General features: G+C 61.1%; 201 protein-coding genes, 2 tRNA genes, 1 other RNA gene and 9 pseudogenes. 59 read left to right on the forward strand and 154 right to left on the reverse strand.

The window, feature by feature from the left end; translation table 11 throughout:
* The 4 genes and pseudogenes from ABIN98_RS01700 to ABIN98_RS01715 form a co-directional block, all read left to right on the forward strand.
* Nucleotides 1-1009: pseudogene (locus tag ABIN98_RS01700) on the forward strand (hypothetical protein); the annotation flags it as partial.
* A gap of 361 nt (nucleotides 1010-1370) precedes the next feature.
* Complete coding sequence (locus ABIN98_RS01705; protein WP_394701398.1) at nucleotides 1371-1628, forward strand: linear amide C-N hydrolase; 258 nt, start codon at nucleotides 1371-1373, stop codon at nucleotides 1626-1628.
* The gene (locus ABIN98_RS01710; protein ID WP_394701408.1) at nucleotides 1561-2460 is read left to right on the forward strand and encodes a linear amide C-N hydrolase; all 900 of its coding nucleotides are present in this window, start codon (nucleotides 1561-1563) and stop codon (nucleotides 2458-2460) included. The genes ABIN98_RS01705 and ABIN98_RS01710 overlap by 68 nt, the downstream gene beginning before the upstream one ends.
* Before the next feature lie 331 nt (nucleotides 2461-2791).
* Complete coding sequence (locus ABIN98_RS01715; protein WP_346906840.1) at nucleotides 2792-3709, forward strand: cupin-like domain-containing protein; 918 nt, start codon at nucleotides 2792-2794, stop codon at nucleotides 3707-3709.
* A 189-nt stretch (nucleotides 3710-3898) separates the two neighbouring features.
* On the opposite strand, the gene ABIN98_RS01720 is transcribed toward ABIN98_RS01715, so the two are convergent.
* Nucleotides 3899-6103 (reverse strand): DUF1963 domain-containing protein, encoded by a 2205-nt coding sequence (locus tag ABIN98_RS01720; RefSeq protein WP_346906842.1) that lies wholly within the window; start codon nucleotides 6101-6103, stop codon nucleotides 3899-3901.
* 786 nt (nucleotides 6104-6889) lie between these two features.
* Between ABIN98_RS01720 and ABIN98_RS01725 the strand changes: the two genes are divergently transcribed.
* Nucleotides 6890-8989, forward strand: coding sequence for an adenylate/guanylate cyclase domain-containing protein (locus ABIN98_RS01725; protein WP_346906844.1), 2100 nt, complete (start codon nucleotides 6890-6892; stop codon nucleotides 8987-8989).
* A gap of 25 nt (nucleotides 8990-9014) precedes the next feature.
* Here ABIN98_RS01725 and ABIN98_RS01730 read toward each other — a convergent pair whose 3' ends face one another.
* From ABIN98_RS01730 to ABIN98_RS01800, 15 genes and pseudogenes are all read right to left on the reverse strand, one after another.
* Nucleotides 9015-9653, reverse strand: coding sequence for a hypothetical protein (locus tag ABIN98_RS01730; RefSeq protein WP_346906846.1), 639 nt, complete (start codon nucleotides 9651-9653; stop codon nucleotides 9015-9017).
* Nucleotides 9650-11266 carry a transporter substrate-binding domain-containing protein gene (locus tag ABIN98_RS01735; protein WP_346906848.1) on the reverse strand — a complete coding sequence of 539 codons (1617 nt, stop codon included), beginning with the start codon at nucleotides 11264-11266 and terminating at the stop codon, nucleotides 9650-9652. Before ABIN98_RS01735 ends, ABIN98_RS01730 begins: the two co-directional genes overlap by 4 nt.
* A 14-nt stretch (nucleotides 11267-11280) precedes the next feature.
* Nucleotides 11281-11988, reverse strand: a complete 708-nt coding sequence (locus ABIN98_RS01740) for a 50S ribosomal protein L11 methyltransferase (RefSeq protein ID WP_346906850.1) — start codon at nucleotides 11986-11988, stop codon at nucleotides 11281-11283.
* 424 nt (nucleotides 11989-12412) lie between these two features.
* On the reverse strand, nucleotides 12413-13399 hold the full coding sequence (locus tag ABIN98_RS01745) for an ABC transporter substrate-binding protein (RefSeq protein WP_346906852.1): 987 nt from the start codon (nucleotides 13397-13399) through the stop codon (nucleotides 12413-12415).
* A gap of 11 nt (nucleotides 13400-13410) precedes the next feature.
* Nucleotides 13411-15393: an MFS transporter gene (locus ABIN98_RS01750; RefSeq protein WP_346906854.1), complete on the reverse strand. Its 1983-nt coding sequence runs from the start codon at nucleotides 15391-15393 to the stop codon at nucleotides 13411-13413.
* A complete protein-coding gene (locus ABIN98_RS01755; protein ID WP_346906856.1) occupies nucleotides 15390-16139 on the reverse strand; it encodes a hypothetical protein in 750 nt (249 codons plus the stop codon). Before ABIN98_RS01755 ends, ABIN98_RS01750 begins: the two co-directional genes overlap by 4 nt.
* Nucleotides 16140-16461: 322 nt before the next feature.
* On the reverse strand, nucleotides 16462-17163 hold the full coding sequence (locus ABIN98_RS01760; protein WP_346906858.1) for an ABC transporter ATP-binding protein: 702 nt from the start codon (nucleotides 17161-17163) through the stop codon (nucleotides 16462-16464).
* The gene (locus tag ABIN98_RS01765) at nucleotides 17160-17906 is read right to left on the reverse strand and encodes an ABC transporter ATP-binding protein (RefSeq protein ID WP_346906860.1); all 747 of its coding nucleotides are present in this window, start codon (nucleotides 17904-17906) and stop codon (nucleotides 17160-17162) included. Before ABIN98_RS01765 ends, ABIN98_RS01760 begins: the two co-directional genes overlap by 4 nt.
* Nucleotides 17903-18889 carry a branched-chain amino acid ABC transporter permease gene (locus ABIN98_RS01770; RefSeq protein WP_346906862.1) on the reverse strand — a complete coding sequence of 329 codons (987 nt, stop codon included), beginning with the start codon at nucleotides 18887-18889 and terminating at the stop codon, nucleotides 17903-17905. The genes ABIN98_RS01765 and ABIN98_RS01770 overlap by 4 nt, the downstream gene beginning before the upstream one ends.
* A complete protein-coding gene (locus ABIN98_RS01775; protein WP_346906864.1) occupies nucleotides 18889-19815 on the reverse strand; it encodes a branched-chain amino acid ABC transporter permease in 927 nt (308 codons plus the stop codon). Before ABIN98_RS01775 ends, ABIN98_RS01770 begins: the two co-directional genes overlap by 1 nt.
* A 176-nt stretch (nucleotides 19816-19991) precedes the next feature.
* Nucleotides 19992-21173: an ABC transporter substrate-binding protein gene (locus ABIN98_RS01780; protein WP_346906866.1), complete on the reverse strand. Its 1182-nt coding sequence runs from the start codon at nucleotides 21171-21173 to the stop codon at nucleotides 19992-19994.
* 123 nt (nucleotides 21174-21296) lie between these two features.
* Nucleotides 21297-22532 carry a flavin-dependent oxidoreductase gene (locus ABIN98_RS01785; RefSeq protein ID WP_346906868.1) on the reverse strand — a complete coding sequence of 412 codons (1236 nt, stop codon included), beginning with the start codon at nucleotides 22530-22532 and terminating at the stop codon, nucleotides 21297-21299.
* The gene (locus ABIN98_RS01790; protein WP_346894022.1) at nucleotides 22529-22993 is read right to left on the reverse strand and encodes a cupin domain-containing protein; all 465 of its coding nucleotides are present in this window, start codon (nucleotides 22991-22993) and stop codon (nucleotides 22529-22531) included. The genes ABIN98_RS01785 and ABIN98_RS01790 overlap by 4 nt, the downstream gene beginning before the upstream one ends.
* Nucleotides 22994-23377: 384 nt before the next feature.
* A pseudogene (locus tag ABIN98_RS01795) lies at nucleotides 23378-23908 on the reverse strand (alpha/beta hydrolase); the annotation flags it as partial.
* A 119-nt stretch (nucleotides 23909-24027) separates the two neighbouring features.
* Nucleotides 24028-24468, reverse strand: a complete 441-nt coding sequence (locus ABIN98_RS01800; protein ID WP_346906870.1) for a cupin domain-containing protein — start codon at nucleotides 24466-24468, stop codon at nucleotides 24028-24030.
* A gap of 169 nt (nucleotides 24469-24637) precedes the next feature.
* Between ABIN98_RS01800 and ABIN98_RS01805 the strand changes: the two genes are divergently transcribed.
* Nucleotides 24638-25627 (forward strand): AraC family transcriptional regulator, encoded by a 990-nt coding sequence (locus ABIN98_RS01805; RefSeq protein ID WP_346906872.1) that lies wholly within the window; start codon nucleotides 24638-24640, stop codon nucleotides 25625-25627.
* 63 nt (nucleotides 25628-25690) lie between these two features.
* On the opposite strand, the gene ABIN98_RS01810 is transcribed toward ABIN98_RS01805, so the two are convergent.
* The 4 genes from ABIN98_RS01810 to ABIN98_RS01825 form a co-directional block, all read right to left on the reverse strand.
* On the reverse strand, nucleotides 25691-26257 hold the full coding sequence (locus tag ABIN98_RS01810) for a hypothetical protein (protein WP_346906874.1): 567 nt from the start codon (nucleotides 26255-26257) through the stop codon (nucleotides 25691-25693).
* A gap of 101 nt (nucleotides 26258-26358) precedes the next feature.
* Nucleotides 26359-27909, reverse strand: coding sequence for a glucan biosynthesis protein (locus tag ABIN98_RS01815; protein WP_346906876.1), 1551 nt, complete (start codon nucleotides 27907-27909; stop codon nucleotides 26359-26361).
* 333 nt (nucleotides 27910-28242) lie between these two features.
* Nucleotides 28243-28318 (reverse strand) — tRNA-Ala (locus tag ABIN98_RS01820).
* 149 nt (nucleotides 28319-28467) lie between these two features.
* Nucleotides 28468-28863: a TIGR02300 family protein gene (locus ABIN98_RS01825; RefSeq protein ID WP_346906878.1), complete on the reverse strand. Its 396-nt coding sequence runs from the start codon at nucleotides 28861-28863 to the stop codon at nucleotides 28468-28470.
* Nucleotides 28864-29081: 218 nt separating this feature from the next.
* Here ABIN98_RS01825 and aroA point away from each other — a divergent pair, with 218 nt between their 5' ends.
* The 10 genes from aroA to ABIN98_RS01875 all read left to right on the forward strand — a co-directional run bounded on the left by aroA (nucleotide 29082) and on the right by ABIN98_RS01875 (nucleotide 38743).
* A complete protein-coding gene (gene aroA / locus ABIN98_RS01830) occupies nucleotides 29082-30437 on the forward strand; it encodes a 3-phosphoshikimate 1-carboxyvinyltransferase (RefSeq protein WP_346906880.1) in 1356 nt (451 codons plus the stop codon).
* Entirely contained in the window at nucleotides 30434-31060 is a 627-nt protein-coding gene (cmk, locus tag ABIN98_RS01835) for a (d)CMP kinase (RefSeq protein ID WP_346906881.1), read from the forward strand. The genes aroA and cmk overlap by 4 nt, the downstream gene beginning before the upstream one ends.
* Before the next feature lie 291 nt (nucleotides 31061-31351).
* Nucleotides 31352-33061 carry a 30S ribosomal protein S1 gene (rpsA, locus tag ABIN98_RS01840; RefSeq protein ID WP_346906883.1) on the forward strand — a complete coding sequence of 570 codons (1710 nt, stop codon included), beginning with the start codon at nucleotides 31352-31354 and terminating at the stop codon, nucleotides 33059-33061.
* Nucleotides 33062-33504: 443 nt separating this feature from the next.
* Nucleotides 33505-34632, forward strand: a complete 1128-nt coding sequence (locus tag ABIN98_RS01845) for a 5-methyltetrahydropteroyltriglutamate--homocysteine S-methyltransferase (RefSeq protein WP_346906885.1) — start codon at nucleotides 33505-33507, stop codon at nucleotides 34630-34632.
* Between the two features lie 115 nt (nucleotides 34633-34747).
* On the forward strand, nucleotides 34748-35149 hold the full coding sequence (locus tag ABIN98_RS01850) for a hypothetical protein (protein ID WP_346906887.1): 402 nt from the start codon (nucleotides 34748-34750) through the stop codon (nucleotides 35147-35149).
* A gap of 167 nt (nucleotides 35150-35316) precedes the next feature.
* Complete coding sequence (locus ABIN98_RS01855; protein ID WP_346906889.1) at nucleotides 35317-35745, forward strand: peptidylprolyl isomerase; 429 nt, start codon at nucleotides 35317-35319, stop codon at nucleotides 35743-35745.
* A gap of 302 nt (nucleotides 35746-36047) precedes the next feature.
* The gene (gene sppA, locus ABIN98_RS01860; RefSeq protein ID WP_346906891.1) at nucleotides 36048-37034 is read left to right on the forward strand and encodes a signal peptide peptidase SppA; all 987 of its coding nucleotides are present in this window, start codon (nucleotides 36048-36050) and stop codon (nucleotides 37032-37034) included.
* An 18-nt stretch (nucleotides 37035-37052) separates the two neighbouring features.
* On the forward strand, nucleotides 37053-37352 hold the full coding sequence (gene ihfB / locus ABIN98_RS01865; RefSeq protein ID WP_190292501.1) for an integration host factor subunit beta: 300 nt from the start codon (nucleotides 37053-37055) through the stop codon (nucleotides 37350-37352).
* A gap of 85 nt (nucleotides 37353-37437) precedes the next feature.
* Entirely contained in the window at nucleotides 37438-37809 is a 372-nt protein-coding gene (locus ABIN98_RS01870) for a lipopolysaccharide assembly protein LapA domain-containing protein (protein WP_346906893.1), read from the forward strand.
* A gap of 13 nt (nucleotides 37810-37822) precedes the next feature.
* Nucleotides 37823-38743, forward strand: coding sequence for an ornithine cyclodeaminase (locus tag ABIN98_RS01875; protein ID WP_346906895.1), 921 nt, complete (start codon nucleotides 37823-37825; stop codon nucleotides 38741-38743).
* 252 nt (nucleotides 38744-38995) lie between these two features.
* On the opposite strand, the gene ABIN98_RS01880 is transcribed toward ABIN98_RS01875, so the two are convergent.
* From ABIN98_RS01880 to ABIN98_RS01945, 14 genes are all read right to left on the reverse strand, one after another.
* A complete protein-coding gene (locus ABIN98_RS01880) occupies nucleotides 38996-39604 on the reverse strand; it encodes a trimeric intracellular cation channel family protein (RefSeq protein ID WP_346906897.1) in 609 nt (202 codons plus the stop codon).
* 78 nt (nucleotides 39605-39682) lie between these two features.
* On the reverse strand, nucleotides 39683-40324 hold the full coding sequence (gene grpE, locus ABIN98_RS01885; protein ID WP_346906899.1) for a nucleotide exchange factor GrpE: 642 nt from the start codon (nucleotides 40322-40324) through the stop codon (nucleotides 39683-39685).
* A gap of 156 nt (nucleotides 40325-40480) precedes the next feature.
* On the reverse strand, nucleotides 40481-40801 hold the full coding sequence (trxA, locus tag ABIN98_RS01890; RefSeq protein ID WP_190292497.1) for a thioredoxin: 321 nt from the start codon (nucleotides 40799-40801) through the stop codon (nucleotides 40481-40483).
* 84 nt (nucleotides 40802-40885) lie between these two features.
* The gene (gene addA, locus ABIN98_RS01895; RefSeq protein ID WP_346906901.1) at nucleotides 40886-44398 is read right to left on the reverse strand and encodes a double-strand break repair helicase AddA; all 3513 of its coding nucleotides are present in this window, start codon (nucleotides 44396-44398) and stop codon (nucleotides 40886-40888) included.
* Nucleotides 44395-47535 carry a double-strand break repair protein AddB gene (gene addB / locus ABIN98_RS01900; RefSeq protein WP_346906903.1) on the reverse strand — a complete coding sequence of 1047 codons (3141 nt, stop codon included), beginning with the start codon at nucleotides 47533-47535 and terminating at the stop codon, nucleotides 44395-44397. The genes addA and addB overlap by 4 nt, the downstream gene beginning before the upstream one ends.
* 3 nt (nucleotides 47536-47538) lie before the next feature.
* Nucleotides 47539-48273, reverse strand: coding sequence for a nucleotidyltransferase family protein (locus ABIN98_RS01905; protein WP_346906905.1), 735 nt, complete (start codon nucleotides 48271-48273; stop codon nucleotides 47539-47541).
* Nucleotides 48274-48312: 39 nt separating this feature from the next.
* Entirely contained in the window at nucleotides 48313-49839 is a 1527-nt protein-coding gene (gene tsaE / locus ABIN98_RS01910; protein ID WP_346906907.1) for a tRNA (adenosine(37)-N6)-threonylcarbamoyltransferase complex ATPase subunit type 1 TsaE, read from the reverse strand.
* A 12-nt stretch (nucleotides 49840-49851) separates the two neighbouring features.
* Nucleotides 49852-52266, reverse strand: a complete 2415-nt coding sequence (locus ABIN98_RS01915; RefSeq protein ID WP_394701409.1) for a PAS-domain containing protein — start codon at nucleotides 52264-52266, stop codon at nucleotides 49852-49854.
* 324 nt (nucleotides 52267-52590) lie between these two features.
* The gene (ahcY, locus tag ABIN98_RS01920) at nucleotides 52591-53979 is read right to left on the reverse strand and encodes an adenosylhomocysteinase (RefSeq protein ID WP_346906909.1); all 1389 of its coding nucleotides are present in this window, start codon (nucleotides 53977-53979) and stop codon (nucleotides 52591-52593) included.
* A gap of 378 nt (nucleotides 53980-54357) precedes the next feature.
* A complete protein-coding gene (locus ABIN98_RS01925) occupies nucleotides 54358-54639 on the reverse strand; it encodes an HPr family phosphocarrier protein (RefSeq protein WP_346906911.1) in 282 nt (93 codons plus the stop codon).
* 15 nt (nucleotides 54640-54654) lie between these two features.
* Nucleotides 54655-55059, reverse strand: coding sequence for a PTS sugar transporter subunit IIA (locus tag ABIN98_RS01930; protein ID WP_346906913.1), 405 nt, complete (start codon nucleotides 55057-55059; stop codon nucleotides 54655-54657).
* A gap of 110 nt (nucleotides 55060-55169) precedes the next feature.
* On the reverse strand, nucleotides 55170-55652 hold the full coding sequence (locus tag ABIN98_RS01935; protein ID WP_346906915.1) for an HPr kinase/phosphatase C-terminal domain-containing protein: 483 nt from the start codon (nucleotides 55650-55652) through the stop codon (nucleotides 55170-55172).
* Nucleotides 55649-57463: a sensor histidine kinase gene (locus ABIN98_RS01940; protein ID WP_346906917.1), complete on the reverse strand. Its 1815-nt coding sequence runs from the start codon at nucleotides 57461-57463 to the stop codon at nucleotides 55649-55651. Before ABIN98_RS01940 ends, ABIN98_RS01935 begins: the two co-directional genes overlap by 4 nt.
* A gap of 11 nt (nucleotides 57464-57474) precedes the next feature.
* Entirely contained in the window at nucleotides 57475-58173 is a 699-nt protein-coding gene (locus ABIN98_RS01945) for a response regulator transcription factor (RefSeq protein ID WP_346893716.1), read from the reverse strand.
* A 444-nt stretch (nucleotides 58174-58617) separates the two neighbouring features.
* On the opposite strand from ABIN98_RS01945, the gene ABIN98_RS01950 reads away from it, so the two are divergent.
* The 6 genes from ABIN98_RS01950 (at nucleotide 58618) to ABIN98_RS01975 (ending at nucleotide 64244) form a co-directional block, all read left to right on the forward strand.
* Entirely contained in the window at nucleotides 58618-60228 is a 1611-nt protein-coding gene (locus ABIN98_RS01950) for a phosphoenolpyruvate carboxykinase (RefSeq protein ID WP_346906919.1), read from the forward strand.
* 132 nt (nucleotides 60229-60360) lie between these two features.
* Entirely contained in the window at nucleotides 60361-60696 is a 336-nt protein-coding gene (locus ABIN98_RS01955) for an XdhC family protein (protein ID WP_346906921.1), read from the forward strand.
* Between the two features lie 112 nt (nucleotides 60697-60808).
* Nucleotides 60809-61438, forward strand: coding sequence for a LysE family translocator (locus tag ABIN98_RS01960; protein WP_346906923.1), 630 nt, complete (start codon nucleotides 60809-60811; stop codon nucleotides 61436-61438).
* Nucleotides 61439-61441: 3 nt separating this feature from the next.
* Entirely contained in the window at nucleotides 61442-62134 is a 693-nt protein-coding gene (locus ABIN98_RS01965; RefSeq protein ID WP_346906925.1) for an XdhC family protein, read from the forward strand.
* Nucleotides 62134-63744, forward strand: a complete 1611-nt coding sequence (locus ABIN98_RS01970; RefSeq protein WP_346906927.1) for a molybdopterin-binding/glycosyltransferase family 2 protein — start codon at nucleotides 62134-62136, stop codon at nucleotides 63742-63744. The genes ABIN98_RS01965 and ABIN98_RS01970 overlap by 1 nt, the downstream gene beginning before the upstream one ends.
* Nucleotides 63745-64037: 293 nt before the next feature.
* Nucleotides 64038-64244: a hypothetical protein gene (locus ABIN98_RS01975; protein ID WP_346906929.1), complete on the forward strand. Its 207-nt coding sequence runs from the start codon at nucleotides 64038-64040 to the stop codon at nucleotides 64242-64244.
* A 162-nt stretch (nucleotides 64245-64406) separates the two neighbouring features.
* On the opposite strand, the gene ABIN98_RS01980 is transcribed toward ABIN98_RS01975, so the two are convergent.
* The 6 genes from ABIN98_RS01980 to ABIN98_RS02005 form a co-directional block, all read right to left on the reverse strand.
* Entirely contained in the window at nucleotides 64407-64817 is a 411-nt protein-coding gene (locus tag ABIN98_RS01980; RefSeq protein ID WP_346906930.1) for a F0F1 ATP synthase subunit epsilon, read from the reverse strand.
* Nucleotides 64818-64918: 101 nt separating this feature from the next.
* Nucleotides 64919-66343, reverse strand: a complete 1425-nt coding sequence (gene atpD, locus ABIN98_RS01985) for a F0F1 ATP synthase subunit beta (RefSeq protein ID WP_394701401.1) — start codon at nucleotides 66341-66343, stop codon at nucleotides 64919-64921.
* A 25-nt stretch (nucleotides 66344-66368) separates the two neighbouring features.
* Complete coding sequence (locus tag ABIN98_RS01990; protein WP_346906931.1) at nucleotides 66369-67256, reverse strand: F0F1 ATP synthase subunit gamma; 888 nt, start codon at nucleotides 67254-67256, stop codon at nucleotides 66369-66371.
* A gap of 32 nt (nucleotides 67257-67288) precedes the next feature.
* The gene (gene atpA / locus ABIN98_RS01995; RefSeq protein WP_346906933.1) at nucleotides 67289-68818 is read right to left on the reverse strand and encodes a F0F1 ATP synthase subunit alpha; all 1530 of its coding nucleotides are present in this window, start codon (nucleotides 68816-68818) and stop codon (nucleotides 67289-67291) included.
* A complete protein-coding gene (locus tag ABIN98_RS02000) occupies nucleotides 68818-69378 on the reverse strand; it encodes a F0F1 ATP synthase subunit delta (RefSeq protein ID WP_346906935.1) in 561 nt (186 codons plus the stop codon). Before ABIN98_RS02000 ends, atpA begins: the two co-directional genes overlap by 1 nt.
* 207 nt (nucleotides 69379-69585) lie before the next feature.
* Nucleotides 69586-71781: a primosomal protein N' gene (locus tag ABIN98_RS02005; RefSeq protein WP_394701410.1), complete on the reverse strand. Its 2196-nt coding sequence runs from the start codon at nucleotides 71779-71781 to the stop codon at nucleotides 69586-69588.
* A gap of 210 nt (nucleotides 71782-71991) precedes the next feature.
* On the opposite strand from ABIN98_RS02005, the gene fsa reads away from it, so the two are divergent.
* Nucleotides 71992-72645: a fructose-6-phosphate aldolase gene (fsa, locus tag ABIN98_RS02010; protein ID WP_346906938.1), complete on the forward strand. Its 654-nt coding sequence runs from the start codon at nucleotides 71992-71994 to the stop codon at nucleotides 72643-72645.
* 99 nt (nucleotides 72646-72744) lie between these two features.
* On the opposite strand, the pseudogene ABIN98_RS02015 reads toward fsa, so the two are convergent.
* Nucleotides 72745-73936: pseudogene (locus tag ABIN98_RS02015) on the reverse strand (IS481 family transposase).
* Nucleotides 73937-74275: 339 nt separating this feature from the next.
* On the opposite strand from ABIN98_RS02015, the gene ABIN98_RS02020 reads away from it, so the two are divergent.
* From ABIN98_RS02020 to ABIN98_RS02030, 3 genes are all read left to right on the forward strand, one after another.
* Nucleotides 74276-75163 (forward strand): tyrosine recombinase XerC, encoded by an 888-nt coding sequence (locus tag ABIN98_RS02020; protein WP_346906940.1) that lies wholly within the window; start codon nucleotides 74276-74278, stop codon nucleotides 75161-75163.
* Nucleotides 75164-75337: 174 nt separating this feature from the next.
* The gene (gene rpsU / locus ABIN98_RS02025; protein ID WP_190292472.1) at nucleotides 75338-75562 is read left to right on the forward strand and encodes a 30S ribosomal protein S21; all 225 of its coding nucleotides are present in this window, start codon (nucleotides 75338-75340) and stop codon (nucleotides 75560-75562) included.
* A 199-nt stretch (nucleotides 75563-75761) separates the two neighbouring features.
* Entirely contained in the window at nucleotides 75762-76178 is a 417-nt protein-coding gene (locus ABIN98_RS02030; protein WP_346906942.1) for a serine/threonine protein kinase, read from the forward strand.
* 10 nt (nucleotides 76179-76188) lie between these two features.
* On the opposite strand, the gene ABIN98_RS02035 is transcribed toward ABIN98_RS02030, so the two are convergent.
* Nucleotides 76189-76821: a cation transporter gene (locus tag ABIN98_RS02035; protein WP_346906944.1), complete on the reverse strand. Its 633-nt coding sequence runs from the start codon at nucleotides 76819-76821 to the stop codon at nucleotides 76189-76191.
* An 85-nt stretch (nucleotides 76822-76906) separates the two neighbouring features.
* On the opposite strand from ABIN98_RS02035, the gene ABIN98_RS02040 reads away from it, so the two are divergent.
* Nucleotides 76907-77326: a helix-turn-helix domain-containing protein gene (locus ABIN98_RS02040; RefSeq protein ID WP_346906946.1), complete on the forward strand. Its 420-nt coding sequence runs from the start codon at nucleotides 76907-76909 to the stop codon at nucleotides 77324-77326.
* A gap of 45 nt (nucleotides 77327-77371) precedes the next feature.
* A pseudogene (locus tag ABIN98_RS02045) lies at nucleotides 77372-78352 on the forward strand (metallophosphoesterase).
* 49 nt (nucleotides 78353-78401) lie between these two features.
* Here the strand turns inward: ABIN98_RS02045 and lpdA are convergent.
* The 13 genes from lpdA to ABIN98_RS02110 form a co-directional block, all read right to left on the reverse strand.
* Nucleotides 78402-79805: a dihydrolipoyl dehydrogenase gene (gene lpdA, locus ABIN98_RS02050; RefSeq protein WP_346906948.1), complete on the reverse strand. Its 1404-nt coding sequence runs from the start codon at nucleotides 79803-79805 to the stop codon at nucleotides 78402-78404.
* A 43-nt stretch (nucleotides 79806-79848) separates the two neighbouring features.
* Nucleotides 79849-80613, reverse strand: a complete 765-nt coding sequence (locus tag ABIN98_RS02055) for an SDR family oxidoreductase (protein WP_346906950.1) — start codon at nucleotides 80611-80613, stop codon at nucleotides 79849-79851.
* A gap of 21 nt (nucleotides 80614-80634) precedes the next feature.
* Entirely contained in the window at nucleotides 80635-81078 is a 444-nt protein-coding gene (locus ABIN98_RS02060; RefSeq protein WP_346906952.1) for a hypothetical protein, read from the reverse strand.
* 15 nt (nucleotides 81079-81093) lie between these two features.
* A complete protein-coding gene (locus tag ABIN98_RS02065) occupies nucleotides 81094-81708 on the reverse strand; it encodes a LysE family translocator (protein WP_346906954.1) in 615 nt (204 codons plus the stop codon).
* Nucleotides 81709-81739: 31 nt separating this feature from the next.
* Complete coding sequence (odhB, locus tag ABIN98_RS02070; RefSeq protein ID WP_346906956.1) at nucleotides 81740-83260, reverse strand: 2-oxoglutarate dehydrogenase complex dihydrolipoyllysine-residue succinyltransferase; 1521 nt, start codon at nucleotides 83258-83260, stop codon at nucleotides 81740-81742.
* 68 nt (nucleotides 83261-83328) lie between these two features.
* Nucleotides 83329-86307: a 2-oxoglutarate dehydrogenase E1 component gene (locus ABIN98_RS02075; protein ID WP_346906958.1), complete on the reverse strand. Its 2979-nt coding sequence runs from the start codon at nucleotides 86305-86307 to the stop codon at nucleotides 83329-83331.
* Nucleotides 86308-86504: 197 nt separating this feature from the next.
* Nucleotides 86505-87413 (reverse strand): succinate--CoA ligase subunit alpha, encoded by a 909-nt coding sequence (gene sucD, locus ABIN98_RS02080; protein WP_346893669.1) that lies wholly within the window; start codon nucleotides 87411-87413, stop codon nucleotides 86505-86507.
* Complete coding sequence (locus tag ABIN98_RS02085) at nucleotides 87414-87935, reverse strand: hypothetical protein (protein WP_346906960.1); 522 nt, start codon at nucleotides 87933-87935, stop codon at nucleotides 87414-87416. It abuts the gene before it with no gap.
* An 8-nt stretch (nucleotides 87936-87943) separates the two neighbouring features.
* Nucleotides 87944-89137, reverse strand: coding sequence for an ADP-forming succinate--CoA ligase subunit beta (gene sucC / locus ABIN98_RS02090; RefSeq protein WP_346906962.1), 1194 nt, complete (start codon nucleotides 89135-89137; stop codon nucleotides 87944-87946).
* Between the two features lie 69 nt (nucleotides 89138-89206).
* Nucleotides 89207-90169, reverse strand: coding sequence for a malate dehydrogenase (gene mdh / locus ABIN98_RS02095; protein ID WP_346906963.1), 963 nt, complete (start codon nucleotides 90167-90169; stop codon nucleotides 89207-89209).
* Nucleotides 90170-90342: 173 nt separating this feature from the next.
* Nucleotides 90343-91503 (reverse strand): cell division protein ZapE, encoded by a 1161-nt coding sequence (zapE, locus tag ABIN98_RS02100; RefSeq protein WP_346906965.1) that lies wholly within the window; start codon nucleotides 91501-91503, stop codon nucleotides 90343-90345.
* A gap of 205 nt (nucleotides 91504-91708) precedes the next feature.
* Nucleotides 91709-92482 (reverse strand): hypothetical protein, encoded by a 774-nt coding sequence (locus ABIN98_RS02105; RefSeq protein WP_346906967.1) that lies wholly within the window; start codon nucleotides 92480-92482, stop codon nucleotides 91709-91711.
* Between the two features lie 75 nt (nucleotides 92483-92557).
* Entirely contained in the window at nucleotides 92558-93076 is a 519-nt protein-coding gene (locus ABIN98_RS02110) for a protease inhibitor Inh/omp19 family protein (RefSeq protein ID WP_346906968.1), read from the reverse strand.
* A gap of 183 nt (nucleotides 93077-93259) precedes the next feature.
* On the opposite strand from ABIN98_RS02110, the gene ABIN98_RS02115 reads away from it, so the two are divergent.
* Nucleotides 93260-93874, forward strand: coding sequence for a GNAT family N-acetyltransferase (locus ABIN98_RS02115; protein ID WP_346906970.1), 615 nt, complete (start codon nucleotides 93260-93262; stop codon nucleotides 93872-93874).
* A gap of 295 nt (nucleotides 93875-94169) precedes the next feature.
* Here ABIN98_RS02115 and ABIN98_RS02120 read toward each other — a convergent pair whose 3' ends face one another.
* A complete protein-coding gene (locus ABIN98_RS02120) occupies nucleotides 94170-94625 on the reverse strand; it encodes an ArsR family transcriptional regulator (protein WP_346906972.1) in 456 nt (151 codons plus the stop codon).
* Nucleotides 94626-94853: 228 nt separating this feature from the next.
* Here ABIN98_RS02120 and ABIN98_RS02125 point away from each other — a divergent pair, with 228 nt between their 5' ends.
* A complete protein-coding gene (locus ABIN98_RS02125) occupies nucleotides 94854-95234 on the forward strand; it encodes a rhodanese-like domain-containing protein (RefSeq protein ID WP_190292456.1) in 381 nt (126 codons plus the stop codon).
* Between the two features lie 6 nt (nucleotides 95235-95240).
* Here ABIN98_RS02125 and ABIN98_RS02130 read toward each other — a convergent pair whose 3' ends face one another.
* Nucleotides 95241-95597 (reverse strand): carboxymuconolactone decarboxylase family protein, encoded by a 357-nt coding sequence (locus ABIN98_RS02130; protein ID WP_346906974.1) that lies wholly within the window; start codon nucleotides 95595-95597, stop codon nucleotides 95241-95243.
* A 240-nt stretch (nucleotides 95598-95837) separates the two neighbouring features.
* On the opposite strand from ABIN98_RS02130, the gene ABIN98_RS02135 reads away from it, so the two are divergent.
* From ABIN98_RS02135 to recQ, 3 genes are all read left to right on the forward strand, one after another.
* Nucleotides 95838-96215, forward strand: a complete 378-nt coding sequence (locus ABIN98_RS02135; protein ID WP_346906976.1) for an MAPEG family protein — start codon at nucleotides 95838-95840, stop codon at nucleotides 96213-96215.
* 116 nt (nucleotides 96216-96331) lie between these two features.
* Nucleotides 96332-97216, forward strand: coding sequence for a 1-acyl-sn-glycerol-3-phosphate acyltransferase (locus ABIN98_RS02140; protein WP_346906978.1), 885 nt, complete (start codon nucleotides 96332-96334; stop codon nucleotides 97214-97216).
* A 95-nt stretch (nucleotides 97217-97311) separates the two neighbouring features.
* Entirely contained in the window at nucleotides 97312-99174 is a 1863-nt protein-coding gene (gene recQ, locus ABIN98_RS02145) for a DNA helicase RecQ (protein ID WP_394701403.1), read from the forward strand.
* Here recQ and ABIN98_RS02150 read toward each other — a convergent pair.
* Nucleotides 99171-99689, reverse strand: a complete 519-nt coding sequence (locus ABIN98_RS02150) for a hypothetical protein (protein ID WP_346906980.1) — start codon at nucleotides 99687-99689, stop codon at nucleotides 99171-99173. The genes recQ and ABIN98_RS02150 overlap by 4 nt on opposite strands.
* Nucleotides 99690-99767: 78 nt before the next feature.
* Here ABIN98_RS02150 and ABIN98_RS02155 point away from each other — a divergent pair, with 78 nt between their 5' ends.
* On the forward strand, nucleotides 99768-100580 hold the full coding sequence (locus ABIN98_RS02155; RefSeq protein WP_346906982.1) for a LytTR family DNA-binding domain-containing protein: 813 nt from the start codon (nucleotides 99768-99770) through the stop codon (nucleotides 100578-100580).
* 7 nt (nucleotides 100581-100587) lie between these two features.
* Here the strand turns inward: ABIN98_RS02155 and msrA are convergent, their stop codons facing one another.
* The 5 genes from msrA to ABIN98_RS02180 all read right to left on the reverse strand — a co-directional run bounded on the left by msrA (nucleotide 100588) and on the right by ABIN98_RS02180 (nucleotide 103891).
* Nucleotides 100588-101229, reverse strand: coding sequence for a peptide-methionine (S)-S-oxide reductase MsrA (gene msrA / locus ABIN98_RS02160; RefSeq protein ID WP_346906984.1), 642 nt, complete (start codon nucleotides 101227-101229; stop codon nucleotides 100588-100590).
* Between the two features lie 125 nt (nucleotides 101230-101354).
* Nucleotides 101355-101732 (reverse strand): VOC family protein, encoded by a 378-nt coding sequence (locus ABIN98_RS02165; RefSeq protein WP_346906986.1) that lies wholly within the window; start codon nucleotides 101730-101732, stop codon nucleotides 101355-101357.
* A gap of 36 nt (nucleotides 101733-101768) precedes the next feature.
* Nucleotides 101769-102152 carry a VOC family protein gene (locus ABIN98_RS02170; RefSeq protein ID WP_346907178.1) on the reverse strand — a complete coding sequence of 128 codons (384 nt, stop codon included), beginning with the start codon at nucleotides 102150-102152 and terminating at the stop codon, nucleotides 101769-101771.
* 133 nt (nucleotides 102153-102285) lie between these two features.
* On the reverse strand, nucleotides 102286-103077 hold the full coding sequence (locus ABIN98_RS02175; protein WP_346906988.1) for a nucleotidyltransferase domain-containing protein: 792 nt from the start codon (nucleotides 103075-103077) through the stop codon (nucleotides 102286-102288).
* A 34-nt stretch (nucleotides 103078-103111) separates the two neighbouring features.
* On the reverse strand, nucleotides 103112-103891 hold the full coding sequence (locus ABIN98_RS02180) for a suppressor of fused domain protein (RefSeq protein ID WP_346906990.1): 780 nt from the start codon (nucleotides 103889-103891) through the stop codon (nucleotides 103112-103114).
* Nucleotides 103892-104169: 278 nt separating this feature from the next.
* Between ABIN98_RS02180 and ABIN98_RS02185 the strand changes: the two genes are divergently transcribed.
* Nucleotides 104170-105843, forward strand: a complete 1674-nt coding sequence (locus ABIN98_RS02185) for a hypothetical protein (RefSeq protein WP_346906992.1) — start codon at nucleotides 104170-104172, stop codon at nucleotides 105841-105843.
* A gap of 63 nt (nucleotides 105844-105906) precedes the next feature.
* On the opposite strand, the gene ABIN98_RS02190 is transcribed toward ABIN98_RS02185, so the two are convergent.
* The 13 genes and pseudogenes from ABIN98_RS02190 to ABIN98_RS02250 form a co-directional block, all read right to left on the reverse strand.
* Nucleotides 105907-106689 carry a succinate dehydrogenase iron-sulfur subunit gene (locus tag ABIN98_RS02190; RefSeq protein WP_346906994.1) on the reverse strand — a complete coding sequence of 261 codons (783 nt, stop codon included), beginning with the start codon at nucleotides 106687-106689 and terminating at the stop codon, nucleotides 105907-105909.
* Between the two features lie 59 nt (nucleotides 106690-106748).
* The gene (locus ABIN98_RS02195) at nucleotides 106749-107594 is read right to left on the reverse strand and encodes an FkbM family methyltransferase (RefSeq protein WP_346906996.1); all 846 of its coding nucleotides are present in this window, start codon (nucleotides 107592-107594) and stop codon (nucleotides 106749-106751) included.
* A gap of 15 nt (nucleotides 107595-107609) precedes the next feature.
* Nucleotides 107610-109436: a succinate dehydrogenase flavoprotein subunit gene (gene sdhA, locus ABIN98_RS02200; protein WP_346906998.1), complete on the reverse strand. Its 1827-nt coding sequence runs from the start codon at nucleotides 109434-109436 to the stop codon at nucleotides 107610-107612.
* 5 nt (nucleotides 109437-109441) lie between these two features.
* A complete protein-coding gene (sdhD, locus tag ABIN98_RS02205; RefSeq protein WP_346907000.1) occupies nucleotides 109442-109825 on the reverse strand; it encodes a succinate dehydrogenase, hydrophobic membrane anchor protein in 384 nt (127 codons plus the stop codon).
* Between the two features lie 11 nt (nucleotides 109826-109836).
* Nucleotides 109837-110237, reverse strand: a pseudogene (sdhC, locus tag ABIN98_RS02210) (succinate dehydrogenase, cytochrome b556 subunit).
* Nucleotides 110238-110722: 485 nt separating this feature from the next.
* Nucleotides 110723-111628 carry a glutaminase gene (locus ABIN98_RS02215; RefSeq protein WP_346907002.1) on the reverse strand — a complete coding sequence of 302 codons (906 nt, stop codon included), beginning with the start codon at nucleotides 111626-111628 and terminating at the stop codon, nucleotides 110723-110725.
* 34 nt (nucleotides 111629-111662) lie between these two features.
* Entirely contained in the window at nucleotides 111663-112355 is a 693-nt protein-coding gene (locus ABIN98_RS02220; protein ID WP_346907004.1) for a sulfate transporter family protein, read from the reverse strand.
* A 74-nt stretch (nucleotides 112356-112429) separates the two neighbouring features.
* Nucleotides 112430-112819, reverse strand: a complete 390-nt coding sequence (locus ABIN98_RS02225; protein WP_346907006.1) for a hypothetical protein — start codon at nucleotides 112817-112819, stop codon at nucleotides 112430-112432.
* Between the two features lie 12 nt (nucleotides 112820-112831).
* Nucleotides 112832-113440: a recombination mediator RecR gene (gene recR, locus ABIN98_RS02230; RefSeq protein WP_346907007.1), complete on the reverse strand. Its 609-nt coding sequence runs from the start codon at nucleotides 113438-113440 to the stop codon at nucleotides 112832-112834.
* Between the two features lie 14 nt (nucleotides 113441-113454).
* On the reverse strand, nucleotides 113455-113775 hold the full coding sequence (locus ABIN98_RS02235) for a YbaB/EbfC family nucleoid-associated protein (RefSeq protein ID WP_346907179.1): 321 nt from the start codon (nucleotides 113773-113775) through the stop codon (nucleotides 113455-113457).
* Nucleotides 113776-113875: 100 nt separating this feature from the next.
* Nucleotides 113876-115696, reverse strand: coding sequence for a DNA polymerase III subunit gamma/tau (locus ABIN98_RS02240; protein ID WP_346907009.1), 1821 nt, complete (start codon nucleotides 115694-115696; stop codon nucleotides 113876-113878).
* A 134-nt stretch (nucleotides 115697-115830) separates the two neighbouring features.
* Nucleotides 115831-115929: signal recognition particle sRNA small type (gene ffs / locus ABIN98_RS02245), an RNA gene on the reverse strand.
* A 96-nt stretch (nucleotides 115930-116025) separates the two neighbouring features.
* A complete protein-coding gene (locus ABIN98_RS02250) occupies nucleotides 116026-116727 on the reverse strand; it encodes an outer membrane protein (RefSeq protein ID WP_346907011.1) in 702 nt (233 codons plus the stop codon).
* Between the two features lie 315 nt (nucleotides 116728-117042).
* Between ABIN98_RS02250 and ABIN98_RS02255 the strand changes: the two genes are divergently transcribed.
* The 4 genes from ABIN98_RS02255 to ABIN98_RS02270 all read left to right on the forward strand — a co-directional run bounded on the left by ABIN98_RS02255 (nucleotide 117043) and on the right by ABIN98_RS02270 (nucleotide 120325).
* Complete coding sequence (locus ABIN98_RS02255; RefSeq protein WP_346907013.1) at nucleotides 117043-117462, forward strand: HIT family protein; 420 nt, start codon at nucleotides 117043-117045, stop codon at nucleotides 117460-117462.
* Between the two features lie 57 nt (nucleotides 117463-117519).
* Nucleotides 117520-118470 (forward strand): NAD(+) diphosphatase, encoded by a 951-nt coding sequence (gene nudC, locus ABIN98_RS02260; protein WP_346907015.1) that lies wholly within the window; start codon nucleotides 117520-117522, stop codon nucleotides 118468-118470.
* Nucleotides 118467-119045, forward strand: coding sequence for a histidine phosphatase family protein (locus ABIN98_RS02265; protein WP_346907017.1), 579 nt, complete (start codon nucleotides 118467-118469; stop codon nucleotides 119043-119045). Before nudC ends, ABIN98_RS02265 begins: the two co-directional genes overlap by 4 nt.
* Before the next feature lie 71 nt (nucleotides 119046-119116).
* Complete coding sequence (locus tag ABIN98_RS02270) at nucleotides 119117-120325, forward strand: lytic murein transglycosylase (protein WP_346907019.1); 1209 nt, start codon at nucleotides 119117-119119, stop codon at nucleotides 120323-120325.
* Between the two features lie 22 nt (nucleotides 120326-120347).
* Here the strand turns inward: ABIN98_RS02270 and ABIN98_RS02275 are convergent, their stop codons facing one another.
* From ABIN98_RS02275 to ABIN98_RS02305, 7 genes and pseudogenes are all read right to left on the reverse strand, one after another.
* A complete protein-coding gene (locus ABIN98_RS02275; RefSeq protein WP_346907021.1) occupies nucleotides 120348-121979 on the reverse strand; it encodes an ABC transporter ATP-binding protein in 1632 nt (543 codons plus the stop codon).
* 16 nt (nucleotides 121980-121995) lie between these two features.
* Nucleotides 121996-123132: an ABC transporter permease gene (locus ABIN98_RS02280; protein WP_346907181.1), complete on the reverse strand. Its 1137-nt coding sequence runs from the start codon at nucleotides 123130-123132 to the stop codon at nucleotides 121996-121998.
* 51 nt (nucleotides 123133-123183) lie between these two features.
* Nucleotides 123184-124300, reverse strand: a pseudogene (locus ABIN98_RS02285) (microcin C ABC transporter permease YejB).
* A gap of 47 nt (nucleotides 124301-124347) precedes the next feature.
* Entirely contained in the window at nucleotides 124348-126207 is a 1860-nt protein-coding gene (locus ABIN98_RS02290) for an extracellular solute-binding protein (RefSeq protein WP_346907023.1), read from the reverse strand.
* Between the two features lie 11 nt (nucleotides 126208-126218).
* Nucleotides 126219-128111 (reverse strand): extracellular solute-binding protein, encoded by a 1893-nt coding sequence (locus ABIN98_RS02295; protein ID WP_394701404.1) that lies wholly within the window; start codon nucleotides 128109-128111, stop codon nucleotides 126219-126221.
* Between the two features lie 120 nt (nucleotides 128112-128231).
* A complete protein-coding gene (locus ABIN98_RS02300) occupies nucleotides 128232-129656 on the reverse strand; it encodes a diguanylate cyclase (RefSeq protein WP_346907025.1) in 1425 nt (474 codons plus the stop codon).
* Between the two features lie 158 nt (nucleotides 129657-129814).
* Complete coding sequence (locus ABIN98_RS02305) at nucleotides 129815-130366, reverse strand: cytochrome c family protein (protein WP_346907027.1); 552 nt, start codon at nucleotides 130364-130366, stop codon at nucleotides 129815-129817.
* A 445-nt stretch (nucleotides 130367-130811) separates the two neighbouring features.
* On the opposite strand from ABIN98_RS02305, the gene ABIN98_RS02310 reads away from it, so the two are divergent.
* From ABIN98_RS02310 to ABIN98_RS02320, 3 genes are read left to right on the forward strand one after another with little or no spacing between them, the layout of a single operon-like run.
* Nucleotides 130812-131549, forward strand: a complete 738-nt coding sequence (locus ABIN98_RS02310) for a 3-deoxy-manno-octulosonate cytidylyltransferase (RefSeq protein ID WP_346907029.1) — start codon at nucleotides 130812-130814, stop codon at nucleotides 131547-131549.
* Nucleotides 131550-131562: 13 nt separating this feature from the next.
* Nucleotides 131563-132453 carry a prephenate dehydratase gene (locus ABIN98_RS02315; RefSeq protein ID WP_346907031.1) on the forward strand — a complete coding sequence of 297 codons (891 nt, stop codon included), beginning with the start codon at nucleotides 131563-131565 and terminating at the stop codon, nucleotides 132451-132453.
* Between the two features lie 40 nt (nucleotides 132454-132493).
* Nucleotides 132494-133495, forward strand: coding sequence for an adenosine kinase (locus ABIN98_RS02320; RefSeq protein WP_346907033.1), 1002 nt, complete (start codon nucleotides 132494-132496; stop codon nucleotides 133493-133495).
* Nucleotides 133496-133830: 335 nt separating this feature from the next.
* On the opposite strand, the gene ABIN98_RS02325 is transcribed toward ABIN98_RS02320, so the two are convergent.
* The 29 genes and pseudogenes from ABIN98_RS02325 to dnaK all read right to left on the reverse strand — a co-directional run bounded on the left by ABIN98_RS02325 (nucleotide 133831) and on the right by dnaK (nucleotide 164707).
* Nucleotides 133831-134451: a 2,3-bisphosphoglycerate-dependent phosphoglycerate mutase gene (locus ABIN98_RS02325; RefSeq protein ID WP_346907034.1), complete on the reverse strand. Its 621-nt coding sequence runs from the start codon at nucleotides 134449-134451 to the stop codon at nucleotides 133831-133833.
* A gap of 23 nt (nucleotides 134452-134474) precedes the next feature.
* Nucleotides 134475-135287 (reverse strand): 4-hydroxy-tetrahydrodipicolinate reductase, encoded by an 813-nt coding sequence (gene dapB / locus ABIN98_RS02330; RefSeq protein ID WP_346907036.1) that lies wholly within the window; start codon nucleotides 135285-135287, stop codon nucleotides 134475-134477.
* Between the two features lie 142 nt (nucleotides 135288-135429).
* Nucleotides 135430-137553 (reverse strand): polyribonucleotide nucleotidyltransferase, encoded by a 2124-nt coding sequence (gene pnp, locus ABIN98_RS02335; protein WP_346907185.1) that lies wholly within the window; start codon nucleotides 137551-137553, stop codon nucleotides 135430-135432.
* Nucleotides 137554-137789: 236 nt separating this feature from the next.
* Entirely contained in the window at nucleotides 137790-138059 is a 270-nt protein-coding gene (gene rpsO, locus ABIN98_RS02340) for a 30S ribosomal protein S15 (protein WP_346907038.1), read from the reverse strand.
* 211 nt (nucleotides 138060-138270) lie between these two features.
* Nucleotides 138271-139212 (reverse strand): tRNA pseudouridine(55) synthase TruB, encoded by a 942-nt coding sequence (truB, locus tag ABIN98_RS02345; RefSeq protein WP_346907040.1) that lies wholly within the window; start codon nucleotides 139210-139212, stop codon nucleotides 138271-138273.
* A 29-nt stretch (nucleotides 139213-139241) separates the two neighbouring features.
* Nucleotides 139242-139646, reverse strand: a complete 405-nt coding sequence (gene rbfA / locus ABIN98_RS02350) for a 30S ribosome-binding factor RbfA (protein ID WP_346907042.1) — start codon at nucleotides 139644-139646, stop codon at nucleotides 139242-139244.
* Nucleotides 139647-139753: 107 nt separating this feature from the next.
* Nucleotides 139754-142432, reverse strand: a complete 2679-nt coding sequence (gene infB / locus ABIN98_RS02355; protein WP_346907044.1) for a translation initiation factor IF-2 — start codon at nucleotides 142430-142432, stop codon at nucleotides 139754-139756.
* Between the two features lie 7 nt (nucleotides 142433-142439).
* Nucleotides 142440-143093, reverse strand: coding sequence for an RNA-binding protein (locus ABIN98_RS02360; protein ID WP_346907046.1), 654 nt, complete (start codon nucleotides 143091-143093; stop codon nucleotides 142440-142442).
* 37 nt (nucleotides 143094-143130) lie between these two features.
* On the reverse strand, nucleotides 143131-144780 hold the full coding sequence (gene nusA, locus ABIN98_RS02365; protein WP_346907048.1) for a transcription termination factor NusA: 1650 nt from the start codon (nucleotides 144778-144780) through the stop codon (nucleotides 143131-143133).
* Between the two features lie 82 nt (nucleotides 144781-144862).
* Nucleotides 144863-145450: a ribosome maturation factor RimP gene (gene rimP / locus ABIN98_RS02370; RefSeq protein ID WP_346907050.1), complete on the reverse strand. Its 588-nt coding sequence runs from the start codon at nucleotides 145448-145450 to the stop codon at nucleotides 144863-144865.
* A 224-nt stretch (nucleotides 145451-145674) separates the two neighbouring features.
* Nucleotides 145675-146370, reverse strand: a complete 696-nt coding sequence (locus ABIN98_RS02375) for a tRNA (guanine(46)-N(7))-methyltransferase TrmB (RefSeq protein WP_346907052.1) — start codon at nucleotides 146368-146370, stop codon at nucleotides 145675-145677.
* A 77-nt stretch (nucleotides 146371-146447) separates the two neighbouring features.
* Nucleotides 146448-147620, reverse strand: coding sequence for a methionine adenosyltransferase (metK, locus tag ABIN98_RS02380; RefSeq protein WP_346907054.1), 1173 nt, complete (start codon nucleotides 147618-147620; stop codon nucleotides 146448-146450).
* Nucleotides 147621-147732: 112 nt separating this feature from the next.
* Entirely contained in the window at nucleotides 147733-148137 is a 405-nt protein-coding gene (locus ABIN98_RS02385; RefSeq protein WP_190292948.1) for a helix-turn-helix domain-containing protein, read from the reverse strand.
* Between the two features lie 192 nt (nucleotides 148138-148329).
* Nucleotides 148330-149952 (reverse strand): apolipoprotein N-acyltransferase, encoded by a 1623-nt coding sequence (gene lnt / locus ABIN98_RS02390; RefSeq protein WP_346907056.1) that lies wholly within the window; start codon nucleotides 149950-149952, stop codon nucleotides 148330-148332.
* A gap of 107 nt (nucleotides 149953-150059) precedes the next feature.
* Nucleotides 150060-151190: a hemolysin family protein gene (locus ABIN98_RS02395; protein ID WP_346907058.1), complete on the reverse strand. Its 1131-nt coding sequence runs from the start codon at nucleotides 151188-151190 to the stop codon at nucleotides 150060-150062.
* Nucleotides 151191-151230: 40 nt separating this feature from the next.
* Entirely contained in the window at nucleotides 151231-151767 is a 537-nt protein-coding gene (gene ybeY, locus ABIN98_RS02400) for an rRNA maturation RNase YbeY (RefSeq protein WP_346907060.1), read from the reverse strand.
* The gene (locus tag ABIN98_RS02405) at nucleotides 151764-152783 is read right to left on the reverse strand and encodes a PhoH family protein (RefSeq protein ID WP_346907062.1); all 1020 of its coding nucleotides are present in this window, start codon (nucleotides 152781-152783) and stop codon (nucleotides 151764-151766) included. The genes ybeY and ABIN98_RS02405 overlap by 4 nt, the downstream gene beginning before the upstream one ends.
* Nucleotides 152784-152838: 55 nt before the next feature.
* Entirely contained in the window at nucleotides 152839-154308 is a 1470-nt protein-coding gene (gene miaB, locus ABIN98_RS02410) for a tRNA (N6-isopentenyl adenosine(37)-C2)-methylthiotransferase MiaB (RefSeq protein WP_346907064.1), read from the reverse strand.
* A 96-nt stretch (nucleotides 154309-154404) separates the two neighbouring features.
* Entirely contained in the window at nucleotides 154405-155271 is an 867-nt protein-coding gene (locus tag ABIN98_RS02415) for a lysophospholipid acyltransferase family protein (protein WP_346907066.1), read from the reverse strand.
* Between the two features lie 21 nt (nucleotides 155272-155292).
* Nucleotides 155293-155796, reverse strand: a complete 504-nt coding sequence (locus ABIN98_RS02420) for a GNAT family N-acetyltransferase (RefSeq protein WP_346907068.1) — start codon at nucleotides 155794-155796, stop codon at nucleotides 155293-155295.
* Nucleotides 155793-156473 (reverse strand): tRNA (adenosine(37)-N6)-threonylcarbamoyltransferase complex dimerization subunit type 1 TsaB, encoded by a 681-nt coding sequence (gene tsaB / locus ABIN98_RS02425; protein ID WP_346907070.1) that lies wholly within the window; start codon nucleotides 156471-156473, stop codon nucleotides 155793-155795. The genes ABIN98_RS02420 and tsaB overlap by 4 nt, the downstream gene beginning before the upstream one ends.
* A 162-nt stretch (nucleotides 156474-156635) precedes the next feature.
* Nucleotides 156636-157193 (reverse strand): NifU family protein, encoded by a 558-nt coding sequence (locus tag ABIN98_RS02430; RefSeq protein WP_346907072.1) that lies wholly within the window; start codon nucleotides 157191-157193, stop codon nucleotides 156636-156638.
* 180 nt (nucleotides 157194-157373) lie between these two features.
* Nucleotides 157374-157868: a universal stress protein gene (locus ABIN98_RS02435; protein WP_346907074.1), complete on the reverse strand. Its 495-nt coding sequence runs from the start codon at nucleotides 157866-157868 to the stop codon at nucleotides 157374-157376.
* A gap of 133 nt (nucleotides 157869-158001) precedes the next feature.
* Nucleotides 158002-159307 (reverse strand): annotated as a pseudogene (gene hslU / locus ABIN98_RS02440) (ATP-dependent protease ATPase subunit HslU).
* An 89-nt stretch (nucleotides 159308-159396) separates the two neighbouring features.
* Nucleotides 159397-159957, reverse strand: a complete 561-nt coding sequence (hslV, locus tag ABIN98_RS02445) for an ATP-dependent protease subunit HslV (protein WP_346907076.1) — start codon at nucleotides 159955-159957, stop codon at nucleotides 159397-159399.
* 114 nt (nucleotides 159958-160071) lie between these two features.
* Nucleotides 160072-160668 (reverse strand): NAD(P)H-dependent oxidoreductase, encoded by a 597-nt coding sequence (locus ABIN98_RS02450; protein WP_346907078.1) that lies wholly within the window; start codon nucleotides 160666-160668, stop codon nucleotides 160072-160074.
* Between the two features lie 87 nt (nucleotides 160669-160755).
* Nucleotides 160756-161403: an rRNA adenine N-6-methyltransferase family protein gene (locus tag ABIN98_RS02455; RefSeq protein WP_346907079.1), complete on the reverse strand. Its 648-nt coding sequence runs from the start codon at nucleotides 161401-161403 to the stop codon at nucleotides 160756-160758.
* A gap of 83 nt (nucleotides 161404-161486) precedes the next feature.
* Complete coding sequence (gene dnaJ / locus ABIN98_RS02460; RefSeq protein ID WP_346907081.1) at nucleotides 161487-162623, reverse strand: molecular chaperone DnaJ; 1137 nt, start codon at nucleotides 162621-162623, stop codon at nucleotides 161487-161489.
* Nucleotides 162624-162781: 158 nt separating this feature from the next.
* Nucleotides 162782-164707, reverse strand: coding sequence for a molecular chaperone DnaK (dnaK, locus tag ABIN98_RS02465; protein ID WP_346907084.1), 1926 nt, complete (start codon nucleotides 164705-164707; stop codon nucleotides 162782-162784).
* Nucleotides 164708-164970: 263 nt separating this feature from the next.
* On the opposite strand from dnaK, the gene ABIN98_RS02470 reads away from it, so the two are divergent.
* Nucleotides 164971-165786 (forward strand): hypothetical protein, encoded by an 816-nt coding sequence (locus ABIN98_RS02470; RefSeq protein ID WP_346907085.1) that lies wholly within the window; start codon nucleotides 164971-164973, stop codon nucleotides 165784-165786.
* 8 nt (nucleotides 165787-165794) lie between these two features.
* Complete coding sequence (locus ABIN98_RS02475; RefSeq protein ID WP_346907087.1) at nucleotides 165795-166418, forward strand: alpha-ketoglutarate-dependent dioxygenase AlkB; 624 nt, start codon at nucleotides 165795-165797, stop codon at nucleotides 166416-166418.
* A gap of 27 nt (nucleotides 166419-166445) precedes the next feature.
* On the opposite strand, the gene ubiB is transcribed toward ABIN98_RS02475, so the two are convergent.
* Entirely contained in the window at nucleotides 166446-168026 is a 1581-nt protein-coding gene (ubiB, locus tag ABIN98_RS02480; RefSeq protein WP_346907089.1) for a 2-polyprenylphenol 6-hydroxylase, read from the reverse strand.
* Between the two features lie 3 nt (nucleotides 168027-168029).
* Complete coding sequence (gene ubiE / locus ABIN98_RS02485; RefSeq protein WP_346907188.1) at nucleotides 168030-168830, reverse strand: bifunctional demethylmenaquinone methyltransferase/2-methoxy-6-polyprenyl-1,4-benzoquinol methylase UbiE; 801 nt, start codon at nucleotides 168828-168830, stop codon at nucleotides 168030-168032.
* A gap of 185 nt (nucleotides 168831-169015) precedes the next feature.
* Between ubiE and mutM the strand changes: the two genes are divergently transcribed.
* The 7 genes from mutM to recF all read left to right on the forward strand — a co-directional run bounded on the left by mutM (nucleotide 169016) and on the right by recF (nucleotide 176395).
* Entirely contained in the window at nucleotides 169016-169906 is an 891-nt protein-coding gene (gene mutM / locus ABIN98_RS02490) for a bifunctional DNA-formamidopyrimidine glycosylase/DNA-(apurinic or apyrimidinic site) lyase (protein ID WP_346907091.1), read from the forward strand.
* 89 nt (nucleotides 169907-169995) lie between these two features.
* Nucleotides 169996-170769 (forward strand): enoyl-CoA hydratase, encoded by a 774-nt coding sequence (locus ABIN98_RS02495; protein ID WP_346907093.1) that lies wholly within the window; start codon nucleotides 169996-169998, stop codon nucleotides 170767-170769.
* A 178-nt stretch (nucleotides 170770-170947) separates the two neighbouring features.
* Entirely contained in the window at nucleotides 170948-171214 is a 267-nt protein-coding gene (rpsT, locus tag ABIN98_RS02500; RefSeq protein WP_190292970.1) for a 30S ribosomal protein S20, read from the forward strand.
* A gap of 608 nt (nucleotides 171215-171822) precedes the next feature.
* Nucleotides 171823-172302, forward strand: coding sequence for a rhodanese-like domain-containing protein (locus ABIN98_RS02505; protein WP_346907190.1), 480 nt, complete (start codon nucleotides 171823-171825; stop codon nucleotides 172300-172302).
* 157 nt (nucleotides 172303-172459) lie between these two features.
* Nucleotides 172460-173932, forward strand: a complete 1473-nt coding sequence (dnaA, locus tag ABIN98_RS02510) for a chromosomal replication initiator protein DnaA (RefSeq protein ID WP_346907095.1) — start codon at nucleotides 172460-172462, stop codon at nucleotides 173930-173932.
* 165 nt (nucleotides 173933-174097) lie between these two features.
* Nucleotides 174098-175216 carry a DNA polymerase III subunit beta gene (dnaN, locus tag ABIN98_RS02515; protein WP_346907097.1) on the forward strand — a complete coding sequence of 373 codons (1119 nt, stop codon included), beginning with the start codon at nucleotides 174098-174100 and terminating at the stop codon, nucleotides 175214-175216.
* 36 nt (nucleotides 175217-175252) lie between these two features.
* Complete coding sequence (gene recF / locus ABIN98_RS02520; RefSeq protein ID WP_346907099.1) at nucleotides 175253-176395, forward strand: DNA replication/repair protein RecF; 1143 nt, start codon at nucleotides 175253-175255, stop codon at nucleotides 176393-176395.
* 27 nt (nucleotides 176396-176422) lie between these two features.
* Here the strand turns inward: recF and ABIN98_RS02525 are convergent, their stop codons facing one another.
* Nucleotides 176423-176602 carry a hypothetical protein gene (locus tag ABIN98_RS02525; protein ID WP_346907101.1) on the reverse strand — a complete coding sequence of 60 codons (180 nt, stop codon included), beginning with the start codon at nucleotides 176600-176602 and terminating at the stop codon, nucleotides 176423-176425.
* Between the two features lie 253 nt (nucleotides 176603-176855).
* Here ABIN98_RS02525 and gyrB point away from each other — a divergent pair, with 253 nt between their 5' ends.
* Nucleotides 176856-179288 carry a DNA topoisomerase (ATP-hydrolyzing) subunit B gene (gene gyrB, locus ABIN98_RS02530; protein WP_346907103.1) on the forward strand — a complete coding sequence of 811 codons (2433 nt, stop codon included), beginning with the start codon at nucleotides 176856-176858 and terminating at the stop codon, nucleotides 179286-179288.
* Nucleotides 179289-179357: 69 nt separating this feature from the next.
* On the opposite strand, the gene ABIN98_RS02535 is transcribed toward gyrB, so the two are convergent.
* A complete protein-coding gene (locus ABIN98_RS02535) occupies nucleotides 179358-181388 on the reverse strand; it encodes an EAL domain-containing protein (RefSeq protein ID WP_394701405.1) in 2031 nt (676 codons plus the stop codon).
* Nucleotides 181389-181698: 310 nt separating this feature from the next.
* On the opposite strand from ABIN98_RS02535, the gene ABIN98_RS02540 reads away from it, so the two are divergent.
* Nucleotides 181699-182175 carry a septal ring lytic transglycosylase RlpA family protein gene (locus tag ABIN98_RS02540; RefSeq protein WP_346907105.1) on the forward strand — a complete coding sequence of 159 codons (477 nt, stop codon included), beginning with the start codon at nucleotides 181699-181701 and terminating at the stop codon, nucleotides 182173-182175.
* 632 nt (nucleotides 182176-182807) lie between these two features.
* On the opposite strand, the gene ABIN98_RS02545 is transcribed toward ABIN98_RS02540, so the two are convergent.
* A protein-coding gene (locus ABIN98_RS02545; protein ID WP_346907107.1) for an IS5 family transposase occupies nucleotides 182808-183571 on the reverse strand; the annotation gives its coding sequence in 2 pieces (ribosomal slippage) (nucleotides 182808-183241 and nucleotides 183241-183571; 765 coding nt in all).
* 167 nt (nucleotides 183572-183738) lie between these two features.
* Between ABIN98_RS02545 and ABIN98_RS02550 the strand changes: the two genes are divergently transcribed.
* The 3 genes from ABIN98_RS02550 to ABIN98_RS02560 all read left to right on the forward strand — a co-directional run bounded on the left by ABIN98_RS02550 (nucleotide 183739) and on the right by ABIN98_RS02560 (nucleotide 185100).
* Nucleotides 183739-183815: transfer RNA gene (locus tag ABIN98_RS02550), tRNA-Arg, on the forward strand.
* A gap of 677 nt (nucleotides 183816-184492) precedes the next feature.
* Nucleotides 184493-184801, forward strand: a complete 309-nt coding sequence (locus ABIN98_RS02555; protein ID WP_346907109.1) for a hypothetical protein — start codon at nucleotides 184493-184495, stop codon at nucleotides 184799-184801.
* Nucleotides 184802-184881: 80 nt separating this feature from the next.
* The gene (locus ABIN98_RS02560; protein WP_346907111.1) at nucleotides 184882-185100 is read left to right on the forward strand and encodes a hypothetical protein; all 219 of its coding nucleotides are present in this window, start codon (nucleotides 184882-184884) and stop codon (nucleotides 185098-185100) included.
* An 83-nt stretch (nucleotides 185101-185183) separates the two neighbouring features.
* Here the strand turns inward: ABIN98_RS02560 and ABIN98_RS02565 are convergent, their stop codons facing one another.
* The 8 genes from ABIN98_RS02565 to ABIN98_RS02600 form a co-directional block, all read right to left on the reverse strand.
* Nucleotides 185184-185579, reverse strand: coding sequence for a hypothetical protein (locus tag ABIN98_RS02565; RefSeq protein WP_346907112.1), 396 nt, complete (start codon nucleotides 185577-185579; stop codon nucleotides 185184-185186).
* Nucleotides 185576-186610 (reverse strand): protease modulator HflC, encoded by a 1035-nt coding sequence (gene hflC / locus ABIN98_RS02570; RefSeq protein WP_346907114.1) that lies wholly within the window; start codon nucleotides 186608-186610, stop codon nucleotides 185576-185578. The genes ABIN98_RS02565 and hflC overlap by 4 nt, the downstream gene beginning before the upstream one ends.
* Nucleotides 186607-187713, reverse strand: a complete 1107-nt coding sequence (gene hflK, locus ABIN98_RS02575; protein WP_346907116.1) for an FtsH protease activity modulator HflK — start codon at nucleotides 187711-187713, stop codon at nucleotides 186607-186609. The genes hflC and hflK overlap by 4 nt, the downstream gene beginning before the upstream one ends.
* A 349-nt stretch (nucleotides 187714-188062) precedes the next feature.
* Entirely contained in the window at nucleotides 188063-188416 is a 354-nt protein-coding gene (locus ABIN98_RS02580) for a hypothetical protein (RefSeq protein WP_346907118.1), read from the reverse strand.
* On the reverse strand, nucleotides 188413-188715 hold the full coding sequence (locus tag ABIN98_RS02585) for a hypothetical protein (RefSeq protein WP_346907120.1): 303 nt from the start codon (nucleotides 188713-188715) through the stop codon (nucleotides 188413-188415). Before ABIN98_RS02585 ends, ABIN98_RS02580 begins: the two co-directional genes overlap by 4 nt.
* Before the next feature lie 137 nt (nucleotides 188716-188852).
* On the reverse strand, nucleotides 188853-189659 hold the full coding sequence (locus tag ABIN98_RS02590; protein WP_346907194.1) for a transglutaminase family protein: 807 nt from the start codon (nucleotides 189657-189659) through the stop codon (nucleotides 188853-188855).
* A 59-nt stretch (nucleotides 189660-189718) separates the two neighbouring features.
* Complete coding sequence (locus ABIN98_RS02595; RefSeq protein ID WP_346907122.1) at nucleotides 189719-190204, reverse strand: hypothetical protein; 486 nt, start codon at nucleotides 190202-190204, stop codon at nucleotides 189719-189721.
* A 500-nt stretch (nucleotides 190205-190704) separates the two neighbouring features.
* Nucleotides 190705-191439: a Crp/Fnr family transcriptional regulator gene (locus tag ABIN98_RS02600; protein WP_346907124.1), complete on the reverse strand. Its 735-nt coding sequence runs from the start codon at nucleotides 191437-191439 to the stop codon at nucleotides 190705-190707.
* Nucleotides 191440-191591: 152 nt separating this feature from the next.
* On the opposite strand from ABIN98_RS02600, the gene ABIN98_RS02605 reads away from it, so the two are divergent.
* Nucleotides 191592-191837 (forward strand): hypothetical protein, encoded by a 246-nt coding sequence (locus tag ABIN98_RS02605; RefSeq protein ID WP_346907125.1) that lies wholly within the window; start codon nucleotides 191592-191594, stop codon nucleotides 191835-191837.
* 80 nt (nucleotides 191838-191917) lie between these two features.
* The gene (gene nhaA / locus ABIN98_RS02610) at nucleotides 191918-193261 is read left to right on the forward strand and encodes a Na+/H+ antiporter NhaA (RefSeq protein ID WP_346907127.1); all 1344 of its coding nucleotides are present in this window, start codon (nucleotides 191918-191920) and stop codon (nucleotides 193259-193261) included.
* Nucleotides 193262-193530: 269 nt separating this feature from the next.
* Here nhaA and ABIN98_RS02615 read toward each other — a convergent pair whose 3' ends face one another.
* From ABIN98_RS02615 to ABIN98_RS02700, 18 genes and pseudogenes are all read right to left on the reverse strand, one after another.
* Complete coding sequence (locus ABIN98_RS02615) at nucleotides 193531-194403, reverse strand: transglutaminase family protein (protein WP_346907129.1); 873 nt, start codon at nucleotides 194401-194403, stop codon at nucleotides 193531-193533.
* 142 nt (nucleotides 194404-194545) lie between these two features.
* Nucleotides 194546-203236: a GH36-type glycosyl hydrolase domain-containing protein gene (locus ABIN98_RS02620; RefSeq protein WP_346907131.1), complete on the reverse strand. Its 8691-nt coding sequence runs from the start codon at nucleotides 203234-203236 to the stop codon at nucleotides 194546-194548.
* 323 nt (nucleotides 203237-203559) lie between these two features.
* Nucleotides 203560-203973, reverse strand: coding sequence for a PRC-barrel domain-containing protein (locus ABIN98_RS02625; RefSeq protein WP_346907133.1), 414 nt, complete (start codon nucleotides 203971-203973; stop codon nucleotides 203560-203562).
* Between the two features lie 242 nt (nucleotides 203974-204215).
* Nucleotides 204216-204421 (reverse strand): annotated as a pseudogene (locus tag ABIN98_RS02630) (IS21 family transposase); the annotation flags it as partial.
* 310 nt (nucleotides 204422-204731) lie between these two features.
* Entirely contained in the window at nucleotides 204732-204995 is a 264-nt protein-coding gene (locus tag ABIN98_RS02635; protein WP_346907135.1) for a DUF2274 domain-containing protein, read from the reverse strand.
* A 2-nt stretch (nucleotides 204996-204997) separates the two neighbouring features.
* A complete protein-coding gene (locus ABIN98_RS02640; protein ID WP_346907137.1) occupies nucleotides 204998-206164 on the reverse strand; it encodes a TrbI/VirB10 family protein in 1167 nt (388 codons plus the stop codon).
* Complete coding sequence (gene trbG / locus ABIN98_RS02645) at nucleotides 206161-207210, reverse strand: P-type conjugative transfer protein TrbG (protein WP_346907139.1); 1050 nt, start codon at nucleotides 207208-207210, stop codon at nucleotides 206161-206163. The genes ABIN98_RS02640 and trbG overlap by 4 nt, the downstream gene beginning before the upstream one ends.
* Nucleotides 207207-207896 (reverse strand): conjugal transfer protein TrbF, encoded by a 690-nt coding sequence (gene trbF, locus ABIN98_RS02650; protein ID WP_346907140.1) that lies wholly within the window; start codon nucleotides 207894-207896, stop codon nucleotides 207207-207209. The genes trbG and trbF overlap by 4 nt, the downstream gene beginning before the upstream one ends.
* The gene (trbL, locus tag ABIN98_RS02655; RefSeq protein ID WP_346907142.1) at nucleotides 207893-209257 is read right to left on the reverse strand and encodes a P-type conjugative transfer protein TrbL; all 1365 of its coding nucleotides are present in this window, start codon (nucleotides 209255-209257) and stop codon (nucleotides 207893-207895) included. The genes trbF and trbL overlap by 4 nt, the downstream gene beginning before the upstream one ends.
* A gap of 3 nt (nucleotides 209258-209260) precedes the next feature.
* A complete protein-coding gene (trbK-alt, locus tag ABIN98_RS02660; protein WP_346907144.1) occupies nucleotides 209261-209533 on the reverse strand; it encodes a putative entry exclusion protein TrbK-alt in 273 nt (90 codons plus the stop codon).
* 20 nt (nucleotides 209534-209553) lie between these two features.
* A complete protein-coding gene (trbJ, locus tag ABIN98_RS02665) occupies nucleotides 209554-210309 on the reverse strand; it encodes a P-type conjugative transfer protein TrbJ (RefSeq protein ID WP_346907146.1) in 756 nt (251 codons plus the stop codon).
* On the reverse strand, nucleotides 210306-212738 hold the full coding sequence (trbE, locus tag ABIN98_RS02670; RefSeq protein ID WP_346907148.1) for a conjugal transfer protein TrbE: 2433 nt from the start codon (nucleotides 212736-212738) through the stop codon (nucleotides 210306-210308). Before trbE ends, trbJ begins: the two co-directional genes overlap by 4 nt.
* A 15-nt stretch (nucleotides 212739-212753) precedes the next feature.
* The gene (locus tag ABIN98_RS02675; protein ID WP_281927961.1) at nucleotides 212754-213035 is read right to left on the reverse strand and encodes a VirB3 family type IV secretion system protein; all 282 of its coding nucleotides are present in this window, start codon (nucleotides 213033-213035) and stop codon (nucleotides 212754-212756) included.
* A complete protein-coding gene (locus ABIN98_RS02680) occupies nucleotides 213035-213367 on the reverse strand; it encodes a TrbC/VirB2 family protein (RefSeq protein WP_281927959.1) in 333 nt (110 codons plus the stop codon). Before ABIN98_RS02680 ends, ABIN98_RS02675 begins: the two co-directional genes overlap by 1 nt.
* A complete protein-coding gene (gene trbB / locus ABIN98_RS02685) occupies nucleotides 213364-214356 on the reverse strand; it encodes a P-type conjugative transfer ATPase TrbB (protein ID WP_346907151.1) in 993 nt (330 codons plus the stop codon). The genes ABIN98_RS02680 and trbB overlap by 4 nt, the downstream gene beginning before the upstream one ends.
* Nucleotides 214357-214742: 386 nt before the next feature.
* Nucleotides 214743-216168: pseudogene (locus ABIN98_RS02690) on the reverse strand (transposase).
* Nucleotides 216169-216283: 115 nt separating this feature from the next.
* Complete coding sequence (locus ABIN98_RS02695) at nucleotides 216284-217165, reverse strand: DMT family transporter (protein WP_346907153.1); 882 nt, start codon at nucleotides 217163-217165, stop codon at nucleotides 216284-216286.
* 203 nt (nucleotides 217166-217368) lie between these two features.
* Nucleotides 217369-218271, reverse strand: coding sequence for an EamA family transporter (locus ABIN98_RS02700; protein ID WP_346907155.1), 903 nt, complete (start codon nucleotides 218269-218271; stop codon nucleotides 217369-217371).
* A gap of 107 nt (nucleotides 218272-218378) precedes the next feature.
* On the opposite strand from ABIN98_RS02700, the gene ABIN98_RS02705 reads away from it, so the two are divergent.
* Nucleotides 218379-218882 (forward strand): Lrp/AsnC family transcriptional regulator, encoded by a 504-nt coding sequence (locus tag ABIN98_RS02705; RefSeq protein WP_346907157.1) that lies wholly within the window; start codon nucleotides 218379-218381, stop codon nucleotides 218880-218882.
* A gap of 306 nt (nucleotides 218883-219188) precedes the next feature.
* Here the strand turns inward: ABIN98_RS02705 and ABIN98_RS02710 are convergent, their stop codons facing one another.
* From ABIN98_RS02710 to ABIN98_RS02760, 11 genes are all read right to left on the reverse strand, one after another.
* Nucleotides 219189-219617, reverse strand: a complete 429-nt coding sequence (locus tag ABIN98_RS02710) for a CopG family transcriptional regulator (RefSeq protein ID WP_346907159.1) — start codon at nucleotides 219615-219617, stop codon at nucleotides 219189-219191.
* Nucleotides 219618-219622: 5 nt separating this feature from the next.
* Nucleotides 219623-221608, reverse strand: coding sequence for a conjugal transfer protein TraG (locus ABIN98_RS02715; protein WP_346907161.1), 1986 nt, complete (start codon nucleotides 221606-221608; stop codon nucleotides 219623-219625).
* Between the two features lie 25 nt (nucleotides 221609-221633).
* On the reverse strand, nucleotides 221634-223373 hold the full coding sequence (locus ABIN98_RS02720; RefSeq protein ID WP_346907163.1) for a DUF3363 domain-containing protein: 1740 nt from the start codon (nucleotides 223371-223373) through the stop codon (nucleotides 221634-221636).
* 243 nt (nucleotides 223374-223616) lie between these two features.
* Entirely contained in the window at nucleotides 223617-224336 is a 720-nt protein-coding gene (locus ABIN98_RS02725; protein WP_394701406.1) for a lytic transglycosylase domain-containing protein, read from the reverse strand.
* Nucleotides 224337-224340: 4 nt separating this feature from the next.
* A complete protein-coding gene (locus ABIN98_RS02730; protein ID WP_346907165.1) occupies nucleotides 224341-224886 on the reverse strand; it encodes a S26 family signal peptidase in 546 nt (181 codons plus the stop codon).
* A gap of 23 nt (nucleotides 224887-224909) precedes the next feature.
* Complete coding sequence (locus ABIN98_RS02735; protein ID WP_394701407.1) at nucleotides 224910-225425, reverse strand: DUF2840 domain-containing protein; 516 nt, start codon at nucleotides 225423-225425, stop codon at nucleotides 224910-224912.
* Nucleotides 225422-225673: a hypothetical protein gene (locus ABIN98_RS02740; RefSeq protein ID WP_346907167.1), complete on the reverse strand. Its 252-nt coding sequence runs from the start codon at nucleotides 225671-225673 to the stop codon at nucleotides 225422-225424. Before ABIN98_RS02740 ends, ABIN98_RS02735 begins: the two co-directional genes overlap by 4 nt.
* On the reverse strand, nucleotides 225670-226323 hold the full coding sequence (gene parA / locus ABIN98_RS02745; RefSeq protein WP_346907169.1) for a ParA family partition ATPase: 654 nt from the start codon (nucleotides 226321-226323) through the stop codon (nucleotides 225670-225672). Before parA ends, ABIN98_RS02740 begins: the two co-directional genes overlap by 4 nt.
* A gap of 211 nt (nucleotides 226324-226534) precedes the next feature.
* Entirely contained in the window at nucleotides 226535-227416 is an 882-nt protein-coding gene (locus tag ABIN98_RS02750; protein WP_346907200.1) for a replication initiator protein A, read from the reverse strand.
* Between the two features lie 11 nt (nucleotides 227417-227427).
* Entirely contained in the window at nucleotides 227428-227709 is a 282-nt protein-coding gene (locus ABIN98_RS02755; RefSeq protein ID WP_346907171.1) for a helix-turn-helix domain-containing protein, read from the reverse strand.
* Nucleotides 227710-227847: 138 nt separating this feature from the next.
* On the reverse strand, nucleotides 227848-228177 hold the full coding sequence (locus ABIN98_RS02760) for a DUF2285 domain-containing protein (RefSeq protein WP_346907202.1): 330 nt from the start codon (nucleotides 228175-228177) through the stop codon (nucleotides 227848-227850).
* Between the last annotated feature and the right edge of the window lie 30 nt (nucleotides 228178-228207).

Below are 228207 nucleotides of genomic sequence, written 5' to 3' on the forward strand. Positions count from 1 at the left end.
CCGGCCCTGGTACCGGCCGGGTCCGATCCCGATCTTCTTCCCGCGGCCGGTGACCTACGGCATCGGCGCCTTCTATAATCCCGTCCGCGGCACCTTCGGTCGCTACGGCTATGCCTATGGCCCGCGCCGGGGCATCGCCGCAGGCGGCATCTACAATCCGCGCACCGGCGGCTATATCCGGGGAGCCGCGATCAGCGGGCCGCTCGGCAGCGCCGGCTTCATCTCCGCCTATAATCCGCGCACCGGCAACCGGGTCATCATCGGCGGCGGGCGCGGTATTTACGGCAACTGGAAGGGCGGCGGCGTGGTTCGCGGTGGCGAATGGGCGCGCACCCGGGACGTGGCGGCAGGAGCGGCGCAACGCTGGAAGGACGGCGGCGGACCCGGCCGGCTGGCGGACCGGCGCGGCAACGTCTTTGCCGGCCGTGACGGCGGCGTCTACCGGCGCGACGGCAACAACTGGCAGAAGTTCGAAGGTGGCCGCTGGTCGGGTGTCGCGGCACCGTCCCGCGACCAGATCTCCGACCGGCTCGGCGACATCGGCGCGGGGATCGCTGCCGGAGGGGCAGGCGCCGCAATCGGCGGGGCGCTTGCCAACCGGCCGAATGTCAACCGCCCGAACATCAACCGGCCGCAGGGGGACCGACCCAACATCAACCTCCCGACGCAACGGCCAAACGTCAACCGGCCGGTCCAGAAACCAAACGTCAACCGCCCGGTGCAAAAGCCGAACGTCAACCGGCCCGCGCAGAGACCGAACATCACCCCCCCTGCACAAAGGCCGAACGTGACCCGGCCGGCCCAGCGCCCCGCGACCCGGCCCGCTCAAAGGCCAGCAACCCGGCCTCAGGCACCGGCGCATCTGAACCGGGATTACCGCAGCCGGGAAGTCGGCAACCGCCAGGTCAATCGCCAGAGGAACGTGCAACGCTCACGGCCTCAGGCCCGTCCGCAGCCCAGAGGCGGCGGAGGAGGTCATCGTGGCGGTGGCGGCGGCCGCCGGCGGTAATCCACGACCGGCAGTGCTAAAATCAGGCCCCGGCCATCAGCCGATCCGGCGGTGGCCGGGGGTGAGGTTCAGCCGCTTGGTCGCGGCCACGGACTATTGCGGGCGGACGGTACAGATTCCAACCGGACCTCAACCGTCCGGAGTGGATCGAGGGCTGCCCCCAACTCCGCGATTGACGGATCAATCTTGCGAACCCATCAAATGCCGTGCAACGCGCAACTGTTTCTTTAACCTTCTGTGTGTAAACGCTTTTTCGCGCCGCAAACCGGCGGCGATCCACGGGTGCGGCCGCGTGTCGAGCGGCGAGGCCCCGTTCCGATCGCCGCACCGGAACGGACTGGACACAAGACAGGAGCCCTCCATGTTTCGCCCCCTTACAGCCATCGTTCTCGCAGCTTCCCTCAGCTTTGCCCCCGTCGCCAACGCATGCACCGGAATCACGCTGACCGCAAAGGACGGGACGGGCGTTGCCGGCCGGACAATGGAGTTCGGCTTTCCGATCGATTGGCACGTTACCGTCGTGCCGGCCGGAACGCAGATCGCACCCCGAACTGCCGGAAGGATCGGGCGGTCTCACCTACAAGACCAAGTACGGCATCACCGGAATGACCGCCTATGAATCGACCAACTTCGCGGACGCGATCAACGAGGAAGGCCTCTACGTCGGCCTGTTCTATTTCGCCGGATATGCAACCTATCCCGACCTCAGCGACGACAACCGCGACAAGGCGCTCGCACCCCATCAATACGCCACATGGCTGCTCGCGAACTTCGCCACGGTCGAAGAGGTGAAAGCGCATTATGACGACATCGTCCTGGTGGCAGCCAAGTTCAAGCAATTGGGCGTGGTCATCCCGATGCATATTCGCGTCGTCGACAAGACCGGCGAAGCCATCGTCATCGAGCCGACCGACAAGACCCTCAAGATCTTCGACGCTCCGCTCGGCGTCATCACCAACTCGCCGACCTACGACTGGCACATGACGAACCTGTCCAATTTCGTCAACCTTTCGCCCATCAACGTTCCGCCGCTCAAGCTGGACGGCGTCGAACTGCAGGCGACCGGCCAGGGCGCCGGCATGCACGGCCTGCCGGGCGACTTCACGCCGCCGTCGCGCTTCATTCGCGCCGCCGTGTTCTCCCAGTCGGCGCTACCGGTCGATACCGGTACCGAGGTGCGGGAGCAGGCGTTCCACATCCTCAACACCTTCGACATCCCCTACGGCGCGGTCCGGGCCGAGGAGAACGGAAAAATCGCTCCCGACTACACCCAGTGGACCGCCGTTGCCGATATGACCAACATCACCTGGACCGTGAAGACCTACGATGCGCAGAACCTGCGCGTGATCGATACCAAGGCGGCCCTGGCCGCCGCGGGCGACAAGGTCGTCCATATCGATACCAAACAGTGGTCGCAGACTTTTCAGGATATCTCGTCCGGCTTCAAATAGGACCCGCCCCCAAGGGCAGTCTCAAGTCTCGCCCTCGGAGCACGAATGCTCCGGGGGCGTATTTTTAAGCGGCCGCCAGTAACGCCGCGATCCGGTATCGACAACCGGCCAGAAATATCCGGACCACAGCACTGAAAGGACGGCAATTCATATGCCGCCAAGGTAGCCATGTTTTTCCGACTAAATATTTCAATATAATCACGAATAAGCTCCGCATATTGCCAACTTGATACCGGCTCTTATTGCGTTTAGGATTTCGATACTTCGCGCTACTCCATTTGATTTCTCATTTATTTTTGTCCGGTAGCGCATTCGGATTCCGGAGCGACGCATGGCAACCATGGGCAGCGGGACGACCGACCACATCACCACCGTCACCGCGGCTCCGGGCCAGGCCGAGTTTCTGGAGAAATTCGTCCAACCGGAACGGCCATTACTGATCAAGGGGCTGGCGAAGGGCTGGCCCGCGCGGGAGAAATGGTCCCTGGACCGGTTGCGGGCAGATCTGCACAAGCATCCCAAGGTCAAGGACCGGGGCGTCTTCTTCGTCAGCAAGAAGCCGGTCCTTCAAGACGATATCGTCATGCCGGACTTTCTGGAGGGCATCCTCAAGTCGGATGATGTGATGCCCGACTCCGTCGCCTGGCGCTTCTGGGTCAACAAGAAGCACAACAAGACCGTTTTTCACTACGACACCAATGCGGAGAACGTGATCACCGTTCAGGTGAAGGGCTGCAAGGAATGGATCTTGGTCTCACCCGAAACGCCCCTGCCTTCCTACCCCTTCACCAATTTCACCCTGCTGAGGGACGAGGCGAAGCTTCTGCGCAACAAGGTGTCCTACACGTTCGACCTGGAGGAAGGCGACCTGCTTTACGTGCCGCCGCTCTGGTTCCACCGCGCGGTCGCCAAGGACGAGACGAACATCAACATCAACTGGACCTTCACCAAGAAGGCAACCTCGGTAGTGACCCGGGAGTTCCGCCGGGAAACGGAGCGCTGCGACCTGCTGCACGCGTTCAAGACCAGCAAGTCGTCGCTTGTCCGCAAAGCCTACGCCATGGCGATCAAGGCACTGCCCAATGTGGGCGGCATCGGCTGGGGGCTGAAATCCTTCGTCGCCTCTCCCTACAAGCCGAACCGTGCCGCCCTCACCGGCCGCTTCTTCAAGGAACTGTCCCGGATCCCCGGCACGCTGATGACCCTTCCCGAGGTCCGCGCAACGCTGAAAAAGGTCGACAAGACGTAGCAGCGTCTCCACTCGGCCGATATCAGGGCGGCCCTGCCGGCAGCGGACGGAGAGCCTGAACGGCGCGGGAGCGCACTGGCGGCCTTTAGACGATAAGAGCCGCGCGCGCCCTACGCTCATTCGAGCCGAAGTCGCACTTCGGATATCGCTTGCACTTTGATCACCAAAAACCGCCGTGCTTCACGACAGTCAGCCGCCGCAGGTCTGGCCGACGGCCTTGTCCCAGTTCCCCTGCTTGAGGTCTTCCGGCTTGATGAAGAAATCGGCTTCGCCCACATCGCAGAGCATCATGTTCGAGCCATAGTCGGAGAAAAGCTGGAACAGCAGCATGTTCGGATCATTCACGGGAATATTGAACTGCACGGAAGACAGATATCCGAAGAGCTGATGATAGGGTTGGCCGAAGGCGCGGTCCGGCTCCTCGGGCAGCGGCTCATCCTCGCTTTCACGCTGTATCAGCGGCTGATATCTCCCGGCCAGATAGATGCTTTCGGGGAGCCGTGCGGCAAGAGCCGGATCGCCGCCGCTTTGATTGATCAGCTCATTCAGCGTTCGCTGGATCGCATCGACGATAAGCTTCTTGTGCTTGAACTCCGATGTGAGGAACCGGTTCAGATATTCGATGAAGTCTCGGGCATCCCCTGCGTCGAGGTCATGCCCGTGCTGTCGGCCGCACCAGTCCTCCCATCTGCCCAACCGGGAGAGGAAGTCCCGAAGATCGCTGTCGTCGGGAACCTCACTCCAGCGTGCCTGACGTCCTTCTATATAGCGGCAGAACAGGTCGATGCAGAGCGGGCTATAGGGGAATCCGGTCTCATCGTGTGGTTTCAACGACCTGATTTTCTCGCGGAAAGGGGGACTGTCATTGGCGATGATATTGAATACGGGAAAGAAACGGGGTTGGGGCCGGCCCGTGAAGACCTTCGGAAAGATCCTGTCCAACTGCCTGACGTAATAGCGGTCCCGCGCCTCCCTGTAGCCGTCGGGCGCCTTTAACATCAACAAGTCAGATGGCGCGGGCATGGAGGAAAACCCGGAGAAGACAAGCGGCCATTCCGGATAACTGCGCATAACCGGCTGGTCCGGAGGGGAGAAATCTTCGTCAAAGAGGTTATCGGAGCCGTTGATCGCGGCAAGATCTTCCGGCGGCGGCGTCCTGATGCCATTCGACAGCGGATCATAGACGACCCTGGTGTCGTTGCGCGGATCGCCGCTAAAGTCTTCCCCCCAGAGCATATCCTCATCGAGCCGGGCAAAGAACAGCAGCGTGCCGCGCTCCGGGCATTCCGCCGGGCGCCAGGGGAGTTCCGACAGGTCGATCTGAGCCATGAAGTGCAGGGGCATGCCTGCCTTAACATACCGTGCGTCGCTGACCGTACGCGGCCATTCCATGCCCGCGGGAAGGTCCGGATCCCCACCGACCTTGCTGCGCCCGACCGGTGTCCTGGGGGGAGGATATGGACGACGGGCAATGACGGCCGGACGCGACATTCCATCGACAAAGTCGGCAAAAAAATCTGGTTCCCAAGGTGGAACCTTCGCCTTGAACGGATCTGCTTCTTCTCGAATTGGGCCAAGTCGACCGTGCGTCTGCGGCGCGACCGGGGGGAACGGAGCCGTTCCGGTTTCGCGTTCCGGAGCAACAGCCATGGGACGAGCGGGGCGATTCATGATCGCCTCGAGGCGTTTTGGATCGATAAGTGGCTGGCCGTCCTTCGGCGGGGGCTTGCGGCGCACGCGTGTCCGGACGCTTACCGGTGTCTGGCGGGCCGTCTTGTCCTTACGCAGAAAATATCTGGCAACCTGATTGAGCAGCAGCATGATCAGCGCGAATAGGAGAACGTATTTGGCCGGACCGGCGGTTTGGCGTGTCTTTCCAGCGTCAACGTCTTTGAAGCCCGGCACGATCGTGCTCCGCAAGGGGGCAACACCCGTCGCGGGCAAAGGCGACTGTGATGCCGTGTCCTGGGGCAAAAAGCCGGCGATCGTCATTTCGAAACGCGGCGAGATGTGCTTGAAGAGATCGCTTGTGGGAAAAACGGTCAGAAACACGAAAAGTGCGATCGGCAGGACGGGGATGCCCGTGGGCGTATCTTTCTTGAGGAGGGCCCGCACGATAACCAGCACCGGCACCGCCATGGCCAGGATGATGGCATTTATCGCAAGAAAGTGGCCCAGCGCCGTCGTGAAGCCGAGCCAGATCGACAGAGAGGCGATCAGCTTGGCACCGCCACCGCCGATATATCCCATCGCGAAGAAACCGAACAAGACCACCATCACGGCGGCCGCGCACAAGGTGTTTTCCAGGATCATCGTGACCGGCGCGTCGAAGACGATCGCGGTGATGTAAAACAGCATCACGATGACTTGCGGGATGATGTTGGGAATGGCCATCTTGGCTGATCGCTCGAGGTCGCCTGAGGGGACAATTTCAGATGGTGTAAAATCTACCGATGAATATTCGGTTGCAGTTTTCCCTTTTCCGGATGGAGCTTTCCTCCAGCTTCCGGGGAACGTGCTTGCCAGGCTGCGCTGTGCACAAGCCCCCTTTCTGATGCGCCGGCTCCCTTTTCAGACCGGTGACATTGTCCGGGATCGGCACGCGATCGCCAAGGCCGGGATCTGTCCAACAACAAATCCTGCAACATCAGAGTGCTGCGAACGTGAGGTAGCCTATCGGCCGGCTTTCATTGGGGGCATCTAGAGCCTTTCTCGGTTAGATTGATCCATTCTGCCGGAGCCGGTTTGGTTCAAGGCCGAGGGATTTGACGAAGACCGTGCTGACCGCACGGTCGAGGCGAAGCCCGACGGCATTGGGCCAAACCGGCCCGGCCCCCCTCTCATTCGCACCGCATCCGCGGTTCGAATGATCCGTAATTTGAGCTGCTGCGTGTTTGCCGAAGGCAAACAACGCGGCGGGTTTCCGTCCGGCGGACGCCTGCTTTGTCGAGCCGCTTGCCCATAGCCCCGCTATGGGCTGCGCACCTCTCCGCGCAGATCCCCTCGCCGGACGACAAACAGAATGGTTCAATCTAACCGAGGAAGGCTCTATGTCAGGGCGGAAAAGGCTTGATCCGATGGCTTGATCAGGGGATCTTGCGGTCAAACGGCAGATCACTTGGGGAATGAAGGTTTGGATCGACATTCTGGGTTGGTCATTGATGGAAGCGGCAATAACAAATGCGAAACCCAAGCCTGAAATCGGTCATACTGACTTTATTTCTGATCCTGACCCTTCCCGTTTTCATTGGCGTCATCGCTTTTAATTACCTGTCCAGCGAAACGATTGCGCGCAGCGACTCGCTCAAGAGGTTGGAGCAGCATCAGTCGATTGCCGCTGACAGTGTCGAAAACCTTTTTCGCGAGGTTTCCGCCAGTGTTGAGACCATGGCCAGCGCCGGGCGCGTTCAGCCAGACCTTTTCCAGAACATTGGCGCTTTGGATTTTCTGACGACTGTCGCGCGCGGAACACCGGACGTTCTGAGCGCCTATGTCGGTCTTGAAACCGACGGTACCTTCCTGCAGGCGAGGGCCATGCTGGACGGGCAGAACGTTCATGGCGCGCCCTTACCGGACGGCACGACGTTCGCTCATCGCTGGATCATTCCCGATGGGGATGGCGCGTTTGATGAAACTTACGAGTTCCTGAACACAGACAACCAGGCTACAGGGAGATCACGTGCGGCCAGCACCTATGATCCACGCAAACGGTTCTGGTACGAGGTAACCAAGGCCGCTGACAGGCTTACCATTTCGGACCCGGACCTGTTTGCCACCTTGTCCTTGGTCGGCTTCACCATCGCTGCACCGATCTATTGGCACGACCAGTTTTCGGGCATCGTTGCGATTGATCTGACGCTGGAGGGGCTCTCAAGCTATCTGGCGGAGCGCCAGGTCAGTCCCAATTCTGTCAGCTTTATTCTCGACGCCCATGGAAATATCATCGCGAACTCTCAAGAACGCACGGTTTCCCGGACGATCGGAGACAGGCTGAGACTGACCCACATCAGCGAGTGGGCCGATCAGATGGTTGGGATCGTTTACAGTCAGCGCGAGATTCAGGACCGTGGTGCGCAATCCTATTTTGTGCAGCACGACGGCAGGGAATTCGTCGCCTCACTGAAACCGATTGAATCGGTCGCTCACAAGGACTGGCAAATCTTTGTCATCGCGCCAATGGATGACTTCAACGCTGAAATAAAATCAAACAACCGCCGCATGCTTTTGCTCGGGCTCGGGGCGACGGCCTTGCAGATTCTCATCATTTGGCTGTTGGCCAAGAAACTGTCGACGCCGCTGGAACGATTGGCGAGCAGCGTTGAAAACATCCGTGACCTTCGGCAGGAGACGGTGAACGACCTTCCCAAGACACGCGTGCGGGAAATACAGATGCTGTCCAGCGCGGTCGAGACGTTGGACACCGCGATCCGTTCCTTCGCTTCGTTTGTACCGGTCAGCCTGGTGAGGGACCTGCTTCAGTCGGAGCAGAAACTGGAAATTGGCGGCAGCAGCCGCTTCCTGACGATTTTCTTCTCGGACATGGAAGGTTTTTCCGACCTCTCCGAGAAAATCCCGTCCAAGGAACTGGTCCAGAGGGTTTCGGACTATCTCAACATCGCGACAAAATCGGTGAATCGCGAAGCGGGCACGATCGATAAATTTATCGGCGATGGTGTCATGGCCTTCTGGGGTGCGCCCACGATCATGGAGGACCACGCACGGCGGGCTTGCATGGCTGCGTTGCACATCCAGCGTGCGGTCGGCGCATTGAACGCGGAAGTCCTGGCAGTCGGCGGCAATCCGCTCAATGTCCGGATCGGTATCCATAGCGATGCGGTGATTGTCGGCAATATCGGCTCGCCCGAACGGATGAGCTATACGGTGCTTGGTGACGGCGTGAACATAGCGTCGCGGCTGGAGGCGCTGAACAAGACCTACGGAACCAACATCTGCATCAGTCACTCTGTTTACAAGGAAGCCGGTGACAGTCTCTGTGTCCGGCCCATCGGAGATGTCCGGGTCAAGGGACGGCGCGCAAGCATCACCGTCTACGAGTTGCTGGGTGCGTACGGTCAAGGGGCGGAATACGAGCCGGATGAGGAAACCCTGCAGCTTGCGGAAATCAGCCGTGCGGCTTTCGAGCGGCGCCTGGCAGGCGACGATGACGGGGCGATCGCGCTCTATCGCAAAATCCTGACAGACCATCCCGACGATCCGGTCGCGCGGACGGTTCTGGCGGAAATGAGTTCTGCGAACCGAACCGGAACCGCCGTAGGCTGACCTGCCGGTCCTTAGCCCTATGATCCTAGCCCGCCTGAGGCGCGTCCGAGAAGCGGGCTATGACCAGCCGGTGCAGCAGGCGGGAGGAGGCGACGACGGTCTGCATCAGACCGAAAAACAGCAGCACGGTCAGCGCATATAACACAAACCGCCAGACCGATTGGCCAAGCAGCTCTGCCTCCGACAGAACGACGCTCATGGCCTCGTTCACGCCGATTGCCGCTCCGAAACAGGATGCGGAAACGAGGATCTGAAAGGATCTGGCCATATTGGGGATCAGCAACATGGCGGCGCGATGTGCGCCTCGATGCCACTGGACCAGGGCCTCGCTGACCTGATCATAGGCGTAGGAAGTGATGTAAGGCAGACATGCCAGGGTTACGAACATGATCTTGGGATCGGCAAAGTACGCTTCAAGCGCCGAATAATGACTGCGCAGAACCCCCGCCAGGAAAAACATCGCAATGAAGACCGGCGTTGCCCGCAGGACCGAGATCGATGATCCGATAACGGTGCTCACCACCGGGTTTTGCAATCGTCCCAGCAACGCCAGAAGCCCACCGCTTGCAAGTCCGATAACGAGGGCCGAGATCGCGATTTCGAAGTTGACCAGCAAACCTTCGGCAATGCGCAGCGGTAGATCTTCCGAAAACGGTCCAATCATGACGTCAGCCTTTTCGGTTCCAGCCGTTCGATGCGCACACGAAGCCTGCGGCTCAGGCGAACGACGATCATGACGACCAGCACATAGAAGATCAGGAGAATCCAATAGGCTATGGCCTGGTTTCGGGAGAAGGACGTGATGTCATTGAGCGCATTGGTCAGGTCGGCGACGCCGACGAAACTGGCCGCCGAAATCCCGCGCGTCGCATTGGTGAGGAAGGCTTCGATCTGTGATGCCGACCGGATTACGGCCTGGCGCCAGCGCTCTCCTTTTCCCGCGGGCATCTCCACGGACCGCCAGGCATCGGCGATTGCCTGGCCCGCGAAGGCTCCGTTCATGAGCGCGATGGACAGGATGGCAACCAGGAGCGCCACGACCTGCGAATAAGAGAACAGCTGGTTTGCAGCCGTCGCAACGCAGACCAGGATCAGGATGGGAGGGCTGCTTTGCAAGACGGCCTGCAGCACCGCCAGCGGCCATTTCAACAGCCTGCTTTCAGAGGTCAGGCAAACGGCGAGGAAGAAGCTCATGGCCAGCGTCGCGACAATCGCACCGGCCACTGCGATCAATGACACCAGCATGCCATTGGTAAAAAGGTCCCAGGCAACATCGCTGTAAAACACGGCAAGGTGTTCTTGTGCCCAGGCATAGGCCGATTCAACGAAAGCCTTGAACGGACTTGGGGTCAATTCGGCCTTGAGCGGTGGAGCCAGGCATTTCGATGGAGACTGTCGGCAGTCATCACGCTGCCACAGGGTCTGCATGCGTTCGAGATATTCGGTCTCAATCAAATGCTGCCGGGCAATCTCCAGCAATACGCCTTCCGCATGCAGGTCGATCGAAAGCCGGTCCAGCAGGTTCGCCAGTTGGTCGCTTCCCTGAGGAGAAACCGCCATGCCCCACGGAATCTCGCCGAACCCCAGCTTGCGTTCGAACTGCGCCGCCATCTCTGGATCAGCCATGGCGTTGGCGAGAACGCTGTCATCCTGCGCAATGAAGGTGCAGGTGCCTGACCGCAGATTTGAGACCAGCCGGGCCGGCGTGTCGAACAGCATCACCCGGGCCACGCGCGGCACAAGCAGCGTATTCGCATAATTGCCGACCGTCGTGCAGACGGTCTTGTCCGACATGTCTTCCCAGGAGCCGATTTCCAGTCGCCGGGGCCCGATGACGACCGTCTGGCTCGAGTAGTAGTGCGGCCGGATGAAACGCGCGTTGGCGTCGCGGGTCGAATTGTGGCCCATGGTGGCGATAACCAGGTCGATCTGGCCATCGGACAGCGCGGAAATGCGTGTCACCGGAGTGACGTCGACAAACTCGACGTCGACGCCCAGCATCGCTCCGATCTGTTCCGCGACGTCGATCTCGAAGCCTTCGCGTTCGCCCTGGCGCTCGGTGGCAAAGCGGGAATAATCGTCTCGCACGCCGACGCGGATCACGCCATTACAGAGGATGTCGTACAGGCGATCTCCCCGCTCAGCGGAATTGCACCGGTGACGCGCTTCGGTCCTTGCCTGCTCGACCAGCGCAGCGGCAGACTGGGCGGTGGCCGTTGAAGGCCAGGGCAGAAGCATCAGAGCGAGTAACAGCAGGGACAGGAGAGGTCCTGGCATCCGGCGTCCCGATCTCATGCCCAACTTGCGACACCCAGACAGACGCGGCCGAAGACATGCTCTCCCAACGTGAAGACATCTTCGCCATAGCCGCTCGCGCCGTGGGTCAACGCGGACACCTTGAGCGGGGAAAGGTGGACAATCGTCTCCCGGCAGGTCTGCAGGGACAGTCCCCGCGCGCGCAGATAGGCGCGGGTCTGTTCAATTCCGACAAAGCGATTGTGGGTGAAAACCGCCAGGCCGCCCGGGGCGAGGTGCTCCGACAGGCCTTCAAGGAACGGGTCGAGCAATTTGCGTCCATCGGCCCCACCCATGGCCCACGTGGGCAGGCGCCCCGGCAAAGTCAAAGAAGGGGTTGGGAAATGAGGCAGGTTGGCGAGGATCAGATCAAAGCGCCTTGTGCCGTAAGGCTGCCAGAGCGGGCCAAGGAGACAGCTGAAGTCGGCCGGCTCTTGCGGCAATCGGGAGAAGGAAGCGGACACGGCATCAAGTGCGTCCCGTTCAACGTCACTCACGGTCACGGACCGTGCGCCGAGCAATGCGGCCTGCATCGCAACAACGCCGCTGCCGGTGCCGATTTCGCAGACTGTTCGACCGGCCACCTGATCGACGTTCTCTTGCAGAAAGCCAAGCAGCATGGTCGTGTATTCGGTCGGAGAAAACACGTTGAAAGACATCTGTGTTTCCGGTCCTGCGCAGGAAGATAACGTGTTTTCGGCCATGAACCGTACTATAAGCAGAAATCGCAAACCGGACGTAAACCGTCCGTGTTTTCCGTGCCGAAGCAGGCAGATGTTCCTTCCCGAGGTCCGCGCGACGCTGAGGATGGTCGACAAGACGTAGCGGGTCTGCCGCTGCCTTAACCCGGCGAAGATTCCCGGCGGGTTTAGGCGGGTAATTTCATTTCAGTCCAAGACCGGACAAATTACGCCAGCATACTTTTTCAGCAGTCTGGGCAGAAAGCGGCGTTTGTTGCAGAGTGAACGAATATCTGAAATGGGGCCGGGAGCAGACATTAAGTTGTCCAAAATCCAAGCGTCCGCTTGTGCCCGGAACGGACCATTCGAAATCACTTCAGCATGCTTGCAGTAACTAAAAGATGTTGGGCTGAGGGCTAAGAACGCCATGGCTGTCGCCGGCGCAATCTCAATCGACAGTTTCCGCGATTTGAATCAGATCGAGCGGCGGAAAGAGCTTCAATTTCTTGGCGACTTCGATGTTGATGACGATGGCGAAGTCGGTCATCCGGGCGACCGGTAGTTCCCCTGCCGGCGTGCCGGCGAGGATTTTTTCGGCTTGTTGCCCGGCCAGCCGTCCGACTTCGTAGTAGCGCGACGAAACCGACAGCAGGGCCGAGGCGTCTTTCACCAGGCCCTCGTATGGACTGAGAACCGGCATACCGTTTGCCAATGCCTGTTCCGTGAACGTTTCGCCGTTGCGGCGCAGGAAGGACGACGAGCCCAGATAGACGAATTCGACGCCGGCCTGTTTGAGTTCGGCCATGGCGGGGCCGATGTCCTCGACGCTCGGTTCTCCGCCGGCCCCCAGCGGCAATTCCTTGGCGACGAGTTCATATCCCATCTTTTCGGCCAGAGCGGCCATCTCGTTGCGCTTGAGAACGGAGTTTTCCTCGTTCATGTTGTAGATCAGGCCCAGGCGGCTGAAATTCGGAAGATAGTTCCGGATCGTCTCGATATTGACCACTTCCGGCACGCGATTGTAGGTTCCGGTCACATTGTCCCGGCCAGTATCGTCGAGCGAGTCCACGATGCCGGCCCCGACCGGATCGGCAACGATCATGAAGACAACCGGAATGCCATGGTCGATGGGGGGCGTGTCCCGGTTGGCTAGCGTGCCGGCAATGCCGGTCGTCACCGTCGTTCCCCACGAGACAAGAAGGTCTGCTTTTTCGTCAAGGCTTTCGGCGAGGATTCCGGGAATGGCCTCCTTGTCCTGATTGGCGTCACGCACCTCGACTTCGACATCGAGGCCTTTCTCGCGGACATAGTCCTGAAAGCCCCGGCAGGCGTCTTCGCATCCCCTCCAGGTCACCATGACAATTCTGGACTGGGCCACCGCCATCGTGGGAACGATGACCAGCAGCACGTATGTCGTCAGAAACAATACGCGCATCTTCTCCTCCACTATGTCTGCCGTCGGGACCTCAAGGCCAGGCCCGCGCCCATATGGACAAGGATACCCGACAAAACGATTAAGGCCAGTATCCGAATGATCTGCTCGCCGCCCCAGTTTCCGACCGCCAGTGCCGCGATGCCGAGGCCGGCCAATGCGCCCAGACGTTCGACGGCCCGCAGATAGTCGAGCCCGCGTCCGGTTGCGCCGGTCATTCGTACGGCAAGCGCGTATTGGGGCGCCCTTATGAACGTGTGGCCGATGCCAAGAATCGCAACGGCGACCGCCATCGCCCAGAAACCGCTCCAGAAGGAAAGCGAGAACAGCGCACCGGCCGACAGAAGCCCGCCGGCGGTCACCATGACGGCCGAGCCGGGACCGCGGTCTGACAGATATGAAACGGCAGGCCCGAGCAGGATGACCGCGAGGTAGTAGAGCATCACCACGCGCGCGATTTCGGCCGGGCCCAATCCGTTCGAGGCGAGTATGAGCGGCGTCAGATACCAGATGAAGACGGCTATCGTAGCATTCATCGGCACCGCGACTCCCGCAAGAAGCGCCGCAAAGGGAACCGAAAAGCGCATCCGTTCGCGCGCCGCCGCCGACATGGCGTTCTTCATATCCATGTCGCCTGCGCGCCCGCGCATGGCGAACCAGCCTGCCGCGCCGGACGCGAGACAGATCGATGCGCCAAAAACGAAAGCGCTCCCGTAGCCGAGGCGGCCGGCCACGAGGCCGCCAAGCGCCGATCCGCAGAAAACGCCGCCATAGATGACCGCCATGAACGTGCCGAAGGGGCGGGCGCTGCCTGCTTCCTCCCCGGCGCGAATGGCGTAGGTCTGGCAGCCGATGGTCGCGGTTGCGTATGAGATCGCCATCGCGCCGCGCAGAAGCGCAATCGCGATGAGACTGTCGGCGAAACCGAGTGCCAGCAAAGCGAGGGCGTTCGGCGCCACGGAGGCGAGGAAGATCCGGCGTGGACCAAATCTGCCGGCAATCGTTCCCGCGAAGGGCGAGAGCGCCGCCATGGCGAGGAGATAGACTATCAGCGGCAATGCGGCGGCGAATTCGGCCGACAACCAGTCGGGCCGGGTAGCCGCCCGCGCGTAGAGCGGAAGAAATGCCACCGCGGTTTCGGCGGACACAGAGAACAGGAACAGCGCGATGCGGATATCGCTGATCTCGGAGAGACGGAGCCGCAGCGGCCGGCCTTCGGTAATCGACCATCGCGGAAAACCGGCAATCCGCTTGCGCGCCGACGCGGGCAGGTTGACCAGCTGCTCGGACAGATCCTCGGCGTGATCATTGAACCGGGCAACCGTTTGCGCCAGTCCGCCGAGTCCGCCCGGCCTTATGCGCAGATTGAACCGGCCTTTCACCTGTTCGCGCAACAGCCGCAGGATACGGTCCAGCGGCTTCCCGACCGAGGACATGGCAACGGCGAACGCGGCTTCCATGGCCACGACAATCGCCACGAGGACGATCACGACAACGTCGATGAATACCTGGCGCAGGCGCGTCCGCACGAAATGGGGGTCCGTTTCTATGACGAAGGTGCCGATCAGCGTGTTGCCTTCGAGGATCGGCAACTCGAACCGCGCCGCCTCGATCGACACCACCTGTCCGAAACCGGTCGGAGCACCCTGTACCGTCGCGCTCTCGCGCTCGCTCACCGCGACGAGATCGCCTTGCGCGTTCAGGACCGAAATCCGGTCGACTTCCCCGAAATCCTCCAGCGCGTTATTGAGATAGGCGTCCAGTCCGCTGATCGATTCCAGCGGGATGCCGAGATCCAGCGCGCGCTGGATTTCTCCGCGCAGTGTCGAGCCGATCAGCCGGACCCGGGTGGACAGTTCCGGTTCGACGGCCCGATCGAACGCGCTGATGGCGACAGCGCCGACGGCCATGACGGACAGGATGACCGAGATCGCGACCATCAGGATCAGCCGGATGCGCATGCCTTCCCGGTCGAACGTGAAGCCGGGAGCCCTCATGTGGCCTTCACCCGAAGTCCGTCCAGGTCGAGTCTCGCTTTTTGGTAGTTGTGTTCGGCCTGGGCGAGAAGTCTCTTCAACTCGCTCTCGTCGGCGTTCCCGGCGGGAGCAAGGTCATGACCGCCGCTGCGCCACGCGGCGCGCTCGAAATCCGAAATCGTTTCCTCGAGTGAATCGAAGAAGCCGATTTGCGGATTGAGGCCAAGTCTCAGAAGACCGGCGCTCAGCCCGCTCGTGACAAGGAAGATCAGAAACGCGCCAAGCGCGAGTTCCGCGCCCACCGCGCGAACGCGCGTCACGTTCTCCGTATTCGAATAGGTGATCACGATACCGCCGGCGGATCCTCCGCCGCGTGACGCGATCTCGATACCGCTCAGGAAGCCGTCGAAGGTTTCGTGATGCCAGGCGGCCCCGCGCGCGGCGCGGCGGGTTTCCTGGATATCCGCGGATATTTCGCGTTGTTGCGAGTCCGCGGTGGAATGGATTATCCGCCCGTCGGCATCGAAGACGTCGATCGAAAGGATTGCGTCATCCGATTGTCTGGACCTCTCGAGAAGTGCCCTTGCATTGCGCACGGTGGACAACGGCAGTCCAAGCTTGGCAGCCGCTTCGAACGGTGCCGCCGTCCGGTTTGCCAATACGGTCAGACGATCGGCAGCGAGCCCGGCATTGATGTTTCCGAACTGCATCGTGGCGAGGATGACAAAGATGGACAGCACGGCCAGATTGACCGCCACGACAGCCATCCATATTCGCCAAAATAACGCCATGCGTCGCCCCGCCCCTTGTATGCCGATCTTTTTATAACCTGATCTTCACCTGTCATGATACGTCGAGGGCCAACAATTTGGCGGGTCAATGCAAGCCGAATTGATGGCCGTGAATACAACCAAGCCGTGAAGACCTTGCTTGTTCCTAAATCTGGATGAGAAAAAGCGTCCGCCTAGGGTCAAAAGCGGTCGTTTCGCATTCGCAATCGTCAAGTCCGCTTTGGGGAGGCAAAGCGGTCAGTCGCGTAGAGATCTTCGAGGGCAGGTTGGGGCCGAGCCCCCACGCTGCCCCTCCCCCTCACAAATGCAGATACTGTTCCACGTGATCGCGGTCGGCGTTGAAGGCTTCCGCGTCGCCGTTCCAGACGATCTCGCCCTTTTCGATCACGTAGTACCGGTCCGAGATCCGGGAGAGTTCGTCGAGGTTCTTGTCGATCAGGAGGATCGACAGGCCGCTTTTCTTCAATTGGGCGAGCATGGACCAGATTTCCTCGCGGATCAGCGGGGCCAGGCCTTCGGTGGCCTCGTCGAGGATCAGGAGGCTCGGGTTGGTCATCAGGGCACGTCCGATGGCGAGCATCTGCTGTTCGCCGCCCGACAGCTGGAAACCGAGGTTGCGCCGGCGCTCCGCCAGGCGCGGGAAGGCCTCGTAGATCTTCTCTTCCGTCCAGCCGTCCGGAACGGGGCGTGCGGTTGCGCGCAGGTTTTCGCTGACGGTGAGCGAGGGGAACACCAGCCGTCCCTCCGGCACCAGCCCCAGCCCCGCCTGGGCGACCCGGTAAGGCGGTTCGCCGGTCAGGTCCTCGCCCTTCACCAGGATCTTGCCTTCGCTGGGTTTCAACAGCCCCATGAGGCAGCGCACGGTGGTCGTCTTGCCCATGCCGTTGCGGCCCATGAGCGTGGTGACCTGGCCCTCGGGCAGGTCGAGATCGATCCCGAACAGGACCTCGGCATTGCCGTAGCCCGCATGCAGACCGGTCACAGACAGGAGCGCGCTCATTTGTGGGTGTCTCCGAGATAGGCTGCCCGGGCGGCCGGGTCGTTTCGAACGTGATCGGGGCTGCCCTGAGCCACGACTTCTCCGTTGACCAGCACGGACACCGTGTCCGCCAGCCGGAAGATCGCGTCCATGTCATGTTCCACCAAGAGCATCGGGATGCTGCGGCGCAGATCGGCCAGAATGTCGATCAGCATGGCGCTTTCCACCCGCCCAAGGCCGGCCATGGGTTCGTCCAGTAGCAGCAGCCTCGGCGCGCCGGCCAGAGCGATCGCCAGTTCCAGGAGCCGGCGTTCGCCGTGGGACAGGTCGGCGGCGGGCACCAGGGCCCGTCCGCCCATGTTGAGACGTTCCAGCGTCGCCATGGCGATGTCGTTCAGGGTCTTCTCCCGTGCTGCCGGGCGGAAGAAGCGGAAGCTCGAGCCGGACTTGGCCTGGGCGGCCAGCGCCACGTTTTCCAGAACCGAGAAGGACGGCAGGATCGAGGTCAGCTGGAACGTGCGCCCGAGACCTGCCTGCGCCCGCTGCGATGGCGTGCTGGCGGTGATGTTGCGGCCGGCGAGGATGATCTCGCCCGCGTCCGGGTGCAGCACGCCGGAGATCTGGTGGATCAGCGTCGTCTTGCCGGCGCCGTTCGGTCCGATCAGCGCATGGCACTGGCCGTCGGGCACGGAGAGCGTGATGTTACGGCTGACATGCACGGCGCCGAAGTGCTTGTTCAGGTCGCGGATCTCCAAGACGCTCATGAGGACTGCTCCCCGCTTGTGACAGGCGCACCCGTCTGGCCGGCCCCGGCCTTTGCCGGAAACAGCAGGTCGCTCAGCCCTCCCTTGGCGTAGAGCGCCATCAGCACCAGGAGCGGGCCGTAAAGAAGCCGCCACTCGTGCAGGAAGGAGCCGAGCACCTCCTCGACGATGACCAGGAAGAACGCGCCGAACAGGGCGCCATTGCGTGTTCCCAGACCGCCCAGCACCACGACCACCAGCAGGTCGCCGGACCGCTGCCAGGTGGCAAGCGCGGGGCTGACGAACTCCGCCTGTTGCACGGTCAGCAGGCCCGCGACGGCGGCGATCATGCCGGCGATGACATAGGCGGTCAGGCGGTAGCGGAAGACGGAAAAGCCGATGATCTCGGTCCGCTCGGCATTGTCGCGTGCGGCCCGCAGCACCCGGCCGAAGCGAGACCCGCTCAGGCGGTTCACGCCCCACCAGGTCAAGACCAGCGTGGCCAGGACGACCAGGTAGAGCTGGCCGCCGTTCTGAACCACGTCGCTGCCGAAGAAGGTTGCCAATGACCACAGCGTCAGCCCGTCGTCGCCGCCATAGGGGGCCAGCGAGGTCAGGGTGAAATAGGTCATCTGGCCGAAGGCGAGCGTGATCATCAGGAAGTAGACCCCGGAGGTCCGGAGCGCCAGGGCTCCGGTGACCAGGGCGTAGATCCCCGAGACGGCAAGGGCGATCAGCAGCAGCACCAGGATATTCTCGATCCCGCTTTCCAGGCCGATGGCCGCCGCATAGGCGCCAATGGCGACGAAGGCCGCGTGACCCAGGCTGAGCATACCGCCCTGGCCGATCAGAAGATCGAGCGAGATCGCCGCGATCGCCAGCAGCATCGCCTTGATCAGCAGGTTCAGGAGGTAAGACTGGCCGACCAGCGGCAGGACGAAATAGGCGGCCAGCAGGAGCGCGAACACGAGCCCCATGACGACCAGACTGCGATCCACGCGCATTACGCGGCCCCCTTCGCCGGCAGAAGTCCCTGCGGACGGAAAACCAGGATGACGGCCATCAGGATGTAGATCAGCATCGATGCCAGCGCCGGTCCCACCTGGGTGGAGACGGAAGGCGGAAAGACGAGTTCCAGCCCCTCGGTCAGGAGGGTGCGCCCGAGCGTGTCGAACAGCCCGACCAGAAGGGCTGCGAGGAAGGCGCCGCGGATCGAGCCGATGCCGCCGATGATGATGACCACGAAGGCGATGATCAGGATGTTGTCGCCCATGCCCGGCTCGATCGCGAAGATCGGAGCGGCAATCACGCCGGCAAAGCCTGCCAGCATGGCGCCGACACCGAAGACGATCATGAACAGTTTCTGGACGTTGACCCCGAGCGCGGACACCATCTCCGGCGTGGTCGCGCCGGCGCGGATCAGCATGCCCACCCGCGTCCGCGTCACCGTAACGTAGAGCGCGGCGGCAACGGCAAGCCCGGCCAGGATCGTGGCGAAGCGATACACCGGATAGCGCAGCTGTTCGGTCAGCTGGATCGATCCGGCGAGGAACTCCGGCGGCTGGATCGACAGCGTTGCCGGGCCGAAGATCACCTTGGCCAGCTCATTGAGAAAGATGATGATCCCGAAGGTCGCCAGCACCTGGGCGAGGTGGTCCCGGCCGTAAAGACGCCGGAACACGAAATGCTCCAAGAGCAGACCGAGCAGGAGGGCAGCGGCCATCGACAGGACGACCGAAATGACGAAGCTGCCGGTGAGCTGGTGAAAGGCGAAAACCAGATAGGCCCCCACCATGTACTGCACGCCATGGGCCAGGTTGATGAACCCCATGACACCGAAAACGAGGGTGAGACCAGCTGCAATCAGGAAGAGGAGCGTGCCGTACTGGAGACCGTTCAGGCACTGAATCAGAAGGAGGGTGAAGGACACCACGACTGCCTTTTATTGATGGGACGCACCCGCTCTCGAAGGGGACGGGCGACAGCCTGCTGACAAAGCCCTCTCCTCACCATAGTCACCCCGGCCAAGCGTCCGGGATGACCAAGTCAGGGCTTGTCATCAACTTCACGCGCCCGCCCCTGAACGGGGCGGGCGCGATCCGTTTGTTACATCTTGCACTCGCCGTGGAAGCTGTCTTCATAGTTCTCGACGATGGTCCGCTTGGCGGTCGTCCAGTACTTGCCGTCTTCCCGCTTGGCCACTTCGAGCAGGTGGAAGTCCTGAACGGGGTAGTGGTTGTTGCTGAAAGAGAAAGACCCGCGCACGGACGTGAAATCCGCGGCCTCCAGAGCCTTGCGCATCGCGTCCTTGTCGCTGACATCGCCACCGGTCTTTTCCAGCGCGCTGGCGATCAGCAGAGCCGTGTCATAGGACTGGGCGGCGTAGCCACCCGGAACATAGCCGTATTTTGCCTCGAAGGCGGAGACGAAGGCCTTGTTGGCCTCGTTGGTCATGTCCGGCGCCCAGTTACCTGCGGACAGGAAGCCGACGGCGTCGTCCTTCTGGCCCGGCAGGGTGGTTTCATCGGTGGTGAAGACGGAGGTGAACTTCATGCTGTCGCCGAGGCCCGTCGCCTTGAACTGCTTGACGAGGCGCACACCCATGCCGCCGGGCATGAAGGTGAACAGCGCGTCCGCGCCTTCCGTGGAGATCTTGGCAAGCTCGGAGGAGAAATCCTGATGGCCGAGCGGCGTGTAGATCTCGTCGGCCACTTCGCCCTTGAAGGTCTGCTTGTAGCCGGCGACGTTGTCGCGGCCTGCCTGATAGTTCGGCACCATCACGACGACCTTCTTGAAGCCTTCCTCGTTGGCGATCATGCCGCTCACTTCGGCGTTCTGGTTGTTCTGGTAGGAGGTGACGAAGAAATAGGGATTGCAGTTCTTGCCGGCGAAGGTCGACGGGCCCGCGTTCGGGCTGATCAGGAAGGTCTCGGACTGGATCACCGGCTTGAAGATCGCCTGCAGCATGTTGGAGAACACGGTGCCGACCACAAAATCGACCTCGTCACGCTCGACCAGCGACTTCGCCTTGAGCAGGGCGACGTCCGGCTTGAGTTCATCGTCTTCCACGATCAGGGAAACGGCCTGTCCGCCCAGCTTGCCGCCGTTCTGTTCCAGCGCGAGGTTGAAGCCGTCGACGATCTGCTGGCCGAGGGCTGCCGGCGGGCCGGACAGGGTGACGACCATCCCGATCTTGACGTCCTCGGCGAGTGCTGCCGAAGACAGCGCGGTGTTCATTGCCAAAGCCGCTGCCAGGCTTGCAAAGGTGATTTTCGTCGTTGCTTTCATAATCATTCGTCCTCTTATGCCCCCCTCCGGGGCTGGTTGAATTTCAGTTTCAAACGTTGTTCGGAACCGGTTTCTTGGTTTTTTGTCTTTTCCCGGTTCCGGGCCGACGCCCGTCCTTGACGGTCAGGCGTCTTCCTTCGTAGCGAAGCCGGCCATCTTTGCGTAGCCTTTGACGATCGCCTTTCGATCTTCATATCCAAGCACATCGTCGACGTTCTCGAAACGGCGCGGGCTCAGCTTCTCCACCTCGTCGATCACGCGCTCGGGTCCGCCGATACGGTTGGTGCGCACGACCTCGGCGGTTTTGGGCAGCCGGTCCTGCTCGTAGCGGTAGAGCGCTTCGCGCGGATGTTCGGCCGCCGCCATTTCGTCGGCAAGGCAGCGCGCATCCAGAATGGCCTGCGCCGCACCGTTGGAACCGACCGGATACATCGGATGGGCCGCATCGCCCAGAAGCGTGACCCGGCCATGGGTCCAGCGCGGCAGCGGATCGCGGTCGGCCATCGGATATTCGTAGATGGCGCTGCTGGAGCGCACCAGCGCCTCGATGTCGATGCCCGGCACGTGGAACCGTTTGGCGTAAGGCAGAACCTTGGAAAGCGGGGCCTGCTTCGACCAGCTTTCCGGCGGAGGCGGCGAAACGGAGGCATCGGCGACGCGCACGTTCACCACCCAGTTCATCAGCTGCCGGCCGTCCTTTGCAGGCGCGATCGGATAAAGCACCAGCTTCGCGCCCAGGCCACCGGCAATCGCCATGGTCTCGCCGTCTTCCCAGACCGGCCATTCGGCGGCACCGCGCCACATGACGACACCGGTCCAACTCGGCCCGCCCTCGTTCGGATAGAACCGGCGCCGGCCGACGCTGTGGATGCCGTCGGCACAGACCAGCACTTCCGCGCGCAAGGTCGTCGAACTGAGGCCGTCGGCCGTATCGGTGAAATGCGCCGTGACACCGGCCTCGTCCTGGACGAAGCCGGACAGGCGCTTGCCCGTCAGAACCGCGTCTTGCCCCATGCGCTCGACCGCGGCGTCGTAGAGCACTTTCTGCAGCCGGCCGCGGTGGATGGAAAACTGCGGATACTCATGGCCCGCATGCATGCCGCGCGGCTCGCACCAGACTTCCTGGCCGATGCGCGTCAGGTAGCGCAGTTCCCGGGTGCGCAATCCCACCTCGTCCAGCCGCGGCAAAAGCCCCAGCTCGGCGAGTTCGGCGATGGAATGGGGCAGCGTGTTGATACCGACCCCGACCTCGCGCACCTCCGAGGCCTGTTCCACGACCTGCGCCTTGATACCACGCTCGTGCAGCATCAGGGCCGCGGTCAGCCCGCCGATTCCGGCGCCTGCGATCAGGACCGTCATTGATCCGCGCCTTCTTCCGGCGGCAGGAAGTCGATGGCATGCGCGGCGGAGACGGCGACGATCTGCGCCGGATCGGCATCCGGTCCCATGTTGTGAAGCGCCCAGAACAGATCATAGAGCTGCGCGGTCGGGGTGACCCAGAACAGCGTCTTGATGGTGCTGTCGGACTTGTTGAAGATGCCGTGGGGAATGCCGCGCGGCAGCTTCACCAGATCGCCCGGCTCGCCGACCACCGGCTTGCCGTCGAGCAGGAAATCGAAGCGGCCTTCCAGAATGTAGAGAAATTCGTCCTGGTCCGGGTGAATATGCGGCGGCACGAAGGTTCCCGGCGGGAAGGTGGCGTGCCAGGAGAAGCATTCCTCGGTCATCTGCTTGGGCACGTAGGTCTGGCCCAGAATGTTCCAGCTGATTTCGTCGAGACCTTCGCGGGACTTGACGATCCCGGGAGCCATGGTGGTCATTTTTGTCCCCTTACTCACTGTACTGCTAGAAGCCTGAGCCGCCTGCGCCCGGACCGGCGCGCTGTTGCCGGCCTCTTCGCGGAACGGGCCGACAAAGGCGGCGGTGATCGGCGATGCCGGATCCTTCAGGCCTTCGATGATGGTGAAATGATTGTGGTCGCCTTCGACCTCGCAGCGCACCGGCACGTCCAGTCCCGCCCACGTGTCGGTGAGAAGACGGGTCTGGCGGATGAACTCAGGCCGTTCGCCGCCGCCGACCCAGCAGGTCAGCGGCGTGGCGGCCGCCGGCTGCGCCAGAACGGCGCTTTCGGCCCGGGCCTCGTCCAGATCCAGGTGGAGAGTTTCGTTCATCTCGGTGTTGAGCAGCGGGCGCAGGTCGTGCAGGCCGCTGATCGACAGGACATGGACGATGCGTTCGCGCACGGCGTCCGGCAGCGGGCTGTCGGTGCACAGCATGCGGGTCGCCAGATGTCCGCCGGCGGAGTGCCCGCTGAGGCGGATCGGTCCGTCGATGAGCTTGGCGGCCGTGGAAATGGCGCGGCCGACCTGGGCGGTGATCTCGTGAATGCGCGCTTCCGGCGTCAGGGTATAACTGGGCAGGCAGACCGCCCAACCTTCGGCCCGGGCGCCTTCGGCGAAATCCGTCCAGTGACCCTTTTCCAGCCGCATCCAGAATCCGCCATGGATGAAGACGGCCAGTCCCTTGGGCGTGTCTTCCGGCCAGACGATGTCGAATTTTTCCCGCGGGTGGCTGCCGTAGGAGATGTCCAGGTCGAGCCGGTGTCCGCCCGCCTGCAGCTTCGCCCTGTAGGCCGCGGCGCGCTCGGCCCAGAAGCCGGGAAGCTCGGCGGAATTCTCGACGTGTTTCATATTCGCGAAGGCGTCGTCCCAGTCGCGCAAAGGTGGCAATTTCATTTGGGCCGTCCTGTTGGATACTCGGTACTGTTGGAGGCTGTTGTCGGTCACTTGACCTTTTGAAGGGCGCAGGAGCCGTCCGAGGGCTCTGCGCAGGGTTCGAAAGGGTCTAGTCCTGCTCACGTCGCCTCGGGCGGAGGCAGAAAGTTTACTTCGCGCAAGGCCGACAGGCGGACCAGTTCTTCCGGATCGGTCACCCCGTCCAGCTCGGTGAACAGTTCGTAGAGCTCGCGTGCCGGCGACACGCCGAAGACGCAGGTTGCCGTCTTGCCGGAGCGGTTGAAGATGCCGTGGGGGATGCCGCGCGGCATCTTCACGGTGTCGCCGGGACCGGCCTTGGCGTGCTCGTCGGGAAATTCCACGTCCAGCTCGCCGTCGATCATGTAGATCCACTCGTCCTGGGTGGGGTGAATGTGCGGTGGCACGAAGGTGCCGTCGGGAATGGTGGCGTGCCAGACAAAGGCATCCTCCGTCAGCAGCTTGGGCACATAGGTGTGTCCCACCACGTTCCAGGCCAGGCCGTTCATGCCGCCTGCGGCCTTCAACACGCCTTTTTCCATTGTCGGGCTCCTGTCATTACAATCTCCTGCTACACTGCAACGCTTTCCCGTAAGCCGTTATCCAAAAAACGAACGCCTCGTTCCGGCATAAATTTTAACCTTGAAGCACATCGGAACTCGTGCGCTAAATTGATCGGGGAAAACCCGTACTTGCAGCGTTGGGGAACGAATGGCCGCACAAGAGGCTTTGGCGACGAGGGAATTTTTCGCGCAGCACCCGGTGGTGCGCACGCGCGACATGGACGAAGCGCGGCACATCGTGGCCCGCAAGCTGTGCGACCACAAGCTTGAGGTCAACGGCCGCCGCTCCGGGCTTTTCGTCCGCCACAACGCGGTGACCGGCAAGAACGTCTCCGTCAATTACCTGCGCTACGGCGCCGACGTAACGGTGGACCCGGGACAGCTCGGCTCGTTCTACCTGTTTCAGGTGCCGCTTTCCGGCTGTGCATATATCAGGCACCGTGGCGAGGAAATGACCGCCACCACCGAAATGGGCGCCATCCTGAACCCGGACCGGGGTGCGGTGCTGCACTGGGCGCGCGACTGCAGCAAGCTGCTGCTCCAGGTCGACAAGACCCAGCTGGAAGAGGTCGCCCGGTCGATCACCGGCGCGCCCCTGCCCGGCCCGATCCGCTTCCAGACGCAGGTCGACCTGACCGACGGACCGGGACGGCAGCTGAAACGCCTCGTCATGGCCTGCGCCCAGGCGACCGAGAACGGCGACCTGTTCGCCGGTCCGCTTGCGGCGAAGGACCTGAAGGCGGAAGAAGACCTGGCCCATGCGCTGCTGACCCTTCAGCCCAGCAACATCTCGCACATCATCGAGCGTTCCGACCGGCGCGCCAATCCGCGGGAAATCCGGATCGCGCTGGAATACATCCACGCCAACCTGGGCGAACCGATCACGCTCGCCGACATCGCCCACGCCGCGCGCATGAATGTGCGGACGCTACAGAAAGGCTTCCAGCGCATCTACGGCCAGAGCCCGATGCAGGCCCTGCGCAACGCGCGCCTCGACACGGCCCATTACATGCTGTCCGCCCGGCGCAATCCGCCCAGCGTCAGCGAGGCCGCCCATACCTGCGGCTTCTCCCACCTCAGCCGGTTTTCCTACTACTACAAGGAACGCTTCGGACATCTGCCCAGCGACCAGCGCTGAAGCGCGGCAGATAGGGGTTTGCGCTGGCCGATGAGGGCACGGGCAAGCTGATGATCCTTACCCCTACCCGTCTCCGGTCGCATCCAGCGGCGGATTGTCCGGATCGAACCGGCGGACTTCGCCCTTGCGCAGCCGGCGCCACAGGATCGGACCGATGATCAGAAGCACCGCGACCATCATCGCGAATTTCCAGGTGCCGGCCAGTCCGTCCACAAGGCCAAGCACGACTGTGCCCAGTCCGAGGATGAACAACAGGAGCACCACCAGCCAGACCACCAGCAGGGCGGTGTTTCCCGACACGAATTCGGCCTCAGGTGACGCGGCCGCCACGCGCCTCATGAGGTCGCGCAGGAACGGGACATAGCTTTCCGACCGGTCCTCGAAATTGCCGAGGCTGACGTAACTGTGCGAGCGGATCTTGATCCTGCCATGGGCGCCGGCCGAAAGCGTGCACTGATACTGCTCGCCGCCCGTATTGGCGTAGGCAATCAGCTGCACCTTGCGGATATCGGCATAGGGAACGCGAGCCTGCTTCGCCTTCCCGTCGATGACGAGGGCATCGGTGCCGAGCCTGAACGTCCGTTCCCGGTCCACCAGGCTGTTGCGCACGGTGTGGGTCAAATCGGTCATGGCATGAATTGAGCCGCGTTTTGCCGATCAAGGCAAGTGCCGCGTCATCCGCCGGTCTTCTCCGCAGTTGAACCGGATGCGCCAGGCCTGCGTCCGCAGACCTACTCGCGTCCCAGATTGTCGGCCGAAATCTGCCCGAGCCAGGTTTCGCTCAGGACATCATTGCCATGTTTGAGATAGGCCCGGGCTTCCACGGGATCCGGTCCGTCGATTTTCGCATCGAAAATCAGGCGCCAGCGGTCCGTGCCGACGACCGGCAGCACGAAGGGATTGATCGGCGTTCCCTTCGACAGCTCCACGACGGGTTCGACCGCGTCCTCTCTCGTCAGGCCGTCCAGGGATTTGCCCGTGAATTCGATCACGACCTTCAACTGATCCTTCGGACGGGGTTGCCCTGGAACCCCGCCCGGGCCGATGCGCGTTGCAAACACATGGGCGCCCGCCTGCGGCAGCGGATGCATGTCCCGCCATATCATGCGGTAGGAAAACCGCCTCTCGTCCCCGGCTTGCGGCAGGTCGTCGGGCAAAAAGTAAGCGGCGATATTGTCGTAGATCTCGTCGTCGGTGGGGATCTCCACCAATTGAACGCTGCCTTTTCCAAACGGTTCGATCGGCTCGATCCAGACAGAGGGCCGCTTGTTGTAAAACACGCCATCGTCCTCATAATTTTCAAAATCCCGATCGCGCTGTGCGAGGCCGAACCCTCTCACATCATCTGCCCGGAAAGACGACGTGCGCACGACGGACGGGTTGTTGAGGGGGCGCCATATGATCTCGCCGCTCTGGCCTATGATTGCCAGACCGTCGGTATCGTGGACTTCCGGCCGCCAGTCCCGTCCTTTCAGCCGATTGGATTCCGAGTACCAGTACATGCTTGTGAGGGGTGCAATTCCGAGCCGTTCCACCGGCTTGCGGAAAAACAGGCGGCTGTCCACGTCGATGACCTGGCCGTTGCCTTCCTCATTCTTCATATGCATCCGATAGGCGCCGGCAACGGACGGACTGTCGAGAAGCGCATAGACGATCAGACTGCCGTCCCTGGCATCGGACGGCTCGAACCAGAACTCCGTGAAACTCGGAAATTCCTCGGGTGTCGAAAGACCCGTGTTCAGGGCAAGCCCGCGTACCGATTGCCCGTACTGGCCGGACTGGCCGTCCGTCCTGAAATAGGACGCGCCGAGAAAGGACACCCAGTCCGTCTTCAGGTCCTCCCGCATGATGCGAAAGCCGGCAAAGCCGATATCGTCAGGCAGGGCCTTGGCGGGGCTGTCTGAGGGAATGTCGAAATAGTCGGGCGAATAGAGGATTTCTCTCGCTAGTCCATCCGCCACCTCATTCAGCTTGACCGGCTGTTTGAAATAGCGACCCAGGTGAAAAAACTGCAAGGGAAGCCCGGGCGCGACTTCCAGGGTCGCGGACGGTCGAAACCTGATTTTCCAATGGGCATCGTAATCGATGGCTTCCAGAGTTTTCTCCGCGCGCACGGTCCTGTCCTGGAACGGCCTGGCGGCACTGACCCGGGCCTTCTCGATCACGGTGTCAAAGCTGAATTTTTCGGGCTTTCCGAGGAGGGGTCCCGGTTCCGCGGCCTGCACGGAAGCAGGCGCCACAAGTGCCGCGAACAGCAAGGCTACGTAAACAAATCTGCTCATGACGTTTCTAGACATTCCTCCACGGCCGCGCCCTGCGGGCAAACAGACCAAGGGCGCAAACACAAAGTGCGACCCACACGGGTCAATCCGGCGGCACATGATCCCATGAATACGGCGCGTGTTTGGCAGGGCGATCGAAACTTTCGACCGCCGTATCGTAGTTTCGGCGGCGTACGTGCTCGCGGGCCAGTCAGGTAAATTCCATTCTCTCCGCTAGGACGAATGACCACGTGACCCGATTTAATCGAGCAGAGACGCACAGGCCTAATTGGAGGCTGCCTGCTGGCTATATTGCTTTTAAAGGAAAAACTCTCCCGCAGGGGAGGAAGGAGATGGTGGAGCCAAGGGGAATCGAACCCCTGACCTCTACAATGCCATTGTAGCGCTCTCCCAACTGAGCTATGGCCCCGTTTCTCCATGAGCCGGCTTGGGTTTCCGGCGTCGATGCGGGCGGAACATAGTCGCGCCGCCCGCATTGATCAAGCGGAAATTCAAAGGATTTCGATTTCGCCTTGTGGAAAAGGCCGCGAGCGAGAAAAACCCTTGAAAATCCGTATCTTAAGCTTCGCGGTCGTCTTCGCGCTCGACGCGGATGCCGGGAACAGCGTCGTCCTCCTCATCCTCGTCCTCGATGAAGACGTCGTCGTCGGAGCTGTCGTCATCGCCCAGATCGACGTCTTCTTCGTCGTCGAGATCCGGCACATCGTCATCGCCGCCCTCGGCTTCGGCATCCGCCTCTTCCAGGGTTACGATTTCCGGCGCGTCCTCTTCCTCGTCATCCTCTTCCTCCTCCGCAACGGCCGCCGCCTTGGCCGCCTTGGCGACGCGGGAGGTCATGACGATCTCGAAGATCGTGCCGCATTTCGGACAGGTGATCGGGTCCCGGTTCAGGTCGTAGTATTTCGCGCCGCAGCTTGGGCACAGCCGCTTTGTGCCAAGTTCAGGTTTTGCCACTGTGCTAACCCTTCGTATTCTTGAATTGGTGGCGCCCCATAGCTCTGTTGGGCCCCCGTGTCAAAGGCAAATCAATCCATTCGCCAGCCTCACCCATTGTTCTGCACGAGATGAGTTAAATTTCAAGGATCCCGATTCAGAGATCAGGCGGATGACGAACGCCGATCCACATGATAGGGAGATGCTCCCTAAAAAACAGCGTTTATCCGGAACCCGCAATGTCCCACGGTTCAACACCGCATCCCCTCACCGCAGGCCAGGCCGGGCCTCTTGCCGGCACGATTCGTGTTCCCGGCGACAAATCGATTTCCCATCGCGCCCTGATGTTCGGCGCGCTCGCCGTGGGCCGTACGACGGTGACGGGCCTGCTTGAGTCGGAAGACGTACTGGCGACCGCAAACGCCATGCGCGCCGTCGGCGCGACGATCGAGAAGCAGGCGGACGGCAGCTACACGGTGGACGGCATCGGCCTGGGCAGCCTGCTGGAGCCGGAAAGCGTGATCGATTTCGGCAATGCGGGCACGGGCGTGCGCCTGACCATGGGCATTCTCGGCACCCACGACATCGCCGCCACCTTCGTCGGCGACGCATCGCTGTCCAAACGGCCGATGGGCCGGGTGCTCGATCCCTTACGCGACATGGGCACCAACGTGATCGCGCGGACCGGCGACCGCCTGCCCGCCTCCATCCGGGGGGCGCGCCAGCCGCTGCCGATCACCTACCGGGTGCCGGTGCCGTCGGCCCAGGTGAAATCCGCGGTGCTTCTGGCCGGCCTCAACGCGCCGGGCGAGACCACGGTGATCGAGCCGATCGCGACCCGCGACCATACGGAAAAGATGCTGGCCGGTTTCGGCGCGGAGATTTCCGTGACCCTGAACGAGGCCGGCGAGCGGGTAATCAAGCTGAAAGGCCAGCCGGAGCTGAAGCCGCAGGATCTCGAAGTGCCGGGCGATCCCTCATCCGCCGCCTTTCCGATCGTCGCTGCCCTGATCGTCCCGGGCTCCGACGTGACGGTCGAAAACATCCTGCTCAACGAGCATCGCACCGGGCTGATCACCACGCTGATCGAAATGGGCGCGGATATTACGATCCTCAACGAGCGCAATTCGGGCGGGGAACAGGTCGGCGACATCCATGTGCGCCACTCCAAGCTCAAGGGCGTGACCGTGCCGCCGAACCGCGCGCCGTCGATGATCGACGAATATCCGGTGCTGGCCGTGGCCGCCGCTTTTGCCGCAGGCGACACGCATATGCCCGGCGTCGAAGAACTGCGCGTCAAGGAATCCGACCGTCTGGCCGCCGTGGCCCGTGGGCTGGAGGCCAACGGCATTCCCTGTATCGAGGCCGAAGACGCGCTGACCGTCACGGGCGGCGCCAAATCCATCGGCGGCGGCACGGTGGTCACCCATCTCGACCACCGTATCGCCATGTCGTTCCTGGTGCTCGGGCTGGCCAGCGACAAGCCGGTGACCGTGGACGACGGCGCGGTGATCGCCACCAGCTTCCCCACCTTCACCAGCCTGTTTGCCGATCTGGGCGCGACCATTTCCGGGTCGGAAAGCGAGGCGGCATGATTATCGCGATCGACGGACCGGCCGCATCGGGCAAGGGTACGCTCGCGCGCCGGCTTGCCAACCACTTCGGCCTGCGCCACCTGGACACCGGCCTGACCTACCGGGCGGTGGCAGCCGCCCTGCTTGCCAAGGGCTTGCCGCTTGGCGACGAGAAGATCGCGGTGGAGATGGCCCGCCATCTGGATCTCGCCAACATGGACAAGTCCGTGCTGTCGGCCCACGAGATCGGCGAGGCCGCGTCCCGCGTGGCAACGCTCGGGGCGCTGCGTGAGGAACTGGTGAAGTTGCAGCAGCGCTTTGCCGAAGCCCCTCCGGGTGCCGTTCTCGACGGCCGGGACATCGGCACGGTGGTCTGCCCGAATGCCACGGTGAAGATGTTCGTCACCGCCTCTCCCGAGGCGCGCGCGCGGCGGCGGACCGACGAGCTTCTGTCGAAGGGCGAGGTTGCCGACTACAAATCCATCCTGGCCGATCTGAAGCGGCGCGACGAACGCGACAGCCAGCGCACGGTGGCGCCGATGAAGCAGGCGGACGATGCGCACTTGCTAGATACGACAGAAATGGATATAGAGACCGCGTTCCAGGCGGCTGTGGATATCGTTACGCAGGCCTGCGACGCGTAAGCGCCCTTCATAGTCTCGGGTGTTGCGGGGTTCACCGTCAGGTGCGCCCCCTTTCGTGTTCGGTCGGTATCGCCGGGTTTTCCGGTCTTCATTACCCCGGGAACACCATTCGGCAAGGCATTACCCATGCCTTGAGACGAGACCGGATTTTCCGTCTCTCGCCCCGCCGGCCCATCCCGCGCAACAGCTTAAAGGGATGGCAGGACGTGAAATCGCGTCCCGGGGGTCTGAGGATCCGGAGTGCAACACAAACCCGCCGGCGGCCTGCCAGGAATGGCATCAGGAGTTTCAATGTCTGAACTTAATCCCTCCACCGAGGATTTTGCGGCTCTTCTCGAAGAGTCCTTCACCCATAACGACATGTACGAAGGTGCGGTCGTCAAGGGTATCGTTGTCGCAATCGAAAAAGACCTCGCCGTCATCGACGTCGGCCTGAAGGTCGAAGGCCGCGTGCCGCTGAAGGAATTCGGCGCCAAGGGCCGCGACGGCGAAATGAAAGTCGGCGACGAAGTCGAGGTTTATCTTGAGCGCGTCGAAAATGCGCTCGGCGAAGCCGTTCTGTCGCGCGAAAAAGCGCGCCGCGAAGAAAGCTGGGTTCGCCTGGAAGTCGCCTTCGAAGCGAACGAAAAGGTTACCGGCCAGATCTTCAACCAGGTCAAGGGCGGCTTCACCGTCGATCTGGATGGCGCCGTGGCCTTCCTGCCGCGTTCCCAGGTCGATATCCGTCCGGTGCGCGACGTGACCCCGCTGATGCACACCCCGCAGCCGTTCCAGATCCTGAAGATGGACAAGCGCCGCGGCAACATCGTGGTCTCCCGCCGTGTCGTTCTGGAAGAAACCCGCGCCGAACAGCGTTCGGAACTGGTCCAGAGCCTGGAAGAAGGCCAGACCGTGGAAGGCGTGGTCAAGAACATCACCGATTATGGTGCGTTCGTGGACCTCGGCGGAATCGACGGCCTGCTGCACGTCACCGACATCGCGTGGCGCCGCATCAACCATCCGTCGGAAGTTCTGTCCATCGGCCAGACCGTCAAGGTGCAGATCATCCGTGTCAACCAGGACACGCATCGCATCAGCCTTGGCATGAAGCAGCTTGAAACCGATCCGTGGGACGGCATCGAAGCCAAGTACCCGCTCGGCGCCAAGTTCACCGGCCGCGTGACCAACATCACCGACTACGGCGCATTCGTCGAACTGGAGCCGGGCATCGAAGGCCTGATCCACGTGTCGGAAATGTCCTGGACCAAGAAGAACGTCCATCCGGGCAAGATCGTTTCCACCTCTCAGGAAGTGGAAGTGATGATCCTGGAAGTCGACCCGGTCAAGCGCCGGATCTCGCTCGGCCTCAAGCAGTGCCTGCAGAATCCGTGGGAAGCTTTCGCAGAGCAGTTCCCGGTCAACACCGAGGTCGAAGGCGAAGTCAAGAACAAGACCGAGTTCGGTCTGTTCATCGGCCTCGAAGGCGATGTCGACGGCATGGTGCACCTGTCCGACCTGGACTGGAACCGTCCGGGCGAGCAGGTCATCGAAGAGTACAAGAAGGGCGACATGGTCAAGGCCGTGGTGCTCGATGTGGACGTCGAGAAAGAGCGTATCTCTCTCGGCATCAAGCAGGTTGGCGGCGATCCGATGGACTCAGCTGCTGCCGGCGAGATCCGCAAGAATGCGGTCGTCACCTGTGAAGTCATCGAGATCAAGGACGGCGGTCTGGAAGTCAAGATCGCAGACAGCGACCTGACGGCCTTCATCCGCCGCGCGGACCTGTCCCGTGACCGCGCCGAACAGCGTCCGGAACGGTTCGCCGTCGGCGACAAGTTCGACGCTCGCATCACCCAGTTCGACAAGAAGACCCGCCGCGTTTCCGCGTCCATCAAGGCGCTGGAAATCGCAGAAGAGAAGGAAGCTGTCGCTCAGTACGGCTCCTCCGCTAGCGGCGCGTCCCTCGGCGACATCCTGGGTGCCGCCCTCAAGAAGGCCGGCGACGACGGCGACGAGGAATAAGACCGGCCCAGCCGATCTTTACACCGACATGGAAAAGCCCGGCGGCAACGCCGGGCTTTTTTTACGTTCTGACGAAGTCTGATCTGGCTTCGTCACCACCCCTTGTTCCCCTCTCCCCCCTTGAGGGGGAGATGTCACCCAAGGTGACAGAGGGGGGTAACGACAGCCGCGGCATACTCAGGCGCGGAATAATGCCGAGAAGCCGAACACCCCCCTCTGTCCTCTGACGCGGACATCTCCCCCTCAAGGGGGGAGACGGGTGCAAGCGGCATGGCTAATGCTCACCCTGCCTCTCGGGGGAGGGGCGAAGGGTGCAAGCCGCACGGCAATTTGGCGCATCGGCGGGCGGGTGGCCTTTACGCCGCCGCTCCGCCGCGATAGGAAAGGCGCCGAGATGTATACATGGTGGCTGTACCCGTCAGCCGCGGCAATGGAGGAAATACATGACCAAGCCTGTCACCGGAGCCCCGTACCGTGCCGATCACGTCGGCAGCCTGCTGCGCTCCGACGCCGTCAAGGCGGCCCGCAAGGGATTCTTCGAAGACAAGACCGTGACGGCCGAGGAACTGAAGGCTGCCGAGGATGCGGCCATCGTCGACGTCATCAAGATGCAGGAAGAAGTCGGCCTCAAGGCGGTCACTGACGGCGAGATCCGCCGCTCCTTCTGGCACTATGACTTCATGGGCGGCCTGACCGGTCTCGACCTGGAAGAGCGCGACGAAGGCGTCCAGTTCGCCGGCGTCAAGCTGCGCCCGATCTTCCCGACGATCACCTCCAAGCTCGACTTCCCGGACGACCATCCGATGATCGAGCACTACAAGTTCGTTGCCGAAAACACCAAGGTCCAGCCGAAGATCTCGATCCCCGGTCCGTCCTGCTGCCATTTCCGTACCGATCCGAAGGACATCGCACCGGCGGAATACAAGGACCTCGACGTCCTGTTCGCCGACCTGGCCGCGACCTACGCCAAGGCGGTCAAGGCGTTTTACGCCGCCGGCTGCCGCTACCTGCAGATGGACGACATCTTCTTCGCCTACCTGTGCGATCCCAAGCACCGCGCCGCCAAGCAGGAACTCGGCCAGGATCCGGACATGCTGATCGAAAAGTATGCCTGGACCATGAACGAGGCGATCAAGGACCGCCCGGCGGACATGAAGATCGGCATGCACCTGTGCCGCGGCAACTTCGTCTCCACCCACGCGGCCGAAGGCGCCTATGATCTCGCCGCCGATGCGATCTTCAACAAGACCGGCATCGACATCTACTTCATGGAATACGACACGGACCGCGCCGGGTCTCTGGAGCCGCTGCGCCTGCTGCCGAAGGGCGACAAGCGCGTGCTGCCGGGCTTCATCACCACCAAGACGCCGGAACTGGAAAGCCTCGACGACCTGAAGAAGAAGTTCGAGGAAGCCTCCAAGTACTGCGACATCAACCAGCTTGGCATCGCGCCGCAGTGCGGCTTCTCCTCCACGGAAGAAGGCAACAAGGTCACCATGGACGACCAGCGCCGCAAGCTGGAGCTCGTGGTCCAGACCGCCGAAGCCATCTGGGGCGGCGTCGACAAGTAAGCTGGTCCGTTTCACGGCCATCGACAAGGGCGGTCTAACGGGCCGCCCTTTTTCGTTTTCCCGTTCCGCTTCGATCCGCTTAGATTGCCGCCACCACAGGACAGTCCGGACAGCCATGACACCTGCCACACTCAGCATTTGCGATATCGACGCCGTGGTCCGCCGGGAAGCCGCCGAAGCGGCGAAGAAACCGGAAGACGCCTGGTACTGGGGCCCGGTCGGCAGCCAGCAGGCCCATGCGGTTCACTGCGCGATCGGGATCATCCGGCAGCATATGGATGAAAACGGCATGATCGCGCTGGAACCGTGCCTGGAGGCACTGAGACAACAGCGCCAGGCCTTCATGGACGGCAGCTACGACACCGACGGATACGCGGCCGCGACCATCCGGGAGATCCTTCAGCCGTTCGAGGCCTGCGCTGACGGCGCCGGCGGCTCCGGAAAATCGCGGCTGCGCAACCTCTTGCGCAGACGACGCGCCCGGCGCGTCCTGGCCTCCCCGCCCTGGGCAGATTAGTACCTGAGGCGATGCCGCGCGCCGGAGACATGTGGACCGCCCCGGCCACCTTTGACATTTCGCCCACAGGCGCTACGCTTGCAGGGCGCCAAGAGAACCTGCGCTACACGCGTGGCCTCGCACACTCACCGTCCCCAAAAATCCCAGACAGAATTGAGAGACACGCGATGACCGAAGTCAAAGCGGGCGATACCGTATCCATTCACTACAAGGGCACGCTGGCAGACGGTTCCGTTTTCGACAGTTCCGAAGGCCGGGATCCGCTGCAGTTCACCGTCGGCACCGGCCAGATCATTCCCGGCCTCGACAGCGCCATTCCGGGCATGAAGGTCGGCGACGAGAAAACCGTTCTCGTTCCCGCCGACAAGGCCTACGGACCGGTCCAGCCCCAGGCCCGCCAGCCGGTGCCGCGCGACCAGTTCCCGCCGGACATTCCCCTGGAGGTCGGCCGGCAGCTGCAGGTTCAGACCCAGGACGGCCAGACCCTGCAGGTGGTCATCGCCGAGATCGGCGACGAAGACGTCATTCTGGATGCAAACCACCCGCTTGCCGGCAAGGACCTGACCTTCGCGATCTCGCTGGTCGCCATCGGCTAGAACTATCGAAAGCGCGCGCCGGCCATTGGGAGTTCGCGACCGTTGGCCGGTGCGACTGCACCTTTATTTCAACTTGATCACGGAAACGTGAAGACTTCCGCCGGAGCGCTGCCAAGGGTGGAACGAAAGATCGCATAATGCCGCTCTAGGCATTTGCCCGCACAAGTGCGAGAATGCGAACAAGCAATACCAATGCGGGAACTTTCGCTAAAACATTCGCAAATAATTGCATTTCCGGCTGCCTTGATCCTATCTAAGGAGCCAGACCCACATTCAATCCGGATAGGGACGATCAATCAGACATGAGCCTTGATGCAGACGCCTTGGTGGACCGCAGACGGATGCGACGCAAATTGACCTTCTGGCGTGGTGCTGTCTTCCTCCTGATCGCACTCGTCGTCATCGCCGGCATCGCCTACGCGGCCGGATTTGCGGGTATCAGCAAGCGCTCCGCCCATATTGCGCGCTTGTCCATCGATGGGGTGATCCTGGAAAACCGGGACCAGTTGAAGCTGATCGAGAAGATCTCCAAGTCGGCGGCGGTCAAGGGCGTAATCCTTTCGATCAATTCCCCAGGCGGCTCCACCACCGGCGGCGAAGCCCTTTACGGCGCCTTGCGCAAACTGTCGGAAAAGAAGCCGTTGGTCGCGGAAATCCGCACTGTTGGCGCCTCCGCCGGTTACATGATCGCCCTGTCGGCGGACCACGTCGTCGCCCGCTACAACTCGATTACCGGATCGATCGGCGTCCTGTTCCAGTTCGGCAACATCGCCAAGCTGATGGAAACTGTCGGCGTCCAGATGGAAGCGGTCAAAAGCGCACCGCTGAAGGCCGAACCGGATTTCTATTCTCCGACGTCTCCGGAAGCCCGCGCCATGCTGAAAACGCTGGTGATGGACTCCTACGACTGGTTCGTGAAGCTCGTGGCAGAACGTCGCGGCTTGAGCGAGGAAGAGGCCCGCAGCCGGGCCGACGGTCAAATCTACAGCGGGCACAATGCTCTGAATCTCAAGCTGATCGACGCCATCGGCGGCGAAGATGCGGCGATCTCCTGGCTCGAGACCGAGCGGTCCGTGGAAAAGGACCTTCCGGTGATCAACTGGAGCGTGGATGAGGACAAGGACGGATTGTCGCTGGCCAACAGTATGAGCCAGGGCCTGGGCGAAGGCTTCGCAAAAGGTCTGACCGGCAGTCTTGGAGCCGCTAAAGGGCTGATTCCGCGAGGGCTTACGCTTGACGGTCTTGTATCGGTTTGGCAGGCTCCTGAGGCGGCAGACGAAAATCCATAATTCGAGGGGGCGCGGCCAATGATAAAATCAGAACTGGTTCAACATATCGCGGAACAAAATCCACATCTCTACCAGCGCGATGTCGAGAATATCGTCAATGCCATTCTGGACGAGATTACCGAGGCCCTGATGCGTGGAGACCGGGTGGAGCTGCGCGGCTTCGGCGCCTTCTCCGTCAAGAACCGGCCGGCCCGGGTCGGCCGAAACCCCAGGACCGGACAGAAGGTGGAAGTCGACGAAAAATTCGTCCCCTTCTTCAAGACCGGCAAGGAAATGCGTGTACGCCTGAACGACGGTGTGGACCACGGCGACGACTAAGGGCTAAACAGGAGTGTATCCGCATCGTCGGTTTTCCGGCTGCGGTTACACCGTCCCTGCATGAAAACGGCTTCAGGAGGCCCCTGTGACCCGGTTTATCAAGAACATCATTCTTCTGGCCATTGCCGTGGTGCTTGTTCCCCTGTCTGTCGCCAACCGGCACACGGTTTCCCTGTCACTCAATCCGTTCGATCCGCAGGATCCCCGTCTCACCATTCCGGACATTCCCCTTTTCTGGGTGATTTTCGCCAGCCTGGGCGTGGGCATCCTTGTCGGCGGCCTCGGCGCCTGGGCCAAGCAGGGACGCTGGCGCAAGGAAGCGCGTGTCAAACGCCGCGAAGCCGACAAGTGGCACCGGGAAGCCGATCAGCTGCGCGAGCAGACCGAAGCCATGACGCCCGCTGCGGCGTCCTCGGCACCGAAGCTTTCCGGCCCCGACAGCAGGCACGCCGCCTGACCGCGCCCGTTTCATGCGTATCCTTTCCAGCGACGAGATCGACAGCGCTCTTGCCTTTCCGGAGCTGATCGAAACCCTGTTGCGCGCCTACCGGTCCCGGATTGTCGTTCCGCAACCTGCGGATTTCGCTATCGAACGCCCCCATGAGACCGCCGGAATTCTCAAGGCCATCCCGGCCTGGTCCAATTTCGCGGCACAGGGCCACACCGACCGGGGCTACATCGGCTGCGGGATCACGCTTGATCTTCCCCAGTCGGACGATGCGCCCGATCTCGGGTCCTCACAGTCCGGTTCCGCCCTCTATCTGCTCCTGTCCGGCACAACCGGTCATCCGATCGCCCTTCTCGACGGCGTGCGCCTTGCCGTCTGGCGGCGCTGTGCCCTGCATGCCCTGGCCACGCGCTATCTGGCGCGGGAGGATACCAGCCGTCTTCTGGTCATCGGTGCCGACCCGATGCTGCCGAGCCTGATCGCTGCCTATGCGGCGGTTCGCAATATCCGTTCCGTTCTGCTGACGTCCGGTGCGGAAACCTTCCTCGACAGGCTTAAGGCCCATGCCAATCTGAAACGCATCACCTTCGGGGCGACGGACGACCTGGCCGGTGCGGTTGCCGGAGCCGACATGATCTGCTGCGTGTCCCGCTCGCCTATCGACTTGCCTGGAGCATCGCTTTCGCCCGGCGTGCACATCGATGTTCTCGAACCCGATATCCGCCTCGACGGAGACACACTGTCCCAGGTGCGGATCTTTGTCGGAGACCGGAACGAGACCGGGATACTCGCCGGCACGGAAATCGCAGCGGACCTGCGCGAACTGGCAAAGGGGGAGAAAGCCGGGCGGCGGTTTTACGGCCAGATGACCCATTTCCACCCGGGGGGATCTTCCGGGCTGGCGGATCTCGCGGTTGCCGGACACGTTTTCTTGAGAAGCTGATCCCTTCCAGAAACGGTTTATCTTCCCCATATGACGCCACGAACGAGAAGGAAAAACGTCACCGTATCTGAATGAAAGGAACAGACAGTGCTCAGGACACTGGTCTACGCGGCAGGGCTGCCGATGCTGACCCTTACCGTTATCGGACTCACGGCATCCCTGGTTTCGATGTAAGCCCGGATCCCGTTTTTGAAAAAGCCGGCCGCGAGGCCGGCATTTTCATTTCTGAGCCGCGATTGCCCCTCACAACGTTCACGACTTCGGGCTGCTGTAGCCCGGCAGCGTCCAGCCGAATTGAATGGCTCCGCCACGCAGGACGAATGCCAATGCGGCTGCAGTCGCGGCCGCTGCCCATCCACCCAACCCCAGTGTCACCAGAAGCACATAGGCGCCGGCGCCGGCAAAGGCGGCAGATACGTAGATTTCGGACTTGATGATGGCGGAGGGCTCGCCGGCGATGACATCGCGCAGAATGCCGCCAAAGGTCGCTGTTGCCACGCCCATTGAGACTGCCACCAGGGCCGAGTCGCCGACGCTGAGCGCCTTGGCGGCGCCCAGGACCGAATAGGCCGAGATACCGACGGCATCCGCCCACCTGAGCGGCTTGCCGAAACCTTCCGCGATGTGAGCGAAGAACCACATGGCGACACTGACCGCTACGCAGACCATAAGATAGGCGTTCGAATGAACCCAGAAGACGGGCACGCCCAGCAACAGGTCGCGCAGCGTTCCCCCGCCTATTCCGGTGAGGGTGGCGAAAAACAGAAAGGCGATGAAATCCATCTGCTTGCGCGACGCGACGATGGCACCGGAGATCGCAAAGACGCCAACGCCAAGATAATCCAGCACCTGCAACAACATGCCCGCCCCCAAAGAAAAACCGCCTCCCCGGCAGCCGGGGAAGCGGCATTATAGAAATCAATCGGACTTTCGAAAGTCTCAGGCGGTCTTGTCGACCGTCTGCCCGGCCTCGTCGTCGCCATCCTTGGCCGCCGCGGGGGCTTCCTTGGGGCCGCCCTTGGACACCCCGACCATGGCGGGCCGGAGGACGCGGTCGCCGATCTGGTAACCGGCCTGAACGACCTGGACGACCGTGTTGTTCGGCACTTCGGTGTTCGGCACCTCGAACATGGCCTGGTGGAAATTCGGATCGAACTTCTGTCCGGCCGGCTCAAGCTTCTTGACGCCGTTCTTCTCGAGCTGGTTCAGAAGCTCGCGTTCGGTCATTTCCACGCCTTCGAGAAGTGCTACCAGCCCGGCGTCCGCATTCTGGCGCAGCTCGTCCGGCACGGCATCGAGCGCCCGGCGCAGGTTGTCGGACACCGTCAGCATGTCGCGCGCAAAGCCTGCAACGGAATATTGCCGGGTGTCCTTCAGTTCCTTTTCCGTGCGGCGGCGCAGGTTTTCCATTTCCGCCATCACGCGCAGGGCCCGATCCTTGAGATCGGCGTTTTCCGCCTTCAGCGCTTCGATCGGATCAACGGCTTCACTGCCGGCAGACGCGTCATCGGCCGCGGTTTCCGCAGCCTGAGCGGCGACCTCGGCTTCTTGATCTTCGGGGGTGTTGTTCTCGTTGCTCATAGTTCGTCCGTAAGATTGCGTTCGATCGGTTCAGGTCATGAACTCATAAATGGTTCGGGCGGATATGCCATAAGCATACCCGCCTGAAAATCGCCGATCACGTCACCCACCGGTGCGGGGCGACCGGTCCAAAGGCCTCAGCGGCCCGTTTTGGAATCAGAGCGCGCTCTTGATCCAGTCGGCGATCTTGCCCTTCGGTGCGGCGCCGACCTGGCTTGCAGCCGGCTCACCGTCCTTGAACAGGATCAGCATCGGGATGGAGCGGACGCCATATTTCATGGCCATGTCCTGGTTCTCGTCGATGTTGAGCTTGGTGATCTTCACCTGGCCCGACATTTCCTCGGAGATTTCCTCAAGGGCCGGAGCGATCATTTTACAAGGGCCGCACCATTCCGCCCAGAAATCGACGACGACCGGTTCGGAAGACTTCAGAACGTCTGCTTCGAACGTAGCGTCAGTGGTTTTGTTGGTAGCCATGTCTTACCTCTTTCGATAGGTCATGCGGCCGCTGAAAAGCGTGCATGCGCGTTGGGCCGAACGTAGGTAGCCATGGGCGATCCGTCAAGCGGGTGAACCGTCGCTGCGCAGGCGCGAAAACGTCTCATCCAGAACCTCTGACGGCACCATCATGAGCGACGGGGTTACGGTCCATAGCAGAGCAGCCTCCACCGGCCGGTCGGAATAGATCTCACTCAGCAGCTTCCGGTAGACGCAAAGCTGGGCAAGATATTCGGGCGGAATCCCCTCCACCGTCGACGGCGGGCGCAGATTGGTCTTGTAATCGACGATCAGGACCCGCTCCGGTTCGACGACCAGGCGGTCGATCTGACCGGAGATGGACACCTCCTTGCCGTCGGACGCGATCAGGTTGCCGACCACCGGAACCTCGGCCCGGGCCGCGCTTGAAAAGAGCGGTGAGAATTCGGCCGCGTTCAGAATCTCGTGAACTTCGCCGAGCAACCCCTGGGCGTTGCCGGCGAATTCTTCGGGAAGTGCTGCGGCGATGAACCGTTCGGCCGCTGCTTCCCGGTCACCAGGCGCAAGATCGGGAAGGGTTTCCAGCAACCGGTGAACGAGCCGGCCTTTTTCCAAAGGCCAATGAGCCGGTTGGCGGCGCGCTTCCAGGCGTGAAACGGCGGGCACCGGGTCGATCCCTTCCTTTTCCTCCATGACCTCGAAGACGCGGGACGGCTGCAGCCGGGGTTTTCGGACGAAGGCGGGCGCCTTTTGCGTCAGCCAGACCGGCAGTTCCGGGTTTTCAGGTTCGACAGGCACAGCTGTTTCGGCGGCGCGTGGAGCACGTTTTTCCGCAGCCGGCGCCGGTTCCTTCTGCCAGCGCCAGGCTGCCGTTTCGCCGTCGGCACCTTTGATCTCCTCCGCCTCCGGCCTCAGGGCGCGGGCGACGATGTTGTACCAGCAGTCGTCATGAGCACCGCGCTTGGGTTCCCAGCCGCAAACAACAAGCCTATCCTCGGCCCGAGTCAGCGCCACATAAAGCAGGCGCCGGTACTCCTCCTCCTGGCCTTCCCGCAGGCCGTCGATAGCCTCCGCGTGCCAGGGGGTCCGCTCCTCCTTGACCGGCAGCCAGACAAGGGCCGGCGGCAGCAGCGGATTGCCGAGCCTTTGCCGCGGCAGGAAGGCCGGATCGTGGATCGCGCTGACCGGCGCTCCTCCCGGATCGACCAGGAAGACAATCTTCGCCTCCAGCCCCTTGGAGCCATGGACGGTCATGATCCGGACCATGCCCTTGGAATTGGTCAGCTCGCGCTTGATCTCCGTCGGGGCAGCGTCCATCCAGGCGAGAAAGCCTTCAAGCCCCGGCGTCCCGGTCTGCTCGTAAGCGATGGTGAGTGCCAGAAATTCGTCGAGCACGTCATCGACTTCGACACCTAGCCGGGCGCGGAAGCCCAGACGGCCGCCGTCTGCGGCAAGCAGGCGGGCATAGAACTCGTAGGGCGGCATGAAGTCGGCCCGCGCGCGCCAGAGCTCCAGTTTCTTGCGGACTTCGTCCCATTTCGGACTTGCCTCGGCCCTGCGCACCAGCATCTGCCACAAGGTTCCGGCGCGCTCCTTCTCCGGCGTCTCGCGGGCGATTTCGAGGAGGTCGTCGTCATTCAGACCGACGAGCGGGCTTTTCAGGACGGCGGCCAGCGACAGGTCGTCTTCGGGCAAAAGCAGGAACCGGCCGAGGGCGGCCAGATCCTTGACCGCGATGTGATCGGTCAGGATCAGCCGGTCGCTGCCGGCCGCCGGAACGCCGAGTTCCTTCAGTTCCCGGTTGAGCGCCTCCACGAAAGGCCCGCGCTTGCGTACCAGGATCATCACGTCGCCGGGATCGGCGGTGCCGTCGCGCATCCAGCTGCCGATCGTCGTCGCGATCCGGCGTGCGACCTTGAGCATGGGGCTGCCGGAGCCGACCCGGTCGATCGGAACAATCCAGTCTTCCGGCTCGGCCGCCTCTTCCTCTGCTTCAAGCGGCCAGAGTTCGACGATGCCCGGGTCCTTGCGGATCGCCTCGTGCACCGGCGCCTTGACCTCCTGTGACAGGCCGCGATGGGCCTCCACATCCTTGAACACCCGGTCGACGGCGCCGAGCACGTCGGGCGTGGAGCGGAAGGAAAGCTGCAGGTCGACGGAATGGAACAGACGGTCCGCGGCAGCCGAGCGTTTAGCGAATTCCCGGCGCATTTCGTCGAAATAGGCGGGCACCGCGCCCTGGAACGAATAGATCGACTGTTTCTCGTCGCCGACGGCAAAGATGGTGCGTACCTGGCCGCGCGCGCCTTCGCCGGTGAAAAACTCTTCCGCCAACGACCGGACGACCTCCCACTGGCGCGGACTGGTGTCCTGCGCCTCATCGACCAGAATGTGGTCGAGACCCTGATCGAGCTTGTACTGCACCCACTGGGCAGCTTCGGCTTCCCTCAGCATCTTGGCGGTGCGCACGACCAGATCCTCGAAGTCGAGGAACCCACGCGCGGTCTTGGCCTTTTCGTAGTGCCCGATCACCGCATCGGCGAGCCTGAGAAGAGCTGCCGTGCCTTCGAAGGTAACGGCCAGCCGCCGTTCCTGGAGCAACTCCATCAGGCGCGCCTGTTCAGCCTCCAACTGCTCGACCACATCCGGCGCGCTTTCGACGATCTTCTTTGTCGCCAGCGACTTCCGCGGTTCCAGTTTTGACGTCAGGAAGATCTGCAACCAGACATCCTTGAAGGCCTCTGGATCGGAGAGCTTCCAGGCCTGGATCAGCTGATCGGCCTTTGCCTGGTCGGTCTTGCTGCCGCTGCCAAGGATCTCCGCTGCGCGGCGGGAGGCCAGTTCATCGAGAAGCGCTTCATCGCGGAAGCGCCGGTCCAGGTCGCGCAGGTTCATCTCGGGCCGGACGCCGAGATCGGTCGCGAGATGGGCGAGAGCGGTTTCCAGATCGCCTTCGTCTGCGGTCCAGCGGCGGAAGGCGTCCCGGTTCTGGATCAGTTCGTCGAGCGCCTTTTCCACCCCGGCATCGCTCATCAGGTCGATGACAGCGGCAAGCGCTCGGCCGAAGGCACTGTCGGGCTGCGTCTCGGCGATATGGAAGACGGACGCCCGCGCCTCCGCCATCAGTTCCGCGCCCTGCCGGTCGTCGAGGACGGTGAAGTGACCGGCGACATTGGCCTCCAGCGGGAACTGGTGCAGCAGCGCCTCGCAGAAGCCATGGATGGTCTGGATCTTCAGGCCACCAGGGGTTTCAAGCGCACGGGCGAAAAGGCGCCTTGCCAAGGCGATCCGGTCCGCATTGGGCTTGCGGCCTTCGACCGCTTCCAGTTCTTCCGCCAGCGCCTCGTTGTCCTTGGTCACCCAGTCGCCCAGGATCCTGAAGACACGGGTCGCCATTTCGGCGGCGGCAGCCTTGGTGAAGGTCAGGCACAACAGGCGCGAGGGATCGGTGCCATCGAGCAGCAGGCGCACCACCCTGCGGGACAGCACGAAGGTCTTGCCGGAACCGGCATTGGCGCTCACCCAGGCAGACGCCCGCGGCTGGGAAGCGAGGTCCTGGCGCTTGCGGGTCAGTTCGGGGATCTGGAAGCCGCTCATTCGCCGTCCTCCGATCCGACCGACCATTCCTGGACACGGGCCAGATGATCGTAAGGTCCGTCGGTCTGCCGTTCACGCAGGACACGCGCCCGGGACAGATAGCCGGTGGTCTCCTTGCCGTAATGGGCAATCAGCTGCTCCAGGCGCGTCCAGGCTTCCTCGATCAGATCGGCGAGATCCTTTTCCTTGGGATCGCGGCGCAGGGCCGCGACGGGATCGGCACCGCCCTTGAGCTGCAGGTAGAGAAGTTCGGAGACGGGCCGGTCACCGGGCACGTCCTTGAAGCCGAGCCGCCGGATCATGGCCGCCTCCAATGGCATCTGCGGTGACAACAGGCTTTCCACCTGCTTGATAGACGGCACCTGTCCCGTCTTGTAGTCGAGGACGGCAATGGTGCCGTCGGTCATCAGGTCGATCCGGTCGGCGCGGCCGCGCAGGCGGAACTCGCTCCCCGGCAAGGCCAGTTCCGCGCCGCCTGAGACTTCCAGGAACCGGGTTTCGACGGAAGGCGCCCGCTGCGCCTCGAGGGCGACGAAGCCGCCGGCGATGCGTACGAACCGCGGCCACCACAGCGCCCGGATCGCCGGGAAGGCTTCGAGCGAGGCAAACAGCTCCTCGCCGATCTCGACCAGGCGACGCACCGCGCTGTCGTCGTAAGGCCCGGTCCATTCGCCTAAGAACTGCGCCAGCGCGTCGTGAATGATGGTGCCCTTGTCGGCCGCATCCGGTTCCCCTCCGATCGGATCGACCGGCTGCAGCTCCAGCACATGCCGGGCGAAAATGGCGTAGGGGTCGCGAACGAGGCGTTCGATCTCTGTGACGGACAGACCTTTCGGCCGGGCGGCAAGCGGCGGCATCGGTTCCGGCCGGCGGGCAGAACGCACCGGGCTGTCCGGACGGTCGAGCAGGCCGGCGAGATCAGTATATCTCGCACCCCGCGCTTCCATCTCCTTTGCGATCTCCGGGCCTGCCAAGGTCAGCAGCCGCTGCAGCCAGCGGGAGGCGACGGTCGGCGCGCCATCGGCACGGGCGGAGCGGGAGAGCAGTACACGCTTGGCGCCAAGCCCCTGGACGAAATCATGGGCGGAGGCGCCGATCCGACGCTCTGGCGGATCGAGGCCCAGGTCGCGCTTCATCGGCCGGTTGAGCCAGGGATCGTTGCGGGTGCGCTGCGGCCAGATGCCCTCGTTGAGGCCGCCGAGAATCACCAGATCGGGCGCCTGCAGGCGGGCTTCCATCGGGCCGAGGATCTGGATGCGCGGATCGCCGGGCAGCCGGCGGCGCACGGCGGTTCCCGACATCAATGCGGGAAACACAGACGGCCATTCGGAGGGCTTCAGTTCCAGGCCGCTGTTTTGCGCCTCCAGCAGGCCGGTGAACATCAGCGCCAGCGCCTCGCCGGTTTCGCCTGAATAAAGTTCCGCATCGGAGCCTGCCTCATCGCGGGCGATCCGGCTCAGAACCTCGGCATGGGCGCGGGCAAGCTCGGCAACATTCAAAGTCTCCGCGCTGTCGGCCAGATCCTCCAGCGGCGCCAGAGCATCGGCGAGGCGGTCCACCAGATCGCCGATGGCGTCCCAGTCCGCCTCGTGGATCTTTTTCCAGCGCGGCGTATGAGCTGCGGTCTCCGCGGCCTCCCGGCTGGCGGCAACCGCGTCCTTCAGGCCTTGGGTTCCGGGCCGGGCTCGCGGTCCGCGCAGGACGCCGCGTTCCAGCGCACGGGCGGCGGCGCGCATGTCCTTGATCGAAAGGCCGAGGCGGGCCAGCGGGTGCTTCAGCAGCGAGAGCAGGTCGACCGGCTCGCAGCCGTTGAAGGCAAGCTTCGCGGCAAGGCTGGCGAGGATTGCCGGCGGGGTCTGGTCGAGCGGCCGACCGGCACTGTCGTCCACCTGGATCTGCCAGCGGGCCAGCTCGCTCGCGACCCGGCGGGTCAGCATCCGGTCGGGGGACACAAGGGCGGCCGTTTCGCCCCGTTCCAGCGCCTCGCGCAGGGCGACGGATACGCTCAGAGCCTCGTCGGCCTCATTGCGGGCGGTGATCACGCCAACATTCGACAGCGCCTGCCGCCTTTGCGCTTCGGGAAACCCCTCAAGGAACGCCATCCAGTTCTCGGAGGTTTCGGCAGGGCGCAAGGCTTCGGAGACAATCACTTCGCGATCGATGAGGCTCTGTTCCGGAAGGGCGCCGAGAACATGGACGTCCCTGCGGGTGACGCCCAAGGCCTCCAGAAGCAGTTTCAGGCTGAATTGCGGATGGCCGGGGACCGTTATGGACTTGCTGAAATCGGTGCCGACCGGACGACCGCCAAGGGCCGTCCATGAGGGGTCGTCCATGTGCATATCCAGACCGGGCAGGACGATGACGCCGTTGTCCAGCCTGGCGACCGTCTTCAGAAGTGCGGCGGTTGCCGGTACCGAGCCGGTGGTTCCGGCAACGATCACCGGACCTTTCGGCGGCTCAGCGGCGAGACGTTCGGCTTCGCGGCGAATGAGGGCGGAGCGGCGCGCCTTCGGGTCCATCCGGCCCTGTTCGGCCAGATGTGCCGGCCAGGCCTCCTGGACGATCTTCAGGAAATCCAGGGTGATCTGCCAGTAGCGGGCATGATCGTCGGGCACCAGACCTGCGAGATCGGACCAGTCGGCCTCCTCGACCTCGATCTCGTCCATCAGCGTCAGGAGATCGCCGGCTAGCCAGGCGGCATCTGCGGCAGAAGCCGGTACGCCCAAAGGTTCGTCGGAGCGCAGGTTCAGAGCCTCGCGGCGGAGTGCGCCCTTCCACGCCATCACGAGCCGCGTCATCGCCAGATGGCGTTCCAGAACGGGCATGGCGGGCGGCAGGGGCTCGCCATCGGCTTGCGCCGACAGGGCCTGGGCATCCTCGTCAACATCGCCGAGCGGGCGGATCGTCGGCAGCAGGACAGGCCGTCCATCGAAGACCTCCTGGAACAGGTCGGGCAGGAGGCGCGCGGCGCGGCGGGTCGGCAGATAGAGCGTTGCCGCCGACAGGAGAAGCGGATCGTCGAGCGGTCGAAAGCCGGGTACCAGGGTTCCGTCGGCCAGGGTTTCGACCAGGCGCTTCAGGAAGGGAACCGAAGGCGGAATTGTGAAAATGCGCGGATGAATTCCCTGGCCCGGCATCGATCAGGCGGCGCTGTCGCGCACGGCGTATTCAGCGGCGCGGATCGCGTCCGGCGTGCCGATATGCAGCCAGATCCCTTCCATCTCCACCCCGAAAAGCCGACCCTCTTCGATCGCCTTGTCGAACAACAGGTTCATCGAGAAAGCCCCGTCCGGAGCGCCTTCGAAGAGGCGCGGATGCAGGATCGCGGCACCCGCATAAGCAAAGGCGGTCACGCTGCGTTCCGGACGCCGGATCAGGGAGCCGTCCTTGCCCATGTCGAAATCGCCCCGGCCGGAATAGCCAACCGACTTTACCGTCTCGGCCACCAGGAGCAGCGCATCCATGCGGCCCTCATCCCAGGCATCGATCATGTGTTCCAGGTTGGGCTTCACCCCCTCGATCCAGTAGGCCGTATCCGCGTTGAGCTGGAAAAACGGCTGATCGCCCAGAAGCGGCAGCGCTTTCTTGATACCGCCGCCGGTTTCGAGCAGGTCCGAACGCTCGTCGGAAATCAGGATTTCCATGTCCTTCCGGCGGCGGGCATGAACCTCCACCAGGTCGGCGAGATAATGCACGTTGACGACACAGGAAGAGACGCCGGCTGTCGCGAGCCGGTCGAACCCGTGGTCGATCAGGGCCTTGCCGTTGACCTCGATCAGCGGCTTCGGTGTGGTGGCGGTAATCGGACGCATCCGTTTGCCCCGGCCGGCGGCCAGGATCATTGCTTTCGAAGGACGAAACGTCTTCTCGTTCATTTCCCGTTCCAGTTTCGGTTTCCGGGACCGCACAGGCTTCTAGCCGCGGTTCCCATCATACCAGAGCTTCAGATCCGACAGAACAGGATGCACCAGAACCCGGTCAAGGTAAGATTGCATCCTTGGCAAATGATCCAGATACGCCGGTTTGCCGTCCCGTTCAGCCAGGCGGATGAATATCCCCAGGATCTTGGTGATCCTCTGGGCGCCCATGACCGCATAGGCGGCGGAAAAGCCGGCTTCGTCGAAATCCGGATCGGTGGTTTGCCTTGCCAGCACATAGGCCTGATAGAGGTCTTTTTCCAGAGCCTCAGGAATGTCGACGCGGGCATCGAGCAGGAGGGAGGCCACGTCGTAGGCGACAGGCCCGATCACCGTGTCCTGATAATCGATCAGCCCCACCCGGGATGTCCCCTCCTGCTCCTCCCGCCAGATCAGGTTGGGCGAGTGATAGTCGCGCAGCACCCAGCCGTTTTCGGCGGCGGCTATGGCATCGAATGCGGACTGCCAGAGGCGGTGAAAGTCCTCGCGCGCAGTCACGGTCGCCGCCTTGCCGGTGGAATATTTCACGTACCAGTCCAGATAAAGATCGGCTTCCGTCTGCAGCGCTTCGCGCGAATAGACCGGGACGTTGTAGTCGGACCCGTCCGGCAGCCGCACGGTGTCCGGCCAGTGAGCGCCATGCATCTCCGCCAGAACCAGAACCGCCTGCTCATACCGTTCCGCGATCGGCGTGCCGTTCGACAGCACGCTGCCCGAACCCAGGTCCTCCAGCACCAAGAGCCCCGCCTCGAGGTCAGACGCAAAGACCGCAGGCGCCGCGAATCCCCTGCGGCGCAGTTCCTCGCCGACGGCGACAAAGGCGCGGGCACCGGGCGCGCGGTGGACAAGGCGATTATAGGCAAGGGCCGCTTCAGACCCGGCTTCCCCTTTCGGCGCCGGCCAGTTCATGACGACTGCGGATCGGCCTTCCGAAGAAACGCGCTCGTAGCTGCGAGTGGAGGCGTCGCCGGTCAAATGACGGCGATGTCCCGCTCCGAGGCCGGATTGCGTCAGCAGGTGCCGGATCTTGAGTGTCCGGTCCAGGAGCTCCGGCCAGCCGGCGTTGTCGGAGGCAAACAGGACGCGGCGGCTGTCGTCGTCTTCCCCGGCCTCGAAGCGAAGCCAGAGGGCGCCATAAGGTAACAGGTCCCCACCCTGCTCCGGCCATTCGACCAGAGCCGCACCGGTTTCCAGAAGTTCGTCCAGTCCCAGTTCCTCCAGTTCCTCCGGCTCTTCCAGCCGGTAGAGGTCGAAGTGGGAAACCGCGAACCGATCGAAGTCGTAGGTCTGGACCAGGGTGAAGGTCGGGCTCGGAACCTCCAGATCTTCGTCATCGGCAAGCGTCCGCAAGAGGGCGCGGGCGAAGGTGGACTTGCCGGCGCCGAGATCACCGGTCAGCGCGATCAGGTCGCCCGGAGCGAGAATGGCCGCAAGGTCTTCCGCCAAACGACCGGTTGCCGCCTCGTCCTTTAGGTCGAGGACCAGGAAGGGATCGGAAATATCACGAAGTGCCGGGCCGGACATGGTCCCGCCCGCTCATTCGGCAGCAATGCGGCCGGTCAGTTCCGGCTTGGCGGGAAAGATGCAGGTGACCGTGGTGCCCTTGCCTTCCTCGGAATCGATTTCCACCTTGCCGCCGTGCAGTTCGACGAAGCTCTTGACGATGGCGAGGCCGAGGCCTGCCCCCTGGCGCTTGGAACCGGTGTCGTGGCCGACGAAGCGGTTGAACACCTGCTGCAGCACATCGGCGGGGATGCCGTGACCATGGTCCTGGACCACGAAGACGACGTTTTCGTCCTTCCGGTCACAGCTGACGTCGACCACGCCATGCTCGTCGGAATAACGAATCGCATTGGAAATCAGGTTGAACAGCACCTGACGCAGGCGCTTTTCGTCCGCCAGGATGGTGCCGACATTGTCGGGCACGTGGGTGTGCAGCGTGATCTGCGTCTCGGCGATCCGGTCCTTCAATCCCTCGACCGCCGCTTCCACGGTGGCCGCGACATCGACCTCGCTCAGGTCCAGCTCCATGATGCCCGCATCGAGGGTCGCCAGATCGAGAATATCGTTGATGATCGCAAGCAGTGCGGAGGAGGACGAGCGGATGTAATCGGCGTATTCGCCCTGCTTGTCGGACAGTTCCCCGAACTTGGGATCGGTCAGCAACTGGGCGAAGCCGATGATGTTGGTGAGCGGCGAGCGCAGCTCGTAGGACACGTGCTGGATGAAGGCATTCTTGAGCTGGTCGGCCTGCTCCAGCGCCTCGTTCTTTTCCACCAGGGCGCGCTCGACATTCACGCTGTCGGTGACATCGACGAAGGTGACCAGCGTGCCGCCGTCGGGGAGCGGAACGGTCGCATAGTCCAGGACCGAGCCGTCATGGCGCTCCATGCGGTTGGCCGCCTGCATCCTATTGTCGACCAGACCGGTGACGCTGCCGGCAAGCTGCTGCCAGGCCTCGACCTCGTCCTCACGCTTGGCACAGGCATCGACCACGTTCTTCACATGCGGCATGTCGGAGAGCATGTCTTCCGACAGGTTCCAGATGCGGGCGAAGGCCGGGTTCCACAGGCGGAGACGGCCGTCGGAACCGAACACGGCGACGGCTTCCGACAGGTTGTCCAGGGTTTCGCCCTGAACTCTTGCCAAGGCGTTGTAACGGCTTTCCAGGTCGAGGCGTTCGGTGACGTTTTCGTAGATATAGGTCACGCCGCCCTGGGGATGCGGGTTTGCGATGACGCGCAAGGTGCGGCCGTCGGGCAGGTGCCACCAGCTCTCCTGGGCTTCCAGGGACTGGTAGCTGTTCAGCATCTTGTTCCGCCAGACCCGATAGTCGGCCTGCTCGGGCAGCTTCCGAGCCGCCCGCAGCGCATCGAGAACCGCACCGTCCTCCGGGCTGTTTTCCAGGAAGGCCGGATCCAGATCCCACAGCTGACGGAAGGCGGCATTGTAGAACTGCAGCTTACGGTCGGCGGAGAAAATGGCAACCGCAGTCGCAAGCTGGTCGAGCGTGCGGCCGTGGAATTCCTCGGCACGGGCGAGCTCCTTGCGGACCTGTTCGAGCTCACTGATATCGATCGCAACGCCGGCACTGCCCACATTGGCGGACACATCGGTAACCTCGAACACGCAACGCTTGCCGGCAGCCACGATCGGCATGCGGGCATGGAAGCTGCCGTCCTCGTCCCGTTCGCTTGCCATGGCGCCCTGAGCGGCGGCGTCGAGGAACGGTGCGCCATCGCGCAGGGCGGAGGCCGCATCCGGCGCGTCGACCGCATGGGCATAGGCGGCATTCGCCCAGATCAGCTTGCCTTCCGCATCACGCTGCCAGGCGGGAGCCGGCATCGCGTTCAACAGGGCATGAAGCATATAGAGCTCGCCCGAGATCCGGGCGTTGCGCGCGGCAAGCTCGGCCTGCATCTGGCGTTCGCCGGTGAGATCGCGCAAGCGCAGCACGACGGCGCCGCCGGTGGTGCGGCCGGCCGCCTCGACATAGGTGCCGGTCCGGGTTTTTAGGGTCGTCGAGAACGGTTCGCCGGTGTTGAACAGGGTATCGAGGCAATCTTCCAGATCGGCGGAGCCTTTGGCGGTCAGCCAGTTGCCGAAGGACAGCAACTGCGCCTCGTTGCGCGGCACGCCGGATTCCTCAGGCAGCACGCCCCAGACCTGCGGCACCGCGCCGTTGCCCGTCCACACGACCACCCTCTGCTCGTCGGTATTGAGCATGGACTCCAGCCGGTCGACCTGGAACCTGAGGTCGCTGGCCTCCCGCTTCATCGCCTTGGCGAATTGCGCGGACTGCTGTTTGTGACGAACCAGGGCGATTGCGGCAGTGACGGCAAAGGCGCACATGCCGCCGACGGCGCCGAAGAGAACCATCGTGTCCGGATTGATCTGCATGGAGGAGGCGGGAAAAAATTCGGCAGACCATGCGGCAGGAACGGAAATCATCGACGCGGCGGCGGCAGAGCCCACCAACCTTACCGATGATAGAATCCTTCCCCGCAACGTCGCGTTCTCACGCGCGCCGTCATAGTTGCCTGCCGGCATTCCATGATCCCCTTAGCCGCCGTTTTTCCCGTGAATCCGGGCTGAATCAGCAGCGTGTGCCTCGTGGCTACTGATTCGCTAAAACCATAACCTTTTTGGGAATCGCGAAGAAGAGTCAGTTTCTGAAAAGTTAACGGAATTACTAAAATCTTAAAAATCAGGCTCAAATTTCGCCGAGCCGGATTTCACCCGCCCCACCAGATGTAGTGGGGCGGGTGATACGTATCAGTACTTGTAGTGCTCAGACTTGAACGGGCCAGCCTTGTTAATCCCCAGGTATTCCGACTGGGAATCCGTCAGCTCGGTCAGCGTCACGCTGAGCTTCTCAAGGTGCAGACGAGCGACCTTCTCGTCGAGATGCTTCGGCAGCACGTAGACTTCGTTCTTGTACTGCTCACCGCGGGTGAAGAGTTCGATCTGCGCCAGCACCTGGTTGGTGAAGCTGGCGGACATCACGAAGCTCGGGTGGCCGGTGGCGTTGCCGAGGTTCACCAGACGACCCTGGGACAGAAGGATCATGCGCTTGCCGTCCGGGAACTCGTACATGTCGACCTGGTCCTTGACCGGGCGGCACTTGGTGTTCTTCAGGGCAGCGACCTGGATCTCGTTGTCGAAGTGGCCGATGTTACAGACGATCGCCATGTCCTTCATCCCCTTCATATGGTCGAAGGTGATGATGTCCTTGTTACCGGTTGCGGTGACATAGATGTCGCCTTCCGGCAGCGCCTGTTCGATGGTCTTGACTTCATAGCCGTCCATCGACGCCTGCAGGGCGCAGATCGGGTCGATTTCAGTCACGATCACACGTGCACCGGCGCCTGCCAGAGACTGGGCCGATCCCTTGCCGACGTCGCCGTAGCCGCAGACAACGGCAACCTTGCCGGACATCATGACGTCGGTGCCGCGGCGAATACCGTCGACCAGCGATTCACGGCAGCCGTAACGGTTGTCGAACTTGGACTTGGTGACGCTGTCGTTGACGTTGATCGCCGGGAACGGCAGCTGGCCCTTCTTCTGCATCTCATAAAGACGCATGACGCCCGTGGTGGTCTCTTCCGAAACACCCTGGATCAGGTCACGCTGCTTGGTGAACCAGCCCGGGTTCGCGGCCATGCGCTTCTTGATCTGGGCGAAGAGGCATTCCTCTTCCTCGGACGTCGGGTTTTCGATGAGGTTCGTCTCGCCGGCTTCGACGCGTGCGCCCATCAGGATGTAGAGGGTCGCATCGCCGCCGTCGTCGAGGATCATGTTGGCGCCGTCGTCGAAGTCGAAGATCTTGTCGGCGTAGTCCCAGTATTCCTCCAGCGTCTCGCCCTTGATGGCGAACACCGGAACGCCAGCCTTGGCGATGGCCGCCGCTGCCTGGTCCTGGGTGGAGAAGATGTTGCACGATGCCCAGCGGACTTCGGCGCCCAGGGCGACCAGGGTCTCGATGAGGACAGCCGTCTGGATCGTCATGTGCAGGGAACCGGCGATGCGCGCGCCCTTCAGCGGCTTGGACGCACCGAATTCCTCGCGGCAGGCCATCAGACCCGGCATTTCGGTTTCAGCGATCTCGATTTCGGTCCGGCCCCAGTCAGCGAGCCCGATGTCCTTGACGATATAGTCGTTCATAAAAACGTCCTGAAGTTTGCCCGGACCGGCAACCGGCCGGGCCTGATGATGGGGATACGGGTTGCCGAACGGCAAGCCGCCTCATGGAGGCAGCACGCCTCCCGATGTATACAGGCGGTCTTATAGCGTGCCGCTCGCCAACTAGCAATGCGGATATAAAGATTTCTTTATATCGCTTACCAAGTCATGAACAGCGGTCTTTTCGGCTCAGCCGCACACGGCTCGGCCGCTTAGCCCGCTTTGCGGCATCGGTCCGGAAAAATGGAGGTATATCGAGCCGAAAATTTCAGGATCGCAAGGCAACGGCCGACCTTGCGAAACAAATACGGGAAAATCGCGAAAACGGCTTGCTGCCAGATAAAAAGGCGGAGCCGTACCCTAGTCCGTCTCGCCGAAACCGTCCTCGACAAGTTCGGTGATGGCCGCCATCGCCTCTTCGGCCTGAGCACCGGAGACGGACACCCGGATGCAGCAGCCGGGGCTCGCGGCCAGCATCATCAGTCCCATGATGGAGGTTCCGTCGACGGTCTGCCCGTCCTTGGATACATTGACCTCGGCATCGAACTCCTCGACCAGCTTCACGAGCTTGGCCGATGCGCGGGCATGCAGGCCGCGCTGGTTGACGATGGTCAGTTTCTTTTCGAGGGCTTGGGCGTTCACGGGCCGTTGGTTCCGTCAGTTCTGGCCCGAAAGCACCTGGCTTGCGACGGAAATGTATTTCTGTCCGGCCTGGCGCGCTTCATCCACCGCGTCCGCAAGGCCGCGGTCTCCGCGAACGCTCGCGAGCTTGATCAGCATGGGAAGATTAACACCGGCCACAACCTCCACCGACTTCCCGTCCATGACGGAAATCGCCAGATTGGATGGTGTCCCGCCAAACATGTCGGTCAACAGAACCACACCCTGACCGGAGTTGGCCGATTCGACCGCTTTCAGAATATCCTGGCGGCGCTGTTCCATGTCGTCGTCGGGACCGATGGAGATCGTCTCGACCTGCTCCTGAGGTCCGACCACATGTTCCAATGCCGCCTTGAATTCTTCTGCAAGACGCCCGTGGGTTACCAATACGAGACCGATCATACGTGCCCTGATCCAGCTTGATGAGGTGAAAACGGACAAAAGGCCCGTTTCACGTCTGGGTGCACTGTCGACAAGAGGCCCGCCCGTTGCAAGCAAAAAAGGCCATCCGGTCAGATGTAGTCGGGGCTTTTGGGGAAAAGCCCGCGCATCCTCCAGCGTAAACGGCGCAGATTCTCCATTGGCCGGCCTTCCTCGAGCCCGACAAAGGGGAGATCGACGCCTTCAAGCTCTACGAAAAGCGCGTCTTCTTCAGGAAATCTCTCCAGTTCCCCGGAAGGGACGAGATCGGCGACAAGATGAAGCACCGCTTTCGGCTCGTTCGTCAGCTCAACGATCCCGAGGCCGCGCACTTCCAGTTTTCCGGCGATCGTTGGGGCCGGCGACGCCACGACCTTTCCGTTTTCCCGGCGAAGACAGGTGCGGTCGTCGGAAACATGAGCTGCGAAGTGCCCCTTGTTTCCTGCAGCTTCGACCAGCAGGTCGCACAGGCTCGACTTGCCGGCACCCGAATTGCCACGCAGCAAAATTCCGCGCGTTCCGATAATCACGCAGGCAGCATGAACGGTCGGGGGAAGCCCGCCCGCCTCACTCATTTCGCAACCTTGGCAGGCAGGGTAATGGTGAAGCGCGCGCCGGCAACCCGGCTCTTGCCTGTCGCGGGATCCTCTTCCGTCCGATTGGCGGCGCTGATCGTTCCGCCATAGGCCTCGATGATCTGGCGAGAGATGGACAAGCCCAGACCGGAATTGTTGCCGAAACCTTCGCCGTCCGGGCGGTCCGTATAGAAACGCTCGAAGATACGGTCGGTGTTTTCGGCGCGAATGCCGGGGCCGTCGTCGTCGATGGTGATCCGGATCATGGAACCGGACCGGCTCAGGCCGATCCGCACCGTTCCGTTTTCCGGCGAAAACGAACGGGCGTTGTCCAGGAGGTTGCTGATCACCTGGCCTAAGCGGATATCGTGCCCCATGACCTGATAGGGCGAGGCGCCCTGCGCATCGGCAACGGTCACCAGGATTTCGGCCATATCGCCTTCCGCACGCTGGTTGGCTGCATTGGCAATGGCGCGCAGCAGCTCGGCGAGATCGACCTTCTGGGCATCGGCGCGTGCCAGTTCCGCATCAAGCCGGGAGGCGTCGGAAATGTCCGTGATCAGCCGGTCGAGGCGGCGGACATCGTGCTGGATGATTTCCAGAAGGCGCGCCTTCGACTGATCCGACTTGGCCAGGGGCAGCGTCTCCACCGCGCTGCGCAGCGATGTCAGCGGGTTCTTCAATTCATGGGCCACATCGGCCGCGAACTGCTCGATCGCGTCGATCTTGTTATAGAGCGCATGGGTCATTTCCCGGAACGCCCGGGCCAGATGACCGATCTCGTCCTGACGCTCGGCGAATTCGGGAATTTCCTGGCGCGAGGTCGACCCCATGCGGACACGCTCGGCGGCGGCCGCCAGACGCCGGACCGGGCCGGCAATCGTCCCGGCCAGAAGGATCGACAGCAATGTGGTCACCGTTGCCGCGACCAGGAAGACGCGCATGATGGCGATGCGCTCGGCGCGCACAATGGCATCGATGTCGCCGCCCTGGGTCGACAGCAGCAATGTGCCGAGCACGGCGCGGAACCGCTGAATCGGCACGGCCACGGAGACGATCAGTTCGCCGCGCGAGGACACACGCACGACGCTGGCCGGCGAGCCCGCAAGGGCCGCCTCCACTTCCGGGTAGGCGCGGCCGTCGCCGCCGCCGACTTCCTGATAAAGCGGCAGGTCGCCCCGCCTCAGCCAGAGTTTGACCGACTGCCAGATCTTGTCCCAGAGATTGTCCTCCTCCGCGTTGGGCGGGGGAAGATCGAAGCGCAGGATCTGCGCGCTGGAGTAAAGATGGCGCGAATCCAGGATCAGGATGCCTTCCGGGTCATAGATCCGGGCCCGGGTCTTGGTCGGGGAAATCAGGCGCCGGAGCACCGGCCCGACGCGTTCCGGGTTCACCGGAAAGTCGAGCGTGTCGAGATCGTCGCTTCCCGGCGCGATGCTTTCCCCCGCCTGAAGCTGGAGCAGCCGTTCCGGATCGACGGTAATAGCGCCGGTATCGACGGTGGCCGAGGCGGCGATCGCGCCGGCGATGATCTCGCCCTGGGTCAAGAGGCTTTGCACCCGGGCATCGATCAGGCCGGCCCGGAACTGGTTGAGATAGAGAATGCCGACAACGAGCGCGATCAGGCCGACGAGATTGATCGCGACGATCCGCCGGGTCAGGGAGGACAGCACATAGGTGCCGAAGATCCGGCCGAACCGGTTGAGAAGCCGGCGCCGGATCCGCCTGTTGCCAAGCCTGCGCAACTGGAACCGCTCGGGCACGCCCTCGGGCGCAGCCGTGACGTCCGCCTTCTCGCTCTCTACCGCCATGGACGGGGTCTTCAGACCTCCTTGAACCTGTAACCGACGCCGTAAAGCGTTTCGATCATATCGAAATCGTCGTCAACGACCTTGAACTTCTTGCGAAGGCGCTTGATGTGACTGTCGATCGTCCGGTCGTCAACATAAACCTGATCATCGTAGGCCGCATCCATCAGGGCGTTTCGGCTTTTCACCACGCCCGGACGCTGTGCGAGTGCCGACAGGATCAGGAACTCGGTCACCGTCAGGGTAACCGGCTTGTTGTTCCAGGTACAGGTATGACGTTCCGGATCCATGACGAGCTGGCCGCGCTCCAGCAGCTTTTCGGTCGCGTCGCGCGGTGTCGAGGCATCGCGCGGCTGAACCCGGCGCAAAACCGCCCGGACCCGTTCCACCAGCAGGCGCTGCGAGAACGGTTTGCGGATGAAATCGTCCGCGCCCATCTTCAGGCCGAACAGCTCGTCGATCTCGTCGTCCTTGGAGGTCAGGAAGATCACGGGCAGATCGGTGGTCTGGCGCAGGCGGCGCAGCAGTTCCATGCCGTCCATGCGCGGCATCTTGATATCGAAGATCGCCAGGTCCGGCTGATCGCTCTGCAGGCCCTCCAGGGCCGAGGTACCATCCGTGTAGCTCTGCACCCGGTAGCCTTCCGCCTCCAGGGCGATGGAAACCGAAGTCAGAATGTTGCGGTCGTCATCGACCAGTGCAATCGTCGGCATAATCTGGATCCGTATCCTTCAGGTCACAGGCCGCGTATCGGCCAGCTCGACAGTTATTTAGCCTTTGGCCTGCTAAATGCGCATAAAATATGGCAATCGTACAGTTCGCGGCACTTTGAGTTGCAGTCCGGGTACCAGCAGTCGCTCGCTGCCCGATATCAGTCTATTTACGCATGCTGTTCCAAATGAATGGCAATTCTTGTTGCGAACCTCGCACCACCGCCCTGAAATGATATTATTTGGTAAGCAAATTAATCATCTCACACACGTTGATTGTATTTAATCGATTAAACCGACGATTCAATTGCCTCGCAGTCTTGTTGGATGCACGCGTATCCACTAGTTTCGCCACCGCTCGCAGGCGTGGCTTAACAAATTATTACTTGCCGCCCCTAGGGCAGGAAACGCCAAATTCACACGCCAGATTCACAAGGACAGCGGGATATGCAGGAAGTAGGTGTCAGGAATGGCTCTCACGGCGTCGAGACTTTCGGACTCGAGGGTCTGAAGGCAATCTATTGGAACCAGAGCGAGCCTGCACTTTACGAGCAATCGATCTCGCGCGGCGAAGCTCAGATTGCAGCGAACGGTCCCTTGGTCGCCGATACCGGCGCGCACACCGGCCGCTCTCCGAAGGACAAGTTCGTCGTCGTCGACGACAACACGGCGGATACCGTGTGGTGGGACAACAACCAGCGCATGTCGCTGGACCACTTCGAGACGCTCTATTCCGATTTCCGCGAACATGTGAAAGGCAAGGAACTTTTCGCGCAGGACCTTTATGGCGGCGCGGAGAAAGCCTACCGGCTCCCGGTCCGCGTCTACACCGAATACGCCTGGCACTCGCTGTTCATCCGCAACCTGCTGCTGCGCCCGGAAGTGTCCGAACTCGCCAGCTTCATTCCGGAAATGACGATCATCGATCTGCCGAGCTTCAAGGCCGATCCGGACCGTCACGGCTGCCGAACCGAAACCGTCATCGCCTGCGACCTGACCCGCAAGATCGTGCTGATCGGCGGCTCGTCCTACGCCGGTGAAATGAAGAAGTCGGTCTTCACCTTCCTGAACTACCTGCTGCCGCTGCAGGGCGTCATGTCGATGCACTGCTCCGCCAATGTGGGTGAAGCCGGCGACACCGCGATCTTCTTCGGCCTGTCGGGCACCGGCAAGACCACCCTCTCCGCAGACCCGAACCGGACCCTGATCGGGGACGACGAACACGGCTGGGGCAAGACCGGCGTGTTCAACTTCGAAGGCGGCTGCTACGCCAAGACGATCAAGCTGTCGGAAGAAGCCGAGCCGGAAATCTATTCCACGACCCAGCGCTTCGGCACCGTCCTGGAAAACGTTGTTCTGGACGAGAACCGCATTCCGGACTTCGATGACGATTCGAAGACCGAAAACACCCGTGCGGCCTATCCGATCCACTTCATCTCCAACGCCAGCCCGACCGGCACGGCACCGATGCCGAAGACGATCATCATGCTGACGGCGGATGCTTTCGGCGTGATGCCGCCGATCGCCAAGCTGACCCCGGCCCAGGCCATGTACACGTTCATTTCCGGCTACACCGCCAAGGTCGCCGGCACCGAACGTGGCGTGACCGAGCCGCAGGCAACCTTCTCTACCTGTTTCGGCGCACCGTTCCTGCCGCTGCATCCGTCCCAGTACGGCAACCTGCTGCGCGACCTGATCGCCGAGCACAACGTCGACTGCTGGCTGGTCAACACCGGTTGGACCGGCGGCGCCTACGGCACCGGCAGCCGTATGCCGATCAAGGCAACCCGGACGCTGCTGGCCGGCGCGCTCGACGGTACGCTGAAGAATGCGACCTTCCGCACCGACCCGTATTTCGGCTTTGCAGTTCCCGAAGAAGTGCCGGGCGTCGATTCCAAGATCCTGAACCCGCGGGAAACCTGGGAAGACAAGAACGCCTTCGATCGTCAGGCCGCAAAGCTGGTGCAGATGTTCATCGACAACTTCGCGACCTTCGAGTCCCATGTGGACGGCGACGTCCGCGACGCTGCCCCGGTGCTGCGTTCGGCTGCCGAATAAGACGAACACAATCTATCCTGACACGAAGCGGCGCGCCGGAAACGGGGCGCCGCTTTTTCATGCGCACTTTTCGCGACGCGCCGCTTTCATCTGCGCCCATTGGGTCTATATTTCCCGTAAGGGAGATACTTCATGACCCACGACATCCAGTCTTCAGCAACCGATGTGCTCGGCACCGCCGAGGAATGGCGCCGGTCCGGGCGGCAGGTCGCACTCGCGACCGTGGTCGAGACCTGGGGGTCCGCGCCGCGTCCGGTCGGTTCCCACCTGGTCATCGACGAGGAAGGCAACTTCGAGGGATCGGTCTCCGGCGGTTGCGTCGAAGGCGCCGTGGTCTCCGAGGCGATCGACGTGATTGAGAGCGGCAAGCCGACGACACTCGAATTCGGCGTTGCCGACGAAACCGCGTGGCGCGTCGGGCTGTCCTGCGGCGGACGCATCAGCGTCTATGTGGAACCGGTCTCCTAGAGCATGTCGCGTTCAATTACATTCACGCAACATGCCCTATCTATTTGTTTTGACGCATGTCTTTCTCCCAAAACCGGTATCCACTTTGGGAGACATGCTCTAGGATCGATTGATGCCTGCATACGACACCTTGATGGCCTTCGCCGCCGCGACCCTTCTGTTCGCCTATTTTCCTGGTCCGGCCCTGCTCTACACAGCCGCGCAGACCCTGTCGCGCGGGCGCGCCGCAGGCTTCTGGGCCGCGTTCGGCATTCACATCGGCTGCTATGTCCATGTGATTGCCGCGACCCTTGGACTGTCGGCGGTCTTTGCCGTCGTTCCCGCGCTTTATGCTGCGTTGAAGCTCGCGGGCGGCGCCTATCTTGTCTGGCTCGGCTTCCAGATGATCCGGACACGCACGGTGGCAGGACCAACGCCTGAGTTGCCGAAACGCAGCCGCCGTCGCGCCTTCCTCGACAGCGTGATCGTGGAGGTTCTCAATCCCAAGGTCGCGGTGTTCTTCATCGCCTTCCTGCCCCAGTTCGTCGACGCCAATGCCGCTCTGCCGGTCTGGTGTCAGTTCCTGATCCTGGGCACCATCGTGAACCTGTCCTTTTCTTCGGCCGATGTTTTCACCGTGCTGTTTGCCTCCCAGGTTCAAAAGCAGCTTCGCAGGTCTTCCCGGTGGCAGGACGTCAGCCGCTGGATCACCGGATCAATCCTGGTGGGCCTCGGCATCAAACTGGCAACGGAGCGTAGCTGATCCATGGACCTTTCCCTTCTCTCAGCGCTCAATGAAGAACGCACGGCCCGGCGGGCGACGATCCTCGTCACCGACATGGCGAGTGGCGAACAGCGGCTGATCCTGAAAAATGCCGACTTTTCGGCCGATCGGTTGCATGAAGAGCTGACAAAGCGGTTCCGGTCCGGGAAATCGGGCATGATTGAAACCGAAACCGGCAACATGTTCCTGACGGTTTCCGTGCCCCCGCCCCGGATGGTCATCATTGGAGCGGTTCACATTTCCCAGGCTTTGGCGCCGATGGCGGAAATCGCCGGCTTCGACGTCACCATCATCGATCCGCGCACCGCCTTCGCCACGGAGGAGCGTTTCCCTGGCGAAACTCTGATTGCCGAGTGGCCGGAGGATGTCCTCAAAGACATGACGTTCGACGCCTTTACGGCCGTGGCTGCCGTGACCCACGATCCGAAGATCGACGACCTGCCGCTTCAGGAAGCGCTGAAGGCCGGCTGTTTCTATGTTGGCGCCCTGGGCAGCCGGAAGACCCACGCCAAGCGGGTGGAACGGTTCCTGGAAGCCGGTATCCCGCAGGCGGACATCGACCGGATCGATGCCCCGATCGGGCTCGACATCGGCGCCGCATCGCCGGCTGAAATTGCCGTCGCAGTGCTCGGCAAGGTGATTGCCGCCCTGCGCAAGGAACCGGAGACCGCCTGATGGATTTCGGCCCGAGGCCGGTCCTTGAAGCGGAAGGGTGCGTGCTTGCCCATTCCACCAGGACCGGCAATGCCACTTTCAAGAAGGGCCGGGTGCTCAGCGCGAACGATGTAAAGGCGCTTCAGCAGGCCGGCGTGACAACCGTGACGGTCGCCTGCCTGGCGGCGGACGACCTGAATGAGGATCTTGCGGCAGACCGGATCGCGCGGGCGGCCAATGGCGGCGGGCTGACCTGCGACGCCCCATTCACCGGTCGGGTCAATCTCTATGCGGATCAAGCCGGCGTCCTCGTGATCGACCGGCAAGCGGTCGATGCGATGAACCGGATCGATCCGGCCATCACCATCGCCACTCTGCCCGAATTTACCAGGGTCCTTGCCGGGCGAATGGTCGCGACTGCCAAGATCATTCCCTTTGCTGCTCCCGAGCGACTTGTCGCCGAGGCAGAGCAACGGATTTCAGGCGCCCTCAGGGTTGCCCCCTTCAAGGCCCACAGGGTCGGGCTGGTTGCGACCAGGCTGCCGCACCTGAAGCCGAGCACCATGGACAAGACACGACGGGTGCTGGAAGCCCGCCTTGCCGCGAGCGGCAGCACGATCCTGGCCGAGGAACGCGTGGACCACCGGGAAGATGCGGTCGCTGAGGCCATGGCGAGGCTTGCCGGCCAAGGGGCGGATTTCCTGATCCTGTTCGGAGCTTCGGCCGTCGTCGATCGGAAGGACATTCTGCCGGCAGCGATCGATCTTGCCGGCGGGACAGTGGAACAGTTCGGCATGCCTGTCGATCCGGGCAACCTGCTCATGATCGGGACCTATGAAGGCCTTCCGGTCATCGGAGCGCCGGGCTGCGCGCGCAGCCCCAAGGAAAACGGCTTTGACTGGGTGCTCGACCGCAAGCTTGCCGGGCTTGAGGTCAGCGCCCATGACATCACCGGTATGGGTGTCGGCGGGTTGTTGATGGAAATCGGGACGCGGCCGCAACCACGCGAGGTCAGGACAGTGCCGGACAAACCCCAGATCGGCGCCATTATCCTGGCTGCCGGCAAATCGAGCCGCATGGGCGGCCCCAACAAATTGCTTGCCGAACTGGACGGCAAGACACTAGTGCAGCATGCCGTGGAAGCCGCTCAGGGCGCCGGGCTCGCGCAAACGATACTGGTGACGGGCCACATGGCCGACCGAATCGGTGCAGAGATATCCGATTTCCAAATCGACGTGGTCCACAATCCTGATTTTGCGGACGGCATGGCCGGGTCCATTCTCACCGGCATGAAAGCCCTGGATCCCTCTCTGGATGCGGTCATTATCCTGCTCGCGGACATGCCGGGGATTACGTCGGAGACCCTGATTGGCATGATCGGCGCTTACGCCGACAGCCCGAAAGCCCTGATCGTAACCGCGACGGCGGAAGGGAAAAGAGGCAATCCGGTGCTCTGGGACAAACGTTTTTTTGATGGGCTCAAGGCGCTGAACGGCGATATCGGCGCCCGGCATCTGATTGCGGAAAATCCGGAGTTTGTTCTGGAATACGAGATCGGCTTGGCCGCGCGGCTCGACCTGGATACGCCCGAGGCCCTGGCACAAGCCGGAGGCAGATTATCCGAGAGCTGAGACGAGACGTCGCGATTTGCAATAAATAACTGACTGGTAACACTGTTTCTACAGATGTGCTTAGCTATAGCCGAAGCTATGCATCAGTCGCAGAGCCTCCATGCGGAGCCACTATTGCAATTTTGTGACGACTACACTATGTAACCATTGCGTTCGGCGCTCACCGTCCTATGGGCGGATTTACGCGCGGCGAACGTGACTATAACTCCTATAATCGCAAAGGCTGTTCGGATCCTCGAATAGAGGATGCTCGAGCGCTTTTTGCCGCGCGTAGAAGAAGAAGGAAAAAGAACATGACTGCATTGAGCCTCCCGCGTCCCGGTTGCTGCAAGTGGGCAGAGGGCGATTCCGGCAACTACACGTTCCCGTGCAACAACCGGGTTGAAGCCGGTGTGTCCTACTGCGACGAACACCGTGCCCTGGTTTACATTCCGCCGGAAGAGCGCCGCCGCAGCCGTTCGGGCGGCATGACCAATACCTTCAAGCGCATTGCCGCCTGATCGCGTTTCTGGCGTGAAGATTTTAAACCCGGCCGATTGGCCGGGTTTTTTTTATGGGTTCAACTGAATCTGTCGGCCAAACTCTATCAGTCCGCCAAACAAAAAACGCGGCCCGAGAGGCCGCGTTCTGAAAATCTGTCGTAATGCGCAATGCGCGGGAAATCAGATCTTTCCCAGCGATTCCTTGATATCGATCAGCCGTGCCAGGGTGTCCTGGGCCTTGCGCAAGATCTCGGTGTCCTTGGCGTCGGCAACGTCGTCTTCGGCGTTCTTGATCTGCTCGTCCAGGTGCTCGACCTTCAGGTCTTCGACCGCGATCGCCTGTTCTGCCAGAATGGTCAGACCACCGGTTGCCACATCGGCAAAACCGCCGCGAACGAAATATTCGTCCAAGCCTGCGCCCTGTTCGCGGCGCACCTTCAAAATGCCCGCCTGAATGGTGGACATGAAGGGGCTGTGATCCTTCAGAACACCGAATTCACCTTCGGTGCCGGGAACGATTACTTCGAGAACCTGTTCGGACAGGAGCTGACGCTCCGGCGAGACCAACTCGAACTGGAATAACTCAGCCATTTGGCATGCCCCTTGTCAGTCTGGTGCGGTCGGCGGCGAAACCGCCGATCCGAATTCCGGAACGGGCGCTTCCGGTCTGGACGCGCCCGATCTCTGTCTTATCAGGCAGCTTCCGCAGCCAGTTTCTGAGCCTTCTCGACGGCTTCGTCGATGGAGCCGACCATGTAGAAGGCCGCTTCCGGAAGGTGGTCGTATTCGCCGTTGACGAGACCCTTGAAGCCCTTGATCGTGTCTTCGAGAGCAACGAGCTTGCCCGGAGAACCGGTGAAGACCTCGGCCACGAAGAACGGCTGGGACAGGAAGCGCTCGACCTTACGAGCACGGGCAACGGTGAGCTTGTCCTCTTCGGACAGTTCGTCCATGCCCAGGATGGCGATGATGTCCTGAAGCGCCTTGTAACGCTGCAGGGTCACCTGAACCGCACGGGCCGTCTCGTAGTGTTCTTCGCCGATGATGCGGGCGTCGAGCATACGCGAGGTGGAGTCCAGCGGATCCACGGCCGGGTAAATGCCCTTTTCCGCAATCGAGCGGTTCAGAACCGTCGTTGCGTCAAGGTGGGCGAAGGTCGATGCCGGCGCCGGGTCGGTCAAGTCATCGGCCGGAACGTACACGGCCTGAACGGACGTGATCGAGCCCTTGGTGGTGGTGGTGATGCGTTCCTGCATGGCGCCCATGTCGGTCGCCAGCGTCGGCTGGTAACCCACGGCCGAAGGAATACGACCGAGAAGAGCGGACACTTCGGAACCGGCCTGGGTAAAGCGGAAGATGTTGTCCACGAAGAACAGCACGTCCTGACCCTGGTCGCGGAAGTGTTCTGCAACGGTCAGACCGGTCAGAGCAACACGGGCACGGGCTCCGGGGGGCTCGTTCATCTGGCCGTAAACGAGGGCTGCCTTGGAGCCTTCGCCGCCGCCTTCCTTGTTCACGCCGGATTCGATCATTTCCCAGTAAAGGTCGTTGCCTTCACGGGTCCGCTCGCCAACGCCAGCGAACACGGAGTAACCGCCGTGCGCCTTGGCGACGTTGTTGATGAGCTCCATGATCAGAACCGTCTTGCCCACGCCGGCGCCGCCGAACAGGCCGATCTTGCCGCCCTTTGCGTAAGGAGCCAGAAGGTCCACGACCTTGATGCCGGTAACCAGGATCTCAGCTTCGGTGGACTGTTCGATGAACTCCGGAGCTTCCTGGTGAATGGCGCGCTTGGCGTCATGCGGAATGGCGCCGGCTTCGTCCACCGGTTCGCCGATCACGTTCATGATGCGGCCCAGCGTACCATCGCCGACCGGCACTTCGATCGCGCTGCCGGTGTCAACCACTTCCTGACCGCGAACCAGACCCTCGGTGGAGTCCATCGCGATGGTACGAACCGTGTTCTCGCCGAGGTGCTGGGCAACTTCCAGCACCAGGCGAACGCCCTGGTTGTCAACTTCAAGAGCGTTCAGGATCAACGGCAGGTGGTCATCGAACTTGACGTCGACAACGGCGCCGATGACCTGGGTGATCCGTCCGACCTGTTTGTCAGCCATATCCCTAATCCTCGTCTCGATCCCGTTAGAGCGCTTCAGCGCCCGAGATAATTTCAATCAGTTCCGTCGTGATCTGCGCCTGGCGCTGGCGGTTGTAGCTGATCGTCAGTTTGTCGATCATTTCGCCTGCGTTGCGGGTTGCGTTGTCCATTGCGGACATACGCGCGCCCTGTTCACTTGCAGCATTTTCCAGGAGCGCCCGGAAAATCTGAACGGAGATGTTGCGCGGCAGGAGATCCTCGAGGATCTCCGTTTCGTCCGGCTCATATTCGTAGACCGCTGCGGCGCCGCCCTGATCGGACCCACCTTCCGCTGCCTCGAAATGGGCCGGAATGAGCTGCTGGGCCGTCGGCTCCTGAGCGATCACCGACTTGAACGTCGAATAGAACAGCGTGCAGACATCGAACTCGCCGGCGGCATACATCGACAGGATTTCCGTGCCGATTTCGTGTGCGTCAGAGAACCCAACATTTTTCACGTTGCGCAGATCCACGGTCTTGATCACATGGGAACCGAGGTCCCGCTTGATCGCGTCGTAGCCCTTCTTGCCCACGCAGATGATTTTCACCGTCTTGCCCTGGGCAATCAGGCTGCGTGCCTTTTGACGTCCCAGCTTGGCGATGTTGGTGTTGAAACCACCGCACAGGCCGCGTTCGGCAGTGGCAATGACCAGGAGATGAACCTGATCGTTGCCGGTGCCTGCCATCAGCTTCGGTGCGTCGTCACGGCCTTCGAAAGCCGCCGCGAGATTGGCCAGCACCTGCTCCATGCGTTCCGCATAGGGCCGGGCGGCTTCCGCAGCTTCCTGAGCACGACGCAGCTTCGCCGCGGCCACCATTTGCATGGCCTTGGTGATTTTCTGCGTCGCCTTCACGGAAGCGATGCGGTTTCGTAAGTCCTTCAGGCTCGGCATGGCCGCCCCTGCTCCTTATCCCGACTGCGTTCTCAGGCGAAGTTCTTGGCGAAGCTGTCGAGCACGGCCTTGAGCTTGCCCGTCAGTTCGTCATCGAGTGCCTTTTTCTCCCAGATCGCGTCCAGAAGATCGGCATGTTCGCCGCGCAGGTGCAGCAGGAAGGCCTCTTCGAATTCGCGGACCTTGTTAACCGGAAGCGGATCCAGGTAGCCGTTCACGCCGGCGTAGATAACCGCGACCTGTTCCTGGGTCTTCAGCGGCGAGAACTGCGGCTGCTTCAGGAGCTCGGTCAGACGGGCACCACGGTTCAGCAGGCGCTGGGTGGTGGCGTCGAGGTCCGAACCGAACTGGGCGAAGGCGGCCATTTCACGATACTGGGCGAGTTCACCCTTAATCGGACCGGCAACCTGCTTCATCGCCTTGATCTGAGCGGACGAGCCCACGCGGGACACCGACAGACCGACGTTCACGGCCGGACGGATACCCTGGTAGAACAGGTCCGTTTCCAGGAAGATCTGACCGTCGGTGATCGAGATCACGTTGGTCGGAATAAACGCGGACACATCGTTGCCCTGGGTTTCGATGACCGGCAGAGCGGTCAGTGAGCCACGGCCGTTCTCTTCATTCAGCTTGGCTGCACGTTCCAGCAGACGGGAGTGCAGGTAGAAGACGTCGCCCGGGAAAGCTTCACGTCCCGGCGGACGGCGGAGCAGCAGGGACATCTGACGGTAGGCAACGGCCTGCTTGGTCAGATCGTCGTAACCGATCACGGCGTGCATGGAGTTGTCGCGGAAGAATTCACCCATCGCGCAGCCGGCAAACGGTGCCAGGTACTGCAGCGGAGCGGCGTCCGAAGCGGTCGCGGCAACGACGATGGAGTATTCCAGTGCGCCTGCGTCTTCCAGGGTCTTCACGAACTGTGCGACCGTGGAGCGCTTCTGACCGACGGCCACGTAGATGCAGTACAGCTTGACGTCTTCGTCGTCGCTTGCGTGCAGCGGCTTCTGGTTCAGGAAGGTGTCGAGGATGATCGCGGTCTTGCCGGTCTGGCGGTCGCCGATCACCAGCTCGCGCTGACCGCGGCCGACCGGGATCAGGGCGTCGATGGCCTTGAGGCCCGTGGACATCGGCTCATGCACCGACTTACGCGGCAGGATGCCCGGCGCCTTCACGTCCACGCGGCGCTTTTCGGTGGCTTCGATCGGGCCCTTGCCGTCCAGCGGGTTGCCGAGCGGATCGACAACGCGGCCGAGCAAGGCCTTGCCGACCGGAACTTCCACGATAGCGCCGGTCCGCTTGACCGTGTCGCCTTCCTTGATGTCACGGTCGGAACCGAAGATCACGACGCCGACGTTGTCGGTTTCGAGGTTCAGCGCCATACCCCGGATACCGCCCGGGAATTCGACCATTTCACCGGCCTGGACCTTGTCCAGACCGTACACACGAGCAATACCGTCACCGACGGACAGCACCTGACCGACTTCAGAGACTTCGGCTTCCTGGCCGAAACTCTTGATCTGGTCCTTGAGGATAGCGGAGATTTCCGCGGCCCGAATATCCATCAGCCGACCTCTTTCATCGCGAACTTGATTGAATTGAGCTTGGTACGCAGAGACGTGTCGATCATGCGGGACCCGACCTTGACCACAAGGCCACCGATCAGAGCAGGATCAACTTTCGCTGCGATGTTTACGGACTTGCCCAGAGAAGAAGCCAGAGCTTCCGTCAGGGCTTTGACATGATCGTCCGAGAGCGGTGCGGCGGAGATTACCTCTGCCGTTTCCTCTCCCCGCTTTTCGGCAAGCAGGGCGCGGAACGCCTTGATCATGTCAGGAAGGACGAAGAGGCGCCGGTTTTGGGCGGCCAGCTTCACGAAATTAGCAGCAAGACCGGAAATACCAGCCTTGTCCATGAGTGCACCCAGAGCAGAAATCTGCTCCTCAGCACTGAACGACGGGCTCTTTACGAGACGGATGAGATCTTCGCTTTCATTGAGGTAGCCCTCAAATTTGCCAAGATCCCGTTCCACGTCGGCGGTCGCGCCTGTTTCCTCGGCTAGATCGAGGAGGGCGGACGCATATCGCTTAGCCACGCCGGATACGAGAGATACGTTGTCAGTCACCAGGTCCGAGCTCTCTGACGTCTTTCAAGCCCCACTAAGCAGTCCTCCGCTCGCAAGGCGTTGAAATAATGAATGATTTCAGGGTCAGAAGGTATGACGGTTAAACCGTTCCCCCAAAGCCGCGCCTCACTTAGCACAGGGTTTCGCACTGTGCAACTTCGCCTAATGGCGGTGTTTGGCGATTTCTGGCTCTTTTTTCGTTCCAGCTCATAAAAAGTGCTGCGGATCGATGTCCACCTGGACCCGTAATCCCTTCACCGGACGGGGCGCCTGTTCCAGCCAGGCGCGCAGGTAGGCCTGCAGATCCATCTGCCTGGGCGCGATCGCCAAGAGCCGGTAGCGATAGCGTCCACGCACCATGGCAAGGGCCGCTTCCGCCGGCCCCAGAAGGGTGACCGCGGGCTCCCTTGGAGCGGCCCGGACGAAGGCGCGGGCAAAATCTTCGGCAAAGCGTTTGTCCGGTCCGGAGATAACAATGGCCGCCAGTCGGCCGAAGGGCGGCAGTCCCGCCGCCTGCCTTGCCCCGATTTCCGCTGCGTAAAAAGCATCCCGGTCAGAAGACAGCAGCGCCTTGATGACCGGATGGTCAGGCGAATAGGTCTGCAGAAAACCCTTACCGCCACCGGTGACACGCCCCGCACGGCCTGTGACCTGGGCCAGAAGCTGAAAGGTTTTTTCCGCCGCCCGCGGGTCGCCGTGAGCCAGACCGAGATCGGCATCGATCACACCGACCAGACGCATTTTCGGAAAATTGTGCCCCTTGGCGACGAGCTGGGTGCCGATCACGATATCGGCGCCGCCCTCCTCGACGATTTTCATTTCCCGGCGCAAGCGCTCCGGCCCGCCGGGCAGATCGGACGAAAGTATAAGGGTGCGCGCCTGCGGGAAACGGTCCGCGACCTCCTCGGCAACCCTTTCCACACCCGGTCCACATGCAATCAGCGAATCGACGGAACCACAGGAGGGACAACTTTCGGGCACCTTCTCGTTGTGGCCGCAGTGATGGCAGACCAGACGCCCCTGAAACCGGTGTTCGACCAGCCATGCGCTGCAATGGGGACACTGGAACCGGTGGCCGCAGGTGCGACAAAGTGTCAGGGGGGCATAACCCCGCCGGTTCAGGAACAAAAGCGTCTGGGCGTCGTCGGCAAGCGCCTCTTTCATGGCCGCCAACAACTCCGGCGCGATCCAGCGGCCCCGTTCCGGTCCGTTGTGGCGCATATCGATCGCCTTCAGGTCCGGCAGGGCCGCACCCGAGGCACGTTCGGGTAGGACGAAGCGCCGGTAGCGGCCCATGTCGGCATTGACCCGGCTTTCGATCGACGGCGTCGCCGAGGCGAGTACCACCGGAAAGCGGGAGATGTGGCCACGCACGACCGCCATGTCACGGGCCGAATAGGGCACCCGGTCGTCCTGCTTGAAGGCGGAATCGTGCTCTTCGTCGACGATGATCAGGCCGAGTTCGGCGAACGGCAGGAACAATGCCGAGCGGGCACCAATAACGACCCGGACGTCGCCGGAAGCAACGCCGCGCCAGGTACGTGCCCGGTTTTTCGGTGTGACTTCGGAGTGCCATTCGGCCGGATAGACGCCGAACCGCTGCTCGAACCGGCGCAGGAACTGCTCGGTCAGTGCGATTTCCGGCAGCAGCACCAGAACCTGCTTGCCGCGCCTGAGCGCTTCGGCTACGGCCTCGAAATAGACTTCCGTCTTGCCGGAGCCTGTCACCCCGTCGATCAGGGAAACGGCCGCCCCCTTGTCGAAACTCTCGACCAGGCCGTCGGCGGCTTGCTTTTGGGCGGGCGTCAGTTTGGGCTTGCAGAAATCCACCTGCGGCTCTGGCGGCGGCGGGGCGGCCGGAAGGGAGACGACCTCCAGAACCTCCTGGTGCAGCAAGCCGTCGATCACGGACGGAGACACCCCCGCGGCATGGGCCAGACCACTCTTGGTCCAGGCAAAGCCGTCTTCCATGGTTTCCAGAACCCGGCTGCGCGCGGGCGTCATTCTTTCCGGTGCCGCACCTTCGATCTTGCGCACACCGGCAACGGGCGGCTCTTCCTCCAGGGCTTCTTCGGAGCGCAGCACCATGCGCAGGACCATGCCCGGGGCGGCCAGGGTCCAGTTGGCGACCCAGTCGATGAAGCGGCGCAGGTCCGCGTCCAGCGGTCTGGCGTTCTCATAGACATGGGAGATGCTCTTCAGCTTCTTCGGATTGATCGCCGGGTCCGGCTGGTTGTCCCAGACGGCGCCGAGCACTTCCCGGGGACCGAGCGGAACGCGGACGATGGTTCCCGGCAGGACGTTGACGCCCGGCGGCACCTTATAGGTATAGGGACCGGGCACAGCGACCGGCACCATCACACTGGCGATGGTCTCACGCTGCAACGGGTCGTCATCAAACAGCACCGGTCTACTTCGTCCTGCTTCCTAAGGCACGTTTTGCGATTTTTGAGGTACGTACCGCAAAAATCGCACCCAATCTCGAATCGCGGGGTTCTTCTTAACCGCATCCTACGGTAAAGAAACCGCGAGCAGAGAAACATTCAACGGGCCATTTGCCCGGTCCGCCCTCTTTCGCCGCCTCAGCGGCACGCCCAACGGGAGCAGAACCCCATGAAATTTTTCGTCGATACGGCTGATACCGCTGAAATCAAGGAGCTTGCCGCAACCGGTCTGCTCGACGGTGTCACCACCAATCCGTCGCTGATTGCCAAGAGCGGACGGCAGTTCAAGGAAGTGATCGCCGAGATCTGCTCCATCACCGATGGCGACGTGTCGGCGGAGGTTGCTGCCACCGACTACGACACGATGATCAAGGAAGCCAAGGAACTTGTGAAGATCGCCGACAACGTGGTGATCAAGCTGCCGCTGACCCTTGAAGGTCTGAAGGCCTGCAAGACGCTGACCGGCGACGGCCACAAGACCAACGTCACACTCTGTTTTTCCGCCAACCAGGCGCTGCTGGCCGCCAAGGCCGGCGCGACCTACATCTCGCCGTTCATCGGCCGCCTCGACGATATCAATCTCGACGGGCTGGAGCTGATTCGCGAAATCCGGGTCATCTACGACAATTACGACTTCGACACGGAGATCCTGGCCGCCTCGATCCGTACCGCCAACCACGTCCGGGATTGCGCCATCATCGGTGCCGACGTGGCAACGGTCCCGCCGGCAACCCTGAAGGGGCTGGTCAAGCATCCGCTGACCGACAAGGGCCTGGAAGCTTTCCTCGCCGACTGGGCCAAGACCGGCCAGAGCATTCTCTGAAGCCGACCGTCGAATATCAGGTTTGAAGAGCCCGGCTTCGGCCGGGCTTTTTTTATTGCAAACTTCGATTTGGGCATGACCATGCCCTCCGCACAACTGTCACCCCGGCCTTGATGTACAGACCGGGGACATGGCTGACAGGTGTTCGGGGACATGGTTGACACATTTATATCGCGTTGAGGTCGATTTGTGCGACCTTGTTGGCGCCGAAATAGATGCCGTATTTTCCCGGGTGAGAAGTTGGGCGAATAGCCAGGCTGTGTCCCCTGAATGCTTTCGGCACAGACCAGAGGCGTCCTTTGTAGCTGATTTGGGCCTTGGTTCTGGGAACCTTGCGGGTGATGGTGCTGTTTTCATAGATCATCTCCGGCAAGGTCTTTGACCAACTGCGCAGCGACGGACGGTAGCGGCTCGCGGGAACCTTGTCAGACAGGGCTTCATGCGGGCGATGATGGTTGTAAACCAGCCGCCAGCGGTCGAAGGCCTGCTGGAGCTGCTCCTGGCTACGGTAGCAGCGCAAGGCCAGCACCTCTTCGTTCAAGGTTCGGTTGAAGCGTTCATTCTTGCCCTTGGTTTGCGGATGGAATGGCCGGGCGTAGATCACATTCACGCCCAACCTGGCCAGCCAGACCCGTAACGGTGTCCAATGACTGTCCCGATAACTGGAACCCCAGGGGGCGCCATTGTCGACCAGAAATGCATCCGGCAGGCCATAGAGGCTAAAGCTGCGCTCCAGATGGGTCTGGACGGTATGTGTGCGCTGATCCGGACAAGCCGCCAGGCACACCGCGAAGCGGGAATGGTCGTCGACAACCGTTAGCGGATGGCACTCCTGTGCATTGCCCAGACGGACCCGACCCTTGAAGTCCATCTGCCACATACGGTTGGCCTCCTCTTCTTCAAAACGCTGCCAGTCTGTCCCGCTCCTGTCCCGGGGCCGGATACAATCATGGCGACGCAAGACCGCATGGATGGTCGATACCGCTGGAGTGTTGTCGTCGGTGCGTGAAAGCACCGCCGCGATCTTGCGCGCACCCCAAGCCGGATGGGCCGTGCGCACCGAAAGGATTGCTTCTTCCAACGCGGGGCAAAGCTGCTGCGGACTCGATCGCGGCCGGCGGCTGCGGTCCTCAAGCACATCTCCCGCTTCAAACCGGCGCAGCCACTTGTAGCCGGTCTGAGGGCTGATCCCGAACCGGCGGCAAAGCTCACGCCGGTTCACGCCTTCAAGCCTCGCGAGCCGGACGAACTCTTCTCGCTGTTCCATGATCGACATCTCCTGCCACGGCATGCCCGCCTCCTTCGACGTAAGTCATGCCAAATGTGTCAACCATGTCCCCGAACACCTGTCAGCCATGTCCCCGGTTTAAACACTTGAGCCGGGGCCTACTCGCAGATCCACTTGCCGCAGCTTCGCGCAAGAGAACATCGGCTCTGCAAACGAGTAGGCCCCGGATCTCACTGCGTTCGTCCGGGGTGACGACGGAGGGGATGGATTTCGCCAGACAGTCGCACCCCGTTAACTGAACGCTTGGGGTCATGGTCTTACAGTTGGCCCATGTCTCCGAACCCAGCAGATACCGACGCCCTGCTCGTTACCGCCCGGCCGGACCTCAATCAGAGGATCGGAATGTGGTTAGACCATCTTGCCGACGAGCGACGGCTTTCGGACAAGACGCTGGTCGCCTACGAGCGCGACCTTCGCCAGTTTCTGCGGTTCCTCACCGATCACCTGGGCGGCGCGCCTTCGCTGAAAGATATCAAATCGCTGAAACCCGCCGACTTCCGTGCCTTTCTGGCCCGCAGGCGCCAGGGCGGAACACAAAGCCGGTCGCTGGCGCGCGGGCTTGCGGGCATCCGGTCCTTCCTGCGGTTTCTGGAGCGGCGCGGCGAGGTTAACGCTGCGGCCGCCGGTGCGGTTCGCCCGCCGAAACAGCCCCGCTCCCTGCCGAAGCCGGTTTCGGCGCGCGATGCCAGGGACATCACCGGCGGCGATCTTGCCATGGAAAGCGACCCCTGGATCGAGGCGCGCAACGCCGCGGTGCTGACGCTTCTCTACGGTTGCGGGTTGCGCCTGTCGGAAGCTTTATCGCTTACCGGCGGCACGGCGCCGCGGTCGGGAACAAAAACGCTCAGGATCAAGGGCAAGGGCGGCAAGGAACGGTTGGTGCCGATCCTGCCCGTCGTTTCGGAGGCGATCGACGCCTATCTGGAACTCTGCCCTTACGGGATTTCGAAGGACGGACCGCTGTTCGTCGGCGCGCGGGGCGGGCCGCTCAATCCCCGGCTGGTGCAGCTCGCCATGGAGAAGCTGCGCGGCGCGCTCGGCCTGCCGAAAAGCGCGACACCACATGCGCTACGCCATTCCTTTGCGACTCACCTTCTGGCCGGCGGCGGCGACCTGCGCACGATCCAGGAACTCCTGGGCCACGCCAGCCTTTCGAGCACCCAGATCTATACGGAAATCGACAGCGCCCGCTTGCTGGAAGCCTATGACCGGGCTCATCCGCGCAGCTGAAGCAGCCAAAATTCAAAAAAACGCCCTCCAGGCAGTGATTTTCCGGGACTTAGGGGGTGCATTCTGCCGAGAAAGTGGTAGTGTCCGCGCCTTCATGGGAGGGTCCTCCCTCCGCAAACCAGCGCAGTGCCCGTCATCAGGGGCATTCCACCAACCAGAAAGTCAGGAGACAACTTGCAAGTCCTCGTCCGCGATAACAATGTCGATCAAGCCCTCCGCGTCCTGAAGAAGAAGCTGCAGCGCGAAGGCGTATTCCGTGAAATGAAGACCCGTCGGGCCTTCGAAAAGCCGTCCGAAAAACGCGCCCGTGAAAAGGCTGAAGCTGTCCGCCGCGCCCGCAAGGCTGCGCGCAAGCTCGCCCAGCGCGAAGGCATCATTGCCGGCGGCCGCAAGCGTTAATTCGTTTTCGACACCTGCGTAAATCCCGGACCGCGCGGCTTATTCAAGCCTGCGCGCCGGGCTTTGGCGTGTCTGGACGAAGCTGAGGCGCTCACTCTAGCCCCGCGCCCGGGACTGGATCGTCCTATAGCTCCGCCGCAAAATTATCTTAACAATTCGTTCACACCAGGCCTGCATCCTTGGCGCGCGGAGATGCCCGATGCTAACCCGATGTGCTGCCCTGTTTTTGTTCCTGTTCCCGATTCTGATCGGTCTGGCCAGCCCGTCCGAAGCGCAGATCTACTGTCCGCTTCCCGAGGACGGCATCTGGGTCAACCCGAATGCCAAGCCGAAGGAAATCACCCGGATCGTGATCGAATCGGCCTGCCACGACGGCCGGGTCGACAGCCGCATCCGCGCCTTTACCTCCTGCATTCCGCGCGACTGCAAATGGGGCTGGACCGCCGCCGAACTCCGCGACGGTGGCGGCTTGCAGGTGGCCCTTCTCGGCTTCCTGGGCGGCAAGGTGATCCGGGTCCGCCGTTTCGGCGACATCCTGGACACCCATGTCCTGGACGTCCCTTACGACCGGTCGCTGCCACGCAACGAACAGGTCTATAATCTTCAACGCAAGTAGCGCGGGCTTCTTAGAGCACGTGCGGATGGCCATGGCGGAATTCCCGCAGCGCCTGCGCCAGAATCCGGACAGCGGAGTTCAGGAACAGGGTCGCCATCAGGCCGGCAACAATCAGATCCGGCCATGCGGTCGCGGTTCCCCAGACGCCGAGAGCTGCGAGCATCACCGCCACATTGCCGATGGCATCGTTGCGCGAGCACAGCCAGACGGAGCGGACATTGGCATCCCCATCCTTGTAGCGGACCAGCAGAAGCACACTGGAGAGGTTGACGAGCAGCGCGAGAAAGCCCACCGCGCCCATGACACCCGCTTCGGGCATGCCGAAGACCAGCACCTGATAGGCGGTCGATCCGCCGACCCAGAGCCCCATCAGCAACAGGCTCAGCCCCTTGATCACGGCCGCTGTCGAACGGACTTTCAAGGAAGCGCCGATCACTGCCAGCGACATGCCGTAGGTGACCGCATCGCCAAAGAAATCGAGCGCGTCGGCCTGAAGCGCCTTCGAGCCGGCCACCTGACCCGCGACCATCTCCACCAGAAACATGCCGCCGTTGAGCGCAATCACGAGCCAGAGCCTGCGCTTGTAGTCCGCCGACAGGCCGTCGAACGTGGCCGAGTGATCATGTCCGCAGCAGGATCCCATAAAAGATTCTCCTTGTTTCCGGTGGCAAAGCCCTGTCTGCTTATTCCCATACAACCTATAGCGACTAGAGCTTCAAGAGGCGGATATGGATTTTTCGATCGGCGACATGTCACGGCAGACCGGCGTCAAGATCCCGACGATCCGATACTATGAAAAGGAAGGCCTGCTCGCAGCGCCTATACGCAGCGAAGGCAACCAGCGGCGCTACGGCGAGGCTGATCTCGACCGGCTCGGCTTCATCAAGCATGCCCGGGACCTCGGCCTGCCGATGGCGGCAATTCGGGAGCTTCTGGAGTTAGGAGAACATCCCGACCGCCCTTGCGCGGATGCCAACCGGATCGCCATCGAACAGCTTGCCGCCGTCCGGCAGCGGATTTCGCATCTGAAAAAGCTGGAAAGCGAACTTGTCCGCATCGCGGCAAGCTGCGACGGTCATCAGCAGGTGGCCGACTGCAATGTGCTGAAAGCATTCGGCGATCACGGCCAGTGTCGGGAAGACCACTGACGGTCAGCGCCAATCGGGAACCGATGTTGCGGAATTGGAGCGACTTTGACTGACAGGGGCAGAAGAGCACCAAGGCGTCTCAGCAGGCGCAGTTTCCTCAAAGGTTTAGGCCTTGCAGCCCTCGCACTGGCATCCGTCCCAGCATATGCGATCGGCGTCGAACCGTTTCGGCTCGTGATCAAACGGTATCAGATCACGCCTCTACGCTGGCCAAAGGACCTCCCGCTTCGCATTGCCATTCTGGCCGATCCGCATATCTGCAAGCCCTGGCTTACGGTCGATCATCTCGCGGGGATCGTCGAACGCGCCAATGCCCTGAAGCCGGACGTTTTCCTTCTGCTCGGCGACTACACAATTCACCACCGATGGACGAGCGGCCAGGAACCACGGGCCGGCTGGGCCGCCGTTCTGAGCCGGCTCGAGGCGCCGTTGGGCGTTCATGCGATCCTGGGAAATCACGACTGGTGGTAGGATCCGCAGGCGCAACTGACCGGCACCGGTCTGACACGCAACGGCGATGCCCTGATGGAGGCCGGGATTCCGGTTTATCACAACAAGGCGATCCGCCTGCAAAGCGACCACGGCCCGTTCTGGCTCGCCGGCCTTGGCGATCAGATTGCCCTACGACCTGACAATAACGCAAACAGGCCGGATTTCGTTGGCCTTCATGATCTGCGCGGCACACTCGATCAGATCACGGATACCGCACCGGTCATCCTTCTGGCCCACGAACCGGACATCTTCCCGTTCGTTCCGGACCGGGTCACGCTAACCCTTTCAGGCCATACCCACGGCGGCCAGGTCAGGCTGTTCGGAAAGTCCCTCATCGTCCCGTCCCGTTATGGCAATCGCTATGCCTACGGGCATATCGAGGAGCGGGCCTTATCGGGTGTCGGAACGCGGACGCTGATCGTGTCCGGCGGCCTGGGATGCTCCATCATGCCTGTCAGGCTGGGCGTTCCGCCTGAGATCACCCTGGTCGAGCTCGGCGCAGGTCACGTCCCCTCTTCCGCCGGGACCTCATGAAAAAGGCCGGGCGATTGCCCGGCCATTCTCAATCTCGCATAGCTTCCGATCAGGTGTGGATCGGCTTGAAGAAGGTGGCGAGGCCCGCTTCCTTGACGGCTTCCGACATGGTCGGATGAGCGTGGCAGGTGCGGCCGAGGTCTTCCGACGAGCCGCCGAATTCCATCAAGACGGCAACCTCGTGGATCATCTCGCCTGCGCCGAAGCCGACGATATGGGCGCCGAGCACCCGGTCCGTTTCCGCATCCGCCAGAACCTTGACGAAGCCGTCCGTGTGATTCATGGCGCGCGCCCGGCCATTGGCCGCGAAGGGGAACTTGCCGGCCTTGTAGTTGACGCCGGCTGCCTTCAGTTCCTCTTCGGTCTTGCCGACGGAGGCCACTTCCGGCTGGGTGTAGACCACACCCGGGATGACGTCGTAGTTCACATGCCCGGCCTGACCGGCCAGCATCTCGGCCAAGGCAACGCCCTCGTCTTCGGCCTTGTGTGCCAGCATCGGGCCCACGATCACGTCGCCGATGGCATAGATGCCGTCCACATTGGTGCGGTAATGACCGTCGGTCTTGACCCGGCCGCGCTCGTCGAGCGCCACACCGGCAGCGTCCAGGCCGAGGCCTTCGGTGTAGGGCTTGCGTCCGATGGCGACCAGCACGATGTCGGCTTCGATGGTTTCCGCGTCACCGCCGGCTGCCGGTTCGACCGTCACGGCCAAGCCCTTGCCCTTCTTGGAAACGCCGGTCACCTTCGAGGACAGCTTGAATTCCATGCCCTGCTTTTTCAGCATGCGCTGGAACTGCTTGGAGACGTCGCCGTCCATCGGTCCGAGGATCTTGTCCATGAACTCAACCACGGTGACCTGGGAGCCGAGGCGATTCCACACGGAGCCAAGCTCAAGGCCGATCACGCCGCCGCCGACGACGACCAGCTTGCCCGGAACCTTGTCCAGGTCGAGCGCGCCGGTGGAGGAGACCACCTGCTTTTCGTCGATCTCGACACCCGGCAGCGGCATGACGTCGGAGCCGGTGGCGATGACGATGTTCTTGGCTTCAATCTGGGAGACCTTGCCGTCTTCGGCGGTCACCTCGACCTTGCCGGCGGCCAGGATCTTGCCGGTGCCGTGGAAGGCATCGATCTTGTTCTTCTTGATCAGGAAACCGACGCCGCCGACGTTGGAATCGATCACGTCCTGCTTGTGCTTCATCATAACCGGCAAATCGAGTTTCGGCTTGCTCACCTTGATGCCGAGCACGTCGAAGCCGTGGCCGGCTTCCTCGAACATTTCCGAGGCATGCAGCAGTGCCTTGGACGGGATACAGCCGATGTTGAGACAGGTGCCGCCATGGGTGGCGCGTTTTTCGACAACAGCCACCTTCAGACCAAGCTGGGCTGCCTTGATCGCGCAGACATAGCCCCCCGGGCCGGTTCCGATGACGACGATATCGTATTGGGACATTTCGGTTGCCTCTGCCTTTGCTCTTGGTTCTTTTCCGTTCGGATCAGGGAAGAATGGCGCGTCCGCCGGAAACATCCAGGATCGCGCCGGTTGTGTAACTGGACTCATCGGACAGGAGCCACTTGATGGCTTTGGCTACCTCGTCCGCCGTCCCCGGCCGCTTCATCGGCAGGGACGGTGTGATTTCGGCCACCCTCTCCGGCGTGCCGCCGGAGGCATGGATTTCAGTCTCGATGATGCCGGGACGGATCGCATTGACGCGAACGCCTTCCGTGGCGACTTCACGCGCCAGGCCAACCGTCATGGTATCGATCGCGCCCTTGGCGGCGGCGTAGTCGACATACTGGTTCGCAGCCCCCAGCTTGGAGGCGGCCGATCCGAGATTAACGATAGCACCGCCCTTGCCGCCATGGCGGGTCGACATGCGCTTCACCGCCTCGCGGGCGCACAGGAACGAGCCTACCAGGTTGATGGAGAACATGCGGGTCAGCCGGTCCAGGGGCATCTCGTCGACGCGCTGCGGACGGTCCACCACGCCGGCATTGTTGACCAGTCCGACCAGTTGGCCGAAGTCATCGCATGCGGCAAACATTGCCAATACGTCCGCTTCCGATTGAACGTCGCCCTGCACCGCCCGGGCCTTGCCGCCGGAGCGCTCGATCTGGGCGACGACCTCTTCGGCGGCCTGGTTGTTGGACACGTAATTCACCAGGATCCCGTGGCCGAGTTCGGCAGCCCGCACACAGGCGGCCGCGCCGATCCCCCGGCTGCCGCCGGTTACCAGAACCACATTTTCGGTGCCTGTCACGATCCTGCCCGCCCGGTCTTTCTATTGAATCCGCACAAGGCGCTCCGACGCCCTGCCGCCGGCCCAGACACCGTCCAGGCTGCCATCGGGATTGACCTGATACACCACCGGGTCCTTCGAACCCCAGTCGATGGTCAGGACGTTACCGTTGAGCGTTCCCTGACCCCGGTAGGTCTGGCTGCCGATTTCCCAGCGAAAATGCGCCATGTCGCCTTGAACCGTGATGTACACGCGGCCGCTGTAGCGAGAGCCGTCCGTGTTGCGGCCGTCCACGGAATAGGTGCCTTCCAGGTTCGCCAGGTAGACGGCCTTGAAGGCCGCTTCGGCGCGATTGCCGTCAACCGACAGCAGACCGAAAGAGACGGACGCCTGGATCAGAATAACTGCGATGGCAAGAACGGCGCCACGGAGCATTGCCTTAAAGGCACGGCCCGCAGGATGGCCTCCCGGGAAATCCTGTTTCACCACGAATCCTCCCCGTCACCGTTCCGTCAGGGCCAGCCGCAAGCCGAAAGCCGCGAAGGTCGCCGCAATCGAACGGCGCATCCAGGTCAGCACCCGCTCGCTTCCGAGAACCTTCTGGCCGACAAGACCGGCAAACTGGCCGTAAACGATGAAGACGCCCAGGGTCATGGCCATGAACACGCCACCCATCGACAACATCTCGACGACCGGACGGGCTGCATCATGGGCCACGAACTGCGGCAGGAAGGCCAGGAAGAACACCGTCAGCTTGGGATTGAGAATGTTGATCAGGGCACCGGTCACAGCGATCGAGACCGGCGATTTTGAACGGCCGTCGTCGGCCTTCAGGTCCATCGGACCACGGTCTTTCAGGGTCTGCCAGGCCAGATACAGCAGATAGGCAACGCCCGCGTATTTCAGAACCTGAAACACGAGGGCGCTGGTGTGCAGCAGGGCGGAGAGCCCGAGGACGGAGGCCAGGATGGACGGTAGAATGCCGAAGGTGCATCCGATGGCGGCTGCCACACTTGCCAGTCGCCCTTTTCCGAGCCCGACCGCCACGGTGTAGACGACACCGGTGCCGGGCACCAGGACGACCACAAGGGCGGTGATGAGAAACTCCAGGCTCATGATCCGGACCTCCCCGGGTTCAGGTCTTTAATTAAAGATCCAGAACGAGGCGTTGCGGATCTTCCAGGCTTTCCTTGACGCGGACCAGGAAGGTCACGGCTTCCTTGCCGTCGACGATCCGGTGATCGTAGGAGAGCGCCAGATACATCATCGGGCGGATGACCACCTGACCGTTCACGGCCATCGGACGGTCCTGGATCTTGTGCATGCCCAGGATGCCGGACTGCGGCGCGTTCAGGATCGGCGACGACATGAGCGAACCATACACCCCACCGTTGGAGATGGTGAAGGTCCCGCCGGTCATATCAGCCATGCCCAGTTTGCCGTCCCGGGCCTTGCGGCCGAGGTTGCCGATTTCCTTTTCGATCTCGGCAATCGACATCTGGTCGGCATCACGCACGACCGGGACCACCAGTCCCTTGTCGGTGCCGACGGCCACGCCGACGTGGCAGAACTTCTTGTAGATGATGTCCGTACCGTCGATTTCCGCGTTCACGGCCGGAACTTCCTGCAGCGCATGGGTGACGGCCTTGGTGAAGAAGCCCATGAAGCCGAGCTTCACGCCGTGCTTCTTCTCGAACAGGTCCTTGTACTGCTTGCGCAGTTCCATGACCGGGCCCATGTCGACCTCATTGTAGGTGGTCAACATGGCCGCCGTGTTCTGGGCGTCCTTCAGGCGGCGCGCAATGGTCTGGCGCAGCTTGGTCATGCGCACGCGTTCCTCGCGCGCCTCGTCTTCGGCTGCGACGGGACCGCGGGCCATTGCCGGTGCGGGGGCCGGTGTGCTCGAAATGCCGGACTGGACGGCGGCAATGACATCGCCCTTGAGCACCTGGCCGCGCTTGCCGGAGCCGGCGACCTGATCGGCGGAAAGGTTCTTTTCGGCCATCATCTTGGAGGCCGACGGTGCCGGCGGCATGGACGATCCGCCTGCGGCCGGAGCAGGGGTTGCTGCGGGTGCGGCTTCAGCTGGTGCCGGAGCGGCTGCAACGGCGGCGCCGCTGGCATCGATCTGGCACAGCAGGTTGCCGGGCTCGACTGTATCGCCCGTGTTGGCGACGATCTTGACGACGGTGCCTGCGACCGGCGCCGGGATTTCCTGGGCGGCCTTGTCGGTTTCCAGTTCCACCAGCACGTCGTCGGCCTTGACCACATCGCCAACCTTCACGCTCCATTCGCCGACTTCCGCCTCGGTGACGGATTCACCGGCGCTCGGCGTGATCACGTCGACCAGTTCGGAGGCCTTAGGAGCGGCGGCCGGCTTGCTTTCCGTTTTGGCTTCCGCCTTGGCCGGCTTCGGCGCAGCAGCAGCGCCACCTTCGGAGATCTGTCCGAGAAGGGCGCCGACCTCTACCGTATCGCCCTCGTTGACGACAATGCTTTCCAAGGTGCCGGCTGCCGGAGCGGGAACCTCGACGGTGACCTTGTCGGTTTCCAGTTCCACCAGCGGTTCATCGGCCGCGATGGCATCGCCCGGCTTCTTGAACCACTGGGCGATGGTAGCTTCGGATACGGATTCACCCAGTGTGGGCACGCGAATTTCGGTTGCCATGGTCGCCTTCTCTTAAGTTTGCCTGGCCGGTTCCGGTAAGAGGGAGGCTGTTGCCAGCCTCCGCCAAATTATTCAAACGCCGCGTCGAGGAATGCCTGCAACTGGGCGAGGTGGGACGACATGAGACCGGTCGCCGTCGACGCCGATGCCTGCCGGCCCGCATAACGCGGACGCGTCGTCTTCGCGCCGATCTGCTCCAGGACCCATTCGATATAGGGCTCGACAAAGAACCAGCTGCCCATGTTCTTCGGCTCTTCCTGGCACCAGACCATGTCCGCATTCTTGAAGCGGTTCAGTTCCTTTGCCAGAGCCTTCTTGGGGAACGGATAGAGCTGTTCGACCCGCAGCAGATAGACATCGTTGACGCCGCGCTTCTCACGTTCTTCCAGAAGATCGTAATAGACCTTGCCGGAGCACATGACGACGCGACGGATCTTGTCGTCGGCCACCAGCTTGGTTTCGGAGCTGCCCATTTCCGCATCGTCCCAGAGCAGGCGGTGGAACGTGGTGTCCTCGGCCATTTCGGTGATCTTGGAGACGCAACGCTTGTGCCTGAGCAGCGACTTGGGCGTCATCAGGATCAAAGGCTTGCGGATGTCGCGGTTCAGCTGACGGCGAAGGATATGGAAGTAGTTCGCAGGCGTCGTGCAGTTGGCGACCTGCATGTTGTCTTCCGCGCAAAGTTGCAAATAACGCTCCAGACGGGCGGAAGAGTGCTCCGGCCCCTGGCCTTCGTAACCGTGCGGCAGCAGGCAGACCAGGCCGGACATGCGCAACCACTTGCGCTCGCCCGACGACAGGAACTGATCGAATATGACCTGCGCGCCATTGGCGAAGTCGCCGAACTGGGCTTCCCACAAGGTCAGTGCGTTCGGCTCGGCCAGCGAATAGCCATATTCGAAGCCGAGGACGGCTTCTTCGGAGAGCATCGAGTTGATGACCTCGTAACGGGCCGAATCCTTGCCGAGGTGGTTCAGCGGAATATAGCGGCTTTCGTCTTCCTGATCATACAGAACCGAATGACGCTGGGAGAAGGTGCCGCGTTCGCAATCCTGGCCGGACAGCCGCACCGCGTGGCCTTCACGCAGCAAGCCGCCGAAGGCAAGCGCTTCCGCGGTTGCCCAATCGATCCCTTCGCCGGTCTCGATCATGCGCTCGCGGTTCTTCATGAAACGCGCGATGGTCCGGTGAATGTTGAAGCCGTCAGGAACATTCGACAGCTTGCGGCCGATGTCCTTCAGTTCGTCCATCGGAATGCCCGTCGAACCACGGCGCGGATCGTCCTCGCCTTCGGCCCGCTTCAGACCCGACCACTTGCCGTCGAGCCAGTCGGCCTTGTTCGGCTTGAAGGCCTGTCCGGCGTCGAACTCGTCGTCGAGATGCTTGCGCCAGCTGGCCTTCATCTCCTCGACTTCTTCCGCCGAAACGACGCCTTCATTGACCAGCCGCTCGGAATAGATCTGCAGCGTCGTCGCATGCTTGCGGATCTTGCGGTACATGATCGGCTGGGTGAACGCCGGCTCGTCGCCCTCGTTATGGCCGAAGCGGCGGTAGCAGATCATGTCGATCACGACCGGACGGCCGAAGATCTGACGGTATTCGATGGCGATCTTGGCGGCGAAGGTCACCGCTTCGGGATCGTCACCATTGACGTGGAAGATCGGCGCCTCGATCACCTTGGCCATATCCGACGGATAGGGCGAAGACCGCGAGAAACGCGGGTTCGTGGTGAAGCCGATCTGGTTGTTGATGATCACATGGATCGAGCCGCCGGTGCGGTGGCCGCGGAGCGCCGACAGGCCGAAACACTCGGCAACCACACCCTGGCCGGCAAAGGCCGCATCGCCGTGCAGGAGCAGCGGCAGCACCTTGGAGCGGTCGACTTCCGTGGTCTCGACCCAATGGCCGTCGACAGCGGAAAGCTGATCCTGCTTGGCGCGGGACTTGCCGAGCACGACCGGATTGACGATTTCCAGGTGCGACGGGTTGGCCGTCAGCGACAGGTGGACGTCATTGTCGTCGAAGCTGCGGTCGGAGGAGGCACCGAGGTGATACTTCACGTCGCCGGAGCCTTCCACTTCGTCCGGCGCGTAGGAGCCGCCCTTGAACTCGTGGAAGATGGCGCGGTGCGGCTTGCCCATCACCTGGGAGAGCACGTTCAGGCGACCGCGGTGGGCCATGCCGAAAACGATTTCCTTCAGGCCCAGCTGGCCGCCGCGCTTGATGATCTGTTCCAGCGCCGGGATCAGCGCCTCGCCGCCATCGAGACCGAAACGCTTGGTGCCGGTGTACTTGACGTCCAGAAACTTCTCGAAGCCTTCGGATTCGATGAGCTTGTTGAGGATCGCCTTCTTGCCTTCCTTGGTGAAGGCAACCTGCTTGTCCGGCCCCTCGATGCGCTCCTGAAGCCAGGACTTCGCCGCCGGATCGGAGATGTGCATGAATTCGACGCCGAGGGTCGAACAATAGGTCCGCTTCAGAATGTCGAGCATCTCGCGGATCGTGGCGTATTCCAGACCCAGCACGTGATCGATGAAAATCTTGCGGTCCCAGTCGGCTTCGGTGAAGCCGTAGGAGGCCGGATGCAGTTCCTCGTGATCCTTCAGGGCCGCAAGGCCGAGCGGATCGAGGTTTGCGTGCAAATGGCCGCGCATGCGGTAGGCGCGAATCATCATCAGCGCGCGCACGGAATCGCGCGTCGCCTGATGGACTTCGGCCTCGGAGACCGGTGCCCCCTTGGCTTCCGCCTTCTTCTTCAGCTTGTCGCCGAGATCTTTTTCGATCGGAGCCCAGTTGCCGTCAAAGGCGTTGACCAGATCGCCGTTCGCCGCAATCGGCCAGTCCTTGCGTTTCCACGGAGCGCCCTGTGCTTCCTTGAGCACATCTTCCTTGGCGTCCTGGAAACTGGCAAAGAAATCCTGCCACTCGGCTTCGACCGAGTTCGGATTTTCCTTATATTGCGCGTAGAGATCTTCGATATAGGCTGCGTTGGCGCCGTAAAGCAACGACGTCAGTGCGAAGACTTTGTTCGCTTCCTGCCGTGCCATGTCCATCCAGCGGAGGTCTGCTCCGCCCTTTTACTGACGGTCGGACCTGAGGGCCCGATCTGGTTTCCTTTTCAGACCGGCGCAATTGCCGGTCCCCTCGAATGCGGATCGAGGCACTTTCGCGCCTCGTTCCAATCCTGTCACTATGCCTTACGAAACGTAAACAAATTCCGTCCCGCCTGGGGCATAAATATTGGTCAGCCCTTCAGGACTTCAAGAAGCGTCTCGCCAAGCTTCGCCGGAGACGGCGAAACTTTGATGCCGGCCGCTTCCATGGCCGAGATCTTGTCTTCCGCGCCGCCCTTGCCGCCGGAGATCACGGCACCGGCGTGACCCATGGTGCGGCCCGGAGGGGCGGTCCGGCCCGCGATGAAGCCGGCCATCGGCTTCTTGCGGCCCTTCTTGGCCTCATCGATCAGGAACTGGGCGGCTTCTTCTTCCGCGGAACCGCCGATTTCACCGATCATGATGATCGACTGGGTTTCGTCGTCGGCGAGGAACATTTCCAGCACGTCGATGAACTCGGTGCCCTTGACCGGGTCGCCGCCGATACCGACAGCGGTGGTCTGGCCGAGGCCGGCGTTGGTGGTCTGGAACACGGCCTCATAGGTCAGCGTACCGGAGCGCGACACGACGCCGACAGAGCCCTTCTTGAAGATGGAGCCCGGCATGATGCCGATCTTGCATTCTTCAGGGGTCAGGATGCCCGGGCAGTTCGGGCCGAGCAGGCGCGACTTGGATTTTTCCAGCTTCGCCTTGACCTTGACCATGTCGGCCACCGGGATGCCCTCGGTGATGCAGACGATGAACGGGACTTCCGCGTCGATCGCCTCGATGATCGCCGCACCGGCGCCTGCCGGCGGAACATAGATCACGGAGGCGTCTGCGCCGGTTGCTTCCTTCGCTTCACCGACGGAAGCAAAGATCGGCAGGGTCGCGGAGGCGTCGACACCGGAAGTCCAGGTTTCGCCGCCCTTCTTCGGATGCACGCCGGCGACCATCTTGGTGCCGTAGTACTGCAGCGCCTGTTCCGTGTGGAACGTGCCGGTCTTGCCGGTCAGGCCCTGAACGATGATTTTCGTGTCTTTATTGACGAGGATGGACATTCATTCGTCTCCTACGCGGAGCTGATGGCTCCAGATTTTCGTAACGTGATGTTCCGCGTTGTAGGCAACCGAGATAAGAACCGTGGCCTTGTTCTTGTCGCCCCCGACCCAACCCACATCTTCCCAGCCGTCGCCGGACTCCAGGGGACGCTCGTCGGAGCGGTTCAGCTTTCCTCCGAGAATGTCGATCACCCGGCTGACAAACCGTCGATCGGTTCCGTAAGTCGAAACCGACAAATAAAGGCTGTTTGCAATCGGCGGATGCAGATCCTGATCCAAGATTGCGAACAGCGTTTCCGACCGGTCAGCGTATTCAAGGTAACGTTTATCTTCGGCGTTATGCTTCGATATCAGCTTGAACCCGACGCCTCTGAAGTACGCTTCAGCTGCAGAGTCATCGGGGACAAGCTTGCGGAACTCCCAAAAGACATTGGCTGCATATTCCGGCGTGAAGGCACTACCGGAAACCGCCGCGGAAGGCGCCAGAAAACAGAGCATTGCTATCAACGCTTTCCGCAGCATGCTGCCAATTATCCCTTGACGGCTTTCACAATCTTCTGGGCGGCGTCGTCGAGATCATCGGCGGCGATCACGTTGAGACCGCTTTCGTTGATGATCTTCTTGCCGAGTTCCACGTTGGTGCCTTCCAGGCGGACAACGAGAGGAACCTGCAGGCCGACTTCCTTCACGGCCGCGACCACGCCTTCCGCGATCACGTCGCAGCGCATGATGCCGCCGAAGATGTTGACCAGGATGCCCTTCACGTTCGGATCGGAGGTGATGATCTTGAACGCGGCCGTCACCTTCTCCTTCGAAGCGCCACCGCCGACATCGAGGAAGTTCGCCGGCTCTGCGCCGTAGAGCTTGATGATGTCCATGGTCGCCATGGCCAGGCCCGCGCCGTTGACCATGCAGCCGATATCGCCGTCGAGAGCGACATAGGCGAGGTCGTATTTGGACGCCTCGATTTCCTTGGCGTCTTCTTCGGTTTCGTCGCGCAGGGCAACGATGTCGTCGTGGCGGAACAGGGCGTTGCCGTCGAAGGACACCTTGGCGTCGAGAACGCGCAGACGGCCGTCCTTCATGACGATTAGCGGGTTGACCTCGAGCAGGCTCATGTCTTTTTCCATGAACGCCGTGTAGAGGATCGGGAACAGCTTCATGCCGTCTTCGCGGGCAGCACCTTCAAGCTCCAGCGCATCGCAGAGCTTGCCGGCATCGGCCGCAGTCACACCGGTGTCCGGATCGATCGGCAGGGTGACGATCTTGTCCGGGGTTTCCTCGGCAACGGCCTCGATGTCCATGCCGCCTTCGGTGGAAACCACGAAAGCCGGACGGCCGACGGTGCGGTCGACCAGGATGGAGAGGTAAAGTTCGCGCTCGATGTCGGCGCCGTCTTCGATGTAAAGACGGTTGACGACCTTGCCGGCCGCGCCGGTCTGCTTGGTCACCAGCGTGTTGCCGAGCATTTCCTTGGCGTTGGCGATGACTTCGTCAAGCGTGAACGCGAGGCGGACACCGCCCTTGGCATCCGGGCCCAGTTCCTTGAACTTGCCCTTGCCGCGGCCACCCGCGTGGATCTGGGACTTCACGACCCAGAGCGGTCCGGGAAGCTTCTTCGCTGCGGCCTCCGCCTCGTCGGCGGAGAAGATAGCGACGCCTTCGGCGACAGGCGCGCCGTATTCCTTCAGCACCGCCTTGGCCTGGTATTCATGGATATTCATGCGTTTCCTCCGGTTGCGGAGGACCGCCGCCGTTTGTCAGGCGGCGATCATCGGGTTCCGTCTGGCGGCTCAGGCGAGCGCCGGCTGGATCTTCTTGCAGGCCTCGACGAGACCCTCGACGGATGCGACAGACTTGTCGAACATCGCCTTTTCATCCGCGTTCATATCGATTTCGATCACGCGCTCGACGCCGTCGGCGCCGATGACCACGGGCACACCGACGTAGGTGTCCTTGAGGCCGTACTGGCCGCTCAGGGCCGCCGCGCAGGGCACGACGCGCTTCTTGTCCTTGAGGTAGCTTTCCGCCATGGCAATGGCGGAGGAGGCCGGAGCGTAGAAAGCGGAGCCGGTTTTCAGGAGGCCAACGATTTCCGCGCCGCCGTCACGGGTGCGCTGGACGATTTCCTCCAGGCGTTCCGCCGTGCACCAGCCCATCTTGACCAGGTCCGGCAGCGGGATGCCGGCAACGGTGGAATAACGGATCAGCGGCACCATGGTGTCGCCGTGGCCGCCGAGCACGAAGGCCGTCACGTCTTCCACAGAGACGTTGAATTCGTCGGCGAGGAAGTAACGGAAGCGGGCGCTGTCGAGCACGCCGGCCATGCCGACGACCTTGTTCGCCGGCAGGCCGGAGAACTTCTGCAGGGCCCAGACCATGGCGTCGAGCGGGTTGGTGATGCAGATGACAAAGGCGTTCGGCGCGTATTTCGCGATGCCGGCGCCGACCTGTTCCATGACCTTCAGGTTGATTTCGAGGAGATCGTCGCGGCTCATGCCCGGCTTGCGGGGAACACCTGCGGTGACGATGACGACGTCGGAGCCCTCGATGGCTTCGTAGTCGTTCGCGCCGACGAGCTTGGCATCGAAGCCGTCAACCGGTGAAGATTCAGCCAGGTCCAGCGCCTTGCCCTGCGGAACACCTTCCGCAATATCGAAGAGAACAATGTCTCCAAGTTCCTTCAAGCCAGCAAGATGAGCGAGCGTACCGCCGATTTGACCTGAGCCGATCAAAGCAATCTTGTTCCGCGCCATATCCGAAAGTTTCCCTTTACGTAAGATGGAACCTTATGCCATCCGCTGATGACGGGGATGGCACTACTCCCTTTGGCTTCCCTGCGCAAGCTAATCTAAAGACTATTGCGCCTGAAACTCCAAATTCCTGTCTGGACTCACGCTGAGATCATTGACCTATACGTAATGTATACTCAGGATTGTCCGTGATGATTTTCTCCCGTCAGGTAGGCCTCCGATCGCATCTCGATCAACCGGGAAACGGTCCGGTCGAATTCGAAGGCTTCCGTCCCGTCCGGCGCCACGTAAAGCCCGGTCGGTTCCGCCTCGGCCGAGATGATGACCTTCACCCCGCTGTCGTAAAACGTGTCGATCAGGTTGATGAACCGCTTGGCCTCGTTGCGGCGCGGCTTGTCCATGACCGGAATATTCTCGATAAACACCGTCCGGTAGGCATGGGCTATCCGAAGATAGTCCGAGGCGCCGAGAGGGCGGCTGCACAGTTCCTCGAAGGTAAACCGTGCGACACCGGATGCAACCCTGCCGACCGGAATCTTCCGTCCCTTGTTTTCCAGTTCTTCCTCATGGGGTGTCACACCATTGGTGAGCCGGTGCCACAAGCCCTGTATCTTTTCGTCCGCTTCTGTCCCCAGCGGTGTGACATAGACCGGCGCTCCCGCCAGCTTGTCCAGGCGGTAGTCGGTCGGACTGTCCAGCTTGGCGACCTCGACATGGCGGGTCAGAAGATCGATGAAGGGCAGGAACAGCTGCCGGTTGAGCCCGTCCTTGTAGAGGTCCTTCGGGTCCACGTTGGACGTCGCCACAACAACGACGCCGAGTTCGAACAGCCGTGCGAACAGACGGCCGAGGATCATTGCATCGGCGATGTCGGTGACGGAGAATTCGTCGAAGCACAGAAGCCGGGTCTCGACGGCGATCTGCTCGGCGACGGGCACGATCGGATCGTCGCCCTTGACCTCGCCCCGCTTGAGCGCCTGCCGGTGGGCGTAGATGCGGTCGTGGACGTCGGCCATGAATTCGTGGAAATGCGCCCGACGCTTGCGGCGGATGACGGTGACCTCGAAGAAAAGGTCCATCAGCATCGTCTTGCCGCGTCCGACGCCGCCCCACATGTAGAGGCCGACCACTTCCTTCCAGAGATCCTTGTTGCGGCCGAAGAGCCAGCCGAGCGAACTTTTCTTGGAGGCGAGCCGGACCTCTGCCAGACGGCTGTTCAACAGATCGAGCTTGCGGACCGCTTCGATCTGCGCGGCGTCCCGGGTGATTTCGCCCGTGGCGACCAGCGCATCGTAGCGCGCTTCCAGCGCCCGGTTGACCGGCAGTTCGAGTTTCAAATCTGGCGCTCCATGCGAGAATGCCACATCCGCAGTGCCGGCGGTTCGGACGGCGGGTACAAATTGTCGCATGGCGAATACGGTCTATTGCGCCCGGATGCAAGGCCGGGCGCCGACCTAATCGGTTGATTGGCTAAAAATAGTTTTCATACGGCTGAGACGGTCCCCCAAAAGGCGTACCCGTACCCGGTCTTTCAACAGGGACCTATTCCGGAAGGAGCTTTGCAATCCGTCCGGCCTGCAGTTCCTGGAGATACAGCAGCTGGGCGACCAGGTCGCGTTCGGTTTCATCCTCGAAATTCGCCTTCCGGCCCCGGCCGTCGGTCAGAAGCCAGGCATTGCCAACCTTGACCGCATCGCATTCGACGGGCGTCGTCCGGTTCAGCCCCAGGGACACCAGCAGGCTGCTGTCATTTTCCGAACCTTCGTCCTTCATCGCCTTTCGCAGGCGGCTGTAGCAGTGCTGGACGGAATCGGCCGGAAAGATCAGGGAACTTGGCTCGCCTTCCCTCAGGCTCACCGCTCTCACAATTCCGGGGCCTTGAGGAATATTCGTTGCCGAACAGGGGACCTTGTGCAGATTGCCGAGCGTGGTCCATTCCGCACGCAGCGTGACCGTCACCGGCTGGCGAAGGGCGGGCATGGCCTTGGCCAGCCGCCGTTCCGCATCGCTACTTTTTTCCCGCGCCTGCGGCCGCGCCGTGCCGTTGCTGCCGGCAAGCGCGGTTCCCCCGATCCGCAACCGCCGGAACACGACTACATTGCGGTTGAGATCGGTTCTTTCGACCCGCCAGCCCGCATCGAGCCACGCATTCTGATGGACAAGAGGGCCGCCTGAATTCGCCCACCACGTGCGATGTTCGCGCGCGCTTTTAGGCAAATGAGATCCAAGAATATCTTCGACATCGTCGAGTTTGGCGGCCCAGACCACATCTTCCAGGCGTGCCAGGTGTTCACGCAACGGATCGTATTTGGACATGTCTCAGCTGTCTCCCTTGATAAAACAAGTTTACAGCTTGGACGCGTATCGTCTAGTAAAAAATACCTTAAGTTGTTAACGGTAAAGCGACGCTGGGACACCCTGCGCGGTCTGTCCGTTGAACTGCTGCGCGGTGGTTGCGTAAAGCTGCGCAACGGTCTGTCCGCTCCCATCCTTCAGCACCACCTGCTTTCCGCTCAGGTCCCAGGCGGAAATTCCGCTCAGGAGCGGGCTGCTACATCCGCGGGTATTGGCGCGGTAGCCGCCGGACCAGGTGGTCAGCGTCATGAAGGCCATGCAATTGTCGCCACCCGAACTCAGCTTCCAGCCGCCGAGCATGTCGCTGCGGCTCACTTCAATCGCCCCTGTCGGTTCGGAAATCGTGTTTGCGGCGACATCCGTGCCGGTTGCCGTATCGCCGTAAGGACCGCCCGGAACGGATCCGTCAAGCGGCTGCAAGTCCCCCTGACCGACCGGTGTCGTCGGTGTCGCCGGCAAAGGAGCGGCGTATTGCCGGCTTCCCGAAAATCTCTGGCATCCCGTCATGCCGACCAAAATACACAGCCCGACAACAATCGTCGCATTCCGCATCATATCGTTCCGTCCCGTTCCGCCGCGACCAATCTTTACCAAGTCTTAGCCCACAATTGATGAAAACGCCAAAACCCGACTCAAGTCTAAGAGTTGCGCTATTGAAAAAGGCCAGATACGGCCTTTATATGACTTCTAACGTCTGGGAGGACGCCTTGGGAGGGCTATTTTTAACAGGAGCCTTCCATGCTGCAGTCCGCCAAGACATGGTTCCGGACCAAACAGCCAAAGAACGGTAACGCAGCGTTTTCCGCGCCTTCCGGGACGATTCGCCCCCTCCGAGGCGATGAAAAGAACGCCTTTCGCGATCTCCTTCTGCGCCTGGATCCGGAAAGCCGGCGAAACCGGTTCGCGATGACGGTCGATGATTCGTTCATGGTTTCCTATGCGGAGACCAGTTTCGCGCAAAGTCCGGTCATTTTCGGCTATTTCGAAGACGGCGTCCTGCGCGGAACCGCGGAATTGCGCCCCCTACCCGAACCACATATGGCCGAAGCCGCTTTTTGCGTGGAAAAGGACTGGCGCCGCCATGGCGTCGGCACCCGGTTGATGGATGCTCTCCTGAACGAGGCGCGCGATCTCCAGATCGAGCACATCTATATCAGCTGCCTTGCGGCCAATCACACCATGCAGGCCCTGGCGCGCAAGTTCGCCGCCAGACTGACCTATCAATCCGGCGACATGATCGGCCTGATCAAGGCGCCGAAGGCGCGCATGAAAGACTGGATCCGCACCAATGTGACACGCGCGTTGTCACAGCCGCGCAGGCTGGCCTCGGCCGTTTCCGGACAGCAATCCTAGAGCTTTTTCCGATCAATTTGGGTCATTTGATGAGGATATCCGGTTCACTCGGCAAGGCGCGTCGCGAAGCGCGATACGGCGTATCGGGCAAGCGGCGCAACGCTGCCGATGGGCCGGATATCCTCACCCAAAAAACAACTGGACGATGTAGAAAGAAGTCAGACAGGGGCCGGGCGATTTCGCCCTCTGGCTTCGTTGGTCCACCCTTGTGGTGAGTGACACCACGGCGGGCGAACCGCCTTCCCAGAGAGCAAAATCGCCTCGGTCAAATGACCCAAATTGATCGGAAAACGCTCTAACCGGCAAGAGCTCTATGGACCGCTTCTGGATGCACGGGCGGATCCAGAACCTCATCGATCGCGCCACAGACCCGGCGAAACATGTCGACGCAAGTCTCGAAGGATTCCGGGCGCGGCAGCGCGTCGGCGATCTTCCAGACATCGATTGCCGGCGCATCGCCCCACAGGGCGCTCAGATCGCCTTTCGGCAGATCCGCCAGATAAATGATTCGATCAAGTGCCGGCGCAAGCGGCTGGAGGAACACGTCCAGGCTTTTCGGGGTCAGCCCGTCCGTCTGCATGCCATGGGCGGACAACAGCCGCCGGGCCGCCGCATGCAGTTCCAGAGCCGGCACGAGGCCGGCCGAAAAGGCCCTGACGATGCCGTTACCCCTGGCGTTCATGTAGGTTTCCGCGAGCGGGCTCAGGAATGCATTGTCAGAGCAGACGAACAGCACGGTTGTTTTGGACACCGCGAACCTCCGTATTACCGTTATGCGAATCGCCCCAGCGCACCGGCACCTCCTCTACCCGCGGGTTTGGAAGAGAATGTGACACTCTTGGCTGCAAAAACGGAATTGAGATCCCGACCCAATCAATTCCGGTTTCAACGCGGGCAGACGCTCCTATATCTTCAATAATTCGGATATAACAAACCGACGCTCATCCTCAGTCATCCCAACCTGAAAAGGACCGCACCCATGGCGGAAACGGAAATCATCAACGGCGGAACGCTGCAGACGCTGTCAGTCGCCGAAGTCAAGGAAATGTATGACCGCAACGCGATCGTCCTGATCGACGTGCGCACCCCTTCCGAATACGATTTCGAGCACGTGGGTGGCGCCCTTCTGGCCCCCATGTCGGCGTTCGACCCGGCCCGTCTGCCAGGCTCGCCGGAAGACCGCCCGATCGTGCTTTACTGCGGGTCCGGCATGCGGTCGCGGAGAATGGCGGAAAAATGCCTGGCCGCGGGCTTTTCGAAGATCGCCCACATGGCCGGCGGCTTCAATGCCTGGAAACAGGGCGGCAACGGCTATCTGGGAACCGATCCGTCGACCGGTGCCCATGTGCCGCGCCCCTGACTTCGATCAGTCTTCCGCCTTCGGTGCAAAGGCATCGAAGGCGGCCAGCGCCTCGGCACCGTAAATCATGGACGGGCCGCCGCCCATGTAAACCGCAACGCCGATCGTCTCCATGACCTCTTCCCGAGTCGCGCCGTATTTCGCGGCGGCCTTGGCGTGATAGGCAAGACAGCCGTCGCAGCGTGCCGTGATGCCGATGGCAAGGGCGATCAGTTCCTTGGTCTTGGAGTCCAGCACACCGGGCGCAATCGCCGCGCGGGCGACTTCGTGAAATCCCTTGGTGACCCCGGGAATTCCGCCGCGCAGATCTGCCATGCGCTTGTCGGTCTGTGAAATGAAGGATTGCCAATCGGATACGGACATGTCTTCCCCTCCTTGGAGCGTGTTGCCCGCAGGTCCGTCCCGACAGGCAAATGTAATTGCGCTATACCAACCGCGATTGGGCGCGGCCTTCGTTGATTTCACTCAAACGATGTGCCGATTATTCGATCCCGTCTCCTATTCATTCCACCGCGGCCTTGTCCCGCCCGCCATTAGACCCGACCTTAACCCGCAGGTCGCAAGCCGGCCTTCACCCCACTCGTTCAAGGAAGAGGAACTCCCGTGCCCGTTTCCGTCTGGTGTATTCTGATTGCCGCGATCCTGCCCATGGCCGCCGCGCTTCCGGCGAAGTTCAACAAGGACTACGACAACGCCAATCCCCGTAATCCGGACTTTTGGCGCGACGGCTTCCGCGCGCGGTCGTATGCGGCCCAGGCGAACGGTTTCGAAGGCTTTCCTTTTTTCGCCATCGCCGTGATCGTCGGCCTCGGCCAGGGCGGCGATCCTTACTGGATCGACCGGCTCGCTGTCCTGTTCATCGCCATGAGGCTCATCTACACCTTCTGCTACTGGACCGACCGGGCAACGCCCAGATCGCTCTCCTGGGGCGTCGGTTTCCTGTCGGCCGTGGCGATATTCACCTCTCCGGTCTGGAGCTGATTCCGTCGCAATGGGCGGCGCCATGGTTCCGCCTGCGATAACTGGTATTTGCGCCGGGCCGCGGCATTCGGTAACCATGCTGCAATAAGAACCAACGAAAGACCCAAGGACAGTTCGTGCCGACGACCGACCAGACGACTGCGGCATTGCAGGCCGACCACAGTCAGCCGCTGCAAGGCGAGATGCATATTGTCGACACGCTGATTGCGGAACGCGGCGAAAAGGTCATGTCCAGCCCTTGGTGGCCTTTGATCCGTCCGATTGCGCACAAGATCCTGCGGTACCGGTCTGCGGTCGACATGGCCGACACCATCGGACCAATGGAACCCAAGGCGGTGTTCGATCACTTGAGCGACCTCCTGACCCTGAACATGACGACCCTCGGCCTGGAGCGGGTTCCGGCCAGCGGACCGGTGGTGCTGGTCTCGAACCATCCGACCGGCATCGCCGACGGGATCGCCCTCTACGACGCCATCAAGCCGCGGCGCACGGATCTGGCCATCTTCGCCAACAGGGACGCCATCCGCCTCAATCCGCGCCTTGCGGACATGATCGTGCCGGTGGAATGGCGCGAAGGCTTCAAGACCCGCGAGAAGACCAAGGAAACGCTCCGGATTGCAGCCAATGCCTTTTCCAGCCAGCGGGTGGTGGTGCTGTTTCCCTCCGGCCGGCTCGCCTATTGGCACGATGGCAAGCTGACCGAACGGCCGTGGATGAGTTCCGCCCTGGCGTTGGCGCGCAAGAACAATGCGCCGATCATTCCGATCCACATGGGCGGTCGAAACTCGGGGCTTTTCTATTTCCTGGCGCGGGTGTCGACGGAACTGCGCGACATGACCGTCTTCAACGAACTTCTCAACAAGAAGAACGCGGCCTTCCGGGTCCATTTCGGCAAGCCGATCGGCCCGGACGCGCTGGAAGGCGATCTCGCCGAACTGACCGAACGCCTGCGCGTCCACTGCGCGGAGACCTTGGCGAGCGAACCGGACGCGGAATTTTGATTTGGACCGTTCGTTTTCTTAAATCATCCACAGACCGTGATTGCCCAAAGTCCGCGAATAAGAGATGGTTCGGCAAGACTTAAGGAATCATCGGCTTGTCCTCCATTCAGCCGCTTCGAACCGAAGCTCCGGAAATTACTGCGCTCTCCGACCCCGCAGACGTTCTGCGCCGGGTCTTCGGCTATGACGCCTTTCGCGGGCGCCAAAGGGAAGTCGTGGACACCCTCGTCGCCGGGCAGGATGCGGTGGTCCTGTTTCCGACCGGCGCCGGCAAGTCGCTGTGCTACCAGATCCCGGCCCTGTGCCGGCCCGGTATCGGCATTGTCATTTCGCCGCTGATTGCGTTGATGAAGGATCAGGTCGGCGCGCTTCTGGCCGCCGGTGTCCGTGCCGCGGCGCTCAATTCCGCGCTGTCACCGGACGAACAGGACGCGGTGCGCGCCCGGGCGCTTGCAGGTGAGCTGGATCTTCTCTACGTGACGCCGGAACGGCTTGCGACAGAGAGCTTCCGCCGGTTTCTGGACACGCTCCAGATTGCGCTGTTCGCCATCGACGAGGCGCATTGCGTCAGCCAGTGGGGTCATGATTTCCGCCCCGAGTACCTGACCCTGTCTTCTCTGGCGGACCGGTATCCGGGCGTGCCGCGCGTGGCGCTGACGGCGACCGCCGACCCGCACACCCAGGAAGACATTCTCAAACGCCTGAAGCTGGAGGAGGCGGATGTCTTTTCCACCAGCTTCGACCGTCCGAACATCCGCTATGAAATCGTCGAACGCACCAACCAGCGCCAGCAGCTTCTGGACTTCCTGACCCGCCACAAGGGCGAGAGCGGGATCGTCTACTGCCTGTCGCGCGCCAAGGTGGAGGACATCGCCGAGTGGCTGACGTCGAAGGGCATCCGCGCGCTGCCCTATCATGCCGGCCTTGCGCCCGATATTCGTGCCGCCAACCAGGACGCCTTTCTGCTGGAGGAAGGCCTCTGCCTTGTCGCCACGGTTGCCTTCGGTATGGGCATCGACAAGCCGGATGTGCGCTTCGTTGCCCATCTCGACCTGCCGTCTTCCGTGGAAGCCTATTACCAGGAGACCGGCCGTGCCGGTCGGGACGGAGCGCCGTCGGAAGCCTTCATGGCCTATGGCATGGCCGATGTGGTCCAGCGCCGGCGGATGATTGCCGAAGGCGATGCGCCGGACGAGATCAAGCGGGCGGAAAATGCCAAGCTGAATGCGCTGCTCGGCATTTGCGAAACCGCCGGCTGCCGCCGCCAGGCGCTGCTCGCCCATTTCGGCGAGACCTATCCGGAGCCTTGCGGCAATTGCGACACCTGCCTGTCGCCGGTGGAGACTTGGGACGGGCTGGAAGCGGCACAGAAATTCCTGTCCGCGGTCTATCGGACCGGCCAGCGGTTCGGCGCCGGTCATGTAATCGATGTGCTGCTCGGCAAGGAAACGGAAAAGACGACCCGCTTCGGCCATGACCGCCTGTCGGTCTATGGCGTCGGCCAGGAGCATTCCGCCAAGACCTGGCAATCGGTCGCCCGCCAGCTTGTCGCCGGTGGATTGCTGGATGTCGACCACGCCAATTTCGGTGCCCTGATCCTGACCGAGGAGGCCCGTGCGGTGTTCCGGGGCGAGCGGGAAGTCCTGCTGCGCAAGGACCGGGGAACGGCGAGCCTGAAGAAGACCCGCGACAAGCATTCCGCGTCGCTGGCCGACGACCTCGAGGCGGAAGACCGGCTGCTCTTCGAACGCCTGCGCCGGCTGCGCACCCAGATCGCGCGGGACGCGGAAGTGCCGCCCTATGTGGTCTTCCCGGACGCGACGCTGGCCGGCATCGCCAAGGCAAGGCCGGTGTCCCCTGACGCACTGCTTGCCGTTTCCGGCGTCGGCCAGACCAAACTGGAGCGCTACGGCGAGGCCTTCATCGATCTGGTCGAAGCCTTCGAGGCCGGGGTTTAAGCTGTCTGTCGTAGCCTCCGGCGTGCAGCCGCCTTGCCGGTCCGGAAATACGCGATCACGCGGAAAGCCGTGTAGCTCGTCGACAGGCTGCTGATGCCCCCGGATACGATCTGGAACGCCGGACCGGCTTTCGCTGACGGGTCGACGGCACTCAGGACCGCCAGAACGTAAAAAGTCACGAACGTCGCCGGGAACAGGAGGGCTGCAAAATAATCGCTCCGGATCCTGTATGCGCCGTTCTCTTCCATCGTCGTCCCGCGCGCTGGCTTGAGTGCCAGCAACGCGCCGGCGGCTACGATCGTTCCCATGGCAAGGCCCTCCAATACCGGACCGGTGATTTCGACACGCGCCAGGCGAACGGCCGCCAGGAGGAAAAACAGGACGGGGAACACAAGCATCACCACCGGTCTTGCGGCGCGGTCCCGGGTCTGCTGGTAACTGGCATAGCAGACATAGATCAGAACGCCCCATACCCACAAAGGCGTGTGTTTGACCATTTCGACGAGGAATATCATCCGCTTCTCTCTCCGATGCTCTAAATGCGCTAAGACGGAAGAAGAGAAGCCGCTACAGCATTGTCCGAGCAACGCGAGATGAATGAACGCCCCGACAAATTCGCCGAATGCAACGCGTTACAATTCGCGCTTCGTGAACTGCAGGATGCATTTACAGCGCCGAGGACCTACGCGATCCTGATCGGCATCGTCGCGGTTCTGGCCCTGTCCGGTCCCTTCGGCACACAGCAGGACCTCAGCCTGCCCGGACGGCTCGGGTTCTGGCTCCCGATCGTGTTCGCGGGCTTCGCGGTCGGATACCTCGCGGGATCCGCCGTCGGGAGATGGGGCTCGAAACGGGGGTATTCGAAGCTGTTCGCCTATACGCTGGCCGGGCTCGCTTCCGGGGTCAGCGTCCTGCCGGTCGTGCTTGCGATCAACCTGATCCTGCTCGGCAGCGACATTACCGAGCCGGTCTATCTCCTGCGGCAGCTGGTCAATTGTTTCGTCATTGCCGCTGTCGTGACCCTGAACATGGCGGTGTTTTCAAAAAGCGACGGCAAAGCGGCACCGCCCTCCTCCGCGTCCGACGAACCGGACCGGCTGATCCGCCGTCTACCACTGGAAAAGCGCGGCCGGATCGTCTCAATGTCTGTCAACGATCACTACGTCGAGGTCACAACGACCCGTGGAATGACGTCTCTGCTGATGCGCCTGAAGGATGCGATCGATGAGGTGGACCGGACCGACGGCCTGCAGATCCACCGGTCTCACTGGGTGGCGCTTAAAGCGATCCGGCGGGTCAAACGGATGAACGGCAGCGTGATCGTGGTCACCGAAGACATGTCCGAACTGCCGGTCAGCCGGACCTATGTTCCGGCCCTGAAGGACCGCGGCCTGCTGCCCTCTTGAGCGATATCTACGATCCGTGGTGCGGCAGATCCTTATAGGCCTCCGCGCCCCAAACCGCCTTCACCCGCGCATCGCGGCCGCAAGCCTTGCGGTAGCCCTTGTAGGCGTCGGAGCGCTTGACGTAGCCGAAGCGGGTCAGCGTGCGGACACTGCTCTTGTAGTAGTCCTGGTGATAATCTTCCGCCGGCCAGAAGACCGCCGGTTTTTCGACCGGCGTCACGATCTTTTTGCCCAGATCCTTTTGCGCCTCGGCAATGGCGGCCTTCGCTTCGGCTGCCTGCTTGTCGTCCAGCGGGTAGATCGCGGTGGAATAGCCATGACCGCGGTCGCAGAACTGGCCGCCCGCATCGGTCACGTCGATGGTACGCAGGAAGAGGGCGACAAGATCGCGGTAGCTCAGTTGGGTCTCATCGAAATCCACCTTGACCACCTCCCGGTGATCGCCGTCGTGATAGTTCCGGTAGGTGGGATTGTCCGTCGTTCCGCCGGCATAGCCCGAGATGACCTCTCGCACGGCGGGCAGGCTTTCCAGATCGGATTCCACGCACCAGAAGCAACCGCCGGCAAGGACCGCGGTTTCGGCCTTCGCCGGGAGAACGGTCGGTGCACTGGCGACGGCGACGAGGGCAGCAAGGACTAGGGCACGCATGGGCTGGGACCTCCTGGGTTTTCCGGTTCCAGACCTAGGCCAATCGCGCGTCAACGTCACCCTCTGAAAGCTCCGGCTCGCGCGTGTTTGATGGCGCGTGAACGGCGTGGACACCGCCGGAGTCCTCAATCGTCCCAGACGTTGGCGTTTTCCTCAAAGTCCGGGCGCTGTGGGTCGACGACGCAGAAGCGGTGCCCGCTCGGAGCCTCCATCACCACCCAGGCCTTGCATTTCCCGACTTCGGTGGCGCCGAGCCGCTTGAGCCGATCAACCTCGGCGGGAATGTCGTCGGTTTCAATATCGAGATGCACCCGCGGGCTGTGATCGACGGATTGCAGCAGCACACGCAACTCCGTGTCCGGTCCCTGAAGGTCGATGTACCTGGGGTCCTTCGGCCGGTCTTCCGCGACCCGTCCAAGGGCGTTCGCCCAGAAGGCCCCGTATTCGCCGAGATCGCCTTCCTGGCAGTCGATGACCGCCACCGCCAGTCTGCTCTTGTGCATGCCGGTGTCCTCCTGTTCCAAACCCGTTCTCGGCCTTCATTCCGGGCGATGGCAGACCGCCTCGATGTTGTGGCCGTCCGGATCGAGCACGAAGGCGCCGTAATAGTGTTCGTGGTAATGCGGCCGAAGCCCGGGGGCGCCGTTGTCCCGGCCTCCGGCGGCCATTGCCGCCTCATAGAACGCATCGACCTTGTCCCGAGAGAAAACGGTAAAGGCGACATGGAGCGTGCCGGTAAGCGGCTCGCCAGTTCCGATCCAGAATTCAGGATGCTCCCTGCCGAAGCCGCAATGTGCGTCACAGCCGGTCATCTCCGGCGTGACCTCCATCAGGACTTTGATATCAAGCGGTGCCAGCGCCTGTGCATAAAAGGCCTTCGACTTTTCAAAATCGGAAACCGCGAAACCGACGTGATCGAGAATGCCCATGGGACCCGTTCCTCGCTAAAAAATACCAGGAACAAATAAAGAACATTTAGACGCATTCCGCAAGATCAAAACGGGTGACGCCTCCCGGCAAAGGAAAATTCCAATTCGTTTCAATTGGCTTCGGTCGTCAGACCGGAGCCAGTTCGCGCGACCAGTGACGCCAAAATTCATCGACAACGGCCTCGCGATCGGACGCGGAGGGTGCAGCAGAACTCCAGGGTTCCAGACGTTGAAACGCTGAGAAGAGGAAATCCGCCAAGGCCGGATCCAGAAGTCCGGTACCGATTTCCCCGCTTTGCGCCTTCAATTGCAGCAGGTCGTCGATTTTTTCAGAGACATGCTCCGGAACATCCGCCGACGCCCGCAATTCATGAAAATTCATCGGCGCGACGGCCGCATCCGGGTTTGCTTCCAGCCAGAGAATGGCCATGAGCGGCCGGAGTGCATAAAGAACCTTCTTGAGGGCAACCGGCTCGCCGGGTGTGATGAACCGTTTCATCTGGTTCTGCGCCAGATGATAATAATGCTTGCCGATCAGCCTTCTGTCGCAGACGTCCTCCGCCAACTGCAACGCGGCTTCCCGAAAAGCCTCATTCTCCTGATAGGCAAAGGTCGATCTGAGCCATTCGACAATCACCGCATTGCCGGCAAGCATCAGGCGCAGCGCCTTGGAAAGCTCCCAGCCGTTGATATCGAAGACCTCGGTCAGCGGTTCCTCGATGACATCCCGCCGAGGAAAAAGGGTGAAGGTTTCGGCAAGCGGCCGGACATAGACGAACCGGCAATCGTAGTCGCTGTCCGGAGACGGAAATCCCCAGGCCCGGCTGCCGCTTTCGATGGCAAGCGGAATCGTGACCCGCTCCTGCGCTTCCAGCGTCGTCAGCCGGGACCGGATTTCGGCAACTATCGTTTCGTCCATGGGAACCTGATGGTGGGAGACCTGAGGGAGCGCCTTATTTTTTGGTCAGTCCGCGAAGAAAGTCCAAAACGTTGTTCGTGCGGACAGCGCTCGGACGGGAGATATCAAGCAGCTCGGTGACACCGGCGCGATCGAAGGCATCGGTCAGTGCGTCCGTTCCCTGCTGCAGCTTGACGTCTCTTTCGTCATCGTAAAGGAACACCACGCTCAGAAACGTGAGGTCGCGGCCGTTCTTCAGCTTCATGTTGTATTGCTCCGGCTGCCAATGCACCGGCACCAGAATGAGCGCGTTCGAAAGCTTCGTGTTGCTGGAATAGGGTTCGGCGGGATCGCCATTCGGAAAGGAATGGCCGTACCAGATCCAGCTTTCGTACTCGTGCGGAAATCTGGCCAGCCACTGCAGCATTTCGACGGGCCAGAATTTTCGCTGGTCCTCGACCACGTCAGCTGCAACCATCCCCTTCTCATCGGCAACGAACCAATCCTCGGGAAGCAGCAGGACGAGTTCGGCAAGTTCCACCCCCTCCGGATCCTCCAGACCGTCCGGAACCGTCATCGGCAGGTCGCTCATCCCGCTCGTCACCAGCGTCCACCATTCCTGCCCCGGCCGCGGCGGGAAATACAGGACATCGATGTGGACCTTGTCGGAGTCCGTTTCGTGGAAAACGCCCGTGTTCTCGCCGAGAAAGCCTTCCAGGAAATCCGTGATCTCGTCCAGGTTCCTGCCTTCGCCTTCCGGGCTGCGAAACTCGTACTCGTGACCTTCGTACCGAAGGACCCTCGATCCGCCCGGCGTCATCTCATCCTCGGACATGGCTCCTCCCGCGCTCATCATCGAAAAAAACACGCCCAGAAGGCCGAAGGCCATTCCCCGGAAACACCGATGCATCATGAGGCGTCACTCTATTTCCAGTATCAGAAAATCAAATCACTCTTTTTGGGAACAATGGCTTACCACGCCCCGTCATGCAATTTCGATGTTTGGGATAAATGGAGAAAACCGGCCCGAGAGGAGTGCTTCGAACACACCAATTGCAGTTCTTTACGAACTTAATAAGCGCGCCTTAATGGTTGCGACATTAGGTTGTGAAAATGTTGCGATACACACCCATTTCGTTGTTTTTCTTCGTCGCGGCCGGTGCTGTTTACCTGCTTCAGCTATTTCCCGGGACAGGCATATTCCTGATGTTTGCCGGAGCAATGTTATGGTCCGTTGCACTCATCAATTTAGGCATGATCGGAACTGCACTAGAAGCAATAGTCAGGGCCAAAATGCTTTGGTGGCTCTCGTTGCCAATTGTATTTTATGGGGTGTATTGGACAAATTTCGCGGTCGAACACCAACAGCTGGCAGGGCTTACCCGGTCCTTCGATACAGCCAATGCAAGTGTGGCAACCGGATTTAATCCGGAAAGCCAGGAACTTGTTTTTAACAATGAGAAAGACGCGGCCTGGATCGTTCGAAACTATGACATCGCGCGCGTCTACATTGTGGATGCAAAAACTGTCACTGGCTATCGCTCCTTTCGATTGGTGGATAAATCCGTTTGCACGCGGGTTTCGGACAATGGCGGCGCTTTACGCGACGCCGACATTACCATCCAATTCCTCCCTGCAGATCTTCCTTCACGACGTTTCGCGAAAATCGATCACCTTTGCCTGCTATCGATGCCTGAGACGCCTTTAAAGGAACCGGTAAGAGTCTCGAAAACCCGAAACCAAAAAAAGGAAGAAGGCCTCCTTCCCACCGTCCAACATCAGATCTCAATCGAATTCCCCGACGGGCGACTTTTCGAGATCCTCGGAGGGACGGCCGCCCCGCTCACCTTTTTCCCGCAACCGATCTTGGGTTGCGGCCTGAATTCATCAAAGCCAGCTTGGGAATGCATCCAGGCTTTCAGACGGGAACCTCCTACGCCTATCCTTTCCGGGACGAGTAAACAGTACCGGGACCTGGAAGCGACCGCCAAGGCGCTAGATCTCGCCGCAGCCGAACCCGAATTGCGCGACGGCGCCGATTCATCGGCCTTGCTTACGCAAATTTCGGAAATTGAAGAAACCGCGTTGTCTCATCAGCTCGGGCGCCTTCAGGAAATGATGTCGGACCCAGTCTCCGCTAAGCCCCTGCGCAGCTTTGAGCTTATGTTAAGCCGTCCCGAAGTCCTCAAACTTAAGGCACCCGCGATTATGGATGCGCTCGAGCGCGTTGCCGAAATAACCGGAAAGGGACAAGGCCACGCCCCAAGAAATGGCCGACAGCTCGCCCGCCTTATGGCGCAATTGCCGCTGCTGGAATTCTTCAGATACGGCGACCGCATACTGGCCCTATTTTCCGCTGCCGACGACAAGCATTGGCTTTGGAAGGTCGACCCGCTTGTTCGAAAATTGGGCTATCTGGGAACAGCAGCCCTGCCTGTGTTATCCGACGAAAAACTGTGGCATAGGCACAGTTCGGTCGCAAACGAAGCTTTCGAGGCAGCATGTATCATCGGTGCCCCCGGCCGGGCGATTTTGGAACCGCTTCTTCTAATGGCCTGGGACGAAGAGGGGCCTTCAACCGGCTCCCGACCAGAAATATTTATCGCATTACGCCGCCTTGGGGCGACACCCCTACCTTTTGAGAATGACAAGTTTGATCTTTACAACAAACTTGTCGCCGAGTGGGTCGATATCAGTCCGGACTCACCCTTAGGCGTCTGTGATGTTAGCAAAGGGCACGGAATTCGGAAGCGAATAGCAAGAGACGCTCTGCGAAGAAAGCCTTGAGTCGTTTGCCAACGAAAAAGGCCGCCCGGAGGCGGCCTTCCTGATTGATATTCCCTAGCGCAATTACACCCGCCGTTCGACCATCATCTTCTTGATCTCGGCAATCGCCTTGGCCGGGTTCAGACCCTTCGGGCAGGCCTGGGAGCAGTTCATGATGGTGTGGCAGCGGTAGAGCCGGAACGGGTCTTCCAGGTTGTCCAGGCGCTCGCCGGTGGCCTCGTCACGGCTGTCGATCAGCCAGCGGTAGGCCTGCAGCAGGATGGCCGGGCCGAGGTAGCGGTCGCCGTTCCACCAGTAGCTCGGGCACGAGGTCGAGCAGCAGGCGCAGAGGATGCACTCGTAGAGGCCGTCGAGCTTGGTCCGGTCGTCGTGGGACTGGAGCCATTCCTTTTCCGGCGCCGGCGACACGGTCTGCAGCCAGGGCTCGATGGAGCGGTGCTGGGCGTAGAACCGGGTCATGTCCGGCACAAGGTCCTTGACCACCGGCATGTGCGGCAAGGGATAGATCTTGACCACGTCGCCGGCAACCTCGTCCATGCCCTTGGTGCAGGCGAGCGTGTTGGTGCCGTCGATGTTCATGGCGCAGGAGCCGCAGATGCCTTCACGGCAGGAGCGGCGGAAGGTCAGCGTCGGGTCGATCTTGTTCTTGATGTAGATGAGCCCGTCGAGCACCATCGGACCGCAGTCGTCGGTGTCTATGAAATAGGTATCAACGCGCGGGTTCCGGCCATCGTCCGGGTTCCAGCGGTAGATCCGGTATTCGCGCAGGTTGGTCGCGCCGGCCGGCTTGTCCCATACCTTGCCTGCCGTCACCTGGGAGTTCCGGGGAAGCGTCAGCTGAACCATTTTTCATCGCTCCGCGTTTGGGCCCGCTATATCGCGTCCGGGCCACATCTGTGCAGCGTTCAGGCGGGAAGCTCGAACACCGTGTTGTCATTCGTTACACCGGCTGCGCGGTAGCCGAGGGTTTCCAGTTCGGAAACACAGTCCTCGGCCCAATGCGGCCGGCAATTCGTTTCAAGCATGATGACCCGCGGCCAGGCGGACCGATCCGTGTTGCGTAAGTACGGCAGGACCACCCGGTCCTCGAAACCTTCCACGTCGACCTTGAGCACGTCGACCCGGCCAATCCCCTCGTCGGCCAGCACGTCCGCCAGCGGGCGCACGGCCACTTCCTTCGGAGACCAGTCGCCGGCCCATTCGCCGATGGTCAGGTCTTCCACCAGGGTGGCGAAGCCGCAGTTGGAGGGCTCCAGCCAGAGCGACAGGGTGCCTTCGCTTTCGCCGATGGCGACACCGGCAAGCTTCACCTGATCGAGACCGTTGGCCTTGATGTTGAAGGCGAGCTTCCGAGCCGTTTCCGGGTTGGCCTCAACCGCCAGCACCCTCGCGCCGTGACTTGCGGCGAAAAGCGTGTAGCTGCCGATATTGGCGCCCACATCCACAAAGGTCGTGCCTGCTTCCAGATAGGGGCGCAGCAGCTTGTGCTCGTCCTTTTCCGGCAGCCGGCCCTTGGCCAGGATCTTGCGGTCGTCGTAGTTCTGGCCCGGATAGATCCGGAACTTCAGGCCGTCGGCCTCAGTGTCGTAAGGCCCCTTGAACAGGCGCGCCACCAGGGCACGGATCCGCTTGCGCAAGGAAGCCGACAGATCGTGATGATCGGCCAGTTTCCAGGCGTAGCGGACGAGCCCTTCGGCCTTGTAGGTGCCGAAGGGGCTTTCCGTATCCATGATGGCAGCCGATGCGCTCACGGGACCTGCCGCTCCTTAGTAGACGCGCGCTTTCGGCGCGATCTTCTTCGGGTCGATGCCGCCCTGCTCGGGCGTCGTCAGCGGTTCGGTGACCACCGGACGATACTCCAGCTTGACGTCGCCGGCCTCGCTTACGCGGGCGAGCGTGTGCTTGCGCCAGTTCTCGTCGTCGCGGCCGGCGAACGGGCCGTCCTTGAAGTCCTCGCGGGCATGGGCGCCGCGGCTTTCCTTGCGGGCTTCCGCGCCGAACACCGTGGTGATGGCGTTGGCCATCAGGTTTTCCAGCTCCAACGTTTCCACCAGATCGGAGTTCCAGACCATCGAGCGGTCGGTGACCTTGATGTCCTTCAGCTCGCCCCAGATCTCCGTCAGGCGCTTGCAGCCCTGCTCCAGGCTTTCCTGGGTCCGGAAGACGGCGGCGTCTTCCTGCATGGCGCGCTGCATCTTTTCGCGCAGGTCGGCGGTCGGAGTGTTGCCGTTTGCATTCCGCAGCCGGTCGAAGCGTTCCATGATCTTGTCGCAGGAGGCTTCGTTCGGCGTCGGCACGGCCGCGTTCCGGTCGATCACCTGGCCGGCGCGAATGGCGGCGGCGCGGCCGAACACCACAAGGTCGGTCAGCGAGTTGGAACCGAGGCGGTTGGCGCCGTGCACCGAGGCGCAGGCAGCTTCGCCGACGGCCATCAGGCCCGGCTGGATACGGTCGGGATTTTCGGCATCCGCGTTCAGCACTTCGCCCCAGTAGTTGGTCGGAATGCCGCCCATGTTGTAGTGGACCGTCGGCAGAACCGGGATCGGCTCCTTGGTCAGATCGACACCGGCAAAGATCTTGGCCGATTCGGAAATACCCGGGAGACGCTCCGCGAGCAGGGCCGGATCCAGGTGATCCAGGTGCAGGAAAATGTGGTCCTTCTTCGGGCCGACACCGCGGCCTTCGCGGATCTCGATGGTCATGCAGCGGGAGACCACGTCGCGGGACGCAAGGTCCTTCGCCGACGGCGCATAGCGCTCCATGAAGCGCTCGCCTTCGGAGTTTGTCAGGTAACCGCCCTCGCCGCGCGCGCCTTCGGTGATCAGGCAGCCGGCACCGTAGATACCGGTCGGGTGGAACTGCACGAATTCCATGTCCTGCAGGGGCAGGCCCGCACGGGCAACCATGCCGCCGCCGTCACCGGTGCAGGTATGGGCCGAAGTACAGGAGAAGTAGGACCGGCCGTAACCGCCGGTCGCAAGCACGACCATCTTGGCGGAGAAGCGGTGGATGGTGCCGTCGTCCAGGTTCCAGGCGATCACGCCCTGGCAGACGCCGTCGTCCGACATGATCAGGTCGAGCGCGAAATACTCGATGAAGAATTCCGCGTTGTTGCGCAGCGACTGGCCGTAGAGCGTGTGCAGGATGGCGTGGCCGGTCCGGTCCGCGGCGGCGCAGGTGCGCTGCACGGGGGGGCCGTCGCCGAAGTTCTGCATGTGGCCGCCGAACGGACGCTGGTAGATCTTGCCTTCCTCGTTACGGGAGAAGGGCACGCCGTAGTGTTCCAGCTCGATGACGGCAGCGGGCGCTTCACGGGCGAGGTATTCCATGGCGTCGGTATCGCCGAGCCAGTCGGAGCCCTTCACCGTGTCGTACATGTGCCACTGCCAGCTGTCCGGCGTCATGTTCACCAGAGAGGCGGCGATCCCGCCCTGGGCGGCAACCGTGTGCGAGCGGGTCGGGAAGACCTTGCTGATGCAGGCGGTGCGGAGCCCCTGCTCGGCCATGCCGAGGGTCGCACGCAGGCCGGCGCCGCCGGCACCGACCACGACCACGTCGTAGCTGTGGTCGACGAATTCATATGTGTTGGCCATCAGGGTCAGCCTCCAAAGCCAATTTTCAGCACGGCGAAGATGCAGCCGAGGCCGATGAATGCACAAAAGAACGTGTTCGCCATCAGGCTCAGGACCTTCAGGCCTTCACCGTGGACGTAGTCCTCGATGATGACCTGCATGCCGAGCTTCATGTGATAGACGCCCGACAGGATCACCAGGAGAAGGACGATCGAGACGAGGGGGTTCTTCAGACATGAGATGACGTCGCCGTGGGAAGAGCCCTGCAGCGAAATCACGAGAATGACGAAGAAGGAGATCAGGAACACGTTGGCGAAGGCCGTCACACGCTGTTTCCAGAAATGATCGGTGCCTTCCTTGGCGGAGCCGAGGCCGCGGACCTTGCCGAGCGGGGTGCGCATATCAGTCATTGTCGTCTCCCTCAGCGAACCGCGTAACCGATGATCCAGAGCACGATCGTAAGTGCGACCGAGCCGATGATCGTGGCGCGCGCCAGCCACTCGCGGGCCTCGCGTCCGAACCCGGCGCCCATGTCCCAGATGAAGTGGCGCAGACCGCCCAAAGCATGTGGTGCACGAGGGCCCAGGTGAAGCCGAACAGGACCAGCCGGCCGATGATCGTGCCGTAGATCCAGTTGACGAAATCGAAATACTCCGGTCCCGCGGCAGCGGCGATCAGCCACCAGGCGAGAAGGATGGTTCCGAAATAGAGGGCTGCGCCGGTGATGCGGTGCAGGATCGACATGACCATCGTCAGGATCGGCTTGTAGATCTGAAGATGGGGCGACAAGGGGCGGTTGCCCCGCAGGTCGGCATTCGACATGGAACTTCTCTCCCGTACGACGCCTGCTTACGTTTACGTTAGCGTAAGCAATTCAAGGCGTTGTCCAAATGCGTTCTAGCGCCAAGATATCGTCCCGTCAAAGCATCCAATGGATGAATCTGAATTGTTTTTGACCGGCACGGACCGAAACTTCACGCGATTCAACTTCTGGGTATGCTTCCGGACACGTAAAAGCGTTGCATAGAACAAAGCTAGGCCATGCCCTCATAAAATAGACTGGAATGGCGCAGCAAACGGCAATGAGCTGCAAGGAAAAGCGCGAAAAGCGGGCTTTCTGCCCGGTTGAGCGGTTTGACGCAGCAGATCGAAGCCATTTTTGCGTCCTTTCAGGATAGGGTGAATTTGACCGGCTACGTCGTTGCAAAACTTTGAAAACCGGATGGTTTCCTGCAGCTTTGCGCCTCGTATCCGAACAAATTCATTCCTACCATTTCAACCTATTTTATGAGGGTATGGCCTAGGGCTCAACCGAAGACTGACCAGCCGGTAGCCTTCGCAAACATTTCCATCGCTTCAGTGCCGAGCTTGGAATTGCCGTAGCGATTGAGCCCCGGCGACCAGACCGCGATCGAGGCCTTGCCCGGCGCGATCACGAGGATGCCGCCGCCGACCCCGCTTTTCCCCGGCAGGCCGACGCGAAAGGCAAAGTCGCCGGAACCGTCGTAATGACCGCAGGTCATCATCAGCGCCGCGATCCGTCGCCTGCGTTCTCGGGAAACCAGTTTCGGCGTGTCTTCGGTATCGATCAGAAACCGGCCGGCCAGGGCAAGCTGGCGGCAGGTCATCTCAATGCCGCACTGGTGGCAATAGGTGCCGAAAACCTGATCCGCCGGGGCATGCAGATTGCCGAAGGAGGCCAGATAGTGGGCGAGCGCGATGTTCCGATGACCCGTCGCGATCTCGGAACGGGCGACCATCTCGTTGATGTGGATGTCCTCGTCATCGGAGGCGGCCCGGAAGAACCGAAGGATCTGGCCCAGGGCCTCTTTCGGGCTGGAGCCGGTGAGGTAGGTATCGGTCGCGATCAGCGCGCCGGCATTGATGAACGGATTGCGCGGGATACCGTCCTCGCGCTCCAGCAGCAGAAGCGAATTGAAGGACAGGCCGGACGGCTCCCGGCCGACCCGGCGCCACAGCTGATCGCCCACCCTGCCCAGCGCCAAGGCAAGGGCGAAGACCTTGGAGACCGACTGGATGGAAAACGGCACATCCGCATCACCCGCCGTGTAGGTTTGGCCATCGGCAGTCGCGACGCAAATGCCGAACTGGTGCGGATCGATCTTGGCGAGTTCGGGGATATAGGTGGCCACGCCGCCCCGGTCCGGAGAGAGGCCGACTTTCGCGTAAATTTCGTCCAGGAGATCTTTCATGCCGACCCGTCAACAGGTTTGTGCGGTCATGCCGCTAGTCTCTCCCAGCTTCTCCATATCTGGCGGCCTGTCCAGCGGAAACCTGCTTGAACACATGCATCATGAAGATGGTCGCGAAGATCGGCGTGATGAGGTTGAGGATCGGCACCGCCAGAACGCCCGCGATGACCAGCCCACCCATGAAGACGGTTCCGCTTTTTGCCTTGCGCAGGCGTTTGGCGTCCTCGACCGGCATGAAGCGGGTCGCGGCGAATTCGAAGAATTCCCGGCCGAGCAGATACCCGTTGACCACGAAGAAGGCGACCAGGTTGATGCCGGGGACCAGAAGCAGCAGCAGTGCGAAGATGTTGCCGAGGATCACCACGCCGGTGAACTTGATGGCCAGGAGGATCGAGGGGATCAGGGCCATCGCCTTGCCCGGCGGGTCGGCCGCATAATCCTGCGTCTCGACGATATCGGCAATTTCGTCCTGGAACAGCCCGGCGAACAGGGCCGAGACTGGCGCAATCAGGAAGCCGAGACCGATGACAGCGCCGACCCCGGTCAGGATGGAGAGCGCCGTGTTCAGCCAGGAATAGGGAAGATCGACGAACCCGGCAACCAGCCCCTGAAGGGCGATCCAGATGACCAGAAGAACCGCAAGGGTAAAGCCCAGCATTTTCCAGAATATGGCCCGGAAGGGCTTTTCGAAGACCTGGCCAAAGGCACGGGAAGCGGCTGAGAGCATCTGGTTCCTTGCGCGGTTTGAAACGGATTGTCCCGACATAGGTGTGCAGGCGATGGGGCGCAAGGGCAATGAGCCTAGAGGGCTGAGGGTTTCCTCCCTTCGTACTCCCAGTCGAAATGTTTGCGGAGGCAATCCAGGCTTCGCGTGAACCAGTCCGACGCACAGCTGTCGACAATGGCCAAGATCCGCGCTTCGACTTCATCGGGATCGAACCGCTCACATTTGATGAATTTCCAGTTGGAGTTCTTCGGTTTTCCCGACTGTTTGGCATTGTACCGATCGCGCCCGCACAGGACATCTAATCTAAACACGTCGCCGAAAGGCCTTCCATCGTCATTAATTTGCAGTCGAACCTGAACCGTAAGATCATCGGCAGGCGGAATTTCCCGGATGTCGAAAATGGGCAAGTAGCCATTTCCGTCATAACTGAATTCCCAATCCACGACATAGAGTTTCCCGCTCACGCGACTGCTCCCCTAGAACTGCGTCCGGGCCCTCAGAGCCTGAGCCAGGGTGCCTTCATCGAGATAGTCGAGTTCGCCGCCGACAGGAACGCCGTGAGCAAGGCGGGTGACCTTTACGTCAAGGTGAGACAGCTGGTCGGTGACGTAGTGGGCCGTGGTCTGGCCTTCCACCGTGGCATTGATCGCCAGGATGACTTCCTCGATGGCCTCGCTGCCGCAGCGCTCGATCAGGGAGGCGATGTTGAGGTCTTCCGGGCCGACACCGTCAAGCGGCGACAGGGTGCCGCCGAGAACGTGATAGCGCGCGTTGATAGCGGCGGCCCGTTCCAGGGCCCAGAGGTCGGCGACGTCTTCCACCACCACAAGAACGCTCTGATCGCGGCGCGGGTCGGAACATATGACGCAGGGGTCGGAGGTGTCGACCGTGCCGCAGACGGAACAGATGCCGATCTTCTCCACCGCCACGCCCATGGCCTCGGCGAGCGGCACCAGAAGCTGATCCTTCTTCTTGATCAGATGCAGCGCGGCGCGGCGCGCCGAGCGCGGCCCCAGTCCGGGCAGCTTCGCCAGAAGCTGGATCAGCCGCTCGATTTCCGGTCCGACGACCTTGTTCTGCGCCATCTATGGATCCGAGGTTAGAACGGCAGCTTCATTCCGGCCGGTAGGCCGAGACCGCTCATCATTTCCTGGGTCTTTTCCTGCATGGCCTGCTCAACCTTGGACTTGGCCTCGTTGTGCGCGGCAATGATCAGGTCCTCGAGGATCTCGACGTCCTCTTCCTTGAACATGGACGGATCGATCTTGACGGACTTGAGCTCGCCCTTGCCGCCGATCTTCACGCTCACCATGCCACCACCGGCGGAACCTTCGGCTTCGATTTCGGCAATCTCTTCCTGCAGGGAGCCCATCTGCTCCTGCATCTGCTTTGCCTGTTTCATCATCTTGAGGAAGTCCATGGCCTCATTCTCCATCTGATGCGCCTTGCCCGATCCAATGCGGACATTGTTTGCGGCAGGCTTAGTCTAAGGGAAAACAGAGAGCAAACGGGAATTTCGTTTACTCTTCGTCGGCATCGTCGTCGCCCAGCGCCTCACCCAGAAGCGGGTCGGCGAGTTCCTCGTCCTCGTCGGTCTCCTGGACGCTGACGTTGACGATCTTCGCGCCGGGAAACTTGCCGAGCAGGGCGGCGACCGTTGGATGCGCGCGGGCATCGGACAGGAGCATTTCCCGGTTCGCTTCGCGTTCCTCGTGGATCGTCGGACGACCCTGAGCCCGGCTGATGCTGACGATCCAACGGGTGCCGGTCCATTCGGTGAGCTTGCGGCCGAACTCGCCGGCAATGTCGGCCGATGCGTCCTCGGTCGGCTGGATCTCGATCCGGCCCGGCTCGAACTTGACGAGCCGCATCTGGCGCTCAATAGCGACCTTCATCGGGATGTCGCGCTTTTCGGATGCCAGTGCCGCGCAGTCCTGGAGAGAGCCGAGCGCAACCGCCGGAACGGCCGGCTGGACCTGAGGCGCTGCCTGGGGCCTGATCTGGGGCGGTCGCTGAGCGCCGCCGCCGGCGATGGCGGCAAGCTTCGGCCGTGGCTCGAAGGAGGCGGCCGGACCGCCGCCACCGGGTCCACCAGAAGAACCAGTTGGGGCAGGCGCCCCGCCACCGGCGGAAATCGTTCCGCCGCTTTTCAGAAGCGCCAGCGCCTCGCCCGGATCGGGCAGATCGGCCGCATAGGCCAGACGGACCAGCACCATGTCGGCGGCCGCCAGCGGCTTGGGCGCGGCCTGAACTTCCTGAACGCCTTTCAGCAGGATCTGCCAGGCACGGGACAGGGCCCGCACGGACAGCTTTTCTGCGAACTCATGACCTTTCAGCCGTTCCGTTTCGGTGACCGAGACATCCTCGCCCGCCTTCGGCACCACCTTCATCCGGGTGACCAGATGGGTGAAGTCGGCCAGATCGGTCAGCACGATCGCAGGGTCGGCGCCGACCTGGTACTGGGCGGCCAGTTCCTCCATGGCTTCAGCGACCCGGCCGGCCATGACATGATCGAACAGGTCGATCACCCGTGCCCGGTCGGCGAGACCGAGCATCTGGCGGACCTCATCGGCCTCGATCGCGCCGGCCCCGTGGGCCATGGCCTGATCGAGCAGGGAGAGCGAATCGCGAGCCGAGCCCTCGCCCGCGCGGGCAATCAGGGTCAGGGCCTCGTCGGTGATCTGAATGCCTTCAGCATCGGAGATCCGGCGCAGGAGGCCGACCAACTTCGGCTGCTCGATCCGGCGCAGGTCGAACCGCTGACAGCGGGACAGGACCGTAATCGGAACCTTGCGGATTTCGGTGGTGGCGAAGATGAATTTCACATGCTCGGGCGGTTCCTCGAGCGTCTTCAGCAGGCCGTTGAAGGCCGCCGTCGACAGCATATGCACTTCGTCGATGATGTAGACCTTGTAGCGCGCCGTCGCCGGGCGATAGCGCGCCGCATCGGTGATCTCGCGAATGTCGTTGATGCCGGTGTGGGAGGCGGCATCCATCTCGATGACGTCCACATGCCGGCCTTCCATGATGGCGCGGCAATGGGTGCCTTCCTTCTCCAGCCTGACCGTCGCCCGGTCGGCCTCGCCGGGAACCTCGTAGTTGAGGCCACGGGCCAGGATGCGGGCGGTGGTGGTCTTGCCGACCCCGCGCACGCCGGTCAGCATCCAGGCCTGGGCGATCCGCCCGGTCTCGAACGCGTTTTCCAGCGTCTGCACCATGGGCTCCTGACCGACCAGATCCTCGAAGGTCTGGGGCCGGTATTTGCGCGCCAGCACCCGGTAGGCGCCGTCTTTCGCAGCCCCGGTCTTCACGCCGTCATCAGGAAAAGCCATCTCGTCCATGGGCGCACCATACCGCCTTTTTTGCGCCGGTGTCGTGATCCTTTTCCGATTTTTCTGTGCACCATCCGCAAAAGCGAACGGGGCGTCGCGAGACGCCCTAACGGAACATTCGGAACCCGGACTGTGAGGAGAGGGTGGGAGGCTGGCACGGTGACCCGTGCCGAGATCTCGTTAGGGCTGCTTCCTTCCGGACCTGACCCGGTTGGCGAGTGGCTCGTCCACCACCAACCTCCCGAGGCCCTTATATCAGAACGAAGGGGGCCTTTGGCAAGGGGGTGGGACGAATTGTTTGCCGGCTGGCCGGGAGAGGCGAATGGCCGCGACCGCTGTCAATTGAAGCTGTAGGAAAGTTTCAGGCTGAAGAGATTGGTATGGACCGACACCTTGCGGCTCGCCTGGGTCGGGAATGTGTATGTGGACTGGCCGAGATCGACGTACTTGTACTCTGCGCCGAGCGACAAATTCGACGTTATTTTTGTCTCCAGACCCGCACCGATGTTGAACCCAAGATGCGTTTCCCGTGAGGATTCGGTCGTTCCGAATGCAGTGCCGGTCGTTTCGTTGAACGCTCCCGAAGTCCCCTTGACCTGCCCGATTGCCAGGCCGCCGGTGACGTAGGGAAGCCAGCCGTTGAAATCATATCCGGCCTTGGCGTTCAAAAGCCCAAGCCATTCCAGATTGCTCGTCCGGTCCTGACGGATGGTCGCGCCGAAAAAGGGAGGGGCACGATAAATGCCATTGCCTTCGATCCCGCTCAAAAGGAAGGCGGCAGAAGGACCGAAGACAAAATTTCCATGCTGAAAATTATACCCGCCCTGAACGCCTCCAAATACTCCATCCAGATCGGCATTGATCGGCACACCTACTGGCTCGTTGCGCCATTCGGCTGTGCCAAAGCCGTAACCGGCTTCCACTCCGGCATAAAAACCGGCCCAATTTGCCGGTTGGGACATATCCTGAGCAAACGCCGAACCGGAAGCCAAGACAGCGGCTCCGATTATTGACGCGGCAAATCCTTTGAAAACCCTCATGGATAATATCCCTGTATCTCAATCGAAATGGTTGAATGCGCTTAACTTAATCGAGTCTCTTCAAGTCACTTAACATACTAAATTTGCTGAGGAAGCCGCTTTTTTTTCCGAATCCATCAATCTGCCTGCATTTACGGAATCTGTTGCAGCCCTGCACCAATTCGACTGCCAAATATTTTGCCCACACCGCGATTCCCTTGAGTTAAGAGGAAATCGAAATCCGCAATTCACCGGCCTGACAGCCTTGTATAGGCAAGCTCGCCAAATCCCATGAAGCTGTTTAGTCTACCGGCGACGTGAATCGGAGCCCATTTCATGATCCAGTTCGATCTCAACCCCCGTCTCGAAGGTGACAGCTACCCGGTCGCGGACCTCGGCCTGTGCGCTGTCCGGCTGATGAAGGATGCCAATTATCCCTGGGTGCTGATGGTGCCGCGCAAGTCCGACCTGATCGAAATCATCGATCTGGACGCCCAGGAGCGTGCCCTGCTGATGGAGGAAATCGCCACCGTCTGCGAGTCGCTGAAACAGGTCACCAACTGCGAAAAGCTCAACGTCGGGGCCCTCGGCAACCAGGTTCCTCAGCTGCATGTGCATGTGATCGCCCGCTTCCGGGACGATCCGGCCTGGCCGGGACCCGTGTGGGGTGCCGTTCCCGCCAAGCCCTACGACCATGACAAGGCGGATCAGCTCATCGCCGCGCTCAAGTCCGCGCTGACCGGTTCGCCGGACTGACCTCCGCCATGACATCTGCCGCAAGTCACCCCAGCATTCAAAGCCAAGGATCTTCTCATGACGGCATCGGCCGGAAAGCCGCATGATCGCACACCGGTCATGAACTTCATCGACAACAGGCTCGATCGCCTCGCCATCCGGCGCAGCGACGCGGACTGGATCAAGGACCAGCTTTCCCGCAGCGATACCGAGGTCGTCTTGTCCACCTCGAACCGTCTGGTTCTGCCCGCAGACGACCCTTCACGCATCGGGTTGCCGCTTGGCAGAGCGGTCGAGCTGGGCGCCGACCTTGAAGAAATGATTTTCCTTGGCCTGGATAACGACGGAAACCGCCCTTACTTCGCCGCCACGACGCCGCAAACCGACGAGGAGATGGAAGCGGTCGCGGGTGTCCGGGTCATCGACCTGCGCACGCTGGCACTGGAAGCGGAGTATTCCCGGGAACACCTGAGCGCCCTCTCCCAGGCCAGGGCGCTGGTTCACTGGCATCGCACCCACCGGTTCTGCTCGCGCTGCGGGAAGCCGACGAAACTCGCGGAAGCCGGCTACCGGCGCGATTGCCCGTCCTGCGAGGGACAGCATTTCCCGCGCACCGATCCTTGCGTGATCATGCTGATCACCGATGGCGACCGGGCGTTGCTCGGACGGCCGTCGCGGTTGGCGGAAGGCATGTTCACCACCCTCGCCGGCTTCATGGAACCGGGCGAGACCATCGAACAGGCGGTTCGCCGCGAAACTTTCGAGGAAGCCGGCATCCATGTGGGCGACGTGCGCCTGCTCTCCAACCAGCCCTGGCCGTTCCCGGCCAATCTCATGCTCGGCTGCCATGGCGACGCCCTGTCGAGCGAGATTTCGATCGGCGACGACGAACTGGAAGCCTGCCGCTGGTGCGACCGGGCGGAAGTGCGGCAGATGGTGGAGGGCAGTCATCCCCTGGGTCATCGCATTCCACCGGCGATTTCCATCGCCCATGAGCTGATCATCGGCTGGCTTGAAGACGTAAAATGAGTTTTTGCGTCTATCTCACCCACCCCGAAGTCGCCATCGACCCAGAAGTTCCGGTTCCCGACTGGGGACTGTCCGACCTGGGGCGAAGCCGCGCCGAGCTGGCTGTTCACCTGCCATGGGCGCCGGTGATCCGTCATGTGGTTGCGAGCGGCGAGCGAAAAGCGATCGAAACCGCTGAAATCTTTGCATCGGCGTTTGATCTTCCCGTCCGGAAAATTGACGCCATGCATGAAAATGACAGGTCATCGACAGGCTTCCTGCCACCTGACGAGTTTGAATGCATGGCCGATGCCTTTTTCGCCAATCCGCAAAGCTCCGTTCGGGGCTGGGAACCGGCAGCGGATGCACAAAACCGGATCGTTGCAGCGGTTCAGGCAGTGCTGGGTTCGGTACCGGAAGACGACCCGGTGCTGTTTTCCGGCCATGGCGGTGTTGGAACGCTTCTCAAGTGCCACCTCCTCAACACGCCGATTTCGCGTTCCTATGATCAGACCGGCGGAGGGCACTGGTATCTGTTCACCAAGCAGCAGCTCGCGGAACAATCTGCCGAGGCCCTCGACTGGGTCCGTCTCTAGCGGAACTCACAAACCTTGAATGAAGGGACTATGCTAGGTTTGGTTCCGGTCCCCGATCTAAGGAGCGATTCGTGATCAAGGCGCTTGGTATTTTCCCGCTCATTTTCATGTTGGCCGGATTTGCCCTGCCGGCCTGGTCCGGGCCTTACGACACCGAGTTCAAGGCCTATCTGGAAAACGACGTGATCCCCGCAGCAAGGAAGGCCGGCGTCTCTTCGCAGACACTTCAGCGCGAACTCAAGGGCCTGACGCCGGATACATCGCTTCCCGGTCTCGTCGGCCCGGGCGGCAAGGGGGAACCGCCGAAAATCAATTTCCAGGCGGAGTTTCGCGAGCCGGCGAATTATTTCAAGGACAGCCAGTTCAACGCCCTGGTCGGACCGGGACGCCGGAAGATGCAGCAGCATGCGGCGGCCCTTGCGAAAATCGAGCAGCGCTACGGCGTGCCGAAGCGGATCATCCTGGCGATCTGGGCAAGGGAATCGGGTTATGGCGGCGCGAAAATCCCCCATGACGCCATCCGTGTCCTGGCGACCCGAGCTTTCATGGGACAGCGCCCGGAGTTCTTCAAGGACGAGCTGATCGCCGCGCTGAAAATCCTGCAAAGCGGTGACGTATCCAGGGCGGCGATGAAAAGCTCCTGGGGCGGGGCCATGGGACAGCCCCAATTCCTGCCGTCGAGTTTCCTGAAATACGCTGTCGATTTCGATGGCGACGGTCACCACAACATCTGGAATTCCGATGTCGATGTCATGGCATCGATCGCCAATTATCTTGCAAAACACGGCTGGGTCAGCGGGCGGGACTGGGGCTATGAAGTCTTTTTGCCTGACGCGGTTTCCTGCACGCGCGAGGGCCCGGACAACCGCCAGCCAATCCGCGATTTCGTCAAGGAAGGGGTGAAGCGGGTCAGCGGCAAGCCGTTTCCCGATTACGAACTGGCGCGACCGGGCAACATCCTGCTGCCCGCAGGCCGCTACGGTCCGGCCTTCATCGCCACGGAAAACTTCTACGTCCTGAAAGACTACAACGAGAGCGACACCTATGCGCTTTTCGTCGGCCATCTCGCGGACCGCTACTCAAACAACAACGGGTTTGCCGGCGCCTGGAAACCGACGAAGAAGACCACCCGTGGCGCCGTGCGTACCCTCCAGCAGGTCCTGGAGAAAAAGGGCCATGACGTCGGCGGCGCGGACGGCCTCATAGGCTACAAGACCCGACGCTCCATCGGCAAGGACCAGGAAGCCCAGGGCTTCTTCGCCACCTGCTGGGTTGGTTAGAGCATCGCACGATGCGCTAGGTCTACTCGCTGACCACGCCTTCCGGCGCGGTTTCCAGGCGGAAGGCCGCCGCCATGAGCGCCTTGGTGTAGTCGGTCTTCGGGTGGTCGAAGATTTCCTCGGCGTGCCCCGCCTCGACCACCTTGCCCTGACGCATGACGATGACATCGTTGGCAAGGGCCCGGACGACCTTGAGATCGTGGGAAATGAACAGGTAGGCCAGGCCATGGGCCTTCTGCAGGTCGCGCAGCAGATCGACCACCTGAGCCTGCACGCTCATATCCAGCGCCGAGGTCGGCTCGTCGAGCATGACGAATTTCGGTTCCAGCACCATGGCGCGAGCGACTGAAATACGCTGGCGCTGGCCTCCGGAAAACTCGTGCGGATAACGGAAGCGCGTCGAGGCATCGAGCCCGACCTCCTCCAGGGCCTTGGCGACCTTGCGGTCGCGCTCCTGTGCGGACAGATCCGGAAAATGCACCTGCAGACCCTCGCCGACGATATCGGACACCGACATGCGCGGCGACAGCGCGCCGAACGGGTCCTGGAAGACGATCTGCATGTCCCGGCGAAGCGGGCGCATCTCCTTCCAGGAGTTTTCCTGAATGTCCCGGCCGTTGAAACTGATCTTTCCCGTTGAGGAAATCATCCTGAGAATGGCGAGGCCCAGCGTCGTCTTGCCGGATCCGCTCTCCCCGACGACCCCGAGCGTCTGTCCTTTGCGCACAGTGACGTCGATGCCGTCGACGGCCTTCACATGGCCCACGGTCTTGCGGAGAAAGCCGCGCTTGATCGGAAACCAGACCTTTAGGTCCGCGGCCTCGACCACGACGGGTTTGGTCTCGTCGGAGACCGGCGGCTTGCCCTTGGGTTCGGCGGCCAGCAGGTGTTTGGTGTAGGGATGCTGCGGGTTATCGAAGATCTCCTTCACCGGTCCGTGCTCGACGATCTTGCCGTCGGTCATGACGCAGATCCGGTCGGCGAACTTGCGCACGATGCCCAGATCATGGGTGATGAACAGCATGGCCATGTGGCGCTCGTGCTGCAGCTCCTTCAAGAGCTTCAGGATCTGTGCCTGCACGGTCACGTCGAGCGCAGTCGTCGGTTCGTCGGCAATCAGCAGGTCCGGTTCGTTGGCCAAGGTCATGGCGATCATGACGCGCTGGCGCTGGCCGCCGGAGAGCTGGTGCGGATAGGAATTGAGCCGGCTTTCCGGATCGCGGATCCCGACCTGGTTCAGGAGCTCCAGAACCCGCGCCCGTGCCTTAGTGTCGCTCATGCCCCGGTGGACCTTCAGGATCTCCGACACCTGCCGCTCGACCGAGTGCAGCGGATTGAGCGAGGTCATCGGCTCCTGGAAGATCATGGAGATCTCGTTGCCGCGCACCTTGCGCAGGGTCTTTTCATCGGCCTTGAGCAGGTCTTCACCGCGATAAAAGATTTCGCCCGACGGATGAGAGGCCGCCGGATAAGGCAGCAGCTTCAGGATCGACAGGGCGGAAATGGATTTTCCCGATCCGCTCTCGCCGACAAGCGCCACCGTCTCGCCCTTGTTGATGTCGAAGGAAACGCGATCCAGCGCCAGATTGGTCTTGCCGGCCTGGGTAAAGGCGACGGAAAGGTCCTTGATGGAAACCAGGGTGTCAGAGGTCATGTCGGTCGTCCCCTCCTTACCCGAGGCTCTTGCGCGGATCGAAGGCGTCACGCACGGCTTCGCCGATGAAGATCAACAGGCTCAGCATGAGCGAGATCACGATGAAGCCGGTGATGCCGAGCCAGGGCGCCTGAAGGTTGTTCTTGCCCTGGGCCAGCAGTTCCCCGAGGGAGGCGGACCCCGGCGGAAGACCGAAGCCGAGGAAGTCGAGCGCGGTCAAGGTCGAAATCGATCCGTTCAGGATGAAGGGCATGAAGGTCAGGGTTGCCACCATCGCATTGGGAAGCAGGTGGCGCCACATGATGACCGGGTTGGAGACGCCCAGCGCACGTGCCGCCGCGATATATTCGAAGTTCCGGCCGCGGAGGAATTCCGCCCTCACCACGCCGACCAGCGCCACCCAGGAGAAGGCGAGCAGGATCGTGAACAGGGTCCAGAAGCCGGGAACCAGAACCGAAGAGACGATCAGGATCAGATAGAGCGTCGGGATTGCCGTCCAGATCTCGATGAAGCGCTGGAAGAGCAGATCGACCCAGCCGCCATAGTAGCCCTGGACCGCACCGGCGGCGACGCCGATCACCGAGGAGGCCAGGGTCAGGGCTAAGCCGAAGAGAACGGAAATCCGGAAACCGTAGACGAGCCTTGCGAGCACATCGCGGCCCTGGTCGTCGGTCCCGAGCCAGTTCCAGTTGCCGACGATGCAGTTCGGATCGTTCTCACCTTCGGGATAGCGCTGACAGCGTTCCTTCTTGTCCATCATCCAGGACGGCGGCGCAGGCGCGGGCACCGGAATCGCGTTGTTCACGGTCCGATAGGAATAGCGAACCAGCGGCCACAGCATCCAGCCATTGGAATTGATCTCTTCCTGAACAAACGGATCACGGTAGTCGGTGATCGCAAGGAAGCCGCCGAACTTTTCTTCCGGGTAGTTGACGAAAACCGGCGCCAGGATTTCGCCCTTGTAGGACACGATGATCGGCCGGTCGTTGACCAGGAACTCGGCAAGCAACGACAGGACAAAGAGTACGAGAAAGATCCAGAGCGACCAGAACCCGCGCCGGTTCGCCTTGAAATTCGTCAGGCGGCGACGGTTGATCGGCGACAGGGAAAAGCGGGCCGGCGGCGGCGCTGTTTCCTCCGCCAGAGGATTCATGACGTCCAGGCCGGTGTCTTCGAGATCCTTGTTCAATCGACTATCCAAAGCTCAGACCTCCCGGCTTTCGAAGTCGATCCGGGGATCGATCCAGGTGTAGGTGAGGTCGGAGATGAGGTTCACCAGCAGGCCCAGCAGTGAGAAAATGTAAAGCGTGGCGAAGACCACCGCATAATCGCGGTTGATCACCGATTCGAAGCTCAAGAGCCCGAGCCCGTCGAGCGAGAAGATCGTTTCGATCAACAGGGAACCCGCGAAGAACGACGAGATGAACGCCCCGGGGAAACCCGCGACCACGATCAGCATGGCATTGCGGAAGACATGACCGTAGAGCACCTGGCGTTCATTCAGGCCCTTGGACCGGGCCGTGACCACGTATTGCTTGCGGATCTCGTCCAGGAACGAGTTTTTCGTCAAAAGCGTCGTGGTCGCGAAGGCCGACAGGGCCATTGCCGTCAGCGGCAGGACCAGATGCCAGAAATAATCGGCGATCCGCGCCGGCCAGGACATGCTTTCCCAGTTTTCGGAGATCAGCCCACGCAAAGGGAAGATATCGAGGAACGATCCGCCGGCAAACAGCACGATCAGAAGTACGGCGAACAGGAAGCCGGGGATGGCATAGGCGACGATGATGATGCCGGAGGTCCAGACGTCGAATGTCGAACCATCCTTGACCGCTTTCCGGATTCCGAGCGGAATGGAGATCGCATAGGAAATAAGCGTCATCCAGAGGCCAAGTGAAATCGAAACCGGCATCTTTTCCAAGATCAGGTCGGTTATCCGGATATCCCGGAAATAGCTGTCGCCGAAGTCGAAGCGGGCATAGTTCCAAAGCATTTCCACGAACCGCTGCAGCGGCGGCTTGTCGAACCCGAACTGGGCTTCGAGCTGCTTGACGAATTCCGGGTCGAGCCCTTGAGCCCCGCGGTATTTCGATGTCACGCTGTCGCCGGCGCCGCCGCGCGGATGCCTCGCCCATAGCGCCGCCCATATCGCTGCCGCCACCGGAAATACGAGCCGTCGCGGAGACATCCGTACCCGAAAGCTGGGCGATAACGCGCTCCACCGGTCCGCCGGGAGCGAACTGGATGATGACGAAATTGATCGCCATGATGCCGATCAGGGTCGGGATCATCAGGAGAAGGCGTCGGAGAATATAGGCGCCCATATCGGTCTTTCACTGCCTCTGTTGCTGCGGCATGTCAGGCATCTATCCTAACTGCCCTTGCCGATCTTTTTCGCCTTTTCCGTGTCGACCCACCACGTGGTTTCAACAGGCAAATCGTAAAACGGCGGCTTGTCCGGGCGGCCGAACATATCCCAATAGGCCAAGAGGTGATTCCGATTATACCAGTGCGGCACGGAATAATAGCCTGCGCGCAAGACGCGATCGAGCGCCCGGCGGCAATGGTCATCTTCTCGCGAGTGTCCGCCGCCAGTGTCGTTTCGATCAGGGCATCGACCACCGGATCGGCAATCCCCCGCCCGATTATGACTGCCCGGTTGCGAAGCTGCCCCGGAGCCCCACATTTGCCGAATCGTGTCACTCAGAGTTGCGCCTGTGGTGAGCCTCTGCGTGACCACGTCGAAGTCGAAGTCGTTCACGCGCGACTGGTACTGGGCCGGGTCGACGAGGCGGAAGGTCGCCTCGATGCCGAGACGCTCCAGGTTCGTTACAAACGGCTGGACAACCCTCTTGAAGGAAACGGCATTGTCGAGGAATTCGATCTTCAACGGCTTGCCGTCCGGGCCTTTGAGGACGGAACCGTCCCTCTTGTATCCTGCCTCGCTGAGCAACCGGGTAGCCTGGCGCAACAACGACCGGTCAAAACCGGACCCGTCGGAGACAGGAGGCACGGCGGCTTCTTCAAAGACTTCGGCCGGCAACCGGTCCCGGAAAGGTTCCAGCAGGGCGAGTTCCTCCACCGGCGGCGTGCCTTCCGCCTTCATATTCGAATTCTCGAAATAGGACGCCGAGCGCGTATAGAGGCCGTAGAACAGAACCTGGTTGGTCCATTCGAAATCGAAGGCATAGCCGATAGCCTTGCGCACCCGTGGATCCTTGAACTTGTCGCGGCGGGTGTTGAAGTACCAGCCCTGAGCTCCGGCCGGACGGTTGTCGACGATCTCCTCGCGGACCACCCGTCCCTCCTCAACCGCGGGAAAGTCATATCCCGTTGCCCAGATCTTGGAGGTGAATTCCTCCTGAAACGTGATCTCGCCTTTCTTGAAGGCTTCAAACCCGGCCTGGCGCTCGCGAAAGAGATCGATGCGGATGATGTCGAAGTTGTAGTGCCCGACGACGACCGGCAGGTCCTTTGCCCAGTAATCCGTCACCTTTTCGTATTCGACATAGCGCCCGACCGCATGGCTGCCGACCCTGTAGGGACCGGAAGACAAAGGCGGGGTCAGCGTCGACTGCTTGAAGTCGTAATCGGTGTAGTAGCGTTTGGAGAAGATCGGCAGGCCGGCGACGAACAGCGGCAGGTGCCGGGTCTGTTTGCCCGAGAACCGCACGGCGACACGGGTTTCGTCCATCACCTCGGTATCAACCAGTTCCCGAAGGGTCTGGCTGATCTGCGGATGACCATCGGCCTTCAGGAGCATAAGCGAAAAGGCCACATCCTCGGCGGTCAGTTTCGACTCGTTGTGAAACTTCGCTTCCGGACGAAGGTTGAAGACGTAGGTATTGCCGTCGTCCGCAATCTCGACGCTTTCCGCCAGCAGCCCGTACATGGCGTCCGGCTCGTCCAGGGCGCGCGTCATGAGCGTGTCGAAGCACATTTCCATGCGCGGCGGAGCATCGCCCTTCAGGATGAACGAATTGAACGTGTTGTAGGTCAGCACATTCTGATTATAGCCCCAGCTCGGCGGCCGGTAGTTGATCCGGCCGCCCTTGGGTGCTTGCGGGCTAACGTAGTCGAAATGGGAAAAGCCGGACGGGTATTTGAGGTCGCCGAAGACCGATAGTCCGTGCATTTTGTCGCCGGCAAGCGCGGGGAGCATCAAGCCCGGAACATTCCAGAGCGCGGCGGCAGCGCCCGCACCCTTCAGGATCGTACGTCTGGAAACCATCTTAAATTCCGTCACTTCGGCGTCCCGGTCTTGGCAGCTTTGGCTTCGTCGTACCACCAGATGGTCGGAAAGCCGTTCGTATATTCGGGAATATTGTCAGGATGGCCGAAACGGTCCCAGCGGGCGGTCCGGTCGATATCCAGGTACCACTGCGGGATCACGAAATTGTGGAACATCAGCACCCGGTCGAGCGCCCGGGTGGCGGCAACCAGTTCGTCCCGGTCCTTGGCATAGATCACCTTGTCGATCAACGCGTCAACACCAGGATCCTTGATGCCCGCATAGTTCTGTGAGCTTTGGTTGTCTGCGGCGGTCGAGCCCCAGTACTCCCGCTGTTCGTTCCCCGGTGACAGGCTTTCGCCCCAGCCAAGGGTCGTCATATCGAAATCCCGGCTACGCACCCGGTTGATATATTGAGGCGTGTCGAGAACCCGCATGGTCATCTGGATACCGATAAGCTTGAGGTTCTTGGCGTAAGGCAGGACATAGCGTTCCGCACTCGGATCCTGGGCAATGAACTCGATCGTGAACGGTTCACCGGTCTTCGCATTCACAAGCTTCCGTCCGTCCAGCTTGTAACCGGCCTCGGACAGCAGTTTGAGCGCTTCGCGCAGGTTGGCCCGTAGTTTCTGCGGGTCGCCGTTGACCGGATTCTCGTATGGCTTGGTGAACACTTCCGGCGGGATCAGGTCCCGAACACTTTCCAGAATTTCCAGTTCCTTGCCCTGGGGAAGTCCTGATTGTGCGAGCTCGGTTCCGGCAAAGAAGGACGATATCCGCTTGTACTGGTCGTAGAAGGCCGTCCGGTTGGTGGACTCAAAATCGAACGCCAGATTGAGCGCCCTTCTGACACGTTCGTCCTGAAACTTTTCCCGGCGCAGGTTGGGCACGAATGCCTGCATCCGTCCTGTTGCCTTGTCCGGGAAGGTTTCCAGGATCACCTTTCCTTCCTTAACGGCCGGAAAGTCATAGGCTGTCGCCCAATTCTTTGCGACGTTTTCCACGCGCCAATCATATTGATCCGCCTTGAAAGCCTCCAGGAGGACCGCGCTGTCACGGTAGGAATCATAGCGAATTTCGTCGAAATTGCTGGTACCGACCCGAATGGGCAGATCACTTCCCCAATAGTCGTCCACACGCTCATAGGTGACCTGACGGTTAAACTCGAAATCCCTGATCCTGTAGGGCCCGGAACCGAGAGGCGCCTCCTGCAATCCGCTCGCAATATCGCGCTTCTCGCCTTTGTCATTGGTGCCTTCCCACCAGTGCTTGGGCAGCACCGTCAGCTGGCCGACAATATGTGGCAGCTCACGATTGTTCGCGGTGTCAAACTCGAACCGGACAATGTTTCCGGACAATGCCTTCGCGCTGACGACATTGTGGTAATAGAATTTCCGTTGCGGATTGAGCTCCACCACTTTTTCAAACGACCAGACGACATCTTCCGCGGTGATGGGCACGCCGTCATGCCAGCGTGCCTTCGGGTTGATACGGTATTCGACCCAGGAAAAATCATCGGGATAGCGCAGTGCATCGGCAATCACGCCGTATCCGGCGCTGATATTCAATTCATCAAAGGACGACTCCATCAGACTGTCATAGATCAGTCCAATGCCGGGTGCTGGGTTCCCCTTCGGAAGAATGATATTGAAGGTATCGAAGCCGCCCATATCCGACAGGCGCACCTTCCCGCCCTTCGGCGCATCCGGATTGACGTAGTCGAAGTGCTTCACATCCGGGCCATATTTCGGAGTGCCGGTCAATGCGGTCGCGTGATGCCATTCAGGCTCCTCCGCCTGGGCCAGCGTGGACGCCAGGCCCATCGCAAGGACGGCGCAGCAGGCAAGCATTCCCGCCCGCATGGTCCAGAGCCACTGTTGCCGCTTCGGTTGTCTACCCGGCATGCCTTCCTCCGCAAGACTGATCGTTTCCCGAAACACGCCACATGCGGTGCCGGGTGCATAATCGGATACTAGGGAGCAACACGGGCGCCGTCACCCGTTCATGGGCAACATGACAGAAATTTAACCGGTCTGGGTTGCCAGAGCGGCCGGCTGTGACGCGACAGAGCGCGTTGATTTCTGATTATACATGCGCGCGTCGGCGATCCGGAGCAGGTCCTCGATGGTGCCGGCTTCCTTCGGATAGCTGGCGAACCCGATGCTTGCCGACAGGCCGATCGTGGCGCCGGGAAGGGTGAAATCCTGACAGATCTGATCCATCAACCGCTTGAGGAAGCCCTGGCGCTCGTCCTCTTTCATTGCGCCCGGCGCCAGAACGATGAATTCGTCGCCACCCACCCGCGCGACCGTGTCGGTCTGTCGTGTCTGGAATTGCAGGCGATATCCGATTTCCATCAGCACTTTGTCTCCGACCGCATGGCCGTAGCTGTCGTTGATCGGTTTGAAGGCATCCAGGTCCAGATAGAAAATCTCGAAGCCGGATCCGTTGCGGTCGGAAATGGCGACGAGCTGTTCCATCCGATCTTCCAGAAGACGACGGTTGGCCAGTCCGGTCAAAGGATCACGCAGGGCCATGGCCCGGACCTTGGCGACTTCCTGTATGAGCAGGAACGCCATGGTCGATATGATCAGCGTAACGATCACGCCCAGCAGGCGGGTCATCCAGACTTCCTTGCTGACGGTCGACCAGCCGCCGACAGGATAACTCAGGATTTCCCACTTGTTGTCGCCGGGAAGGACCAGCGGGAGACTGACGGCATCGCTGTACACCAATTCGCTGTCGCCAAAAATCAGGTCCGGTCCGGAAGCGGATTGCCTCGACGATATGATCGCGAACCGATAACCATCGGCGCGTTCGCTCAGGCCGGCAGCCTGAAACAGGGCGTTCTCATCGAGAACCAGGGTGGCGAGACCCCAATAGGGGCGCTCCGCGATCGGCTGTTTCGGATAGGCCGGCGGAAGCACGGGAACGCGGACCATCATGTGGCGCTCGCCCTGAACCATCTCGACCGGACCGGACAGGATACTGGACCGGCTCTCCATCGCCTTTTGGACCGACGGCCATTGCCCCGGAACCGATTGGTAATCCAGTCCGACAGCAGCTTCGTTGCCTTGATAGGGATAGATGAACTTGACGACATTGTCCGGCGCCAGGCCCAGGGAGCGGATAAAGGGAACATCGTCGATCAGTTCGGAACCGAACTTGGAAAACTCTTCCTGAGTGAGTTCGTCCTGGATGACATAGCCCCTGAGGCCCTTGCCCAGCGAAATCGCCGCACCGACCTGTCCCTCGAGACGGGTGCGCGCTTCAGACAGCTTGGCCAACGCCTTTTGCTGGTGCTGCGCGGCGATGACGTCCTCGACCAGACCGGCGACATGAGAGGTTATCAGAAAGCCGCCGATGAGGCTGCAAACTGCTACGGCCGCCGCCACCCACAACCCCTTCGAATGGGGCATGGAAAACATCCGGGCGGTTTTCACTCCCATAAACGCATCCGCCTTTCGCTCGTCAACTCCGAAGTTTACGTAACGATAGAATTGCCTAGAAACGTTAAAAATTATTTCAGATAGAACAAAGAAAGCCACGCTTTTGAAGCGCGGCTTTCCAATCTGAAGTCGGCGTAAAGCCTTGTATTGCGGGCAAATTATTCCGCGGGAAGCGGGACCGGGTTCGAAGCCTGTTCCCGCAGATAGACGATCAGGTCCGCCCGGTCTTCAGGCTTGCGCAGGCCGGCAAAGCCCATCGCGGTCCCGTTGATATAATCTTTCGGCTTTTCCAGGAAATGGTCGAGCGTTTCAAACGTCCACGCATCATGCTCCCCGGCGTAAGCGGTCATGGCTGCCGAATAGCCGAAGCCCTCGTGGGCGGCGGGCTTGCGGCCAATCACGTCCCAAAGTGCCGGTCCGACCTTGTTGGCACCGCCTTCTTCCACCGTGTGGCAGGCAGCGCACTTCTTGAAGACCTTCTCGCCGGATTCAGCCGATGCTGCGGCAAGCCGTTCGCTGATCGGCACAACTTCCGGCACGGCTTCTGCAGAAGGAGTTGAATCCGCTTCGCTCGAGACAACGATTTCATATCCGGGCTTACCCGGGATCGTCGGCTCGAAAATGACATCAGATACAATTCCGACACCCATTGTCAGAAGAAGAACCATCAAAACCGCACCAGCGATCTTGTTAAGCGTGAAGGAATCCATTCTCTCCGGCTCCAAGCTAAGACGCGTCCTGATCCGTAACATCTATTACGAACCCATTTCAGCTTTAAATTTGTGCGGAACCTACAAATTTTTTGACCTCGCTGTCCATAGGTATCAGAGGTCCCGGCCAAAACTTTCGGATGAAGTACATGGGAAAAGTCGGCGGACGGCATGTTCCGGCGTGTATTTCGCGCCCATCCGATGCCTCGCACCGAACAATACAAGGACGTGGACAAGAGGACAATGCAGGCGCGAGAGGATCGTCGGACACGTTATTCGGCACCGACTGCCGCCTGCATCGGGCAATTCAAAAGATTGCATTTCGGCACCCGACGGGACCCGACCTTACAGGCGAAAGCGGCTTGACCATGGCGCCAGCTATGCTCTACGCGTCTTTCACCGGCATCAAGATCGCAAAAATGCGGGCCAAAGCGGAGAAGCGTCCTTGAATTCTGCACTCGTTATTATTCCTGCACGGCTGGGGGCAACCCGTTTGCCGCGCAAGCCGCTGGCGGACATCTGCGGCAAACCCATGATCGTTCGTGTTCTGGAGCAGGCGCAGAATGCCGCTATCGGACCGGTCGTGGTCGCCTGCGACGATCCTGACATCGCTGCAGCCGTCAAGGCGCACGGCGGCGAGGCGGTCATGACACGGGCCGATCACGAATCCGGCTCCGACCGGATCCACGAGGCCGCCAACCTGGTCGACCCGACCAGCGAGCACGACGTCATTCTCAACCTGCAGGGCGACGTCCCCCTGATCGAGCCGGCCGCGCTTCGCGCCGCTTTCAACCCGCTTGCGGACGAGACCGTCGATATCGGCACCATCATGACCGAAATCCGGGACGAGCGTTTCCGCGACGATCCGAGTTTCGTGAAGGCGGTGACGACGCTCACTCACACCGGCGCCAATCGCGCGCTCTATTTTACCCGTGCGACCGCGCCAAGCGGTCCCGGCCCCGTGTACCAGCATATCGGCGTCTATGCCTATCGCCGGGCGGCGCTGGAACGGTTCGTCTCCCTGCCGCCGTCTCCGCTGGAGCTTCGGGAAAAGCTGGAACAGCTGCGCGCACTGGAAGCCGGCATGCGTATCGATGTATCGATCATTGACAGCGCGCCGATGGACGTTAACACACCAGAGGATCTGGAACGGGCAAGAGCGGCCGTCGCGGCCGGGGTCTGAAAGAAAGAAGCAAATGTCTGATCGTAAGAAAATCGTGTTCCAGGGCGAAGTGGGAGCCAACTCCCATACGGCCTGCCGCAATGTATATCCCGATTACGAAGCCATTCCCTGCGCGACTTTCGAAGACTGCTTTGCCGCCATCGAGAACGGCGATGCCGATCTCGGCATGATCCCGGTGGAAAATTCCGTGGCTGGACGGGTCGCGGATATCCATCATCTGCTGCCGCGCTCCAGTCTGAATATCATCGGCGAATACTTCCTGCCGATCCGGTTTCAGCTCATGGCGCCCAAGGGGGCCAAGATCGAGGATCTGAAGAGCGTCCAGAGCCACGTCATGGCGCTCGGCCAATGCCGCAATGTGATCCGCGAGCTGGGCCTTGCCCCGGTGATCGGCGCCGATACGGCCGGCTCCGCACGCCAGATCGCGGAACGCAACGACCTGACCGCGGCGGCCCTTGCCCCCGAAATGGCGGCGGATATCTACGGGCTCGACATCCTGCGCCATAACGTCGAAGACGCCGACTACAACACGACGCGGTTCCTGATCCTGTCCAGGGAGAAGCTGGTCGCGGCCAACACCGGCCAGCCGATCATTTCGACCTTCATCTTCCGCGTGCGCAACGTGCCGGCCGCGCTCTACAAGGCGCTCGGCGGCTTTGCCACCAACAGCGTGAACATGACCAAGCTGGAATCCTATCAACTCGAAGGCCAGTTCTTCGCCTCCATGTTCTATGCGGATATCGAAGGCCACCCGGACGACAAGTCGGTTGCACTGGCGCTTGAGGAACTGAAGTTCTTCTGCGCCGAGTTCAAGATGCTCGGCGTTTATTGCGCAAGCCCGTTCCGGGAAAAAATCCGGGAGCCGGAAGCCAACCGGGCCCTCAGGCCCAGCCCCCAGACCTGATTCGACCCAGGCTCCAAAATCCAATTACAGAAAGCAGCTCATGACCGAACTCCGTTTTGATGCCCTGTGTATCGGCAACGCCATTTGCGACGTCTTTGCCCATGTGGAAGAAGATTTCCTCGTTAGGGAAGATCTGATCAAGGGCTCCATGCGCCTGATCGACACGGAAGAAGCGGTGCGGCTCTATGACAAGATGGGCCAGACGGTGCGTGTCTCCGGGGGCAGCGCCGGCAACACGGCGGCCGGTATTGCCTCTCTCGGCGGTACGCCCGCCTTTTTCGGCAAGGTGGCCGCCGATGAGCTCGGCGACAGCTACGCCCACGACATGAAGGGAACCGGCGTCCATTTCGAGACCCCGCGCCTCAATGGCGGCACGCCGACTGCCCGCTCGATGATCCTGATCACGCCGGACGGCGAGCGCACCATGAACACCTATCTGGGCGCCTGCGTGGAATTCGGCCCGGCCGACGTGAATCCGGACGTGGTCGCGGCCTCGGCCATCACCTACATGGAAGGCTATCTCTGGGATCCGGCAGAGGCCAAGAAGGCGTTTCTGGAAGCCGCGAAGATCGCCCATGCCAACGGCCGCAAGGTCGGGATCACCTTGTCCGATTCCTTCTGCGTCGACCGTTATCGCGCGGAATTCACCGGGCTTTTGCGTGACGGCGTCGTCGACGTGATGTTCGCCAACGAGCACGAGATCAAGGCGCTCTACGAGACCGCTGATCTCGACACCGCGATTGCTGCCGCCCGCGAAAGCGGTGCGCTGACGGCCCTGACCCTGGGCGAGAACGGCGCCATGGCAATCACCCGGGAAGAAACCGTCAAGGTCACCGCCCAGAAGATCGACGACGTGGTAGATCTGACCGGGGCCGGCGACCTGTTCGCCTCCGGCTTCCTGTTCGGCCTTGCGCGCGACTACGATCTCAAGTCGGCCGCGGAACTCGGCTGCCTGTGCGCGGCAAACGTTATCGGCCACGTGGGCGCCCGCCCGGAAACGGCCCTGAAGCAGATCGCCGGCCAGGCCGGGTTCGAAGTCTGATCAGGCCAAACAGCCAAAACAAATGAGGCGGCCCGTAAGGCCGCCTCGCAGTCCGGGCAAATCGCCGGTTCTCCACTTATCCATCGTCCGGAAAGTCATGCCGCTTGCACCCTTCTCCCCCCTTGAGGGGGAGATGTCCGCAATCGCGGACAGAGGGGGGTGTTCGACCTCTCTGCATATCAAAGCATCGTCAGAATTTGATGCCACCGCTGCTACCCCCCCTCTGTCACCTCCGGTGACATCTCCCCCGCAAGGGGGGAGACAGGTTCAAGGGGGACCGGTGTTATCAGTTCACACGACAGAATTGGCGGCGAAATCCGGCTTCGACCGCGATCTCAGGCGGCCAGATCTTCCACGCTGATGACTTCCCCGTCCTCGTTGAGGCGGTAGATGATCGGCGTGCCGGTGCCGAGTTCCCGTTGCAGGATCTGTTCCGGGGTGAGCTTTTCCATTTCCATGATCAGGGCGCGCAGGGAGTTGCCATGGGCGGCGACGATGGTGCGCTTGCCCCGCAGGACCCGCGGCAGGATTTCGCTGCGGTAGTAGGGCAGAACCCGCTCGGCGGTCATTTTCAGGCTCTCGCCGCCCGGAGGTGGGACATCGAACGACCGGCGCCAGATGTGGACCTGGTCCTCGCCGAATTCCTTGCGCGCCTCGTCCTTGTTCATGCCGGTCAGATCGCCGTAATCCCGTTCGTTGAGCGCCTGGTCCTTGATGGTTTCCAGACCGGTCTGTCCCAGTTCGGCCAGGATCAGGTCCAGCGTCTTCTGCGCACGGCTCAGGTCCGAGGTGAAGGCGATGTCGAAGGTCAGCTTCAGGTCGCGCAGCTGCTCACCGGCCTTCTTGGCTTCCGCAACACCCTTTTCCGTGAGACCGGGATCTTTCCAGCCGGTGAAAAGGTTCTTCAAATTCCATTCGCTTTGACCGTGGCGAACGAGCACCAAGAGGCGATCCATGGTCAGGTCTCCTGTCTAAGGGATCAATCGTTCAGGCCGAGCACGTCGGCCATGGAGTAGAAACCGGGTTTCTTGTCGAAACCCCAGAGGGCGGCCTTGACCGCGCCGCGGGCGAAAAGCTGCCTGTCCTCGGCGCGGTGGGTGAGTTCGATCCGCTCTCCCTCACCTGCGAAAATCACCGAATGTTCGCCGATGACCGAACCGCCGCGCAGGGTCGCAAAGCCGATATCACCCGCCTTGCGTGGACCGGTGATGCCATCACGGGAACGGACGGAATGATCGGCAAGGTCGATACCGCGTCCGTCGGCTGCCGCTTCCCCCAGAAGCAGGGCCGTGCCGGACGGCGCATCCACCTTGTGCTTGTGGTGCATTTCCAGGACTTCGATGTCGAAATCCGCATCCAATGCCTGGGCAGCCTTCTTGACCAGCGCCGCCAGCAGATTGACGCCTAGGCTCATGTTGCCCGACTTGACGATGCGCGCATGGCGGGCGGCCGCGTGAAGCGGCGTCTCCTCGCCCTCGGCCCAGCCGGTGGTGCCGATCACATGAACGATCCGCGCCTGGGCTGCAAGTTCGGCAAAGGTGAGCGATGCGGCGGGTGCGGTGAAGTCCAGAACCCCGTCGCTGGCCGCAAAGGCCGTCAGCGCGTCGTCGGTCACCGGAATGTCCAGCGTGCCGACGCCTGCAAGCTCGCCCGCATCCTGGCCCAGGAACTCGGATCCCGGACGCTCGATCGCAGCGGTCAACCGGGCCCCTTCGGCCTCGCAAACGGCGCGGACCAGGGCCCGTCCCATCCGTCCGGCGGCCCCTACGACGACAAGGCGCATTTCGCTCATGCTTCACCTCTCATGCCTTTTCGGCTTGGGGTATAGCAGCTTCGCAAGGGGACGCAACACGGCTGGTGCATAAACAAAAAGCGGGGCGGGAACCACCGGTCCCCACCCCGCCTGAAATTGCCCGAGAATTCCGGGAAGACGCTTAGTCTTCTTCGCCCTTCTCGATTTCCTTGCCGGTCTCCTGGTCGACGACCTTCATGGACAGGCGCACCTTGCCGCGCTCGTCGAAGCCCATCAGCTTGACCCAGACCTTGTCGCCTTCCTTGATCACGTCGGTGACCTTGGCGACCTTGCGCGGAGCGATCTGGGAGATGTGGACCAGACCGTCCTTGGCGCCGAAGAAGTTCACGAATGCACCGAAGTCGACGCATTTCACGACCGTACCTTCGTAGATCATGCCCACTTCCGGTTCGGCGGCGATGGAGTTGATCCAGTTGACCGCTGCCTTGATCGCCTTGCCGTCTGCAGAGGCGATCTTGACGGTGCCGTCGTCCTCGATGTTCACCTTGGCGCCGGTCTTTTCCACGATTTCGCGGATGACCTTGCCGCCGGAACCGATGACTTCACGGATCTTGTCGACCGGAATCTTCATCACTTCGATGCGCGGTGCATGTTCGCCGAGCTCAGAGCGGGCTTCGGTGATGGCATTGGCCATTTCGCCGAGAATGTGCACGCGGCCGTCCTTGGCCTGGCCGAGAGCGACCTTCATGATCTCCTCGGTGATGCCCTGGATCTTGATGTCCATCTGCAGCGAGGTGATGCCGTTGGCGGAACCGGCCACCTTGAAGTCCATGTCGCCGAGATGATCCTCGTCACCGAGAATATCGGACAGAACGGCGAAACGGTCGCCTTCCTTGATCAGGCCCATGGCGATACCGGCCACCGGTGCCTTCAGCGGCACGCCGGCGTCCATGAGGGCCAGCGAGGTGCCACAGACGGTCGCCATGGAAGACGAACCGTTGGATTCGGTCACTTCGGAGACGACGCGCAGCGTGTACGGGAAATCGTGGTGGGCCGGCAGCATCGGGTTGATGGCGCGCCATGCAAGCTTGCCATGACCGATTTCGCGGCGTCCGGGAGAACCCATGCGGCCTGCTTCACCGACCGAATAGGGCGGGAAGTTGTAATGCAGCATGAAATGGGACTTGTAGGTGCCTTCGAGCGCATCAACGAACTGTTCGTCTTCGCCGGTGCCGAGGGTGGCGACCGCCAGTGCCTGGGTTTCACCGCGGGTGAACAGCGCGGAGCCGTGGGCACGGGACAGGATGCCGACTTCGGAAGAAATCGCGCGAACCGTCGAGAGGTCACGGCCGTCGATACGAGACCCGGTGTCGAGAATGGCGCCGCGGACGATTTCGGCTTCCAGCTTCTTGAACTCGCCGCCGAGAACGGTGGCTTCCGGAGCATCTTCACCGCCATTGGTGATCAGCGCTTCGACGACCTTGGCCTTGACCGCATCGACCGCGTTCTTGCGTTCGGTCTTGGCGGTGATGGCGTAAGCCGCCTTCAGCTCTTCGGCAGCCATGCCCTTGATCTGCTCGTAGAGAGCGGAATGATCGGGCATGGAGAAGTCACGCGGCTCCTTGGCGGCGGCTTCGGCCAGCTTGATGATCGCATCGATCACCGGCTGGAAACCGCGGTGACCGAACATCACAGCGCCGAGCATGGTGTCTTCGTCGAGTTCCTTGGCTTCGGACTCAACCATCAGAACCGCATCGACCGTACCGGCGACGACCAGGTCGAGAGAGGATTCCGGCATGTCGTCAACCAGCGGGTTCAGAACATATTCGCCATTGATGAAGCCGACGCGCGCGCCGCCGATCGGGCCCATGAAGGGAACGCCGGAAAGCGTCAGCGCTGCGGAGGAGGCGACCATCGCCAGGATGTCCGGTGCATTCTCCATGTCGTGGGAGAGCACGGTGATGACGACCTGGGTCTCGTTCTTGTAGCCATCGGCGAACAGCGGACGGATGGGACGGTCGATCAGGCGCGAGGTCAGGGTCTCGTGCTCGGACGGACGGCCTTCACGCTTGAAGTAGCCGCCCGGGATCTTGCCGGCGGCGAAAGCCTTTTCCTGGTAGTTCACGGTCAGCGGGAAGAAATCCTGGCCCGGCTTCGGTTGCTTGGCGGAAACGACCGTCGCCAGCACCTTGGTTTCGCCGTAGGTCGCCATCACGGCGCCATCGGCCTGACGGGCGATCTTGCCCGTTTCGAGGACGAGAGGACGACCGCCCCACTCGACTTCTACACGATGAATATCAAACATCATCTTTCCTTACAGCTTTGTCCGTCTGCGCAGACATTCCTTCAGTTGCGCAAGGACATATCATCGGTCGGCCCCGTACGGGCCGGTTACCGATCGGACAAGCCACGGGCAAGACGACAAGCTGCTTCCTGGATTACGAAAGCGGCCGGCAATCCTGCCCCATGACCGTCACGAGACTTCCTATAGTCAAACGCGGCGGGCAAATCCACCCGCCGCGTTTGTTTCAACCTTACTTCTTAGCGGCGAACGCCAAGACGCTGGATCAGGGACTGATAGCGCTCTTCGCTCTTGCCCTTGACGTAGTCAAGCAGCGAGCGGCGCGAAGCCACCATCTTCAGGAGACCGCGGCGGGAGTGATTGTCCTTGCCGTGGGCCTTGAAGTGTTCCGTCAGGTTATTGATCCGCTCGGTCAGGATTGCGACCTGGACTTCCGGAGAACCGGTATCACCTTCCTTGGTCGCATATTCCTTCATCAACTCAGCTTTACGCTCAGCAGTAATCGACATCGCTCTTTCCTTTCAAAGATGCGGCCGGGAAAACCCGGCGTTTCGGGATTGCCGGAAAACCGGCCCGATCCGCACCGTCACCAGAGCCGAGATGTCGGTCAGCAAAGGTTGGTACGAACGGATTGAGCCCTGAGGCCCAATGGCGGCGATATATGGCGGAAAACGCCCGCCATTACCAGTTCTTTTTAAGGAGCCTTCCAGGCCGTGGTTTTCAAAGATTGAACACCCGGCTCGGCTGGAAGCGGCCCTTGTCGATGGATCCGAGCGCGACGGGTACACCGGCGTGGCTGGCGAAGGCCGCCTCGCAGGCGAGCGGCGCGGACCGGCCGCGCAGGAGCACGGCCATGCCCTTGCGGATCTTGGCCGCGTCTTCCAGGGAGACGACGATCTCTTCCAGGTTATCCATGGCCTCGCGGACGGGCAGGACGAACTCCTCGACCAGCGCCTCGATGCCCTCGCCCTCTTCCAACTCTTCGGCCGCTTGGACCAGTTCGTCGAGGGTGACCATGTCGTCTTCGCCGAAGGGGCCGACCAGCAGCCGGCGCAGGTCGGTGACGTGACCGCGGGTGCCCAGACGCCGGCCCATGTCGCGGGCCAGTGCGCGCACATAGGTGCCCTTGCCGCATTCGGCCTCGAACACGGCCCTGTTTTCGTCGGGGCATTCCACCAGATCGAGCCGGTGGACGTCGATCGGACGGGCTTCCAGTTCGACCGTCTCGCCGTCGCGGGCCAGATCGTAGGCCCGCTCGCCATCGACCTTGATGGCGGAAAAAGCCGGCGGCACCTGCATGATCGTGCCGGTGAAGTCGGCCAGAACCGCACGGATCGCATCGGCGTCCGGACGCACGTCGGAGGTCGCCACGACCTCACCTTCCGTATCGTCGGTATTGGTTTCCGCGCCCCAGGTCACCTCGAAGCGGTAGATCTTGCGGCCATCCATGACGAAGGACACCGTCTTGGTCGCTTCGCCGAACGCCAGCGGCAGGCAGCCTGTGGCGCGGGGATCGAGCGTGCCGGCGTGGCCGACCTTCTGCGGATGCAGGATGCGCTTGATCTTGCCGAGCGCGTCGTTGGACGTGATGCCATAGGGCTTGTCGAGCACAAGCCAACCGTTGATGGCGTTCCGGTTCTTGCGTGCCTTTTGCCGCGCCATGTCTGTTCCGTTGAATAAAGTGTTGGCGGTCAGTCGCCGTCGTGATCCAGGTCGCGCGCCACAGTCGGCGTATGCAGCAGGGTCTCGATCCGGTCGTCGTCGTCGAACCGGGTATCGAGCACGAAGCGCAGATCCGGCATGTATTTCATGGTCATCCGGCGCGCCACCAGACCGCGCAGGAACTTGGCCGAGCGGTTGAGCGCCTTTTCGACCTTCTCGCCTTCGCCGCCACCAAGCGGCATGACCAGGCAGGTGGCAAGACGGAGATCCGGCGTCATGCGCACTTCGGGAACGGTGACGATGACACCTTCCAGGTCCGGATCCGATAGTTCGCCGCGGGTCAGAATATCGGACAGTTCCTTGCGGACCAGTTCGCCGACGCGCAACTGGCGCTGCGACGGCCCCTTCGGTCCATGTCCATGATGTCTCGACATTGTTTCTATCCTTGCCGGCTACAGGCCGGCGGCAACTTTCAAATAGAAGACGCCGGCGTAATCGTCTGGGATCACGCCGGCGTTCGATTTCCGATGCGGCCGGGCGCTTAGAGCGTCCTGGCGATCTCCTCGACACGGAAACATTCGATGATGTCGCCGGGGCGCATGTCCTGGTAGTTGACGAAGTTCATGCCGCATTCCTGACCGGATTCGACCGACTTGACCTCGTCCTTGAAGCGCTTGAGCGTGCCAAGCTGGCCTTCGTGGATGACGACGTCGTCGCGAATGAGGCGAACGTTGGCGCCGCGTTCCACGACACCTTCGGTAACCAGACAACCCGCGACCTTGCCGACCTTGGAAATGTGGAAGATTTCCTTGATCTCCGCGTTGCCGAGGAAGGTTTCCCGCCGCTCCGGCGACAGAAGCCCGGACATGGCCGCTTTGATGTCATCCACCAGGTCGTAGATGATGTTGTAGTAGCGGATCTCGATGCCTTCGCGGGCTGCCGCTTCGCGGGCCTGCTTGTTGGCGCGCACGTTGAAGCCGATGATCGGCGCCTTGGACGCGGTTGCCAGGGTGACATCGCTTTCGGTGATGCCACCGACACCTGCGAGCAGAATGCGCGCCGCGACTTCGTCGGTACCGAGCTCGTTGAGTGCATGGGAGATCGCTTCGACCGATCCCTGCACGTCGCCCTTGAGAACCAGCGGGAATTCCTTTTTGCCGGTTTCCTGCAGGCGGTTCATCATCTGCTCGAGCGAACCACGGGCGCCGGAGGCGAGCACCGATGCCTTTTCGCGGATCTGGCGCTGACGGTAGTCAACGATCTCACGCGCGCGGGCTTCGTTCTCGACCACGGCCACCATATCGCCGGCTTCCGGCGTGCCCTGGAAACCGAGGACCTCGACCGGCTTGGACGGACCGGCTTCGGCCACCTGGTTGCCTGCCTCGTCGAGCATGGCACGAACGCGGCCCCATTCTGCGCCGGCGACAAGGATATCGCCCGGACGCAGGGTGCCCTTCTGGACCAGAACGGTCGCGACCGGGCCGCGGCCGCGGTCAAGCTGGGCTTCGACCACGATACCTTCGGCCTTGCGATCCGGATTGGCCTTCAGTTCGAGAACTTCGGACTGAAGCAGGATCATTTCCAGAAGCTTGTCCAGGTTGGTGCCCTTCAGAGCGGACACCTCGACGTCGATGACGTCACCACCCATGGATTCCACGACGATTTCGTCCTGCAGAAGCTCCGTGCGCACCCGGTTCGGATCGGCACCGACCTTGTCGATCTTGTTGATCGCGACAATGATCGGCGCGTCAGCCGCCTTGGCGTGGGCAATGGCTTCCTTGGTCTGGGGCATCACGCCGTCATCGGCGGCCACAACCAGGATCACGATATCGGTCGACTTCGCGCCACGGGCACGCATCTGCGAGAACGCGGCGTGGCCCGGCGTATCGATGAAGGTGATCTTGTTGCCGTCCTGCTCGACCTGATAGGCGCCGATGTGCTGGGTGATGCCGCCGGCTTCCCCGGTGACCACCTTGGAATTGCGGATCGCATCGAGCAGCGAGGTCTTGCCGTGGTCGACATGGCCCATGATGGTCACGACCGGCGGCCGCGGCATCAGGTTCTCAGCCGCGTCCTCAGTGGAGAACAGACCTTCCTCGACATCGGCTTCCGATACGCGCTTGACCGTGTGGCCCATTTCGACCGCGATTAGTTCCGCCGTGTCCGCGTCGATGACGTCGTTGATCTTCAACATCTGACCCTGCTTCATGAGAAGCTTGATCACGTCGACAGCACGCTCGGCCATACGGTTGGCGAGTTCCTGGATCGTGATTGCTTCCGGCAGGATCACCTCACGCACAATCTTCTCGCGGACTACCTGCTGGCTGCCGCGCTTTTCCTTTTCGCGGCGACGGCGGAGCGAGGCAAGCGAACGCGAACGCTGCTCGTCGGACCCGCCGGTTGCCGCAGAGATCGTCAGCTTGGACCGGCGGCGATCATCGCCACCGCGTGTCCGGGCCGGAGTGGGAGCCGGTTTCTGGCGCTTGACGGCACGCAGTCCACCCTTGTTCCGATCCTCTTCGCTGCTCTCTTCTTCCTCGCGAGCAGGACGGGCCGCAGCCGGACGGTCGGTACGCGCAGGGCGTGCTTCCGTCTTGGCTTCGGCCGGCTTGGCTCCTTCGGAAGCGGAGGCAGCAGCAGCCGGTGCATCGGTAGGCTTTTCGGCCGCAACGCGGGCTTCGGCTGCAGCCTTTTCGGCCGCAACGCGGGCTTCTTCTTCCTCGCGCTTCTTGCGCTCTTCTTCCTCGACCTTGCGCCGGGCTTCTTCCTCGACCTTACGGCGGGCGTCCTCTTCGGCCCGCCGCTTGGCGTCTATCTCGGCCTGCTTGCGTTCCTCGACTTCGCGGACCTGGGCCATCTTGAGCGCGGCAGCGCGTGCTTCGGCCTCTTCCTTGGTCAGGGACCGCAGGACGTTGCCGCCCTTCGGGCGCTGCTGGCCGCCGCCACGGCGGGGTGCCTGGGGCGCCTCTGCGGCCGGCCTGGCGCGCGGGGCTTCCGGCGCTTCGTCGGGGCGTTTGGCCACAGGTGCGGACTGCTCGACCTTCGGCTCCTGGCCGGGCACCACAACGCGACGCTTCTTCTTCTCAACGACGACCGCCTTCGTCCGGCCATGGGAGAACGACTGCCGAACAGTTCCCTGATCGCCACCACTCCGCTTGAGGCCGAGCGTCTTGCGCTCAACGCTGATTGTCTTGTCGCCTGGGTTTTTCGTATCGTTCATATTGCCTTCAGTCCTGCGCAACCGCACTGCCTGGGTTGCCTTGTTCGTCTGCGGCGGAATTCGACCGGAATGCTTCCAGTTCGCGCACTCGCGACAGGAAGTTTTCGCTCGCCGGCCCCGCAAGCAGTGCAGCATGTATCACATTTGACCGACCCAATGCCAAATCCAATTGAGTCGAATCGAACAAACGGACGACGGAAAGTCCGTTTACAGTGTCAAATCGGCTGGCGGCCACCGCCGTCAGCTTGCGAATTCCATCCTCGGCTGCGTCCGAGGCATGAATGAGCCCTGCGACCTCGTCGCGCCGTAGAGCCGCTTCCACTTTCGAAAAACCGGTTACCAGCTCGCCGGCCTTGCGGGTGATGGACAACGCCTGCAGGGCGTTCTTTTCCATGAGAGCGTCTATCTGCTCCGCAAGTCCCGGTTCAACCCGAGCTTCACACTTGAAGCCCCTGCCGAAAACCCGTTTCTTCTCTTTTTCCGCGGCACGAACGACGTCCTGCGCCGCGGTAATCCAGACACCCCGTCCGGGGAGCCTGCGTTTCAGATCCGGCACCACCCGGCCTTCCGGGTCGAGAACGAAGCGTATCAAACGATCCACCGGAAGTACCTTGCGGCTCACGGCACATTGCCGCTCCGTCGGTTCGTTCTTTTTCGTCACGCACTCACTCCGGCCCGGAAACCTGTGGTCGGCCAGATCAGCCGTTCAGAATTGCACCCGCGGGCACGGCTTCGGTTTCGACAGCCTCGATTTCCTCGGCTTCCTCTTCCTCGCCCTCGGCCGCCATTGCAGCCAGTTCTTCCTCGGTGACCCAGCCAGCCGCAACGCGCGCTGCCATCACCATGGCTTCAGCTTCGGCCCGCGACAGGTCCATTCCGCTCAAGGAACCCTCGAACCGTTTGGTTTCCCCGTCCTTACGCTCGGTCCAACCGATCAGATCGTCGGCCGCGCATCCGGCAAAGTCTTCCATGGTCTTGATGCCGTCCTTGCCGAGAGCGACCATCATCGCCGTGGTCATGCCGTCGATGGACCGCAGATCGTCGGAAACGCCGAGTTCGATGCGTTCCTTGTCCAGGTTCGCTTCGAGCTCTTCCAGATAATCGCGGGCACGGGCCTGGATCTCTTCCGCCGTTTCTTCGTCGAAACCTTCGATCATGGCGATTTCGTCGAGGTCGACATAGGCCACCTCCTCAACGGAAGTAAAGCCTTCGGTGGCCAGCAGCTGGCCGACCATCTCGTCGACGTTGAGCGCATCCATGAACAGCTGCGAGCGTTCCTGGAATTCCTTCTGGCGACGCTCGGATTCTTCCTGCTCGGTCATGATGTCGATGGCCCAGCCGGTGAGCTGGGACGCCAGACGCACGTTCTGCCCGCGACGGCCGATGGCGAGCGAAAGCTGTTCGTCCGGGACCACCACCTCGATGCGTTCCGCATCTTCGTCAAGCACGACCTTGGCGACTTCGGCGGGCTGGAGGGCGTTGACGATAAAGGTCGCCGGATCCTCGTTCCACGGAATGATGTCGATCTTCTCGCCCTGCAGTTCGCCGACCACGGCCTGCACGCGGCTGCCGCGCATCCCCACACAGGCGCCGACCGGATCGATCGAGCTGTCCTTGGAGATCACGGCGATCTTCGCGCGCGATCCCGGATCGCGGGCAACGGACTTGATCTCGATGACGCCGTCGTAGATTTCCGGCACTTCCTGGGCAAACAGCTTTGCCATGAACTGCGGATGGGTCCGCGACAGGAAAATCTGCGGACCGCGCTGCTCGCGGCGCACGTCGTAGATATAGGCGCGGATACGGTCCCCGGTGCGGAACGCTTCGCGCGGGATCAGTTCGTCGCGGCGGACAATGCCTTCGCCGCGGCCGAGATCCACGATCACGTTGCCGTATTCGGCCCGCTTGACCACGCCGTTGACGACTTCGCCGACCCGGTCCTTGAATTCTTCGTACTGGCGGTCACGCTCGGCTTCGCGCACTTTCTGCACGATCACCTGCTTGGCGGACTGCGCCGCGATACGGCCGAAATCGAGCGGCGGCAGCGGCTCGGCAATGAAATCGCCGAGAGTTGCTTCCGGGTTACGGGCGCGGGCGTCGTCGAGGGAGATTTCGGTCGAAACATTTTCGACCGCTTCTACGACCTGCAGGAGACGCTGGAGACGGATTTCACCGGTCTTGGCATTGATCTCGGCACGCACTTCCGTCTCGGTACCGTAGCGGGACCGGGCAGCCTTCTGGATCGCATCCTCCATCGCCGTGATGACGATGTTGCGGTCGATCGACTTTTCCCTGGCAACCGCGTCGGCGATTTGCAGCAATTCCAGCCGGTTCGCGCTGATAGCCATTCAATCCACTCCTCTTGCGCGTCTCATTTTCCGCATGACGCGCTTTTGTTTAGTCGGAAGCCCCAATGCGCAGGGCACTTCCTCAGTTGGCCTTGCTTTCAGTTTCCATCTGCGCGCCCCGCGCGGCCAGAGCCGCCTTTTCCGCTTTCAGCGCAGCAGTAATCAGATCATCCGTCAGAACCAGCTTGGCTTCGCCGATGTCTTCCAGAGGCAGTTCGAAAGTATCCTCTTCGCCCTTGCGCGCATCCGACAGGCGGACGAGCGCCGCTCCGTCCTTCACGCCCAGGAGCGTGCCTCGGAACCGTTTGCGGCCGTCGAGCATCACGGAGAGCTCGACCTTCACTTCATGGCCGGCCCAACGCTCGAAGTCGCCGGCACGGACCAACGGCCGGTCAATTCCCGGAGACGAGATTTCCAGGTGATAGGCCCGGTTGATCGGATCTTCCACATCCAGGGCCGGCGAAACGGCCCGGCTGATGGTTTCGCAGTCCTCGACGGTCATGGTGCCATCGGGGCGTTCGGCCATGATCTGCAGCGTGCAGCCGTTGGCAGCGCTGATCATGGTGCGCACGAGGCGGTAGCCGAGATCCTCGATCACGGGCTCCACAATAGCGGCCACACGGGCATCCAGCCCCTGTTCCGTTATGATTCTCGCTTCGTTTGCGCTCACGCCTTACTCCTGCAACATCCCGTAAATCCAGAAAGGAGCCGGGACAGAAACCGGCAGCCGGCGCGTGTCCGCAGCCTTCCGCCGATCAATCTCAGCAAGCCCTGTATGCAAAAAAGAGCGGGTCCCCTGCGGGCCCACTCTCAATACCGCCATATGAGCCGACTGAGGTGAAACAGCGACTGTATACAGTCAAACAACAGCAAAACGCAAGGGCTAACCCTCGTTTAGGTGGTCATCGACCGTCTGAAAGTCAAATAGCGCGGAACCCGGCCTTCACGCAGGGCCTTGGCCTCGTAGCGCGTGCCGGGCCAGCCGGCCCAGGGCCTGCGCCAATCGTCGGCGCATTCCGCCGTCCATTCGAAGGACGCATGATCGTGGCAGTGGCGCAGGGTCCAGTCCACATAGGTATCGATGTCGCTTGCGAAGCGGAACTCAGAGCCCGGCTTCAACACCCGGGCATAACGGTCCAGGTTCGCCGCATTGACGAAGCGGCGTTTCCAGTGGCGCTTCTTGGGCCAGGGATCCGGGTAAAGCTGATAGGCAAGATCCAGAGACGCATCGGGCAGCCAGTCAAGAACATTGACGGCATCGTCGTCATAAAGACGGATGTTCTCAATCCCCTCGCTTACGACCGCAGTGACGGCTTTCGCCATGCTGCCGACGAAAGGCTCCACGCCGATAAAGCCGACATCCGGATTTTCACGCGCGCGGTGCAGAAGATGCTCACCGCCACCGAAGCCCACTTCCAGCCAGACCTCGCGCACCGGCACCGTAAACAGCGTGGCAAGGTCTTCCGGTGCTGGGGCGGTCAGGTCCAGGCCCAGGCGGGGCAGCTCGTTTTCCATCAGCGCGCTGCGCTTGGGGCTGAGCGGTTTTCCCTTGCGCCGGCCGAAAAAGGCGCCTTCGTAGCGATCGGTCATGGTTTGGCTCTATACGGTTCCGCCGGCCCTGAACGGGGCCGGCGGAACGCTTTCCATTCTTGTCGTCGGATCGGGCCTCAGCCCATAGCGGTCTTCAGGTCATTGACCAGATCGGTCTTTTCCCAGGAGAACCCACCGTCCGCATCCGGGTCACGACCGAAGTGGCCGTAAGCCGCGGTGCGCTCGTAGATCGGATTGTTAAGCTTCAGATGCTCGCGAATACGGCGCGGGGTGAGCCCCATGACGTCACGCAGAGCCTTTTCGAGCTTGGCTTCGTCGCAGTTGCCGGTTCCGTGCAGATCGACATAGACCGACAGCGGTTCGGCAACACCGATCGCGTAGGACAGCTGGATGGTACACTTGTCGGCCAGATCGGCGGCAACGACGTTCTTGGCCAGATAGCGCGATGCATAGGCGGCCGACCGGTCAACCTTGGTCGGATCCTTGCCGGAGAAGGCACCGCCGCCATGCGGAGCCGCACCGCCATAGGTGTCGACGATGATCTTGCGGCCGGTCAGGCCGCAGTCGCCGTCCGGTCCGCCGATGACGAAGGCACCGGTCGGATTGACGTGCCACTGGGTGCCGTCAGTGATCCAGCCGGCGGGCAGCGTTTCACGAATGTAGGGTTCAACCACCTTGCGCACGTCGTCGGACGTCATGGACGCATCCAGGTGCTGGGTCGAGAGCACGATGGAGGTGACTTCCACCGGCTTGCCGTCTGCGTAACGGACGGTGACCTGGCTCTTGGCATCCGGACCCAGAACGCCGGCGTTGCCGTATTTACGGGCTTCGGCGAGGGTCTTCAGGATCTTGTGGGAATAAAGGATCGGGGCCGGCATGAGTTCCGGTGTCTCGCGGCAGGCGTAACCGAACATGATGCCCTGGTCGCCCGCGCCTTCGTCCTTGTTGTCCGCCGCATCGACGCCCTGCGCGATATGAGCGGACTGGGCATGGAGGTGAACTGCGACGTCACAGTTCTCCCAATGGAAACCTTCCTGCTCGTAACCGATATCCTTCACCGCCATGCGGGCCAGATGCGCGATGTATTCCTTGGTAATGGTGTTCGGACCACGGGTCTCGCCGGCGATCACGATGCGGTTCGTTGTTGCCAGCGTTTCGCAGGCAACACGCGCTTCCGGCATTTCGCTCAGATATGCATCGACAACGGCATCGGAAATACGATCGCAGACTTTGTCCGGATGTCCTTCCGACACGGATTCAGAGGTGAAGAGATAATCTTGACGGGCCATTGGCTATCGTCCTTCTGGGAATGAATATGATTGAAGCGGCGAATGAACTCGCCGCTTCAATGCGCATCAATCCTGAAAGTTCTTCCCCGCGTCAAGCGCGAACCCGAATTTCTTAGTCGTCACCGGCCAAAGAACGGACCAGATCCACAATTCTGCGGCGAACTTTGGGGTCTTCGATGCGGACGAAGGCCTTGTTGAGTGACAGGCCCTCGGAGGAGGAAAGGAAATCGACCACATAGGACGTGGGTTGAGATTCGCCAAAGCCCTCGGCTTCTTCCGGCGTACCCGGCGCATCTTCGAAGAAGAACGCAACAGGCACTTTCAAAATCGTCGCGATGTGCTGAAGGCGGCTTGCGCCGATCCGGTTGGTGCCTTTTTCGTATTTCTGAATCTGCTGGAACGTGATGCCTAAAGCTTCTCCGAGCTTTTCCTGGCTCATTCCTAGCATCATGCGCCGAAGCCGAACCCGGCTTCCAACATGAACATCAATCGGATTTGGTGCCTTTTTGCTGGGCATGGGTCTTTGGTCTTTCTTTATTAATTGGCGGTTTTCCGCCAAGTTCTCCATTTGAAACGGATGAACAAGCACCTACCCCCACGCACTTGATCAAAGTGATCCCGACACAACAAGCACGCTTCACCGCGCTTCGTCATCCGAAGCAATGTCACGGTTGTATCACAAGGTATTCACATTCCCCAAGCAGAAAAATCAATTTTTACGCGAACCCGGGTTGTATCGATGTTTTGAAAGTAAAACAAAACTTAAAATTGAAAATATCACAAAGATCACGTCACCGTACCCTGCGTAAACTGTCATGGGTAAACGTTCGGGTAACCTGCTGTCGATTACGCCTCTGGACATAAGTGGCAGCAAATCGAGCACCCGCCCTTTCGCGTCTATGACCGCGGAAATCCCGGTGTTTGCAGCTCTTACGAGGGGGATGCCTTGCTCGATTGCCCGCATCCGGGCCTGGGCGAAATGCTGACGCGGCCCCGGCGTATCGCCGAACCAGGCATCGTTCGTTACATTCAAGAGGAACCCCGGGCGGACATCTGAAGCGCCTGCGAAATCCGGGAAGATCGCCTCGTAGCAGACCAGCGGCAGAAACGACGGGGCCGTCTGCGGCACCATGACGCGGTGTCTGAGGCCCGCATGAAACGTTCCCGGTGCGTCCACGAGCTGCTCCAGTCCCAGACGCTGGAGCAGCGGCCGCAAAGGCAGATACTCGCCGAACGGAACAAGATGGACCTTGTCATAGACGTCCTGCACCTCACCTTGCGGATCGATCAGATAGACGCTGTTGTAATAAGCCGGCCCGTCGATCGAGCGCTCGAACCGGATCGCGCCGGTGATCAGCATGGTCTGCGGCGGAAGCGCCTGCGAAATCCGGTAAAGCGCTCCCGGTTCGTGAGTCAGGAGGAAGGGAACGGCGGATTCGGGCCAGATAATGAGCCGGTCGTGGCCGATCCGGGCGGTTCCGCCAAGCGGCTTGTAGGTCAGGTCCAGATAGGTATCGAAGATCCAGTCCTTGTTCTCCGGCACCCATTTCTCCGTCTGGGCGATGGACGGCTGGACGACACGCACATCCACATCGCTGAAACCCGGGTCCGCGACAAGATCAAGGCGAACGAAGCCGAAGACCGCCATTGCGGCAAGCAGCGAAAGTGCGGCGGCGAGGCCGGAGATCCGGACGCGCAATGGCCTGTGATCGGCCAGGACCGCCGGCAGGGCAAAGATCAGCACCGCCAGAAAGCTCAGGCCATAGATGCCGATCAGGCTTGCCGTCTGCGCCAGAACCAGAGGCTTGGAGAACGCGTAGCCGAATGCGTTCCAGGGAAAGCCCGTCAGAACATGGCCCCGCACCCAGTCGGCAAGCGACAGGAACAGCGCCAGCGCCAGAACCCGGCTCCAGCGATCGGTCCAGAACAATGCAGCCAGCGCGGTGCCGGCCGCGATGAAGAGCGCTAGCCCTACGGGCATGGCCAGGACCGCAAAGGGTATCATCCAGGCAAACCGGTCGGCTTCGACAAGGAAGGCGCTGCCGATCCACCACAGACCGGCCAGAAAATATCCGAACCCGAACCACCAGCCGATGGAAAACCCGGACACGATACGCCTACGGATGGATTGCCGGACACCGGTTTCAATCGCCCCGTCCAACAGCCAGACAAAGGCCGGAAAGGTCACGAAGAGGAGGGGAAACCAGCCATAGGGCGGGAGCGCGAATGCAGATACGCCGCCCGCGACGAACGCCAGACCACGTCTGCGCCAGCCCCAGGCAAGCAGGCAGGCGTTGGGCACCGCCATCAAAGCCCCAAGGCTACGCTCCATCGCTTTCAGTCCCCGGCCGAATCGCTCTGCACCCGAGCTTTGCGCCGCACACAATCCGGGGTCAAGTCCCGGATCGGAACGCAAGATCGTCGGTTGGGAAATGGCGTTCAGTCTTCTGCGGGCGGTGGTCCGGAACTTGCCGGAGCATCGGGTTTCTTCACCCGCCTGCGTTGCTCCGGCAGTCTGCCGTCGAGCTTGCGGCGGCGGATGCGCAGGCGCTTGATCCGGCGCGGATCCGCGTCCAGCACCTCGAACTCGTACCCCGGCAGCCCGGGAGCGGCCAGGAGTTCGCCGCGTACCGGCACACGTCCGATCGACACGAACAGCAACCCGCCGAGCGTGTCGACGTCTTCGGAAATCTCGCCCGTGGCGAATTGGGTGCCCAAGGTCTGGTCGAGCTCCTCAAGCGGAAGCCTCGGATCGGCGATCCAGCCGCCGTCCCCGGTTTCCGCCAGCATCGCTTCCTCGTCCTCGTCGTGCTCGTCCTCGATATCGCCGACGACTTCTTCCACGAGATCTTCCAGAGAGACGAGACCGTCTGTTCCGCCATATTCATCGATGACCAGCGCCATCTGGATCCGGTCCGCCTGCATCTTCGCCATCAGATCCGTGGCGGGCATGGACGGCGGCACGAACAGCAATTCGCGGATCAGGCCCGCTTCCTTCAGCGATCCTGACAGATCGACGCGGGACAGATCCAGTTCGCGCAGATTATGGCCGCGCGGCGGGGCTTCCTCGCCGTCCTCAGCGGACGTGCCCGGCTTGTCTTCACCGACGGATGCCCGCGCGGCGATGAAGGCCATCAGGTCCTTGATGTGGATCATGCCACGCGGATCGTCGAGGGTTTCCTCATAGACCGGCATGCGCGAATGACTGCTTTCCTCAAACAGCTCCATCACGCGGCTGAGACTGGAGCTGCTTTCCACCGCATCGATATCCGCCCGGGGGATCATCACATCGTCGACGCGCAGTTCTCTCAGGCGCAGGATATTGCCGAGAAGCATGCGTTCTTCCGGCGAAAAGGCCGTGTCGCCGCTGCCCTCGCGGGCCAGTTCGTCTTCGAGGTTTTCCCGCAGGCTGCCGGTCGCCCGGCGCACGCCGAATATTCGTCTGATCGTATCCCAGATGGCCGCCGCCTTCGGCGGCCCGCTCTGTTGCGGATCTTCGGCGTCCTGCTTGGCCGCGCTTTCGAATGGCGCGGAAGAGGTTTCGGGACTTCGGGCTTCTGAAGCAGTCATGTCGTCAATCTAGAATCTAGGCGTCTCAAAATGGCCTGGCTCAATTCTCATCCGCAAGTAGCGGCCTGTCCTGATAGGGGTCGGCAATATCCAGCCTTGCAAGGATCGTCCTTTCAAGCTGTTCCATCGCCTCGGCCTCGTCTTCTTCCTGATGATCATAATCGAAAAGATGAAGAATTCCGTGAACAATCAGATGGGTAAGGTGATCGGCAAATTCAATTGCCAATTCGTCCGCTTCGCGGTGAACGGTTTCACTTGCCAGAACGATGTCGCCGAGCATCGGTCCATAAGTTTCACATTCCGGATCGCTTGCCGGAAAGGACAGCACATTGGTCGGCTTGTCCTTTTCGCGCCAGCGCCGGTTCAATTCCCTGATCGAGGCATCGTCCGTGAACAGCAGCGACACCTCGGAACCCGGAAAAACCTCCAGCTTCCCGACACTTAGGGCAGAGCCGATCGCACGGGTGCACAGCCTTTCCAGCGCCGCTTCTTCCGGCCAGTCACCGGCCTCGATGCTGAGGTCGATCTGGAAGCCTTCGGGCAGAGCCTTTTCCGGATCTGCCGCCTGCGCCGTCATTGTGCCGCATCCGCCTCGCCGGACCGGCGGCGCTCGCGCTCCTGCAACACCTCGCGCGAGGCGTTGTCGTAAGCCGTCACGATCCGGGCCACGAGTTCGTGCCGGACCACATCGGCCTCGGTAAAGCGCACATGAGCCACGCCTTCGACGTCCGTGAGCAGCGAGAGCGCCTCACGCAGGCCGGACATCTGGCCCGGCGGCAGATCGACCTGGCTCGGATCGCCGGTAACGATCATCTTAGACCCCTCACCAAGACGGGTCAGGAACATCTTCATCTGCATCGATGTGGTGTTCTGCGCCTCGTCGAGCAGCACCACGGCGTTGGAGAGCGTGCGGCCGCGCATGAAGGCGAGCGGTGCGACCTCGATCATGCCCGACTGCAGGCCGCGGTCGACCTTTTCCGGCGGCATCATTTCGTAGAGCGCATCGTAGAGCGGACGCAGATAGGGATCGACCTTTTCCTTCATGTCGCCGGGCAGGAAGCCCAGGCGTTCGCCCGCTTCCACGGCCGGGCGGGACAGGATCAGGCGCGCGGCATCGCCGCGTTCGATCAGGGCTGCCGCGTAGGCAACGGCCAAAAACGTCTTGCCCGTTCCGGCGGGCCCGGTCCCAAAGACAAGATCGGCGCGGTCCATGGAGCGGATATAGGCATCCTGGGTCGGCGTTCGCGCGACGATCGTCTTGCGCCGGGTGGAAATCTGCGCGAAGGCGAGACGAGACTTCGGCTCCAAGGTCGGCAATGGCAATTGCGCTTCCGCGGCCGCCGCCATGCGCAGCGCGCCATCCACATCTCCGGGATGAACTTCGTGGCCCTGCTGCAGGCGCTGATACAGTGCCTCCAGCGCGGTGCGTGCCTGGGCGCAGCCCGCGTGGCTTCCCTTCAATGTGACCTGATTGCCGCGCGCAACCGCATCGATGCCGAGCCGCTGTTCGATCAGAGCGAGGTTCTGGTCGAACTGGCCGAAGAGATCACCGATGAGCCTGTTGTCTTCGAACGCGAGAACGATATGCGTCATGTCGGATGCCGGAACCGCTGATGTCTCCGAACCCTTGCGAGCCGTTACTTGGCTGTCACGCGTCAAATGCCGCCTCCTTGATGGCGCCTGGACCATTTGATCCGCTTTCATCTTGCCTTTCAATCAGCCGTCCGAACAGCGAATTGGCACCGATCTCGATGATTTCCACCGCTTGTATGCTGCCGATCAGATTTTCCGGCGCGTCGATCTGAACCGCCTGCAGCCAGGGCGACTTGCCGACCAACTGGCCGGGATTGCGGCCCTTGCGCTCCAGAAGCACATCGCAGGTCATGCCGAGCCGAGAGGCGTTAAAGGCTTTTTGCTGCGCGGCGACGAGGTCCTGAAGGGCGGCAAGCCGTGCGCTCTTGACGTCTTCGGGCACCTGATCGTCCATGGTTGCGCCGGGTGTGCCGGGCCGCGAGCTGTATTTGAACGAGAACGCTGAGCCGTATTCGACCCGCCGGATCAGGTCCATCGTGTCCTCGAAGTCCTGGTCTGTTTCGCCCGGGAAACCGACGATGAAATCGCCGGACAGGGCGATATCGGGCGCAACCTCACGAATCCGGTCGATCAGCCGGAAATAATCCTCGCGGGTGTGGCGACGGTTCATCGCCTTCAGGATCCGGTCTGAGCCGGATTGAACCGGCAGATGCAGATAGGGCATCAGGGCTTTCAGGTCCCGGTGCGCCGCGATCAGCTCGTCGTCCATGTCGCGCGGATGACTGGTGGTGTAGCGCAGCCGGTCGAGACCGTCGATCTCCGCCAGCCGGCGCAGCAGCCGGCCGAGGCCCCAGGCCGTTCCTTCGGAGCCTTCACCGTGCCACGCATTGACGTTCTGGCCGAGAAGAGTGATTTCGCGGACACCGGATGCTGCCATCTGCTCCGCTTCCGTGACGATCTGTTCCACAGACCGGGACACCTCGGCACCGCGGGTGTAGGGTACGACACAGAAGGTGCAGAACTTGTCGCAGCCTTCCTGCACGGTCAGGAACGCTGCCGGCGGCCGCTTTTTCACGGGCGCGGCAGCCTGTTCCGACAGGTGCGCGAACTTCGCGTCGATATCGAACTCGGTTTCGACGATCTTTTCGCCGGCACCGGCTTTCGCGAGAAGGCCCGGCAGGCGATGATAGCTCTGCGGGCCGATCACCAGATCGACGATGGGCGCGCGGCGGGCGATTTCCTCGCCTTCCGCCTGAGCGACACAGCCGGCAACGCCAACCATCATGTCCTTGCCCTGGCGCGCGCGTTCTTCCTTGACCTTCCGGATACGGCCAAGCTCGGAATAGACCTTTTCGGCAGCCTTTTCCCGGATGTGGCAGGTGTTCAGGATCACCAGATCGGCGTCTTCCAGATCCTCGGTCGGCTGAAAACCCTCCGGCGCCAGCACGTCGGTCATGCGGTCGCTGTCATAGACGTTCATCTGACAGCCGTAGGTCCGCACGAAGACCTTCCGCTTCCGGTTGGTGCCGGTCTCGTCCCGGGTCGGGGCTTCAACGATTTCAACTTCCGGACGGCTGGGCCGCATAGCTCACACTCTCTGAGATCTTTGGTAGATGGTTAGCGGCCAAACGGACCTCAAGGCCCCGGTATGCACGCATTTTCCGGCGCAAGTTCGGCGCCCTCACTGTTCTGCGCCTGCTTTAACCGGTTTTTCCTCGCTTGAGAATAGGGAAGCGGCCGGGTTTTCGGCAGATTCTTGCCGCCGGTTCTCAGCGCCGGTCAGCGATGCGACGGTCATGGTTCTGACAGCTGCCTCCAGATTGCGGGTCAGCGCCTTGCGGTCGGTCGTTGCATCCACCTCCACGGGCTCGCCCCAGGTCACCACCACATCGAGTGCGCCTTCGGTGAAGACGCCCCAGAGATGACCGGCAAGTTCCATGTCGCCGTACCAGGCGACATGGGGGCGAAACTGTCGGCCCATCGGCAGGCCATGGAGGCTTCTATAGGCGACCGACAGGGGCTGAACCCAGACCTTGCCGTCGTCGCCGAGCGCCCGGGTCGCCGCCCCCAGCAGGGCGGAACGGAACGGCAGCACCGAATTGCCGTCGTTCGAGGTCCCTTCGGCGAAAAGCACCATTGCGTCGCCCTCAGCCATGCGCCGTGCGATTTCATCCGCGGTCCGGCCGGTTTCAGTGCGTCGGGTTCGGTTGACGAACACCGTTCGCTGCAGCTTCGCAAACAAGCCGAACACCGGCCAGCCGGAGACTTCCGACTTGGCAATGAAGGACAGCGGGATCAGAGAGCCGACGACCGTAATATCCACCCAGGAGGCATGGTTCGCCGTGATCAGCAGCGGGCGGTCGGCCGTCGGCTTTCCTTCCTGATGAATGCGAATACCGACCAGGCGGGTCGCGATCACATGCCAGAGATGCGGCAGCTTGCGCTGAACCGGATGGCCGGCCTTCATCGCCAGCCACTGCAGCGGGATCAGGACAAGGGAGACGACCGTCAAAGCAAGGATCGTCAGGACTGCCTTAATCTGGGCCATTGCTCCTGCCTCGATCTTCGGTCATGGGGCAAGCGATTTACGAAGATCCACGCGCATGACAAGCGCGGTGCCATCCCCATCACCGGAACGATAATAGCCCTTGCGCTCGCCGACCTGACGGAACCCGAGGGCCTTGTAAAGCTGGAGGGCCGGCTCGTTGGCGGCGTCGACTTCCAGAAACAGGCTGGCGCAGCGGTCGCCGTAAAGACGGAACATGCCGTCCTTCATCAGTTTCCGGGCAATCCCGCGGCCGCGATACCGCGGATCGACGGCAATGGTAATCACCTCCGCCTCGTCGGCGGCCTGGCGCAGGATCAGAAATCCGAGCGGATTGCGCGTGCCATAGGGGCTTGCCCGGCGGGCGACGCTCACCGAGACGCCCGGCTGCGCCTTCAGGCGCGCCAGCTCCTCCGCATCCCAGTCATGGGCAAAGGACTTCGCATGGATTTCCGCGAGCTTCGGCAGATCTTCATCCAGCGCGTCCTCAACGACAGGCGGTGCCGTCCGGAACCACCAGAAACTCATTGCCTTTCGATCCTTCCCGATTTCGGCGGCGAGGCCTCGGGCGGCCGCAGGTAAAGCGGCACGGGGGTCGCCTGTTTCGGATCGGCCGAGATTCCAAGCCGCGCAACATCCCTGATATCCGGATAGCCGCATTCCGACAAGATCCGTTCCTCGCCGTATCCCGCCGCTTCGGCCACCGCACGGGCCGCCGAACCGGCAAAGGTCACATCGGCTGGAAGGCTGTCCTTAAGATCGGTCAGAGTCCGCACGGCAGGTTCGCCGGCAGGCTCACCATGGCCGTCAAACGTCTGGCAGTAGACTTCCTCGCCTTTTCCCGTCAGCGCCACCAGGATCGACGATCCGGCTTTCGGATCGTTTGCCGCAGCGCAGGCGAGGGCTGCGAGCGTGGTCACACCCACGACCGGCTTTCCGAGAACGAGACCGAAACCGCGCGCAACGGACAGACCGACACGCAATCCGGTAAAACTGCCCGGGCCGGTCGTGACCACCACCCGGTCGAGATCGGTGAACGCGGTGGAGGATTCCGCCATGACCTCACTGATCATATCCATCAGCTTTTCCGCGTGGCCCCGGCCGATTTCCTCGCTGCTGACTTCCAGACACGGGGTCGCAGCACTGTCATCGCAGACGGCAGCGGCACAATTGGCAAGGGCGGTATCGATGGCAAGAACGCGCATGGTCCGTTTCCATTACCCGTGTCCTTCGCACCCGTCCAGATGCGCTTTGGACTTAGCCCGAAGGTCGGGCTTGCAACCTTGAAAGCGCGCCCGGGGCCAGTGCACAAACGAAAAGGCCCGGCGAAGCGCCGGGCCCAACCTCTTCGAACCGAAGAGAATTTTCTAGATCGGGCGGACTTCCTGAACTTCCGGAACGAAATGCTTCAGAAGGTTCTGGATACCGTGCTGGAGGGTCGCGGTGGAAGACGGGCAACCGGCGCAGGCGCCGCGCATGGACAGATAGACCACGCCCTGCTTGAAGCCCTTGAAGGTGATGTCGCCACCATCCTGCGCCACGGCCGGACGGACGCGGGTTTCCAGAAGGTCCTTGATGACGTTCACGGTGTCTTCGTCGGCCTTCTCGAAAAATTCGCCATCTTCAAGGTCTTCGGCCTGACCGGTCGCCATCACCGGTTGGCCGGACATGAACTGTTCCATGATCGCGCCGAGGATGGCGGGTTTCATGTGTTGCCAGTCCGTGTCGTCCTTGGTGACGGTGATGAAATCGTGGCCGAAAAAGATCGCCACCACGCCGGGTACCTGGAACAGCTTTTCCGCAAGCGGAGAAGCCGCCGCGTCGGCGGACGAGCGGAAGTCGTAGGTTCCTTCCGGCAGGACGACCCGCCCAGGCAGGAATTTCAGGGTTGCCGGATTCGGCGTTGCTTCGGTCTGAATAAACATATCGTGTCCCTGCGGCGATACCGCCGCGCCTGTCCTGTTCGCTTCCGTCAGTCCATCGTAAAAATACGATGATAAGTACTAACCCATATGAGCGCACTTTGGAATAATTAAAATGTAGATATACCCGTGACCGGAAATATCAACCCCGCCGGGGCGAACCTTTTTCCTGTCCGGACGGCGTCAGGCCAGCGCCGCGATCGAATCGTCGTCCAGGTTTCCAGGCACGATCGTCACGGGGATCGGGAAGTTTCCGGCAGATTTCCCGGCGATGGACGACACCAGGGGCCCGGGTCCTTCCGAACTCGTCCCGGCTGCCAGAACGAGAATGGCGATGTCCGTGTCAGCCTCGATAAGTTCCAGAACCGCTTCGGCCTTGTTGCCCTCCCGGATGACGGTCTCCGGTTCGATCTTCGCGACGGAGCGTACCCGTTCCGCCGCCTTGGCGAGCGTCGCTTCGGCCTCTTCCGTGGCCTCCGCGCGCATGATGTCCTCAACGCCGAGCCAGTGCTGGAAGTCGCCCGGGGCGACCACGAACAAAAGCGTCACGATCCCGCTCGTCCGCGCCGCCCGTTTGGCGGCATAGACGATCGCGCGGTCGCATTCCGGCGTATCGTCGACCACCACCAGAAACTTCCGGCGGTGACCTTCCTCGTTGCTCTTTCTGATCGCTACCATGCGCGCATGCTGCCATCCGCCGCGCCCGCCTGCAAGCAGGACGATTGGGTCATGAACAGTCCCGCATGGGTCGAGCCTGTGACATGGCGCTGCACCTGTCGGAATGAATCGTGCGGGATCTTTCCAGCGGTGCCTAGAGAATGAATTTCGACAAATCGACGTTCTTCGCCAGTTCGCCGATGTTCTCCCGGACATAGTCCGCCGTGATCTCGACGGTTTCGCCGTCCCGGTCGGGAGCGGTGAAGGAGATTTCGTCCAGGATCCGCTCCATCACCGTCTGCAGGCGGCGAGCCCCGATATTCTCGATGGACGCGTTCAGGTCGACGGCAACCGAGGCAATCTCCTCAATCGCGTCTTCGGTGAAAGACAGGTTGAGGTTTTCCGTCTTCATCAGAGCCACATACTGCTTGATCAGACTTGCTTCCGGCTCGGTCAGGATCGCGCGGAAGTCTTCCTTGGTGAGCGCCCTGAGTTCGACCCGGATCGGCAACCGGCCCTGCAGTTCCGGCAGCAGGTCGGAGGGCTTGGCGACATGGAAGGCGCCGGAGGCTATGAAGAGAATGTGGTCGGTCTTTACCGGTCCGTGTTTGGTGGAAACCACGGTTCCCTCGATCAGCGGCAACAGGTCGCGCTGCACGCCTTCGCGGGAAACATCGGCACCGCCGCGGCCTTCTCGGGCACAGATCTTGTCGATTTCATCGAGGAAGACGATGCCGGAATTTTCCACCAGCGACACGGCTTCCTGGATGATCTTGTCCTCGTCGAGCAGCTTGTCGGATTCCTCATTGATCAGGAAATCATAGGATTCGCTCACAGTCGTCCGTTTGGTCTTGGTCTGACCGCCGAACGCCTTGCCGAGCAGATCGGACACGTTCATCACGCCGACGCTCGCACCCGGCATACCCGGCAGATCGAAGCTCGGCATCTGCGGCTGCGCCCGGACTTCGATCTCGATTTCCTTTTCGTCCATCTCGCCGTCACGCAGCTTCTTACGGAAGCTTTCACGGGTCGCGGGACTGGCGCTGGTTCCTACCAGCGCATCGAGCACCCGCTCTTCGGCCAGAATATGCGCCTTGGCTTTCACCGCCTCACGCTTTTCCGCGCGCACCAGGGCGATGCCGGCTTCCACCAGGTCGCGAATAATCTGTTCCACGTCGCGGCCCACATACCCGACCTCGGTGAATTTCGTCGCCTCCACCTTTGCAAACGGCGCATTGGCGAGCTTTGCCAGCCGGCGGGAAATCTCCGTCTTGCCGACGCCGGTCGGGCCGATCATCAGGATGTTCTTCGGCAGAACCTCTTCACGCATCTCGCCGTCGAGCTGCTGGCGCCGCCAGCGGTTGCGCAGGGCGATCGCCACGGCGCGCTTGGCGGTCTTTCTGGCCAACGATGTAGCGGTCCAGTTCCGAAACGATCTCGCGGGGGGAAAAATCTGTCATGTCTTTACCATCAAATAGGGAATGTCACGTGTGCCGGTCAAAAAACGCCCGGGAGCGATGACGGAAACGCCTTGGCCCCGGCAGCCCGGTCAGGTCTCGCTGTCCAGGGATTCAACAAGCACATTGGAATTTGTGTAGACGCAGATGTCGGCGGCGATCGCCATCGCCTTGCGCGCCACCGTTTCCGCATCGTGTTCGCTGTCTACCAGAGCCCGGGCGGCAGCCAATGCATAGTTGCCACCGGAACCGATGCCCATGACGCCGCCCTCCGGCTCCAAAACATCGCCGGTGCCGGTCAGCACCAGGGATACCTGCTTGTCGGCAACCAGCATCATGGCTTCCAGACGGCGCAGGTACCGGTCGGTGCGCCAGTCCTTGGCCAACTCGACGCAGGCGCGCATGAGCTGACCGGGGTATTGCTCCAGCTTCGCTTCCAGCCGTTCGAACAGGGTGAAGGCATCCGCCGTCGCCCCGGCAAAACCGGCGATCACCTCACCCTTGGCAAGCGGGCGGACCTTTCGGGCGGTGTTCTTGATCACGGTCTGGCCGAGCGAAACCTGGCCGTCGCCGGCAATCACGACCTTGCCTCCCTTGCGGATCATCAGGATCGTGGTGCCATGCCAGGTCGCGGGTTCGCGGCTATCGCTCATGTCTTCCTCATCTGGGCTGGGACCGGCCGAAGTCCGGTCGGACCGGCCGCCTAAACGTCTCTCGTCGAGACCTATGTAATTCGGCCTTCCGGCGATTCCAAGTTAACGGAAGCCTTACGAGGACCTTTGGGACATCTGGAACCGGGTCTGGCGCAACAGGGACTTGACCAGGGTCTCAAGCTGACCGGCCGCACGGTCGTCCGTAAGGTCTCCCTTGGAGTCGAACCCCTGGGCCGCCCGTGCGACGACGGCCATTTGCGGCAACACCATTGCCCCGAGCCCGACTTCCAGGATCGTGCGCATGCCGATCAGTCCGCGCATGCCGCCGAACGCCCCGGGCGAAGCGGCTCCGATCGCGAAAACCGGGGATCTGAAGGCCGCCATGGGTTTCTCGCCCGGATCCTTGACACGGCTGACCCAATCGATGGTGTTCTTCAAAAGCGGCGTGACGCCGGCATTATATTCCGGACAGGCAATGAAGATGCCATCGCTTTCCTGCATCAGACGCTTCAGCTTGCGTGCGTTCTGCGGCACGCCGTCCTGCGCCTCCAGATCGCCGTCATAGATCGGCATCGGATAGTCCTTGAGCGAGAGACGCGTCACTTCCGCATCCGCAAGAGCAAGGTGTTTGCCGACCAGGGCGGCCAGTTTCGCGTTGAGGGACCCGGCACGGGCCGAGCCTGAGAATGTCAGGATCCGGGGTTGGCGCATGTCATCTCCTTTGAAGGCTCCCCTCACAATATGGGAGGGAAATCCGGTCGGTGAAGTTCGAGTGCGCCGTAAGGCCTGCCGCCGCTATCAGTGGATCTTGCGATAGACCCAGACCCGCGCCGGGGGGAGGTTTTTCCAGATCCATTCCGACGGGGTCACGCTTATGGTGCCGCAGGAGGGCCGGACGGGCGGGAAAATTCCATAGGAAAACTGAATGAAAGGCGCCCCCGGCTTCAGAAGCGTCATGGCTTCCTCCAGAAGGGCGAGCCGGGCGGGCTCGGGACGGGTCAGCAGCGGCAGGGACGAGACGATCCCGTCGAGGCCGGCCTTCAACCCGTCGGGGGCCACACCGAAATGGGCCTCGAGTTCCCCTTTCAGCGCATAGGCGTCACCCTGCAGGACATCCAGGCCCGGATAGCGGGAATTCAGAAGCTTGCAGAATTCGGAGCTGTATTCGAGCGCGGTCAGATTCTTGTGGCTGACGCCGCGGTCGAAGATTGCCTTGGTGACGACACCGGTTCCCGGCCCGAGTTCGACATATCGGGCGCCCGGAGCCACGTCGAGATAAGACGCCATCCGAGCGGCCAGTGCCGGCCCGGAGGGAGAAACCGCACCGGTCTTGAGGGGGTTTTCTATCCAGGACTTCAGAAACCGGACTTCGTCGAGCGCCTTGGCCTTCAAGGCACGAACCTTTCGAACCTTCGCTTTCAGGGTATCAGAACCCAAATCCGACATATGCGACAACGAAAGGTCCTCCGGCTCATGGCTGCGAGCACTGTAAAAAGTACATTGGGCCCATTTCAAGGCCATGATCGGTGTCACGCACCGAGATTATCGATGAAGTCCTTGACCTTAGAAAAGAACCCGGCAGATTCCGGGTGATTTTCACCGGAACTTTCCTGTTCGAATTCTGCCAGCAGCTCCCGCTGACGCTTGGTCAGATTGGTCGGCGTCTCGACCGTGACCTGAATGTACATGTCCCCATGCTGGCTGGAACGCATGACCGGCATGCCCTTGCCGCGCAGGCGGAACTGCTTGCCGGCCTGGGTGCCTTCGGGAACCTTCACGCGGCTGGTCGAGCCGTCAACGGTGGGAACATCGAACTGCCCGCCGAGCGTCGCCGTCGTCATGGAAATCGGCACGCGGCAATACAGATCGGCACCATCCCGCTGGAACAGGTCGTGCGGTTTCAGCGACAGGAAAATATAAAGATCGCCGGCCGGCCCGCCGCGGAGGCCTGCCTCGCCTTCGCCGGCAAGGCGAATGCGCGTGCCGTCCTCGATCCCGGCCGGGATGTTGACGGAGAGCGTCCGTTCCTGGGTGGTGCGCCCGGCACCGCCACAATCGGAACACGGATCGGAGATCACCTGGCCTCGTCCCTGACAGGAAGGGCAGGTGCGTTCCAGCGTGAAGAAGCCCTGGGCCGCGCGGACCCGTCCGGCTCCGCCGCAGGTCCGACAGGCTGTCGGGCTGCTGCCCGGCTTGGCGCCGGAGCCCGAACAGGCTTCACAAGTCACGCTGGTCGGAACCTCGACTTCCACCGTCTTGCCGCTGAAGGCTTCTTCGAGACTGATTTCGAGGTTGTAACGCAGGTCCGCCCCGCGCTCCCGACCGCCGCCGCCGCCACGCCGGCCGCCGCCGCCCATGCCGAAGAATTCCTCGAAGATATCCGACATGGTGGAGTGGAAATCGGCGCCATGCCCGGCACCGCCACCGCCAAATCCGCCGTTTTCGAACGCGGCATGGCCGAACCGGTCATAGGCGGCCCGCTTCTGGTCATCCTTCAGCGTGTCATAGGCTTCGTTCACTTCCTTGAAGCTGGCTTCCGCGGCCGCATCGCCCGGATTGCGGTCGGGATGGTATTTCATCGCCATCTTCCGATAGGCGCTTTTCAGCGCCTTTTCGTCCGCATCGCGCGAAACACCCAGAACTTCGTAGAAATCGCGTTTGGCCATCAAGAATACTCAGTCTTGCCGTGCCTATGGCGGCTCGCTGTCATCCGTACATCCCTACAGCAAACCTTCGGCTGCGGGCTACAAATAGTTTCAAGGATCGGAGAATAAACAAACGGCCTGCGGGCAAACTCCGCCCGCAGACCGCAATTTTATTCGGCTTAGGCCGACTTCTGGTCTTTCTGGTCGTCGTCCTTGACTTCCTCGAAGTCCGCATCGACGACGTCCTCGTCCTTGGCTGCCGCTTCTTCGCCGCCTTCGGCAGCGTCGGCACCTTCAGCCTGGGACGCCTGATACATGGCTTCGCCGAGCTTCATGGACACTTCGGCCAGAGCCTGGGTCTTGGCCTGGATATCCTCCAGAGCCTCGCCTTCGAGCGCGGTCTTCAAAGCGGCCAGAGCCTCTTCGATGGCGGACTTGTCTTCCGCGCTGACCTTGTCGCCGTAGTCCTTCAGCGACTTTTCGGTGGAGTGGACCAGGGATTCGCCCTGGTTCCGGGCTTCCACCAGTTCCTTGCGCTTCTTGTCCTCGTCCGCATGGGCTTCGGCGTCCTTGACCATCTGCTCGATGTCGGCGTCGCTGAGACCACCGGAAGCCTGGATGCGGATCTGCTGCTCCTTGCCGGTGCCCTTGTCCTTGGCCGACACGTTGACGATGCCGTTGGCGTCGATGTCGAAGGCGACTTCGATCTGCGGCACGCCGCGCGGTGCCGGCGGCAGGCCGACCAGGTCGAACTGACCGAGGACCTTGTTGTCCGCAGCCATTTCACGCTCACCCTGGAAGACGCGGATGGTCACGGCCGTCTGATTGTCTTCAGCGGTGGAGAACACCTGGCTCTTCTTGGTCGGGATCGTCGTGTTACGGTCGATCAGACGGGTGAAGACACCGCCGAGGGTTTCGATACCCAGCGACAGCGGGGTCACGTCGAGCAGCAGAACGTCCTTGACGTCACCCTGCAGAACACCGGCCTGGATGGCAGCACCCATGGCGACCACTTCGTCCGGGTTCACGCCCTTGTGCGGCTCCTTGCCGAAGAAGTTCTGAACGGTTTCCTGGATCTTCGGCATACGGGTCATGCCGCCGACGAGAACCACTTCGTCGATCTGACCGGCGGAAAGACCTGCGTCCTTCAGGGCCGCCTTGCACGGCTCGATGGTGCGCTTGACCAGTTCGTCGACCAGCGATTCGAATTTTGCGCGGGTGAGCTTCAGGGTCAGGTGCTTCGGACCGGAGGCATCCGCGGTGATGAACGGCAGGTTGACTTCCGTCTGGGTGGAGGAAGACAGTTCGATCTTGGCCTTTTCGGCAGCTTCCTTCAGACGCTGCAGAGCGAGCTTGTCCTGCTTCAGATCGATGCCCTGGTCCTTCTTGAATTCGGAGGCCAGGTAGTCGACGAGGACCATGTCGAAGTCTTCACCGCCGAGGAAGGTGTCGCCGTTGGTGGACTTCACTTCGAAGACGCCATCGCCGATTTCCAGGACGGACACGTCGAAGGTACCGCCGCCAAGGTCGTAAACGGCGATCGTCTTGCCGTCGTTCTTGTCAAGACCGTAGGCGAGCGCGGCTGCCGTCGGCTCGTTGATGATACGCAGGACTTCGAGACCCGCGATCTTGCCGGCGTCCTTGGTGGCCTGACGCTGGGCGTCGTTGAAGTAGGCCGGAACGGTGATGACCGCCTGGGTTACCTTTTCGCCGAGGTAGGATTCGGCGGTTTCCTTCATCTTCTGAAGAATGAAGGCGGAAACCTGGGACGGGGAATACTTCTCGCCGCTGGCTTCGACCCACGCATCGCCATTGTCTGCCTTGACGATGTTGAAGGGAACCAGAGCCTTGTCCTTGTCGACGGTCGGGTCGTCATAGCGACGGCCGATCAGGCGCTTGACTGCGAACAGCGTGTTGGTGGGGTTGGTGACTGCCTGGCGCTTGGCCGGCTGGCCGACGAGACGTTCGCCGTCGTCGGAAAATGCCACCATCGAAGGCGTGGTACGTGCGCCTTCCGCATTCTCGATGACTTTTGCATTCTTGCCGTCCATGACGGCGACGCACGAATTGGTCGTGCCGAGGTCGATACCAATGACCTTTGCCATAACTTGCCTCTCTTTCTAGCAAACCGAAAAGACCCGTAGCGGCATCCCCTCGGTTCCTTCTCACAAGATATCCGGAAGTCACATCCGGACGTCGCGCAGAGCGCGTTGATCGCTATATAGGTGGATGAACTTGCTGCCGCAAGACACCTGGGTGCAGCGTTTCGCTGTCAGCCATTTTAATGACCGACAATTCTTCCAGGAACGTTACCATTGACAGGATTTCACAGGCTAAGGTGTTTTCTCACCTGTTAGAGGAGAGATCCATGCGGGATCCGCAGCTTTGGGAACGCATTTCAAACTGTCATCCGGACGACCTGGACGCCCCGTTCCCGTTTTCGAAGCGGCTTGCCCGCGACAACGGCTGGAGCCATGGGTTCGCCCAGCGCGTGATCCTCGAATATCAACGCTTTGCCTATCTGTGCCGTCTTGGAGACGGCCTGGCAACGCCGAGTGACGAGGTCGATCAGGCCTGGCACCTGCACATGATCTATACAAAGCACTATTGGGGTCCTTTCACACAGGCTCTTGGAGGCCCTCTGCACCACATGCCGACCAAGGGCGGACCGGATCAGGCGGACCTGTTCAAGGCGGCCTATGAAAAGACGCTTCAACTCTACCGGCAGGAGTTCGGCGAACCGCCGGAAGACATCTGGCCACCGGCCGACATCCGCTTCGGAAGGGCTCCGCATTTCAAACGGGTCAACACCAGGGACGTCTGGATCCTGCCCAGACCGGGCCTGCCGGTCTTTCTCAGGCAGATCTTCAGGAAAACGGAACGAATTCCGGCCGGCATCCATGCCCTTTTCCTTGCGCTCATTCTTCCAATCGCCGGTGCCGGCGTGGCGCTGGCCCATGGATCGCCACACGGCGATACCGTTCTTGAAAAACTGCGCAACATGGTCTTGCACTGGGCTACGGAACACACGGAGGCGTTCCTGATCGCGCTCTTCGCCCTGATCGTCATCGGCATCGCGCTCCTGAAGAAGGCTACGGCCAAATCCGGATCCGGCTCGGGCTGCGGCGGTTCGGGCTGCGGCAGCGATGGCGGATCGGGTTGCAGCGGCTGCGGTGGCGACTAAAAAGACCCATGCAGGAAATCACGCTTCCCGGCCTGTCAGGCTTTCGATATCTGCCCGGCTATTTCGACAGAGCCCGGCAGGAAGACCTCGTCGAGACCATCCGGAAGATTCTGACCGAGGCGCCCCTGTTCCAGCCGGTCATGCCCCGCACCGGAAAACCGTTTTCCGTGCGCATGAGCAATTGCGGACCTCTCGGCTGGGTGTCCGACATCAACGGCTACCGTTATCAGGCAACGCACCCGGTCACGAGCAGGCCCTGGCCACCGATGCCGCAGATGCTCACCGAGCTGTGGCAGACCGTCGCGCCGGACTGTCCGCCCGTGGAAGCCTGCCTGATCAACTTTTACGCTCCGGAGGCGAAGATGGGCCTGCATCAGGACCGGGACGAGGACACCTTCGACGCGCCGGTCGTATCCGTTTCACTTGGCGACACCGCGACCTTCCGCATCGGCGGCACCAGCCGCAAGGGCCCGACGACGTCCATGCGCCTTGCCTCCGGCGACGTGGTCGTGCTCGGCGGCGAGGCGCGGCTTGCCTATCACGGCATCGACCGGATCCTGAAAGGCTCCTCGACGCTGCTCAAGAACGGCGGACGGATCAATCTGACGCTGAGGCGGGTGACGAAGGGGTGAGAAGCGGCGCTTCCAGACCCCGTTCTGTTAAAATGAACGAATAACGTAAGCCACCACGGCAATCGCGATTACCCAGAGCGCGATCCGGCCGGAGCGGGTGTGGCGGGCTTCGGCCTTGCCGATGGCTTCCGCGGTGGCCTGGTCGAAGCGCAGGCCGTTGGCGGTCATGCTTTCCAGTTCTTCCGACATGCGCCCGACCCGGTCGGCGAAGATCGGCAGGTCGTTGGCGACCCGGGTGAGCGCGCCGAGGGCCGCACCCGCATCCCGGATCTTGCCGACGGGACCCAGGTTGTCCCTGATCCAGCCGCCGACCACCGGTTCGGCCGTCTTCCACATGTCCAGATGCGGGTCCAGCGTGCGCGCGACGCCCTCGACCACCACCATGGTCTTCTGCAGCATGATGAGCTGGGTCTGGGTGTGCATGTCGAACAGTTCGGTGACCTCGAACAACTGGGTCAGAAGCCGCGCCATTGAAATCTCGCTGGCGTCATGGCCATGGATCGGTTCGCCGATCGCCCGGATCGCCTGGGCGAACATGTCGATATCCTGATTGGCCGGCACATAGCCCGCCTCGAAATGCACCTCCGCCACCCGGCGGTAGTTCCTGGTAATGAAGCCGAACAGGATTTCGGCGAGAACCCGGCGCTCGCGCACGCTGAGCCGGCCGGTGATGCCGAAATCGACCGCGACCAGCGTGCCGTCCGGCTCCACGAAGAGATTGCCCTGGTGCATGTCGGCATGGAAGAAGCCGTCGCGCAGGGTATGGCGCAGGAAGCTCTGGATGACGGCGGCGCCCAGCGCCTCCAGGTCGTGGCCGTCTTCCCTCAGACCCTCGACGTCCGACATCTTGCGGCCGTCGATCCATTCCATGGTGAGCACGCCCTTGGAGGTGCGGATCCAGTCGACGTCCGGCACCCGGAACCCCGGGTCGTTGGCGGTGTTTTCCGCCATTTCCGAAAGACCGGCTGCTTCCAGGCGGAAATCCATTTCCAGCGCGACGGATTGGGCCAGGGTATCGACGATGGCAACCGGCCTCAGTCGCCTTGAGGGCGGATGGTACCGCTCCGCGACACGGGCGACCAGATAAAAACTGTCCAGGTCGCGCCGGAACCTTCGGGCGACGCCGGGACGCAGAACCTTGACCGCGACCTTGCGCTCCGTGCCGTCCCGATCAAGCACGATTGCGGGATGCACCTGGGCGATAGAGGCGGCCGCCACCGGCTCGCCGAAGTCGAGGAAGATCTCGTCAACCGGCTTGCCGAGCTGCTCGGCAACCGCCGCCTCGGCCTCTTTCTGCGAGAAGGCCGGCAAGCGATCCTGCAAAGCGGAGAGTTCGCGCGCGGCCTCCTTGCCGACCACGTCGGCGCGGGTTGCCAGGAACTGGCCGAGCTTCACGTAAGAGGGTCCGAGCCGGTTGAGCGCATCCGACAGCCGCAGTTCCGCGCTCTTGTTGCGCACGGAGCGGCGCTCGAACAGCCTCGCGAAGCCGATCGCCAGGCGTGGACCGGACGGCAGGTCCGGAAGATGCGCCAGCCCGAACACGCCCTCGCGCGCCATTACGTAACCCGCCCGCGCGAGGCGGAAAAACGGCATCACTGCAATCCCCATGGATTAGAGTTTCCAGCCGGAATGAAGGGCCGCGATGCCGCCGGAATAGTTGCGCCAGGTCACCTGCTCGAAGCCGGCGTCGCGGATCATTTCGGCGAAACGATCCTGATGAGGGAACTTGCGGATCGATTCCACCAGATAGCGATAGGGTTCGCCATCCCCGGTGACCATCCGGCCCATGACCGGGATCGCATTGAAGGAAAAGGCATCGTAGACCCTGTCCAGCATCGGAACGTCGACATCGGAGAATTCCAGGCACAGGAACCGGCCGCCACGCTTCAGCACCCGATAGGCTTCGCTGAGCGCCTTCGGGATATCCGGCACGTTGCGGATACCGAAAGCGATCGTGTAGGCATCGAAGCTCTTGTCGGGGAACGGCAGCTCTTCCGCATTGCCTTGGGAGAAGCGGATCAGCTCCGAAAGGCCCGCCTTTTCCGCCCGGTCGCGGCCGACGGAGAGCATCGATTCATTAATATCGCACACCACCGCCTTCACGGTCTCGCCCGAACGGCGCACGACCCGCGTGGCAATGTCTCCGGTGCCGCCAGCCACGTCGAGCAGGGTCCACGGCCGCGCGCCCGATTTGGGCGGCGCGAGCGAGGACACCATCGCGTCCTTCCAGACCCGGTGCATGCCGCCGGACATCAGATCATTCATGAGATCGTAGCGCTCGGCTACCTTGTGAAAGACATCGTCGACAAGCGCCTGCTTTTCGCCTTCACCGACGGTGGTGAACCCGAAGCTGGTCGGCATGTCTTCCGGAGAGCGGCTCGAGGTCCGCTGCCGTTGCTGGCCGTCCTGCATCATGTCTATCTCTCCTGGACTTGTTTTGGTGTCCGGTACGCCTTATCGCGGTGCCGAAGATCCGTCGCGATCCGATTTGCGGCGGAACATAGTACAAGCCTCTTGCGAAGGCTATCATCCGCTTGCCGAAAGTGTCATATGCCGCAAGCGCCACGTTTTGTCGGCTGAAGGAGCCCGTCCGATCCATGCCAGAATTGCCCGAGGTGGAAACCGTGCGCCGGGGTCTTGCCCCGTCCCTGGAAGGCGCTCGGATCGTCAGGCTCGACCAGAACCGGCCAGATCTCCGGTTTCCGTTCCCGCCGGATTTCAAGGCGCGTCTGGAAGGCCGGACGATCACGGCGCTTTCCCGACGGTCGAAATATCTGCTGGCGGATCTGGACAGCGGCGATGTGCTGGTCATGCATCTGGGCATGTCCGGATCGTTCCGGGTCGAGGCGGACATAGAGCATACACCGGGCGCCTTTGCCCTTGCCCGCTCAAAGGACCCCAAACACGACCACATCGTCTTTCATCTGAAGACCACCAAGAGCACAGACGCGCGCGTGATCTATAATGACCCGCGACGGTTCGGCTTCATGACGCTCGTTCCGCGCCCCGAGCTTTCGTCTCATCCGTTGTTTGTGAACCTGGGGCTTGAACCACTCGGCAACGCGCTCGACGGGGAAACGCTGTCGCGCCTGTTTGCCGGCAAGACCACTTCCCTGAAGGCGGCCCTTCTCAACCAGAAGCTCATTGCCGGTCTCGGCAACATATATGTGTGCGAGGCGCTGTGGCGGACGGGCCTGAACCCGGCGCGACAGGCCGGGTCGATCGCGGGCAAGACCGGCAGGGCAACCGCCAAGACCACCGCCCTCGCCGCGCATATTCGCGATACCCTGCAGGAGGCGATTGAAGCCGGCGGCTCGTCCTTGCGCGATCACACCCAGGCAGACGGCTCTCTCGGCTATTTCCAGCATAATTTTGCGGTCTATGACCGGGAGGGGGAACCCTGCCGGAGGGAAGGCTGCACCGGCACGATTGCGCGGATCGTTCAGTCCAACCGCTCGACCTTCCACTGCCCGAAGTGCCAGCGTTAGTCCATCAGCGTAGGTGCAACGGTGTTGCCAGCCGCAATGGGGTCGGTTACCCCTCTATCCCATTGAGAACCTGTTAGGGGAAACGCCAGATGGGATATGAGAACATTCGCGTCGAAAAACGCGGCAGAGTCGGTCTGATAACCCTTGATCGCCCGAAGGCGCTGAACGCGCTGAATGCGGCCCTCATGAAGGAAGTCGCCACCGCTCTCGACGGCTTCGAGGAAGACGAGCGCGTGGGCTGTGTCGTCCTGACCGGTTCGGAAAAGGCTTTCGCCGCCGGCGCCGACATCAAGGAAATGCAGCCGTTCGATTTCGCCCAGGCCTATCTGACCGACCTGATCACGCCCTGGGACCGGGTCGCACGCAACCGCAAGCCGATCATTGCCGCCGTTGCCGGATATGCGCTCGGCGGCGGTTGCGAACTGGCAATGATGTGCGACTTCATCCTTGCCGCCGATACGGCCAAGTTCGGCCAGCCGGAAATCACCCTCGGCGTCATGCCGGGCGCGGGCGGCACCCAGCGCCTGACCCGCTTCGTCGGCAAGTCCAAGGCCATGGAAATGTGCCTGACCGGTCGGATGATGAATGCGGAAGAAGCCGAGCGCAGCGGGCTGGTCAGCCGGGTCGTTCCCGCCGACGAACTTCTTGAAGAAGCCTTGAAAGTTGCGGAAAAGATCGCGGACTTCTCGATGCCGGTCGCCATGCTGACCAAGGAAAGCGTGAACCGGGCCTATGAAACGACGCTTGCAGAAGGTATCCGTTTCGAGCGCCGGGTTTTCCATGCAACCTTCGCCACGGAAGACCAGACCGAGGGCATGAATGCTTTCATCGAAAAGCGCACGCCGCAGTTCCGCAACAAATAATGCGGATTTCACGTGGCAAAGGCCATTGACTGAGGCCTGAGGCACGATTATAAGCAGCGCCCAACCGGTGGCGGGATCCCTGCCACCGTTGCTATTTGATCTGGGACTTTCTTGCCGATGGCCGGAAGTTCTGATTGTAACCGGACATTTGTTCCACTCACGGACCAGGATTGAGCCCATGGCCAACACACCCTCGGCCAAGAAGGCGGCCCGCAAGATTGCCCGCCGGACGGCCACGAACAAAGCTCGTCGGAGCCGCGTGCGGACCTTTTTGCGCAAGGTCGAAGAAGCAATCGCTTCCGGAGACCAGGCAGCTGCAAGCGACGCCCTGAAAGCTGCTCAGCCGGAAATCATGCGCGCAGCCGGAAAGGGCGTTCTTCACGCCAATACGGCATCCCGCAAGGTGTCGCGTCTGAATGCCCGCGTGAAGGCCCTCGGCGCCTGATACAAGCGGTAAAATCGAGTTCAAAAAGACCCGGCCAGCGTGCCGGGTTTTTTTTAGCCGTGCAATTAAATCGAGGCTGATACGGCTAAACACAATTGCAATATCGGAAGAATTTGCGAGCCTAGGCTCTGTCATTATTTTCTTTTTGTTTTCAATAACTTACATGCATATGTAGTTACTGCACCCCCCATGGACTGCAATTCATCCGAGTCAAGGGAAATCTCTTAAATTTTTTTTCGCCCCTCCAGTTTCGGGCCCTTTTATGAATACATATTTGGAAAAATCATTGAGACAAAACGCTTTTGGCCGGTTGCGAAAATGGGGGCGGGGAGAAGTGACGTAGGGGAGCTTTGGAGGCGTTTATAATTTGTTAAACCGACGCTGTTGCCGACGGTGGGGGGGCTATGTATGTTTAGGAAGTCGGGAGCGCAGACAACCGGCGAAGAGAACAAAAACTAATCTGTTTGGATAAGAAATGACCAAGTCGACCAACCAGAATTCAGAGCACAAGCAAACCCATCACCGAAATGAATACATTAGTAAATTTTCATTTCATGACCGCAAGGCTCCTTGAGCTTTAACCTCTCAAAATAAAAAAATTGAAATACATGACGTCAATGGCATCGCCATTGATACAGGGGGCTGTCATGCAAATTTCTGATCAGTACGCAGGCGATGTGGATTCCGCTCAGGCCTATGAACGGCTTTCGAGCAGTGAGACTACCGTTCTCATCGACGTGCGTACACAGGCGGAATGGAATTTTGTCGGCGTGCCGGATCTTTCGGCAATGGGTAAGGAAACGCTGTTCGTGGAATGGCAGAGTTTTCCGCCCGCCGCACCGGTCACCGACTTTGCGGATAGTTTGAGTGCGCTTCTGGAGCAACGGGGATTTGACAAGGGCTCCGAGCTCTTCTTCCTGTGCCGCTCGGGTCAGCGCAGCCAGTCCGCGGCCATCGCAATGACGCAGGCCGGCTACGGCAAGTGCTTCAACGTTTCCGGCGGTTTCGAGGGACCTCTCGACCCGAACAGCCACCGTGGCACATTATCCGGATGGAAAGCATCTGGACTTCCTTGGGTACAGCGTTAAAAGGCCGCCAGCACGGCGGCAGTAGTCGGGTCTGAGTTCCGGGCCCGTTATGAGTGAATCGTCCTGACAGGGACATAGAACAGCCGCGAATGCGGCATATTGGCGGAAAGGAAGAAAGACTGTGGCGGATCTTTCTTCATCTAGACAGGAGGCGGAAATGCAGGTTCAGGAGGCAAGTGGCTCTGAACATTGGAATCGCGTGAAGAAGCGACTTCGCGCGGAATTGGGTGATGATGTTTTTTCGAGCTGGTTCGCCCGCGTCGATCTGGAAGAACATAACGACGGCACAGTCCGCCTGTCGGTCCCGACCCGGTTTTTGAAACAGTGGATTCAATCCCACTACAATGACCGTCTCATGGGACTGTGGCAGCGCGAGTGCGAGAATGTTCACCGGATCGAACTGACGGTGCGCGGCGCCATGCGGCCCCGGCAGAGCGCCAGCCCGACCCCGTCGGGCCTGGCAACACCGAAGCGCCTCCCGGCTCAGATCGGCGAGCGGCGCCTGGAAGGATATGCCGAGGGCAATGCCGTCGCAGCCGCTCAGGCGGCAACAGCAGCTCTCGGACGCGGCGAAACGGAAGCGGCACGAGACGTCCTGCAAGGGGCCGCGCTCGATCCGAAATACACGTTCGAGACCTTTGTCGAAGGCGATTCCAACAGCCTTGCCCTGGCAGCGGCCCGTCAGGTCGCCTCCGGCGGCGCGGTGACGTTCAACCCGCTTTACCTGCATGCCTCCGTGGGCCTCGGCAAGACCCACCTGATGCAGGCTGTCGCCGCCAAGGCGCGCGCGGCGGGGCGTAAGGTGCTGTATCTGACCGCGGAACATTTCATGTATCGCTTCGTTTCCGCGCTGAAAGCCCAGTCGGCTCTAGCCTTCAAGGACACGTTGCGCAGCATCGACCTCCTGTTGATCGATGACATGCAGTTCCTGCACGGCAAACAGGTACAGCAGGAATTCTGCCATACGCTCAATGCGCTGATCGACGGTGCACGTCAGGTGATCGTGGCAGCGGACCGTGCGCCTTCCGAGCTTGATACGCTCGATGACCGGGTCCGGTCGCGCCTGTCGGGCGGTCTCGTGGTCGGCATCCAGGAGCCCGACTTCAGCCTGCGCCGGAACATCCTGACCGCACGTGTCGCGGCGGCCAGGCGTACCTACCCGAATTTCGAGGTACCGGAGAGCGTTCTGGATTATATCGCCAAGCATGTGGCCTCCTCGGGCCGGGACCTGGAAGGCGCCCTCAATCGGCTGGTCGCTCACAACCAGCTGACCAACCAGCCGATCACCCAGGAGATGGCCGAGCTCACTCTGCGCGACCTGATCCGCTCCAGCGAGCCGCGCCGGGTCAAGATCGAGGACATCCAGAGGGTGGTCTCAAAGCACTATAACGTGACCAAGGCCGACCTCCTGTCCGCCCGCCGGACCCGGACCATCGTTCGGCCGCGCCAGATTGCCATGTACCTTGCAAAGGTCATGACACCGCGCTCGCTCCCCGAGATCGGACGCCGATTCGGCAATCGCGACCACACAACGGTTCTGCACGCTGTCCGCAAGATCGAAGAACTTGCAAAAGGCGATTATGCGCTAGCCCAGGAACTGGAGCTGCTGAAGCGCATGCTCGACGCGTAAAAGCGGTCGAAATATCTCCAAAATCAGGGGCGTCCGACAGGGCGCCCCTCTTGCATTTCGCGGCCGTTGAGGGCAGTGTCGTTCCCCCCGCTCCCTCCTTGGGAGCCAACAGTTTCATTCCGTCGGCGCCTTCCGGCCGGCACCTCACGAGTACGGACTTTGCGTATGAAAGCGACACTCGAGCGCAGCGATCTCCTCAAGTCCCTGACCCACGTGCACAGGGTTGTCGAGCGCCGTAACACGATCCCGATCCTGTCGAACGTTCTTCTCAGGGCCGAAAGCGATTCCCTGAAGCTGAAGGCAACGGATCTGGACCTGGAAATCCTGGAAACCGTTCCCGGCATGATCGAGATGCCCGGCGCCACGACCGTTCCGGCGCACATGATCTACGACATCGTCCGCAAGCTGCCCGAAGGCTCCCAGGTCGTCCTGGAGACGACCGGCGACAACGCGACCCTGGAAATCCGCGCGGGGCGGTCGAAGTTCACCCTGCAGATGCTGCCGGAAACCGATTTTCCAGACCTGACCGCTGGCGAATTCACCCACGGTTTCGCACTTTCGGCCAGCAATGTGCGCAAGCTGATCGACACCACCCAGTTCGCGATCTCGACCGAGGAAACCCGCTACTACCTGAACGGGATCTACCTGCACACGGTCGACACCCCTGAAGGTCAGAAGTTCCGCGCGGTTGCCACCGACGGTCACAGACTGGCCCAGGCGGAAGTGCCCGCTCCGGGCGGGTCTGCCGGCATGCCGGGTATCATCGTTCCCCGCAAAACGGTCGGCGAAATCCAGAAGCTTCTGGAAGAGCCGGAAGCCGATGTCCAGATCGAGTTGTCGGACACCAAGATCCGCGTGACCACGGGCAGCATCGTGCTGACGTCCAAGCTGATCGACGGCACCTTCCCCGATTACGGCCGGGTGATCCCGCAGGGCAACGACAAGGAAATGCGCGTCGACCGGGACGAATTCAAGGAAGCGGTCGACCGTGTTTCGACGATTTCGTCCGAACGCGGCCGTGCGGTGAAACTGTCGCTCGACGACGGACGCATGGTGCTGACGGTCAACAATCCGGATTCCGGCAGCGCGACCGAAGAGGTCGCGGTCGAATATGATGCCGAGCCGCTGGAGATCGGTTTCAACTCGCGCTACCTGCTCGACATCGCCAATCAGCTCAACAGCGATACCGCTCTGTTCAAACTCGCGGATTCCGGTTCGCCGACGCTGATCCAGGACAATACGGTCGACGACTGCCTGTTCGTTCTGATGCCGATGCGGGTCTGACCGTTCGGTCTTGCGCGCGGCGGCCAATGAGGTCCCATGACGACTGAAACGTCAGCGGCGATTACGCGTCTGACCCTGACGGACTTCCGCAATTACGAGCGGCTCGATCTCACGTTTTCCGAGCCGCTTGTCGCCTTTGTCGGCAACAACGGCCTGGGCAAAACCAACATCCTGGAAGCCATCTCGTTCCTAACCGCCGGGCGCGGACTGCGCCGGGCGCCGTTCGCGGACATCGCCCGCGTATCGGGCTCCGGCGACTGGGCGGTGTCGGCCGTCCTTTCGGTGGACGACCTGGAAACCCGGGTCGGCACCGGTTTTACCGCCGGCGAGCCCGGGCGGCGGGTCAGGATCGACGGTGAAGACGTCAAGTCATCCGAACGGCTGCTCGATTATGTCCGGATCCTGTGGCTCGTACCGGCGATGGACGGCCTGTTTACCGGGCCGGCCGGCGACCGGCGTCGGTTTCTAGACCGGCTGACCCTGTCGATCGATCCGGGGCACGGCCGCCGGGTCAGCGATTTCGAAAAAGCCCTCAGGCAACGCAACCGGCTTCTGGAGCATGGAGGTTCCGACAGCTATCTCAGTGCGCTCGAACAGCAGGTGGCGGAACTTGGGACCGCCGTCTCGGCTGCGCGGCACGAAACCGTCAGCCTGCTCGGAGAGACCCTCAAGGTCCAGGCGGAAGCCGGACTTCCGTTTCCCACGGCAAGCCTCGCCCTTGAAGGCGCCTTTGAAACGGCGACGGTGGGCATGAGCGCCTCGGACCGGGAAGACCACTACCTGGAACTCCTGCGCGAGGGCCGCGGACGGGACCGGGCCGCCGGCCGCACCCTGATGGGCCCGCACCTGAGCGATCTTCAGGTGCGCCACGTGGCAAAGGCCATGCCGGCCTCCCAATCCTCGACCGGGGAACAGAAGGCCCTGCTCGTCGGACTGATCCTGGCGCACGCGGAACTGACGGCCGCGGTTTCGGGAATGAAGCCGGTTCTGCTGCTGGATGAAATCGCGGCCCATCTCGACCCCAACCGGCGGGCGGCGATGTTTGCCAAGCTCTCTTTGCTGGGCCTGCAGGCGTTCATGACCGGCACCGATGAAATCCTGTTCAAGGACATGCCGGCTGGCAGCCAGGTGTTCAACCTTGCCGACGGCGACGTCACAACGCTTCCGCCGGCAAACTGAGATTTTAAAAACAATCCTGGAAGTTTGTCAGGCCGTCACGTCGACCCTGGAGCCGGTTCCCGACGCCGTCGGCGCCTTGGCGGCGGGACGGTCATCGGCATCGTGATCGTTGACCTGATCGGGTCCGGGGCCTTCGGCCGCTTCGCTGCCGGTTGGACGAATGCTTTGGGGCGGTGCGGAGAGCGCACCAACGGTACCTATATTCATGAGATTGTCCTCAAGATAATACCCCCAATGGCGCCACCATTTATCGGAATTCGTATATAATTTCCTAAACATCCGGAGCGCCGGACCCCGGCCCTGTCAGAAACGCTCCGGAAACCGCAGGAATTCAACGAACGGCCGTAAAAGAAACACAGTTATTTCAGTACGATACAACCGTCTTCCCGGCCGAGTTGAATGACACTGGAAACGCCGTATAACGAACCATAAGACACACACCGACGAGCAGCTGATTCGCATGAACGATACCCCTCAGAATGACACCGACGAAGACGCATACGGCGCGGATTCCATCAAGGTCCTGAAAGGCCTCGACGCGGTACGCAAACGCCCGGGAATGTATATCGGTGACACCGATGACGGATCAGGTCTGCACCACATGGTCTATGAGGTCGTCGACAACGCGATCGACGAGGCCCTTGCCGGACATGCCGATAGGGTCACCGTTACCCTGAACCCGGACGGATCGGTCACCGTGACCGACAACGGCCGCGGCATCCCGACCGACATGCACACCGAGGAAGGCGTGTCGGCGGCAGAAGTCATCATGACCCAGCTCCATGCCGGCGGAAAGTTCGACCAGAACTCCTACAAGGTGTCTGGCGGTCTTCACGGTGTGGGCGTCTCGGTGGTGAATGCGCTGTCCACCCGGCTGGACCTGCGGATCTGGCGCAACGGCAAAGAGCATTTCATGACCTTTGCCCATGGCGATGCCCAGGGTCCGCTCGAAGTGGTCGGTGAGGCTGAGGGCAAAAAGGGGACCGAGGTCACCTTCCTGCCGTCGCCGGAGACCTTCACGAAGACCGAATTCGATTTCTCCACCCTGGAGCACCGGTTGCGGGAACTCGCGTTCCTGAATTCCGGCGTGCGGATCCTGCTCACCGACAAGCGCGGTGTGGAAGACGTGGTCGAGGACCTGTTCTACGAAGGCGGGCTCGAGGCCTTCGTGCGCTATCTGGACCGGGCGAAACATCCGCTGATCGAGGCTCCGATCACCATGACGGCGGAGCGGGACGGCATCACCGTCGAAGCCGCCATGTGGTGGAACGACAGCTATCATGAACACGTCCTTTGCTTCACCAACAACATCCCGCAGCGCGACGGCGGCACGCACCTGGCCGGCTTCCGTGGCGCGCTGACCCGCCAGGTGACCGGCTACGCCGAAAGCGCCGGGCTGCTGAAGAAGGAAAAGGTTTCGCTTACCGGCGACGACTGCCGCGAAGGCCTGACCTGCGTCCTGTCGGTCAAGGTGCCGGACCCCAAGTTCTCCTCGCAGACCAAGGACAAACTGGTGTCCTCGGAAGTCCGCCCGGTCGTCGAAAACCTGATCTCCTCCGCCCTTGCCGATTGGTTTGAGGAAAACCCGGCCCCCGCCCGCTCGGTCGTCTCGAAGGTGGTCGAGGCAGCTTCCGCACGCGAAGCCGCCCGCAAGGCCCGCGAGCTCACCCGGCGCAAGGGCGCGCTCGATATCGCCTCCCTGCCCGGCAAGCTCGCCGACTGCCAGGAGCGCGATCCGGCCAAGGCCGAACTGTTCCTGGTGGAGGGCGATTCCGCAGGCGGCTCGGCCAAACAGGGCCGGCACCGCGAAAACCAGGCCGTCCTGCCCCTGCGCGGCAAGATCCTCAACGTGGAGCGCGCCCGGTTCGACAAGATGCTGTCGTCGAACGAGATCGGGACCCTGATCACCGCGCTCGGCACCGGGATCGGCAAGGAAGAATTCAATATCGAGAAGCTGCGCTACCACAAGATCATCATCATGACCGATGCGGACGTGGACGGCGCCCACATCCGGACCCTGCTTCTGACCTTCTTCTTCCGCCAGATGCAGGATCTGATCGAGAACGGCTACATCTATATCGCCCAGCCGCCGCTCTACAAGGTCAAGCGCGGCCAGTCTGAACAGTACCTGAAGGACCAGAAGGCGCTTGAGGACTACCTGATCGCCAGCGGCCTGGAAGACTCCTCCCTCACCCTTGCCAATGGTGAAGTGCGCACCGGCGAAGACCTGCGCGAGGTTCTGGAGCGGGCCCGCACCATTGCATCGATCTTCGACGGCCTGCATTCGCGCTACGACCGCACCGTGGTGGAACAGGCGGCGATTGCCGGCGCGCTGAATTCCGAAGTTCTTCACGACCGGGAAAAAGCCGCCGAAGCCGCGGCCTATATCGCCCGGCGGCTCGACATCCTGGCCGACGAATTCGAACGGGGCTGGACCGGCGAGGCACTGGAAGACGGCAGTCTCGTCTTCAAACGGACGGTTCGTGGCGTGGAAGAAGCCGCAACCATCGACGCGGCGCTCCTGAGTTCGACGGATGCGCGGCGGCTGGCGTCCCATGCCGACCATCTTCAGGAGATTTACGGCAAGGCAGCCGTCCTGCGCCGGAAGGATATCCAGACGGAGATCCGCGGACCCAGGACGTTGCTCGAACAGACCTTCTCCTATGGCCAGAAGGGCATTTCGCTGCAGCGCTACAAGGGCCTCGGCGAAATGAACCCGGAACAGCTCTGGGAAACCACTCTCGATCCGAACGCCCGCTCGCTGCTGCAGGTGAAAATCCGCGAAGCGGACGATGCAGACGACATTTTCACCAAGCTGATGGGCGACGAAGTCGACCCGCGTCGCGAATTCATCCAGGACAACGCCCTGAGCGTCGCCAATCTGGATATCTGATCCTTCGCCCCGATCGCATCCGGCCGGGCCGGCCGGATGCATGTGCCCCGGATCCATGCACCCTTTTGGCTATGCCCAAGGCACGGGTTTTCCGAAGAAATAGCCCTGGGCCGCCTCGATGCCGAGTGCGCGGAGAAGGGCCATTTCCCGTTCGGTCTCAACGTGTTTGGCGATCACCTTGATGCCAAGGTCATGGGCCGCATCCGTCAGCCCCTTTAAAACCAGCGCCTTGCCCCTGTCCCTGGTGACCTGCTGGGTCAGGCTGGAATCGAGCTTGATCCAGTCGACCCTCAGATCGGTCAGACGTGCAAGCACCGGCCAGTGCCCGGCAAAATCGTCGATCGCCGTCTGGCATCCGAGATCGATCAGGAACCGGAAAAAATTCTCGATCGTCGTCGGTTCGCGCAGAAAATCCTTTTCGGCGATTTCCAGACATATCCGGCTTGCCAGGAGGGGATTGTCACGCAGCCTCTTTTGCAGGATATCCCGGAAATCCGGGTTTCCGGCTGACTCCGCGGATACGTTCACGGTCAATATGGTCTTGGTGCCGCGGGCCGCGGCCGCGTCCAGGACCTTGTCCAGGGTCCAGCCTTCGATCTGCGCCACATACCCGCTGCGCTCCGCCGCCGAGATGAGCACCTTGGGCGATAAACCGGAAGCGAGCTCCCCTTTCAGGCGAAGCAGGATTTCATCTCCGCACGGCCGGTCTTCCTGAAGAAACCGGATCGGCATGGAATAGAGTTCAAAATCGTTGGCCCGGATATCATCCGGCTCGAAAACCTTGGTCTGCACGGCACTGTCGAGCAGGAGGTCGCCGGCTTCCGCCTTGTGCAGGTGGATGGTCCGCCCGCCGACCCTCTTGCCGCGCAGGCAAGCGGCGTCGGCCAGCCGCAGCAGGGCGGACGGATCAATGTTCCTGTCCGCGTCCTCCGAGGTCAGGAAGGATATCCCGATCGAACTGCCGATGGTGAAAATGCGGTTGCTGACCTCAAGGCGGATCCGGGACAGCGCGTCCAGGACCCGTTCCGCATGATCGAGCGCATGGCCTTCATCCGGCAACAGACACATGCCCGCAAACTCGTCGCCGCCGATCCTGCCGACACAGCCCGTATCGCAGAAACAGCGCTGCAGGGCGAAAGCGACCCGCACCAGCATTTCGTCGCCGGCGTCATGACCGCCCAGGTCATTGACCTTCTTGAACTCGTCGAGGTCAAAGTAGAACACGGCGAGGCCGCCCAGCGGATTTTCGTCCAGCCTGGCGAGGTGTTCCCGAAGAAATGTCAGAAAGGCGCGCCGGTTCGACAGGCCGGTGAGCGCATCCTGATAGGCCAGGCGCCTGTATTCCTCCACCTCGTGCGGCGAATCCACATTGCCACGGACGATCGCCATCACGCCAGGCCGATCGTGGTCGGACGGCTCGGCCAGCGGGACAAGACGGACTTCCGTAATTTTCGTGGCCGATCCGGGTTCGCAAGGAGCTTTTTGGCCACTCAGTCCGGTGTAGAGCGTCTGTACGTCGCCGTTCCGGCAGTTTTCGAGCAGGACGTCCAGTTCGGCCGGATCGATGGATCCGCCCGCGGCCTCTTCCAGGCGCGCGCGGATCGACACCGCTTCGTCCAGTGCGCCAAAGATCAGCACGTCGTCCGGAAACCGGGTCAGGAGGTCGTCGATCCGCAAGCGTTCGGGCTCTTCCGGAGACTTCTCAAACTGGAACAGAACCACGGCCGATGCGTCTTCCTGGAGAATAATCGGCGTGCAAACGGCCTTGCCCCCCAGATCCGCGCCAGTAGCCGACACCAGTTTACCGAAGACTTCGGACGGGGTTCCATTAAAGGCCGCTTTCAGGGCAGGCCGGCACCGCCGCCGGGTTTCCCGGGACAGAAAGTCGGAGAACCTATTGCCAACAGGGGCGTCATTTCCCAGGCCCAGGAACGATCCAAAGGCCTTGTTTACAGCGACAATCGCACCGCTACTGTCCAGAAACGCTGCCGGCTGCGGAATCACCTCCAGCAGGGAGCCATATAACCCGGTCGCTTTGTTTGCAGCCGCCCGAAAGGAGGTTTCCTCCTGACTGCAGACCACCCCTTGAATGTTCGGCACAAGCCGCCCTTTCAAATTTTCGACGGAACTACTCAATAACTAATCGACGTCTCGTGATTTTCATCATGTTTAACACGAGTTATCGGCTAAGAAATATTACGATACGAATACCCACAGACCTTCGAGAAATTATATTTAACGGATTGTTAATACGATATACTTGTTTTCTTAGTGTTCAATTTATTATAAAAATACAATAAACCTTGCCGTGCAATAGCGCCTGCCTCAATTTCACCACCTTGCGCGGCAATAGAACGCCTTGAGTTTTCAGCGCGCTTTCGATGGAAAGCCGTTTTTCAAGGATGCGTTCATGCCACCGCCCCAGATCCGCACTCCCTTCGTAAAAGTGCATACATTTCGCGCCTCCGCGCTGCCGGCACTGAGAGGCTACGCCTTCAGAAATCTGGCGCTGTTTTGCGCCTGTTTTCTTTTCCTGCCCCTGCAGACCGCCGATGCGCAGACGCAGTTCATCCAGTGTGGCAAGGCCTCCTGGTATGCGCTGACGTCCATGACCGCGAGCGGTGAGCGCGCCAATCCGAATGCCATGGCCGCCGCTCACCGGACCTTGCCGTTCGGCACGCTCGTCAAGGTTTCAAATCTTAGAAACGGCAAAGAAATCACGGTTCGGATCAATGACCGCGGCCCCTTCGTCAAAGGTCGCGTAATCGACGTGACCAAGGCTGCGGCCAGCGAGCTGGGCTTTTTGCCGCAAGGTGTTGCCAAGGTACGCATCACCGTGGCGGGGGCCGATGGCAAGACCCACGAGGTGCAGGATTGTGGGGAATGACGGTCTTTGAACGGTGACGGGTGGCCGGCCAGACAGGCCTCCCGCTGGTTGCCGTCCTTTAAATGAATACAAGTGATCGATTCCCGAACGGTAAATCAAAAAATAAATTATTTTACGGTAATGACAAACGCCTCGGTCCTTAGTAGTATGCGCGCTGTGGTCGATGGGGCCACGTGCACAGTAACTTATTTCGCGCGGCCCGTGCTTGGTCGCGCGTTTTTTTTTGGTCCCCGCCGAACCGCTCTTTCCAGCGCCGAAAAGTTAACGGTCCCAGGTCCCGGCCCCCGGCGACTGAGCCCAGAAAATCACATGCAGGCCGGATCCGATGATCCATTTCCAACCAGGGTTATCCCGATTGCGACCCATCGCCGGCACGGCTTGAGTTCGGCGACCCGTGAAGCCACGTGTATACTTCGGACAGTCGCACCTCGTACCTACGGACAAAGGCCTAGAGCATGTCTCCCAAAAGTGGGTACCGGTTTTGGGACAAAGACATGCGGCAAAACAATTCAAGAGAGCATGTGGCGTGAATGCGAATGAACGCGACACGCTATAAGGAAAACCGAGCCAAAGCAGGCCGCCGCCCCGAACCGGACTTTCCAAAAACAAGCTAGGCTGTGGTGACAATTTAATTATTTAAGCCAGAGCATAATGCTTGCGAGCTTGATGAAGCCGATGAAGTTTGCAGCGAGCTTATCGTATCGCGTAGCGATACGGCGCCATTGCTTGAGTTTGGCGAAGTAGCCTTCTATTCCCCACCGGTTCTTGTATGCGATTTGGTCGTAGTGATGCTGATGCTTGCGATGGCGGCGTGGCGGAATGATGGGCTCGCCGCCTTGTTCAAGAATAAGATCATGTAGACTGTCAGCGTCATAGGCGCGATCCGCAAGAACCTGCTGTGCATGCAGACCGCTCATGAGACGGCACGCGGGAGCCATGTCATTTTGTTGTCCCGGCCCGATATCGAAGCGAACCGGTAAGCCCAGTGCGTCCACTACTGCGTGGATCTTCGTTCCAAAGCCGCCCCGGGAGCGTCCAAGGGCCTGGGCTTCAGATCCCCCCTTTTGCGCGCTCCGCCCGCGGCTTGGGCATGTGCTCTTATGACGGTCGCGTCGATTGCCAGCCACTCCATGTCCGGCTCACGGGCGATCGCCTCGAATATGCGCTCAAAGACACCAGCTTCAATCCAGCGATAGTAACGCCGTTTGGCTGTCTGATAGGGACCGAACCTGTCCTCTGGCAAATCTTTCCAGCGGGCGCCTGAGCGAGCGAGCCATAAGATCGCATTAAAGAAACGACGTCCGTCACTGCGCGGACCGCGCCGCCCCTGCCGGCCACCCGGAACAAATTCCCGAAGCCGCTCCCATTGATCGTCCCGAAGTATCTCGCCTTCCACACCAGCCTCCAAAAGCCAGTGTTGAATCTGATTTGTCGACCTTTGGGAATCTCCAATTCCTTAAATTGTCACTACAGCCTAGCGTCTTTTGAAGAAAGCAATTGCCCCTGACTGGCCAATCGGGTATCAGGTCAGGACAGTCTGTCGGCACCACGCTTGACGGCCCTGCACCCGTAGCTCAGCTGGATAGAGCGCTGCCCTCCGAAGGCAGAGGTCACAGGTTCGAATCCTGTCGGGTGCGCCAAAAATAACCGCAAAATCATAGGCTTAACTGAACGTATCGATCGTGATTTTAACGCTGCAAACAATTGCAACCATATTGCTACCACTTAATTTCACTAGTACGAGTTATCGTTCCGTAGTGGGCGTGTGAGCAGAGACGAATTGCACGACAACAAGTCGGGTCACATTCAATTTCCTAATCTGAGGGTCGCGCGTTCGAATCGCGCCGGGGTCACCATATTTTTCAATAATTTAGGAACTAAAAACCGTTTCAGATCCACCGTTTGAAACGGTTTCTGAAACGGTTTTAGCGTTGCAAGCGGCCTGTCGATTCCTTGTCTTTGGACCAGCACTCACCGGGCGAATTGCTCGATGTTAGGTCGGCTCCTATTGGGTTGAGATGATTCCCACTAAGGGCGTCGTTTGTTTACGAGATACATCAAATCTCAAGACACGCTTATCCTTTCCCGCTAGCTCAGGGGGCCGTGACAAAGAGATTTCTGCTTTTTCCGCGCCGACCAACATGCATCAGTCTCGATCGACGCGATTCATGCAACACTCTTAAGCTTTCATCGAATGCTTGGCCCAATGTCTCTCATTGCTCATGGTTTTTGGCCCTAACGGCACGACAACCTGGACAACAGTCGAATGATAGCTTTTCCAAGATGTAGAAGATCGAGTCCGAGAAGGAGAAGGATCATGATCAACGAAATTAACCATCAAACTTGGCGCAACCGAAAGCCGCCAACCCTTTCAGAACACCGTTTCGCAGTCGGACAATTTGTCAGAATGAGGAGTGACCTGCCGATGGCTTCCACGAGTCGAGGCGAGTCCTTCCACATTACAGCGTTAATGCCCCGCACCGGTGACCTGCCGCAATACCGGATCCGCAATGATCTGGAGCTGCACGAACGTATGGTCACCCAGGACAAGCTCGAACCCGTGGGGTTTTCCGAAACAACCCAGGACAACGCGCTTCTAATCACGAAAACGTTTGACCTTAGATAAGGCTTTGCGCGCTGCAAGGCAGAAAGCCCAGGACCGAGCCGGTTTTAGCGGTGCGTGAATGCCTACACAGGAGACTGACAATGTCAGAAATCAAATTGACAAGAGTTGAAGTTCGGCCCGGCGGCCAGCTTCTGTATTATGTCCGAGTGAACACTGCGGCAGGCAAGGTTGAATTGCCTATTGCCATCATGGAACAGGGATCTGACGCCTCGAACGAAACGAAAGTTCTTCAGTCTTCGCTCGCGCTTGCGGAAGAATTAGAGGGCTCAATTCGGCTTCGCCTCGAAGCGCAGCCGTAATCAATCTCCTCAAAAATGCCGCCACCTCGATAACGGGCGGCAATCAAGGTGTTTGATCAACGTGAAGGTAAGAAGACGCCATATTAGAAGTATTTGGTCAATCGGGCACGCCAGGCAGCCCAAAAACCTGTCTTCAGGATTTTTGCGCGTCCCGCCCGCCGTATGGTGTTGTCGGCATTTGTTCTAGTCATCTGATCCTGCGCATTTTTTGCGTTCATGCCCTGCATCAGATCACCGCCAATTGTTGCCGGACCGCCGGTAAAAACGTGGTAGACCGTCCAGGAACCATCGTTCTCGACACGCTTGCCATATTCACTATGCATGGAATCTTGCGCGGGCGCCCCTCCCTCGCCGTCCCACTGTTCAAGCGCTCGGTTCATGCAATAGAACGGGTCTGGAGAAGACACCGACTTGGGCGCAGGTTCGGACCGTTTCCTGTTGGGTGGTCCTGCCGTATCGGTCGAAACCGATGAGGTCATTGCCTGCTCTCCGTCAGGTCACGGACCATTTCGGCACCGCTGTCCGGCTGGCTACGGTCCTGTTGTCCGACTTCAGCCTGCATCCCCCTCAGGAACTTGAAGAGATCGCTGTCCGTCGACAAGACGAGCGTTGTGCCGTCAGAAATCATGTCCTTGTAGGCCTGCATGGTGCGCGTGAACTCGTAAAATTCCGCGGCTTGCGCAGTGGTGTTGTAAGCCCGGGCGTAAATGTCGGCGGCGGCGGCATCGGCCAATCCGCGGATTTCCTCCACTTCTCGATAGGCTTCGGACTGGATCTTGTTCAGATCGCGCACACGGTTGCCGCGAATACGCGCGGCCTCGCCGTTTCCCTCCGACAGGAAGCGTTCGGCGATCTGCCGCCGCTCCGAGACCATCCGGTCGTAGATCTTCGGCCGGACGCTCTCGTTGTAGTTGATACGTTTGAACCGGATGTCGAGAAGTGCAATTCCGAAGACGCGGACCTTTTCGGCGGCAGCTTCGAAAATTTCCTGCTCCACAAGTGCCCGGCCCTTTTGAATGGGGACGAGGGATCCGATGTCCTGTGCCCGTTCCTCATCGGTGAGGAGAGAATCCCTTAAGGGAGTGCGCCCTCTTGTCGTCCGGATGATTTCGATCAATTCATGCTTTGCAACCGCGTTACGTGTTTCGCTGCCAAGGATGTCGTCGAGCCGCGATTGTGCGCTACGTTCGTCCCGTAAGCGGAGAAAGTACTGCAGTGGATCTGTGATCTTCCAGCGCGCGAACAGGTCGACTGAAATATACAGCTTGTCTTTTGTCGGCATATCCGAGGGATTGCCGTCCCACTCCAGAACCCGGCGGTCGATCCTGTTGACCTCCTGGATGAAGGGCAGTTTCAATTTGAGGCCCGATGTCGTGACCGGCGCGCCAACGGGCTTGCCGAACTGCGTGATGATCGCCTGTTCAACTTCGCTGACCGTGTAGACGGCGGTGGAAGCGGTCACAACCGCAACAGCGGCAATCCCCGCAAGAATGCCCCATACGGTTTTCATGGCTGGTTTTCCTTTTGGCGATCGAGATTGAGAAGCGGCAGGATGCTGCCGGTTGATCCGTCAACGATGATCTTCGACCCGATAGCGGGCATCACGTCCTGAAGGGTTTCGATGTAGATCCGCCGCCGGGTTACATCCGGAGCCTTCTGATACTCGGTCAGAAGCGCGGTGAAGCGCGCGGCGTCGCCCTCAGCCTCGTTGATCCGTTTCAGCCGATAACCGTCGGCTTCGCGGATACGCTGGTCCTTTTCGCCTTCAGCCAGCGGGATGACCTTGTTGTACTCCCGGCGAGCTTCGTTGATCAGACGCTCCTTTTCCTGCTGGGCCTGATTGACTTCGTTGAACGAGGATTGAACTGGCTCGGGCGGGTTGATGTTCTTGAGCTGCACCTGGTCGATGCTGATGCCCATGGCGTATTTCGTGGCCAGGGCCTGCATCTTCAGGAGTGCTTCGCTTTCGATTTCCTGCCGGCCGATAGTGATGACTTCATCAACCGTGCGGTCGCCGACCACTTCGCGCATGACCGATTCCGAAACGTAGCGAAGCGTGGCGGCCGGTTCGCGCACTTCGAACAGAAACTTGACTGGATCGGAAATGCGGTACTGAACCACCCATTCGACCAGGGCGGCATTCAGGTCGCCCGTCACCATTTCGGTTTCGCGCCGCCCGTCCGTAGGGCTCTGATACGGATCATTGCCACCTGGTGTGGTGAAACCGAATTCCTGTTTCAGTTGACGTTTTACCGGGACGATCGTCGCGGCATCGATCCCCATCGGGAATTTGAAATGCAGGCCCGGCGGCACGTCTGCGACATACTTGCCAAATCGCTGGATCACGGCAACGGAGTCGCTCGGGACGGTATAATAGGACGACCAGATTCCTATTCCAGCCACGGCAATGGCGGCGGCGATAAGAAGTCCGCGGACCGATGGTGGTCCACCGGGAAACAATCCGCCAAAGTGCTGACGTCCTTGCCGCATAAATGCGTCTATGTCCGAAGACCGGTTTTGAGGACCGTTGCCCCATGGTCCGGAGTTGTCCGGACCCGTGCTTTCGGAAGTCATGGCATTGCCTCTTGTCAGAAGTTGGTGTGCCCAGGTCATCCCGGATGGATCGCTTCTGTGAGCAAGACTACGCCCCCGAAATTGAAGGGTTGCGCCATTCGGGATATCCAGCCTGTCATTTCATACCGGGCAGCGGATGGTTTCCTGGACGCGAATGTAGATTTTCAACCGGACTGGTTGTTCAACACCGGCATTCCTTCGTTTTCGGCGGCCTCAACAGCGGTTTCGTTCTGCCGGTCTAGTGGTGGTTTTCGGCAGAAGAACTCCTGAAGCGTTGGCAATGCCGGCGAGCCTCCGCTTGGGGTGCCAACTTCTCTGCCGCCACGGGCCGGAAACATCCTTTTGGGCATATCGGCCTGCTCTTCATGGGGTTCAGACAAGGCTTTGCTCAGGACTTCTCCAATTCAAGCGCGGCAAGGCAAGCTTCGGCCAGATCCCGGTCCGCGTTGTCGGATCCAGGCATCGTCGCCCAGCCTGCTTCCATGAGGATGTTCCGGCGCTGATAGGAAGGCGTTTCACGAATTTCCTCTAGCTTGCCGGCACGCTGCGTATCGGCGCGTGACATGCCGACACACACCGGCACCAGGGCCGCAATTACCTTGTCATGTGACAGCGCATTCGCCATCTTTGCCGCAGTTCCGCCGGTCACCCAGCCGCCCCAGGAAAACCCGATTGTGCTCGCGGCGATCGCTCCGATCACAACGCCAAGTGCAACAGGCTTCAGCCATTCAGGTGTGTTCATGTCAAATCCTCCGGCGGAGAAGACGCCGCCCCGTCTTTTTGAATGTCATCGTTGGCGGCCCGGTCTCGGTCGAGCACCGCTTCCAGGTCCTTTCCGAATATTTCCCGCATCTCAGTCTTCCCCTTGCAGGCCACCATCAGATACGTCGCCGTCTTTCGGTATGCGAGGAAATTCATGTCCTGAAGAAGTTCTTCTTCGACAAGGACTTCGTAGTCTCCGGCAGGCAGCACTTCTGAATGTCCCCTCAAAGTGAACGGGTGTAAAAACTTCACCGTCGATCTGGTTGAGCGGGTGTTCATGGTCATCTCCGCCGCGTATGTTGGTTGTGCATAAATCAAGCTCCCGAAATCATCTTGGTCGAGGAATTCAAACGAAGCGCGACTGCATTACAGATTCTAGATGAACCAGGACGGTTGAGTGCTGATCGAAGTTAGTCTCAATTGGAATTTTTGGTCCAGACTTCGAAATTTCTTAAAGTATTTTCGCCGAAGGTCTGTGTCAGGGGGACATCGGCTGCATCCCGGCCGCGGCCGATCAGAAACCGGGCGATGCGGCGTTGATTATTGCGCGGATCGAAGACCCACCATCGGTTGGCCAGGAAGACTTCCATCCAGGCTGCGAAATCACCTGGGGGATGCGGTTCCGGCTCGCCGATATCACTCAGATATCCGGTGCAATAGCGGGCCGGGATGTTCATGCAGCGGCAGAAACTGATCGCAAGGTGCGTGAAGTCACGGCAAACGCCACGTCCTTCTGCCAGCGTCTGGGACGCCGTACGGGTCGATTGCGCATGCTCATAGCCGAAGGTAACATGCTGGTGCACATAGTCACAAATGGCCTGTACCCTCGCCCAGCCATTCTTTGAATTTCCAAACAGCCGCCAAGCTTCTTCCGACAGGAGGTCCGTATCGCAATAACGGCTCCCCAATAAAAACACGAACGTATCGGACGGGAGGTCTTCCACAGCATGCTGATAGGCGGCCGGAAAAACCGGATCTTTCTTGCCACTGTCCAGGAAGATACCATGCGTCGCCAATGTGAAGGCGCCCGGCGGTGCAGTCAGCCTGGAACACCAATTCCCGAAAGAATCCCGGTAGCTCTCGATTGGCACGCACGGCGACGTCGTCAAATAGTCCAGAAGCTCGAGGTCACCGTACCGTGTGTAATCGACATTGAGCATCGCGATTAGCGGAGTGGGTTTCGGAAACTCGAAATCAAGACGGCAACCCAGACTGATCCGGATATCTGCTTTTCTTTCCCGATTTAAATGCCCCAATCGGACAAGCGATGGTCGGCCCTGTTTCATTTGAGTGAATATCTGGCCAGCGCTGCGGCTGTCTTTGCGTGTTCAGATTGATGATAGTTGCCTAAGAAGGCGCCATCTACCCTCACCTCCCATATTCCATTTCTTTCCCGGACCTGCACGCGATCCGGCTCGAATTTCTCGGGGGGTACTTCGATAGCTTCTCGCGCTTGTATCGCCAGTGGATGCGTGGAAGCCTTTTTCAGCTCCAAAGCCTTTGGTATTGGAGGTGGGCATGCGTCTCCCTGTTGCATGACCGCCCGTATGAATTCTTCGGCGTAGTCATCAACGTCTCTATAGTCCTGTTCCCGGCGTGCCATCGACATCGTGTCGACAAAGCGTGTCTTGAGATGCTCGACAAACCGCGGCTCCGAGCGGGACATGTACGCGATGAGAGATTGCAGAATTCTCTCATGCGCAAGAACCCGCCTCTCGAGATCCGTAGAACCAGGCTTCGGACCATCTCTCGTTGATTGTGTTTCCATAGCCTTATTACTCCATCGAAATATGCGCATGGATCGTTCTAAGCGCACGCGGGCTTTGACAGGCAGGTGGATACCTGTAACCGTGCACGACACTGTCAAAGCCGAGTTCCACACCATGACTTTCTTGAAATGTTTTTCTGTTGGGGGGCAGCATCGCGAGTCCGTTTGTAAAAGGGACACGCCGCTTCGCCTTTCCCTGTCTTTGTCGAAGCCTTGAATCGCGTATCAAGGAATTGACCGCGACCCCAACCGCTCTGACGATCCTACATGAAGCCCTGGGTGCGCATCCTGATCGAGATTAGTCCTTGGTGTCTTTTCGTAGTAATGTAGCCAAGATCGCGACCAGCGAATTGACTGTCTCGCGAACGGGTGTTGCCTTGCGGCGATCAAACATAAGAAGAAAACGGATAAGGGTGCCAGCGCTTGCAGCTCCTTGTTCTTTCCAGCCACATTTCGAAGAAGCGGGGTCGTCTGAAAATCGGGTACGCAGGGCGTGGAGCCTACGTCAGCAATGGTCCGGTCTGATCAAGATATTCGGGATCGAACTCTGCAAATTCGACCAGGCGGTCACGATCGTCGAACCTCACCTTGCCGTTTCGAAACGTGACGAGCCCGTTTTCACGCAACAGCCGCAAAACCCGGTTGACGTGCACGGCACTCAATCCAAGTGCATCGGCGAGGTGATACTGTGTCAGCGGACAGTCATAACCCGTTTTACTGCCCATACCGACCAGCGCCAGCCTGGAACCAAGTTCGAGCAGAAAATGGGCCATACGGACGTCGGCATCACGGCGTCCCAGGTTTACGAGATGTTCGACGACCATCGCCTCGTCCCGGGACGCGGCCCACAAAATGGCAGTCGCCAGGCGGGTGGTCTGTGCGAAGGCCGCAAGCAGATCACCTAAGGGAACTTCAGCTGCTTGAATATCGGTGACAGGTTCGAAGCTGTGGTCCGAGGTGCGCAACAGAACGCTTCGCAATCCCAGGAAATCCCCCGGGATCTGGAAATCGATGATCTGCCGTGACCCGTCCGGCTGGAGCTTGTAGGAGCAAACCCAACCTTCGGAAAGAATGTAGGCGGCCTGTTCCGACTGTCCCTGTTGAACGAGATCACGCCCTGCAACGAATGAGCGGCGGCGCCGGTGCAGATGATGCAATACTTCAAGTTCGTTCGTGGACAAGGCCACGAAGCCTGAAAGCTTGCGGGCAAGCGGACTTTTCTCGATGGGGTTCAAAGGCGTTTCTCCCAGGCAATTATCCATTATCCGAAATGTCTGGGCCAAGACTGCTTTCGATCAGTCCAGCATACTGATTTTGTGTCATTATGGTGAAGTTTATCGGACTGGCACCCAAGCTTGGGCTCTAATCCTTGAAAGGGGTAGCCAAGATGCCTGATCAGAGAGACTATTCCGGAATGGCGGCGCTCTCGATCTGTGAAGCGCTTTTGCTGGCATTGAACGACCATAAAATTCTTCCCGAGCACGAGATCGTGGGGGTGTTGCGCGACGCCGCAGCAACACACGAAAATGCAATCGGTCCCCAAACCGACATGGAAATGCACCGGGAGGTCTCAGACCTGATCAAACGGATCATTGCGGGAGGAAACTCGGTTAGGCGGCCACAGTCCGGTTGATCCTTGCGGGAAGCGAACTTGGTTCTGTTCCCTCAATCAGGGTTCAATCCACTCCGCAGCAAATCGGTATCACATTTGCCATGACTGCCCAGAACAATACAAATCTGCCACACGAAATTGCAGACAGATTCACCAAACCCGTCGCGAGGTTTCTCAAGATCGAATCCGCGGCTGGCGGACTGTTGCTCATGGCTGTGTTGGTGGCTCTTTTCCTGGCCAATTCAAATTGGGCATCCGCCTTCCTTGCGTTCTGGGAGACACCGGTTGGCCTGAGTTTCGGGCCGTTGGACTTCACCCGCTCGTTGCGGCACTGGATCAACGACGGGTTGATGACATTCTTTTTCTTCGTGATATCTCTCGAACTCAAGCGGGAACTTGTCCTGGGCGAATTGAGGAAACCGAGACAAGCGGCTCTGCCCCTGGCTGCAGCTCTCGGCGGGATGATCGTTCCAGTCGCAATCTATTTGGCGTTAATCGCCGGACAGTCCGGGACGCATGGATGGGGAACAGTCATGGCGACCGACACGGCGTTGGCGATCGGTTGTCTTGCGCTCTTCGGACAGAGAATTCCCACCGTACTTCGGTTGTTCTTGTTGTCGCTGGCGATTTTCGACGATGTGGGAGCAATATTGGTGGTGGCTGTTTTTTACGGTGAGCCGTTGAATTGGGCCGCCACCGGGCTTGCAATTCTCGGCCTTGGATTGGTCGCGGGATTTGCACGACTCGGAGTAAGGAGCATTCCAGTATATTTTTTGATTGGCGGCGCCATCTGGTTGTGCATCGACGCATCGGGTGTCCATGCGACGATTGCCGGGGTTGTTCTCGGTTTAATGACACCGACACAAATCTGGGTGAACGATACACGTCTGCGTGCAATCCTCGGACGGGTGCTTGCCTATCCGGGAGGAGAACACTGGAGCGGTGACACCCCGGACCGCCGTGATCTTCGCGAGGCCGGGCGGGCGGTTTCAGAGTCTCTTTCCCCGGTCGAGCGGCTCGAACTGGCGCTGCACCCCTGGGTGGGGTTTGTGGTCATGCCGGTGTTCGCTCTTGCAAATGCAGGCGTCGCAATGGACGCGAATGACCTCGGTCAGACTATTTCCATCGCCATTGTCGCAGGCCTGGTCCTCGGCAAGCCTATCGGTGTTCTTGGTTTCAGCTGGTTGGCCGTCCGATCGGGTCTGGCGGTGAGGCACCCTGATCTGTCATGGCCGTTCTTGACGGCCGGGGCGTTTCTCGCCGGCATCGGCTTCACGATGTCACTGTTTATCGCAAACCTGGCATTTGATCCGAAGATGCTGGGTGCCGCGAAGCTCGGAATTCTCGTGGGGTCCGCAGTATCTGCGAGTGTCGGTCTGCTTGCGCTCTTGTGGCTGGTGACACGCTCTGAGGCGTCGTCGAAAAGAAAAACCAGGGAAGTGTGATCATGACGCATGACCAAACAAACCCTGCTGACTGGTTGAGTGGAGTTCCCAACCGGGCACGCTTCATTATCAACTGGTACGGGTAATCACCAGGCATCCGCGCGCCCCTTGGCGCCGGGCCGGCCGTGTCCATTCACGAGCTTTGGTAAAAAGGACGGTTTTGGTGTGGCTTGGCTGATGTGGTCCAACTTGCGAGATGTTGCAGCGGTCCATTCGACGTTTTCCTATGCCGCCGTATCCGAAGAGTGCGCGGGCGGGGCAATTCAACTTCAGTCATCAAGCACTGTATGCTGCACCTCGACCGACATTTCTGTCAGATCGTTCCCGAAACCCGTAAAGCTGCCGGCAACAGGGACGACCTGATGAATACTGCGGGCGACAGCCAAAGGGATCAAATCTTTTGATCCGACACTTTGGTTCGTCGGATCAAAAGCGACCCAACCGGCTCCGGGGACATAGACTTCCGCCCAAGCATGGGTAGACCCCATACTTTCGTGACCTTGAAGACGCTTTGCGGGATCAAACACGTAGCCGGAGACGATGCGTGCTCCGAAACCGAGGCTTCGTACGGCCTCCGCGAACAAGACTGCTATGTCGCGGCATGCTCCCCATCCGCGCGATAGTGTCTCCATTGGCGTCTGCGTTCCCTCGGTCTCGCGGCTTTGATAGGCAATCCGGGTCGAGACTCCGGTCGCGATGTCCTTTAGCAGGGACAATGTGTCGGTCGGAAGCCCAAAGACGAACCCCCCGGCCCACCTCGAAAACTGGCCGTCAATGTCGGGATATTGCGGTCTTGCAAGCGGCCCAAGGTCGATCAGGTCGTCATCGGAATAGGAAAATGGATAATTGATGGCTTCGGCAGCAATGGTGAATACCGGCCAGGCCGACGCGGTGATTTCAACTTTTGCGCGACTTTCGACAAGCAATCGTTCGGTCGGAGCGCTGAACCGGGCAGTCGCGACGGCATTGCCCGCGACGTCATGGGCCCAAGTGATTTCAGCCTCTGGCGACACCGTCAAGTCATGGGAAATGAGCCGCAGGTCGCACGCTTCACGCGGGCGCAGCATCATCCGATGAGGTCCAAGCAAGACCGGTTGCCGATAGCGGTATACCGTCGCGTGATATGTACTCAGCCTTGTCATGAGGTTCTCTCTGATATTTGAAACAAGAAGGGAGCGCCCACAGGGCTGCCGGCTAAATGATCCTGACACGACCCAGGTAGAGAGGAGGGGGAATGTTGTCTTTCCGCAGGCCCCTGTAACCCGGCTCAAAAACCCGGTCCTGTTACCCGGCAAGTGTCTCTGCCTCGACGTGGTGTAAGCCAAGAACCAGATCATGAGAGGTCCCGTCGAGCGGCAGAAACACCTCTGACCCTGCGGCGATTGCTTGTCCGTCAAGCCGGGCAAAGGCATCTTCAGTGTGGGCCACCCGAATTTCGCACAAGGTGCCCGATACTCTCAGACGTGCCGAAAAGCCTGACCAGTCCACCGGGATATTGGGTGCCACGCGCAGGCGATTGCCCTCACGGGTAATGCCGAGGATGCCCTCGATCGCTGCGCGGTACATCCAGGCGGCTGAACCGGTGTACCAGCTCCAACCACCACGCCCGATATGCGGCGCGACGGAATAGACGTCGGCTGCCACGGCATAAGCCTCGGTCTTGTAACGCTGTACGGCTGCTGCCGTGCGCGTATGGTTGATGGGATTGACCAGCGAGAACAGCTCGGCGGCGCGGTCGCCACGACCCAGCTTTGCCCAGGCAAGGATCGCCCACATTGCGGCATGACTGTACTGTCCGCCATTTTCGCGCAGGCCCGGCGGGTAAGCGGCGATGTATCCCGGATCGTGGTCCTCGGGGATAACGTCCGTGCCGAATGGGGGCGTGAACAGCAACGAAAGACCTTCTTCGCGGTCCACAAGTAGGCGGTCGAAGGACTCCATCGCTTGCTTTGCACGCACGGGATCGGCCTGGCCCGACAGCACCGCCCAGCTTTGCACGATCGAGTCGATCCGGCAGGTGCGCGCAGATGCCGTGCCGAGCCAGGTGCCATCGTCGAAAGTCGCCCGGCGATACCAGTCCCCATCCCATCCATTTTTCTCTATGGACTGGCGCAAGGCTTCGGCCCTCGTTCGCCAACGTCGTGCAATCTCCGGGTCGCGCGGCTCGGCCAGCGGAATGAAAGCCTTCAGTGCCTGCAGCAGAAGCCAGCCTAACCAGATGCTTTCACCATGGCCTTCGGCGCCAACGCGATTCATGCCGTCGTTCCAGTCGCCTGTGCCGATCAGTGGCAGACCAAACGGGCTGGTCAGCGTCAGGGCGCGGTCCAGCCCGAGCACGCAGTGTGTGAATAGCGACGCGTCGTCGCCTGCTTCGTCGGGCAGGAAGAAGGCTTCATGTTCGCTCTCGCAAAGGCGGTGCCCCTCCAAATATGGTACACGTTCGTCGAGCACCGCTGCATCGCCCGTGCTGGCAACATAGGCGGCAACCGCGTGACCGAGCCAGACACAATCATCCGAAATACGCGTGCGTACGCCCTGTCCGGAATGCGGCAGCCACCAATGCTGCACGTCGCCCTCGGGGAATTGACGTGCTGCGGCACGCAGCAAGTGGGCTCGGGTATGCTCGGGCCGTGTCAACGTGAGCGCCATGTTGTCCTGCAGCTGGTCCCGGAAGCCATAGGCACCGCTCGCCTGATAGAACGCCGCCCGCGCCTCGATCCGGCAAGCAAGAGTCTGATAGGGCAACCAGCCGTTGACCATGATGTCCATCGCCCGGTCAGGTGTCTCTATCTGGAGTGCGCCCAGAGTTTCGGCCCAATATTTTTGAACTTCCGCCAGCATCTTGAGCGGATCTGAAGAGCGAAGGCGCCGGACCAGTGCGCCAACTGTCGCCGCATCGGTGCATTGGCCGAGCAAATGCAAAAACTCGACGCTTTCACCCGGGGCAAGCACAACGGCCTTCATTTGCGCCAGGCAGGGGTCAAACCCTGCACCAAGCCGGCCCGAAAGAGCTGGCTGTCGGTGCAGTGCCGAAGGGGTAGCTGCGCTCCCGCCGGATCCGAGAAAATCGGTGCGATCGCCTGTCCAGCTTTCAACGCCTGCACCTGGGCCGAAAAGGCCGGCGAACATCACGCGACCCGGAAAGACGGTATTCCAGGGATTTCTTACCTGCAAGGCACCGGTTGCATCATCACGTGAACTCACCAGGAATGGTGCTGAGGCGGCGCGCGACACCCCCATTACCGGCTCGCAATAGGCGGCAACGCTCAGATACCGCGTCTTTGTGCCAGTATTTCTCAAGCGCAGCACAGAGACCCGCACCGGATCCTCGCGAGGAACGAATTGCACCAGATTGCAGTCAATATCGTCCGCCCGATGTTCGAACCTGCTGTATCCAAACCCATGCCGCACGATATGCAATCCGGTTTCTTCCCCGGACCCATTCCGTGTCTTGCGCAACGGACCGGCGGTCGGGGAAATCAGCACGCCGCTTTCGTCGTCGCGGACATAAAAGGCCTCACTCGCCGGATCCGCCACAGCATCGTTGGACCATGGCGTCAATTGGTTGTCCCGGCTGTTTTCGGCCCACGTGAATCCGCTTCCGCTCGCCGATACCTGGAATCCGAAACCGGGATTGGCAATAACGTTGATCCAGGGTGCGGGGGTCGTGTCGTTCGGGCCAAGCCGGATCACATACTCCCGCCCATCCAGGTCAAATCCGCCTGTGCCGTTGAAGAATTCGAGACTTTCACCAACGGCCTGCGGAACTGCTGACGTTTCGCAAGCTGCGGATTTCTCTGCTTCCGTCGAAGTGATGTGCGCGGCCGGTTCCGAAGGTGCCTCTGCCAGTCTCTCTTCGGCACGGAAAAAGTCCGGATCTTTCAGCAGCGTGACAAGCTGATCACCAATTTGCCCGTGACGGGCCATAAGAACCACCCGTGCGGCTGCCAGAAGCTGCGCGCGGGTCTCCGGTGCGATCAGATCGGAGCGAAGCGCGAAAACCTCACCACGAATATGCTGCTGGCCGCTGTGTGGCCTGGAATGGCTGCTGCGCAGCGCGGATTCTATCGCCGTCTGAAGATCCTGAACATAGGAGGCAGGGTTTTCATTGAGTATGACCAGATCTACGGGCAGCTGTTTGCCAAGCCAGTATTCATGAGCCAGTAGCAAGGCGCGGACCTGCCCGATATCGGCAGGATCGTCGATGCGCAGCAAAACGATAGGCAGATCCCCGGAGATCGCCAGTGGCCACAATCCCGACTGCCGCCCTGCGCCCTTGGCCAGCACGGCAGAGGCGGGCCGAAATCGGCCATCGTGATAGAGGATTGGAGCTGCAAGGCGCTGAAAATCAGCTGCCTCGTCCGGCGAAATGCCAAGATGGCGCAATTGCACCTGGGCTCGCGTCCACGCCAGCGTACGGGCACGATCATAAGCATGAATGTCGTGGTGCCGGTCTATTAGGTCGATCAGAGCCTCGCGACTTTCGGCGGCAACCATCCAGACCATGAGCCGCGCGGTATGGCCTGACGCGATATGCAACCTATTGCGGAAAGCGAAGACCGGGTCGAGCACGGTCCCTGTGCGGCCGGCCAGGGGAGCCGGGTCGGTCGTGGCCCGGGAGCGCGCCTGATCCCGGTCACGGCCGAGCGCCGTGACGCGGTCGCTGTCATATTGCAGGGCGGCGGTTGTCTTACCCTCGACAATCGTAAACTGTGCAACCCAGATTTCGGGTTCCTCCGGATTGCGCCGGCGGCGCCAACCAATCAACGCACCGTATTCGGGAAGGAACTCAGTCTGGACGAACATCCGCGAAAAAGCGGGATGTGCGTTTTCGGAGGCAGGCGTTGCCAGCGTCAGCTCGACATAGGATGTCACGTCCAGTTCGCAGGGGTCACGCCCTGAATTGGTGATGGAGAGGCGGCGTACTTCAGCATCAGCTTCCCCCGAGACGAGGATGTCGAGCAACGTGTCCAGCCGCCCCGTTTTGGCAGTGAAGGTCGTATGGTCTTCGAAAAACTGCACATCCAGCTGGTTCGTTGCCGGTCCTTCCCCGCAGGGGCCGAAGTACTGCTCCGTACCGTCCGCAATATCCCGGACGTGCAGGAATGAGCCCTGATTGTCGCGTGTCGCATCTTCGCGCCAGCGGGTCAGGGCGATATCACCCCATCGGCTATATCCGCCTCCGGCTGCAGTCAGCATGACAGCGTAGTGTCCGTTCGACATGAGATGGCTGATGGGCGGACCACTTGGACAACCTGCTATCCGTCGGCCACGCTCGGGTTCTGAAGACTGCTTGAGCGTCGCCGCGGGCTCTTCGAGCGTGGGAAATGTGCGGGCGATGTCACGTGGCAGACGTTCCTGTAGCAGCAGTTCGCTGGCATGGATCATCGGTTCGCGGTGGAAGCGTGCTCGCATTTGTCCGCCTGTCAGCGCGTTGGCAATTGCCACGATGGACATGGCCTGGTGATGGGCCATATAGCTTCGCACCACCGCCAAACGCTGGCCGGGCAGCACCCGGCTAGGGGTGAAATCCAGCGCTTCATAGAAACCATAGACACCAAGTCCCTCCGCCTCTTCGATCTCGTCGTAATTCCGCCGCGCTGCGGCAGGGTCGAGCATCGTGGCGAGACCGGTGGCATAGGGCGTGATCACAAGATCGCCGGCAAGGCCGCGCTTCAGCCCAAGGCCGGGGACGCCAAAGGGGGAATACTGGTAGGTGAATTCCAAATCTCGCGCATTGAAACCGGATTCCGAGATACCCCAGGGAACGCCTTGAGCCTTGCCATAAGCGATCTGGCGTGCCACGGCCAAGCGGCAGGTGCGTCCAAGATGACCGCCTTCCGGTTCGCGCATCACCAGTTCAGGCATCAGGTATTCGAACATCGACCCAGACCATGAAACCAGCGCTGTGCCACCCCGAACCGCAGTGGAGGCGCGGCCCAGCCGGAACCAGTGACGCAGAGGGAGATCTTGTTTGGCAATGGCAAACAGGCTTGCCAGGCGAGCCTCGGAGGCCAGGAGATCGTAGCAGGCCGGGTCGAGTGCGTTTTCGTGCACCGAATAGCCAATTGAGAGTAATTTGCGCTCCGGGTTCAGCAAAAACGCGAAATCCATTTCCATCGCCAATCTGCGCGCAGCCTTTCCGAGCTGCCGCAGATGCGCGGCGGCGGCGTCATGGTTGGTGCCACACACCACCGCGTCGGCGGACGCTTCTTCCACCCCGTCGCGCAACAATGATAGCCAGACGCCCGCACCTGCGGCAGGCAGGCTGCTGGTCCAGGCAGAGTTTTCTGCTTCGGCCACGAGGCGTTGCAAGGCAGGCCAGTCGATTTCGGCCTGTGCCAGGTTTTCCTGCAATGACCGGATCGTGGCAGGGAAGGAGGGATCGGCCGGCACACCGGCCCGGATTGCATCGATCTCCAACAGATCCAGCAGATCGGCGAGCCCCCGGGCCTGGCGTTGCAGGTCAGGGTCAGGCGCGTCCGCCCACTCCTCACACGCATTGGCCAGTGCGATCAGATGTCCGGCCAGGTTGCCGCTGTCTACCGAAGAGATATAAGGAGGGTCGAGGACGCGGCCGTCCCGAGTATCGTACCAGTTGTAAAAATGCCCGTTGCATCGCGGCAAGTTTTCCATCGTGCCAAGGGTTGCGGAGATCCGACCGGCAGCCTGTTTAAGGCTGATCCAACCAAAGTCGCGCGCTGCCACCGTTGCCAGAAGATAGAGCCCGATATTAGTGGGAGAGGTGCGGTGGGCAATCGAAGGGTGGGGATTTTCCTGAAAATTGTCGGGCGGCAAATGACCGTCTTCCGCGGTGACGAATGTCTCGAAAAAGTGCCAGGTCCGGCGGGCGATCAGACGCAGGGCCTTTGCGTCTTGCGGTGTCGGCGCTTCCTCGGGCCGGGGCTTGGGAACCTGGCTCACCCGAAAGGCAATATAGGGCGCAGCCAGCCAGATCCCGGCGAAGGGTAGTATCATTGGCAGGGATGGCGGAGAGGCGATTGCCGCCAGTCCGGCTATAGTCAGTCCCAGAGCAGTGCCAGGCGCCATGGCACTCGCGAAACCGCGCAGACCCGGGCGCGGTGCCGCCGCGAGGGAGGCAGCGGTGGTCCATTGCAGCAAGTGTCGCCGGGAGACGAGCAGCCGCCAAAGCGTGCGTATGATGGCATCGAGTGAACGCCAGGTCGCGTCGGCGAGAAATGCCGTTGCTAGTCCGGTCTGCAGCAATGCCAGCGCCAGATCTTCGCGCATCAGACGCAGATGCGTACGAAGATGCAGTCCCGTACGGTGCGGCACAGCGGAAACCGCCGCATGCAGAAACGACGGCAGCATCAGGACTGCCAACACCAACACTGTCGCCAAAACAGCAGCTGAACCGGGTAGAAGCCAGCCGAGTGCCAGCACCCCCAGGGTGGCAGGTGCCAACAAAGAGCGCCGCAGTGTGTCCAGCACCTTAAGCCGCCCCAGAGCACCCAGTCCGCCTCGCGGTCCCAACCAAGGGAGCAACTGCCAATCTCCCCGGCACCAGCGATGGATCCGGCGCGCGGCAAGGTCCTGACGGTCCGGAAAGGTTTCAACGAGTTCTACGTCCGAGGCAAGCCCGGCTCGTGCGAAAATCCCCTCTAGCAAATCATGGCTCAGCAAGGTGTTTTCAGGGACACGCCCGGCCATCACCGTCTCGAATGCATCAAGGTCGTAAATGCCCTTGCCGGTAAAGCTCCCTTCACCGAAGAGATCCTGATAGATGTCCGATGCTGCGGCGGCATAGGGGTCCATTCCACCAGACCCGGACGTGGCATTTTGAAAGACTGTGCCACAACGCGTGACGGGCAGGGCGGGTGTGACCCGCGGCTGCAGAATTGCGTGACCCGCGCGTACCCGGCCCAGGGCGGAGTCGATAACGGGACGGTTCAGGGGGTGTGCCATCTTGCCGATCAGCCGCCGCACCGTGTCGCGTGGCATCCGTGTATCGGAATCCAGGGTCAAAACAAACTGTACGTCAGGGGGAACGGCCGGCGTGCCGCCAGCAGGGGTTCGGTAGTCGGTGTCTGTGGCACCGCGCAGGAGCCGGTTCAATTCCTGCAGTTTGCCGCGCTTGCGCTCCCATCCCATCCAGACTTGCTCAACCGGATTATACCGGCGCTGGCGATGCAGATGCATAAAGCGCGCGCCCGACGGGCCGGAACCATAGAGCTGGTTCAGCCTGGCCATCTCCTCGTCGATCAGCGCGATCAGTGTCGCATCGCCTGGCATGTTCTGGCCAGGGGCGTCGACGCCATCGGTGAGAAGCGCGAAAGTGACATCCCCTTGTGTACCTGACAGGTAATGAACTTCTAGTCCTTCGATCTGCTCGTGCATTTCGCTGACATTTGTCAGGAGGGTCGGCACGACGACCAGGGTGCGCAGCGACGCTGGGATGCCGTCTTCAAGCGCCAATCCCGGCAGGGCGGTGGCGGGCACGGTCCAGCCGATCAGGCGATCCACCAGAATTTGCGCGACGGTACTGGCGGGGATCAGCGCTGCTGCTGCCCACAGGACCAGAAGCCCTCCCGTCACGGAGCCGTTGGCAAGACCTGTAACCGCCCAGAGGCCAAACACAAGCAAGCCAAGGGTGACGGCAAGGGCGCTTCCGGCATACCCTGAGAGACCGGGATGAAAGCGAATCCAGTGCCACCAGTCTCGCCGAACACCCATCCGGCGTTCGAAGCCCACGCGCCCTTCAGTGAGCAGGTGCCAGCCTGGATCGCTTTGGCGCTGAGATTGCACGTCGGAGAAAGATGTTCCAGCGCTCCCCGACGTTTCGCCAGCTGCCTCGAGCGCCAGCTCTGCCACTTCTGTTTCGCTGTGATCACAGTGCCGGGCAAGATCCTCGATGGCCGTTCTGTAGAGATTGCGGCTGGCGAAATCCATTGCGGCAAACCCGGCGTGCTCCCGCAGCTTCGCATCGACGAGGCTGACACCCTCGAACAGATCCGGCCAGTCCATCTCGGAAATTGTGCGCAGGCTCGTGATGACGTTGCGTACCGAGACGTTGGAGGCGCCCTGACGTTCCTGTGCATGGTGCACGACAAGATCTATGTCACTGGCCTGTGCCGCCAACCTATCCTCGAGCCAGCCGATGGCCGGAGTGATGAGCGGATCGCAATCTCGGAGCCGCTTGGCCAGTTGAGCTGCAAAGACTTCTGACAAGCGCCCATCCGGGCAAGCGTTCACGAAGGCAAGCGGGTGGGGCTGCGCGTTTCCCGCGCCCAGAATCCGGTTTGCCAGTTCGTCGGCGTCATGGCGCCGTTTGTGACCCAAACTGATCTGGTCGCAGAGACGTCGGAGATTTTCCAGAAGGACTAGCCGGAGTGTGATCGGAGCCGCCCAGAGTTCACCGATAGTAAGGGGCTGTACTTGCTGATAGGCGCGGATAAACAGGGAAAGCACGGCTGCGTCGAGATGACTGTCCGTATGCGCGACATAGGCCCAGACAAGACCGAAGACACGCGGATAGCCCCGAAACGCACCATCGGCGAGCTTTGGCAGCGTTCGGTAATAGCTGGGTGGAAGATCGTTGCGGCATTCGCCGATTTGCGCCGCGACTTGGTGAAAGTTGTCGAGAAACCATTGGGCTGCAGGCACAATCGGGTGACCGGCCGAAAGTTCAAGATTGCAGGTCTTGCGCGTGGCTGACAAGGCAATTGCATTTTCTTCCAGTCGGCGCTGCAACGACACAACACGCGCTGGCTTGCGCGTGACGTCTTGTTGTTCTGCCAGACTGGCTGCATGCTGTTCGAGACGTTCAACCCCAAACATCTCTGCACGGACAGGATTGATATCGTCCCAAGGGGCTTTGCTTGCCCGTCGAAGCGGCAACCAACCGGAAAACCCGATGATCATCAGGAACTTCCGATACACAATTTTGCCGAAGATAGAGCGGAGAAATGCCGAGGCAGCACGCAAACCGACGCCAGGGACATCTGCCGGCACCATCAGGGCCGATTCACAACCTTGGGCCCATTCACGCGGGCGTTATTGGAAGCAGTGTTCAATTCCCGCCTGGATCGGCAATCGCCCCGCCAAAATCCGGTTCAGGCTTTTTTGGTCTTCGGCGATGTCTCGATGCGCAAACCCTTGCTGAACGAGGGTAACGGAACAGGTTTGGTCTTTTTCTGCTTTGGTTTTCTGTCTTCTCTACCGCGGCGGCTTTTGCCCTTTGCCATTTCGTTCGCCTGTGCTCGTGTCTGAAGGCCATTTTCCGGCGTGTTTCCGCGCTTCGGATAGTGTTCCGATCAGTTGCTTTGGTCTTTGACACATCAGCCTCGATGCTCCGGCAAGTTTTTCAATTCGACCTTGGTCATCTTGGTGTGAGCAAGGACTTTTCCGTTTTCATCGCGCGTGAAGTCGATGCGTGACACATCAAGGTCAACTTGCTTGACCCCGATTCCGAAAAAGCCGCCAACTTCAATGACTGCCCTTGCGTACTGACCGGTGCCGAGCATCTCGGAGACATTGCCGATCATTTTGTCATCGCTTCCGTAGATATTGGCGCCCTTGACGTTAGCGGCAATGATCTCGCCGGCTTGAAGCGGCTTATGTGATGAATGGTCCATGGGACCTCCTGGGTTTGGCTGGAGCGCGCAATAGGCGGCAGGCCCGATAAAGTTGCCAGACAGGTAAAAGAGACTTGTCAGCAGCTGTTTGGTGCCGGGTTTGACGGCGTCGCACATCTTTGAAGCTGTTTGACAACATAGCGGCAGTGGTGGCGATGCATGCTGATGTGGGTTAGCGTGTCGTCACATTTTCGGCTAATCCGGGAACAGATTTCCGTTTGCTGGCCTCGGGATTGTGTCATCGTCGGTGACGACAACTTTCGATCGCACGTTCAGGCAGAGATCAATGAAAACGCCCTTGGTTTCCGGCCAGCCAAATGCGACGATCGGCCCCATTCTGTCGAGTTCGTTCGCCGCGACCTCGTGCTGTTGAGATCATCGAAATTCGGACTTCCCCGCATCAAGAGCGCACCGCTCATTTGAGATGGCCGTGAGCACTTTCGTTAAACCCGTTCTCATGGGCAACGCCGTTGTTATAGCGCGACGGCGTCTTGCAGCAATGGGCACTCAGTTCCTCGTATCGGTGCGTTAGGTCGTGCTTGATGTCGGCATCGAGATTGCGAAACTCGATGCCAACCAGATCAGGTGTTGCAATCAGACGGGGTCCACATACATCCACACAGGAAACACTGGTGAAAACAAATAAAATCCCTAATTCGATCAAATGCGACACGCTCCAAGTGGGTACGATCTGGCCCCAAACTCAAAGAGACCCTTCTGCGCTGATTTTTGGGTCGAACTGATAGCCGAAACAAGTCCTGGAACTACTTATCCCAGTGTAGTCAGCCGCGAATTTCGTCATGGGAATGGCCAATGACGGCTCAGTCGTGCAGCCCATAGGTGCGACAACAATCGTAATCCAGATATGGCCAATTTTACCGCTCTCCTGGAAGGACACTGTCATGCTCATCGGGGTCTCGACCACCCCCGCGTCTCGCCTTCGCAAACCCACGATCCGTGGCAATAAACCTTTCCAGCATCGGAACGATCAGCTTGGCTGGACCCTCAACGGTCTGCCCGCTCTGCTTTCCGAGTATCTCCGCATAGGCCACCAGATCCCGATGCAGCTTCGCCGGCAGTTCGATGCTCACCTTGACCGGCTTGTCATCCGGTAGAGGTCCCAACTTCAGTTTCACCACGATCAACCTCCGTAAGATTCGAGTACAAGATCACGGGTGACGATCACCCGCACCGGGAACCCCGGCCGGATTGTCAGCGTGGGTGCGACCTGCAACTGACGCTGGACGATCTGCTGCCCGGCATCGTCGATCGTGTCCTGAGCGCCTTCGCGTATCGCCTGAACCAGGCGGTCGTCGTCACTTGCAGCCAGTTCCGCACCGACGCTGAGCAGCGTCGACAGTCCGGCCGCCTTGGCCAGATCCCACCAGTGGTAATCGACACCATCCTCCAGGCCGGCGAACCCAAGCGTGTCCGCTCCCGGCTGGCGTTCGAGCACGACGGACCGGCCGTTCGGGAAGATCAGTCGGTTCCAGACGAGCAGGACGCGGCGCTGGCCGAAGCCGACATCGTTGGAATATTCGCCGATGATGCGGGTCCCCTGCGGAATCAGCAGTAGTCTTCCGGTGGGGCTGTCATAAACGTGCTGGGTGACCTGGGCAGAGATCTGCCCAGGTAGGTCGGAACGGATCCCGGTGATGAGTGCGGCCGGGATAACGGATCCGGCCTGCAGTACATAAGGCGACGCCGGCGCCGTCACGCGATCGGTTGCCGTGGTCCGACGGTCCACTGAGGCCCTCAGGAATGCGGTATTGCTGTCTTGTGCAGTTACTCCACCTGGAGCACTGCCGCCGATCGACGGCACTGCGCCGAGCCCTGCACTACTTGATGCCGCCTGTCCCGTCTGGAAGAAAACGCGGCTGGTGCGGGCAGCCTCTTCCTCGGCAAGGCGGCGCTGTTCCTGCTCATCGAGCGTGGGAGTCTGGATCGCTGGAGGCACGACCGGCTGTCCGCGCTCCTGAGCCTTGAGGATCGGCCGACCAAGATCTCCCGGCAAGGGCGGTCCGAGAACCGGGCCGGTATAGTCGCTCGGCAGCGTGCTCAGCCCGTCGGCTGTGTTGCGATTTTCCGTCGAGAACAACTCCTCACCTTCACCGTTTCGGTCCGGTGCCTGAAGCGCGTAGATCAAGGCGCTTCCGATGCCAAGCAAAGCGACAAATCCAACCCCTGCCAGCACCTTGCGCGAGAGTCGCGTCACCCGTGGCGGATCGGCTCGCAGGCGCATTGCCGCCCTGACATCAGCGTTCGTGTGCGGATCGCCATCTTCCGTTTTCTGCTCCGGACCGCTCATGCCCCCTCACCTCCAGCATCGATCGTTGTCGGCTCTGAGGAGACCCCAGCATTTTGGTCCTCCGTCAGGCCATAGCGTTTTCCATCCGTCCGAACGATCCTGACCGTCTGCTGATGCTTGCCACTGCCCAGCCGGAGTTCGGCTGCTCCAAAAATCCGGTCTACGATCAGGATGTTCCTGTAGACGCGGCTATTGACGATTTGCGGGTTGCCCTCAGGCCCGAGAACGAAGATCGGTGGCATCTCCCCCTGGACGATGCCGCCCGGGAATTCGACATAGACCCGCCTTCCGTCATCATAGACGGAGACCGGGCGCCAGGGCGGAGTGTCTCCGGTGAGACCATAGCGATAGTTCCGTGCCGCGAGCGCCGGAATGCGCGGCGTTGCCGGGACGACGGGTCGCTGTGAAGACGGAGACCGCGGATAATTCCAGGCGACGGCGGGCATATAGGAGCCCTCACCTGACCGCAGCTCAATCCTGTAGACCCGCCGGTCGGTGGTGACGACCAGATTGGTCTCAATGTCCGGACGCGCCGGTTTGACGAGGATGTGGACCTGAGGCTCCTCGCCTGAGCCGCTGGTCGTATCCCCGATGATCCAGCGGGCGGTGTCGCCGGCCGCGATCGGGCCGGCGCCCGTCAGGGCTTCCCCCGGTTCCAGCGCGATGTCCGTAATTTTGCCGGGAGCCGTATAGACCTGATAGAGCGCACCTTCCGACCAGGGATAGATCTGGATGGCATTGTAGTAGCCTTCGCGACGCGGCTCGACGCGCGCGGCCGTATTGGCATTCTCGATCCTGCCGGTTGACGTTTTTGCCGCCTTGCCACCTTTTGCCGGCGTCCAGGCTGGCGGCACATGAAGGGGTTTTGGCCGCTCATCGCCTACCGTTTTGGGCACTGCCGGCAGGGGTGGTACAGTCTGGTCGTAGCTGATCTGTGGAGGCTTGTAGGTGGTGCAGCCCGCCAGGGTCGTTGCACAAAGAAGCAAAGCCGCACTTGCGGCGTTCCGGAAGGCCGGAAACGCGGGTTTACGGAAAGCCGTCGTCATTGCCCCATCTCCCGCGACCAGTTGATGGCGTTGACATAGATGCCGAGCGGATTGGCCCGCAGCCGTGCTGCATCGCGGGGCGGCTGGATGACGATGGTCAGGATCGCGGTCCAGCGCTCTGTGGCGGAAAGCTGACCGTTCTCGTAATGCCGCTCCGTCCAGGCGACGCGGAAACTTCCGGGGGAGGCGCGGATGACGCTGGAAATCCCGACCGCGACCTGCTGTTTGCCAACCTTAGCGAAAGGATCGTTTGAGCGTGCGTAATCGTTGAGGGCGAGCGCCCCGCGGTCGGTGGTGAACTCATAGGCCCGGAGCCAGTTCTGCCGGACGATGATGGCATCGGCCGGAATGCTGCGGACCTTTTCGATGAACCGCGCCAAATGGAACGCGATCTGTGGATCCGACGGTTCATGATCGGCGTTGGCAGCCGCAATCACCTGCGCCTCGCCCAGCTTGTCCACCTGCACCACCCAGGGCACGACAGAGCCGTTGACCGACTGCCAGATGAGTGCTGCGGCGAAGCCACCGGAGAGGATGAGGCAGCCGAAAGCCATCAGCCGCCAGTTTTTTGCCTGGACGCGGGCCGAGCCGATGCGCTCGTCCCAGACCTGGGCGGCCTTTTGATAGGGCGTGACGGGTTCCGGGGATTTGCCGTAGTGAACGGTAGATCGTTTGAAGAGGCTCATGAGCGATCGCTTGTCTGGAGATTGATGGAAGCGCCGCCACCGTGACTGTCACCCGAGCGGACGGCATGGGCAGCAGCGGAAACACCGTGGGAAAGTTGCTGGGAACGCTTCATGCGCCTTGCCCAGGCAGGCGGGCCATCGGCAGAAGGAGGCGATGCGGGACTCGGAAATGCAGACGATGCGTCCGAACCACCTGTGTTGCCAATCGTGCCGCCCGTTGCCTCGTAGGCTGTCCGGGCTCCGGATTGGTGGCTCGCCTGAAAACTTTCCGCCGCCTTTGACTGCAGTCTTTTGAGCGGCGATGCCGCGGCTCGCGCCCCAACACTTGCCACAGCGCCAACGCCGGAAGCGAAACCGGCAACCCCCGACTGTCCGGCCGACCCGAGGGTAAAGGCAGTCGAGGCTCCACCCGCGACGGCAGCACCGCCTCGCGCGGCAGCCGCGGTTCCGGAAAGCCCAAGAGCACCTCCTCGGGCGGCCAGCCCGGCGGCCCCAACTCCGGCGACGGCAGCACCGCCGACCGCAAGGCCAGTGCCTACGGCGGACCCGGCACCGAGTTGCGGCCCACCGGAGACGAGACCGTTTGCAATGCCCGGACCGAAGATCCCGAGACCGAGCAGGGACAGGGCCGCAAGCACCACGGCCATCGCCTCGTCGATGGTCGGCGTGACACCGCCGAAGCCAGCGGTGAACTGCGCGAACAGCGTCGAACCGATGCCGATGATGACGGCAAGGACCAGCACCTTGATGCCGGAAGAGATGACATTGCCGAGCACGCGCTCAGCCAGAAATGCGGTCTTGCCGAACAACCCAAAGGGAATGAGCACAAAGCCAGCCAGGGTTGTCAGCTTGAACTCGATCAGGGTGACGAAGAGCTGGATGGCGAGAATGAAGAAGGCCAGGATAACGAGCGCCCAGGCAAAGAGCAGGCAGGCAATCTGAATGAAGTTCTCGAAGAAGGCGACCCAGCCCATCAGGTCGGAAATCGATTCCAGCAGCGGCCTTCCGGCATCGAGGCCGACCTGTGCCACCTTGCCCGGACGCGTCAGATCGGCCGCGGAAAACCCGGTGCCGGAGGCCATCAGGCCGAGACCGGCAAAGCTCTCGAAGACGATCCGTGCGAGACTGTTCCAGTTGCCGATGAGATAGGCGAAGACGCCGACAAACAGCGTTTTCTTTACCAGACGGGCGATGATGTCGTCCTCGGCACCCCAGGACCAGAAGAGCGCGGCCAGCGTCACATCGATGACGATGAGCGTTGTCGCAATGAACGCCACCTCACCTCCGAGCAGACCGAAGCCACTGTCGATGTAGCTGGTGAAGACCCCAAGGAAATTATCGATGACACCCGTGCCGCCCATGGATCAACGTCCCTCGCCGGTTTTAGGACCCCGGCCGAGAAACCGGTCGCGGGTCTGCTGCCAGACCTTCAGACAGTCTTCGTCATCGAGCGCAGCCCTGCCCATCTGTTGACAGCGGCGCAGATCGGCACGCGCAGGATCGTCAGAAAGCTGTGCAGCCGGCGCGGTCAGCTTGGGCACCGGCTCGTCCTTGCGGGATATCTCGATCAGGCTTGCGGTGATGGCGATCGCCACGAAGACGATTGCTGCCAGCCGGGCCAGCATCTTGCCGTCCATGAAGACTACCTCCCCAAAAATCAGTTGTTGAACATCCGCGCGTTGCCGGGCTGGTAGCCGGCGCCCGACGTCAGGAAACGCTGGCGCTGGATGCGGCCCTGTTCGGCTGCAGCCGTCCGTTCCGCTTCGGTTAGCGCGATCGCCCGGCCATTGGCGGCGACCACGGCCGTGAGATCAGAAAGCTGCTGGGCCTGAAGCGCCAGAAGCTGGTTGCCGGCCTGGGCCGTCTGAAGCGCGCCGGTCGCGCCCTGGCTCTGTCCGATCAGGGCAGACATCTGGGCCCGGTTGGTCTCGATATTGCCGACGACGCCGGCTTGAACGCGCAAGGCGTCCTGCAATCCGCCGACCGTGTTCTGCCAGCGGCTGCGCGCACCGGCGATCAGCTGCTGATCGGTCGCGCTCAGGTCGATGTTGCCATAGTGCTGCTGGAACAATTGGTCGATCTGCTGGACGTCGAAGGCGATGTTCTGAGCTTCCTGGAGAAGCTGCTGCGTCCTCTGCACGGATTGCTGGAGTTGCTGCAGAGCCGAATAGGGCAGACTGGCGAGATTGCGGGCCTGGTTGATCAGCATCTGGGCTTCGTTCTGAAGCTGGACGATCTGGTTGTTGATCTGCTCCAGTGTTCGCGCCGCCGTCAGCACATTCTGGGCATAGTTCGACGGATCGAACACGACCCGCCAGGCATGGGCCGGCGGGGTAAAGGCGACGGAGCCCAATGCGGGAATGGTAAGGAGCGCGGCGGCCGCAACAACTGCGCGGGATCGGCGGAATGTCATGAGGAGGTCTCCAGGTTGGTGAGGTCGGGGATGAGGTCGGCTGCCCAGGAAAGGCTGCGGTGGCGCAGCCAGGCATCGAGGAAACCTTCACGGCCGTGATCCGCGAGGATGTGGGCGATGGCTGTCTGATCGGTCTTCGAGGAGGTCGCGCAAAGGGCCAGGGCGACTTCGGACAGGCCCAGCTCGAAGAGCCGGTTGCCACGCCGGGACTGGCAGTAGTAGTCGCGCTTGGGTGTCGCCCGTGCGAGGATCTCGATCTGCCGATCGTTGAAACCGAAACGACGGTAGATGCCGGCAATCTGCGGCTCGATCGCGCGTTCATTCGGCAGCAGGAGCCGCGTCGGACAGCTCTCGATGATCGCGGGTGCAATGGCCGAGCCATCGATGTCGGACAGCGACTGCGTGGCGAAGATGACGGAGGCGTTCTTCTTGCGAAGCGTCTTCAGCCATTCCCGGAGTTGGCCCGCAAATCCCTCGTCGTCGAGCGCCAGCCAGCCTTCATCGATGATGATCAGCGTCGGCGATCCGTCGAGCCGGTCCTCTATCCGGTGGAACAGATAGGCAAGCACGGCAGGTGCCGCACCCGTGCCGATCAGTCCCTCGGTCTCGAAGGCCTGGACGCTGCTTGATCCCAGTTGCTCGCTTTCCGCATCGAGCAGGCGGCCATGGGCGCCGCCGATGCAGTAGGGACGCAGGGCCTGTTTGAGATCATTGGACTGGAGCAGGACGGAAAGTCCAGTGAGCGTCCGTTCGTCTATCGGCGCGGAGGCAAGCGATGTCAGCGCCGTCCAGATATGCTCCTTCACGTCCGGGTTGACCGTAACGCCTTCACGCATGAGGATGGCGACGATCCAGTCGGCGGACCAGGAGCGCTCAGTGGCGGCATCGATCCGGGTAAGAGGCTGCAGCGACACGCTACTGCCTTCGGTGAGGCCGCCGCCGAGATCATGCCAGTCGCCACCCATGGCGAGGCACGCTGCCCGGATTGATCCCCCGAAATCGAAGGCGAACACCCGGGAGTTCCTGTATCGCCGGAACTGCAGCGCCATCAGCGCCAAAAGGACGGATTTGCCCACCCCTGTCGGGCCGACGACCAGCGTATGGCCTACATCGCCGACATGTAAGGAAAACCGGAACGGGGTCGAGCCTTCCGTCTTGCCATAGAGCAAGGGAGGAGACGAAAGATGCTCGTCCCGCTCCGGCCCCGCCCACACAGCACTTGAGGGGATCATGTGGGCGAGATTGAGGGTGGAGATTGGTGGCTGGCGGACATTGGCATAGACGTGGCCCGGCAAGCTGCCAAGCCAGGCATCCACCGCATTGAGGGTCTCCGGCAGACTTGTGAAATCGCGGCCCTGGATAACCTTTTCGATGAGCCGCAGCTTCTCGTCCGCGACCTTGCTGTCGGCATCCCAGACCGTGACCGTTGCCGTGACATAGGCGATACCGGCATGGTCGGCGCCGAGTTCCTGCAGCGCCAGGTCGGCATCGGCCGCTTTGTTGGCGGCATCGGTATCGACCAACACCGACTGCTCGTTGGTCATCACCTCCTTCAGGATCGCAGCTAAGGATTTGCGCTTGGCGAACCACTGGCGGCGGATTCGGGTCAGGAGTTTTGTTGCGTCCATCTTGTCCAACGGAATCGCGCGGGTCGACCAGCGATAGGGAAAGGCCAGTCGGTTAAGATCGTCGAGCAGGCCCGGCGTCGTCACAGTCGGAAAACCGGTAATGGTCAGAACACGCAGATGCGAGTGTCCGAGCCTCGGCTCCAGACCGCCGGCGAGCGGCTGGTTCGCGAGAAGTGCATCGAGATAGACCGGCATCTCCGGCACGCGAACAGTGTGGCGGTTGGTCGAGACCGTCGAATGCAGATAGGTCAGTGTTCCGGCATCATCGAGCCAGGAACATTCGGGCATGAAGGCGTCGATCAGCTGGAGGATACGGTCGGTGCGATCGATGAAACCGGTCAGCACTTCGCGCGGGTTGAGTCCATTGGTCTCCCTACCTTCGAACAGCCAGCGTTCCGCGCGAGCAGAATCTTCGGCGGGCGGAAGATAGGTGAAAGTCAGAAAGTAGCTGGACTCGAAATGCGCGCTGGCTTCTTCAAAACTCGCCTTGCGTTCTGCATCGACCAGTGCGGAGGCCGCATCCGGAAATCTGCTGTCGGGGTAGTGATTGGCGGCATGGCGCTGTGCCTCGACAAAGATCGCCCATCCGGAGCCGAGACGGCGGAAGGCATTGTTGAGACGGCCAGTGACGGCGACGAGTTCGGCCGGAACGGCGTTGTCGAGATCCGGTCCGCGGAAACGGGCCGTGCGTTGGAAACTGCCATCCTTGTTGAGCACCACGCCTTTTTCGACCAGCGCGGCCCAGGGCAGATAATCGGCAAGGCGGCTGTTGCGCGTGCGATACTCAGCGAGGTTCATCATCGACCGGGTCTCCGCTCAAACCGACAGATGCGCGGGAATGCGCAGATGCCGGCGTCCAACTTCAGCAAAGAGCGGATCGCTCTTTGCGGCCCAGACCGCGGCGAGATGGCAGATCATCCAGATGGCAATTCCGAGCAGCCAGAGGCGCAGGCCAAGGCCGACAGCGCCGGCAAGCGTTCCGTTGAGGATCGCAATGGCACGAGGTGCGCCGCCGAGCAGGATCGGTTCGCTCAAGGACCGATGAACCGCGACGCTGAAACCCGGCACTTCGCCTTGCTGTTCGAATGTCTCCACCATCAGACGAGCGCCCCGCCGCCGAAGGAAAAGAACGACAGAAAAAAGGAACTGGCGGCAAAGGCGATCGACAGGCCGAAGACAATCTGGATCAAGCGCCGGAACCCGCCGGACGTATCGCCGAAGGCCAGCGACAGGCCGGTTACGATGATGATGATCACCGCAACGATCTTGGCGACCGGCCCCTCGATGGATTCCAGGATCGACTGAAGCGGTGCTTCCCAAGGCATGGAAGACCCGGCAGCGTGGGCGGCAGAAATGGATAACACGCTGACATAAGCGACTACTACGGCAGTCGCGATGGGACGGCGCACGCGAAGGATGGTTCGGATCATGAAGGATCTCCAAGGTGTGAGGACGTTGCGGGAACGGCCGGGGAAACGCGGTAGTCACCGTTGGGACCAAGACCTTCGACACGGGCAAGCTCCGCGAGCCGCCGCTGGGATCCACGCCCGGCAAGGACGGCGATGAGGTCAATCGTTTCCGCGATCAGGGCGCGTGGGACAGTGACGACGGCTTCCTGGATGAGCTGTTCCAGCCGGCGCAGGGCACCAATGGCGGAACCGGCATGGATCGTGCCGATGCCCCCGGGATGGCCCGTTCCCCAGGCCTTCAGGAGGTCAAGGGCCTCCGGCCCACGCACCTCACCGATCGGGATGCGATCGGGGCGCAGACGCAGGGAAGAGCGGACGAGGTCGGACAGGGAGGCGACGCCGTCCTTGGTGCGCATCGCGACGAGGTTGGGCGCGGCGCACTGGAGCTCGCGGGTGTCCTCTATGAGGATCACACGGTCTGAGCTCTTGGCGACCTCGGCCAAAAGCGCGTTGGTCAGTGTGGTTTTGCCGGTACTGGTGCCCCCGGCAACGAGAATGTTTGCGCGTGTCGCGACGCCCAAGCGGAGTGCTTCGGCCTGTGCCGGCATCATGATGCCGGCCGCAACGTAATCTTCCAGGGTAAAAACAGCGACGGCAGGCTTGCGGATCGCGAAAGTCGGAGCGGCAACGACAGGAGGAAGAAGTCCTTCGAACCGTTCTCCCGTCTCGGGGAGTTCGGCGGAAACACGTGGCGCACCGCTATGGACTTCCACTCCGACATGATGCGCTGTCAGGCGTACGATGCGTTCGCCGTCGGACGGTGACAACCGCACATCGGTGGCCGACAGGCCTTCGGACAGCCGGTCAACCCAGATGCGCCCGTCCGGGTTCAGCATCACCTCGATCACGGCGGGATCTTCCAGAAGGCGGGTGATTGCCGGTCCGAGAGCCGTGCGGAGCATGCGCGCGCTGCGTGCCTGACCTTCCGGGGCTTGATGTGGTGTCGTCATGGGATCCCCGTTGATGCCGGGGACGACAGGAACGGTCCCGGACGGGGATGATTAAAAGGACCTGATTTTGGAGAGGTTCAATAGCTATTTGATGGCGTCGTAGTATGGCGTGCAAAGACAGGGAAAGGGCGGTTTGACCAGTGGTGTCAGGGCATACCCATCATCATCATCATGAATGAATTATGGGGCCGGAAGGGGATAGTCGGCTTGCGTTCGCCGATTGTGCTTAGCTGACATTCGCCAGCCCCGGACAGGATGTCGATTTCGGCCCGAAGCCGACCTTCGTCACTTTCGCAGCTAACAACCGCTTCGAGCCGATACCGTTGAAAAAGTCTGGTTTGCAGGTCGCCGGATTGGGTTTTCAAGAATAGGCGCGCAAGGTGTTTTCACGCTGGTCTGGGGTTTTTGCCGATTGGAAAGAGTTTTGCGAGTTTTCTGAGGTTTTGAGCGGTTGCGGCGAGGAGGAATTCGTCTTTTGCACCACACGGACCTCGCAATCTGAGCCGTCTTAACCCGAGAATACGTTTGAGATGTGCGAACAGCATCTCGACTTTCTTCCTGAGCTTGCGAGAGATCAGATAATCTTCGGTTTTGGCAATGTCTCGCGCCATCCGGCGAGCACCTTCATGTTGCGAATGAAGCAGCCTGCGCGGAGCTCCCTTTGGGCAGCATCGTTCCTTGAGCTGGCATGCTTCACAATCAGCCTTTGCGGCACCGTATTTGACAAAGCCGGTATCCTTCGGCTCCTGACGTATGGTTTGAAAGGGGCGCCGGCTTTTCAGCAGCTGTTTCCCGGCCGGGCACGTGTATGCATCCGTGTTGTAGTCATACGTGAAGTCTTCTCGCGAGAAGGTTCCGTCCGTCCGCTGAGACTTGTCCCTCTGGGCGATGCGTTGCATCGCCTGCCGGGCAATGGATGACAGGGATATGCGGTTCGATCCCGTGTTCCTCGACCAACCACCCCAGGAACTCGCCCGATCCATAAGCGGTATCCTCGATCAAGCGCTCCGGCCAAAGCCCGAAGCGCTCCATCACCCGCTCGATCATGGTGCGTGTGGCAAACGTCTCGCCGGTGCGGATGGAGCGGCAGGCCTCGACATCCACGATGATCGAATGATCGGTATCGATGAGGTAATTGTTGGAATAAGCGAAGAATGCCGGGCCATCCAGAGCGGCCGTCCATTGACTAGACGGATCTGAATGAGACGTGAACTTGGGGACCACATCGCTCGCGGCGCCAAAGGCCTCGTCATCCAGAGCAAACAGATATTCCCGAACGGCCCGGGAGGCTGTCTCCGGATTTATCTTGTCCAGGTCCCAGTCTTCCTTGGCGGTGGAATTCTGTTTGTTGGCATCTGCTTGAATGAGGCTGGCGTCGGTCGCAAAGTGCTCCCCGCCGACAACGCCCTCGTCAATGCAACGGGCAACCACCGCCTCAAACACTTTCCGGAACAGATCACTGTCCCTAAAGCGGCCATGACGGTTCTTGGAAAAGGTCGAGTGATCCGGCACGCGATCCGTGAGATCCAACCGGCAAAACCATCTATAGGCAAGATTGAGATGCACTTCTTCGCAAAGACGGCGCTCGGACCGGATGCCATGGGTGTATCCGATCAACAGCATTCTGATCATCAATTCCGGATCAACCGACGGACGCCCCGTGTGGCTGTAAAACGGGGCCAGGTCAGCCCGGATGTCGGATAGATCGACGAACCGGTCTATCGACCGCAGAAGATGATCATCAGGCACGTGCTCTTCGATGGAAAACTCATAGAAAAGAGCACTTTGGACATCTTGCCTTGCTCCCATCATCCGACTCAATCCTCCAATGACCTGAAGGAATTGAATCAGCGTTCACACCGCATCGCAACAATAGTTTTTCAACAAAATCAGCCCACACCTGCCAAATGCTGCATAGTGACGAATGTCAGCTTCGGCTTTTCAGGCACATTATCATCGAAGCAAGGACGATGATTGCGCAGACGATGGCCGTCGTCGTGATCTGCTCTCCGAGAAAAAGCGCTGACCACCCAAGTGCAGTGAGGGGCAGAAGAAGGTTGATCTGGCCGATGCGGGCGATGCCGCCGAGGGCGAGGCCGCGATACCAGAACACCGATGCCAAAAAAATGCTGATGATCCCGAGATAGGCGAGCGATACCCAGCTCGCAGCTGAGACGGCAGCGGCGTCAAACGCATCGAGGCCAATCACCAATGGCAGTGTCGCAAAGGGTGTCAGAAACAGCATTGCCCAGCTTAGGGTCACGGACCCGCCCAACTCGCGGGAGACCCGTCCCCCTTCGACATAGGCGATGCCAAGGCTGAGCATCCCGAGGAACAACCAGCCGTCCGCCAAGCTCAGATGCCCCCCACCTGCGACATAGGCGAAGTAGAGGACGGCACAGAAGCCGGTCAGGCAGGCAATCCAGAAGGCCAAGGGCGGTCTCTCGCCCGTGCGCAGCACGGCAATGATCGCCGTCGCCGCCGGAGCAAGGCCGGTCACGACCGCGCCGTGGACCGCAGGCACGGTTTCAAGCGCCATGGCGAGGAAGAACGGATAGCCAACAGCCAGCCCCAGACCCATCACCAAGATCGGCAGGAGGAACCTGCGCTCGGGCGGTGCGCGTTGGTCTGTGAGAAACAGGAAGGCTGCGCCCAGACCGCCCGCGATGACGATCCGGGCGCAAGTGATGTCGAGTGGCGTGAAGTCGGTGACGGCCACACGGGTTGTCACCAGTGTCCCGCTGAAACCCAGCATCCCGAGGATGCCCAGCACAACCCCGGCGGATCGCGCGGGAACAGGCGTGGTCACTGACTAGCGCCGTGCGGGGCTGCTGGATTGATCTTCAATGTCCAAAGCCTGCTGGCGTGATGACCTTGTGGGTTTTTGGTGTCGTATGCAGGTTTTCACTGTTAACCCGGCTGAAGGCGCAAGACACTCTCAAAAACCATAACAGAAGCGAATACATGGGCTTTCTCCTTAGATGTTTCGGGGTCTTGTTTTCAGGCTGTTGGTCAGGCGGCATCCTGTTGCGGAACCATCGGAACCGGCATCGTGGCGGGTTTGTGAACGGCCACACCGATCATCACCAACACGACGCCTAGAACGTCTATGGCGCTTGGAATCTGGCGCAGGACAATGACGCCGATGATCGTTGCGGTTGCGGGCAACAAGGCCAGGAGGAAAGCGAAGCTGGCTCGCGGCAGGTGTGACATGGCGAGCTGGTCGCAGATGTAGGGGATCACCGAAGAACAAATGCCGACGCCAATCCCGGCCAACACGAGCAGAGGCGCGCCGAAGGCTTCAAGCGCCTGCAAGAACCCGATTGGCATCACGAAGATAAAAGCTGCCGTCATCGCCGCGCCAAGGCGCTCCACACCGCCGGATGCACCGCCCTCAGAAATCTTGTGACCCAAGATGATATATAGGACGAAGAGCGAGCCATTCAGCACCGCCCAGAACAAGCCAAGCAAGTCCGATGTGAGGGCATTCCCATCAGCAGCGAGAAGCGACGGAACGTCGATCAGAAGCGCGACACCAACGATGGCGACAACAAAGGCCAGATAATTGCGCCCGGTCCGCAGCCCCCAGAGCGCGATACCAATGGTGCCGACAAACTCGATAGCCGCAACCAGGGCAATCGGAAGCCGATCAAGCGCGAGATAGAACGAACTGTTCATGATCGCGAGGCAGGCCCCAAGCGCGAGTAGAAGCAGACGTTCCTTGTTGCTGGACTTCTTAAATGTCCGCCAAGGCTTCGTGATTGGCGCGAACACCAGAGCGGCAGACGCGATGCGGAACCATGCCACACCCAAGACGCCGACGACCGGGAACAGCAAGACGGCAAAGGCAGGTCCGAGGTAGTGGAATACGGCAGAGACGCCGAACCACGCGTGAGGGGGAACGGCCTCGGACATGCGTGACATGGCTCCGGGGGCGCTGACGGGGGCGGGGTTTGTGGGGGCTTGATCTGTCATGCAGTTATAATGCAAGGTGTTTACAAGATTTGATATGGAGATCAGATATGTCGGTGACAGAATTGAAGACACGAAAGAAGGAATTACAGACAAGAAACCTTCGATCCGAAGAAACCGGTCTTGACACCATAGATGCAGCGATTCTGCGCGAGCTGTGCGCTGACTCACGTATTCCTCGTGCAGAGTTATCGCGGCGGGTTGGTCTGTCTGCGCCAAGTGTCGCGGATCGCGTGCGGCGTCTTGAGGATGTCGGGATTATCACCGGCTACGGCGCACGGATCGACCCGGCACGCCTTGGCTATGGCCTCACGATCCTGATCCGGGCAAGGCCATTGCCGGGTGAAATGAGCAACATGATCGAAGCGATCCAAGGGACCCCCCAGATCATCGCCTGTGATCGCGTGTCTGGCGAAGACTGCTTCGTCGCGCGGGCGCATGTCCGCGATGTTGCGGAAATGGAAGCCGTGATTGATCGGATCGTCCCCTTTGGTGCGACCAACTCGTCGGTCGTGCAGTCCAGCCCTGTTGAAGAACGACTGGTCGAGCTGTAGCTCGCCGAAACAGTCAAAGCCGCCCTTGGGCGAATGGCAGCAAAGTCCGCTTTCCGGCAATTCATTCACACCGCAGCAAAAGCCCGCTTACCGCCCATCCTGTGAATTTGCTGCACCTCAAATGAATGTCTTCTTTCAGGCGTAGGCTTCACCGTGGTGAACGACCGAAGTGGGGACGAGTTGCTGCCTGTCAGCTTAGGCATCTTCCACTAGTAAGTCGGTACACGAGCGTGCAGCGAGGACGTTCCGAAATCAAAACGCCAACACCTTTTCGGACACAACTACGGCTACCCTTTTTGGGCAACCCTAATCTGGTTCCCTAGGAACATCCTCGGAAACTTCGTGCCTCAATTTCGGCCCCTTGGCCAATCTTCTCCCGAGCGCGCTGACGAAGGCATCGTATCGCTCACCGGCCTTTGCTCGCGCGGCTTGAGCAACCGGGTCCGGCAACGCCGGCGTTGTCGCAAGCCAGAAGCGGACGAATATGGCAAGAGTCTCGACGGATATCCCGAGATCGCGCTCCAGCCGCGCCATCCGCCGGTCGATCTGATCCAGGCGCTTGGTGATAGCTGCTTCGCGCCGCTCATCAGCATCTGGCGACAGAAAAGACGCAACGGCGGCCTCGACGACCAGCGACTGCGACAGATCCCGGCGTGCGGCGTAATCGGACAGCATCTTCATGACGTCCTGGTCGAGATAGGCAGAGATCTGGGCCTTCTTCTTGCGGGCCACCATTGCCGTCAAAGCTCCATGCCATCGCCGGGATCAAGCGAGACTTGCCGCGCCACACCTTGCAGGACCCGGGTCATCCGGTTGGTCCGTGCGGTGTCATCGTCTGCGTCATCCATCAAGTCGATCTCGAATTCGTTTTTGACCGGCTCCCTCTGTTGGACTGGCTCAACTCTGCTGAGCTCCGGTTGGTGCCGTCGTTCGGATCCGGTTGGATCCTCGTCCTCCTTGACCAGTTCTGGCATTCGTTGGATGACCTCGGAACTGGCAGAAACCGGCAGGTCGCTCCAATCATCGGCACGTCGTTGGAGGGGCGGCGCCAACTTGGGTGGCGGCAGGATGCGTTCGCTCAACCGCTTGTCTTCGTAATAGCGCGCCTTTTTCGCCCGGATCGGCGGCGTGCCCGCAACCATGACGATCTCGTCGGTCGGTGGAAGCTGCATGATTTCACCGGGCGTCAGCAATTGACGTGCAGTCTCGGACCGGGAGACCATCAGATGGCCGAGCCAGGGGCTCAGCCGGTGGCCGGCATAGTTCTTCATCGCCTTCATCTCCGTGGCGGTGCCCAAAGCATCGGAAATACGTTTGGCGGTTCGCTCGTCATTCGTGGCGAAGCTGACGCGGACGTGGCAATTGTCGAGGATCGAATTGTTCGGCCCGTAAGCCTTCTCAATCTGGTTCAAGGACTGTGCGATCAGGAAACTCTTGAGGCCGTAACCAGCCATGAAAGCGAGGGCCGACTCGAAGAAATCCAATCGGCCGAGAGCCGGAAACTCATCCAGCATCAAAAGCAACCGGTGCCGGCCCGAGTTCACCCGGAGGTCTTCCGTAAGCCGTCGGCCAATCTGATTGAGGATCAGGCGGATCAGCGGTTTGGTGCGATTGATGTCCGATGGTGGAACCACGAGGTAAAGGCTCGTGGGACTTGGGCCTCCCACCATATCGGCAATCCGCCAGTCACATCGACGCGTCACCTCTGCCACGACGGGATCCCGGTAAAGCCCCAGGAACGACATGGCAGTCGATAGTACACCGGAGCGTTCGTTCTCGGACTTGTTGAGCAACTCGCGTGCCGCGCTGGCAATCACCGGATGCGGACCGGCTTCACCCAGATGGGCAGTCTTCATCATCGCAGCCAATGTCGACTCGATCGGTCGTTTCGGATCGGACAGGAAAGCCGCGACACCCGCCAGTGTCTTGTCCTCTTCGGCATAGAGGACATGCAGGATGGCACCTACGAGAAGCGCGTGTGACGTCTTCTCCCAATGGTTCCGCTTTTCGAGCGACCCTTCCGGATCCACCAGGATGTCCGCAATGTTCTGGACGTCGCGTACTTCCCATTCACCGCGGCGGACTTCGAGCAACGGATTGTAGGCGGCCGATTTCGGCTTGGTGGGATCGAACAGCAGCACCCGGCCATGCTTTGCGCGGAAGCCGGCGGTAAGTTGCCAGTTTTCTCCCTTGATATCGTGGACGATGGCCGAGCCAGGCCAGGTCAGCAGCGAAGGGACAACCAGTCCGACGCCCTTGCCTGACCGTGTGGGTGCAAAACAGAGCACATGTTCCGGCCCATCATGACGGAGATAGTCTTCCTCGTAGCAGCCGAGAATGACGCCATCAGAATTGAAAAGGCTCGCCGCTCTTACCTCTTCCTTTTCGGCCCAACGGGCAGAACCGTAGGTTTCAACGCGTTTTGCTTCGCGCGCCCGCCAGACTGACATGCCGATGGCGACCGCGATGGACAGAAATCCGCCGGAAGCAGCGATGACAGCGCCACGCACAAAAACTCCAGGCGCATACGCATCATAGAAGTACCACCACCAGAAGAAGGCTGGCGGATAGTAGACTGGCCAACCGGCCACTTCGAACCAGGGAGTTCCGAGCTGCGCCTGAAAGCCCAGTCTCCAGGCTACGTATTGCGTTGCTCCCCAGGTCGTGAGCGTCACGATGAGAGAGACCGCCAAAAGCTGGCCCCAGAGGATTTTTGTCGCAGACATTGTGGCGCTCCCGATCAATCAGATTTTAAAGCCCGAGCCCTCGCTTGCGCCCAAAGTTCCAGTCCACACCGCCGTCCGGACGGGTGACGCCGGACACAAGCTGCCCACGTTGTTTCTCGAGTGAGGGTGTCCAGGGTACGAGCTGGAAACCGAGACCATCGTCGATCATGGCGAAACGGCCAGAGGCGAGGTCAAAGCGTTGGCGGTAGGTGCCGGCGACATACTCGCCGTAACCAGCACGTTTGAACGGCAGCCCGGTCTTGGCTGCCAGCCGATCGCCAAGCATTTCCAGCTCCTTGCGGCGCAATGTCTCGATGAGGTTTCGGGCAAAGGTGATACGCCGCCCCTTCCGCTCGGCAAGACCCTCCTCGATCAGATGCTCTGCCCGGCGTTCGAGCGCTTCCCTTACCTCGGCACCAAAACCACCTTCGGATGGTGCAAGAGGTTCGCGGGCAATGTTCTGCCGATCGAGCCAGGTAGCTCCCGAGGCGGTGACCTGCCGCCCGATGTCGAGATCGGAGCGGACGGCGATCGCTACACGCCGCCGCCCGCGTGCATCATCAAATTTTCGGAGCTCAACAATCGATCCCGGCGCGCTGTCGCCGGCAGCGTCAATATCGGGAAGCCTGACGTGATGTGTCCGGCCGTCGATACCATCGACGACAGCATAGGCAGTCCCTTTCAGCTCATCGTCGAGACCGCGCTCGACCAGCCGGCCGATGATGGGCGTGTCCAGACTTTCGGCCGCAAGGACGTAACTTGCCGACCCACGTTCGATACCCCGATCAGTCAAAGCCCGATGCATCCGCTTGATGATGTCGCCGCGTTCGCTGAGTTCGCGCAATGTTGCTTCTGCGCCGTCGCCAATCACCCATTGACCAGGACCGATCTGTTCAGCCAGGCCAAGCGCCTCCAGCTTGCGCAGGCGTCCAACCTTCATGCCGTGATATTCATCCGGCTGCCGGTCCGGGTCGGGCGCCGTGTCAATGATGCCGGTTCCGCGGCCGTCTCGAACAAGCTGACGGTCAAGCTGGGTCCAGCGTTCGGCCTCGACCTGGCGCTCCAGATGGTTACGGATATCGAGATCGGTGCGCGGTCCAAGCTCCAATGTCGCCAAATCCTGTGCACGGGCGCGCATACCTTCCTTGATGTAATCCCGGGAGATCACTAGGTCCTGGCCGTCATCAAGCTTCCCGCGCAGGATGATGTGGACATGAGGATTGTCGGTGTTCCAGTGATCGACGCCGACCCAGTTGAACTCGGTGGCGAGGTCTTTTTCCATCTGTCGCATCAGATCCCGGCTGAAGGATCTGAGATCAGCAAGGTCCGTGGCATCTTCCGGCGAGACGATGAAACGAAAATGGTGCCGGTCATCCTGGCAACGTTCGGCAAACGCCTTCGGATCGACGGCATCGTCGCCGGGACCGAACATCCGCGCCTTTTCTCCATCTCGCGTCACGCCTTCCCGGCCAAGATATTTGAGATGGGCAGCAAGCGGTGCGGATCGTGCCGAATGACGAACGACCCGCGTCTTGATAACCACGATGCGGGACCTACCCGTCAAAAGGCGATTGGCCTGAACGCTCGCCCTTCTTCCGCGCCCGAAACGCGAGTGCCTGCTGGACCCGATGCGGCCCGAGCGCGACACATGTCCGCCAGCCTTCTGGGCAGCAGCCAATGCCTGGGCAATGAATGGGCGAGCCCGCTGCGCACGTGATGACCGGACGCGCCCGGGCCGGATGCGGAAATCGTGCTCATCGGACATGATGCATCTCCGCAACGTGCAAAACACTATGGAAAGTCAGGGCGATAAGCGGTAGGCGCACCTTGCAGATTTTCGCCACACATTGCGATAGGCAACAAAAAGACCAACAAAAACAACCGATCGACCCAAGCGCACCTTGCGCCCTTTTATCTCGCCATCCCCCGGCCGCGTCACACACCGCCGGCCCTAATCCGCTCTGTCCTGCGCGGATGCACTCCAGAGTGCGGGCTCCGCCGATCGCGTTCATCGAAACCCCTCGCCGGAAGATCTGGGGACAAACAGGGTTCCAGCCGCCCCGGAGCCAGTGTACCCGCTGCCCGTTTCAACTGCATTCGGCGCAGCACCGAACCAACCGTCGAATTGCTGCCGGTTTGCAGATAAGCCGGCGGTATTGAGAGCCGCAAAGAGCGGTGCGTCGCGCCAATCTGTTGAACACGAGGATGCATCGCTGACGTCCTGGAGCGGGTAACCGCCGAGCGCCGGGGCGAGCAGTGCGACATAGGTCCGTGTTTCAGATGGCAAATCTCGACAGGCTTCCAGATAGGCGTCGTAGCGCGCCGGACCTGGATTGTAGGCAGCCAGCATGCCGGTAATGTCGCCATACCGGTCGAACATCTCGCGGAGATACGCCGTGCCTGCGAGAATGTTGTCGTGTGGATCGAACGGGTCCGCGTTGAGACCATATCGGATGCGCAACTCCTCCGAGGTCTCGGGCATCACCTGCATCGGTCCCAAGGCGCCGGCGGCGGAGACGACGTTCGCATTGCCATAGCTTTCCGTGTCCATGATAGCCCTGATCCAGTGCGCCGGAATGCCAAAGCGCTGTGACGCTTCTGCGATGTGAGCGACATATGGATCACCTGCGGCCAGCAGCCTGGACGTCTCGGCAATTGCCGGCTCAGCATGGGCCGAGGCGCACTCGAAGAACAGGCCGATAAGGAGAAGAGGGATTGCTTGGCGCACGGCATCACTCCTCACCGCTCAACCGGGAAGGAGGGCGACGGTTCGGTGATTGCTTGAAGCGAGCAGGCACGTCAGTCCAGACCGGCGTGAGCTTTGCGGAAATCGCTGAAACCGGGAGCGGCCCGAAATACCGGCCATCAAAACTGTCCGGCGCGTCCGGGTTCATGAGAAAGATTTCGCCCTCACCGAGCGTGCGGCAGCCCTGCCAGTGCGGCAAAGATCGGCCCAGACTGTCACGTTCCCGCGCCTGTGCAATTAGCCTGTCACCGACGAAGATCGTCGCCCCCTTGCGACAGACATTGGCACCGGGCAGCGCGAGCACGTGTTTGATCAACGGCACACCGCGCGGAAGGTATTCCCGCTTGCTGAGGAAATCGGCGAGTGCCTTGTGCGGCATAGCGACAATCAGGTCACCGACCTTCAGCCTGCCGACGGGCTGCGCATAATAGAGCCCGACCGGCACACTGGCCGAAGCATTCCAGATGAGCCGTGGTTGCCAATCGAAGACCACCGGCGCCAGGGGGAGCGCCGCTGACAGGGCAGCCGCCACAAAGATGAACCTGCGACCGCGCATCACTGGACCCGCCGCCGTTTGAGCCAGGCGTGATGCTCGGGCCGCGTATAGGGATGGGCTTCCTCGCCGACGGTCAGCCGGTTGTGAAGATGACGCCAGTAGTCCGGTGAAGCGTCTGCCGGATCGATGGTGAGCGCCTCGATCGCGTCGATCGCCTGCAGCACCCGCTCGACCTTCGGCCAGCCATGGATCTTCAAAAGCAATTCCCCGCCGGGCCGCACGAAGGGCAATGTCTGGTAAGGTGCACCGCGTCCGACCGCACTCAGAATATCGATGCGCGAGACCACCGTGCCGTAGCCGTTCGCCGCCCATCGGACAAAACAGAAGATCGATCCGGGCAAGAAACCGACGATGCGGTCGCTGCCGTTGAGAATGTGCTCATAGGAATGGTGGCCGAAGCGGATCCAGTGCTCGATCTTGCCTTTTTCCCAAGTTAGTTCAACCAAGGTCATCTCCGAGGTGACATCGTTGGGCAAGGGATGGCCCATCCATCTGCGGCGCGGTTTCTCACTCATGGCTTTTCTCCGTCGGTGATCGGGAATTCGCGCGCGAAGAGGTCGCGCAGCATGTCGGCAACCGTCATCCCGCGCTGGAAGGCCACGATCTTGATCCGGGCACGCTGATCGGGTGTCACATCGATGGTGAGGCGGGCGGTAAAGCCGCTCGCGGCGGAAGCACTTGAATTGCGCTCAGCAGCCTTGACCCAACGCTCGGGATCAGCCGGCCGCGATGCGAAGCCTTGACGCGACGACTGATTGCTCATGACCCTGGCCTCTCGATCCCGAGCCCGTCGATCTCCGACACCAGTGCCGCGATTTCCCGGGCACCAGGCGTGTCCTTGTCCAATTCGCTGATGAGCCGCCCGAACTGGGCGGCGCTTGCAAAGGCAACACGCTGACCGACGGTTTGGACAAGGACCGGTGGATCGTTGTCGGACAAGGCTTCAGCCGTATCGCGGGCAATCAGGGTACGGGCGCCGCAGCGATTGAGAACGAAACGCGCCGTCAGATGCGGCCGATAGATCCGCGCTTCGTTGACAAGGGCGAGCATCTCTGCCGACGCCCAACCGTCGAGCGGCGATGGCTGCACCGGGATCAGAACCAGGTCGGCAGCCAGCAGTGCCGAGCGCATGAGGCCGGCAACGCGGGGCGGCCCGTCGATGACAACATGATCGGCGCTCTGGGCAAGGTCCGGAGCTTCCCTATGCAGCGTGTCCCGTGCAAGCCCGACCACACCGAACAGTCTCGGCAGGCCTTCCCGGCTGCGAGCTTCCGACCAGTCCAAAGCCGAGCCTTGCGGATCGGCGTCGATGAGCGTGACGCGCTTGCCGCGCCGCGCCCATTCTCCTGCCAGATTAAGCGCCAGTGTCGTCTTGCCGACACCGCCCTTCTGGTTGAGCAGAGCGACGATCATGTCGCTGCTCCACGACACTTCGGGGACTTATCCGCAGGGGCTGAAAACCGCGCCGGCGTTAGAAGAATTCCGAAGGAATTCTGGTTAGGTAAGTTACGGGACGCGTAAGCTATTGCCATTGCGATCGGATTTGCCGATTTCGGTCCCCGATAGCACGAGGTTCGGGTCCCCGATGGCATGATAGTTCGGGTCCCTGATAGCACGAGTGAATTCACAGCTTTCCCCCAGAGCAAGTGTTGGCGTGGCGTTGATGGGGCGCGCGGGAGACAGACGCCTCACCGGTCGGAGCGAAAGACAGGCGCGGTGGCGCATCGAGTGATCTGTCCAGTTCCAGGCGATAGCCCGGCAGAGGCTGCCGGCGGACAATGTCACGCAGGTCGTAGGTGAAGTGCTTGAGCGGTGAGAGGCTGCCGGACTTGGCGTGGAGGTGCTTGAGCGAGAAGCTCCAGCCATATTCCTGGCGGCCACCATGTTTGCGCACGAGCCGGTAAAGCCAGCGCTCGAGACCGCCGGTCAGGCTGAAATACGCCCGGTCGATGGTCAGCACGAGGGCATCTTCAAGAACGGTGGCGTAGAACCAGTCGGGCAGGATCAGCTCGAGGCCAAGAGGGCGCCCGCGATGGTCGGCCCTCTCCTTCCACTCGTTGATCCACGAAAATCGATGCATGCGCCGTTCGGTCGGCTGACGGATCGAGGTCGCGACTGTCGTCGACTGCAACCGGTCGAGGGCAGATTTGAGCCGGTCGTAATCTCTCCGGCTGACACCCCGGCCGATGAACGTCAGGATCTCGTAAGGAGTGGCCGCCATCAGGCGCGAGGTCCGAAGGCCGGCATCGCGTGCCTCGACGATCTGCGATGCTGCCCAGATCAGGATATCCGCGTCCCAGATGGTCGCCATGCCGTGCTCGGCGACGGCCTCGACGCGGATGACGATCGGCCCCGCCTTGAAATCTATCGGCTTCAAACGCCTGGATTTGGCGAGCGAAAAGAAAGGATAGGCCATCAGATCTTGCGCATCACGCGGGGCCAGGTCCCCGGGCAGTGCCCGGAACAGATCCATCTGATCGTGAGGTAAGGGAGACTTGCGGTCCATCACGGCGCACCTCATCGCACGGCGCGGCCGGAGCCGTTTGCCTGCTGCGCATTATGGCGCTTTGCCGGAAGCACCTGCCCATTCGGATCTGATGTCGAAGTGACAGCTCCGCGATTGGCCCAGGCCTGCAGGTCCTCAAGCGAATAGACGACACGGCCGCCTAGCTTGCGGTATGCAGGCCCCGTTCCGTAGGTGCGATGCTTTTCGAGCGTGCGGCCGGAGAGGCCGAGAAAACGCGCAGCTTCGGGGGTGCGCAGAAAGCGCGGCGGCATTCCGGCGAGCGGATCGGGCATGGTCGAACCTCCAGGGATTGGTGAGCGCCGCTGGTCAGCAGCGGCCGATGGAGGTCACGATGGCGGAGTGGCAAAGCGGAGGGGGAGTGCGAAGATTGGGCGACTTTTTTCGCACACCGGATCACACACGAATTCGGCTTAAGATCGCCGGCGATGACGCAGAAGTTTTCGATACCCTCCGGCAACCAGAGCTTTGGCATCCCGCAACAAGGCCATAACCGCGAAGCGGTGCGAAGATACCTGCCATTCCTCACGGCTCATGGGGCCGAGACGGAAGAGAACTTGTGCGATCTCGAGCAAGGTCGCGCCACACCGGCGTCCATCATGAGCTTGCAGCATATTGCGGTTTCGACATCGTTGCTGACGTGTCAACCTGGTATCCGGTGGTATGGTCCGGCCATGCAAGCTCGCTAGGAGACGGTGGATCGCAACAAGACGGTCAAATCCATCAGGTCCAAGCGGAACGATTGCACCTTGGGATGTTAAATCGAAATGGCC

Source organism: uncultured Roseibium sp., assembly GCF_963675095.2.
Lineage (GTDB): Bacteria > Pseudomonadota > Alphaproteobacteria > Rhizobiales > Stappiaceae > Roseibium.

Bases quoted from the DNA above. Each gene is read 5' to 3' on its own strand.
- ABIN98_RS01705 (WP_394701398.1), top strand. From the start codon at position 1,371: ATGTTTCGCCCCCTTACAGCCATCGTTCTCGCAGCTTCCCTCAGCTTT.
- ABIN98_RS01715 (WP_346906840.1), top strand. From the start codon at position 2,792: ATGGCAACCATGGGCAGCGGGACGACCGACCACATCACCACCGTCACC.
- ABIN98_RS01720 (WP_346906842.1), bottom strand. From the start codon at position 6,103: ATGGCCATTCCCAACATCATCCCGCAAGTCATCGTGATGCTGTTTTAC.
- ABIN98_RS01725 (WP_346906844.1), top strand. From the start codon at position 6,890: ATGCGAAACCCAAGCCTGAAATCGGTCATACTGACTTTATTTCTGATC.
- ABIN98_RS01730 (WP_346906846.1), bottom strand. From the start codon at position 9,653: ATGATTGGACCGTTTTCGGAAGATCTACCGCTGCGCATTGCCGAAGGT.
- ABIN98_RS01735 (WP_346906848.1), bottom strand. From the start codon at position 11,266: ATGCCAGGACCTCTCCTGTCCCTGCTGTTACTCGCTCTGATGCTTCTG.
- ABIN98_RS01740 (WP_346906850.1), bottom strand. From the start codon at position 11,988: ATGGCCGAAAACACGTTATCTTCCTGCGCAGGACCGGAAACACAGATG.
- ABIN98_RS01745 (WP_346906852.1), bottom strand. From the start codon at position 13,399: ATGCGCGTATTGTTTCTGACGACATACGTGCTGCTGGTCATCGTTCCC.
- ABIN98_RS01750 (WP_346906854.1), bottom strand. From the start codon at position 15,393: ATGAGGGCTCCCGGCTTCACGTTCGACCGGGAAGGCATGCGCATCCGG.
- ABIN98_RS01755 (WP_346906856.1), bottom strand. From the start codon at position 16,139: ATGGCTGTCGTGGCGGTCAATCTGGCCGTGCTGTCCATCTTTGTCATC.
- ABIN98_RS01760 (WP_346906858.1), bottom strand. From the start codon at position 17,163: ATGAGCGCGCTCCTGTCTGTGACCGGTCTGCATGCGGGCTACGGCAAT.
- ABIN98_RS01765 (WP_346906860.1), bottom strand. From the start codon at position 17,906: ATGAGCGTCTTGGAGATCCGCGACCTGAACAAGCACTTCGGCGCCGTG.
- ABIN98_RS01770 (WP_346906862.1), bottom strand. From the start codon at position 18,889: ATGCGCGTGGATCGCAGTCTGGTCGTCATGGGGCTCGTGTTCGCGCTC.
- ABIN98_RS01780 (WP_346906866.1), bottom strand. From the start codon at position 21,173: ATGAAAGCAACGACGAAAATCACCTTTGCAAGCCTGGCAGCGGCTTTG.
- ABIN98_RS01785 (WP_346906868.1), bottom strand. From the start codon at position 22,532: ATGACGGTCCTGATCGCAGGCGCCGGAATCGGCGGGCTGACCGCGGCC.
- ABIN98_RS01790 (WP_346894022.1), bottom strand. From the start codon at position 22,993: ATGACCACCATGGCTCCCGGGATCGTCAAGTCCCGCGAAGGTCTCGAC.
- ABIN98_RS01800 (WP_346906870.1), bottom strand. From the start codon at position 24,468: ATGGAAAAAGGCGTGTTGAAGGCCGCAGGCGGCATGAACGGCCTGGCC.
- ABIN98_RS01805 (WP_346906872.1), top strand. From the start codon at position 24,638: ATGGCCGCACAAGAGGCTTTGGCGACGAGGGAATTTTTCGCGCAGCAC.
- ABIN98_RS01810 (WP_346906874.1), bottom strand. From the start codon at position 26,257: ATGACCGATTTGACCCACACCGTGCGCAACAGCCTGGTGGACCGGGAA.
- ABIN98_RS01815 (WP_346906876.1), bottom strand. From the start codon at position 27,909: ATGAGCAGATTTGTTTACGTAGCCTTGCTGTTCGCGGCACTTGTGGCG.
- aroA (WP_346906880.1), top strand. From the start codon at position 29,082: ATGTCCCACGGTTCAACACCGCATCCCCTCACCGCAGGCCAGGCCGGG.
- cmk (WP_346906881.1), top strand. From the start codon at position 30,434: ATGATTATCGCGATCGACGGACCGGCCGCATCGGGCAAGGGTACGCTC.
- rpsA (WP_346906883.1), top strand. From the start codon at position 31,352: ATGTCTGAACTTAATCCCTCCACCGAGGATTTTGCGGCTCTTCTCGAA.
- ABIN98_RS01845 (WP_346906885.1), top strand. From the start codon at position 33,505: ATGACCAAGCCTGTCACCGGAGCCCCGTACCGTGCCGATCACGTCGGC.
- ABIN98_RS01850 (WP_346906887.1), top strand. From the start codon at position 34,748: ATGACACCTGCCACACTCAGCATTTGCGATATCGACGCCGTGGTCCGC.
- ABIN98_RS01855 (WP_346906889.1), top strand. From the start codon at position 35,317: ATGACCGAAGTCAAAGCGGGCGATACCGTATCCATTCACTACAAGGGC.
- sppA (WP_346906891.1), top strand. From the start codon at position 36,048: ATGAGCCTTGATGCAGACGCCTTGGTGGACCGCAGACGGATGCGACGC.
- ihfB (WP_190292501.1), top strand. From the start codon at position 37,053: ATGATAAAATCAGAACTGGTTCAACATATCGCGGAACAAAATCCACAT.
- ABIN98_RS01875 (WP_346906895.1), top strand. From the start codon at position 37,823: ATGCGTATCCTTTCCAGCGACGAGATCGACAGCGCTCTTGCCTTTCCG.
- ABIN98_RS01880 (WP_346906897.1), bottom strand. From the start codon at position 39,604: ATGTTGTTGCAGGTGCTGGATTATCTTGGCGTTGGCGTCTTTGCGATC.
- grpE (WP_346906899.1), bottom strand. From the start codon at position 40,324: ATGAGCAACGAGAACAACACCCCCGAAGATCAAGAAGCCGAGGTCGCC.
- trxA (WP_190292497.1), bottom strand. From the start codon at position 40,801: ATGGCTACCAACAAAACCACTGACGCTACGTTCGAAGCAGACGTTCTG.
- addA (WP_346906901.1), bottom strand. From the start codon at position 44,398: ATGAGCGGCTTCCAGATCCCCGAACTGACCCGCAAGCGCCAGGACCTC.
- addB (WP_346906903.1), bottom strand. From the start codon at position 47,535: ATGCCGGGCCAGGGAATTCATCCGCGCATTTTCACAATTCCGCCTTCG.
- ABIN98_RS01905 (WP_346906905.1), bottom strand. From the start codon at position 48,273: ATGAACGAGAAGACGTTTCGTCCTTCGAAAGCAATGATCCTGGCCGCC.
- tsaE (WP_346906907.1), bottom strand. From the start codon at position 49,839: ATGTCCGGCCCGGCACTTCGTGATATTTCCGATCCCTTCCTGGTCCTC.
- ABIN98_RS01915 (WP_394701409.1), bottom strand. From the start codon at position 52,266: ATGATTTCCGTTCCTGCCGCATGGTCTGCCGAATTTTTTCCCGCCTCC.
- ahcY (WP_346906909.1), bottom strand. From the start codon at position 53,979: ATGAACGACTATATCGTCAAGGACATCGGGCTCGCTGACTGGGGCCGG.
- ABIN98_RS01930 (WP_346906913.1), bottom strand. From the start codon at position 55,059: ATGATCGGTCTCGTATTGGTAACCCACGGGCGTCTTGCAGAAGAATTC.
- ABIN98_RS01935 (WP_346906915.1), bottom strand. From the start codon at position 55,652: ATGAGTGAGGCGGGCGGGCTTCCCCCGACCGTTCATGCTGCCTGCGTG.
- ABIN98_RS01940 (WP_346906917.1), bottom strand. From the start codon at position 57,463: ATGGCGGTAGAGAGCGAGAAGGCGGACGTCACGGCTGCGCCCGAGGGC.
- ABIN98_RS01945 (WP_346893716.1), bottom strand. From the start codon at position 58,173: ATGCCGACGATTGCACTGGTCGATGACGACCGCAACATTCTGACTTCG.
- ABIN98_RS01950 (WP_346906919.1), top strand. From the start codon at position 58,618: ATGCAGGAAGTAGGTGTCAGGAATGGCTCTCACGGCGTCGAGACTTTC.
- ABIN98_RS01955 (WP_346906921.1), top strand. From the start codon at position 60,361: ATGACCCACGACATCCAGTCTTCAGCAACCGATGTGCTCGGCACCGCC.
- ABIN98_RS01960 (WP_346906923.1), top strand. From the start codon at position 60,809: ATGCCTGCATACGACACCTTGATGGCCTTCGCCGCCGCGACCCTTCTG.
- ABIN98_RS01965 (WP_346906925.1), top strand. From the start codon at position 61,442: ATGGACCTTTCCCTTCTCTCAGCGCTCAATGAAGAACGCACGGCCCGG.
- ABIN98_RS01970 (WP_346906927.1), top strand. From the start codon at position 62,134: ATGGATTTCGGCCCGAGGCCGGTCCTTGAAGCGGAAGGGTGCGTGCTT.
- ABIN98_RS01975 (WP_346906929.1), top strand. From the start codon at position 64,038: ATGACTGCATTGAGCCTCCCGCGTCCCGGTTGCTGCAAGTGGGCAGAG.
- ABIN98_RS01980 (WP_346906930.1), bottom strand. From the start codon at position 64,817: ATGGCTGAGTTATTCCAGTTCGAGTTGGTCTCGCCGGAGCGTCAGCTC.
- atpD (WP_394701401.1), bottom strand. From the start codon at position 66,343: ATGGCTGACAAACAGGTCGGACGGATCACCCAGGTCATCGGCGCCGTT.
- ABIN98_RS01990 (WP_346906931.1), bottom strand. From the start codon at position 67,256: ATGCCGAGCCTGAAGGACTTACGAAACCGCATCGCTTCCGTGAAGGCG.
- atpA (WP_346906933.1), bottom strand. From the start codon at position 68,818: ATGGATATTCGGGCCGCGGAAATCTCCGCTATCCTCAAGGACCAGATC.
- fsa (WP_346906938.1), top strand. From the start codon at position 71,992: ATGAAATTTTTCGTCGATACGGCTGATACCGCTGAAATCAAGGAGCTT.
- ABIN98_RS02020 (WP_346906940.1), top strand. From the start codon at position 74,276: ATGTGGTTAGACCATCTTGCCGACGAGCGACGGCTTTCGGACAAGACG.
- ABIN98_RS02030 (WP_346906942.1), top strand. From the start codon at position 75,762: ATGCTAACCCGATGTGCTGCCCTGTTTTTGTTCCTGTTCCCGATTCTG.
- ABIN98_RS02035 (WP_346906944.1), bottom strand. From the start codon at position 76,821: ATGGGATCCTGCTGCGGACATGATCACTCGGCCACGTTCGACGGCCTG.
- ABIN98_RS02040 (WP_346906946.1), top strand. From the start codon at position 76,907: ATGGATTTTTCGATCGGCGACATGTCACGGCAGACCGGCGTCAAGATC.
- lpdA (WP_346906948.1), bottom strand. From the start codon at position 79,805: ATGTCCCAATACGATATCGTCGTCATCGGAACCGGCCCGGGGGGCTAT.
- ABIN98_RS02065 (WP_346906954.1), bottom strand. From the start codon at position 81,708: ATGAGCCTGGAGTTTCTCATCACCGCCCTTGTGGTCGTCCTGGTGCCC.
- odhB (WP_346906956.1), bottom strand. From the start codon at position 83,260: ATGGCAACCGAAATTCGCGTGCCCACACTGGGTGAATCCGTATCCGAA.
- ABIN98_RS02075 (WP_346906958.1), bottom strand. From the start codon at position 86,307: ATGGCACGGCAGGAAGCGAACAAAGTCTTCGCACTGACGTCGTTGCTT.
- sucD (WP_346893669.1), bottom strand. From the start codon at position 87,413: ATGTCCATCCTCGTCAATAAAGACACGAAAATCATCGTTCAGGGCCTG.
- ABIN98_RS02085 (WP_346906960.1), bottom strand. From the start codon at position 87,935: ATGCTGCGGAAAGCGTTGATAGCAATGCTCTGTTTTCTGGCGCCTTCC.
- sucC (WP_346906962.1), bottom strand. From the start codon at position 89,137: ATGAATATCCATGAATACCAGGCCAAGGCGGTGCTGAAGGAATACGGC.
- mdh (WP_346906963.1), bottom strand. From the start codon at position 90,169: ATGGCGCGGAACAAGATTGCTTTGATCGGCTCAGGTCAAATCGGCGGT.
- ABIN98_RS02105 (WP_346906967.1), bottom strand. From the start codon at position 92,482: ATGTCCAAATACGATCCGTTGCGTGAACACCTGGCACGCCTGGAAGAT.
- ABIN98_RS02110 (WP_346906968.1), bottom strand. From the start codon at position 93,076: ATGATGCGGAATGCGACGATTGTTGTCGGGCTGTGTATTTTGGTCGGC.
- ABIN98_RS02115 (WP_346906970.1), top strand. From the start codon at position 93,260: ATGCTGCAGTCCGCCAAGACATGGTTCCGGACCAAACAGCCAAAGAAC.
- ABIN98_RS02125 (WP_190292456.1), top strand. From the start codon at position 94,854: ATGGCGGAAACGGAAATCATCAACGGCGGAACGCTGCAGACGCTGTCA.
- ABIN98_RS02130 (WP_346906974.1), bottom strand. From the start codon at position 95,597: ATGTCCGTATCCGATTGGCAATCCTTCATTTCACAGACCGACAAGCGC.
- ABIN98_RS02150 (WP_346906980.1), bottom strand. From the start codon at position 99,689: ATGATATTCCTCGTCGAAATGGTCAAACACACGCCTTTGTGGGTATGG.
- ABIN98_RS02155 (WP_346906982.1), top strand. From the start codon at position 99,768: ATGAATGAACGCCCCGACAAATTCGCCGAATGCAACGCGTTACAATTC.
- msrA (WP_346906984.1), bottom strand. From the start codon at position 101,229: ATGCGTGCCCTAGTCCTTGCTGCCCTCGTCGCCGTCGCCAGTGCACCG.
- ABIN98_RS02165 (WP_346906986.1), bottom strand. From the start codon at position 101,732: ATGCACAAGAGCAGACTGGCGGTGGCGGTCATCGACTGCCAGGAAGGC.
- ABIN98_RS02175 (WP_346906988.1), bottom strand. From the start codon at position 103,077: ATGGACGAAACGATAGTTGCCGAAATCCGGTCCCGGCTGACGACGCTG.
- ABIN98_RS02180 (WP_346906990.1), bottom strand. From the start codon at position 103,891: ATGTCCGAGGATGAGATGACGCCGGGCGGATCGAGGGTCCTTCGGTAC.
- ABIN98_RS02185 (WP_346906992.1), top strand. From the start codon at position 104,170: ATGTTGCGATACACACCCATTTCGTTGTTTTTCTTCGTCGCGGCCGGT.
- ABIN98_RS02190 (WP_346906994.1), bottom strand. From the start codon at position 106,689: ATGGTTCAGCTGACGCTTCCCCGGAACTCCCAGGTGACGGCAGGCAAG.
- sdhA (WP_346906998.1), bottom strand. From the start codon at position 109,436: ATGGCCAACACATATGAATTCGTCGACCACAGCTACGACGTGGTCGTG.
- sdhD (WP_346907000.1), bottom strand. From the start codon at position 109,825: ATGACTGATATGCGCACCCCGCTCGGCAAGGTCCGCGGCCTCGGCTCC.
- ABIN98_RS02215 (WP_346907002.1), bottom strand. From the start codon at position 111,628: ATGAAAGATCTCCTGGACGAAATTTACGCGAAAGTCGGCCTCTCTCCG.
- ABIN98_RS02220 (WP_346907004.1), bottom strand. From the start codon at position 112,355: ATGCTCTCAGCCGCTTCCCGTGCCTTTGGCCAGGTCTTCGAAAAGCCC.
- recR (WP_346907007.1), bottom strand. From the start codon at position 113,440: ATGGCGCAGAACAAGGTCGTCGGACCGGAAATCGAGCGGCTGATCCAG.
- ABIN98_RS02235 (WP_346907179.1), bottom strand. From the start codon at position 113,775: ATGGACTTCCTCAAGATGATGAAACAGGCAAAGCAGATGCAGGAGCAG.
- ABIN98_RS02240 (WP_346907009.1), bottom strand. From the start codon at position 115,696: ATGGACGAGATGGCTTTTCCTGATGACGGCGTGAAGACCGGGGCTGCG.
- ABIN98_RS02250 (WP_346907011.1), bottom strand. From the start codon at position 116,727: ATGAGGGTTTTCAAAGGATTTGCCGCGTCAATAATCGGAGCCGCTGTC.
- ABIN98_RS02255 (WP_346907013.1), top strand. From the start codon at position 117,043: ATGATCCAGTTCGATCTCAACCCCCGTCTCGAAGGTGACAGCTACCCG.
- nudC (WP_346907015.1), top strand. From the start codon at position 117,520: ATGACGGCATCGGCCGGAAAGCCGCATGATCGCACACCGGTCATGAAC.
- ABIN98_RS02265 (WP_346907017.1), top strand. From the start codon at position 118,467: ATGAGTTTTTGCGTCTATCTCACCCACCCCGAAGTCGCCATCGACCCA.
- ABIN98_RS02275 (WP_346907021.1), bottom strand. From the start codon at position 121,979: ATGACCTCTGACACCCTGGTTTCCATCAAGGACCTTTCCGTCGCCTTT.
- ABIN98_RS02280 (WP_346907181.1), bottom strand. From the start codon at position 123,132: ATGAATCCTCTGGCGGAGGAAACAGCGCCGCCGCCGGCCCGCTTTTCC.
- ABIN98_RS02290 (WP_346907023.1), bottom strand. From the start codon at position 126,207: ATGGTTTCCAGACGTACGATCCTGAAGGGTGCGGGCGCTGCCGCCGCG.
- ABIN98_RS02295 (WP_394701404.1), bottom strand. From the start codon at position 128,111: ATGCCGGGTAGACAACCGAAGCGGCAACAGTGGCTCTGGACCATGCGG.
- ABIN98_RS02300 (WP_346907025.1), bottom strand. From the start codon at position 129,656: ATGGGAGTGAAAACCGCCCGGATGTTTTCCATGCCCCATTCGAAGGGG.
- ABIN98_RS02305 (WP_346907027.1), bottom strand. From the start codon at position 130,366: ATGGATTCCTTCACGCTTAACAAGATCGCTGGTGCGGTTTTGATGGTT.
- ABIN98_RS02315 (WP_346907031.1), top strand. From the start codon at position 131,563: ATGTCTGATCGTAAGAAAATCGTGTTCCAGGGCGAAGTGGGAGCCAAC.
- ABIN98_RS02320 (WP_346907033.1), top strand. From the start codon at position 132,494: ATGACCGAACTCCGTTTTGATGCCCTGTGTATCGGCAACGCCATTTGC.
- ABIN98_RS02325 (WP_346907034.1), bottom strand. From the start codon at position 134,451: ATGGATCGCCTCTTGGTGCTCGTTCGCCACGGTCAAAGCGAATGGAAT.
- dapB (WP_346907036.1), bottom strand. From the start codon at position 135,287: ATGAGCGAAATGCGCCTTGTCGTCGTAGGGGCCGCCGGACGGATGGGA.
- pnp (WP_346907185.1), bottom strand. From the start codon at position 137,553: ATGTTTGATATTCATCGTGTAGAAGTCGAGTGGGGCGGTCGTCCTCTC.
- rpsO (WP_346907038.1), bottom strand. From the start codon at position 138,059: ATGTCGATTACTGCTGAGCGTAAAGCTGAGTTGATGAAGGAATATGCG.
- truB (WP_346907040.1), bottom strand. From the start codon at position 139,212: ATGGCGCGGCAAAAGGCACGCAAGAACCGGAACGCCATCAACGGTTGG.
- rbfA (WP_346907042.1), bottom strand. From the start codon at position 139,646: ATGTCGAGACATCATGGACATGGACCGAAGGGGCCGTCGCAGCGCCAG.
- infB (WP_346907044.1), bottom strand. From the start codon at position 142,432: ATGAACGATACGAAAAACCCAGGCGACAAGACAATCAGCGTTGAGCGC.
- nusA (WP_346907048.1), bottom strand. From the start codon at position 144,780: ATGGCTATCAGCGCGAACCGGCTGGAATTGCTGCAAATCGCCGACGCG.
- ABIN98_RS02375 (WP_346907052.1), bottom strand. From the start codon at position 146,370: ATGACCGATCGCTACGAAGGCGCCTTTTTCGGCCGGCGCAAGGGAAAA.
- metK (WP_346907054.1), bottom strand. From the start codon at position 147,620: ATGGCCCGTCAAGATTATCTCTTCACCTCTGAATCCGTGTCGGAAGGA.
- ABIN98_RS02385 (WP_190292948.1), bottom strand. From the start codon at position 148,137: ATGCCCAGCAAAAAGGCACCAAATCCGATTGATGTTCATGTTGGAAGC.
- lnt (WP_346907056.1), bottom strand. From the start codon at position 149,952: ATGGAGCGTAGCCTTGGGGCTTTGATGGCGGTGCCCAACGCCTGCCTG.
- ABIN98_RS02395 (WP_346907058.1), bottom strand. From the start codon at position 151,190: ATGACTGCTTCAGAAGCCCGAAGTCCCGAAACCTCTTCCGCGCCATTC.
- ybeY (WP_346907060.1), bottom strand. From the start codon at position 151,767: ATGACGGCGCAGGCGGCAGATCCGGAAAAGGCTCTGCCCGAAGGCTTC.
- ABIN98_RS02405 (WP_346907062.1), bottom strand. From the start codon at position 152,783: ATGACGCATATCGTTCTCGCGTTCGAAGACAACAGGCTCATCGGTGAT.
- miaB (WP_346907064.1), bottom strand. From the start codon at position 154,308: ATGCGGCCCAGCCGTCCGGAAGTTGAAATCGTTGAAGCCCCGACCCGG.
- ABIN98_RS02415 (WP_346907066.1), bottom strand. From the start codon at position 155,271: ATGGCCCAGATTAAGGCAGTCCTGACGATCCTTGCTTTGACGGTCGTC.
- ABIN98_RS02420 (WP_346907068.1), bottom strand. From the start codon at position 155,796: ATGAGTTTCTGGTGGTTCCGGACGGCACCGCCTGTCGTTGAGGACGCG.
- tsaB (WP_346907070.1), bottom strand. From the start codon at position 156,473: ATGCGCGTTCTTGCCATCGATACCGCCCTTGCCAATTGTGCCGCTGCC.
- ABIN98_RS02430 (WP_346907072.1), bottom strand. From the start codon at position 157,193: ATGTTTATTCAGACCGAAGCAACGCCGAATCCGGCAACCCTGAAATTC.
- ABIN98_RS02435 (WP_346907074.1), bottom strand. From the start codon at position 157,868: ATGGTAGCGATCAGAAAGAGCAACGAGGAAGGTCACCGCCGGAAGTTT.
- hslV (WP_346907076.1), bottom strand. From the start codon at position 159,957: ATGAGCGATAGCCGCGAACCCGCGACCTGGCATGGCACCACGATCCTG.
- ABIN98_RS02450 (WP_346907078.1), bottom strand. From the start codon at position 160,668: ATGCGCCAACCCCGGATCCTGACATTCTCAGGCTCGGCCCGTGCCGGG.
- ABIN98_RS02455 (WP_346907079.1), bottom strand. From the start codon at position 161,403: ATGTCGGATTTGGGTTCTGATACCCTGAAAGCGAAGGTTCGAAAGGTT.
- dnaJ (WP_346907081.1), bottom strand. From the start codon at position 162,623: ATGGCCAAACGCGATTTCTACGAAGTTCTGGGTGTTTCGCGCGATGCG.
- dnaK (WP_346907084.1), bottom strand. From the start codon at position 164,707: ATGGCAAAGGTCATTGGTATCGACCTCGGCACGACCAATTCGTGCGTC.
- ABIN98_RS02470 (WP_346907085.1), top strand. From the start codon at position 164,971: ATGCGGGATCCGCAGCTTTGGGAACGCATTTCAAACTGTCATCCGGAC.
- ABIN98_RS02475 (WP_346907087.1), top strand. From the start codon at position 165,795: ATGCAGGAAATCACGCTTCCCGGCCTGTCAGGCTTTCGATATCTGCCC.
- ubiB (WP_346907089.1), bottom strand. From the start codon at position 168,026: ATGGGGATTGCAGTGATGCCGTTTTTCCGCCTCGCGCGGGCGGGTTAC.
- ubiE (WP_346907188.1), bottom strand. From the start codon at position 168,830: ATGCAGGACGGCCAGCAACGGCAGCGGACCTCGAGCCGCTCTCCGGAA.
- mutM (WP_346907091.1), top strand. From the start codon at position 169,016: ATGCCAGAATTGCCCGAGGTGGAAACCGTGCGCCGGGGTCTTGCCCCG.
- ABIN98_RS02495 (WP_346907093.1), top strand. From the start codon at position 169,996: ATGGGATATGAGAACATTCGCGTCGAAAAACGCGGCAGAGTCGGTCTG.
- rpsT (WP_190292970.1), top strand. From the start codon at position 170,948: ATGGCCAACACACCCTCGGCCAAGAAGGCGGCCCGCAAGATTGCCCGC.
- ABIN98_RS02505 (WP_346907190.1), top strand. From the start codon at position 171,823: ATGACGTCAATGGCATCGCCATTGATACAGGGGGCTGTCATGCAAATT.
- dnaA (WP_346907095.1), top strand. From the start codon at position 172,460: ATGCAGGTTCAGGAGGCAAGTGGCTCTGAACATTGGAATCGCGTGAAG.
- dnaN (WP_346907097.1), top strand. From the start codon at position 174,098: ATGAAAGCGACACTCGAGCGCAGCGATCTCCTCAAGTCCCTGACCCAC.
- recF (WP_346907099.1), top strand. From the start codon at position 175,253: ATGACGACTGAAACGTCAGCGGCGATTACGCGTCTGACCCTGACGGAC.
- ABIN98_RS02525 (WP_346907101.1), bottom strand. From the start codon at position 176,602: ATGAATATAGGTACCGTTGGTGCGCTCTCCGCACCGCCCCAAAGCATT.
- gyrB (WP_346907103.1), top strand. From the start codon at position 176,856: ATGAACGATACCCCTCAGAATGACACCGACGAAGACGCATACGGCGCG.
- ABIN98_RS02540 (WP_346907105.1), top strand. From the start codon at position 181,699: ATGCCACCGCCCCAGATCCGCACTCCCTTCGTAAAAGTGCATACATTT.
- ABIN98_RS02555 (WP_346907109.1), top strand. From the start codon at position 184,493: ATGATCAACGAAATTAACCATCAAACTTGGCGCAACCGAAAGCCGCCA.
- ABIN98_RS02560 (WP_346907111.1), top strand. From the start codon at position 184,882: ATGTCAGAAATCAAATTGACAAGAGTTGAAGTTCGGCCCGGCGGCCAG.
- ABIN98_RS02565 (WP_346907112.1), bottom strand. From the start codon at position 185,579: ATGACCTCATCGGTTTCGACCGATACGGCAGGACCACCCAACAGGAAA.
- hflC (WP_346907114.1), bottom strand. From the start codon at position 186,610: ATGAAAACCGTATGGGGCATTCTTGCGGGGATTGCCGCTGTTGCGGTT.
- hflK (WP_346907116.1), bottom strand. From the start codon at position 187,713: ATGACCTGGGCACACCAACTTCTGACAAGAGGCAATGCCATGACTTCC.
- ABIN98_RS02580 (WP_346907118.1), bottom strand. From the start codon at position 188,416: ATGAACACACCTGAATGGCTGAAGCCTGTTGCACTTGGCGTTGTGATC.
- ABIN98_RS02585 (WP_346907120.1), bottom strand. From the start codon at position 188,715: ATGAACACCCGCTCAACCAGATCGACGGTGAAGTTTTTACACCCGTTC.
- ABIN98_RS02595 (WP_346907122.1), bottom strand. From the start codon at position 190,204: ATGGAAACACAATCAACGAGAGATGGTCCGAAGCCTGGTTCTACGGAT.
- ABIN98_RS02605 (WP_346907125.1), top strand. From the start codon at position 191,592: ATGCCTGATCAGAGAGACTATTCCGGAATGGCGGCGCTCTCGATCTGT.
- nhaA (WP_346907127.1), top strand. From the start codon at position 191,918: ATGACTGCCCAGAACAATACAAATCTGCCACACGAAATTGCAGACAGA.
- ABIN98_RS02615 (WP_346907129.1), bottom strand. From the start codon at position 194,403: ATGACAAGGCTGAGTACATATCACGCGACGGTATACCGCTATCGGCAA.
- ABIN98_RS02620 (WP_346907131.1), bottom strand. From the start codon at position 203,236: ATGGTGCCGGCAGATGTCCCTGGCGTCGGTTTGCGTGCTGCCTCGGCA.
- ABIN98_RS02625 (WP_346907133.1), bottom strand. From the start codon at position 203,973: ATGTGCGACGCCGTCAAACCCGGCACCAAACAGCTGCTGACAAGTCTC.
- ABIN98_RS02640 (WP_346907137.1), bottom strand. From the start codon at position 206,164: ATGAGCGGTCCGGAGCAGAAAACGGAAGATGGCGATCCGCACACGAAC.
- trbG (WP_346907139.1), bottom strand. From the start codon at position 207,210: ATGACGACGGCTTTCCGTAAACCCGCGTTTCCGGCCTTCCGGAACGCC.
- trbF (WP_346907140.1), bottom strand. From the start codon at position 207,896: ATGAGCCTCTTCAAACGATCTACCGTTCACTACGGCAAATCCCCGGAA.
- trbL (WP_346907142.1), bottom strand. From the start codon at position 209,257: ATGGGCGGCACGGGTGTCATCGATAATTTCCTTGGGGTCTTCACCAGC.
- trbK-alt (WP_346907144.1), bottom strand. From the start codon at position 209,533: ATGGACGGCAAGATGCTGGCCCGGCTGGCAGCAATCGTCTTCGTGGCG.
- trbJ (WP_346907146.1), bottom strand. From the start codon at position 210,309: ATGACATTCCGCCGATCCCGCGCAGTTGTTGCGGCCGCCGCGCTCCTT.
- trbE (WP_346907148.1), bottom strand. From the start codon at position 212,738: ATGATGAACCTCGCTGAGTATCGCACGCGCAACAGCCGCCTTGCCGAT.
- ABIN98_RS02675 (WP_281927961.1), bottom strand. From the start codon at position 213,035: ATGGTGGAGACATTCGAACAGCAAGGCGAAGTGCCGGGTTTCAGCGTC.
- ABIN98_RS02680 (WP_281927959.1), bottom strand. From the start codon at position 213,367: ATGATCCGAACCATCCTTCGCGTGCGCCGTCCCATCGCGACTGCCGTA.
- trbB (WP_346907151.1), bottom strand. From the start codon at position 214,356: ATGACGACACCACATCAAGCCCCGGAAGGTCAGGCACGCAGCGCGCGC.
- ABIN98_RS02700 (WP_346907155.1), bottom strand. From the start codon at position 218,271: ATGTCCGAGGCCGTTCCCCCTCACGCGTGGTTCGGCGTCTCTGCCGTA.
- ABIN98_RS02705 (WP_346907157.1), top strand. From the start codon at position 218,379: ATGTCGGTGACAGAATTGAAGACACGAAAGAAGGAATTACAGACAAGA.
- ABIN98_RS02710 (WP_346907159.1), bottom strand. From the start codon at position 219,617: ATGGTGGCCCGCAAGAAGAAGGCCCAGATCTCTGCCTATCTCGACCAG.
- ABIN98_RS02715 (WP_346907161.1), bottom strand. From the start codon at position 221,608: ATGTCTGCGACAAAAATCCTCTGGGGCCAGCTTTTGGCGGTCTCTCTC.
- ABIN98_RS02720 (WP_346907163.1), bottom strand. From the start codon at position 223,373: ATGTCCGATGAGCACGATTTCCGCATCCGGCCCGGGCGCGTCCGGTCA.
- ABIN98_RS02735 (WP_394701407.1), bottom strand. From the start codon at position 225,425: ATGAGTGAGAAACCGCGCCGCAGATGGATGGGCCATCCCTTGCCCAAC.
- ABIN98_RS02740 (WP_346907167.1), bottom strand. From the start codon at position 225,673: ATGAGCAATCAGTCGTCGCGTCAAGGCTTCGCATCGCGGCCGGCTGAT.
- parA (WP_346907169.1), bottom strand. From the start codon at position 226,323: ATGATCGTCGCTCTGCTCAACCAGAAGGGCGGTGTCGGCAAGACGACA.
- ABIN98_RS02750 (WP_346907200.1), bottom strand. From the start codon at position 227,416: ATGGACCGCAAGTCTCCCTTACCTCACGATCAGATGGATCTGTTCCGG.
- ABIN98_RS02755 (WP_346907171.1), bottom strand. From the start codon at position 227,709: ATGCCCGATCCGCTCGCCGGAATGCCGCCGCGCTTTCTGCGCACCCCC.